At 58.7% G+C, this 230686-nt stretch carries 211 protein-coding genes, 4 tRNA genes, 1 other RNA gene, 3 pseudogenes and 1 other annotated feature (2 of these 220 cut by a window edge); of the genes and pseudogenes, 57 read left to right on the plus strand and 162 right to left on the minus strand.

From position 1 onward, the window contains the following. The 3 genes from polB to rluA form a co-directional block, all read left to right on the plus strand. Window positions 1-1262: the 3' portion of a DNA polymerase II gene (polB, locus tag ID864_RS05245; RefSeq protein WP_099753882.1), read on the plus strand. 1102 nt of this gene lie to the left of the window's left edge; only the last 1262 of its 2364 coding nucleotides appear in the window; the start codon falls outside the window, past its left edge; the stop codon is at window positions 1260-1262. A gap of 140 nt (window positions 1263-1402) precedes the next feature. After that, the gene (rapA, locus tag ID864_RS05250) at window positions 1403-4309 is read left to right on the plus strand and encodes an RNA polymerase-associated protein RapA (protein ID WP_048914816.1); all 2907 of its coding nucleotides are present in this window, start codon (window positions 1403-1405) and stop codon (window positions 4307-4309) included. Between the two features lie 6 nt (window positions 4310-4315). Then, a complete protein-coding gene (gene rluA / locus ID864_RS05255; protein WP_180276738.1) occupies window positions 4316-4969 on the plus strand; it encodes a bifunctional tRNA pseudouridine(32) synthase/23S rRNA pseudouridine(746) synthase RluA in 654 nt (217 codons plus the stop codon). Window positions 4970-5062: 93 nt separating this feature from the next. Here the strand turns inward: rluA and djlA are convergent, their stop codons facing one another. Further along, window positions 5063-5887 carry a co-chaperone DjlA gene (djlA, locus tag ID864_RS05260; protein WP_048914814.1) on the minus strand — a complete coding sequence of 275 codons (825 nt, stop codon included), beginning with the start codon at window positions 5885-5887 and terminating at the stop codon, window positions 5063-5065. Window positions 5888-6034: 147 nt separating this feature from the next. Here djlA and lptD point away from each other — a divergent pair, with 147 nt between their 5' ends. Genes lptD through apaH form a run of 6 tightly spaced genes read left to right on the plus strand, consistent with a single transcriptional unit; the run spans window position 6035 to window position 12785 of the window. After that, window positions 6035-8410, plus strand: a complete 2376-nt coding sequence (lptD, locus tag ID864_RS05265; RefSeq protein WP_048914813.1) for an LPS assembly protein LptD — start codon at window positions 6035-6037, stop codon at window positions 8408-8410. A 54-nt stretch (window positions 8411-8464) separates the two neighbouring features. After that, a complete protein-coding gene (gene surA / locus ID864_RS05270) occupies window positions 8465-9760 on the plus strand; it encodes a peptidylprolyl isomerase SurA (protein WP_048914812.1) in 1296 nt (431 codons plus the stop codon). Next, window positions 9750-10742 (plus strand): 4-hydroxythreonine-4-phosphate dehydrogenase PdxA, encoded by a 993-nt coding sequence (gene pdxA, locus ID864_RS05275; RefSeq protein ID WP_048914811.1) that lies wholly within the window; start codon window positions 9750-9752, stop codon window positions 10740-10742. The genes surA and pdxA overlap by 11 nt, the downstream gene beginning before the upstream one ends. Next, on the plus strand, window positions 10735-11568 hold the full coding sequence (rsmA, locus tag ID864_RS05280) for a 16S rRNA (adenine(1518)-N(6)/adenine(1519)-N(6))-dimethyltransferase RsmA (RefSeq protein WP_048914810.1): 834 nt from the start codon (window positions 10735-10737) through the stop codon (window positions 11566-11568). The genes pdxA and rsmA overlap by 8 nt, the downstream gene beginning before the upstream one ends. Before the next feature lie 2 nt (window positions 11569-11570). Then, complete coding sequence (apaG, locus tag ID864_RS05285) at window positions 11571-11948, plus strand: Co2+/Mg2+ efflux protein ApaG (protein ID WP_048914809.1); 378 nt, start codon at window positions 11571-11573, stop codon at window positions 11946-11948. 15 nt (window positions 11949-11963) lie between these two features. Continuing rightward, the gene (gene apaH, locus ID864_RS05290) at window positions 11964-12785 is read left to right on the plus strand and encodes a bis(5'-nucleosyl)-tetraphosphatase (symmetrical) ApaH (RefSeq protein ID WP_048914808.1); all 822 of its coding nucleotides are present in this window, start codon (window positions 11964-11966) and stop codon (window positions 12783-12785) included. 54 nt (window positions 12786-12839) lie between these two features. On the opposite strand, the gene folA is transcribed toward apaH, so the two are convergent. Beyond that, on the minus strand, window positions 12840-13322 hold the full coding sequence (folA, locus tag ID864_RS05295; RefSeq protein ID WP_180276736.1) for a type 3 dihydrofolate reductase: 483 nt from the start codon (window positions 13320-13322) through the stop codon (window positions 12840-12842). 189 nt (window positions 13323-13511) lie between these two features. On the opposite strand from folA, the gene ID864_RS05300 reads away from it, so the two are divergent. After that, window positions 13512-14126 (plus strand): LysE family translocator, encoded by a 615-nt coding sequence (locus ID864_RS05300; RefSeq protein ID WP_048914807.1) that lies wholly within the window; start codon window positions 13512-13514, stop codon window positions 14124-14126. A gap of 38 nt (window positions 14127-14164) precedes the next feature. Here the strand turns inward: ID864_RS05300 and ID864_RS05305 are convergent, their stop codons facing one another. From ID864_RS05305 to ribF, 14 genes are all read right to left on the minus strand, one after another. Continuing rightward, window positions 14165-15241, minus strand: a complete 1077-nt coding sequence (locus tag ID864_RS05305) for an ABC transporter ATP-binding protein (protein WP_048914806.1) — start codon at window positions 15239-15241, stop codon at window positions 14165-14167. Window positions 15242-15246: 5 nt separating this feature from the next. Then, window positions 15247-16074: a carbohydrate ABC transporter permease gene (locus tag ID864_RS05310; protein ID WP_191149521.1), complete on the minus strand. Its 828-nt coding sequence runs from the start codon at window positions 16072-16074 to the stop codon at window positions 15247-15249. 9 nt (window positions 16075-16083) lie between these two features. Then, window positions 16084-17007, minus strand: a complete 924-nt coding sequence (locus ID864_RS05315) for a carbohydrate ABC transporter permease (protein WP_048914804.1) — start codon at window positions 17005-17007, stop codon at window positions 16084-16086. Between the two features lie 80 nt (window positions 17008-17087). Then, window positions 17088-18377 carry an ABC transporter substrate-binding protein gene (locus tag ID864_RS05320; RefSeq protein ID WP_224750419.1) on the minus strand — a complete coding sequence of 430 codons (1290 nt, stop codon included), beginning with the start codon at window positions 18375-18377 and terminating at the stop codon, window positions 17088-17090. Between the two features lie 18 nt (window positions 18378-18395). Then, complete coding sequence (locus tag ID864_RS05325) at window positions 18396-19553, minus strand: PLP-dependent transferase (RefSeq protein ID WP_191149522.1); 1158 nt, start codon at window positions 19551-19553, stop codon at window positions 18396-18398. After that, a complete protein-coding gene (locus ID864_RS05330) occupies window positions 19534-20253 on the minus strand; it encodes a FadR/GntR family transcriptional regulator (protein ID WP_099753887.1) in 720 nt (239 codons plus the stop codon). The genes ID864_RS05325 and ID864_RS05330 overlap by 20 nt, the downstream gene beginning before the upstream one ends. Before the next feature lie 258 nt (window positions 20254-20511). After that, entirely contained in the window at window positions 20512-23736 is a 3225-nt protein-coding gene (gene carB / locus ID864_RS05335) for a carbamoyl-phosphate synthase large subunit (RefSeq protein ID WP_048914801.1), read from the minus strand. A gap of 18 nt (window positions 23737-23754) precedes the next feature. After that, window positions 23755-24891 (minus strand): glutamine-hydrolyzing carbamoyl-phosphate synthase small subunit, encoded by a 1137-nt coding sequence (gene carA, locus ID864_RS05340; protein ID WP_048914800.1) that lies wholly within the window; start codon window positions 24889-24891, stop codon window positions 23755-23757. A gap of 468 nt (window positions 24892-25359) precedes the next feature. Next, entirely contained in the window at window positions 25360-26181 is an 822-nt protein-coding gene (dapB, locus tag ID864_RS05345; RefSeq protein ID WP_099753889.1) for a 4-hydroxy-tetrahydrodipicolinate reductase, read from the minus strand. A 424-nt stretch (window positions 26182-26605) separates the two neighbouring features. After that, on the minus strand, window positions 26606-27559 hold the full coding sequence (ispH, locus tag ID864_RS05350; RefSeq protein ID WP_048914798.1) for a 4-hydroxy-3-methylbut-2-enyl diphosphate reductase: 954 nt from the start codon (window positions 27557-27559) through the stop codon (window positions 26606-26608). Further along, window positions 27540-28010: an FKBP-type peptidyl-prolyl cis-trans isomerase gene (gene fkpB, locus ID864_RS05355; RefSeq protein ID WP_048914797.1), complete on the minus strand. Its 471-nt coding sequence runs from the start codon at window positions 28008-28010 to the stop codon at window positions 27540-27542. Before fkpB ends, ispH begins: the two co-directional genes overlap by 20 nt. Window positions 28011-28013: 3 nt before the next feature. Next, window positions 28014-28523, minus strand: coding sequence for a signal peptidase II (gene lspA / locus ID864_RS05360; RefSeq protein WP_099753891.1), 510 nt, complete (start codon window positions 28521-28523; stop codon window positions 28014-28016). Continuing rightward, the gene (ileS, locus tag ID864_RS05365) at window positions 28520-31336 is read right to left on the minus strand and encodes an isoleucine--tRNA ligase (protein WP_048914795.1); all 2817 of its coding nucleotides are present in this window, start codon (window positions 31334-31336) and stop codon (window positions 28520-28522) included. Before ileS ends, lspA begins: the two co-directional genes overlap by 4 nt. A 36-nt stretch (window positions 31337-31372) precedes the next feature. Continuing rightward, the gene (gene ribF / locus ID864_RS05370) at window positions 31373-32311 is read right to left on the minus strand and encodes a bifunctional riboflavin kinase/FAD synthetase (RefSeq protein ID WP_048914794.1); all 939 of its coding nucleotides are present in this window, start codon (window positions 32309-32311) and stop codon (window positions 31373-31375) included. Between the two features lie 316 nt (window positions 32312-32627). Between ribF and rpsT the strand changes: the two genes are divergently transcribed. Continuing rightward, a complete protein-coding gene (rpsT, locus tag ID864_RS05375) occupies window positions 32628-32891 on the plus strand; it encodes a 30S ribosomal protein S20 (protein ID WP_048914793.1) in 264 nt (87 codons plus the stop codon). A gap of 76 nt (window positions 32892-32967) precedes the next feature. On the opposite strand, the gene ID864_RS05380 is transcribed toward rpsT, so the two are convergent. The 8 genes from ID864_RS05380 to tal form a co-directional block, all read right to left on the minus strand. After that, a complete protein-coding gene (locus ID864_RS05380; RefSeq protein WP_224750420.1) occupies window positions 32968-34323 on the minus strand; it encodes a ferredoxin reductase domain-containing protein in 1356 nt (451 codons plus the stop codon). Window positions 34324-34586: 263 nt separating this feature from the next. Then, window positions 34587-35483, minus strand: a complete 897-nt coding sequence (gene nhaR / locus ID864_RS05385) for a transcriptional activator NhaR (protein ID WP_133624573.1) — start codon at window positions 35481-35483, stop codon at window positions 34587-34589. Between the two features lie 15 nt (window positions 35484-35498). After that, on the minus strand, window positions 35499-36680 hold the full coding sequence (nhaA, locus tag ID864_RS05390) for a Na+/H+ antiporter NhaA (RefSeq protein ID WP_133624575.1): 1182 nt from the start codon (window positions 36678-36680) through the stop codon (window positions 35499-35501). Between the two features lie 166 nt (window positions 36681-36846). Further along, complete coding sequence (gene dnaJ, locus ID864_RS05395; RefSeq protein WP_048914790.1) at window positions 36847-37986, minus strand: molecular chaperone DnaJ; 1140 nt, start codon at window positions 37984-37986, stop codon at window positions 36847-36849. A gap of 108 nt (window positions 37987-38094) precedes the next feature. Then, a complete protein-coding gene (dnaK, locus tag ID864_RS05400; protein ID WP_048914789.1) occupies window positions 38095-40008 on the minus strand; it encodes a molecular chaperone DnaK in 1914 nt (637 codons plus the stop codon). Window positions 40009-40244: 236 nt separating this feature from the next. Further along, a complete protein-coding gene (locus ID864_RS05405) occupies window positions 40245-41549 on the minus strand; it encodes an MFS transporter (RefSeq protein ID WP_048914788.1) in 1305 nt (434 codons plus the stop codon). Between the two features lie 127 nt (window positions 41550-41676). Continuing rightward, the gene (mog, locus tag ID864_RS05410) at window positions 41677-42264 is read right to left on the minus strand and encodes a molybdopterin adenylyltransferase (RefSeq protein ID WP_048914787.1); all 588 of its coding nucleotides are present in this window, start codon (window positions 42262-42264) and stop codon (window positions 41677-41679) included. Window positions 42265-42430: 166 nt separating this feature from the next. Further along, window positions 42431-43384 (minus strand): transaldolase, encoded by a 954-nt coding sequence (gene tal / locus ID864_RS05415; protein ID WP_048914786.1) that lies wholly within the window; start codon window positions 43382-43384, stop codon window positions 42431-42433. A gap of 291 nt (window positions 43385-43675) precedes the next feature. Here tal and yaaA point away from each other — a divergent pair, with 291 nt between their 5' ends. Further along, a complete protein-coding gene (gene yaaA / locus ID864_RS05420) occupies window positions 43676-44452 on the plus strand; it encodes a peroxide stress protein YaaA (protein WP_191149523.1) in 777 nt (258 codons plus the stop codon). Window positions 44453-44633: 181 nt separating this feature from the next. On the opposite strand, the gene thrC is transcribed toward yaaA, so the two are convergent. The 5 genes from thrC to ID864_RS05445 all read right to left on the minus strand — a co-directional run bounded on the left by thrC (window position 44634) and on the right by ID864_RS05445 (window position 50357). Next, window positions 44634-45920, minus strand: a complete 1287-nt coding sequence (gene thrC / locus ID864_RS05425) for a threonine synthase (RefSeq protein ID WP_048914784.1) — start codon at window positions 45918-45920, stop codon at window positions 44634-44636. Window positions 45921-45923: 3 nt separating this feature from the next. Beyond that, window positions 45924-46853 (minus strand): homoserine kinase, encoded by a 930-nt coding sequence (gene thrB / locus ID864_RS05430; protein WP_048914783.1) that lies wholly within the window; start codon window positions 46851-46853, stop codon window positions 45924-45926. Window positions 46854-46855: 2 nt separating this feature from the next. Beyond that, window positions 46856-49318, minus strand: coding sequence for a bifunctional aspartate kinase/homoserine dehydrogenase I (gene thrA / locus ID864_RS05435; RefSeq protein ID WP_191149524.1), 2463 nt, complete (start codon window positions 49316-49318; stop codon window positions 46856-46858). Between the two features lie 25 nt (window positions 49319-49343). After that, window positions 49344-49465 (minus strand) — a sequence feature (Thr leader region). Then, window positions 49401-49472 carry a thr operon leader peptide gene (thrL, locus tag ID864_RS23940; protein WP_099753906.1) on the minus strand — a complete coding sequence of 24 codons (72 nt, stop codon included), beginning with the start codon at window positions 49470-49472 and terminating at the stop codon, window positions 49401-49403. (Overlaps the previous feature by 65 nt.) Before the next feature lie 180 nt (window positions 49473-49652). Next, on the minus strand, window positions 49653-50357 hold the full coding sequence (locus tag ID864_RS05445) for a tRNA/rRNA methyltransferase (RefSeq protein WP_062820895.1): 705 nt from the start codon (window positions 50355-50357) through the stop codon (window positions 49653-49655). A gap of 619 nt (window positions 50358-50976) precedes the next feature. Here ID864_RS05445 and arcA point away from each other — a divergent pair. Further along, the gene (gene arcA / locus ID864_RS05450) at window positions 50977-51693 is read left to right on the plus strand and encodes a two-component system response regulator ArcA (RefSeq protein WP_048914780.1); all 717 of its coding nucleotides are present in this window, start codon (window positions 50977-50979) and stop codon (window positions 51691-51693) included. Window positions 51694-51870: 177 nt separating this feature from the next. On the opposite strand, the gene creA is transcribed toward arcA, so the two are convergent. After that, window positions 51871-52347 carry a protein CreA gene (gene creA / locus ID864_RS05455; protein WP_048914779.1) on the minus strand — a complete coding sequence of 159 codons (477 nt, stop codon included), beginning with the start codon at window positions 52345-52347 and terminating at the stop codon, window positions 51871-51873. A 206-nt stretch (window positions 52348-52553) separates the two neighbouring features. Between creA and robA the strand changes: the two genes are divergently transcribed. Then, a complete protein-coding gene (robA, locus tag ID864_RS05460; protein WP_048914778.1) occupies window positions 52554-53432 on the plus strand; it encodes an MDR efflux pump AcrAB transcriptional activator RobA in 879 nt (292 codons plus the stop codon). A 56-nt stretch (window positions 53433-53488) separates the two neighbouring features. Here robA and gpmB read toward each other — a convergent pair whose 3' ends face one another. Continuing rightward, window positions 53489-54136 carry a 2,3-diphosphoglycerate-dependent phosphoglycerate mutase GpmB gene (gpmB, locus tag ID864_RS05465; protein WP_062818081.1) on the minus strand — a complete coding sequence of 216 codons (648 nt, stop codon included), beginning with the start codon at window positions 54134-54136 and terminating at the stop codon, window positions 53489-53491. Between the two features lie 50 nt (window positions 54137-54186). Here gpmB and yjjX point away from each other — a divergent pair, with 50 nt between their 5' ends. Further along, window positions 54187-54732: an inosine/xanthosine triphosphatase gene (yjjX, locus tag ID864_RS05470; protein ID WP_048914776.1), complete on the plus strand. Its 546-nt coding sequence runs from the start codon at window positions 54187-54189 to the stop codon at window positions 54730-54732. On the opposite strand, the gene trpR is transcribed toward yjjX, so the two are convergent. Both trpR and sltY read right to left on the minus strand, forming a co-directional pair. After that, window positions 54718-55050 (minus strand): trp operon repressor, encoded by a 333-nt coding sequence (gene trpR / locus ID864_RS05475; RefSeq protein ID WP_048914775.1) that lies wholly within the window; start codon window positions 55048-55050, stop codon window positions 54718-54720. The two genes, yjjX and trpR, sit on opposite strands and share 15 nt — an antisense overlap. A gap of 93 nt (window positions 55051-55143) precedes the next feature. After that, window positions 55144-57066 carry a murein transglycosylase gene (sltY, locus tag ID864_RS05480; RefSeq protein ID WP_099753898.1) on the minus strand — a complete coding sequence of 641 codons (1923 nt, stop codon included), beginning with the start codon at window positions 57064-57066 and terminating at the stop codon, window positions 55144-55146. Between the two features lie 911 nt (window positions 57067-57977). Between sltY and atzF the strand changes: the two genes are divergently transcribed. The 10 genes from atzF to deoR all read left to right on the plus strand — a co-directional run bounded on the left by atzF (window position 57978) and on the right by deoR (window position 74698). Beyond that, entirely contained in the window at window positions 57978-59777 is a 1800-nt protein-coding gene (gene atzF, locus ID864_RS05485; protein WP_048914772.1) for an allophanate hydrolase, read from the plus strand. After that, on the plus strand, window positions 59770-63387 hold the full coding sequence (gene uca / locus ID864_RS05490) for an urea carboxylase (protein ID WP_191149525.1): 3618 nt from the start codon (window positions 59770-59772) through the stop codon (window positions 63385-63387). Before atzF ends, uca begins: the two co-directional genes overlap by 8 nt. A gap of 2 nt (window positions 63388-63389) precedes the next feature. Continuing rightward, the gene (locus ID864_RS05495) at window positions 63390-64091 is read left to right on the plus strand and encodes a GntR family transcriptional regulator (RefSeq protein ID WP_048914770.1); all 702 of its coding nucleotides are present in this window, start codon (window positions 63390-63392) and stop codon (window positions 64089-64091) included. A 27-nt stretch (window positions 64092-64118) separates the two neighbouring features. Continuing rightward, on the plus strand, window positions 64119-65387 hold the full coding sequence (urtA, locus tag ID864_RS05500) for an urea ABC transporter substrate-binding protein (protein WP_191149526.1): 1269 nt from the start codon (window positions 64119-64121) through the stop codon (window positions 65385-65387). 85 nt (window positions 65388-65472) lie between these two features. Continuing rightward, window positions 65473-67035 (plus strand): urea ABC transporter permease subunit UrtB, encoded by a 1563-nt coding sequence (urtB, locus tag ID864_RS05505; RefSeq protein WP_191149527.1) that lies wholly within the window; start codon window positions 65473-65475, stop codon window positions 67033-67035. Then, entirely contained in the window at window positions 67035-68111 is a 1077-nt protein-coding gene (gene urtC / locus ID864_RS05510; protein WP_187497540.1) for an urea ABC transporter permease subunit UrtC, read from the plus strand. Before urtB ends, urtC begins: the two co-directional genes overlap by 1 nt. Next, the gene (urtD, locus tag ID864_RS05515; protein ID WP_191149528.1) at window positions 68104-68895 is read left to right on the plus strand and encodes an urea ABC transporter ATP-binding protein UrtD; all 792 of its coding nucleotides are present in this window, start codon (window positions 68104-68106) and stop codon (window positions 68893-68895) included. Before urtC ends, urtD begins: the two co-directional genes overlap by 8 nt. A gap of 1 nt (window position 68896) precedes the next feature. Then, window positions 68897-69595: an urea ABC transporter ATP-binding subunit UrtE gene (urtE, locus tag ID864_RS05520; RefSeq protein WP_133624601.1), complete on the plus strand. Its 699-nt coding sequence runs from the start codon at window positions 68897-68899 to the stop codon at window positions 69593-69595. Between the two features lie 276 nt (window positions 69596-69871). Continuing rightward, the gene (locus ID864_RS05525) at window positions 69872-73810 is read left to right on the plus strand and encodes a non-ribosomal peptide synthetase (RefSeq protein ID WP_191149529.1); all 3939 of its coding nucleotides are present in this window, start codon (window positions 69872-69874) and stop codon (window positions 73808-73810) included. Between the two features lie 147 nt (window positions 73811-73957). Continuing rightward, entirely contained in the window at window positions 73958-74698 is a 741-nt protein-coding gene (deoR, locus tag ID864_RS05530) for a DNA-binding transcriptional repressor DeoR (protein WP_048914763.1), read from the plus strand. Window positions 74699-74775: 77 nt separating this feature from the next. Here deoR and ID864_RS05535 read toward each other — a convergent pair whose 3' ends face one another. Continuing rightward, window positions 74776-75720 (minus strand): 2-hydroxyacid dehydrogenase, encoded by a 945-nt coding sequence (locus ID864_RS05535; protein WP_191149530.1) that lies wholly within the window; start codon window positions 75718-75720, stop codon window positions 74776-74778. 205 nt (window positions 75721-75925) lie between these two features. Here ID864_RS05535 and ettA point away from each other — a divergent pair, with 205 nt between their 5' ends. Further along, window positions 75926-77593, plus strand: coding sequence for an energy-dependent translational throttle protein EttA (ettA, locus tag ID864_RS05540; RefSeq protein ID WP_048914761.1), 1668 nt, complete (start codon window positions 75926-75928; stop codon window positions 77591-77593). A 40-nt stretch (window positions 77594-77633) separates the two neighbouring features. On the opposite strand, the gene ID864_RS05545 is transcribed toward ettA, so the two are convergent. After that, window positions 77634-78530, minus strand: coding sequence for a LysR family transcriptional regulator (locus ID864_RS05545; protein ID WP_048914760.1), 897 nt, complete (start codon window positions 78528-78530; stop codon window positions 77634-77636). Window positions 78531-78627: 97 nt separating this feature from the next. Between ID864_RS05545 and ID864_RS05550 the strand changes: the two genes are divergently transcribed. Both ID864_RS05550 and ID864_RS05555 read left to right on the plus strand, forming a co-directional pair. Beyond that, window positions 78628-79629, plus strand: a complete 1002-nt coding sequence (locus ID864_RS05550) for a zinc-binding alcohol dehydrogenase family protein (protein WP_048914759.1) — start codon at window positions 78628-78630, stop codon at window positions 79627-79629. Between the two features lie 208 nt (window positions 79630-79837). Continuing rightward, window positions 79838-81025, plus strand: a complete 1188-nt coding sequence (locus ID864_RS05555; protein ID WP_099754976.1) for a hypothetical protein — start codon at window positions 79838-79840, stop codon at window positions 81023-81025. On the opposite strand, the gene nadR is transcribed toward ID864_RS05555, so the two are convergent. The 3 genes from nadR to serB are packed head-to-tail and all read right to left on the minus strand — an operon-like array spanning window position 81016 to window position 84633. After that, on the minus strand, window positions 81016-82248 hold the full coding sequence (gene nadR / locus ID864_RS05560; protein WP_048914757.1) for a multifunctional transcriptional regulator/nicotinamide-nucleotide adenylyltransferase/ribosylnicotinamide kinase NadR: 1233 nt from the start codon (window positions 82246-82248) through the stop codon (window positions 81016-81018). The two genes, ID864_RS05555 and nadR, sit on opposite strands and share 10 nt — an antisense overlap. 15 nt (window positions 82249-82263) lie before the next feature. Then, the gene (gene radA / locus ID864_RS05565; RefSeq protein WP_048914756.1) at window positions 82264-83646 is read right to left on the minus strand and encodes a DNA repair protein RadA; all 1383 of its coding nucleotides are present in this window, start codon (window positions 83644-83646) and stop codon (window positions 82264-82266) included. A gap of 9 nt (window positions 83647-83655) precedes the next feature. Next, complete coding sequence (serB, locus tag ID864_RS05570; protein ID WP_191149531.1) at window positions 83656-84633, minus strand: phosphoserine phosphatase; 978 nt, start codon at window positions 84631-84633, stop codon at window positions 83656-83658. A gap of 134 nt (window positions 84634-84767) precedes the next feature. Here serB and ID864_RS05575 point away from each other — a divergent pair, with 134 nt between their 5' ends. Further along, window positions 84768-85427, plus strand: a complete 660-nt coding sequence (locus ID864_RS05575) for a YtjB family periplasmic protein (protein ID WP_048914754.1) — start codon at window positions 84768-84770, stop codon at window positions 85425-85427. 132 nt (window positions 85428-85559) lie between these two features. Next, the gene (locus tag ID864_RS05580) at window positions 85560-85937 is read left to right on the plus strand and encodes a DUF4354 family protein (protein WP_048914753.1); all 378 of its coding nucleotides are present in this window, start codon (window positions 85560-85562) and stop codon (window positions 85935-85937) included. A gap of 104 nt (window positions 85938-86041) precedes the next feature. Here ID864_RS05580 and ID864_RS05585 read toward each other — a convergent pair whose 3' ends face one another. The 11 genes from ID864_RS05585 to ID864_RS05635 form a co-directional block, all read right to left on the minus strand. After that, complete coding sequence (locus ID864_RS05585) at window positions 86042-87052, minus strand: zinc-dependent alcohol dehydrogenase family protein (RefSeq protein ID WP_099754975.1); 1011 nt, start codon at window positions 87050-87052, stop codon at window positions 86042-86044. A gap of 157 nt (window positions 87053-87209) precedes the next feature. After that, the gene (deoD, locus tag ID864_RS05590) at window positions 87210-87929 is read right to left on the minus strand and encodes a purine-nucleoside phosphorylase (RefSeq protein WP_048914751.1); all 720 of its coding nucleotides are present in this window, start codon (window positions 87927-87929) and stop codon (window positions 87210-87212) included. A gap of 29 nt (window positions 87930-87958) precedes the next feature. Continuing rightward, entirely contained in the window at window positions 87959-89182 is a 1224-nt protein-coding gene (deoB, locus tag ID864_RS05595; protein ID WP_191149532.1) for a phosphopentomutase, read from the minus strand. A gap of 63 nt (window positions 89183-89245) precedes the next feature. Beyond that, window positions 89246-90568 (minus strand): thymidine phosphorylase, encoded by a 1323-nt coding sequence (gene deoA / locus ID864_RS05600; RefSeq protein ID WP_048914749.1) that lies wholly within the window; start codon window positions 90566-90568, stop codon window positions 89246-89248. Between the two features lie 175 nt (window positions 90569-90743). Further along, a complete protein-coding gene (gene deoC / locus ID864_RS05605; RefSeq protein WP_048914748.1) occupies window positions 90744-91523 on the minus strand; it encodes a deoxyribose-phosphate aldolase in 780 nt (259 codons plus the stop codon). Window positions 91524-91799: 276 nt separating this feature from the next. After that, window positions 91800-92576, minus strand: coding sequence for a TatD family hydrolase (locus ID864_RS05610; protein ID WP_048914747.1), 777 nt, complete (start codon window positions 92574-92576; stop codon window positions 91800-91802). After that, window positions 92573-93625 (minus strand): patatin-like phospholipase family protein, encoded by a 1053-nt coding sequence (locus ID864_RS05615; RefSeq protein WP_133624627.1) that lies wholly within the window; start codon window positions 93623-93625, stop codon window positions 92573-92575. Before ID864_RS05615 ends, ID864_RS05610 begins: the two co-directional genes overlap by 4 nt. Window positions 93626-93716: 91 nt before the next feature. Then, entirely contained in the window at window positions 93717-93878 is a 162-nt protein-coding gene (locus ID864_RS05620; protein WP_072166347.1) for a DUF1328 domain-containing protein, read from the minus strand. Between the two features lie 124 nt (window positions 93879-94002). Continuing rightward, a complete protein-coding gene (gene osmY, locus ID864_RS05625) occupies window positions 94003-94617 on the minus strand; it encodes a molecular chaperone OsmY (protein ID WP_048914745.1) in 615 nt (204 codons plus the stop codon). Between the two features lie 276 nt (window positions 94618-94893). Further along, entirely contained in the window at window positions 94894-96483 is a 1590-nt protein-coding gene (prfC, locus tag ID864_RS05630) for a peptide chain release factor 3 (RefSeq protein WP_048914744.1), read from the minus strand. Window positions 96484-96603: 120 nt separating this feature from the next. Further along, a complete protein-coding gene (locus ID864_RS05635) occupies window positions 96604-97242 on the minus strand; it encodes a DNA-3-methyladenine glycosylase I (protein ID WP_191149533.1) in 639 nt (212 codons plus the stop codon). 132 nt (window positions 97243-97374) lie between these two features. Between ID864_RS05635 and yghU the strand changes: the two genes are divergently transcribed. After that, window positions 97375-98226 carry a glutathione-dependent disulfide-bond oxidoreductase gene (gene yghU / locus ID864_RS05640; RefSeq protein WP_048914742.1) on the plus strand — a complete coding sequence of 284 codons (852 nt, stop codon included), beginning with the start codon at window positions 97375-97377 and terminating at the stop codon, window positions 98224-98226. Between the two features lie 120 nt (window positions 98227-98346). On the opposite strand, the gene ID864_RS05645 is transcribed toward yghU, so the two are convergent. From ID864_RS05645 to ID864_RS05790, 30 genes are all read right to left on the minus strand, one after another. Next, complete coding sequence (locus ID864_RS05645) at window positions 98347-98634, minus strand: hypothetical protein (RefSeq protein WP_187497924.1); 288 nt, start codon at window positions 98632-98634, stop codon at window positions 98347-98349. A 587-nt stretch (window positions 98635-99221) separates the two neighbouring features. Beyond that, a complete protein-coding gene (locus tag ID864_RS05650; RefSeq protein WP_191149534.1) occupies window positions 99222-99572 on the minus strand; it encodes a hypothetical protein in 351 nt (116 codons plus the stop codon). Window positions 99573-99582: 10 nt separating this feature from the next. After that, window positions 99583-104127, minus strand: a complete 4545-nt coding sequence (locus tag ID864_RS05655; RefSeq protein WP_191149535.1) for an RHS repeat-associated core domain-containing protein — start codon at window positions 104125-104127, stop codon at window positions 99583-99585. A gap of 3 nt (window positions 104128-104130) precedes the next feature. Next, window positions 104131-104565: a DcrB-related protein gene (locus ID864_RS05660; protein ID WP_191149536.1), complete on the minus strand. Its 435-nt coding sequence runs from the start codon at window positions 104563-104565 to the stop codon at window positions 104131-104133. Then, window positions 104562-106493 (minus strand): type VI secretion system Vgr family protein, encoded by a 1932-nt coding sequence (locus tag ID864_RS05665; protein WP_191149537.1) that lies wholly within the window; start codon window positions 106491-106493, stop codon window positions 104562-104564. Before ID864_RS05665 ends, ID864_RS05660 begins: the two co-directional genes overlap by 4 nt. A 46-nt stretch (window positions 106494-106539) precedes the next feature. Beyond that, complete coding sequence (locus tag ID864_RS05670) at window positions 106540-107973, minus strand: serine/threonine protein kinase (protein ID WP_191149538.1); 1434 nt, start codon at window positions 107971-107973, stop codon at window positions 106540-106542. Window positions 107974-107994: 21 nt separating this feature from the next. Further along, window positions 107995-110607, minus strand: coding sequence for a type VI secretion system ATPase TssH (gene tssH, locus ID864_RS05675; protein WP_191149539.1), 2613 nt, complete (start codon window positions 110605-110607; stop codon window positions 107995-107997). A 57-nt stretch (window positions 110608-110664) separates the two neighbouring features. Continuing rightward, on the minus strand, window positions 110665-111717 hold the full coding sequence (tssG, locus tag ID864_RS05680) for a type VI secretion system baseplate subunit TssG (protein WP_191149540.1): 1053 nt from the start codon (window positions 111715-111717) through the stop codon (window positions 110665-110667). Further along, on the minus strand, window positions 111714-113588 hold the full coding sequence (gene tssF, locus ID864_RS05685; RefSeq protein ID WP_191149541.1) for a type VI secretion system baseplate subunit TssF: 1875 nt from the start codon (window positions 113586-113588) through the stop codon (window positions 111714-111716). Before tssF ends, tssG begins: the two co-directional genes overlap by 4 nt. A 17-nt stretch (window positions 113589-113605) precedes the next feature. Beyond that, entirely contained in the window at window positions 113606-114172 is a 567-nt protein-coding gene (gene tssE, locus ID864_RS05690) for a type VI secretion system baseplate subunit TssE (RefSeq protein ID WP_191149542.1), read from the minus strand. Further along, window positions 114169-114996, minus strand: a complete 828-nt coding sequence (locus ID864_RS05695; RefSeq protein WP_048914732.1) for a type VI secretion system accessory protein TagJ — start codon at window positions 114994-114996, stop codon at window positions 114169-114171. The genes tssE and ID864_RS05695 overlap by 4 nt, the downstream gene beginning before the upstream one ends. Window positions 114997-115005: 9 nt before the next feature. Then, window positions 115006-116001 (minus strand): hypothetical protein, encoded by a 996-nt coding sequence (locus ID864_RS05700; protein ID WP_048914731.1) that lies wholly within the window; start codon window positions 115999-116001, stop codon window positions 115006-115008. 17 nt (window positions 116002-116018) lie between these two features. Next, window positions 116019-116813 (minus strand): PP2C family protein-serine/threonine phosphatase, encoded by a 795-nt coding sequence (locus ID864_RS05705; RefSeq protein ID WP_048914730.1) that lies wholly within the window; start codon window positions 116811-116813, stop codon window positions 116019-116021. Further along, on the minus strand, window positions 116813-118687 hold the full coding sequence (gene tagH, locus ID864_RS05710) for a type VI secretion system-associated FHA domain protein TagH (protein WP_048914729.1): 1875 nt from the start codon (window positions 118685-118687) through the stop codon (window positions 116813-116815). The genes ID864_RS05705 and tagH overlap by 1 nt, the downstream gene beginning before the upstream one ends. A 431-nt stretch (window positions 118688-119118) precedes the next feature. Beyond that, entirely contained in the window at window positions 119119-119517 is a 399-nt protein-coding gene (locus ID864_RS05715) for a lysozyme inhibitor LprI family protein (protein ID WP_048914727.1), read from the minus strand. Window positions 119518-119528: 11 nt separating this feature from the next. Further along, complete coding sequence (locus ID864_RS05720) at window positions 119529-120410, minus strand: peptidoglycan-binding protein (RefSeq protein WP_048914726.1); 882 nt, start codon at window positions 120408-120410, stop codon at window positions 119529-119531. 408 nt (window positions 120411-120818) lie between these two features. After that, on the minus strand, window positions 120819-121301 hold the full coding sequence (locus tag ID864_RS05725) for an Hcp family type VI secretion system effector (RefSeq protein ID WP_048914725.1): 483 nt from the start codon (window positions 121299-121301) through the stop codon (window positions 120819-120821). Between the two features lie 389 nt (window positions 121302-121690). Further along, window positions 121691-121903: a hypothetical protein gene (locus tag ID864_RS05730; RefSeq protein WP_143355030.1), complete on the minus strand. Its 213-nt coding sequence runs from the start codon at window positions 121901-121903 to the stop codon at window positions 121691-121693. A gap of 173 nt (window positions 121904-122076) precedes the next feature. Continuing rightward, a complete protein-coding gene (gene tssC / locus ID864_RS05735) occupies window positions 122077-123576 on the minus strand; it encodes a type VI secretion system contractile sheath large subunit (RefSeq protein WP_048914724.1) in 1500 nt (499 codons plus the stop codon). 3 nt (window positions 123577-123579) lie between these two features. Continuing rightward, window positions 123580-124116 carry a type VI secretion system contractile sheath small subunit gene (gene tssB, locus ID864_RS05740; RefSeq protein WP_048914723.1) on the minus strand — a complete coding sequence of 179 codons (537 nt, stop codon included), beginning with the start codon at window positions 124114-124116 and terminating at the stop codon, window positions 123580-123582. A gap of 48 nt (window positions 124117-124164) precedes the next feature. Next, the gene (gene tssA, locus ID864_RS05745) at window positions 124165-125166 is read right to left on the minus strand and encodes a type VI secretion system protein TssA (RefSeq protein ID WP_191149543.1); all 1002 of its coding nucleotides are present in this window, start codon (window positions 125164-125166) and stop codon (window positions 124165-124167) included. A gap of 8 nt (window positions 125167-125174) precedes the next feature. Further along, window positions 125175-125885: a type VI secretion system-associated protein TagF gene (tagF, locus tag ID864_RS05750; RefSeq protein WP_048914721.1), complete on the minus strand. Its 711-nt coding sequence runs from the start codon at window positions 125883-125885 to the stop codon at window positions 125175-125177. Between the two features lie 16 nt (window positions 125886-125901). Next, window positions 125902-129528 carry a type VI secretion system membrane subunit TssM gene (gene tssM, locus ID864_RS05755; protein ID WP_191149544.1) on the minus strand — a complete coding sequence of 1209 codons (3627 nt, stop codon included), beginning with the start codon at window positions 129526-129528 and terminating at the stop codon, window positions 125902-125904. Further along, entirely contained in the window at window positions 129528-130769 is a 1242-nt protein-coding gene (locus tag ID864_RS05760) for a DotU family type VI secretion system protein (protein WP_048914719.1), read from the minus strand. The genes tssM and ID864_RS05760 overlap by 1 nt, the downstream gene beginning before the upstream one ends. A 17-nt stretch (window positions 130770-130786) precedes the next feature. Next, window positions 130787-132130 (minus strand): type VI secretion system baseplate subunit TssK, encoded by a 1344-nt coding sequence (tssK, locus tag ID864_RS05765; RefSeq protein ID WP_048914718.1) that lies wholly within the window; start codon window positions 132128-132130, stop codon window positions 130787-130789. 23 nt (window positions 132131-132153) lie between these two features. Continuing rightward, on the minus strand, window positions 132154-132660 hold the full coding sequence (gene tssJ / locus ID864_RS05770) for a type VI secretion system lipoprotein TssJ (RefSeq protein WP_133624696.1): 507 nt from the start codon (window positions 132658-132660) through the stop codon (window positions 132154-132156). A gap of 20 nt (window positions 132661-132680) precedes the next feature. After that, the gene (locus tag ID864_RS05775; protein ID WP_062818463.1) at window positions 132681-133178 is read right to left on the minus strand and encodes a hypothetical protein; all 498 of its coding nucleotides are present in this window, start codon (window positions 133176-133178) and stop codon (window positions 132681-132683) included. 1093 nt (window positions 133179-134271) lie between these two features. Beyond that, window positions 134272-134952: a pyrimidine 5'-nucleotidase gene (gene yjjG / locus ID864_RS05780; protein WP_048914716.1), complete on the minus strand. Its 681-nt coding sequence runs from the start codon at window positions 134950-134952 to the stop codon at window positions 134272-134274. A 44-nt stretch (window positions 134953-134996) separates the two neighbouring features. Then, window positions 134997-135437 (minus strand): ribosomal protein S18-alanine N-acetyltransferase, encoded by a 441-nt coding sequence (gene rimI, locus ID864_RS05785; RefSeq protein WP_048914715.1) that lies wholly within the window; start codon window positions 135435-135437, stop codon window positions 134997-134999. After that, window positions 135400-135819: a DNA polymerase III subunit psi gene (locus tag ID864_RS05790; RefSeq protein ID WP_048914714.1), complete on the minus strand. Its 420-nt coding sequence runs from the start codon at window positions 135817-135819 to the stop codon at window positions 135400-135402. Before ID864_RS05790 ends, rimI begins: the two co-directional genes overlap by 38 nt. Before the next feature lie 107 nt (window positions 135820-135926). On the opposite strand from ID864_RS05790, the gene rsmC reads away from it, so the two are divergent. From rsmC to ID864_RS05810, 4 genes are all read left to right on the plus strand, one after another. Next, window positions 135927-136955, plus strand: coding sequence for a 16S rRNA (guanine(1207)-N(2))-methyltransferase RsmC (rsmC, locus tag ID864_RS05795; RefSeq protein WP_191149545.1), 1029 nt, complete (start codon window positions 135927-135929; stop codon window positions 136953-136955). A 169-nt stretch (window positions 136956-137124) separates the two neighbouring features. Further along, window positions 137125-137211, plus strand: a tRNA-Leu gene (locus tag ID864_RS05800). Window positions 137212-137244: 33 nt separating this feature from the next. Further along, a tRNA-Leu gene (locus tag ID864_RS05805) sits at window positions 137245-137331 on the plus strand. Between the two features lie 42 nt (window positions 137332-137373). Next, window positions 137374-137460 (plus strand) — tRNA-Leu (locus ID864_RS05810). Between the two features lie 101 nt (window positions 137461-137561). Here ID864_RS05810 and ID864_RS05815 read toward each other — a convergent pair. After that, complete coding sequence (locus ID864_RS05815) at window positions 137562-137798, minus strand: DUF1435 domain-containing protein (protein ID WP_062818456.1); 237 nt, start codon at window positions 137796-137798, stop codon at window positions 137562-137564. Between the two features lie 255 nt (window positions 137799-138053). Between ID864_RS05815 and ID864_RS05820 the strand changes: the two genes are divergently transcribed. Together ID864_RS05820 and ID864_RS05825 are read left to right on the plus strand one after the other, a co-directional pair. Then, window positions 138054-139151, plus strand: coding sequence for a GGDEF domain-containing protein (locus ID864_RS05820; RefSeq protein ID WP_048914712.1), 1098 nt, complete (start codon window positions 138054-138056; stop codon window positions 139149-139151). Between the two features lie 218 nt (window positions 139152-139369). Then, window positions 139370-139843, plus strand: a complete 474-nt coding sequence (locus ID864_RS05825; protein ID WP_048914711.1) for a YbaK/EbsC family protein — start codon at window positions 139370-139372, stop codon at window positions 139841-139843. Between the two features lie 84 nt (window positions 139844-139927). Here ID864_RS05825 and ID864_RS05830 read toward each other — a convergent pair whose 3' ends face one another. Further along, on the minus strand, window positions 139928-141133 hold the full coding sequence (locus ID864_RS05830; RefSeq protein ID WP_048914710.1) for an MFS transporter: 1206 nt from the start codon (window positions 141131-141133) through the stop codon (window positions 139928-139930). 231 nt (window positions 141134-141364) lie between these two features. On the opposite strand from ID864_RS05830, the gene ID864_RS05835 reads away from it, so the two are divergent. Together ID864_RS05835 and ID864_RS05840 are read left to right on the plus strand one after the other, a co-directional pair. After that, window positions 141365-141787 carry a DUF2946 domain-containing protein gene (locus ID864_RS05835; protein WP_048914709.1) on the plus strand — a complete coding sequence of 141 codons (423 nt, stop codon included), beginning with the start codon at window positions 141365-141367 and terminating at the stop codon, window positions 141785-141787. Between the two features lie 59 nt (window positions 141788-141846). After that, on the plus strand, window positions 141847-143262 hold the full coding sequence (locus ID864_RS05840) for a PepSY-associated TM helix domain-containing protein (RefSeq protein WP_191149546.1): 1416 nt from the start codon (window positions 141847-141849) through the stop codon (window positions 143260-143262). Window positions 143263-143396: 134 nt separating this feature from the next. Here ID864_RS05840 and ID864_RS05845 read toward each other — a convergent pair whose 3' ends face one another. The 3 genes and pseudogenes from ID864_RS05845 to ID864_RS05855 all read right to left on the minus strand — a co-directional run bounded on the left by ID864_RS05845 (window position 143397) and on the right by ID864_RS05855 (window position 146836). Further along, window positions 143397-144383: a nucleoside hydrolase gene (locus ID864_RS05845; protein WP_191149547.1), complete on the minus strand. Its 987-nt coding sequence runs from the start codon at window positions 144381-144383 to the stop codon at window positions 143397-143399. A gap of 14 nt (window positions 144384-144397) precedes the next feature. After that, window positions 144398-145359 (minus strand): annotated as a pseudogene (locus tag ID864_RS05850) (LacI family DNA-binding transcriptional regulator). Between the two features lie 82 nt (window positions 145360-145441). Further along, on the minus strand, window positions 145442-146836 hold the full coding sequence (locus tag ID864_RS05855; protein ID WP_048914705.1) for an MFS transporter: 1395 nt from the start codon (window positions 146834-146836) through the stop codon (window positions 145442-145444). A gap of 567 nt (window positions 146837-147403) precedes the next feature. On the opposite strand from ID864_RS05855, the gene ID864_RS05860 reads away from it, so the two are divergent. Further along, the gene (locus ID864_RS05860; protein WP_048914704.1) at window positions 147404-147958 is read left to right on the plus strand and encodes a histidine phosphatase family protein; all 555 of its coding nucleotides are present in this window, start codon (window positions 147404-147406) and stop codon (window positions 147956-147958) included. Here the strand turns inward: ID864_RS05860 and ID864_RS05865 are convergent. Continuing rightward, window positions 147955-148536 (minus strand): TetR/AcrR family transcriptional regulator, encoded by a 582-nt coding sequence (locus ID864_RS05865; protein ID WP_187497508.1) that lies wholly within the window; start codon window positions 148534-148536, stop codon window positions 147955-147957. The genes ID864_RS05860 and ID864_RS05865 overlap by 4 nt on opposite strands. A gap of 152 nt (window positions 148537-148688) precedes the next feature. Here ID864_RS05865 and ID864_RS05870 point away from each other — a divergent pair, with 152 nt between their 5' ends. The 3 genes from ID864_RS05870 (at window position 148689) to ID864_RS05880 (ending at window position 150299) form a co-directional block, all read left to right on the plus strand. After that, window positions 148689-149480 (plus strand): SDR family NAD(P)-dependent oxidoreductase, encoded by a 792-nt coding sequence (locus ID864_RS05870; RefSeq protein ID WP_187497509.1) that lies wholly within the window; start codon window positions 148689-148691, stop codon window positions 149478-149480. A 139-nt stretch (window positions 149481-149619) separates the two neighbouring features. Continuing rightward, window positions 149620-149696, plus strand: a tRNA-Ile gene (locus tag ID864_RS05875). 240 nt (window positions 149697-149936) lie between these two features. Beyond that, window positions 149937-150299: a hypothetical protein gene (locus tag ID864_RS05880; protein ID WP_263575956.1), complete on the plus strand. Its 363-nt coding sequence runs from the start codon at window positions 149937-149939 to the stop codon at window positions 150297-150299. 5 nt (window positions 150300-150304) lie between these two features. On the opposite strand, the gene ID864_RS05885 is transcribed toward ID864_RS05880, so the two are convergent. From ID864_RS05885 to ID864_RS05910, 6 genes are all read right to left on the minus strand, one after another. Continuing rightward, on the minus strand, window positions 150305-150646 hold the full coding sequence (locus tag ID864_RS05885) for a HigA family addiction module antitoxin (protein WP_191149549.1): 342 nt from the start codon (window positions 150644-150646) through the stop codon (window positions 150305-150307). Window positions 150647-150671: 25 nt separating this feature from the next. Next, window positions 150672-150866 carry a hypothetical protein gene (locus tag ID864_RS05890; protein WP_099754355.1) on the minus strand — a complete coding sequence of 65 codons (195 nt, stop codon included), beginning with the start codon at window positions 150864-150866 and terminating at the stop codon, window positions 150672-150674. Window positions 150867-151004: 138 nt separating this feature from the next. Then, the gene (locus ID864_RS05895; RefSeq protein ID WP_191149550.1) at window positions 151005-151664 is read right to left on the minus strand and encodes an NrsF family protein; all 660 of its coding nucleotides are present in this window, start codon (window positions 151662-151664) and stop codon (window positions 151005-151007) included. After that, on the minus strand, window positions 151651-152208 hold the full coding sequence (locus ID864_RS05900) for a sigma-70 family RNA polymerase sigma factor (protein WP_099754353.1): 558 nt from the start codon (window positions 152206-152208) through the stop codon (window positions 151651-151653). The genes ID864_RS05895 and ID864_RS05900 overlap by 14 nt, the downstream gene beginning before the upstream one ends. 56 nt (window positions 152209-152264) lie before the next feature. Next, entirely contained in the window at window positions 152265-153503 is a 1239-nt protein-coding gene (locus tag ID864_RS05905) for a protein-disulfide reductase DsbD family protein (protein ID WP_191149551.1), read from the minus strand. A 24-nt stretch (window positions 153504-153527) separates the two neighbouring features. Continuing rightward, a complete protein-coding gene (locus tag ID864_RS05910) occupies window positions 153528-154091 on the minus strand; it encodes a peroxiredoxin (RefSeq protein WP_048917293.1) in 564 nt (187 codons plus the stop codon). A 451-nt stretch (window positions 154092-154542) separates the two neighbouring features. Between ID864_RS05910 and ID864_RS05915 the strand changes: the two genes are divergently transcribed. Next, on the plus strand, window positions 154543-154908 hold the full coding sequence (locus ID864_RS05915) for a hypothetical protein (protein WP_191149552.1): 366 nt from the start codon (window positions 154543-154545) through the stop codon (window positions 154906-154908). A gap of 37 nt (window positions 154909-154945) precedes the next feature. Here the strand turns inward: ID864_RS05915 and pqqF are convergent, their stop codons facing one another. The 29 genes and pseudogenes from pqqF to ID864_RS06055 form a co-directional block, all read right to left on the minus strand. After that, a complete protein-coding gene (pqqF, locus tag ID864_RS05920) occupies window positions 154946-157303 on the minus strand; it encodes a pyrroloquinoline quinone biosynthesis protein PqqF (protein WP_191149553.1) in 2358 nt (785 codons plus the stop codon). A 3-nt stretch (window positions 157304-157306) separates the two neighbouring features. Then, entirely contained in the window at window positions 157307-158455 is a 1149-nt protein-coding gene (gene pqqE / locus ID864_RS05925) for a pyrroloquinoline quinone biosynthesis protein PqqE (protein WP_048917295.1), read from the minus strand. Next, on the minus strand, window positions 158442-158723 hold the full coding sequence (gene pqqD / locus ID864_RS05930) for a pyrroloquinoline quinone biosynthesis peptide chaperone PqqD (protein ID WP_318153223.1): 282 nt from the start codon (window positions 158721-158723) through the stop codon (window positions 158442-158444). The genes pqqE and pqqD overlap by 14 nt, the downstream gene beginning before the upstream one ends. Further along, complete coding sequence (pqqC, locus tag ID864_RS05935; protein WP_048917296.1) at window positions 158720-159475, minus strand: pyrroloquinoline-quinone synthase PqqC; 756 nt, start codon at window positions 159473-159475, stop codon at window positions 158720-158722. The genes pqqD and pqqC overlap by 4 nt, the downstream gene beginning before the upstream one ends. Next, complete coding sequence (gene pqqB, locus ID864_RS05940) at window positions 159472-160383, minus strand: pyrroloquinoline quinone biosynthesis protein PqqB (RefSeq protein WP_048917297.1); 912 nt, start codon at window positions 160381-160383, stop codon at window positions 159472-159474. Before pqqB ends, pqqC begins: the two co-directional genes overlap by 4 nt. Window positions 160384-160563: 180 nt before the next feature. After that, window positions 160564-160635, minus strand: a complete 72-nt coding sequence (gene pqqA, locus ID864_RS05945; RefSeq protein ID WP_072166356.1) for a pyrroloquinoline quinone precursor peptide PqqA — start codon at window positions 160633-160635, stop codon at window positions 160564-160566. Between the two features lie 182 nt (window positions 160636-160817). Next, complete coding sequence (locus tag ID864_RS05950) at window positions 160818-161855, minus strand: dipeptidase (protein WP_191149554.1); 1038 nt, start codon at window positions 161853-161855, stop codon at window positions 160818-160820. Window positions 161856-161967: 112 nt separating this feature from the next. Continuing rightward, window positions 161968-162192 (minus strand): ogr/Delta-like zinc finger family protein, encoded by a 225-nt coding sequence (locus tag ID864_RS05955; RefSeq protein ID WP_048917299.1) that lies wholly within the window; start codon window positions 162190-162192, stop codon window positions 161968-161970. A 98-nt stretch (window positions 162193-162290) separates the two neighbouring features. Continuing rightward, window positions 162291-163403 carry a contractile injection system protein, VgrG/Pvc8 family gene (locus ID864_RS05960; protein ID WP_099754347.1) on the minus strand — a complete coding sequence of 371 codons (1113 nt, stop codon included), beginning with the start codon at window positions 163401-163403 and terminating at the stop codon, window positions 162291-162293. Then, window positions 163400-163873 (minus strand): phage tail protein, encoded by a 474-nt coding sequence (locus tag ID864_RS05965; protein WP_048917301.1) that lies wholly within the window; start codon window positions 163871-163873, stop codon window positions 163400-163402. Before ID864_RS05965 ends, ID864_RS05960 begins: the two co-directional genes overlap by 4 nt. A gap of 6 nt (window positions 163874-163879) precedes the next feature. Then, window positions 163880-165406, minus strand: coding sequence for a phage tail tape measure protein (locus ID864_RS05970; RefSeq protein ID WP_191149555.1), 1527 nt, complete (start codon window positions 165404-165406; stop codon window positions 163880-163882). After that, a complete protein-coding gene (locus ID864_RS05975) occupies window positions 165403-165528 on the minus strand; it encodes a GpE family phage tail protein (protein WP_053110448.1) in 126 nt (41 codons plus the stop codon). Before ID864_RS05975 ends, ID864_RS05970 begins: the two co-directional genes overlap by 4 nt. A gap of 14 nt (window positions 165529-165542) precedes the next feature. Then, window positions 165543-165839: a phage tail assembly protein gene (locus ID864_RS05980; RefSeq protein WP_048917303.1), complete on the minus strand. Its 297-nt coding sequence runs from the start codon at window positions 165837-165839 to the stop codon at window positions 165543-165545. Between the two features lie 129 nt (window positions 165840-165968). After that, a complete protein-coding gene (locus ID864_RS05985; RefSeq protein WP_048917304.1) occupies window positions 165969-166478 on the minus strand; it encodes a phage major tail tube protein in 510 nt (169 codons plus the stop codon). 12 nt (window positions 166479-166490) lie between these two features. Beyond that, entirely contained in the window at window positions 166491-167660 is a 1170-nt protein-coding gene (locus ID864_RS05990; RefSeq protein ID WP_048917305.1) for a phage tail sheath protein, read from the minus strand. 292 nt (window positions 167661-167952) lie between these two features. Further along, a complete protein-coding gene (locus ID864_RS05995; protein ID WP_191149556.1) occupies window positions 167953-168360 on the minus strand; it encodes a tail fiber assembly protein in 408 nt (135 codons plus the stop codon). Window positions 168361-168368: 8 nt separating this feature from the next. Then, window positions 168369-169343, minus strand: coding sequence for a phage tail protein (locus ID864_RS06000; RefSeq protein ID WP_191149557.1), 975 nt, complete (start codon window positions 169341-169343; stop codon window positions 168369-168371). Beyond that, window positions 169340-169948 (minus strand): phage tail protein I, encoded by a 609-nt coding sequence (locus ID864_RS06005; protein ID WP_048914700.1) that lies wholly within the window; start codon window positions 169946-169948, stop codon window positions 169340-169342. Before ID864_RS06005 ends, ID864_RS06000 begins: the two co-directional genes overlap by 4 nt. After that, window positions 169941-170849 (minus strand): baseplate assembly protein, encoded by a 909-nt coding sequence (locus ID864_RS06010; protein WP_191149558.1) that lies wholly within the window; start codon window positions 170847-170849, stop codon window positions 169941-169943. Before ID864_RS06010 ends, ID864_RS06005 begins: the two co-directional genes overlap by 8 nt. A gap of 5 nt (window positions 170850-170854) precedes the next feature. Next, window positions 170855-171199, minus strand: a complete 345-nt coding sequence (locus ID864_RS06015; RefSeq protein ID WP_191149559.1) for a GPW/gp25 family protein — start codon at window positions 171197-171199, stop codon at window positions 170855-170857. Continuing rightward, window positions 171199-171789 carry a phage baseplate assembly protein V gene (locus ID864_RS06020; protein ID WP_048917344.1) on the minus strand — a complete coding sequence of 197 codons (591 nt, stop codon included), beginning with the start codon at window positions 171787-171789 and terminating at the stop codon, window positions 171199-171201. The genes ID864_RS06015 and ID864_RS06020 overlap by 1 nt, the downstream gene beginning before the upstream one ends. A gap of 19 nt (window positions 171790-171808) precedes the next feature. Next, window positions 171809-172267 carry a phage tail protein gene (locus ID864_RS06025; RefSeq protein ID WP_133624834.1) on the minus strand — a complete coding sequence of 153 codons (459 nt, stop codon included), beginning with the start codon at window positions 172265-172267 and terminating at the stop codon, window positions 171809-171811. Further along, window positions 172179-172514: an Rz1-like lysis system protein LysC gene (lysC, locus tag ID864_RS23690; RefSeq protein WP_222941430.1), complete on the minus strand. Its 336-nt coding sequence runs from the start codon at window positions 172512-172514 to the stop codon at window positions 172179-172181. The genes ID864_RS06025 and lysC overlap by 89 nt, the downstream gene beginning before the upstream one ends. Next, a pseudogene (locus tag ID864_RS06030) lies at window positions 172444-172812 on the minus strand (Rz-like lysis system protein LysB); the annotation flags it as partial. The gene lysC and the pseudogene ID864_RS06030, both read right to left, overlap by 71 nt. After that, window positions 172788-173297: a lysozyme gene (locus ID864_RS06035; protein WP_048917347.1), complete on the minus strand. Its 510-nt coding sequence runs from the start codon at window positions 173295-173297 to the stop codon at window positions 172788-172790. The gene ID864_RS06035 and the pseudogene ID864_RS06030, both read right to left, overlap by 25 nt. Then, entirely contained in the window at window positions 173281-173508 is a 228-nt protein-coding gene (locus ID864_RS06040) for a phage holin family protein (protein ID WP_048917348.1), read from the minus strand. Before ID864_RS06040 ends, ID864_RS06035 begins: the two co-directional genes overlap by 17 nt. A 2-nt stretch (window positions 173509-173510) precedes the next feature. Further along, on the minus strand, window positions 173511-173714 hold the full coding sequence (locus ID864_RS06045) for a tail protein X (RefSeq protein ID WP_048917349.1): 204 nt from the start codon (window positions 173712-173714) through the stop codon (window positions 173511-173513). A 288-nt stretch (window positions 173715-174002) separates the two neighbouring features. Further along, window positions 174003-174182, minus strand: a pseudogene (locus ID864_RS06050) (hypothetical protein); the annotation flags it as partial. Window positions 174183-174457: 275 nt separating this feature from the next. Next, complete coding sequence (locus tag ID864_RS06055) at window positions 174458-174685, minus strand: TraR/DksA C4-type zinc finger protein (protein ID WP_191149562.1); 228 nt, start codon at window positions 174683-174685, stop codon at window positions 174458-174460. A 204-nt stretch (window positions 174686-174889) separates the two neighbouring features. Between ID864_RS06055 and ID864_RS06060 the strand changes: the two genes are divergently transcribed. Further along, entirely contained in the window at window positions 174890-175492 is a 603-nt protein-coding gene (locus ID864_RS06060; protein WP_048917352.1) for a phage repressor protein CI, read from the plus strand. A gap of 254 nt (window positions 175493-175746) precedes the next feature. Here the strand turns inward: ID864_RS06060 and rnpB are convergent. Beyond that, an RNA gene (gene rnpB / locus ID864_RS06065) (RNase P RNA component class A) lies at window positions 175747-176126 on the minus strand. A 32-nt stretch (window positions 176127-176158) separates the two neighbouring features. Further along, entirely contained in the window at window positions 176159-177025 is an 867-nt protein-coding gene (gene rsmI, locus ID864_RS06070) for a 16S rRNA (cytidine(1402)-2'-O)-methyltransferase (RefSeq protein ID WP_191149563.1), read from the minus strand. A 62-nt stretch (window positions 177026-177087) separates the two neighbouring features. Between rsmI and ID864_RS06075 the strand changes: the two genes are divergently transcribed. The 4 genes from ID864_RS06075 to dolP are packed head-to-tail and all read left to right on the plus strand — an operon-like array spanning window position 177088 to window position 180665. Then, entirely contained in the window at window positions 177088-179124 is a 2037-nt protein-coding gene (locus ID864_RS06075) for a penicillin-binding protein activator (protein WP_191149564.1), read from the plus strand. Next, a complete protein-coding gene (locus ID864_RS06080) occupies window positions 179082-179474 on the plus strand; it encodes a YraN family protein (RefSeq protein ID WP_048917355.1) in 393 nt (130 codons plus the stop codon). The genes ID864_RS06075 and ID864_RS06080 overlap by 43 nt, the downstream gene beginning before the upstream one ends. An 18-nt stretch (window positions 179475-179492) precedes the next feature. Further along, window positions 179493-180083: a DnaA initiator-associating protein DiaA gene (diaA, locus tag ID864_RS06085; protein WP_048917381.1), complete on the plus strand. Its 591-nt coding sequence runs from the start codon at window positions 179493-179495 to the stop codon at window positions 180081-180083. A gap of 9 nt (window positions 180084-180092) precedes the next feature. After that, window positions 180093-180665 carry a division/outer membrane stress-associated lipid-binding lipoprotein gene (gene dolP, locus ID864_RS06090; protein WP_191149565.1) on the plus strand — a complete coding sequence of 191 codons (573 nt, stop codon included), beginning with the start codon at window positions 180093-180095 and terminating at the stop codon, window positions 180663-180665. Window positions 180666-180755: 90 nt separating this feature from the next. On the opposite strand, the gene ID864_RS06095 is transcribed toward dolP, so the two are convergent. From ID864_RS06095 to pmbA, 11 genes are all read right to left on the minus strand, one after another. Beyond that, window positions 180756-182666 (minus strand): BglG family transcription antiterminator, encoded by a 1911-nt coding sequence (locus tag ID864_RS06095; RefSeq protein WP_048917357.1) that lies wholly within the window; start codon window positions 182664-182666, stop codon window positions 180756-180758. 109 nt (window positions 182667-182775) lie between these two features. Then, window positions 182776-183516, minus strand: coding sequence for a 2-dehydro-3-deoxy-phosphogluconate aldolase (gene dagF / locus ID864_RS06100; protein ID WP_191149566.1), 741 nt, complete (start codon window positions 183514-183516; stop codon window positions 182776-182778). Next, the gene (locus ID864_RS06105) at window positions 183513-184649 is read right to left on the minus strand and encodes a DgaE family pyridoxal phosphate-dependent ammonia lyase (protein ID WP_191149567.1); all 1137 of its coding nucleotides are present in this window, start codon (window positions 184647-184649) and stop codon (window positions 183513-183515) included. Before ID864_RS06105 ends, dagF begins: the two co-directional genes overlap by 4 nt. Then, complete coding sequence (locus tag ID864_RS06110) at window positions 184633-185766, minus strand: amidohydrolase/deacetylase family metallohydrolase (protein WP_191149568.1); 1134 nt, start codon at window positions 185764-185766, stop codon at window positions 184633-184635. The genes ID864_RS06105 and ID864_RS06110 overlap by 17 nt, the downstream gene beginning before the upstream one ends. Before the next feature lie 45 nt (window positions 185767-185811). Continuing rightward, a complete protein-coding gene (locus tag ID864_RS06115; protein ID WP_048917361.1) occupies window positions 185812-186456 on the minus strand; it encodes a DUF4310 family protein in 645 nt (214 codons plus the stop codon). Between the two features lie 13 nt (window positions 186457-186469). After that, window positions 186470-187246: a DUF4311 domain-containing protein gene (locus ID864_RS06120; protein WP_048917362.1), complete on the minus strand. Its 777-nt coding sequence runs from the start codon at window positions 187244-187246 to the stop codon at window positions 186470-186472. A gap of 34 nt (window positions 187247-187280) precedes the next feature. Beyond that, window positions 187281-187580, minus strand: a complete 300-nt coding sequence (locus ID864_RS06125) for a DUF4312 family protein (RefSeq protein WP_048917363.1) — start codon at window positions 187578-187580, stop codon at window positions 187281-187283. Continuing rightward, window positions 187580-187939, minus strand: a complete 360-nt coding sequence (locus ID864_RS06130; RefSeq protein ID WP_048917364.1) for an SFCGS family glycine-rich protein — start codon at window positions 187937-187939, stop codon at window positions 187580-187582. The genes ID864_RS06125 and ID864_RS06130 overlap by 1 nt, the downstream gene beginning before the upstream one ends. Window positions 187940-188091: 152 nt before the next feature. After that, window positions 188092-188430, minus strand: a complete 339-nt coding sequence (locus ID864_RS06135) for a glycine dehydrogenase (protein ID WP_048917365.1) — start codon at window positions 188428-188430, stop codon at window positions 188092-188094. A 301-nt stretch (window positions 188431-188731) separates the two neighbouring features. Beyond that, on the minus strand, window positions 188732-189118 hold the full coding sequence (gene cybC / locus ID864_RS06140; protein WP_048917366.1) for a cytochrome b562: 387 nt from the start codon (window positions 189116-189118) through the stop codon (window positions 188732-188734). 77 nt (window positions 189119-189195) lie between these two features. After that, a complete protein-coding gene (gene pmbA / locus ID864_RS06145) occupies window positions 189196-190536 on the minus strand; it encodes a metalloprotease PmbA (RefSeq protein ID WP_048917367.1) in 1341 nt (446 codons plus the stop codon). A gap of 150 nt (window positions 190537-190686) precedes the next feature. Here pmbA and yjgA point away from each other — a divergent pair, with 150 nt between their 5' ends. After that, window positions 190687-191232: a ribosome biogenesis factor YjgA gene (gene yjgA / locus ID864_RS06150; RefSeq protein WP_048917368.1), complete on the plus strand. Its 546-nt coding sequence runs from the start codon at window positions 190687-190689 to the stop codon at window positions 191230-191232. Between the two features lie 93 nt (window positions 191233-191325). On the opposite strand, the gene mpl is transcribed toward yjgA, so the two are convergent. Next, on the minus strand, window positions 191326-192678 hold the full coding sequence (gene mpl, locus ID864_RS06155; RefSeq protein ID WP_048917369.1) for a UDP-N-acetylmuramate:L-alanyl-gamma-D-glutamyl-meso-diaminopimelate ligase: 1353 nt from the start codon (window positions 192676-192678) through the stop codon (window positions 191326-191328). Window positions 192679-192845: 167 nt separating this feature from the next. On the opposite strand from mpl, the gene fbp reads away from it, so the two are divergent. Next, a complete protein-coding gene (gene fbp / locus ID864_RS06160; RefSeq protein WP_048917370.1) occupies window positions 192846-193850 on the plus strand; it encodes a class 1 fructose-bisphosphatase in 1005 nt (334 codons plus the stop codon). 64 nt (window positions 193851-193914) lie between these two features. Here fbp and ID864_RS06165 read toward each other — a convergent pair whose 3' ends face one another. The 6 genes from ID864_RS06165 to ID864_RS06190 form a co-directional block, all read right to left on the minus strand. Next, on the minus strand, window positions 193915-195480 hold the full coding sequence (locus ID864_RS06165; protein ID WP_191149569.1) for a methyl-accepting chemotaxis protein: 1566 nt from the start codon (window positions 195478-195480) through the stop codon (window positions 193915-193917). Window positions 195481-195576: 96 nt separating this feature from the next. Next, window positions 195577-196122 (minus strand): DUF1120 domain-containing protein, encoded by a 546-nt coding sequence (locus ID864_RS06170; protein WP_048917372.1) that lies wholly within the window; start codon window positions 196120-196122, stop codon window positions 195577-195579. Continuing rightward, window positions 196094-198508, minus strand: a complete 2415-nt coding sequence (locus ID864_RS06175; protein WP_191149570.1) for a fimbria/pilus outer membrane usher protein — start codon at window positions 198506-198508, stop codon at window positions 196094-196096. The genes ID864_RS06170 and ID864_RS06175 overlap by 29 nt, the downstream gene beginning before the upstream one ends. Further along, a complete protein-coding gene (locus ID864_RS06180; RefSeq protein ID WP_318153224.1) occupies window positions 198508-199269 on the minus strand; it encodes a fimbria/pilus chaperone family protein in 762 nt (253 codons plus the stop codon). Before ID864_RS06180 ends, ID864_RS06175 begins: the two co-directional genes overlap by 1 nt. A gap of 87 nt (window positions 199270-199356) precedes the next feature. Continuing rightward, the gene (locus ID864_RS06185; protein WP_191149571.1) at window positions 199357-200025 is read right to left on the minus strand and encodes a DUF1120 domain-containing protein; all 669 of its coding nucleotides are present in this window, start codon (window positions 200023-200025) and stop codon (window positions 199357-199359) included. A 29-nt stretch (window positions 200026-200054) separates the two neighbouring features. Beyond that, a complete protein-coding gene (locus ID864_RS06190; RefSeq protein ID WP_180276842.1) occupies window positions 200055-200723 on the minus strand; it encodes a DUF1120 domain-containing protein in 669 nt (222 codons plus the stop codon). Window positions 200724-201190: 467 nt separating this feature from the next. Between ID864_RS06190 and ppa the strand changes: the two genes are divergently transcribed. Further along, window positions 201191-201718, plus strand: a complete 528-nt coding sequence (gene ppa / locus ID864_RS06195) for an inorganic diphosphatase (RefSeq protein ID WP_048917376.1) — start codon at window positions 201191-201193, stop codon at window positions 201716-201718. Between the two features lie 106 nt (window positions 201719-201824). Here the strand turns inward: ppa and ID864_RS06200 are convergent, their stop codons facing one another. The 9 genes from ID864_RS06200 to tamA form a co-directional block, all read right to left on the minus strand. Continuing rightward, window positions 201825-202376 carry a DUF1120 domain-containing protein gene (locus ID864_RS06200; protein WP_191149572.1) on the minus strand — a complete coding sequence of 184 codons (552 nt, stop codon included), beginning with the start codon at window positions 202374-202376 and terminating at the stop codon, window positions 201825-201827. Further along, a complete protein-coding gene (locus ID864_RS06205) occupies window positions 202369-203097 on the minus strand; it encodes a fimbria/pilus chaperone family protein (RefSeq protein ID WP_191149573.1) in 729 nt (242 codons plus the stop codon). Before ID864_RS06205 ends, ID864_RS06200 begins: the two co-directional genes overlap by 8 nt. 24 nt (window positions 203098-203121) lie before the next feature. Next, window positions 203122-203763: a DUF1120 domain-containing protein gene (locus tag ID864_RS06210; protein ID WP_191149574.1), complete on the minus strand. Its 642-nt coding sequence runs from the start codon at window positions 203761-203763 to the stop codon at window positions 203122-203124. 34 nt (window positions 203764-203797) lie between these two features. Next, window positions 203798-206275 carry a fimbria/pilus outer membrane usher protein gene (locus ID864_RS06215; RefSeq protein ID WP_191149575.1) on the minus strand — a complete coding sequence of 826 codons (2478 nt, stop codon included), beginning with the start codon at window positions 206273-206275 and terminating at the stop codon, window positions 203798-203800. Between the two features lie 5 nt (window positions 206276-206280). Beyond that, window positions 206281-206994, minus strand: a complete 714-nt coding sequence (locus ID864_RS06220; RefSeq protein WP_048918789.1) for a fimbria/pilus chaperone family protein — start codon at window positions 206992-206994, stop codon at window positions 206281-206283. A gap of 75 nt (window positions 206995-207069) precedes the next feature. Next, a complete protein-coding gene (locus ID864_RS06225) occupies window positions 207070-207717 on the minus strand; it encodes a DUF1120 domain-containing protein (protein ID WP_048918790.1) in 648 nt (215 codons plus the stop codon). Between the two features lie 586 nt (window positions 207718-208303). Continuing rightward, entirely contained in the window at window positions 208304-208651 is a 348-nt protein-coding gene (locus ID864_RS06230) for a gamma-glutamylcyclotransferase family protein (RefSeq protein WP_048917383.1), read from the minus strand. 2 nt (window positions 208652-208653) lie between these two features. Beyond that, the gene (gene tamB, locus ID864_RS06235) at window positions 208654-212427 is read right to left on the minus strand and encodes an autotransporter assembly complex protein TamB (RefSeq protein WP_191149577.1); all 3774 of its coding nucleotides are present in this window, start codon (window positions 212425-212427) and stop codon (window positions 208654-208656) included. After that, window positions 212424-214139: an autotransporter assembly complex protein TamA gene (tamA, locus tag ID864_RS06240; RefSeq protein WP_180276719.1), complete on the minus strand. Its 1716-nt coding sequence runs from the start codon at window positions 214137-214139 to the stop codon at window positions 212424-212426. The genes tamB and tamA overlap by 4 nt, the downstream gene beginning before the upstream one ends. Window positions 214140-214684: 545 nt before the next feature. Between tamA and ID864_RS06245 the strand changes: the two genes are divergently transcribed. Further along, the gene (locus ID864_RS06245) at window positions 214685-216019 is read left to right on the plus strand and encodes a hemolysin family protein (protein ID WP_048917386.1); all 1335 of its coding nucleotides are present in this window, start codon (window positions 214685-214687) and stop codon (window positions 216017-216019) included. Between the two features lie 95 nt (window positions 216020-216114). Here ID864_RS06245 and ID864_RS06250 read toward each other — a convergent pair whose 3' ends face one another. Then, the gene (locus ID864_RS06250) at window positions 216115-216321 is read right to left on the minus strand and encodes a DUF1107 domain-containing protein (protein WP_048917387.1); all 207 of its coding nucleotides are present in this window, start codon (window positions 216319-216321) and stop codon (window positions 216115-216117) included. Window positions 216322-216640: 319 nt separating this feature from the next. On the opposite strand from ID864_RS06250, the gene ID864_RS06255 reads away from it, so the two are divergent. Then, complete coding sequence (locus tag ID864_RS06255) at window positions 216641-217198, plus strand: YtfJ family protein (RefSeq protein WP_048917388.1); 558 nt, start codon at window positions 216641-216643, stop codon at window positions 217196-217198. Window positions 217199-217317: 119 nt separating this feature from the next. Here the strand turns inward: ID864_RS06255 and cysQ are convergent, their stop codons facing one another. Both cysQ and fklB read right to left on the minus strand, forming a co-directional pair. After that, complete coding sequence (gene cysQ / locus ID864_RS06260; RefSeq protein WP_048917389.1) at window positions 217318-218058, minus strand: 3'(2'),5'-bisphosphate nucleotidase CysQ; 741 nt, start codon at window positions 218056-218058, stop codon at window positions 217318-217320. Window positions 218059-218237: 179 nt separating this feature from the next. Next, window positions 218238-218858, minus strand: a complete 621-nt coding sequence (gene fklB / locus ID864_RS06265; protein WP_048917390.1) for an FKBP-type peptidyl-prolyl cis-trans isomerase — start codon at window positions 218856-218858, stop codon at window positions 218238-218240. Window positions 218859-219066: 208 nt separating this feature from the next. Between fklB and ID864_RS06270 the strand changes: the two genes are divergently transcribed. Next, window positions 219067-219762, plus strand: coding sequence for an OapA family protein (locus ID864_RS06270; RefSeq protein ID WP_180276718.1), 696 nt, complete (start codon window positions 219067-219069; stop codon window positions 219760-219762). A gap of 54 nt (window positions 219763-219816) precedes the next feature. Here the strand turns inward: ID864_RS06270 and rplI are convergent, their stop codons facing one another. From rplI to yjfP, 5 genes are all read right to left on the minus strand, one after another. After that, window positions 219817-220269 carry a 50S ribosomal protein L9 gene (rplI, locus tag ID864_RS06275; RefSeq protein WP_048917391.1) on the minus strand — a complete coding sequence of 151 codons (453 nt, stop codon included), beginning with the start codon at window positions 220267-220269 and terminating at the stop codon, window positions 219817-219819. A gap of 39 nt (window positions 220270-220308) precedes the next feature. Next, window positions 220309-220536, minus strand: a complete 228-nt coding sequence (rpsR, locus tag ID864_RS06280; RefSeq protein ID WP_002210155.1) for a 30S ribosomal protein S18 — start codon at window positions 220534-220536, stop codon at window positions 220309-220311. A 4-nt stretch (window positions 220537-220540) separates the two neighbouring features. Beyond that, window positions 220541-220858 (minus strand): primosomal replication protein N, encoded by a 318-nt coding sequence (gene priB, locus ID864_RS06285; RefSeq protein WP_048917429.1) that lies wholly within the window; start codon window positions 220856-220858, stop codon window positions 220541-220543. A gap of 6 nt (window positions 220859-220864) precedes the next feature. Then, window positions 220865-221260, minus strand: coding sequence for a 30S ribosomal protein S6 (gene rpsF / locus ID864_RS06290; protein WP_034891402.1), 396 nt, complete (start codon window positions 221258-221260; stop codon window positions 220865-220867). A 229-nt stretch (window positions 221261-221489) separates the two neighbouring features. Next, window positions 221490-222239, minus strand: coding sequence for an esterase (gene yjfP / locus ID864_RS06295; RefSeq protein WP_048917392.1), 750 nt, complete (start codon window positions 222237-222239; stop codon window positions 221490-221492). A gap of 74 nt (window positions 222240-222313) precedes the next feature. On the opposite strand from yjfP, the gene ID864_RS06300 reads away from it, so the two are divergent. Next, the gene (locus ID864_RS06300; RefSeq protein WP_191149578.1) at window positions 222314-224248 is read left to right on the plus strand and encodes a methyl-accepting chemotaxis protein; all 1935 of its coding nucleotides are present in this window, start codon (window positions 222314-222316) and stop codon (window positions 224246-224248) included. A 46-nt stretch (window positions 224249-224294) separates the two neighbouring features. Then, window positions 224295-224621: a biofilm peroxide resistance protein BsmA gene (bsmA, locus tag ID864_RS06305; RefSeq protein WP_191149579.1), complete on the plus strand. Its 327-nt coding sequence runs from the start codon at window positions 224295-224297 to the stop codon at window positions 224619-224621. Here bsmA and ID864_RS06310 read toward each other — a convergent pair. The 5 genes from ID864_RS06310 to ID864_RS06330 all read right to left on the minus strand — a co-directional run. After that, window positions 224595-226226, minus strand: coding sequence for an isovaleryl-CoA dehydrogenase (locus tag ID864_RS06310; protein WP_099753546.1), 1632 nt, complete (start codon window positions 226224-226226; stop codon window positions 224595-224597). The genes bsmA and ID864_RS06310 overlap by 27 nt on opposite strands. A gap of 84 nt (window positions 226227-226310) precedes the next feature. Then, on the minus strand, window positions 226311-227048 hold the full coding sequence (gene rlmB / locus ID864_RS06315; RefSeq protein WP_048917395.1) for a 23S rRNA (guanosine(2251)-2'-O)-methyltransferase RlmB: 738 nt from the start codon (window positions 227046-227048) through the stop codon (window positions 226311-226313). A 95-nt stretch (window positions 227049-227143) separates the two neighbouring features. Then, the gene (gene rnr / locus ID864_RS06320; RefSeq protein WP_048917396.1) at window positions 227144-229582 is read right to left on the minus strand and encodes a ribonuclease R; all 2439 of its coding nucleotides are present in this window, start codon (window positions 229580-229582) and stop codon (window positions 227144-227146) included. 16 nt (window positions 229583-229598) lie between these two features. After that, the gene (gene nsrR, locus ID864_RS06325) at window positions 229599-230042 is read right to left on the minus strand and encodes a nitric oxide-sensing transcriptional repressor NsrR (protein WP_048917397.1); all 444 of its coding nucleotides are present in this window, start codon (window positions 230040-230042) and stop codon (window positions 229599-229601) included. Window positions 230043-230219: 177 nt separating this feature from the next. After that, window positions 230220-230686: the 3' portion of an adenylosuccinate synthase gene (locus tag ID864_RS06330; protein WP_048917431.1), read on the minus strand. Its footprint extends 832 nt past the window's final position; only the last 467 of its 1299 coding nucleotides appear in the window; its start codon lies off the right edge, out of view; the stop codon is at window positions 230220-230222.

The following is a 230686-nucleotide window of genomic DNA, read 5'->3' on the forward strand; positions in this document are numbered from 1 at the left end:
GTCACGGCGGATCGGTGGCGGCGTTCAGCCATCTTTACCTGCCGCGCATGCATCGCGCCGGATTTGTCGCGCCAAATATGGGTGAAGTCGCCCCGCAGGCCAGCCCCGGCGGCTACGTGATGGACTCACGCCCCGGCCTGTATGATTCGGTGCTGGTGCTGGATTATAAAAGCCTGTATCCGTCGATTATCCGCACCTTCCTGATTGACCCGGTCGGGCTGGTGGAAGGAATGGCGCACCCTGACGAGGCCGATTCCGTTGGCGGCTACCTGGGCGCCCGCTTTTCGCGCACCACCCACTGCCTGCCGGAGATCGTTAACCAGATCTGGCAGGGGCGCGAAGCGGCGAAAAAACAGGGTAACAAGCCGCTGTCGCAGGCGCTGAAAATTATCATGAACGCCTTTTATGGCGTGCTCGGCACCAGCGCCTGCCGCTTCTTCGACCCACGCCTGGCCTCGTCAATTACCATGCGCGGCCATGACATCATGCGCCAGACGCGCGAGCTGATTGAGGCCGAAGGCTATGACGTGATTTATGGTGATACCGACTCCACCTTCGTCTGGCTAAAATCGGCGCACGACGAAACCCGCGCCGCTGAAATCGGTCATCAGCTGGTGGAGAAAGTGAACCGCTGGTGGCAACAGCATCTGCAGGCGGAGTACGGCGTCGAGAGTGCGCTGGAGCTGGAGTATGAAACCCACTTCAGCCGCTTTTTAATGCCGACCATTCGCGGCGCCGAACAGGGCAGTAAAAAACGTTATGCGGGCCTGATCCGCAAGGGTGAAAATCAGCGCATGGTATTTAAAGGGCTGGAAACGGTACGTACCGACTGGACGCCGCTGGCGCAGAAGTTCCAGCAGGAGCTGTACCTGAAAATTTTTACCGGCCAGCCCTATCAGGACTACATTCGTGAAACCGTGCGCCAGCTGCTGGATGGCGAGCTGGACGATCAGCTCACCTATAGCAAGCGCCTGCGCCGCCCGCTGGGGGAATATCAGCGCAACGTGCCGCCGCACGTGCGCGCTGCACGCATCGCCGATGAACAGAATCAAAAGCTTGGCCGCCCGCTGCTGTATCAGAACGGCGGCAAGATCCGCTATGTGATTGCCACCAGCGGACCGGAACCGCTGGAAGCGCGAATGACGCCGCTGGACTACGATCACTACCTTGAGCGCCAGCTGCAGCCGGTGGCCGATGGCATTCTGCCCTTCATGCATGATGACTTTGCTACACTGGTAACCGGACAAATGGGGCTTTTTTGACAGGTGACGAACGGGCAGCCTTCCAGTACCATAGCGCCCTTCCTGTTTTCACTCAGATTGAATTCACTGCCGGGCCTTATTATCGCCGGGCGGAATGCTAACACCTGAAACACACCAGACGAGAATCGAGCCGAATATTTATGCCTTTTACACTTGGTCAACGCTGGATAAGCGATACGGAAAGCGAACTGGGATTGGGAACTGTGGTTGCCGTCGATACACGCATGGTCACCCTGCTCTTTCCTGCTACGGGCGAAAACCGTCTCTACGCCAGAAATGATTCTCCGATCACCCGCGTGGTGTTCAACCCGGGCGACACCATTACCAGTCACGAAGGCTGGGAGATGGAAGTTACCGAAGTCAACACGGTCAACGGCGTAGTCAGCTACGTCGGCACCCGCCTTGATACTGAGGAAAGCGATGTGGTGCTGCGCGAGGTAATGCTCGACAGCAAGCTGGTGTTCGGTAAACCTCAGGACCGCCTGTTTGCCGGCCAGCTGGACCGCATGGACCGCTTCGCGCTGCGCTTTCGCGCGCGTAAATATCAGAGTGAGCAATATCGCCTTGCCACCAGCGGCCTGCGCGGCATGCGCACCAGCCTGATCCCGCACCAGTTGCATATCGCGCACGATGTTGGCCGCCGCCACGCGCCGCGCGTGCTGCTGGCCGATGAAGTAGGCCTGGGTAAAACCATCGAAGCCGGGATGATCATCCACCAGCAGCTGCTGGCCGGTCGTGCCGAGCGTATTCTGATCGTGGTACCGGAAACTCTGCAGCATCAGTGGCTGGTGGAAATGCTGCGCCGCTTTAACCTGCGCTTTGCGCTGTTCGACGATGACCGCTACGCTCAGGCGCAGCTTGACAGCGATAACCCATTTGAAACCGAGCAGATGATTATCTGTTCGCTCGACTTTGTGCGCCGCAACAAACAGCGCCTGGAAAAACTGGCCGATGCCGAATGGGACCTGATGGTGGTGGATGAAGCTCATCACCTGGTGTGGTCTGAAGAAGCACCAAGCCGCGAATATCAGGTGATCGAACAGCTCGCCGAGCAGATCCCCGGCATCCTGCTGCTGACCGCCACCCCGGAACAGCTGGGAATGGAGAGCCACTTCGCCCGCCTGCGCCTGCTGGACCCGAATCGCTTCCACGACTTTGCGCAATTTGTGGAAGAGCAGAAGCACTTCCGCCCGATTGCCGACGCGGTCTCTCTGCTGCTGGCCGATAAAACCATCGGCAACGATGAGCTGAACCTGCTGAATGACCTGATGGGCGAGCAGGATATTGAACCGCTGCTGCAAACCGCCAACAGCGATCGCGAAGGCAAGCTGGAAGCGCGCCAGGAGCTGATTAGCATGCTGATGGACCGTCACGGCACCAGCCGCGTGCTGTTCCGCAACACGCGTAACGGCGTCAAAGGCTTCCCGAAACGCGAACTGCATCAGATCCGTCTGCCGCTGCCGACGCAGTATCAGACGGCAATCAAAGTCTCCGGCATTATGGGCGCGCGTAAGTCCGCCGACGAACGCGCCCGCGACATGCTCTACCCGGAGCAGATTTATCAGGAATTTGAAGGCGACAGCGGCACCTGGTGGAACTTCGACCCGCGCGTTGAGTGGCTGATGGGCTTCCTCACCAGCAACCGCGATAAAAAAGTGCTGGTGATCTGCGCTAAAGCCGCCACAGCACTGCAGCTGGAGCAGGTCCTGCGCGAGCGCGAAGGTATTCGTGCCGCCGTATTCCATGAAGGGCTGTCAATTATTGAACGCGATCGCGCGGCGGCCTGGTTCGCCTCGGAAGAGGATGGCGCGCAGGTGCTGCTCTGTTCTGAAATCGGCTCTGAAGGGCGTAACTTCCAGTTCGCCAGCCAGATGGTGATGTTCGACCTGCCGTTTAACCCGGACCTGCTGGAGCAGCGTATTGGCCGTCTCGACCGTATCGGTCAGGCGCACGATATTCAGATCCACGTGCCTTATCTGGAAAGAACCGCACAGTCGGTGCTGGTGCAGTGGTATCACGAAGGGCTGGATGCATTCGAGCACACCTGCCCGACCGGCCGTACCGTGTATGACAGCGCCTACAGCCAGCTGATTGAGTATCTCGCCGCGCCGGAGAACCCGGAAGGGCTGGATGAGTTTATCCGCCAGTGCCGCAAGCAGCACGACGGCCTGAAAGCCCAGCTGGAACAGGGCCGTGACCGTCTGCTGGAGCTGAACTCCAACGGCGGCGAAAAAGCCCAGGCGCTGGCTAACCTGATCTCCGAGCAGGATAACGATATTGAGCTGGTCAACTTTGCCCTCAACCTGTTCGATATCGTCGGTATTAATCAGGAAGATCGCAGCGATAACCTGATCATCCTGACGCCGGGCGACCATATGCTGGTGCCGGACTTCCCGGGTCTGCCGGAAGATGGCTGCACCATCACCTTTGACCGCAACCAGGCGCTGTCGCGTGAAGATGCGCAGTACGTCAGCTGGGAGCACCCGATCATCCGTAACGGGCTGGATCTGATCCTCTCCGGCGACACCGGTAGCTGCGCGCTGTCGCTGCTGAAGAACAAAGCCCTGCCGGTCGGCACGCTGCTGCTGGAGCTGATCTACGTGGTGGAAGCTCAGGCGCCGAAGCACCTGCAGCTGACCCGCTTCCTGCCGCCCACGCCTATCCGCATGCTGGTCGACCGCAAAGGCACCAACCTGGCGGCCAAAGTGGAGTTTGAAAGCTTCAACCGCCAGCTGAATGCGGTTAACCGCCACACCGGCAGCAAGCTGGTCAATGCGGTGCAGCAGGACGTACATGAGATCATTAAGCTGTCAGAAGAGCCGGCCGCACTGGAAGCGCGTAAGGTGATTGATGCAGCACGCGTGGAAGCTAACGAAAAGCTGAGCGCCGAGCTGTCACGCCTGCAGGCGCTGAGCGCGGTCAATCCTAACATCCGTCAGGATGAGATTGACGCGCTGGAAAGCAACCGCGAGCAGGTGCTGGCCAATCTTGATGAAGCAGGCTGGCGTCTTGATGCGCTGCGTCTGATTGTTGTGACGCACCAGTAAATGATGATGGCACCCTACAATCCGCCGCTGGAGCCGTGGCTGCATATCCTCTATCAGGATGAGCACATCATGGTGGTCAATAAACCCAGCGGGCTGCTGTCGGTTCCCGGCCGCCTGGACGATCACAAGGACAGCGTCATGACCCGCGTCCAGCGTGATTATCCGGCGGCGGAGTCGGTGCACCGGCTGGATATGGCCACCAGCGGCGTGATGGTGGTGGCGCTAACCAAAGCCGCCGAGCGCGAGCTGAAACGGCAGTTTCGCGAGCGCGAGCCGCAGAAAACTTACGTGGCGCGCGTCTGGGGGCATCCGCAGCCGGAGAAAGGGCTGGTCGATTTACCGCTGATCTGTGACTGGCCGAACCGGCCAAAGCAGAAGGTCTGTTTTGACACGGGTAAGTCGGCGCAGACGGAGTATCAGGTGCTGGACTACGCCAGTGATAACAGCGCGCGCGTACAGCTGAAGCCAATTACCGGGCGTTCCCACCAGCTGCGCGTGCATATGCTGGCGCTCGGCCACCCGATCCTCGGCGATAACTTTTACGCGCACGACGCGGCGAAAGCGATGGCACCCCGTCTGCAGCTGCATGCCGAAAGCCTGAGCATTAGCCACCCGCAGTACGGCACGCCAATGACGTTCCGGCAGCCGGCGGAGTTTTAATTTATTGACCCAGTGATACGGGCCGATCGGAACAGATGATCGGCCCCTACGGTAGGGGCGGACCTTCTTTTTCGGTCCGCCCTTTTTTCAGCCTTATTTAAATCCCTTCTCGCGCTTGATCAGATCGTACGCTGACTGAATCTCCTGCGCTTTCTGCTTCGCCATCTCCATCATCTGCGGCGGTAACCCTTTCGCCACCAGCTTATCCGGGTGATGCTCGCTCATCAGCTTGCGATAGGCGCGCTTGATGGTAGTGCCATCGTCGCTGCTTTTTACCCCAAGCACGCTGCAGGCGTCCTCCAGCGTGGGACCACGCCGTGCACCGGCAAAGCCGCCCTGCGAAGAGCCACCGCCGCCCTGATAGCCGCCGCCAAACTGCTGGCCGCTCTCCATCATGCGCAGGAACTGATCGAACTGGGTGCGGGATATGCCCAGCTCTTCGGCAATCACATACAGCACCTGGCGTTCGTTAGGATGCAGTGAACCGTCGGCAAAGGCCGCCTGAATCTGAATTTCCAGGAACATGCGAATCAGATCGAAACGGCCAAAGCAGGCGCTGCGCAGCTCACGCAGTTTATCGCGCAGTGGATAATCGCCCTCTTTGCCTTCTCGGAACGCGCGCTGTGCCGAGGTGCGCGCTTCGCCATGCAGCTGCATGCGGTCCATCAGCAGCGTTGCCATCTGGATATCCGCGTCCGTCACCCGCCCTTTGGATTTGGTTAAATGGCCCATCACCTGGAACGTGGTGCGGAAAAACAGCATTTGCCGCGTCTGCTGGTTAGCAAAATAGCCCTGTCGATTTGGCGCACGCGCTTTATCAATCAAATGCCCGGCCAACAGGCCAAAAACGACGCCCCAGAAGCCTGCACCGGACAATAATCCCAGCACAAGACCCAATACTTTTCCCCAATAGCGCATATACTCCTCAATTCGCCATGCTGAAGGCTAAAAATTGCATTATCATACCTGTCATTTATCCCATAGCCTATTGGTACGCGGTCAAACAACCAGGATAAAGACTAGCGCAACGCAGTTGAGTAAGTTAGTCTCTGACCGTTTGTCGGCATGATGCCAGTGATCACGGAATTCTCGATACCGCGTATGAAAAAAAGACTACCTACGTTGCTGGCCACCCTAATCGGTTCAGCGCTTTACAGCCAGCAGGGCCTGGCCGATGACCTCGCATCTCAATGTATGCTTGGGGTGCCCAGTTACGACCGTCCTTTAGTACAGGGTAAAACCAACGAACTGCCGGTCACCATTGACGCGGATAAAGCCAAAGGCAACTATCCCGATGATGCGGTCTTTACTGGCAATGTCGACATTCGTCAGGGCAACAGTCGCCTGCAGTCCGACGAAGTTCAGCTGCATCAAAGGATGCTCAGCGGACAAACTACCCCGACCCGCACGGTTGATGCACTGGGTAATGTGCACTATGACGACAATCAGGTCATCCTGAAAGGTCCGAAAGCCTGGTCGAATCTGGATACTAAAGACACCAACGTCTGGAACGGCGACTACCAGATGGTGGGACGTCAGGGCCGTGGTAAGGCAGACCAGATGAAGCTGCGCGGCGATAACCGCTACACCATTCTGGAAAACGGTACCTTTACCTCCTGCCTGCCGGGCCAGAACAGCTGGAGCGTGGCGGGTTCAGAAGTGATCCACGATAGCGACGAGCAGCTGGTCGAAATCTGGAACGCCCGCTTCAAACTCGGCCCGGTGCCGGTGTTTTACAGCCCGTACCTGCAGCTGCCGGTCGGGGATAAGCGCCGTTCAGGTTTCCTGATCCCTAATGCTAAATACAGTAGTAACAGCGGCTTCGAGTTTATGCTGCCGTACTACTGGAACATCGCGCCGCAGGCCGATGCCACCATTACGCCGCACTATATCAGCCGCCGCGGCATGCAGTGGCAGAATGAGTTCCGCTACCTGACCACCGCCGGTGCCGGTCTGTTGCAGTTCGACTACCTCGGCTCTGACCGCACCTATGAAGATAAGCATCCGACGGATGAAGACTCGAACCGCTGGCTGTTCTACTGGCGCCATGCCGGTGTCTACGATCAGCACTGGCGCTTCAGCGCTGACTACACCAAAGTCAGCGATCCCTACTACTTTACCGATCTCGACTCGGTTTATGGATCGACTACCGACGGCTATGTGACGCAGAAGTTCAGCATTGGCTACGCCGATACCAACTGGGATGCCACGCTGTCGACCAAGCAGTTCCAGATCTTCTCAACCAACGCGAACAACGATGTCTATCGCGCTGAACCTCAGCTCGATATGAACTGGTACCAGAATGATGTTGGCCCGTTCGATACTCACGTTTACGCGCAGGCGGTGAAGTTTACCAACGTGAACCAAAGGCTGCCGGATGCCACGCGTCTGCACCTGGAGCCAACGCTGGATCTGCCGATGTCGAACGGCTGGGGCAGCCTGAATACCGAAGCCAAACTGCTGGCGACCCACTATCAGCAGGATGACATTGAGTATTACAACTCGCTGAGCAGCAGCGCCGATAACCAGCTTAAGGGCACGGTTAACCGCGTCATGCCGCAGTTCAAGGTTGACGGCAAGATGGTCTTCGACCGCGACATGGACTGGTCACCGGGTTACACCCAGACGCTGGAACCGCGCGTGCAGTACCTTTACACGCCGTATCGCGACCAGAGCGACATTCGTGCCTATGACTCCACGCTGCTGCAGAGTGACTACACCGGCCTGTTCCGCGACCGCACCTACAGCGGCCTGGATCGCATTGCGTCGAACAACCAGGTCAGCACCGGCGTGACCACGCGAATTTTTGATAACGATCTGGTTGAACGTTTTAACGCTTCCATTGGTCAAATCTACTCGTTCACCCCGTCTCGTACCGGAGTGAACACCGTTGGTGAAGACGATCGCGGCAGCCTGATTTGGGCAGGTGACAGCTACTGGAAGATCAGCGACCGCTGGGCAGCACGCGGTGGACTGCAGTATGACACCCGTTTGAATGATGTTTCGCAGGGCAACGCCGTGCTGGAATATCGCCGTGATGCGGACCGTATGGTGCAGCTGAACTACCGTTATACCAGCAAAGAATATGTCCAGCAGACGCTTACCGGGTATAACAACCCGCTGTGGCAGCAGGAGATTTCACAGGTGGGTGCAACCGCCAGCTGGCCAATCGCCGATGCGTGGTCCGTGGTGGGTGCCTGGTATTACGATACCAAAGCTAACCAGGCTGCTGACCAGCTGCTGGGCGTGCAGTACAGCTCCTGCTGCTATGCGGTCCGCCTTGGCTACGAGCGCAAAATCACCGGTTGGGAAAACGACAACAGTAAGTACGACAACAAAATCTCGTTCAACATTGAACTGCGTGGTCTCAGCCCAAGTTATGGCTTAGGCACCGGTCAAATGCTGCGTCAGGGCATCCTGCCTTATCAGCGCGCTTTCTGATGTTGTAATGTTTGGTATGCCAACCCGCAGTGCGGATAGAAGAATGGAAAAAGTATGAAGAACTGGAGAATGCTGATCCTCGGTGCAGCCCTGACAGCCAGCACCGCGTTTGCAGCCCCGCAGGTCGTTGATAAAGTCGCCGCCGTCGTCAATAACGGCGTGGTATTAGAAAGTGATGTTGACGGCATGATGCAGTCAGTAAAGGGCCAGGCTCAGCAGGCTGGTCAGCAGCTGCCGGATGATAAAACCCTGCGCCATCAGATTGTTGAGCGTCTGGTGATGGACAATATCCTGCTGCAAATGGCAAAACAGGCCGGTATTCAGGTTAGCGACCAGCAGCTGGACCAGGCGATTGCCAACATCGCCGCACAGAACAAAATGTCTGTCGATCAGCTGCGCAGCCGCCTGGCCTACGACGGCATGAACTACGCCACCTACCGTGAGCAGATCCGCAAAGAGATGCTGACCTCAGAAGTGCGTAATAACGAAGTGCGTCGTCGCGTGACCATTCTGCCGCAGGAAGTGGACCAGTTAGCCACGCAGATGGCCTCGCAGAACGATGCCGGCACCGAACTGAACATCAGCCATATCCTGCTGCCACTGCCGGAAAACCCGACGCAGCAGCAGGTTGACGATCAGGAAGCGCTGGCAAAACAGCTGGTGAGCGAAGCCAAAGGCGGCGCTGACTTCGGCAAGCTGGCGATCACCTACTCGGCTGACCCACAGGCGCTGAAAGGTGGCAACATGGGCTGGGGCCGTCTCCAGGAGCTGCCATCGCTGTTTGCTCAGGCGCTGGTCACCGCACAGAAAGGCGATATCGTCGGCCCAATCCGCTCAGGTGTTGGCTTCCATATCCTGAAAGTGAACGACGTGCGCGGTGATAACAAAAGTATTTCCGTTACTGAAGTTCATGCCCGTCACATCCTGCTGAAGCCGTCCCCGATCATGACCGATGACCAGGCGCGTCAGAAGCTGCAGGAAGTGGCAGCGCAGATCAACAGCGGCAAGCTGACCTTTGCCGACGCCGCGAAACAGCTGTCTCAGGATCCGGGCTCCGCGAACCAGGGCGGCGATCTTGGCTGGAGCTCGCCGGAAGTGTTCGATCCGGCGTTCCGTGATGCCCTGCTGCGCCTGAAAAAAGGCCAGATGAGCGCACCGGTTCACTCCTCCTTCGGCTGGCACCTGATTCAGCTGATCGATACCCGCCAGGTGGATAAAACCGACGCGGCGAAGAAAGAGCGCGCTTACCGTCTGCTGTTCAACCGTAAGTTCTCTGAAGAAGCCCAGACCTGGATGCAGGAACAGCGTGCTTCTGCCTATGTGAAGATTCTGGATGCGAATGCTCAGTAATCAACGTGTAGCGATCACTCCCGGCGAACCCGCCGGGATTGGTCCCGATTTAATCGTTCAGCTGGCCCAGCAGGACTGGCCGGTTGAACTGGTTGTCTGTGCTAACCCCGAGCTGCTGCGCACCCGCGCGGCAGCTTTGCATTTACCCCTTACGCTGCGCGACTATCAGCCAGACAGCCCAGCCCAGCCGCAGCACGCGGGCACGCTGACCGTGCTGCCGCTTCCTCTTGCCCAGCCCGTGGTCGCCGGGCAGCTGTGCGTGGAGAACAGCGGCTACGTGCTGGCGTCTCTCGCCCGCGCCTGCGACGGCTGTCTGAGCGGAGAATTTGCCGCGCTGATCACCGGGCCGGTGCATAAAGGGGTGATCAATGATGCCGGGATCCCGTTCAGCGGCCATACCGAATTCTTCGCTGAGCGCGCTCATCGCGAACGCGTGGTGATGATGCTGGCAACGGAGGAGCTGCGCGTGGCGCTGGCCACCACCCATCTGCCGCTGAAAGACGTTGCCGCCAGTATCACCCGCGACAGCCTGCATGAAACGATCACCATTCTGCACGCCGACCTGCAAAGCAAGTTCGGGCTGGAGCAGCCGCACATCTACGTTTGTGGCCTTAACCCGCATGCAGGGGAAGGCGGCCATATGGGCCGGGAAGAGATCGATGTGATCATTCCGGCGCTGGATGAGCTGCGCCAGCGCGGCATGCAGTTAACCGGACCGCTACCTGCGGATACCCTGTTCCAGCCGAAATATCTGCAGCATGCCGATGCGGTGCTGGCGATGTATCACGATCAGGGGCTTCCGGTGCTAAAATATCAGGGCTTTGGTCGGGCGGTGAATATCACCCTCGGTCTGCCATTTATCCGCACGTCAGTAGATCACGGGACAGCTTTAGAGCTGGCCGCCAGTGGTCAGGCCGATGCGGGCAGCTTTAAGACGGCGCTTAACCTCGCCATTACCATGATTAAGAGCAGTAATGAATAGTCGCGTTCACCAGGGTCACTTTGCCCGCAAACGTTTTGGACAGAACTTCCTTAACGATCCCTACATTATCGAAAGTATTGTCAACGCCATCCACCCGCAAAAAGGTGAAGTGGTCGTTGAGATCGGCCCTGGTCTTGCTGCTCTGACGGAGCCGGTAGGCGATCGTCTGGATGCCATGACGGTGATCGAGATTGACCGCGATCTTGCCGCACGCCTGCAAACCCATCCGTTCCTTGGCCCTAAGCTGACCATTTTCCAGCAGGATGCGATGACCTTTGATTTCGCCGCCTACGCTGCGGAGAAAGGCCAGCCGATACGCGTGTTCGGCAACCTGCCCTACAATATCTCTACGCCGCTGATGTTCCACCTCTTCAGCTACATGGGTGCTATCAAAGATATGCACTTTATGCTGCAGAAAGAAGTGGTTAACCGTCTGGTTGCCGGACCGGGCAGTAAAGCCTATGGCCGCCTGAGCGTGATGGCACAGTACTATTGCCAGGTTATTCCGGTGCTGGAAGTGCCGCCAGAATCCTTTACTCCGGCGCCAAAAGTGGACTCTGCCGTGGTGCGACTGATGCCGTACCAGACAATCCCGCATCCCGTTGAGGATATCCGCGCGCTAAGCCGTATCACTACTGAAGCCTTTGGCAAGCGCCGCAAAACGCTGCGCAACAGCCTTGGTCACCTGTTCTCTGCTGAAGTGCTGGCGGAGCTAAACATCGACCCGACGCTGCGCGCTGAGAACATCAGCGTAAAGCAATATTGCCAGCTGGCAAACTGGTTGACTGCGCACCCACAGTCACAGGAACAGCCGCAGGAGAACTGATCATGATCGATACGCCCCGAGTTTGTGTCCAGGTGCAGAGCAGCTATATTGCATCGCAGTCAGCGCCCGAAGATGAGCGTTATGTCTTCGCCTACACCATCACAATTCGTAATCTGGGGCGTATCCCGGTTCAGCTGATTGGCCGCTACTGGCTGATCACCAACGGCAACGGGCGTGAAACCGAAGTACAGGGGGAAGGTGTGGTCGGTGAGCAGCCGCACATCGAACCCGGCGGCGAGTTTCAGTACACCAGCGGCGCCATTCTGGAAACCCCAATGGGCACCATGCAGGGCCACTATCAGATGGCCGAACCTGATGGCTCTCTGTTCCTTGTCGATATCCCGGTTTTCCGCCTGGCGATTGCCACCCATATTCACTAAATCCGGCGTTACTGCATGAGCACTTATTTAATCGGCGATGTCCACGGTTGCCACGACGAGCTACGTTCACTTCTTGACCAGGTGGCTTTTGACCCGCAGGTCGATCAGCTGTGGCTTACCGGCGATCTGGTGGCGCGCGGGCCTGACTCACTGGAAGTTCTGCGTTTTGTGCGCTACCTGGGCGACTGCGTAAAAATGGTGTTGGGTAATCACGACCTGCACCTGCTGGCCGTCTACGCCGGGATCAGCCGCAACAAGCCGAAAGACCGTATTACCCCGCTACTGGAAGCCCCAGATGCCGACCTGCTGATCAACTGGCTACGTCGCCAGCCGCTGCTGCAGGTGGATGAAGAGAAAAAGCTGGTGATGGCGCACGCCGGTATTACCCCGCAGTGGGACATCGACACCGCCATCAGCTGCGCGCGGGAAGTGGAAGCGGTGCTGAGCAGCGACACCTATCCGCTGTTCCTTGATGCGATGTATGGCGATATGCCTAACAACTGGGTACCGGAACTGACCGGGCTGGCGCGCCTGCGCTTCAGCACCAATGCCCTGACGCGTATGCGTTTCTGCTTCCCGAACGGGCAGCTGGATATGATCGCCAAAGAAGCGCCGGACAGCGCGCCACCACCATTGAAACCGTGGTTTTCCATTCCCGGCCCGGTATCACGCGACTACACCATTGCCTTTGGTCACTGGGCTTCGCTGGAAGGTAAAGGAACGCCGGAAGGGATAATTGCGCTGGACACCGGCTGCTGCTGGGGTGGCACCTTAACCATGCTGCGCTGGGAGGATAAGCGGGTGTTTACTCAGGTATCGAATCGCAGCGCCCCGTAGGGGTCGGGCACGCCCGACCCGTGTTTTTACGGGCACGCCCGACCCGTTTTATGTTTAACGGCGGTCTAAAATCTCGAAGCAGAAGCTGTGCGAATTCTTGTCGTCAGCGTCATGAAACTCACTGAAGGTTGACTGCCACTCATCCGGCTCGTAGTCCGGGAAATGGGTATCCCCTTCCACTTCCGCATCGATGTGCGTCAGATACAGACGATCGGCGCGCGTCAGCATCTGCTCATAGATGCGTCCACCGCCAATCACCATCAGCTCTTCGACTTCGCCCGCCGCTTTCAGCGCATCTTCAATTGAGGTTACCCAGGTGACGCCTTCAGCATCGCCCTTCTGGCTGCTGATCACGATATTCAGGCGGCCCGGCAGTGGGCGACCGATAGATTCCCAGGTACGGCGCCCCATAATTACCGGTTTATTCAGCGTCTGCTTTTTAAACCACGCCAGGTCAGCCGGCAGGTGCCACGGCATGGCGTTTTCCATCCCAATGACGCGGTCGGCCGCCAGGGCCGCAATCAGGCTAATCATCATATCAACTCAACAGGGTGTAAAATTGGCGCCATCATACGGAAAGGCGAAACTTTCGTCGATAGGAAAGCCCGGGTTATTCGGTAAAGGTTTATCAGGGTATCGATTGCGTCACCTTCCCGCTGTTTTTCACCATGCAAAAAACAACGGCCGTGGTAGAATCCGCCGTTCATTCAGCCACAGACCGCCGCCATGTTAGAAACCAGCTTATTTGTCGCCACTATTGCGGCACTCGGGATGATCTCTCCCGGCCCTGACTTTTTCCTGATTATTAAAAATGCCGCCCGCTACCGTCGCAGCGCCGCGCTGATGACCGCCATGGGGGTAAACTGTGCCGTTGCCACTCATATGGCCTACTGCGTGGCCGGGCTGGCCGTGGTGATCACCACCACGCCATGGCTGTTTATGCTGCTGAAATATGCCGGTGCGGGCTACCTGATCTATATCGGTATCCAGGCGCTGCGCTCGCGCGGCAACAGCAAAATGGACCTGAGCAATGTGGTGCAGGAGCAGACCTCGCTGAAGAAAGCCTTTTTGCAGGGCTATCTGTGCAACCTGCTGAATCCGAAAGCGACACTGTTCTTTCTTTCGATCTTCACCCAGGTGCTGAACGTCAATTCGGACGTGCACGAGAAGCTGCTATACGCCGGGATTATCCTCGGCCTCTCCACGCTGTGGTGGCCGCTACTGGTGGTGCTGATCCAGAGCGGTCCGGTTCGTCGCGGGCTGGCAAAAGCGCAGCGCATCGTGGATAAGATGCTCGGCGGCGTGCTGATCGCGCTGGGGATTAAAGTGGCTTTGTCGTGATATCTGTTGCGGGCCGACCGGAAAAAAAGGTCGGCCCGTTACAAGCGCAATTGGCTGTCCGCATCGAATATCAATACCCGCTCCACCTCAATCTTCATCCCGACCGTATCTCCTGCCTGACAGCCTGAACGCAGCGTGCTGTAGATCATCACCGGCTCACCGTACAGCGTGCCGTGGATCAGCTCCGACAGTCCGGTAGGCTCGATCAGCGACACCTGCAGCGGCAGCGCGCCCTCATCCGCCAAATCGCACAGCGTAATATTTTCCGGGCGAATACCGTAAGTCACCGCTTTGCCGACCGGCAGGTCGCTGCGCGCGCCCAGCGGTAACACCAGCCGTGCGCTGACTTCAACGCAGGGGCCGCACTCCCCTGTCTGCACGCGGCCACTGATAAAGTTCATCGGCGGTGAGCCAATAAAACTGGCGACGAACCTGTTGGCTGGGGTGTCATACAGCTCCAGCGGGCTGCCGACCTGCTGGATCACGCCGTGATTGAGCACCACGATGCGGTCCGCCAGCGTCATCGCCTCCACCTGATCGTGGGTGACATACACAATGGTGTTGTTCATCTGCTGGTGCAGCTTTTTGATCTCCACGCGCATCTGCCCGCGCAGCTGCGCGTCAAGGTTCGACAGCGGTTCATCAAACAGGAAGACCTGCGGCTGACGCACAATCGCCCGCCCCATTGCCACGCGCTGACGCTGGCCACCGGAGAGCTCTTTCGGCCGACGATCCAGCAGGTGCGTCAGGCTGAGGATCTCCGCCGCCCGATTCACCGCAGCGTCAATCTCCGCTTTGGGCCGCTTCTGCACTTCCAGGCTGAAGCCCATATTGCGCGCCACGGTGAGATGCGGATAGAGCGCGTAGCTCTGGAACACCATCGAGATATCGCGGTCCTTCGGCGCTACCTCATTCATCAGGCGCGAGCCGATGCGAATGTCGCCGCTGCTTGCCAGCTCCAGCCCGGCGATGGTGCGCAGCAGCGTCGATTTGCCGCAGCCGGACGGCCCGACCAGCACCACGAACTCACCGTCGGCGATGGTCAGGTTGATATTGCGCAGTACCTCAACGTTGCCGTACTGCTTCTGGATTTGCGAAAGAGAGATCTGAGCCATCAGGATTATCCTTTTACCGCGCCAGCCGTCAGCCCCTGGATCAGGTAGCGCTGAATGAAGGCGAAAAACAGACAGGCGGGGATCAGCACCAGCACGGCGGCGGCCATCATATCTCCCCAGGAAACGGCGAATTTCGACACGAAGCTCAGCAGCCCAACCGGGAAGGTCATCACGTCGTTTTTGTTAATCAGCATCAGCGAGAACAGCAGCTCGCTCCATGCGGCGGTAAAGACAAAACCAAGCGTGGCTGCCATGCCGGGCAGCGTCAGCGGCATCAGCACGCGGTACAGCGCCTGAAAACGGGTGCAGCCCTCCAGCATCGCCGACTCTTCCAGATCTTTTGGAATCGCATCGAAGAACGACTGCATCAGGAAAGTAGCAAACGGCACGTTAAATGCGCTGTAGACGAGGATCAGCCCGAGCAGGCTGTTGGTCAGCCCGAGCGGGGCCATCACCTTGTAGATCGGCGCAAGGATCATCACCAGCGGGAACATCTGGGTGAACAGCAGCAGCGCCGCCATCACCGTTTTGCCCCGGAAGCCAAAGCGTGAAAAGGCATAGCCCGCTGCGGCCGCTACCACCGTTGCCAGCCCGGCGGTGCCCATTGAAACGATCAGGCTGTTGGTGAAAAAGGTCGGGAAATCACTCTCCACCAGCACGCGGCGGAAGTGGTCCAGCGTCAGCGCGGCGGGCCACAGGGTCACCCCTTCGCTGTACAGCAGCTTGTCCGGCGTGACGGAGATTTTAATCACCCAGTAGAGCGGGAACAGCGCAAACAGCAGGTAGCCGAGGATCGCGGCGCGGTGCCCGATCAGGCGTAATAATGCATTCATCGGCCTCTCCTATTTCAACAGCTGATGGCGAATGCGCAGCAGCACCAGCGCATAGCAGGTCATCAGGACCAGCAGGAATACCGCCATCGCCGAAGCGTAACCGAAGTCGAGCTTGCGGTAGGCGGTGGTGAAGATATAGCTGGAGAGAATCGAGGTTGATCCCGCCGGGCCACCGTCGGTCATGACCACAATCAGATCGGCGAAGTTAGCGATCCAGATAGTGCGCAGCATCACGGTGATGGCGATCATCGGCGCGAGAAACGGCAGCGTAACGCGCTTAAACTGCTGCCAGCCGCTGGCCCCGTCCATCGACGCCGCCTCATACAGATCTTTCGGGATCGACTGCAGCGCCGCCAGCAGCGTAATAGCGAAGAACGGGATGCCAAACCAGACGTTGGCGATCACCGGCCCGTACAGCGCGAGGCTGGGATCGGACAGAATATTGTACGGCTCGCTAATCAGGTGCAGGTCAACCATCCAGTGCGGCAGAATGCCAATCACCGGGTTGAGCAGCCATGACCAGGTGAGCCCGGAGAGAAACGCCGGAACTGCCCAAGGCAGAAACACCAGCGCCTGCGCCCAGCGGCGCAGCGGAAACTCGCGGTTAAGCAGCAGCGCCAGCCCCAGCCCGAGGAAGAATTGCAGCACGAGCGAGGTCAGCGTCCAGTTCACCGTGTGGCCAAGCGCCTTAAAGAAGCGCCGATCGTCGAACATGGCGCGGAAGTTATCCAGCCCGACCCAGCCGCTGTCCAGCGGGTTGAGCAGCTGGATATTCTGGAAGGCATAAGAGATACCGATCAGCATCGGCACAAAGATAAACAAGCCAATCAGCACCAGGGTCGGGCTGAGGTACAGCCAGGGCTCAGCCAGCATCCGCAGGCGCACGAAGCGCGGCGCTCGCGTGGGGGTTTCAGTGGTGGCGTCAAGCATCATATGGCGTCTCCAGTGCGGGGGTTATCAGGTACGCGGGTTGACCGAAAAAAAGGGTCAACCCCTACGGTACTCTCATCCGGTTATTGCGCTGCCATCCAGGCTTTCTGCTCTTTGGTCAGATATTTGGCCCAGTCTTCCACCATTGATTGGGTATCATTCTGGTCCAGTAACGTTTCCTGGCTGCTCTCTTTCACGATCACCGAGTTAAAGTAGCCCCAGCCTTTCAGATGCGTTGGCATGGTGAGCGGTACATATTTCGGGTCGTTCAGCTCGGTAAACCAGCCGGCAAACTGTGGCGTGTGGAAGTACGGGTCGCTCTCCGCACCTTTGTAGATCGGCAGCGTACCGACAAACTTCGACCAGGTAAGGTTGTTCTCTCTACTGCTGAGGAACTGGATCAGCTGCCACGACTGCGCCTTCTGACCGGCCTGTTTGAATACCGACCAGCCGGTGTAGCCAATGGTCGGGAAGGCTTTGCCCGACGGCCCCAGCGGCATCGGTGCCACGGCAAAATCATCCGGATTCATGCTGTTTTTGATCGCGATCAGCGCGTCCGGATCCTGATCGAGCATCGCGCATTTCCCGGAGTAGAACCCGGAAACGATCTCGTTAAAGCCCCAGTTGACGCTGTCTTTCGGCGCCCCGCCGCTCTTATACATATCGACCAGCAGCTGCGCCCCCTTCAGCGCCCCCGGCTGGGTCAGAGTGCTGTTACCCTGCTGGTCAAAAAACGCCGGCGAGCCGTTCATCGCCGCCATAAACATCATCCAGGCATTGGTACCCCCAACGCCGCCGCGCATGCAGTAGCCGCTAATGCCGTTGCCCAGCGCGCTGATTTTCTTCGCATCAGCCACGAACTCATCCATGGTTTTTGGCGCTTCGCTCAGGCCTGCCTGCTGGAACAGTTTTTTATTCCAGAACATGGCGCGCAGGTAGAAACCGTAAGGGATCATGGTGGCTTTACCGTTGGCGGCACGCGCCATTGCCAGCGCTTTATCGGTGAGTTCTGGCGTGCCCGCCCAGCTTTTCAGCTGCGGCTCCAGCTCTTCCAGCATATTGTTGCTGGCATACAGTCCCTGCCAGGTATCCGGCATCTCCACCACGTCCGGCACCTGGCCGCTCTGCAGCATGGTGCCCAGCTTTTCAAAGGCCTGGCCCCACGGCAGCGACACCACTTCAATTTCCGTACCCGGATGCTGCGCCTTGTACTCGGTCAGCATTTTTTGCAGCATTTCTGTTCGCGCCGGGCTGGTGATCACCTCCACCAGCGTCAGTTTGGTGGCGGCAACAGTGTTAAAGGTGCTGGCGATCCCCAGGGCTAAAACCACGCTTTTACCTAACCAGGCGCGCAAAGGATGTTGCTTCATCATGACCTCTTTTCGTTGAAGTTAGCGGGCAGCGGCAATTGCCTGCTGCAGGTCGAGCCATAAATCATCGGTCTCTTCCAGACCGATGGAGATGCGCACCACGCGCGGTGAAACGCCAAAATCGCGCGCGGAGTTAAACTCACCGGCCTGGTTGAGCACCGAAATCGCCGGCATCACCAGGCTTTCGAAGCCGCCCCAGCTGACGCCCATATGGAACAGCTTGAGCGCGTTGCAGAAGCGCGGAATATCCACCGACTCGTCCAGCTCGAACGAGAACAGCCCGCTGTAGCCGCTCAGCGTGGAGAAGGATTGCGGGTCGAGACCGGGATGGTAAACGCGCATCACCTGCGGATGTTCCAGCAGCCGCTTTGCTATCGTCAGCGCGCTCTGATGATGCTGGCGCATACGCAGCGGCAGCGTGCGCAGGCCGCGGATCAGCAGCCAGGCTTCGTTAGCCGACAGCTTGCCGCCGAGGAACGGGCTGACGCCGCGGGTAATGGTGGCAATACGTTCATGGCTGGCTATCACCAGCCCCGCCACCACATCGCTGTGGCCGCTGATATATTTCGAGGCGGAGTGCACCACGATGTCGACGCCAAGCGTCAGCGGCTTCTGGAACAGCGGCGAGGCCCAGCTGTTGTCGATAAGGGTGGTAACGCCGTGCTCGCGCGCCAGCGCCGTCAGGGCGCGTAGATCCTGCTCGCCCATCACCCAGCTGCTCGGGCTTTCCAGATACAGCAGTTTTGCGCCCGGCAGGGCGGCTTCGACGGCAGCCAGCGAGTCGCCATCGACAAACTCGCTGTCGATATGGAAGCGCTGGCAGAAACCGCGCAGGAAGCGATAGGTATCCGGGTAAACGTGATTGATGCACACCACTTTGTCACCCGGCGAGACCACGCTAAGGATGGCATTGCTGATTGCTGCCATGCCGCTGCTGAAGGCCAGACAGGCTTCACCCTGCTCCAGCAGCGCGACTTTATCCTGCAGCGCTTTCACCGTCGGGTTATCCACGCGGGAATAGAGCGGCAGATCGCTGTCGCCACGAAAACGGGCAATCATGCTGTCGTAGTCGCTGAAGCTGAACAGCGACGACTGGTAGATCGGCGGCGACACCGCCCCTTTATCGTGGCGGGCATCGTGGGTTAACTGCGTCTGGTCGCTAAACTTTTCTGGCTGCATGGATCACGTCCTTCATGTCACGTTCGGTGATATCGAGAATCAGATGGCTGACGTGCCGCGCCTCATCGGCATCGCGGCGGGCTATCGCCTCAAACAGCGTGCGGTGCAGCGGAAACGAGTCGCTGAACAGCGCCTGCTCGGGCGGGGATTCGAAGAAAGCGTGCAGAGTGTCGTACAGGCCGACCACCATATGCAGCAGCAGCGGGTTATGTGCAGCCTGATAAATACTGGCGTGGAAGGCCCAGTCCTCGGCCCCGGCGGAGCCAATCGCGAGGTGCACGCGCTCCATCTCGTTCAAGCGCTGCTCAATCAGTACCAGGTCCGCGCGAGTGGCACGCACCGCCGCCAGGCTGCAGGATTCGGCTTCAATAATTCGCCGCACCTCCAGCGCGTGCAGCATGTTCTGCGAGTCATTTTTAAAGCGCAGCGACAGGAAACTGTCGTTACTGCTGACCTCGGCATGCAGGAAGGTGCCGCTGCCCTTGCGGCGTACGATGATGCCCAGCGCTTCCCAGCGCTTAAGCGCCTCACGCACCGTGTTGCGGCTGACGCCCAGCTGCTCCGCCAGTACGCGCTCCGGCGGCAGGCGCTCGCCGATCCGGGTGCCGGACTGCGCCACGTAGCGCGTCAGGGCATCGAGCACCAGCACGTCACTGTGCTGCACCGCGATCGGTGCCAGACTGGCGCTTAATAATGTCATGCTGCCCCCTGATAAATTGGCCCAACAACTCAACCTCTTTTGCTTGAGCAAGTTTGATGCCAAAAAATCAACAGGTTGATTTAGCTGGGATTAGCTAACAAATAAGCAAATCTTCTGGTCGGGAAAGGTGCAAAACAGCGCGGGACTGCGCAGGGAGTGAGCAAGCAAGGGATAAAAAAGGGGCGACCGTTGACGGTCGCCCCCTGCAATACGTGTAGGGGCGGACCCTCTGTTTCGGTCCGCCCGATGTGCAGCGAATTATGCGCTAATCTGCGCGTGCATCTCCTGCACGGAAATCACCTGGTCCGTGGCGCTGGAGTTCAGCGACGTCACGGTGGCGAAACCGCCGTTCAGCGTAGTATCGTAATGCACCTTATACTGCAGCGCGCTGCGGCGGATCAGTTTGGAATCTTCAATCGCCTGGCGGCCTGCGGTGGTGTTGACGATGTAGGCGTACTCACCGTTCTTCAGGCGGTCCTGAATGTGCGGGCGGCCTTCGTGCACTTTGTTTACCTGGCGCACGTCAATACCGGCAGCTTTCAGCACCGCAGCAGTACCCGCGGTAGCATCCAGCTCGAAGCCGTAAGCCTGCAGGCGGCGCGCCAGCTCAGCAATACGCTTCTTATCACCTTCACGCACGGACAGCAGCGCACGACCGGTTTTCTTCATGTTGCTCTGCGCGCCGAGCATCGCCTTGCAGAACGCTTCTGCAAAGGTACGGCCCACGCCCATCACTTCACCGGTAGAACGCATTTCCGGGCCGAGGATAGGGTCGACGCCCTGGAACTTGTTAAACGGCAGCACCACCTCTTTCACCGAGTAGTACGGTGGGATGATCTCTTTGGTCACGCCCTGCGCGGCGAGGGTTTTACCCGCCATCACGCGCGCGGCCACTTTCGCCAGCGGCATGCCGGTTGCCTTGGAGACAAACGGCACGGTACGCGCAGCACGTGGGTTGACCTCAATCAGGTAAACCTCATTGTCCTTAACCGCAAACTGCACGTTCATCAGGCCACGCACGCCCAGCTCAAAGGCCAGTTTCTTCACCTGGTCACGCATCACATCCTGAATCTCCTGGCTCAGCGTGTAGGCTGGCAGGGAGCAGGCAGAGTCCCCGGAGTGAACGCCCGCCTGTTCGATGTGCTCCATGATGCCGCCAATCAGCACCTGCTCACCGTCGCAGATCGCATCAACGTCAACTTCTACCGCATCATCAAGGAAGCGGTCCAGCAGCACCGGCGCGTCGTTAGACACGGAAACCGCGGTATTGAAGTAGCGCTTCAGGTCGATTTCGTCATAAACGATTTCCATCGCGCGGCCGCCCAGGACATAGGACGGGCGCACCACCAGCGGGTAGCCAATCAGCGCCGCCTTTTCCACGGCCATATCGATGGCGGTGACGGTGGCGTTGGCCGGCTGCTTCAGGCCCAGGCGCTCAACCGCCTGCTGGAAACGTTCGCGGTCTTCTGCACGGTCAATCGCATCCGGGCTGGTGCCGATAACCGGCACGCCTGCGGCTTCCAGCGCACGCGCCAGCTTCAGCGGAGTCTGCCCGCCGTACTGCACGATCACCCCTTTTGGTTTCTCAATGCGCACGATTTCCAGCACGTCTTCCAGCGTGACCGGTTCAAAGTACAGGCGGTCAGAGGTGTCGTAATCGGTGGATACGGTTTCCGGGTTGCAGTTAACCATAATGGTTTCGAAACCGTCTTCGCGCAGCGCAAGCGAGGCGTGTACGCAGCAGTAGTCAAACTCGATACCCTGGCCGATACGGTTTGGACCGCCGCCCAGCACCATAATTTTGTCACGATCCTGATTCGGATTGGCTTCGCACTCTTCTTCATAGGTTGAGTACATGTAGGCGGTGTCCGTAGAGAACTCTGCCGCACAGGTATCCACACGCTTGTAGACCGGGTGCAGGTTGTGCTGCTCGCGCAGGGCACGGATTTCCGCTTCAGACACGCCCGCCACATCGGCCAGGCGCGCATCGGCAAAGCCTTTACGCTTCAGCGTGCGCAGGAAGTCATAGCTCAGGCCGTTCACGCCCTGCTCTGCCACCTGCTGCTCCAGCTGGACCAGTTCTTCAATCTGCACCAGGAACCAGCGGTCAACATTGGTCAGCGCGAAGACATCCTCCACGCTCATTCCGGCGCGGAAGGCGTCAGCGATGTACCAGATGCGGTCGCAGCCAGCATCTTTCAGCTCGCGACGGATAGTGGTCAGCGCTTCCGGGTCGTTAAGATCCACCTTTGGATCAAAGCCGTGCGCGCCCACTTCCAGGCCGCGCAGCGCTTTCTGCATCGACTCCTGTAGAGTGCGGCCAATCGCCATCACTTCCCCGACAGATTTCATCTGCGTGGTCAGGCGGTCGTTAGCACCGGCAAATTTTTCAAAGTTGAAGCGGGGAATTTTGGTGACCACGTAGTCAATAGACGGTTCGAACGACGCCGGGGTCAGACCGCCGGTGATGTCATTGGTCAGCTCATCGAGGGTGAAGCCCACTGCCAGCTTGGCGGCGATTTTAGCAATCGGGAAGCCGGTAGCTTTCGAGGCCAGCGCGGAGGAGCGCGACACGCGTGGGTTCATCTCAATGACGATCAGACGGCCATTCTCCGGGTTCACCGAGAACTGCACGTTTGATCCCCCGGTTTCCACGCCGATTTCACGCAGCACCGCCAGCGAGGCGTTACGCATGATCTGGTACTCTTTGTCGGTCAGCGTCTGCGCTGGCGCAACGGTAATCGAGTCACCGGTATGAATGCCCATGGCATCAAAGTTTTCGATTGAACAGACGATGATGCAGTTGTCGTTTTTATCACGCACCACTTCCATCTCGTACTCTTTCCAGCCAATCAGCGACTCATCAATCAGTAGCTCATTGGTCGGCGACAGATCGAGGCCGCGCTCGCAAATCTCTTCGAACTCTTCACGGTTGTATGCGATACCGCCACCGGTCCCGCCCATGGTAAAGGAGGGACGGATGATGCACGGGAAGCCGACGTCAGCGGCAACCGCCAACGCTTCTTCCATGGTGTGTGCGATACCGGAACGCGCGGTGTCGAGGCCGATTTTCTTCATCGCCACGTCGAAACGGCGACGGTCTTCCGCTTTATCAATCGCGTCCGCGGTGGCACCGATCATGGTCACGCCGAACTCTTCCAGCACGCCCTGGCGCTCTAACTCCAGCGCACAGTTCAGCGCGGTCTGGCCGCCCATGGTGGGCAGCACCGCATCCGGACGCTCTTTCTCAATGATTTTGCGTACCACTTCCCAGTTAATTGGCTCGATGTAGGTCGCATCGGCCATATCCGGGTCGGTCATAATGGTTGCCGGGTTAGAGTTTACCAGGATAACGCGGTAACCCTCTTCACGCAGCGCTTTACACGCCTGTGCACCGGAGTAGTCGAATTCACAGGCCTGGCCGATTACGATCGGGCCAGCGCCAAGGATCAGGATGCTTTGTATGTCTGTACGTTTTGGCATTGTCTTTCTCTCCTGATCTTATTTAGAGGCTTTAATCAGTTCGATAAAGTGATCGAACAACGGTGCGGCATCGTGCGGCCCCGGGCTGGCTTCCGGGTGACCCTGGAAGCTGAACGCCGCTTTATCGGTGCGGTGGATGCCCTGCACCGTGTGGTCAAACAGCGAGGTGTGCGTCACGCGCAGGTTGGCCGGCAGGTTGCTGTCATCAACGGCGAAGCCGTGGTTCTGTGCGGTGATCATCACGGTGTTATTGTCGTGATCTTTCACCGGGTGGTTACCGCCGTGGTGGCCAAGCTTCATCTTCACGGTTTTCGCACCGCTTGCCAGCGCCAGCAGCTGATGGCCGAGGCAGATGCCGAAGATCGGGATCTCGGTTTCCAGCAGGCGTTTAATCGCGGTAATGGCGTAGTCGCAAGGCTCCGGATCGCCAGGACCGTTGGAGAGGAACACCCCGTCCGGGTTGAGCTTCAGCACCTCTTCTGCCGGGGTCTGCGCCGGCACCACCGTCAGGCGGCAGCCGCGATCGACCAGCATACGCAAAATGTTGCGCTTCACGCCGTAGTCGTAGGCCACCACGTGGAATGGCAGGTCAGCAGCGGCTTTCTCGGCCGGCAGTTCGCCTTCCAGCGTCCAGCTGCCCTGCTGCCAGCTGTAAGGCTGTGCCACAGTCACTTCTTTCGCCAGATCCATCCCCTTCAGGCCCGGAAAAGCTTTGGCTTTTGCCAGGGCTTCGGCGGCGTCCAGTGCGTCTCCGGCGATGATGCAGCCGTTCTGCGCCCCTTTCTCACGCAGCAGACGGGTCAGCTTACGCGTATCGATATCGGCAATCGCGACAATGTTGTTGCGCGTCAGATAGTCAGACAGGCCTTCTTCATTGCGGTAGTTGCTGGCAATCAGCGGCAGGTCGCGGATAACTAATCCCTGAGCGTGTACCTGAGTGGATTCTGCGTCAGCGGCGTTAGTGCCGACATTGCCGATATGGGGATAAGTGAGAGTGACGATCTGGCGGGAATAGGAAGGATCAGTGAGGATTTCTTGATAACCGGTCATTGAAGTGTTGAAAACAACTTCTCCCACTGCCGATCCGGTTGCCCCGATGGCCCGACCGTGGAATTGGGTTCCGTCTTCCAGAACCAAGAGCGCTGACTTAATCAAAACATCCTCCAGGGAATAAACAGTCACAATATCTGCATATTAATTCAGGGATGACCCCAAAATCAATGCAAAAACTGCCTGACTGCCCAGTTTTTGGCAAATTGGGCGCATTCTAATGATAGCCCTGGCGAAAGTCTACCCTGCGCGCCACTTTTTCTGCGTTTTTTAACTCACTGAGTGGAAAGTCGGATGATTTACCCTGAAAACAGCACATATCCTGGCAATAAAAACGGTTGCCTGCCAGCTTCTGCATAATTTCTGGTGTGAAAGAGTAAAAAAGTGGACCAAATGGTCAAAATTAGCGTTATGAGCGAGAAAAAAAGAAGGGTAATCTAACTTTATAGCGGTAATGATTAAACATTAATGACAAACAGCTATTTTTCTAAAAATAAAAAGGGCAATAAAATTATTGCCCATCCAATCAAAACGTTATGATTGAAATAACCACATCACGATGGTGCACAACACTTATAAATCATCCAGGCTAAGCACGCTTCTCATGTCATGAAGACCACTTTTATGCGCCTTTAACCAGACAGCTGCACGAACTGCGCCATTAGCGAAGGTCATGCGGCTTGAAGCCTTGTGGGTAATCTCTACTCGCTCGCCAACATCAGCAAACATCGCGGTGTGCTCGCCGACGATATCCCCGGCGCGCACGGTGGCGAAACCGATAGTCTGCGCTTCACGCTCACCGGTGTGGCCTTCACGCGCATAGACCGCATGCTCGTTCAGGTTCCAGTTCATCGCATCAGCAATGGCTTCCCCCATTGCCAGCGCCGTACCTGATGGTGCATCAACCTTATGACGGTGGTGCGCTTCGATAATTTCGATATCCGCATAGTCACCCATCACTTTTGCCGCCTTCTCCAACAGCTTCAGCACCAGATTGACGCCAACGCTGAAATTAGCCGCAAATACGATACCAATCTCTTGCGCTGCGGCTTTGATCGCCGCTTTGCCTGCCTCATCAAAACCGGTGGTGCCAATCACCATCGCTTTCTTATGCTGACGGCAAAATGCCATATAGTGCAGCGTGCCTTCCGGGCGGGTGAAGTCGATCAGTACGTCGAAGTCATTAACCACGGCATCCAGATTGTCGCTGACCTTGATACCCAGTGCGCCACAGCCCGCCAGTTCACCTGCATCGGCGCCAACCAGCGATGAGCCAGCACGGACAATGGCTGCGCCCAGACGCGCCCCCTCAGCCTGTTCAGTTGCCTGAATCAGCTGACGCCCCATACGCCCTGCGGCTCCCACAATGGCGATACGGATTTCTGCATTACTCATAATTATTCATTCCTGACCAATAGTTATACTCTCAACAATTCGCGTTACAGGAAGGCGGCAAGCCAGTGAATCCCGGCAACACAGATAACCCTGTGACCGGGGTGAACGGGCGTAGCCAACGCACCTGTCGCTTGAAAATGACGAGTATAGGCATGTAAAGCGCATTCAGATTAGCCACGCGTTAATCCCTGCGCCACAACTAAAAACACATAATAAGAATTTTACGCCAGCGCGTGAGGATTATCAGTAAAACAGATTTCGTAAGGATTGGGGAAAGGAAATGATTAAGCATGGCAGCCGTAACGTGGCGTTATCGGCGCAGCGAGTTTGAACACGGACAGCGCACAACACCCGGAGCGTACACGTAGTACGTGAGGAGTGTGAGCACTGCCCAGGTTCAAAATAGCAGGTAAAATAGCCGCCCTCAAGTGATCTGCTTTACCTCTACGCGCAGCTCTTTCGGCACTTCAAACACGATATTCTCTTCACGGCCAATCAGCTCGACAGCATCGACGCCGCCCAGCTCATTGAGACGCTGGATCACCTGCTGCACCAGAATATCCGGCGCGGAGGCACCGGCAGTCACGCCAACACAGCCGACGCCGCGCACCCACTCTTCCTGAATATCATCAGCCGAGTCGATCAGGCGCGCCAGCTTACCAGCACGCTGTGCCAGCTCCGCCAGGCGGTTAGAGTTTGAAGAGTTCTTCGACCCCACCACCAGCACCACGTCCGCATCGCGTGCCAGCGTGCGCACCGCTTCCTGACGGTTGGTGGTGGCGTAGCAGATATCGTCCTTGCGCGGGCCAACAATCTTCGGGAAACGCTCACGCAGGGCGTCAATCACCTCGTAGGTGTCATCCACCGACAGCGTGGTCTGCGTCATAAAGCACAGGTTATTTTCATCCTTAACCTGTAACTTCCAGACATCCGCAGGGGCTTCAACCAGATACATGCCGCCCTTCGGGTTGCTGTACTGGCCCATGGTGCCTTCCACTTCCGGGTGACCGGCATGACCAATCAGGATAGCCTCGGTGCCTTTACGGCTGGCGCGCGCCACTTCCATATGCACTTTGGTCACCAGCGGACAGGTGGCATCGAACAGCATCGTCAAGTCGCGCGCTTTGGCTTCCGCACGCACCGCCTGAGAGACCCCGTGCGCAGAGAAGATCAGGATCGACGCGTCCGGCACTTCACCGATATCTTCAATAAAGATCGCCCCGCGCTCGCGCAGGCTGTTGACCACGTAACGGTTATGCACCACTTCGTGACGCACATAGATCGGCGCACCGTACATTTCCAGCGCTCGCTCGACAATACTGATAGCACGATCAACGCCTGCGCAGAAACCGCGCGGGTTAGCCAACAGGATCTGCATTGCTGGTCTCCAGTACCGGATCAATCTCCAGCACTTCTACGTCAAAGTGAATGGTCTGCCCGGCCAGCGGGTGGTTGAAATCCACGGTAATGGAATCCCCGGAGATCTCGCGGATCACCCCCGGCATTTCGTTACCGTCCATGCCGCTGAACAGCATGATGGCGCCGATTTCCGGCTCCCCGGCCTCGACAAAATCGCGGCGCGAGAAGTACTGCACCAGATCCGGGCTGATACCGCCAAACGCGTCGGCCGCTTCCAGCGCGAACGCCGCTTTCCCGCCAACCGGCAGGCCCAGCAGATGGCTTTCCAGCCCCTCTGACAGGCTGCCATCGCCGAGGCAAAACAGCGCAGGCTTACCGTTGCTGCGCGTTGACTCCGCCGTGGAACCATCCGCCAGCTTTAAGGTGAAATGCACCAGCACTGCGCTGTCATGCTGTACAGAATCAGTCATGCCTTACCCTTTATTCTTAGCCTGCTTGCTGGCCGGGGTGATAAACCCTTCCAGCACGATCAGCGCGGCACCAATACAGATACCGCAGTCGGCAATATTAAACGTGGCGAAGTGCCAGTCACCGACGTAGAAGTCGATAAAATCCACCACAAAGCCATGATATGCCCTGTCGAACAGGTTGCCCAATGCGCCACCGACAATCAGCGCATAGGCGATGTTATTCAGTTTATTGCTCGCCGCCGTGCGGTACATCATCACCAGCAGCACCACCACAATGGCAATGGCAATTCCGGCGAAGAACCAGCGCTGCCAGCCACCTTTATCGGCGAGGAAGCTGAACGCCGCGCCGTAGTTGTGAGCATAAAAGAAGTTGAAGAACGGCATCACGGACATCGATTCGTGCAGCATCAGATTATTCATAATCCACTGCTTACTGGCGAAATCGATGCCAATCACCACCAATACCAGCCACAGCCAGCGTAATCCGCTTGAGAGAACAGGTCTTTTCATCATGCAAACTTACGCTGTTCGCCGCTGCCCGCGACGTTAGAGGCACAGCGGCCACAGACGTCAGCGTGTTCAGCGTTTTGGCCGATATCGCTAGTGTAATGCCAGCAGCGTGGGCATTTCTCGCCTTCTGCTTTATGCAGGGCAATTTTCAGACCTTTCACCACGTCGCTCTGCTGCGCTTCATCCGTTGCCAGCGCGTAATCCGCTACCTGCGCACCGGAGGTCAGCAGCACAAAGCGCAGCTCTTCGCCCAGGCTGGTCAACTTAGCAGCCAGCGCGGCATCGGCATACAGCGTGACGCTGGCTTCCAGCGAGCCGCCGATACGCTTATCGGCACGCGCCTGCTCGATCACCTTGTTCACTTCGCCGCGCACTTTCAGCAGCTCCGCCCAGTAGGCATCGTTCATCGGTTCGTTATCCGCCAGGCTGAACAGCCCGTCGAACCACTCTTCGGTGAACACATACTGGCTGCGTTTACCCGGCAGGTAGCCCCAGATCTCATCCGCAGTGAAGGACATGATCGGCGCCATCCAGCGCACCAGCGCTTCCACGATGTACCACAGCGCGGTCTGGCAGCTGCGGCGCGCCAGGCCATCGGCTTTGGCGGTGTACTGGCGATCTTTAATGATATCCAGGTAGAAGGAGCCCATTTCGACCGAGCAGAACTGCATCAGGCGCTGGACCACTTCATGGAAGTCATACGCTTCATAGGAGGCAACGATATCGTTCTGTGCTGCCAGCGCACGGCCAACTGCCCAGCGGTCAACCACCACCATCTCTTCCGGTTTCACCATGTCGGTTTCCGGGTTGAAGCCCGCGAGGTTGGCCAGCAGGAAGCGCGCGGTGTTACGGATACGACGATAGCTGTCGGCAGAGCGCTTGAGGATCTCGTCGGAAACCGCGATCTCGCCGGAGTAGTCGGTGGATGCTACCCACAGGCGCAGAATGTCAGCACCGAGCTTGTTCATTACATCCTGCGGGCTCACGGTGTTGCCCAGCGATTTGGACATCTTGCGGCCCTGGCCGTCAACGGTGAAGCCGTGGGTCAGTACCTGGCGATAAGGCGCTTTGCCCTTCATCGCGGTGGAGATCATCAGCGAGGACATAAACCAGCCGCGGTGCTGGTCAGAACCTTCCAGATACATGTCCGGGGTATGGCCACCAAACTCTGGGCGAGCATCCACTACCGAGTAGCTGGTTGAACCGGAGTCGAACCACACGTCCAGGGTATCCTGCACTTTGACGTAGTGATCGGCGTCGGCGCCCATCAGATCGCGCGGATCGAGGTCCCACCACGCCTGAATGCCGTCCTGCTCAACCCGCTGCGCGACTTTCTCCATCAGCGCCAGCGAGTCCGGGTGCAGCTGCTCGGTGTCTTTATGCACAAACAGCGACATCGGCACGCCCCAGGTACGCTGACGCGAGATGCACCAGTCAGGACGGTTGGCAACCATCGACTCGATACGTGCCTGGCCCCAGTCCGGGATCCACTGCACGCCTTTAATCTCTTTCAGCGACTGCGCACGCAGGCCTTTCTGATCCATGCTGATAAACCACTGCGGGGTAGCACGGAAGATGATCGGGGTTTTGTGGCGCCAGCAGTGCGGGTAGCTGTGATGCAGTTTTTCCACATGCAGCAGCGCACCCTTTTCACGCAGCAGCTCAACAATCAGGTCGTTGGCTTTAAAGACGTTAACCCCATCAAGGCCAGGGTAAGTGCCCGGCAGGAAGCTGCCGTCCGGGCCGACCGGATTAGCGACTTCGATACCGTATTTCTGCCCAATGACAAAGTCATCCGGGCCGTGGCCTGGCGCCGTATGTACCGCACCGGTACCCGCATCCAGCGTCACGTGCTCACCCAACACCACCGGGGAAACGTGGCCGAGGAACGGGTGCTGGAAGCCCATCAGCTCCAGCTCGGCGCCTTTCACTTCGCCCAGCACGTTCCACTCTGCAACACCGGCACGCTTCATGACGCTATCGACCAGGTCTTTCGCCAGGATCAGCGCACGACCGTCGATCTGTACCAGCTGATAGTCAAACTCAGGGTGCAGAGAGATAGCGCGGTTGGCCGGCATGGTCCACGGGGTGGTGGTCCAGATCACCAGGGCAATCGGGCCATTGACCGCAGCAGCGCCAAATTTGGCGGCAACCGCGTCTTTATCAACGGCGTTAAACATCACGTCGATAGACGGTGAAGTTTTGTCGTAATACTCCACTTCCGCTTCAGCCAGCGCGGAGCGGCAGTCCAGGCACCAGTGCACCGGCTTAGCGCCTTTGTGCAGATGGCCGTTACCGATAATTTTACCCAGCGCACGGATGATGTTCGCTTCGGTTTGGAAGTTCATCGTCAGGTATGGGCGATCCCAGTCACCCAGCACGCCAAGGCGGATGAAATCAGCTTTCTGTCCTTCAACCTGCTCTGCGGCATAGGCACGGCAGGCAGCGCGGAACTCAGCGGCGCTGACTTTCTCGCCCGGCTTACCGATCATCTGCTCAACTTTGTGCTCGATAGGCAGACCATGGCAGTCCCAGCCGGGAACATAAGGGGAGTCATAGCCCGCCATGCCTTTCGACTTAACGATAATGTCTTTCAGAATCTTGTTAACTGAGTGACCAATATGAATACTGCCGTTGGCGTAAGGAGGGCCATCGTGCAGGATAAAGGTTTTTTTCCCTTTTTTGGCTTCGCGGATGATGCCGTACAGCTTGTCATCATACCAACGTTGCAGCATGCCCGGTTCGCGTTTGGCCAGATCGCCACGCATTGGGAACCCCGTTTCCGGCAAATTCAGGGTAGATTTATAGTCACTCATCAGATTCTCGGTTCCGTATGTCGGTTCTGTTTACACTTAAACCGATGCGTTCAGCCCAAAAAAGCGGCGGGCAGTCAGCACATCGTTAGCAATTTGTTCTTTCAGCGCGTCAAACGAGGCAAAACGCTGCTCGTTACGCAGTTTGTCACGCAGCACCACTTCAATATGGCGCCCGTACAGGTCCATCGATACGTCCAGCAGGTGCACTTCCAGCTGCTGACGTAGCCCGCCTATCGTGGGACGCGTGCCGATATTGGCCACGCCGGGAAGCGGTTTATCCCCCAGCCCCAGCACTTCAACGGCATACACCCCTTTCACCGGGGAGACCGTGCGCTTAAGCGGCAGATTAGCGGTAGGAAAACCGATGGTGCGGCCCAGCGCATCGCCATGCACGACACGGCCTGAAATGCTGAAGGGACGCCCCAGCAGGACGTTAGCCAGTGCCAGATTGTCATCTGACAGCGCCTGGCGAATCGCAGTACTGCTGATGCGCTTACCGTCATCGCAAAAGGTCTGGGTACTGATGACATCAAAGCCATACTCGACGCCAGCCTTCTGTAATAACAGGAAATCACCCTGGCGACCAGCGCCAAAGCGGAAATCATCTCCGACGGCCAGGAACTTTACATCCAGCTTATCGACCAGCAGGTCGGTGACAAAACTTTGTGCCGTATGGGCAGCAAAGCGGCGGTCAAAGCGCACGCACAGCACGGCATCAACGCCCGCCTGCTGGAGGTAGCGCACTTTCTCGCGCAGGCGCGTCAGGCGTGCCGGGGCTTTATCCGCTGCAAACAGCTCCAGCGGTTGAGGTTCAAACAGCATTACCATTACCGGCAAGTTGCGCTGACGCCCCTCTTCGCACAGTTGTGCCAGCAGCGCCTGATGGCCGCGATGTACGCCATCGAAGTTGCCGATGGTCAGTACGCAGCCGCGATGCTGCTCTCTAAGGTTATGTATGCCGCGGATAAACTTCATGGCTGGCTCAAATTTGTGGAAATCGGCGGATTATACCTTGTACAGCCAGGAAGGTTAACCCGCGATTCATCACTTTCATGCTATACCCGCGCCATTTCGTTCTGTATGGTGCTGATCCTGAGCGTATTGATATTTTTCTTGTGATTGAGCTGTATTCGCCATGCCGAAGCTGATAGAATCTTGCGCCATCGAAACGTAACCAAGTGCCATTGTTTCATCGGCGCTTATTTGCACAAATCCATTGACAACCGAAGGCGAAAAGGGCATATTCCTCGGCCTTTGAATTGTCCTCATAGAACTATTTGGGAGTTGGACCTTGGCTAATATCAAATCAGCTAAGAAACGCGCTGTAACGTCTGAGAAGCGTCGTAAGCACAACGCTAGCCGTCGTTCAATGCTGCGTACTTTTATCAAGAAAGTTTACGCGGCAATCGCTACTGGCGATAAAGCAGCTGCGCAGAACGCATTTAACGATATGCAACCAATTGTGGACCGTCAGGCAGCTAAAGGCCTGATCCACAAGAACAAAGCTGCACGCCATAAAGCTAACCTGGCTGCACAGATCAGCAAACTGGCTTAATGTCAGCGTGTTAATCGAGCTTTGATAAAGAAACCGGCCTGGCCGGTTTTTTTATGCCCAAAATTTGGCAAACCGCTCAGGAATCCCAAATTGCACCATAGGCCGCCACCCTGCGCGCCTCACAGCCCCCGACAACATAGTCCGTCAGCTTACGATTAGCGATGCAGATCACCGCCTCCGCCCCGCTCTCTTCTACCTTCTGTAACGCCAACTGCAGCAAATCAGGTTTACCGTGTGCATCGGTATCCCAGATCAGCACGTCGGGCTGAAGGCGAATGATTTCATCCACAAAACTGTCGCCGTAGGTCAGACGCGGATTACGCGTCGACCAGATTAAGCGCCGGGGTGTGCCTGGCGCCATCAGATGCGGCAGCAGCGGGCCAATGCCGCTGCCGGTGGCAACGTACACCACTGAGTGAAAAATTTTTCCTACGCTGCCCACGCCCGGCGTCGGCAAACCTTTAAACCATACGTGATCCGGCGGCGAGTCGATAAAGCGCCCGGTCCAGTCACCGGCGCGCGAGATCAGCATGCGGCAGCCCGACCCGCTGCCGAGGGGAATGTTGGCAAAGGCGTGCCACTCATCTAGCGGCGCCCGACTAATCGCAAATGACGAGCCGGGGAAAGGATCCCGCGGCAGCGAGAAAGTGACGATGGCCGCGTGCGATGAAGGGCGCTCAACCTGCACCGCAACTTTACGCAGGCGCAGCCAGGGCAGGATGATGCTGGCGGTGATGGTCAGCAGTGCCCAGAATGCGGGTGTTTCAATCAACGCCTGCCATGACCACTGCCCGCCGTGGCAGTCGCGAATAAAGCAGGTTACCTGTAGCCATGACAGCAGCAGGGCGAGCCAGCCAACGTAGCGGTGCGCATGCTCAAACAGATTATGGTAGCGCGCACGCACAGCCGGCAGCGCCAGAATCACAATGGTCAGCAGCAGCGCGGCCAGCATCGCCGTGACCGTCAGCAGCATCAGGGAAACATTGGGCAGCGCGTGGCAGTGATGGTAATAGACCGCCGCGCTGAAAACCATCAGCCACAGGCAGGCAAACAGTGCACAGCCGGAGTGCAGACCGCCAAAATGATACACTTTCGCCAGCTGCCTGCGTACTGATAAGGGCCAGTGCAGCGGGGTATGCCAGACCAGGCGAAATAAAAAGTTGATGATATATTGCTGACGAATAAGCACCGCCACAGTCAGATTAATAATAACCATGTTGCCGATTTCAATCAGATGAATGCCTTTTTCTGACCACCAGTGCCCACCTGTTAATCCATAGCTGAACAGACTGAGGTTCACCAGCGCGACCAGCAGGAACAAATACTGATAGTGGCTGAGCACTAGCCGACGACTTTTGTGGCTGGCCAGCGCGGGAATGGGGAGCAGCGCCGCGCTGCCCGCTTCTGGCAGCGTACTGTTGGTCTCTTCCAAGGCGACTCTCCCGAACGCATCCCTCGGCAGAAACAGCGTTCCGCCGGGAATGTCATTCAAATATAGTGAAAATAAACCTGAGCAGGTTCAGTTAACTTCACGTAACAGAGTATTCAAGGATGATAGCGCGGTAAATAGCCGGGATTAATTTGAGAATTTCGCTATTATTTACCCGCAGAAAAGCCGCCTGATTCCAGTAATTAATGGCAGTGAAATAAAAGAGCAGGCTTATTATTAGCGAAGGAGTGATTGCCGCCTGAATATTAATCGGGCTGGGTAAAAAGCTGAGAAAAATCTTTATTGCAGATACGCTGCACCGCCGGATGCTGGATCATCCGCTCGGCAAAAATAACATGATACTCTTCCATTACCGTATCAAGCCGCCCCAGTTCAACAATTCCCTCGTGCTGAAAACTCTCCTGCCCGTACAGCGTTGGCGCAACAAAAATCGCCCGGTTCGCCGCGCCAAAGGCTTTCATCAGGGCGGCATCGTCAAACTCGCCGAGGATATCCACCTCCAGCCCCTGCGTTTGAAACCAGTTGAGCAGCTTGCGGCCGAGCATTGAACGCCGCCCGGGGATCAGCAGCTTGCGCGTGCTGAGGCAGTGCGGAAATGCCGTTTCCGGCAGCGGCGCGTGGCACCAGAAGCTGACGCTGCACTCGCCGAGTTTTACCGAGAACAGCCCTTCCTGCTGCGAGGAGTCGACCGGGCAGTCGGAGAGGATCATATCCAGCTTATGCTGGCTGAGCTGCTCCAGCAGCAGTTCATGGGTCGATTCAAAACAGCGCAGATGGATCGGCTCTTCCGCCACCACCGCCGTTTCCAGCACTTTACTCACCAGCCGCTTGGAGAGCGCATCCGCCACGCCCACGTCGAACAGCAGGTTAGCCTCCTTGCGGTAGTTGACGATATCCAGCATCTCATGGCTAAGCGTAAACATGCGGTCAGCATAGCGAAACACCAGCTGGCCCAGCTCCGACGGCACCAGCCCCCGCCCCTGGCGCTTGAACAGCTTACCCTGCAGGCGCTCTTCCAGCGTTTTTAGCTGGCCGGTGACGGTCTGCGAAGTGAGGTTGAGAACCTCCGCCGCGCCCGCCACCGAGCCGGTTTTACACACCTGCCAGAAATAGTAGAGGTGGTTGTAGTTCATCTGCGCCATAGCTGGGCCAAACCGTTAAGCGTGCTTCTGCGGGGCTGGGCGCAGTTTGAAGTAAAGCAGCACATAGCCCAGTACCGCCGACAGCACCGACCCGCTAAGGATGCCCAGCTTGGCCAGCGTCACCATCTCTTCATGTGCGGCGTCAAACGCCAGCGAGGCGATAAAGATCGACATGGTAAAGCCAATCCCACACAGCACACCCACCGCGGCAATATCCACCATCTTGGTATTTTCCGGCAGCGCCGCAATTTTTAACTTCACCGACAGCCAGCAAATCAGCGTGATCCCCAGCGGCTTACCGACCAGCAGACCAAGGATAATCCCCAGCGGTACCATCGAGAACAGGCCGTCAATGGAGACGCCAGTCAGTGAAACACCGGCATTAGCAAAGGCGAACAGCGGCAGGATCAGCCAGCTGACCCACGGGTGCAAGCCGTGTTCCAGCTCGATAGAAGGTGAATGCCCATCCTGCTTTTTCAGCGGGATTAACAGCCCGACAATCACACCGGCCAGCGTAGCGTGCACACCCGACTTCAGCACCGCCACCCACAGCACCATGCCGACCAGCAGATATACCGAAGTTTTCCGCACGCCGCACAGGTTGAGTATCACCAGCACCGCGATCGACGCCGCCGCGACGCCGAGTGAGACCAGCGATAAATCGTGGGTATAGAAGAAGGCGATAATCACAATGGCGCCAAGGTCATCGATCACCGCCAGCGCCATCAGGAACATTTTCAGCGCCGGAGGTACGCGGCTGCCCAGCAGGGCGAGGATACCCAGCGCGAAAGCGATATCCGTCGCGGCCGGGATTGCCCAACCGTGGATCGCCAGCTCATCGCTGTGGTTCAGCGCCGCATAAATCAACCCTGGGGCTACCATGCCGCCCAGGGCGGCAATCAGCGGGAACATCGCTTTCTCACGCCCTTTCAGCGAGCCCATCAACAGCTCGCGCTTCACTTCCAGACCGATCATCAGGAAGAACAGCGCCATCAGGGCATCGTTGATCCACAGCAGCAGGTCTTTATTGATGTCCAGCGCGCCGAAGCGGAACTGCACCGGCATGGCCAGAATGGCCTGGTAAGCCTGCTGCGTGCTGGCGTTATTGGCGAGAAACATCGCCACTGCCGCAGCAACGATCAGCACCACGCCGCCGGTGGCGTCATTTTTTAACAGTTTTTTGAGAAAGAGGTTCATTACAGACTCCGCTGAATATCCAGATGTTGTCAATCAGATAGCGGATAGCATACGCCGTTAAACCGCTCGAAAAAAACAGTTTATACAGCGCGAAAGGTTCGGTATTTACGAGGATTAAGGGGTAAGGGCCGATCTTTTTATATCGATCGGCCCTGAGGCTGGCAGATTAGCGGGTTAAATCGTCGAAGAATTTCTTCACGCCGTCGAAGAAACTTTTAGAACGCGGGCTGTTATGTTCGCCGGAAGGACCGCCAAAGCTCTCTTCCAGTTCACGCAGCAGCGCTTTCTGTTTCTCGTTCAGGCTGACCGGGGTTTCGACCACCACGCGGCACAGCAGGTCACCCTGAGCACCACCGCGCACCGATTTCACACCTTTACCACGCATGCGGAACAGCTTGCCGGTCTGCGTTTCCGCAGGCACCTTCAGCTTGACGCGGCCATCAAGGGTCGGCACTTCAATTTCACCGCCCAGTGCGGCCATCACAAAGTTGATTGGCACTTCGCAATACAGGTTGTTCTCTTCACGTTCGAAGATGTTGTGCTTACGCACCTGCACCTGAACGTAGAGATCGCCCGCTGGCGCACCCTGCTCACCCGCTTCGCCTTCGCCGGTCAGCCGGATGCGGTCACCGGTATCAACACCGGCCGGGATTTTCACCGACAGGGTTTTCGACTTCTCAACCCGGCCATGACCGTGGCAGGCGTTGCACGGATCTTTAATCACCGAACCGCGACCGTGACAGGTTGGACACGCCTGCTGAACGGTAAAGAAGCCCTGGCGCATCTGCACCTGGCCTGCCCCGTGACAGGTCTGGCAGGTTTGCGGCTTCGTCCCCGCTTTCGCGCCGCTACCGTGGCAAACGTCACACTCTTCCAGGGTTGGAATGCGGATCTCTTTGGTCACGCCGCGTACCGCTTCTTCCAGCGACAGCTCCATGTTGTAGCGTAAATCAGCACCGCGAGCGGCGCGCTGCTGACGGCGGCCTCCGCCAAAGATATCGCCGAATACGTCGCCAAAGATATCGCTGAAGTCAGCACCGCCGCCGCCGCCAAAGCCGCCGCCGTAGCCACCGCCACCACCCTGTTCAAAGGCTGCATGGCCGTACTGATCGTAAGCCGCACGTTTCTGCGCATCGGTCAGAATTTCGTAGGCTTCTTTTACCTCTTTAAACTGCTCTTCGGCACCTTCGCCCTGGTTGCGGTCAGGGTGGAATTTCATTGCCAGGCGTTTGTAAGCCTTTTTGATCTCACGCTCATCCGCAGATTTGGATACGCCTAAAACCTCGTAATAGTCTCTTTTCGCCATTGTTGTTGTTCCTGCCCTTAACATGCGTGCACGGGCGTAGGATTTCTCCGACGCCCGTGCTGGTTATCATCGGTGGCAATGACTGCCACCGTGCCCGCTCAAGGGCGATTATTTTTTGTTGTCTTTCACTTCTTCGAATTCAGCGTCGACAACATCATCGTCTTTCTTCGCACCGTCGGTGGCATCAGCTGCGCCGCCAGCGGCCTGCTGCTGCTGGGCGAACTCCATCAGCTTGCCGGACACTTCCATCAGAGCCTGCATTTTGGCTTCGATTTCCGCTTTATCCTCGCCTTTCAGCGCGGTGTTCAGCTCAGCCAGTGCGGCTTCGATTGGCGCTTTGTCGTCTGCTGGCAGTTTGTCGCCCGCTTCGTCCAGCTGCTTACGCGTGCTGTGCGAGACCTGGTCACCCTGGTTACGGGTCTGCACCAGCTCTTCGAACTTACGGTCAGACTCAGCGTTAGCTTCGGCATCACGCACCATTTTTTCGATCTCTTCGTCATTCAGACCGGAAGAGGCTTTGATGGTGATCTTCTGCTCTTTACCGCTATTTTTGTCTTTCGCAGACACGTGCAGAATACCGTCAGCATCGATGTCGAAGGTCACTTCGATCTGTGGCATACCGCGCGGCGCCGCCTGAATACCGTCGAGGTTGAACTGGCCCAGCGATTTGTTATCCGCTGCACGCTTACGCTCACCCTGCACCACGTGAATGGTTACCGCAGACTGGTTGTCTTCAGCGGTAGAGAACACCTGGCTGTGCTTGGTTGGGATGGTGGTGTTCTTAGCGATCAGTGAAGTCATCACGCCGCCCATGGTTTCGATACCCAGCGACAGCGGGGTAACGTCCAGCAGCAGAACGTCTTTCACTTCACCGGCCAGCACGCCGCCCTGAACCGCAGCACCTACAGCAACCGCTTCGTCCGGGTTAACGTCTTTACGTGGCTCTTTACCAAAGAACTCAGCAACCTTCGCCTGCACCATTGGCATACGCGTCTGACCACCGACCAGGATCACGTCGTTGATGTCAGAAACCGACAGGCCAGCATCCTGCAGAGCCACTTTCAGCGGCTCGATAGAGCGTGCAACCAGGTCTTCTACCAGTGATTCCAGCTTCGCACGGGTCACTTTAATGTTCAGGTGCTTAGGACCTGTTGCATCAGCGGTGATGTACGGCAGGTTCACGTCGGTCTGCTGTGCAGAAGAGAGCTCAATTTTCGCTTTCTCTGCGGCTTCTTTCAGACGCTGCATTGCCAGCGGATCGTTGTGCAGATCGATGCCCTGATCTTTCTTAAATTCAGCCACCAGATAGTTGATCATACGGCTGTCGAAGTCTTCACCACCCAGGTGGGTATCACCGTTGGTTGCCAGAACTTCGAAGGTTTTTTCGCCGTCAACTTCGTCGATTTCGATAATAGAGATATCGAAAGTACCACCACCCAGGTCATATACCGCGATAGTGCGGTTGCCCTGACCTTTATCCAGACCGTAGGCCAGTGCCGCAGCGGTTGGTTCGTTGATGATACGTTTTACTTCCAGACCGGCGATACGACCGGCATCTTTCGTTGCCTGACGCTGCGCATCGTTGAAGTAAGCCGGTACAGTGATAACCGCTTCAGTCACTGGCTCGCCCAGGTAATCTTCCGCCGTTTTCTTCATTTTCTTCAGCACTTCAGCAGAGATCTGCGGAGGTGCAACACGCTGGCCTTTCACGTCAAGCCATGCGTCGCCATTATCAGCGCCGACGATTTTGAACGGCATGATTTTAATATCACGCTGTACTTCTTCGTCCTGGAAGCGACGGCCAATCAGGCGCTTAATCGCAAACAGGGTATTCTGCGGGTTAGTCACCGCCTGACGTTTAGCTGGCTGACCGACCAGTGTTTCACCATCCTGAGTGTAAGCGATGATCGATGGCGTAGTGCGATCGCCTTCTGCATTCTCCAGTACACGCGCTTTGCCGCCATCCATGATAGCTACACAAGAGTTAGTTGTGCCCAGGTCAATACCAATAATCTTACCCATTGAAACGTCTCCCACTTAAATTCATGTCAAATCAGGTTATGAACCAATAAATGCGGGCATTTTTTACAGTTTCAACTGCTCGCCCTGCGCTTTTTTTCCAGGTCCGTAGCCTCGGATGCCAAATAAGATGGGGCCGCGCAGCGCGGCATCAAGGGGGGAAGGTAAAAAAATTTTCACTTTGCCGCAAAAAAGTGGGCCAGCTGAAGCTGACCCACTTTTTGACGCGATTGGGAGAGTTACTGAATACTGACCTGTTTTAACAGCGATTGTCTGCCGGCATCGCGCTGCAGCCAGCAGCCGACCAGCACGCCAATCAGCGCCAGCAGCAGAACGTAGTATGCCGGGGCCATTGGCGTCAGCTTCATCACCAGCGTCAGCGCGATCGGCGTCAGGCCGCCAAAAATGGCGTAGGCGATATTGTAAGAGAAGGAGATGCCGGTAAACCGCACCTCTGCCGGAAAGGCGCGCACCATCACAAAGGGCACCACGCCCACCACGCCAACGCACAGCCCGGCCAGCGCATAGGCGCTAAACAGATAAGCCGGTGCCGTGGCCGCGACGTGGAAAAAGGTATAGCTGGTCGCGGCCATCAGCACACTGCCGACAATCAGCGTTACGCCGGCCCCAATGCGATCGACCAGCGCCCCGGCAATGATGCAGCCAAAGATCAGCATCACGGTGGCAACGCTGTTGGCCTGCAGCGTCAGCGCCGCGGGCAGGCCGTGCAGTTTCTGCAGCAGCGCGGGGGCCATCAGCAATACCACCACAATACAGGCCGACAGTAGCCACGTGAGCAGCATCGAGACCACCACGCCATGCGTGTGGCGCAGCACCACCGTTTTCAACGGCAGCTCGCTCGACAGCGCTTTGCGCTGCTGCATCCGGGTAAACACCGGCGTTTCATGCAGCCAGCGGCGCAGATACATCGCCAGCAGTCCAAACCCGCCGCCCAGCAGGAATGGGATGCGCCAGCCGGTATCATGGATGCTTTGCTGGCTCATGGTCGTGGTAATCAGCGTTGCCACCAGCGAACCCAGTAAGATGCCGAAGGTCAGCCCGGCGGTCAGCGTGCCGCAGGCGAAGCCGATGCGTTTTTCCGGCACGTGTTCGGCAACGAATACCCAGGCGCCCGGCACTTCTCCGCCTATCGCCGCCCCCTGCAATACGCGCAGCAGCAGCAGTAACAGCGGTGCAGTAATGCCAATAGCGTCATAAGTCGGCAGCAGGCCCATGGCCAGCGTCGGCAGGGCCATCAGTAAAATGCTCAGGCTGAACATCTTCTTGCGCCCTTTACTGTCGCCAAAATGCGCCATGATAAGCCCGCCCAGCGGGCGCGCCAGATAACCGGCGGCAAAGATGCCAAAGGTTTGCAGCTGGCGCAGCCACTCGGGAATATCCGCGGGGAAGAACAGCTCGCCGATGACCGCAGCGAAGAAGACGAAGATGATAAAGTCGTAGAACTCCAGCGCGCCACCAAGGGCAGCCAGCGCCAGAGTTTTGTAATCCTGTCGGTTAAGACGGCGTGCGTGATCGGTCTGCATATGTTGTCAGAATGGCCCAGAGTCAGAAGAAAACAGTATCGTTGCCGCTGTAAAGCTGAGCTTACTATACCGTCAATTTTCTGCCACAGCAGCGAGCACTGGATCTTATGCCTGAAAAAATGAATTTTTAGCTATTTGTCTCGCGTCGGGCGCTTTTCGGGCGAAATGCTGCTACCACCTGCGGGTCCGTCTCGATATATGGCCCTTCCAGCAGCTGGATGCAGTAAGGCACGCTGGCAAAAATTCCGTGGACCAGGCTATTACCCTGCTCATCTTTCAATCCTTCCAGCGTCTCGGTAATTGACTTCGGCTGGCCCGGCAGGTTGATGACCAGCGACTGCTTGCGGATCACGCCAACCTGACGCGACAGGATGGCGGTCGGGACAAAGTTCAGGCTAATCTGGCGCATCTGCTCGCCAAAGCCCGGCATTTCACGGTCGGCAATCGCCAGCGTCGCGTCCGGCGTCACATCGCGCCGCGCCGGGCCGGTGCCGCCGGTGGTGAGCACCAGATGACAGAACAGCTCATCGACCAGTTCACAGATCGCCTGCTCAATCATCGGCTGCTCATCGGGCACCAGACGTTTTTCAATTTCAAACGATGTGGTCAGCGCCTTCCCCAGCCACGCTTCCAGCGCCGGTAAGCCCTGATCCTGATAGATGCCATTAGCGGCACGATCGGAAACGGAGATCAGGCCAATGCGTAGTGTATTCATAGGTTTTTGCCGTGAGATAAAGGGAGATTGAGGCAAGGATAAACCATAGCAAAGCAGGATGTATAGCGAGGGGGGAGAGATTAGAATTCAGGAATAGCCAAAACAATGGGAACTGTAGCAAGGCGGCAAATGCGCTCACCCCGCTACAGTTTAAGACTGCAGGCTATTACAGCAGTTCAGCAATCATCTTATCGAGCTTGCCCTGGTCGATGGCAAAGTTACGGATGCCTTCAGCCAGTTTCTGGACCGCCATTGGGTCCTGGTTGTGCTGCCACAGGAACTCGGACTCTGTCATTTTAGCCGGGCGCGCTTTCACTTCGCCCTGGTAAGAGAGCTTACGCTCCAGAGTGCCTTCGGTTTCAGACAGCTCTTTCAGCAGGCCCGGAGAGATGGTCAGGCGGTCGCAGCCGGCCAGTTCGATGATTTCGCCCACGTTACGGAAGCTGGCGCCCATCACCACGGTCTCGTAACCGTGCTGCTTGTAGTATTCGTAGATTTCAGTCACGGAAATCACGCCTGGATCTTCGTTCGGTGCGTACTCTTTCTTATCGGTGTTCGCTTTGTACCAGTCGAGGATACGGCCAACAAACGGGGAGATCAGGAACACGCCAGCTTCAGCACAAGCACGCGCCTGAGCGAAGGAGAACAGCAGCGTCAGGTTACAGTTGATGCCCTCTTTTTCCAGCTGCTCAGCGGCACGGATGCCCTGCCAGGTGGAAGCCAGCTTGATCAGGATGCGGTCATTGCTGATGCCGGCATCGTTATACAGTTTGATCAGGCTATGCGCTTTAGCGATGCTGCCTTCGGTGTCGTAAGAGAGGCGCGCATCAACTTCGGTAGAGATACGGCCAGGGACCAGCTTGAGGATTTCCAGACCGATGTTCACAGCCAGCTTGTCGGCAGCGTAGGAGATCTGCTCTTCTTTGTCACTGGTCTGCTCACGCGCCCAGCTCACCGCTTCGTCGATCAGCTTACGGTATTCCGGGATCTGTGCAGCGCTGAGGATCAGAGAAGGGTTAGTGGTGGCATCCTGAGGTTTGTAGAGTTTCATCGCCGCAATGTCGCCGGTATCAGCAACAACGGTAGTGAGTTGACGCAGGGAAGATAATTTGTCCGTCATAGTTGTCATTCTCATCAAAGTTGATTTGTCAGGGTGTTGAAAATGTCTGTCCCGGATGATAGCACGCGCACCCCGCCATGCAAGCAGTGCCGTTCCCCGTAACACAGCAGGAGAATGCCAGCGCACAAAATCACATTTTCCCCTGCATTCTCTGCGGGCAACAACGGCCAGATTCGGTGATAAACCTTCACCAATAGCAGCGATTCGTCACGCGAAGGCGCTTTTTTGCTAACATAGCTGCACACTGTTATCCGAAACCAGAGCGACTAAAAATTTTAAAAGGACGCGCGCATGTTGATGGTAATTTCTCCGGCCAAAACGCTGGATTTTGAAAGTCCGCTGGCGACCAAACGCTACACTCAGCCCGTGCTGCTGGATGAGTCACAAAAGCTGATTAACGTCGCCCGTAAGCTCTCCCCTGCCGATATCGGTTCGCTGATGCATATCAGCGATAAACTGGCCGTACTGAATGCCGAGCGCTTCAACGACTGGCAGCCGGATTTCACCCCGGACAACGCCCGCCAGGCGATCCTCGCGTTTAAAGGCGATGTCTATACCGGCCTGCAGGCCGAAACCTTCAGCGAGAAGCAGTTCGATTTTGCCCAGCAGCATCTGCGCATGCTCTCCGGCTTATACGGCCTGCTGCGCCCGCTCGACCTGATGATGCCGTACCGCCTGGAAATGGGGATTAAACTGGCGAATCCGGTCGGTAAGGATCTCTACAGCTTCTGGGGTGACAAGCTTACTGAAGCGCTGAACGCTGCGCTGGCGGAACAGGGCGATAACGTGCTGATTAATCTTGCCTCGGATGAGTATTTCAAAGCGGTGAAGCCGAAACTGCTGAACGGCGAGATTATCAAACCGGTATTTTTAGATGAGAAGAACGGCAAATTTAAGGTGATCAGCTTCTACGCCAAGAAAGCGCGTGGCCTGATGAGCCGCTATATCATTGAGAATAAACTGAGTAAACCGGCACAGCTGAAGACGTTCGATGTCGATGGCTACTTCTTTGATGCGGATGCCAGCAAGGGCAACGAGCTGGTGTTTAAACGTCACGAAGCCGTTTGAGCGCAGGGGCGCCCCTGAGGGTTCCCCAGAAATGACTGCTATTGCTAAACGTCTGTTAACCGGTCTGAGCTCATCCCCCCGTTAGCATCGTGCTGGCTGCGGGTTTTAAACCGCTACGCTGAAGCTTTGGGTGCCAGGAGGGAGGGCTGACCGCAATAAGGGCCAGCCCCTGTGCATCAGGTTACTTTTTCAGTAAAAAAGCACGCAGATCGGCAAAGTCCGCTTTCATATTATGCGACAGCAGTTCCATGTCGGCGCGTTCGGCCAGGGCTTCCGGCAGCGGCAGCTGCTGCTCGAGGATCGCTTCCACGCTCTCCTTAAACTTCGCCGGATGCGCGGTGCCGAGGAACAGACCGAACTCCCCTTCCTGCAGCTGATCGCGCAGCAGGCGGTAAGCGATCGCCGCGTGTGGCTCAGACAGGTAACCGATATCCGCCAGCTCGCGCATGGTGGCTTTGGTTGTCTCATCACTGACAGCACCGTAGCCAAGATCCTGCAAGCGCCAGGTTTTGCGGCGGAAAATCTCTTCCACGCGCGGCCAGTTGTTTGGCTGCGACACATCCATCGCGTTCGACAGCGTGGCAACCGTCACGTTTGGCGTCCACTCACCCTTTTCCAGGAAGCGCGGCACGGTATCGTTGGCATTGGTGGCGGCGATAAAGCGCTTCACCGGCAGGCCGAGCGATTTCGCCAGCAGGCCCGCGGTCAGGTCGCCGAAGTTACCGCTTGGCACTGAGATGACCAGCTGATTACGCTTCTCCTGCGGCAGCTGTGCGACCGCCTCGAAGTAGTAGCAGATCTGCGCCAGCAGGCGGCTGATGTTGATCGAATTCGCCGAGTTCAGGCCAATGGCTTTTTTCAGCGCTTCATCGTCAAACGCCTGTTTCACCAGGGCCTGGCAGGCATCAAAATCGCCGTCGATGGCAATCGTTTCAATATTGCCACCGAGGGTGCAGAACAGCTTCTCCTGCAGCGGGCTGATTTTGCCCTGCGGGTAGAGGATCACCACGCGCACGTTATCCATGCCGTAGAAGGCATGGGCAACCGCTGCACCGGTGTCGCCGGAGGTGGCGGTCAGAATGGTGATCTGCTCATCGGCATCGCTAACGTAGGCGAGCATCTGCGCCATAAAGCGGCCGCCGAAGTCTTTAAATGCCAGCGTCGGGCCGTGGAACAGCTCCAGCGCCGAGATATCCTCAGTCACTTTCACCACCGGAGCCGGGAAGGTAAACGCCGTTTTCAGGCGCTCGTTCAGCTGGTGCGGGGCAATTTCATCGCCGATAAAAGCCGAGAGGATTTTGCTGCTGCGGGTCACGAAATCCATCTCGAGCATCTCATCGATGTCGGTCAGTTCGAACTCAGGCAGCTCCAGTGGAAAGAACAGGCCCTGCTGTGTGCCCAGCCCCTGCTTCACCGCTTGTGCGAAGCTCACCTGCTCGTTGTGATCCTTAAGATTGTACAGTTTCATGCGTTATCCCAGTTTACGTGCGCCTGCCGTGTCTAAACGGCAAATATGGACGAAGCCTTCATCATTTTGCAGATAGTGCTGACGCAGCCACTCTGCCATGCGTTGTGCGGTATCCGGCTGGTTGCACACGGCAAACAGCGTCGGGCCGGAGCCGGAAATACCGCAGGCCAGCGCACCGATATCGGCGGCGGCCTGGCGAGCTTGTGCGAAGCCCGGTAACAATTTGGTGCGGTACGGTTCAGCAATCACATCCTGCATCAGCTTCGCGGCCAGCAACGGCTGCTGCGTATGGCAGGCGTGGATAAAACCGCCGAGATAGCGACCGTGGCGAATAATCTCCTCTTTGCGATACTGCGCAGGCAGGATCGCACGGGCTTCGGCGGTAGAAACCTTAATCCCCGGATAGGCCATTACCCACAGCCAGTCACTAAAGCCTGGCACCTGCTGGCTGATGATGCCGTTCTCTTCCAGCATCAGCTGCATGCCGCCGAGGAAGCAAGGCGCCACGTTATCATAGTGAACGCTGCCGGAAATACGCCCTTCTAACTCGCCCATCAGCGCCAGCAGTTCCGTGTCGTTCAGCGGTTTGCCGCAGTGTTCGTTCATCGCCATCAGGCCCGCCACCACCGAGCAGGCGCTGGAGCCAAGGCCGGAACCAATCGGCATGTTTTTTTCCAGCGTCATCTTCACCGGTACGCGCTTGCCGATCGCCTCACAGAAGCGGTCCCAGCACTGATAGACAATATTCTCTTTGGGGTCGGCAGGCAGTTTGCTGACAAAGCTGCCTTCGTTGTGCAGGCTGAACTCGCTGGCCGCTTCCACGGTCACGCAGTCCCCCAGCAGGGTGCCATCAACCGGCGACACCGCAGCCCCGAGCACGTCAAAACCAACGCTGACATTGCCAATTGAGGCAGGGGCATGAATTTTAACCATGATTAAACTCCCAACTTCCACGACAGAGTACGTAACAGATCGGCAAACACCCCTGCCGCGGTCACATCATTACCGGCGCCATAACCGCGCAGCACCAGTGGGATTGGCTGATAATAGCGGCTGTAGAAGGCCAGCGCGTTTTCACCGTTTTTCACTTTATACAGCGGATCGTTGCCGTCAACCGCATCGATCTTCACTTTACAGATGCCGCCCTCTTCAATGGCACCGACAAAGCGCAGCACTTTACCCGCATCGCGGGCGCTGGCGACTTTTGCCGCCATGCTGTCATCCAGCTCCGACAGGCGCGCCATAAACGCTTCCACATCGGCAATCGCGGTCAGTTCTGGCGGCAGCAGCGCTTCAATCTCAATGTCGCTCAGCTCCAGCTGATGCCCCGCTTCGCGGGCGAGGATCAGCAGCTTACGCGCCACGTCGAGGCCGGAGAGATCTTCACGCGGATCCGGCTCGGTAAAGCCCATCTCACGCGCCATTTTCGTCGCGTCAGAGAGCGATACGCCCTCATCCAGCTTGCCGAAAATAAACGACAGCGAGCCAGAAAGAATACCCGAGAAGCTGATCAGCTCATCGCCGGCATTCAGCAGATTTTGCAGGTTCTCAATCACCGGCAGACCGGCACCGACGTTGGTGTCATAGAGGAACTTACGGCGCGATTTTGCCGCCGCCGCACGCATCTGCTGATAGTAATTCCAGCTTGAGGTGTTGGCCTTTTTATTCGGCGTCACCACGTGGAAACCGTCGGCGAGAAAGTCAGCGTACTGGTCGGCGACCTGCTGGCTGGAGGTACAGTCGACAATCACCGGATTCAGCAGGTGATACTCTTTCACCAAACGATTCAGACGGCCCAGATCAAACGGCTCCTTCGCCGCCTTCAGCTGCTCCTGCCAGTTCTCCAGCGGAATGCCGTGCACGTTGGTCAGCAGCGCGCGTGAATTGGCGATACCGCAGACGCGCAGGTCAATATGCTTGTTCTTCAGCCAGCTCTGCTGACGATGTAGCTGGTCGATTAGCGCAGCACCCACGCCACCCACGCCGATAACGAACACTTCAATCACCTGATCGGTAGCAAACAGCATCTGATGCACCACGCGCACGCCAGTGGTTGCTTCGTCATTATTCACCACCACCGAAATGGAGCGCTCGGAGGAGCCCTGTGCAATCGCCACAATATTGATGTTGGCGCGCGCCAGCGCGGAGAAGAACTTGGCAGAGATGCCGCGCAGCGTGCGCATGCCGTCACCCACCACCGAGATCACCGCCAGATGCTCCATCACGTCCAGCGGCTCCAGCAGGCCATCTTTCAGCTCCAGATAGAACTCATCTTCCAGCACGCGGCGCGCACGCGCCAGCTCGCTCTGCGACACGCAGAAGCTGATGCTGTATTCGGACGACGACTGGGTGATCAACACCACCGAGATCCCGCTGCGCGACATTGCCGCAAACACGCGTGCCGCCATGCCGACCATGCCTTTCATTCCCGGGCCAGAAACGTTGAACATCGCCATATTATTCAGGTTGGTGATGCCTTTCACCGGATTATCTTCATCACTACCGTCGCCGCCGATCAGCGTGCCGGGGGCCTGTGGGTTGGCGGTATTTTTGATCAGGCAGGGGATTTGAAACTGGGCAATAGGTGAGATAGTGCGCGGGTGCAGCACTTTGGCGCCGAAGTAGGAGAGCTCCATCGCCTCCTGATAAGACATTGATTTTAACAGACGGGCGTCCGGTACCTGGCGCGGATCGCAGGTATACACGCCGTCAACGTCGGTCCAGATCTCACAGCAGTCCGCACGCAGGCAGGCAGCCAGCACGGCGGCTGAGTAGTCAGAACCGTTACGGCCCAGCACCACCAGCTCACCGCGTTCGTTACCGGCCGTAAAGCCCGCCATCAGCACCATATTGCTGGCCGGGATCAGGCGTGCGGCGATGCGGCGGGTGGATTCGGCAATATCAACGGTGGATTCCAGATAGTGGCCGACGGCCAGCAGCTGCTCAACCGGGTTAATCACGCTGACGCCATAACCGCGCGCCTGCAGCAACCCTTCCATGATGGCGATAGAGAGCTTTTCACCGCGACAGATGATGGCGGCATTGACGCTGTCCGGGCACTGCCCCAGCAGCGCGATACCGTGCAGCACCTGCTTAAGCTGGGCAAACTCCTGGTCGACTACCGCTTTCAGCTTGTCGCCGTTAAAGCCAGGCTGGGCTTCAGCCAGCCCCTGCAGCAGTTCGGCAAAAATACGCTCGGCATCAGTGATGTTCGGCGTGGCGTCCTGGCCGCTGATGGTTTTCTCAATCATTGCCACCAGGTGATTGGTAATCTTCGCTGGCGCGGACAATACGGTAGCGACCTGTCCCTGCTTTGCATTGCTTTCCAGAATGTCAGCCACACGCAGAAAACGTTCCGCATTGGCTACCGAGGTTCCACCGAATTTCAGCACTCGCATGTTCAAGCTCTCCTGAATTTTTGCCGAAAAAAAAGCCCGCACTGGTTAGGTGCGGGCTTTTTTTTGATTTTTCCTGTATGCGTCAGCCCGCACCGTTACCTGTGGTAATGGTGGTGGTAATAATGATTGTGGTAATCAGGCTGTGTTTACGCATTTTGGATTTATTCTGTCTGTAAAATCTGTCGGCCTTCAGAAGTAAAGCAAACGGTCGGCCAAGTCAATTTTTTTATCAAACGGCACTTTTCGCGCCGCGATGCCCGCTCAGCCTTTTTCCCTTCGTCGCCGATCTGTTCTGTTACGCAGAGAAAAAAAGGCAGTAAAACGCGCTAATTTTTTACTTTTTGCCAGCGTTTTTATCTATAAGTTTTTTTTCTACGTCATGCAGCAGTCGGTGCAGCATAGCGGTATCGCGCTGCTGCAGCAGGCCCAGCCGCTGCTGCATCCAGTCCGCCAGCTTTTCGTCTGCGGCCACGTCCAACTGATGCAGCAGATTCTCAGCACGCTGGCGCAGTGCATCCAGCTGTGGCACTTCTGCCGCAGCGGCCGTTTGCGCACTTACCTGGCGCAGCGCAGAGAGCTGATAGCAGTAAACCATCACCGCCTGGCCCAGATTCAGTGACGGGTAGTCAGCCGCCATCGGGATGCCGGTCAGCAGGTCAACCTGTGCCAGCTCCTCGTTGGTCAGCCCGCTGTCCTCGCGGCCAAACACCAGCGCGGCGCTGTTGACCCACTGCTGCTTCTCTTCCAGTACTGTCTGTACCTGCTGCGGCGTCGCGTAATAGCGGAACTTCGCCCGTGCGCGGGCGGTCGTCGCAATGCTGAAGTCGATATCCGCCAGCGCCGCGCTTAGCGATCCCCACTGGGTGGCATTTTCCAGAATCTCGCCCGCGCCGTGGGCCACCCGTTTTGCTGCCGGGTCGAGATGCGCCTGGCTGTCGACGATGCGTAATTCGCTAAACCCCATGGTTTTCATGGCGCGGGCGGCAGCACCCACATTTTCAGCACGCGCAGGGGCAACCAGGATCAGAGGAAAACGCATAGATATCCCAATATAGAAAAATGACGGCGCCTACTTTGCCATGCCCGCCCTTAAAAATCCAAACGGCATTAATTAACAGTAAAGCAACGCTATTTCTCGCCGATTTAAATTCGTTGGATGCAGTGTTATACTCATTCTTTATTGATTAACCTATAAAATTGGTTTTTTCACAGACAAAAACATTATCTATCAATCAATTAACATTTGTTAAAAACAACGTAAACCTGCTGTTAACTATTCACGCTAAAAGGTGACCTTCTCTACGGGTTTGTGAGCTAAGCTGGCAATCTGGGAAGAGTTTTTCACAAAAGTGTTAACGTGCTACAATTGGTTTGATATAAGTCAACTAAGCGTTGTTTTGTTGCGTAATGGTTGTTGCCTTTGCTGTTATGTTGCTGTTAATGCAGTTAGGATATACACCGTTTTGAGCACTGCCGGGGCATGCAGGATTCATCCTAATGGCTGCGCTACATATGTTGTTGACGGTAATGGATGGTGTATCAAGAACATAATTCTGTACTGCTGTTGTTATGCTTCTGGCTCTGAACACTGGGTTTTGCCAGCGCCAACAGCGGTATGCCCTGTTTCGATATTGTTGGCAATTTTAGGTAGCGAACACATGCAGACCCCGCACATACTTATCGTTGAAGACGAATTAGTCACTCGTAATACGCTCAAAAGTATTTTTGAAGCCGAAGGCTACATGGTTTATGAAGCTACAGACGGCGCTGAAATGCACCAGATCCTGACTGAAAACGACGTCAATCTGGTGATTATGGACATCAACCTGCCGGGTAAAAATGGCCTGTTGCTGGCGCGTGAGCTGCGCGAGCAGGCCAATGTTGCCCTGATGTTCCTCACCGGTCGCGATAATGAGGTGGACAAGATCCTCGGCCTTGAAATCGGTGCAGATGATTACATCACCAAACCGTTCAATCCGCGTGAATTAACCATTCGCGCACGCAACCTGCTGTCACGCACCATGAACCTGGCGGCAGTGAGTGAAGAACGTAAGCTGGTTGAAGCCTACCGCTTTAACGGTTGGGAGCTGGATATTAACAGCCGTTCACTGGTCAGCCCACAGGGCGAGCAGTACAAGCTGCCGCGTAGCGAATTCCGCGCTATGCTGCACTTCTGCGAAAACCCTGGCAAGATCCAGACCCGTGCCGATCTGCTGAAGAAAATGACCGGCCGCGAGCTGAAACCGCACGACCGTACCGTCGACGTGACGATTCGCCGCATCCGTAAGCATTTCGAATCGACTCCGGACACCCCGGAAATCATCGCCACCATCCACGGCGAAGGTTACCGCTTCTGCGGCGATTTGCAGGATTAATAATCGGCGGACCGAAAAAAAAGGTCCGCCCCTACGCGACCTGTAAACTGACATTCTGCCGTAGGGGTCGACCTTCTTTTCCGGTCGACCCGTATCAAATGTCCGCTCGACCCGCGTCAAACGTCCGATCGACCCTGTCAAATGTCCGCTCGACCCGCGTCAATCCCGTCAGGTACGTTATTTATTTCCCCACGGTATAATCGGCACCGCGCTAAGTGCATTCTTAGGCGAACCGTCGACAACCTTGTCTGAATAGCTCAGGTAGACCAGCGCGTTGCGCTTCCGATCGTAAAAACGCACAACTTGCAGCTTCTTGAAAATAAGCGATGTCCGCTGACGGAATACCACCTCCCCTTCCGCTTTGCCTTTGGCAATCTTATCGCTGATCTCTACTGGGCCAACCTGCTGACAGGAGATGGCGGCATCAGAGGTATCCTCAGCCAAACCCAGCCCCCCTTTGATTCCGCCGGTTTTTGCCCGGCTGATATAGCAGGTCACATTTTTCACATCAGGGTCATCAAAGGCTTCGACCACTATTTTATGATCGGGACCGAATATCTTAAAAACGGTGTCCACAGAACCCACCTGTTCAGCCTGTGCGGCCCAGGATGTGGCTATCACTGACGCGGCTATTAACACTTTTTTAATTGTCATCACGTTACCATTTCAAAGAAAATAGATGCCATTGTAAGTTAACTTAAACGCAAACGCCTACCTATAACTATTTCTTGATTTGTCGTTAACCTGCAGTGATTAAGCGGATTCTTACCGCTAAAATTCAACACCTTGCTTTGCAATTAATGCTAATATTCGTCGGCTTTGCTTATCTGCACCAACACTGAGTAATATGAGGACGATTTATGGACCAAGCCGGTATCATTCGAGATTTGCTTGTCTGGCTGGAGAGCCACCTGGACCAACCGTTATCGCTGGATAACGTGGCGGCGAAGGCAGGATATTCAAAATGGCATCTGCAAAGAATGTTTAAGGACGTCACCGGTCATGCGATTGGCGCTTATATTCGCGCCCGCCGCCTGTCAAAAGCGGCAGTGGCACTACGCCTGACCAGCCGGCCAATTCTGGACATCGCTTTACAGTATCGTTTTGATTCCCAGCAGACCTTCACCCGGGCCTTCAAGAAACAGTTTACCCAGACCCCTGCCTGGTATCGCCGGATATCAGACTGGAATGCCTATGGCCTGCGGCCTCCTATTCGCCTTGGCGATAGCAAACTGCCTGAACCTACGTGGGTCAGTTTGCCGGAAACCGAGCTGATAGGGCAAACCCAAAGCTACACCTGCACTCTGGAACAGATTTCTCGCTTTCGCGATGAGATGCGCCTGCATTTCTGGCGCCAGTTCCTGACTGAGACCGATACGGTTCCGCCGGTGCTGTATGGCCTGCACCAGTCGCGACCGAGTGCGGAAAAAGATGATGAGCAGGAGATCCTGTATACCACCGCCGTGACGTCCGATCAGATGTCCAGCCAGCTTCATGCCACTCAGCGGGTGATGTTGGAAGGCGGGGATTACGTACAGTTTACCTATGAAGGGCCGCGTAGCGGTCTTCAGGAGTTTGTCCTGCAAATCTACGGAACCTGTATGCCGACACTGAAACTGACACGTCGCCACGGTCAGGATATTGAGCGTTTCTACACCCACGGCGGTAAGAAGCGCGCTGAACCTCCGGTCGATATTCGCTGTGAATATCTGATCCCGATCCGTCACAATCAGGATTAAGCAGACAGATGTCAAAAGGGCCGCTCACTGCGGCCCTGTTTATCTCAGGCATTCCATTAGCGCTGCAGTTCGTCGAGTGACGTCTGTTCAAGATGCGCCACATCCCCGGCCGTTTCCACCACCCAGCCAGAAGCCAGCCACGCGCTCTGTTGATGATCAACCCGCGAGAGGGAACAGTTGCGCAGGCGCAGACGGCGTTCTGCATTCGCTGGCAGCCCCAGAATGGTGCTCAGCAGCACGCCCAGCGCCATGCCGTGGCTGACAATCAGCGGACGGCTCCCCTCGGGCAGTTCGAGGCAGGCATTGAGCGCCTGATGCATGCGCGCCGCCATTTCGCTCATCGACTCCCCTTGCGGGATGCGGCCATTGACGGTGCCATCCACCAGCGTTTTGCGCCAGCCCTCTTCCTCAGCGCTGAGTGAATCCAGCTGGCGCTGTTCCAGCACGCCCATATTCAGCTCACGCAGGCGTGGGTCGAGTGTCACTTCACAACCGCAGGCATCGGCAATGATCTCGGCGGTACGGCGGGTACGGCCCAGATCGCTGGCGATCACATGGGTAATTCCGAGCTGCTTCACTCGCTCCCCCACCTGATGAGCCTGCTGCTCTCCTTTTTCAGTCAGCGCGCTGTCTGACTGGCCCTGAATGCGACGAGCCGCATTCCATAGCGTTTCTCCGTGGCGAACAAGATAGACCTGTAACATGCTTTTTTCCGTTATACTGCGACAAATTTGCGTAGAGGGTTCAAACAATTATGTACCATGTTGTCGCTGCTACCATCAATCCCGCCAAAATTAAGGCAATTTCTCAAGCGTTCAGCGATATATTTGGCGAGGGATCCTGCCATATTGAAGGTGTCGAGGTCGATAGCGGCGTGGCCGCACAGCCGATCACAAACACAGAAACGCGAACTGGCGCACGTCAGCGCGTGATGAATGCCCGCCAGGTCAGACCAGAAGCCGACTTTTGGGTCGCGATTGAAGCCGGTATTGAAGATGACAGCGCCTTCGCGTGGATGGTGATAGAAAACCATAAGCTGCGTGGTGAATCACGCTCTGCCAGCTTCACCCTGCCGGCGATTGTGATGAAGGGCATTCACGCCGGGCGCGAGCTGGGTGATGAAATGGCGCGCCTGACCGGTGTTGAGAATATTAAGCACAAAGGTGGTGCTATCGGGGCGTTTACCGCAGGCCATCTGACGCGCACCAGCGTTTACCATCAGGCGCTGATCCTCGCGCTGTGCCCGTTCCATAACGACATCTATCAGCGCAAAGCCGATGATGGCTCAGACCTTATCTGAGCCATTTAGCAGCTGCGCCTCCAGCCACTGCTTCAGGGCTGGCGGCGCACTTTTCAGGCTGTTCGAGCCACGGGTAATCGTGGCAATCCCCGCACCCAGCTCATTCTTCAGCTCACGCTGGCTCATCTTGCCGCGCATCAGCTCTTCAATAATCCGTAGCCGGGTTCCCAGCGCTTCACGCTCGTCCGGGGTCAGCATCAGCTGCAGCAGCGGCAGATGAAGCTCACCCTGATAGGCGCGCTGTAGCAGCGTGACAAAGCGCAGCCAGTCTTCATTGGCTGGCTCTGCGGTAACGGGAATGGGTGCGTGTTCGTTCATGATATGCCGCCATACTATTTAACTAGTACAGAAGCATACCATCATCGTCTGCATACTTGAAGCTACAGCTGTATCGGCTGCGCACAATCAAATTTAGTAACGCTGCTGCCACTCGCTGTCGGCAAACAGCTTATCGGACTTATTCAGGAAGTGGCGGTAGTAAGCGTCATACGCCAGCACGTTCTTCACGTAGCCACGGGTTTCTGAAAACGGGATCGTCTCCACAAACGCCACCACGTCAATGCGCCCGGCGCTGTTGCCCTGCCAGGTGCGCACCCGCGACGGACCCGCGTTGTACGCCGCCGAGGCAAAGATACGGTTCTGACCAAACTGCTGATAGACCGATTCCAGATACTGCGTACCAATCTGGATATTGGTTTCCGCATCCAGCAGCTGGCTGCTGTTGCTGTAGCCCGGAATAGCAAATTTAGTCACGGTGTGCTGCGCCGTGGCGGGCATCACCTGCATCAGGCCCGCGGCGCCCACCGGGGATCGCGCTTTCGGGTTCCAGGCGCTCTCCTGACGGGCGATCGCCATGGCATAGCTGATCGGGATGCTCTTACCGCTGATATTGCGTTCAAACTGCGGCTGCCAGGCGATGGGGAAACGCTCCTGCAGGCTGTTCCACAGTTTGCCGGTGATCGTTGCCTGCACGCTGAGATCCCACCAGTTCTGCTGACGCGCGTAGCTGGCCAGCATCTGCTGCTGCGAGGTGGTACGGCTGGAGACCAGGTAGCTCCACTCGCTGCGCGCCAGGTTATCCATCCCCCAGTACATCAGCTCGCGCACGCGGGCAATCTCAGGGCCGCTGGTCAGGCTGCTGTCGACCGCCGGAGCCGTATCAACCTGCAGCGGATAGTCCACGCCCAGCTTTTGCGCAGCGGCCATCGGGTAGAAGCCGCGCTCCTGCATCAGCTTGCGCAGAATGCCTTGCGCTTCATCCTTGCGCCCCTGCTCCAGCAGCAGGTCGGCCTGCCAGTACTGCCACTCGTCTTTCTCTTTCGCTTCCACCGGCAGACGGGCGATCCAGGTATTCATACCGCGGCGATCGTTATTGCCCAGCGACATGCGCACCCGCCGCTCAATCAGCGACGTTGAATCGCTGCGCATCACCACATCGTCGCGCCAGCGCGCCTGTTCGCTGGTGATATCGTTGCCCATCAGACGCCAGGCCACGGTCTCTTTCAGTTCCTGCGCCTGCTGTTCGTCGAGCTTTTGCAGCTGCACCAGCGTCGGGATCATTTGGCGCGCATTCTCCACATCGCTGCGCGCCACGCTGGCAAAGGCAATCACCGTGGCCTGGCGGGTAAAGTCGGTCGGCCCCACGCTGCGCGCGAAGTTCTCAATGGTGCCCGGATTGTTTTGCAGATCCATCACCGCATTGGCAATGGTCTGATAATCCTGCGGCAGCTGCTTAGCAAGGAAATTCACCAGGCTGCCGTTACCCGCCTTCATCGCCAGGCGGATGCGCTCCAGCGTGGTGATCGGGTTTTGCTGTCCGGCCTGCTGCCAGACGGTAAACAGCTTATCGCAGGTAGCAGGCAGCGAGGTTCCGGTCAGCCAAATCGACTTCGCTCCCTCCCAGGCCACCTGCTGCTCGCCGGTTGCCCATTTGGCGTAATACCAGTTGCAGCGCGCCGCAACCGGCTTCGGCGCCTGCGGGCTGAACACCAGCAGCCCGCGCCAGTCTTCGCGGCGGGCCAGTTCATTAACAAAGCGTGAGGAGAGCGAGCGCACCGGCGGCAGCGTCGGGTAACGTTGGATAAATGCGTTCACCGCCAGCCCGGTCTCCTGATCGAGGTTCTGCGCCAGCTGACGATACTCCAGATAGGGATAGAGTGGATAATCGCGCAGCGTCGGCATCAGCTGGTCGACGGTATCCATCTGCTTGCTGTCCCACGCCTGCTTGATTTGCAGGTAGCGGGTACGCTGTTCATCCAGTGAATCCGCCCAGGCACTGCCGGTGGCTGCCGTTAAGCACGCCGCTACTACCCATAACTGCCACTTGTCCGCCATGACTTTCCCCACGTTACCGCCTTAATTATCCTGAACCGCGAAATGTATCCCCTTCATGCTAACCAGGTGCGGCCCAACGTGCCATGAACTGAACAAATATTTACGGAATGACACCCCCACTCCTCTGTAGGGGTCGATCCTCTTTTTCGATCGACCCGGCATTGAAAACACGGAGCGACCAAAAAAAGCGGTCGCCCCCTACGCCATTTTTTCGCTCGGCACGCTCGCATTCCATTGTAGGGGTCGATCCTCTTTTTCGATCGACCCGACATTGAAAACACGGGGCGACCAAAAAAAGCGGTCGCCCCCTACGCCATTTTTTCGCTCGGCACGCTCGCATTCCATTGTAGGGGTCGATCCTCTTTTTCGATCGACCCGGCATTGAAGATACGGGGCGACCAAAAAAAGCGGTCGCCCCCTACGCCATTTTTTCGCTCGGCACGCTCGCATTCCTTTGTAGGGGTCGATCCTCTTTTTCGATCGGCCCGGCATTGAAAACACGGAGCGACCAAAAAAAGCGGTCGCCCCCTACGCCATTTTTTCGCTCGGCACGCTCGCATTCCTTTGTAGGGGTCGATCCTCTTTTTCGATCGACCCGGCATTGAAGACACTGGGCGACCAAAAAAAGCGGTCGCCCCTACGCCATTTTTTCGCTCGGCACGCTCGCATTCCTTTGTAGGGGTCGATCCTCTTTTTCGATCGGCCCGACATTGAAAACACGGAGCGACACAAAAAAGCGGTCGCCCCCTGCAACGGTCCAACCCTTGCCCCAACTTTGTACAAAGCCTGCGCACTGAGCGTGCATGCGGTCAGTCTGAATTTTAAAATATCGCTTTAAATCAATATATTAAAAACTGGCACATCGTTTGCTTTGTTGAATTCCATCTTGTATACCAGACGGAATTCAACATATGGCTTTGACCACCGGGTTTACGCTCCAGCAGTGGCAGCAGCACCATCAGCAGCATCCACAGGAGGTGCTCTCCACGCTGGAGGCGCTGCTGGCCTCGCTCTCTATCGATGACAACGCCTGGCTCTACCTGGCGACGAAGGCGCAGCTGCGTGCGCAGCTGGAACCGCTGCTGGTCGCCTGGCAGCAGGATCCCGCCTCGCTGCCGCTGTTTGGCGTCCCCTTTGCGGTGAAAGACAATATTGATATTGCCGGCTGGCCGACCAGCGCCGCCTGCCCGGCATTTACCTACACCGCGGAAAGCGATGCCGTGGCAGTCGCGAATCTCAAGGCCGCCGGCGCGATTGCCATCGGCAAAACCAATCTCGATCAATACGCCACCGGGCTGGTCGGCACGCGCTCGCCGTTTGGCGCGGTGTGTAACACCTTTAATCCTGACTACGTCAGCGGCGGGTCCAGCTCTGGCTCTGCCTCCGTCACCGCGCGCGGCCTGGTGTGCTTCGCCCTTGGCACCGACACGGCCGGCTCCGGGCGCGTTCCGGCCGGGTTTAACAATATTGTTGGCCTGAAGCCCACCAAAGGCTGGCTCTCCGCCACCGGCGTGGTGCCCGCCTGCCGCCTGAATGACACCATCTCAATCTTTGCCCTGACGGTGGAAGATGCCTTCCTCGCCGCCAGCTGCGCAGGGGGTTATGACAGCCTCGACGCCTACTCGCGTGTTAACCCAGGCCTTGCCCCGGCCTCGCTGCCGGAAGCGGCGCGTTTCGCGATTCCGGCCAGTCCGGAGTTCTTCGGTGACCAACAGGCGCAGGATGCGTGGCAGGCCGCCCTGGACAAATTAATCGCTGGCGGAGCCACGCTGCATCCGATCGACTTCACCCCCTTCACTCAACTCGCCGAGCAGCTCTACTACGGCCCGTGGGTGGCAGAGCGCACCGTGGCGGTGGGCGAAATGCTGTCGCGCCCGGAAGAGATGGACCCGGTGGTGTATGGCATCGTCGCCAGCGGCAACAGCTACAGCGCGGTGGATGCCTTTAAGGCTGAGTACCTGCGGGCCGAACTGACCCGTCAGATCCAGCAGACGCTGAGCCAGTTCGACGCCTTAGTGGTGCCCACCTCGCCGACCATTCACACCCTGGAAGAGATGAAGCAGGAGCCGGTGCGCTACAACTCGCAGTTCGGCACTTACACCAACTTCACCAACCTCGCCGACCTGTCAGCCCTTGCGCTGCCGGGCCCGTTCCGCGCCGACGGCCTGCCTGCGGGCATTACGCTGATCGCCCCGGCCTGGTATGACCGGGCGCTGGCGACCTTTGGCAGCCGCTGGCAGAAGCGCCAGGCCCTGAGCCTCGGCGCCACCGGCAGGCCGCTGCCGTTCGCCAACGATCTGCCTGCCTCCGCGCTGCACGTGCGCGTGGCGGTGGTCGGCGCGCACCTTAGCGGAATGCCGCTCAACCACCAGCTGACGCGCCGCGATGCGGTGCGGGTTGAAGAGACCACCACCGCCGCCTGCTACCGTCTGTACGCGCTGGCCAACACTACCCCGCCAAAGCCGGGCCTGGCACGCGATAGCGCAGGCAGCGCCATTATCGTTGAGCTGTGGGATATCCCGCTGGCGCGCTTTGGCGAGTTCGTGGCGGAGATCCCCGCCCCGCTCGGCATCGGTACGCTGGAGCTGGCCGATGGCCGCACGGTGAAAGGCTTTATCTGCGAACCTGCGGCGCTGACGCAGGCCACTGACATTACCGAATTCGGCGGCTGGCGTCGCTGGCTGAGCCGCGAGGAGAAATCTCATGTTTAGCACTGTTCTGATCGCTAACCGCGGCGAGATTGCCTGCCGCGCCATCCGCACCCTGAAGCGCCTCGGCGTGACCAGCGTGGCGGTCTACTCCGACGCCGATAAAAACGCGCAGCACGTCAAGGATGCCGACATCGCTATCGCCCTCGGCGGGGATAAAGCCAGCGACAGCTACCTGGCAATCGACAAGATCCTCACCGCCGCCAAACAGAGCGGTGCCCAAGCGATCTGGCCGGGCTACGGCTTCCTCTCCGAGAGCCTGGCCTTCGCCGCCGCCTGTGAAGCCGCCGGGATTGAATTTGTCGGCCCGACCGCGCAGCAGATTGGCGAGTTTGGCCTCAAGCACCGCGCGCGCGAGCTGGCCGCCGCCGCTGGCGTGCCGATGACGCCCGGCACCCCGCTGCTAGCCTCACTGGACGATGCCATCGCAGCCGCCACCCGTATCGGCTACCCGGTGATGCTGAAAAGCACCGCGGGCGGTGGCGGCATCGGCCTGACGCGCTGCGCGGATGAGGCCGCACTCATCAGCGCCTGGGAGAGCGTGCGCCGCCTCGGCGAACAGTTCTTCAGCGACGCAGGGGTGTTTCTGGAGCGCTGCATCGACCAGGCGCGCCACGTCGAAGTACAGATCTTCGGTGACGGTAAAGGCAAGGTTGTGGCCCTCGGCGAACGCGACTGCTCGCTGCAGCGCCGTAATCAGAAAGTGGTGGAAGAGACCCCGGCGCCGAACCTGCCTGCCGCCACCCGCGCTGCCCTGCTGGCATCCGCCGTTAAGCTCGGCGAGCTGGTCAACTATCGCAGCGCCGGGACGGTGGAATATATCTATGACGCGGCGCGCGACGAATTCTTTTTCCTCGAAGTGAACACCCGCTTACAGGTGGAGCACCCGGTCACCGAGTGCGTGACCGGGCTGGATCTGGTGGAGTGCATGCTGCAGGTCGCCGCCGGGGAACAGCCGGACTGGGCGAAGATGGCCCGGATGCCGCAGGGCGCCTCGATCGAAGTGCGTATTTACGCTGAAGATCCGCTGAAAAACTTCCAGCCCAGCCCCGGCGTATTGACCGAAGTCTGCTTCCCGGAGGGGGTGCGCGTCGACAGCTGGATCAGTACCGGCACCGAAGTCTCGCCGTTCTACGATCCGATGATCGCCAAGCTGATTGTCCATGCCGACAGCCGCGCGGCGGCGCTGGAAAAAATGCAGGCGGCGCTCAGTGAAACCCGCCTGCACGGCATCGCCACCAACCTCGACTACCTGCGCCAGATCGTCGCCACCGAGGCCTTCCGCACCGGCAACGTCTGGACGCGCCTGCTCGACGGCTTCACGCCAAAAGCGCCGGTGATCGAGGTGATCCAGCCCGGCACCTGGAGCAGCATTCAGGACTATCCGGGCCGCCTCGGCTACTGGGACATCGGCGTGCCGCCGTCCGGCCCGATGGATGATTACGCTTTTCGCCTGGCCAACCGCATCGTCGGCAATGCTAAAGAGGCCGCCGGGCTGGAGTTCACTCTTCAGGGGCCAACCCTGCGTTTTCACAGCGACGCGCTGATTGCCCTGACCGGTGCCGCCTGCCCGGCAGCGCTGGACGGCGAAGAGGTGGCGTACTGGCAGCCGCTAAAGGTTAAAGCCGGGCAGACGCTGACCCTCGGCCGTGCTCAGCAGGGTTGCCGCACCTATCTGGCGGTGCGCAACGGTTTCGACGTGCCGGAATACCTCGGCAGCCGCTCGACCTTCGCCCTGGGTCAGTTTGGCGGCCACGCCGGGCGCACCCTGCGCGTCGCCGATATGCTGGCGATCTCCCAGCCTGAGCTGGCCGCCTGCACCACGCCCGCCCCGCAGACTGAACCCGCCGCGCTGGCCCCGGCGCAGCAGCCTGTGTATGGCGACGAGTGGCGCATCGGCGTGCTGTACGGCCCGCACGGCGCCCCGGACTTCTTCACCCAGCAGTCGATTGACGAGTTCTTCGCCGCCGAGTGGCAGGTGCACTACAACTCAAACCGCCTCGGGGTGCGCTTAGTCGGCCCAAAACCGGGGTGGGCACGCGCCAACGGCGGCGAAGCCGGTCTGCATCCGTCCAACGTCCACGACTGTGAATACGCCATCGGCGCGGTCAACTTTACCGGCGACTTCCCGGTGATCCTCACCCGTGACGGACCGAGCCTCGGCGGCTTCGTCTGCCCGGTGACCATCGCCAAAGCCGAACTGTGGAAGGTTGGCCAGGTGAAACCGGGTGACCGCATCCGCTTCCATCCGATCGGTTTCGACGAGGCGCACGCGCTGGAGCAGGCGCAGGACCGCAGCGTCGACAGCCTGAGCGCCCTGCACTGCGCCCCCTTTGCCGTGCCGTCACTGGCGCAAACCGCACAGGGCTCGGGCACGGTTCTGGCGGCGATCAAAGCCACTACCAGCACGCCAACCGCGATTTATCGCCAGGCGGGCGACAACTACATCCTGCTGGAGTATGGCGACAACGTGCTGGATCTGGCGCTGCGCCTGCGCGTTCACCTGCTGATGACTGCGCTGCGCGAGTCCGGCCAGCCGGGGGTTGAGGAGCTGTCTCCGGGCGTGCGCTCGCTGCAAATTCGCTACGACAGCCAGATCCTCAGCCAGAAACAGCTGATGACCCTGCTGCTTCAGCTGGAAAAAAATCTCGGCGACGTCACGCAGATGAAAGTGCCGTCGCGCATCGTTCACCTGCCGATGGCCTTTGAGGATAGCGCCACGCTGGGAGCGGTTGAGCGCTATGCCGAAACCGTGCGCACCAGCGCGCCGTGGCTGCCCAACAACGTTGATTTCATCCAGCGTATTAACGGCCTCAGCAGCCGTGAAGAGGTCAGCAGCACCCTTTTTGATGCCAGCTACCTGATCCTCGGCCTCGGCGACGTTTACCTCGGCGCACCGTGCGCCGTGCCGATCGACCCGCGCCACCGCCTGCTGAGCTCGAAATACAACCCGGCGCGCACCTTTACCGCCGAAGGTACCGTCGGCATCGGCGGCATGTACATGTGCATCTACGGCATGGACTCACCGGGCGGCTACCAGCTGGTCGGGCGCACGCTGCCAATCTGGAACAAGTTCCTCAAGAACGAACAGTTCGCCGCCAGCGAGCCGTGGCTGCTGCGCTTCTTCGACCAGGTCCGTTTCTACCCGGTGAGCGAAGCCGAGCTGGACGTGCTGCGCGACGATTTCCGCGAGGGGCGCGCCACCATTCGCATCGAGCCGTCGCTGTTTGATTTCGCCGAACATACGCAGTTTCTTAACGAAAATGCGCACTCTATCGCTGAATTCCGCCGCAGGCAGGCCAGCGCCTTTGAGACCGAAGTGGCGCTGTGGGCGCAGGAGGAGGAAGGCGCGCCGCTGACCAGCGAAGAGACGCTGTGCCCGGCGCCAGAGGATGACGGCGCGCTGCAGGTCAGCGCCGACATGAACGGCAATATCTGGAAAGTGCTGGTGCAGCCGGGCGACGAAGTGGCAGCCGGGCAGCCATTGATCATCGTGGAAGCGATGAAAATGGAGCTGGCGATCAACGCCCCGCAGGCCGGGCGCGTGAAGCGCATCGGCTGCCAGCCAGGCCGCCCGGTCAGCCCCGGCGATGCCCTGCTATGGCTGGAATAGTCATGGAGGCCAAACGCAGTAAAGATCGGCCGGAAGCGCTGGCCGATCGCGTTTACCAGCGGCTGAAAAACGACATCTTCGACTTTCGCCTGATGCCGGGCGACCGCTTCAGCGAAAGCGAAGTGGCGGAGCGCATGGAGGTCAGCCGCACGCCGGTGCGCCAGGCGCTGTTCCGCCTGGAGCGCGAAGGCTATGTCGAGGTGTGGTTCCGCAGCGGCTGGCAGGTGCGGCAGTTCGACTTCGCCTACTTCGAAGAGCTGTATGACCTGCGCATTGTGCTGGAGTGCGAAGCGGTGAAACGCCTGTGCTGCCTGCCTGCCGCTGACTGCGCCCAGCTGCTAACCCGGCTGACCTGCTTCTGGATCGACGAAGCGCGTCTGGCAGACGGCAATGCCGTGTCGCTGCACGATGAGGCGTTCCATCTGGCGCTGGTCGCCAGCGCAGGCAACAGCGAAATGGCGCGCATTCACGCCGAACTGACGGAGAAGATCCGCATTATTCGCCGCCTCGACTTCACCCGCGCGGATCGCATTAGCGCCACCTATAACGAACACGCGCGCATTTTACGCGCGATATTGCATCAGCACAGCGAGGAGGCTCAGCGCATCCTGACCGATCACATTGCCGGCAGTCGGGCCGAGGTCAGAAAAATTACCCTCCATATGTTACAGCAGGCAAGGCTACACAATGTTTCATCCACATAATCTTTCACTACTTTTAGGGGTTCACTGATGAAGAGACGTTCGTTTATCAAGGCATTCGCGCTGTCTGCCAGCGTTGTGGCAATGGGTCTGTCGTGGAGCGTGCAGGCGGCTGACACCATCAAAGTGGGGATTATGCATTCCCTGTCCGGCACCATGGCGATTTCCGAATCGCCGCTGAAGGATGTGGCGCTGATGACCATTGATGAGATCAACGCCAAAGGCGGCGTGCTGGGGAAAAAACTGGAGCCGGTGGTGGTTGACCCGGCTTCTAACTGGCCGCTGTTTGCCGAAAAGGCGCGCCAGCTGCTGACTCAGGATAAAGCCGCCGTGGTGTTCGGCTGCTGGACCTCGGTGTCGCGCAAGTCCGTGCTGCCGGTGTTTGAGGAGCTGAACGGCCTGCTGTTCTACCCGGTGCAGTATGAAGGCGAAGAGATGTCGCCCAACGTGTTCTACACCGGCGCCGCGCCAAACCAGCAGGCGATCCCGGCGGTGGAATATCTGATGAGCGAAGATGGCGGTTCCGCTAAGCGCTTCTTCCTGCTCGGCACTGACTACGTCTACCCGCGCACCACCAACAAAATCCTGCGCGCCTTCCTGCACTCAAAAGGCGTGAAGGATAGCGACATCGAAGAGGTCTACACGCCGTTTGGATACAGCGACTACCAGACAATCGTCGCCAACATCAAGAAATTCTCGGCGGGTGGTAAAACGGCGGTGGTCTCCACCATCAACGGTGACTCCAACGTACCGTTCTATAAAGAGCTGGCTAACCAGGGCATCAAAGCCACCGATGTGCCCGTGGTCGCCTTCTCGGTAGGCGAAGAGGAGCTGCGCGGCATCGACACTAAACCGCTGGTCGGCAACCTCGCCGCGTGGAACTACTTCGAGTCGGTGGATAACCCAACCAACAAGCAGTTCGTCGCTGCCTACCGCGCTTACGCCAAGGCGCACAAGCTGCCGAACGCCGATACCGTGGTGACCAACGATCCCATGGAAGCCACCTATGTCGGCATCCATATGTGGGCGCAGGCGGTTGAGAAAGCGGGCACTACCGACGTGGATAAGGTTCGTGCGGCGATGGCCGGGCAGACCTTTGCCGCGCCGGACGGCTTCACCCTGACCATGGATCAGACCAACCACCACCTGCATAAGCCGGTGATGATTGGCGAGATCGAAGATAACGGCCAGTTCAACGTGGTCTGGCAGACCGACAAACCGGTGCGCGCCCAGCCGTGGAGCCCGTATATCGCCGGCAACGATAAAAAGCCGGATAGCCCGGTAAAAACCAGCAATTAATCCGCCGTAAAAGCGTAGGGGCGGAGCATGCCCGGCCCTAAAAGCGTAGTGGCGGGGCATGCCCCGCCCACTCCCGGAGCGAAATATGATGATGCGATTCCTGCTGTTACTGCTGCTCAGCCTGCCCTGGCTTGTTCAGGCCGGACCGGCCGCCGATTTTGCCGCCGCCAGCCGCAGCGATCAGCTGAAACTTCTGCAGCAGTGGGCCGCCGCACCGGATGCCGCACGCCTGCCGCTGTTGCAGGCTCTGCGCCAGGAGCGTGTCGTGCTGGACGACAATAAACACCCCTTCAGCCAGATTAATGGCCAGCTGACGCCGCTGGAAGGCAGCAATGCGCCCGCCGGCAGCACCAAAAAGCTGTTTATGAACAACAGGCTGCGGGTGATGATCGCCACCACCCTCGCCGCCCACCAGCTGGTCAGCCCGGATAGCGCCCAGCGCCTGAGCGCGGCGCGCACGCTGCAAAATGATGCGCAGGCCGACCAGCTGCCGCTGCTGAAACAGCGGCTGGCCGCCGAACCGGACAGCCGCGTGCAGGCGGTGCTGGCGCAGGCCGTTGCCGGGCTGCAGCTGGCCGACGCTAACCCGCAGGTGCGCCTCGAAGCGGTGAAGCTGCTGGGCGAAACCAGCGATCCGCAGACGCAAGCCAGCCTCGAACGCCTGCTGCAACCCAGCGTTGAAGCCGATGCCAGCGTGCGTGCCGCCGCCGCCGACAGCCTGAAACAGATCCGCCATCGCCTGCTGCTCGGCGACCTGCTCGGCCAGGCCTTCACCGGCCTGTCGCTCGGATCGGTGCTGCTGCTGGCGGCGCTTGGCCTGGCGATCACCTACGGCCTGCTCGGGGTGATCAATATGGCGCACGGCGAGATGCTGATGATCGGCGCCTACGCCACCTGGATGGTACAGAGCCTGTTCCAGCGTTTCGCCCCGGAGTGGCTGGTGTTTTATCCGCTGCTGGCGCTGCCGGTGGCGTTCTTTATCACCGCCGCGGTCGGCATGGCGCTGGAGCGCACCATCATTCGCCACCTGTATGGCCGCCCGCTGGAAACCCTGCTGGCGACCTGGGGCATCAGCCTGATGCTGATCCAGCTGGTGCGCGTGCTGTTTGGCTCGCAGAATCTTGAGGTCGCTAACCCGCCCTGGCTCTCCGGGGGCTTACAGGTGCTGCCAAACCTGGTGCTGCCGTACAACCGCCTGGCGGTGATCCTGTTTGTTATCGGCGTGCTGGTGCTCACCTGGCTGCTGCTGAATAAAACCCGCCTCGGGATGAACGTGCGTGCGGTGACGCAGAACCGCGCGATGGCCGACTGCTGCGGCGTACCGACCGGACGCGTGGATATGCTGGCATTCGGCCTCGGGTCCGGTATTGCCGGGCTGGGCGGCGTGGCGCTGTCGCAGCTTGGCAACGTCGGTCCGGAGCTGGGACAGGGCTATATCATCGACTCCTTCCTGGTGGTGGTCACCGGCGGCGTCGGCCAGCTGGCGGGCACCGTGGTCGCCGCGCTGGGCCTGGGTATTCTCAACAAGGTGCTGGAGCCGCAGATTGGTGCGGTACTCGGCAAAATCCTGATCCTCGTGCTCATCGTGCTGTTTATTCAGAAGCGACCGCAGGGGCTGTTCGCCTTAAAAGGCAGGGTGATTGACTGATGACGCAACCGATAACGCTTACCGTGGCGCAGAAAGCGCCGCGCCTGACGCTCTGCCTTGGCGCGCTACTGCTGCTCGCCCTGCTGCTGATGCCGTTTCTGGCCCTGCTACCGGCGGACAACCCGCTGGCGATCTCCACCTATACACTGACGCTGGTCGGCAAGATCCTTTGCTATGCCATTGTCGCGGTGGCGCTCGACCTGGTGTGGGGCTACGCCGGGCTGCTGTCGCTTGGCCACGGGCTGTTCTTTGCCCTCGGCGGCTATGCGATGGGCATGTATCTGATGCGCCAGGCAGCGGGGGATGGCCTGCCGGCGTTTATGTCCTTCCTGTCGTGGAACGAGCTGCCGTGGTTCTGGGCGGGAACGCAGCATTTTGCCTGGGCGCTGTGCCTGATTGTGCTGGTGCCGGGGATGCTGGCGCTGGTGTTCGGCTGGTTCGCCTTTCGCTCGAAAATCAAAGGCGTCTACTTCTCGATTATGACCCAGGCGCTGACCTACGCCGGGATGCTGCTGTTCTTCCGCAACGAAACCGGCTTTGGCGGCAATAACGGCTTCACCGGCTTCACCACGCTGCTTGGCTTCCCTGTCACCGCCACCCGCACCCGCGTCGGGCTGTTTGTCGCCAGCGTGCTGCTGCTGGCAGCCAGCCTCGCCGTCGGTTTCGCCCTGGCACGCAGCAAGTTTGGCCGCGTGCTGACGGCAGTGCGCGATGCCGAAAATCGCCTGATGTTTTGCGGCTACGATCCGAAAGGCTTCAAGCTGTTTGTCTGGACGCTCTCCGCCGTGTTGTGCGGGCTGGCGGGCGCGCTGTACGTGCCGCAGGTGGGGATTATCAACCCCGGCGAAATGTCGCCAACCAACTCAATTGAGGCTGCCATTTGGGTGGCGCTCGGCGGGCGCGGCACGCTGATCGGTCCGCTGCTCGGAGCCGGGATCGTCAACGGCGCGAAAAGCTGGTTCACCGTCGCCTTCCCGGAATACTGGCTGTTCTTCTTAGGCCTGATGTTTATCCTCGTCACGCTGTTCCTGCCGCGTGGCGTGATTGGCCTGCTGCGCCGGAGGAAGCATGACTGAACCCCTGTTTACCCAGCCACACCCGGCAGACCGCCATCGCCTGCAGACCGACCCGGTGCTCCAGCTGGAAAAAATCAACGTCTCGTTTGACGGTTTTAAAGCGCTGACCGACCTGTCACTTCAGATTGGCGTCGGTGAACTGCGCTGCGTCATCGGCCCGAACGGCGCGGGAAAAACCACCCTGATGGATGTGATAACCGGCAAAACCCGCCCGGACAATGGCCGGGTGTTCTACGACCAGAGCACTGACCTGACCACGCTTTCCCCTGTCGAAATCGCACGCATCGGCATCGGGCGCAAGTTCCAGAAACCAACGGTGTTTGCCGCGCTGACGGTGTTTGAAAATCTGGAGATCGCGCTGAAAACCGATAAGTCGGTATGGGCCTGCCTGCGGGCAAAGCTTAACGGCGAGCAGCAGGACCGCATTGATGAGGTGCTGAAGCTGCTGCGCCTCGGGGCGGAACGTCAGCGCCCCGCCGGGCTGCTGTCGCACGGGCAGAAGCAGTTTCTGGAAATCGGCATGCTGCTGGTGCAGGACCCGCACCTGCTGCTGCTGGATGAACCGGCGGCAGGCATGACGGATGCCGAAACCGAATACACCGCCGAGCTGTTCCGCTCGCTGGCCGGCAAGCATTCGCTGATGGTGGTTGAGCACGATATGGGCTTTGTCGAAACCATCGCCGACCACGTGACGGTGCTGCATCAGGGCCAGGTGCTGGCGGAAGGATCGCTGCGCGAGGTGCAGGCCAACGAGCAGGTTATCGAAGTTTATCTGGGGCGCTGATATGTTACAGGTTACTGAACTAAATCAATATTATGGCGGCAGCCACATTCTGCGCGGCCTGTCGTTTGAGGTTAAAGCGGGTGAGATCACCTGCCTGCTGGGGCGCAACGGCGTAGGGAAAACCACGCTGCTTAAATGCCTGATGGGGCTGATCCCGGCGAAGTCCGGCACCATCAGCTGGCAGGATAAGCCGATCAACGGGCGCAAGCCGCACCAGCGCGTGCAGGCGGGCATCGCCTACGTGCCGCAGGGGCGCGAGATCTTCCCGCGCCTGACGGTAGAGGAGAATCTGCTCATGGGGCTGGCACGTTTTTCCGGCAGCCAGGCGCGTCAGGTGCCGGAGGAGATCTGGCAGCTGTTTCCGGTACTGTGGCAGATGAAGCAGCGGCGCGGCGGCGATCTTTCCGGTGGCCAGCAGCAGCAGTTAGCCATTGGCCGCGCGCTGGCCTGCAGGCCGCAGCTGCTGATCCTCGACGAACCGACGGAAGGGATCCAGCCGTCGGTGATCAAGGAGATCGGCGCGGTGATCCGTCAGCTGGCCGCACGCGGCGATATGGCGATCCTGCTGGTTGAACAGTTTTACGACTTTGCCGCCGAGCTGGCCGACAGCTATCTGGTGATGTCGCGCGGTGAGATTGTCCAGCGCGGCCTCGGCAAGGAGATGGAAAGCGACGGGGTGCGCGGGTTAGTAGCGATTTGATTTTGATACGGCGGGCCGACGGAAAAAGAGGGTCGGCCCCTACGGATTTCTCGGTCGGCCTTTAAAAAAATCATGTTAATAATCCCAATTAAATAAATTACCATCTCATTAATAGATTTATATCTCCGCCCGCAATATTATAATTCCCTGCCGTTACTGAATATTCTTCATAAAGAAATAAATTTAATTTCATTTCATATTTTGGAAATATTCATATACTACTTTCCTGTATTGTCATGAAATCAAATTTACCGATCCTTTAATGGAGGTACTCGCGTGGCTATTTATCCGCTAACCAGCGTGCAGCAAGCCGTCTGGCTCGATCAGTTATTAACACCATCCACCCCCTGCTACAACGTTGGCGCGCTGTGGCGCATTGAAAGAGAGGTTGATATCACCCTGTTAAATCAGGCAATAAATGAAACTCTCGCCCAACATGATGCGCTGAAATTAACCTTAAAAGAGAGTGAAGGCGGTATCATTCAGACGACCGTATCGAATCAAGACTTCACTCTCGAATACCACGACTTTAGTCAGGATAACGACGCCGAAAAAAAAGCCCGCGAATACCTAAAGGATAAATTTAATCAACCTTTTAAACTGTATGAAGAATTACTCTGGCGCTGCGTATTTATTAAAACCACGGCGACAACTGCCTTATGGTTGATTAATGCCCATCATATTATCGCCGACGGGACTTCAGTCTCTCTGCTGAGCGGCATGATTATGGATCGCTACAAACAGCTGAAAAACGGTCAGTTAGCAGCCCACCAGCAGATTTTCGGCTATCGTGACTTTATCGCTAACGACTGCGCCTATTTGCAGTCCACACGCTATGAACGCGACCGCGCCTTCTGGCTGACGCGCTTTGCTGAGCATGCCCAGCCGGGAATGGAGCGGCGTGCCGGCTTTGACCCAGGCCAGGCGTGGCCCAGCCAGCAGATTAACCGCCCTCTTCCGCTGGAGCGCTATCAGCGCCTGTGCGCCCTGGCCGCCGCACACGGCTGTTCGCCGATGCACCTGATGACCGCGCTGCTGGCCTGCTGGTACAGCCGCCTGTGGCAGGTTGAACAGCTGACGCTCGGCGTGCCGGTCCATAACCGCAGCGGCGCTCAGCACAAGCGTACGCTTGGCATGTTCTCTTCGATGATCCCGGTGGCACTCAGCGTTGACCTCAGCCAGCCATTCAGCGCCCTGATGAGCCAGATTGCCGCCGAACTTCGCTGCTGCTACCGCCACCAGCGCTTCCCGATTGCCGAGCTTAACCGCCAGCTGCGCCTCGGGCAGCAGGGCCGCCGCCAGCTGTATGACCTGAGCTTTTCGCTGGAAGTCTTCCCGACCGATATTGAACTGGAAGGCAGCCAGCTGAAAGTGGAAACCCTGCATCACGGTTTTGAACAGATGCCGCTGGCGCTTTATCTGCGCCACTATCACCCCGGCGATGCGCCGCTGCTGGAGTTTAACTTCAATGAAGCCTGGTTCAGCGCCGCCGATGCGCAGCGCAGCGCCGACCGCCTGCTGATGCTGCTGGATCATCTGCTCGACCACGGCGCAGAGCAGCCGCTGGCGCAGATCCCACTGCTATTGCCGCAGGAACAGCAGCAGATCTTCGGCCAGTGGAATAACACTGAACAGCAGTGGCCGCTGCCGGAAGGCATTCACTGCGGGTTTGAGCAGCAGACGGCACGCACGCCCGGCGCCGTTGCGCTGTGCGGTCACGGCGGCAACGTCAGCTATCAGCAGCTCAATCAGCGCGCTAACCGGCTGGCGGCAGAACTGCGCCAGGCGGGGATTGGCCCTGACGATCGCGTGGCGCTGTGCTGCGCCCGCAGCAGTGAGATGGTGACGGCGCTGCTGGCGATCCTCAAATCCGGCGGCGCTTACGTACCGCTCGATCCCGACTATCCGCCGGATCGCCTCAGCCATATGCTCAGCGACTGCGGGGCCGCGCTGGTGCTGCTCGACGATGCCGGCGAGCAGGCGCTGAGCCCGCTGCTGGGCGCCGATCTGCCGGTCTGGCATCTGAGCCGCGATGCCGCCCGCTGGCAAACTCAGCGCGAGGCTAATCTGCCCGCGCTGGCCGCCGATCCCCAGCGCTCGCTGGCCTATGTTATCTACACCTCCGGCTCAACGGGCAAACCGAAAGGGGTCATGAACGAACACCTCGGGGTGATGAACCGCCTGCGCTGGATGCAGGAGGAGTACCGGCTGACGCCGCAGGACTGCGTACTGCAAAAAACCCCGTTCAGCTTTGATGTCTCGGTGTGGGAGTTCTTCTGGCCGCTGATGGTCGGCGCACGGTTGGCCATCGCCAGGCCGGCGGGTCACCAGGACCCGGACTACCTCAGCCAGCTTATCGCCGCACAGCAGGTCACGACCCTGCACTTCGTCCCTTCAATGCTGCAGCTGTTTCTTCGCCACGGCGACATGGAACGGTGCCGCCCGCTGCGCAAGGTGATGTGCAGCGGCGAAGCGCTGCCGCTGGCGGCAGTGCAGCGCTTCCACCAGCAGCTGCCGGATGCCGAACTGCATAATCTGTACGGCCCGACCGAAGCGGCGGTGGATGTCTCCTTCTGGCACTGCCGGCGCGACGATGCGCGCGGGCTGGTGCCGATTGGCAGACCGGTCGCCAACACCCAGCTCTATATCCTTGATGCACAGCTGCAACCGCTGCCGCCGGGCGTCAGCGGCGAGCTGCATATCGGCGGCGTGCAGGTGGCGCGCGGCTACCTTAACCGCGAACAGCTGAGCGCCGAGCGCTTTATTGCCGACCCGTTCAGCAGCGACCCCGCTGCCCGCCTGTATAAAACCGGCGATCTGGCGCGCTGGCTGGAGGATGGCAGCATTGAGTACCTCGGGCGCAATGATTTCCAGGTGAAAATCCACGGCCTGCGCATTGAGCTGGGCGAGATTGAGCAGCAGATTGCCGGATTTAGCGGCATCGACGATGTGGTGGTGATGGCCTGCGACGACGGCCGGGGTGACAAACGGCTGATCGCCTGGCTGGTTGCCGCCCCGCAGCCCGGCCTGCGCGAGAAGCTGCGCCGCACCCTGCAGGACGCGCTGCCGGAATATATGATCCCCAGCGCCTTTGTGCGGCTGGATGCGTTTCCGCTCTCCCCTAACGGTAAGCTGGACCGCAAAGCATTGCCGCAGCCTGCGTGGCAGGCGGAAGAAACGGCGTGGCGCGCCCCGCAGAGCGCGGGTGAACGCCAGCTGGCAGCGTGGTGGCGCGAGCTGCTACAGGTGGAGAACATCGGCTGCGACGACGATTTCTTCGCGCTTGGCGGCCACTCGCTGCACGCCATCCAGCTGATGGTGAAGCTCAAGCGCGCGGGCATCGCGCTGGAGATGAAAACCCTGTTTGCCAACAGCACGCTAAGCGCCCAGGCGCGCGCCATCGCCGGATGCGCGGAGCTGAACGCGCAGGCTCACGCGCCGCTGCCGATGCAGAAACTGCTGCAGCAGCTCAACCAGCCCGCGGCGCAGTTCCGGCTCACCCAGCGCCTGAACTCGCCCGCTGAAGCAGGTAATCTGTGGATGGTGCATCCGGCGGTGGTTGGCTGTGAGATCTACCGCGATCTGGCGCAGGCGTTTGACGGCCAGCTCAATGCCATCGGCATCAATAATTACAATCTGTACCACCAGCCGCCTATCCCGTCGCTGTCGGCGCTCGCCAGCTATTACCTGCAGCATATGGTGAGCCAGGGGCTGTCGCGCCAGCAGCCAGTGCAGCTGCTGGGCTGGTCGCTCGGTGGCGTGATTGCGCTGGAGATAGCCGCTCAGCTCGAGCAGCGCGGCTATCGCGATATCCATCTCTGCCTGCTCGACAGCCTGTACCAGACCGACATTCAGCAGCGCATTGTGGCGGGCATGCTGGCGCCACTGCTGGCGATGATCGGCATCGAGGGGGAAGCGGCCGAACGCGCGCTGCGCATTGAGCAGCTTGAACTGTCGATGAACAACCAGCCGCTGAGCGCCCCGCTGCGCCACAGCCGGGTGACGCTGTTTAAAGCCACCGAGTTTGCCGACCTGAGCATGGACGGTATCGACGGCGTGGAACTGCTGGCGCTGAGCGATAATGGCCTGGGTAAAGTCTGCCCGCAGCTGCAGGTGATCCCGCTGGCGGCCAATCACCATTCGATTATCCTGTGCCACGAACCGATCGTCGCCGCGCTGAACCTGGCGCAGAAGATCGGCAGCAGCGCGGCGTAAACCAGCGGGTCAGGCATGCAACATCCGCGTTCCTGCGTAGGGGGCGGGCATGCCCGCCCCCTGTTTTTACCTGCCTGCGCCCTGCTGTTTGCAGCCCTATCTTATTGACGGTAAACTCCAAATTCCGCGACAACTGGAAACAAACTCATGGAAACCCGGCGCGACGAGCGCATCAATAAGCTGGCCCAGGCGCTGAAAGGCACCGATAAAATCCATCTGAAAGAGGCGGCTCAACTGCTTGGGGTGTCTGAGATGACCATTCGCCGCGACCTGAATGAAGGCCCGGGCGCGGTGGTATTGCTGGGCGGCTACATCGTCAGCGACCCGATGCGTCACCAGAACCACTATTTTGTTTCCGATCAGCAGGGGCAGCATGTCGAGCAAAAGCGCCTGCTGGGCCAGCACGCCAGCTCGCTGATCAATGCCAATGAAACGGTCTATTTTGACTGCGGTACCACCATTCCGTGGGTGATTGACGCCATCGATCCCGACCTGCCGTTTACCGCCGTCTGCTGTGCGATGAACACTTTCCTCGCGCTGAAAGAGAAAAATGCCCGGGTGATCCTGTGCGGCGGCGAGTTCCACGCGGATAACGCCATCTTCACCCCGCTGGGTCAGCTGTCAGTGATGGACAGCCTGTGTCCGGATAAGGCGTTCATCTCCGCCGCCGGAATCGATGTGCAGCAGGGTGCCAGCTGCTACAACCTGAACGAGCTGCCGATGAAGCTTCTGGCACTGCAGCGCGCGCGCCAGAAGTTACTGGTGGCCGACAGCAGCAAATATGGCAAGGTGCTGCCGGCGCGCATCGCCGATCTCAGCGCGTTTAACGGCTTAATCAGCGATGCCGCCCCCGGGTACGACATCGGTATTGAGGTTATCACCCCGTAACCGGCGCAAACTCTCGGCGCGCGGCGACCGCAGAAACGGTAGGGGCGGACCTTCTTTTTCGCTCCGCCCGCTGCGCTTTACCAGCGATTTAAAATCTCTTCGCCATCGCGCAGGCGGCGTAAATTCTCACACACCGCCGCGACATTGCCAGCCAGCGAGATATCGGTCACGCCGCCAATGTGCGGGGTGGCAATCACGTTATAGCTGAACAACGCATCCTGCGGCTCGGGCGGCTCCTGCCAGAACACGTCCAGCCCGGCGCCGCTCAGCTGACCGTTCGCGAGCGCCGCCAGCAGCGCAGACTTCTCAATCAGCCCGCCGCGCCCGAGATTAATCAGAAAAGCCCCCGGCTTCATCTGCGCCAGCGCCGCTTCATCAATAATATGATGGGTCGCCGGGTTATCCGGCAGGCTGAGCACCACAAAGTCAGCTTCCCGCAGCAGCTGCGGCAGGCAGTCCATCTCTCCGACCCACGCCAGACGATGCTGGCGGGCAAAGTCATCATCGGCGCTGCGCTTAACGCCGATCGTACGCATCTCAAACGCCGCCAGCCTCTGCGCCAGCGCTTTGCCAATGCCCCCCAGCCCGACCAGCCCGACGGTTTTGCCCTTCAGTCCCATGCCAACCGGCAGGCCAAGCTGGCGCGTGGCGATCATCTGTGGCACCTGGTTAGCCTTACGCGCCAGCCCGATCATCATCCAGATGCCCAGCTCCGCCACCGAGTCGGCGTTGCCGGAGCGGTCGGACGGTACGTTCGCCACCATCACGCCCTGCGCATGGGCGCTGGCGATATCCACCCCTTCCAGCCCGGCCCCGGCCTGCTGAATCAGCTTGAGGCGATCGGCGGTGCGCAACAGAGCGGGAGTGACCTTCGCCATGCCGGGGATCAACGCGTCAAAACCGGCCAGGCTTTCCGCCGCGTGGCCCGGCGATGCGACAAATTCGACGTCGGGCAAACGCTGGCGAAACTGCTGGATCATCCCACCCCAGGCATTCTCTTCCGCGGCTATCAGAACTCTCATTGATATCTCCATGGTTTTAAAGGCAAAAAAACCAGCTTAGCCGTAACTGAACAGAAATCAATCAGAAACAGGCGCTTGTAGCGATATCAGGATAATCAGGCCGTCCCGGCTGTGAATAGCAGGGGAAAACAGCTAAACTCCGCTATCTGAGTGGGCAGCTGTTTTGCCCCAATTAAACCCCAGACCATAAGAGGCTCAACCCAACGTGGCTCAATTCGTCTATAGCATGCATCGCGTCGGCAAAGTCGTACCGCCGAAGCGTCATATTTTAAAGAACATCTCCCTCAGTTTCTTCCCAGGTGCCAAGATCGGCGTACTGGGTCTGAACGGTGCGGGTAAATCCACCCTGCTGCGCATCATGGCCGGCATCGATAAAGATATCGAAGGGGAAGCACGCCCGCAGCCAGGCCTGAAGATCGGCTACCTGGAGCAGGAACCGAAGCTGAACCTGGAACACACCGTGCGCGAATCGGTGGAAGAAGCCGTGGCCGAAGTGGTGGGCGCGCTGAAAGGGCTGGACGAGGTGTACGCCAAGTACGCCGAGCCGGATGCTGACTTCGACAAGCTCGCCGCTCAGCAGGGCAAGTTTGAAGAGATCATCCAGGCGCACGACGGCCACAACCTGAATACCCAGCTGGAGCGTGCGGCCGATGCGCTGCGCCTGCCGGACTGGGATGCAAAAATTGCTAACCTGTCCGGTGGTGAGCGCCGCCGCGTCGCTCTGTGCCGCCTGCTGCTGGAAAAGCCGGACATGCTGCTGCTGGACGAACCGACCAACCACCTGGATGCCGAATCCGTGGCCTGGCTGGAACGCTTCCTGCACGACTTCGAAGGGACCGTGGTGGCGATTACCCACGACCGTTACTTCCTGGATAACGTAGCGGGTTGGATCCTCGAGCTGGACCGCGGCGAAGGTATTCCGTGGGAAGGTAACTACTCTTCCTGGCTGGAGCAGAAAGATGCGCGTCTGGCGCAGGAAGCCTCATCCGAAGCCGCTCGTCGTAAATCGATTGAGAAAGAGCTGGAGTGGGTGCGCAAAGGTGCCAAAGGTCAGCAGTCCAAAGGCAAGGCCCGTCTGGCGCGCTTTGAAGAGCTGAACAACACCGAGTACCAGAAGCGTAACGAAACCAACGAACTGTTCATTCCACCTGGAGCACGCCTGGGTGACAAGGTGCTGGAAGTCAGCAACCTGCGTAAATCCTATGGCGACCGCCTGCTGATTGACGACCTCTCCTTCTCGGTTCCTAAGGGTGCGATTGTCGGCATCATCGGTCCGAACGGCGCGGGTAAATCCACGCTGTTCCGCATGATGTCCGGTCAGGAGCAGCCTGACTCCGGCGAGATCGTGCTGGGTGAAACCGTTAAGCTGGCGTCGGTCGATCAGTTCCGCGACAGCATGGATAATTCTAAAACCGTTTGGGAAGAAGTCTCCGGCGGCCAGGATATTATGCGTATCGGCAACACCGAGATGCCAAGCCGTGCCTACGTTGGCCGCTTTAACTTTAAAGGGGTTGATCAGGGTAAACGCGTTGGCGAACTCTCCGGTGGTGAGCGCGGTCGTCTGCACCTGGCGAAGCTGCTGCAGGTTGGCGGCAACATGCTGCTGCTGGATGAACCGACCAACGACCTCGACATCGAAACCCTGCGCGCGCTGGAAAACGCCCTGCTGGAGTTCCCGGGCTGTGCCATGGTGATCTCGCACGACCGCTGGTTCCTCGACCGTATTGCCACCCACATTCTGGACTATCAGGATGAAGGCAAGATCGAGTTCTTCGAAGGTAACTTCACCGAATACGAAGAGTACAAGAAACGCACGCTGGGCGCCGAAGCGCTGGAGCCGAAGCGTATCAAGTACAAGCGTATGATTAAGTAAGCTATTCAGGCTTGCGGGGCGACCAGTAAAAGGTCGCCCCCTACTGATAAAATTCGCGGAATACCGGCGACTGCATGGCAAATTCAATAAAGCGCGCCAGCGCGGGTGAGTTCAGCTTTCGGCTCGGGTAAACCAGCCACAGTTCATTCCCCTCCACTTCCCATTCCGGTAACACCCGCACTAAATCACCCCGCGGTAATAATTCATTGATCATAAAGAGCGGCAGTAACGTAATCCCGGCATTGCCCAGCGCACATTCGCGCGCGTACACCAGGTTGTCGGTCATATGGGTCGGCGGTAGCAGCCAGCTGTAGAACTCTTCGTTACGTTTCAATACCCATTCGCTCCAGGCCCGGTGAGCAATACTGCGATGCTCCATCAGCTGGCTGGGGTGTGTCAGGACGTCGTAATCGGCCAGATAGGCGGGTGAGGCCACCAGCATCCGCTCACAGTAACCAATACGCCGACCGATCAGCGACGAGTCCTGCGGCCGCCCGGTGCGCAGCGCCACATCAAAACCGTCCTGCACCAGATCGCGGATCTCATCAGAGACGGAGACCTCCAGCGTGACGTCGGGAAACTGGCGCTGGAACCCGGCGTTGAAGCGCGCCAGCAGCGTGGCACCGATGCCTGCGGGAGAAGTGATGCGCAGTCGCCCGCTGGGGTTATCACGCAGGCGTTCGATAGCCATACTGGCGCGTTCGCTGGCGGCCAGCATCTCCTGGCAGTGCACCAGATAACGTTCCCCGGCAAAGGTCAGATTGAGCTGGCGGGTGGTACGGTTGATTAAGCGCAGCCCCAGCGCCTGTTCAAGCTGGCTGACGCGCTGGCTGACGCTGGACTTCGGTAATCCCGCGCGCGTAGCCGCCGCCGTGAAACTGCCACACTCTGCGACCAGCGCAAACAGCGCCATATCCTGCAACTGTTTAAACATTATTGTTCACCCCAGACGAACACTTAGTGCGTTATTGTGCAGCTTATCATTAGCCTGCTTATTACCTACACTGAATATCACATCATTAAGGAGAAGTGCTATGACAATCAAAGCGATTGCTATCAATCCAGAAAATCCGCAGAGCTTTATTGAAATCCAGCAGCCGCAGCCCACCCCGGGCGAGTTTGATCTGCTGGTTGAAGTGAAAGCCGCCTCGGTCAACCCGGTGGATACCAAAGTGCATAAGGGTGCGCAGAAAAATGGCTTGCAGCAGCCGCGTATTCTCGGCTGGGATGCCAGCGGCGTGGTGCTGGCGGTAGGTAGTAAGGTCAGCGGCTTTAAAGCGGGTGACGAAGTCTACTACGCCGGGGACATCACTCGCCCCGGCAGCAACGCCAGCCAGCAGCTGGTTGATGCGCGTATCACCGGGCACAAGCCGCGCTCGCTCGACTGGGCGCAGGCTGCGGCTATTCCACTGACCGCGCTTACCGCATGGGAAGGCCTGTTCGACCGCCTGCAGCTTGACCGCGCTGCAGAAGGTAAAACGCTGCTGATCGTCGGCGGTGCCGGTGGCGTTGGATCGCTGGCGATCCCGTTTGCTAAGCTGCACACCAAGGTCAAAGTGATCGCCACCGCCTCGCGCCCGGACTCGGTGCAGTGGTGTAAAGATCGCGGCGCGGACCTGGTGATTAACTATCAGGATATGCCAGCAGAGCTGGAGAAACATGGCCTCAAGCAGGTGGACTATATCTTCTGCCTGAACGATACCGACGGCCACTGGGAAACGATGAGCCAGCTTATCGCGCCGCAGGGGCAAATCTGTACCATCGTTGAGAATGAAAAACCGCTGAGCATGGACCAGCTGAAGCTGAAAAGCGCCGCGCTGCACTTTGAGTTTATGTACACCCGCAGCATGTATAACACCCCGGATATTGCGCGCCAGGGGGAGATCCTCGACGCCACGGCAAAACTGCTGGATGAGGGGAAAGTCACTACCTCGCTGAGCCAGACCCTGCACGGCTTAAGCGTCGACACGCTGACCGCGGCCCATAAGCAGGTGCTGGAAGGTCACATGCGCGGCAAGGTTGTGATGGTCTATTAATTCCGACGGGCGGACCTTATTTGGTTCGCCCATGAAACATCCCGCCGTAATATCTTTTTTTATTTTACCCCGCTGGCACTTCCATTTATTTCATCTTGACATAGCTGCTGGTTATTTTATGGTTCAACGGTAATTTAACCCGCGCAAGTTTCATATTTAATACTTCATGGATTTTTTCTTTAATTAAGGAAAAAGACGAGGGATCGTTATGCGTAAAATAAAGCAGCTGTTACTGACATTTTGCCTCAGCAGCGGCGTTCAGGCCGCCAGCGCCCCGCCCCACCTGCACTGGCAGAGCGCGGATGGTCAACAGGGCATTGATATTGGCGGCGCGCTGCGCGCCAACTATCGCTATGAAGACTGGAACACCAGCCGCAACCGCCGCCAGCCCCATTTGCGTTTTGATACTTTTCGCATTGATGCCAGCGGCCATGCAGATAATTTCTTTTTTGATTCCGGCTTCTGGTTTCAGGACCAGCGCAAATATGCTATTGACCGCGCCTATATTGGCTACCAAGTTAACCGCGACCAGCAGATTCAGATCGGCGCACCGGAGAAACCTTTTGGTTTGGCCCCCTATCCGCAGTTTGGCTGGTCATATGATATTCCGTTTTATCTCGGCTTTGCGGTCAACAGCGGGCTCGGCGCTAAGTATCGCTACCGGGCGAATAACTGGACGTTGGAGGCGGCGTATTTTGCCAAAATGCTGCCTGAGGGGGTGCGCTATGCGCCGGACGTGGGCTATTACGGCGAGCTGAAAGGCACAATATATGGCCCGCACCACCTGCAGCTCAATGAGAAGCGCGATCAGCTTAACCTGCGGCTGGCGCGCGAGTTTGACAGCGGCAGCTGGCACAGCGAGCTGGGCGGCTCACTGGCGGCCTCGCGCCTGTATAACCACCGCAGCGGCGATAACGGCTCATTCTGGTCGGGCGGGCTGCACGCCACGCTGAACAACGGACCGTGGCAGCTCAGCACCCAGGCGATCCGCTATGCTTACGCGGCGAAGAACCCCAGCGGGGGTGATAAAGATACCATCCTGATGGGAACCAATGGGCTGTCGCCTGCCTATCTGATCCCGGCTAAAGCCACCACTGCGGCGCTGAATATCGCGCGCGATGTTAAAGTCGATTTTGGCCCGATCAGCAAACTGCGCTTTTATGATGATTACAGCGTGCTGTGGAAAGATAAAGGCAGCTGGGATGACTCGCAGATGAACACGCTGGGAATGCAGCTGTTTGCGCTGCCGGTGATGTTCTGGCTGGATTTAACCTGGGCAAAAAACGCCAATCCCTGGGGCGGTGCGCTTAACGCCACCGGCTGGACCAGCACTCAGTCCCCCGGTAGCGGTAAGTGGTATTTCCGCAGCAACGTCAATATTGGCTACTATTTCTGATCGCCCAGCATCTCTTTCACTAACTCGACGCAGCGCAGGAAGCGCTCGTCGTAGTTATCCTGCTCGACGCGCACGTAGCTGATGTTGTTCTCTTCCAGCATCGAGATCAGCAGCGACTGGAACTCTTTACGGTCGACCGAGCTGCCGAGGCTGCGCAGACCATCGGCCACCCAGGGGACGTTGTTTTCCACCAGAATAACCAGGTCGAAGCGATACTCGTCGATCAATGCCTGCACAAACGGGTGCTCGCGCCCTTCATACTTTTTACAAAACGCCTGGGTGGTCACGAAGTCGGTATCGATAAACGCCACTTTATTGGCGTACTTCACCGCAAAATCGATGTACTGCGCCTGGCCGAGGGCGATTTTGTCATAGTCAGAATACTGCAGCGCCATCTCGTCGCCGCCGAGGTGTGAGAAGACGTAATCGCGGCCGAACTCCCACGCACTGGTGGTATTGAAGATATTCGCCAGCTTGTTAACCAGCGTCGATTTGCCGCTCGACTCCCCGCCGAGGATCGCCACGGTGCGCACGAAGAACGGCTTCACTTCGGTCGGAATATATTCCCAGTAGCGGAACGGATCCTGACGGATCTGGCCGCCGCTGATGCTCATAAACGAGCGCTGCGGATCGATGACGATCGTCTCCACCCCGAGCTGCGCGCTGAACTGTTCGGCGTCACCCTCTTCGCTGGTGTAAATGCAGTTGGGCACGATGCCGCGATCGTCCATAAACGCCTGCACCCCTTTGCTCCAGACGTCCCAGCCGTGCGGATACGGCTCCATCCCCTCTTCATTAAACGAATGAATGCGGATGTTCTTCTGATACTTAAAGGTCTGCAGCAGCCAGCGCAGGCGGTCGCTAACCGTCGGCTGCTGCGACATCGCGCTGTCTTCAAACAGCTGGCGATCGCGCGGCTCATCATACCCCATGATGATGTGCAGCTCGTCGACCTGGCTACAGGCGCGCTGGATTAGGTAGATATGCCCGGTATGCAGCGGATAAAATTTGCCGAACACCACACCGATGGTTTTCTCGCGGCGGGGAAACTCCAGGCCGAGAAAGCGATGCAGCGCCTCCAGCTTTTGCGCGCTGGGGCTTTTGATTTTGGCATTCAGCAGCTGGCTGAGGTAGCCCTTGGTCATGCCGCTGGCGTCCGCCACCTGTTGCAGAGTACAGCCCTGCTGGCGAATCGCGGTTTTCAGGTAATCAAAAGACGACATTTATGCCTCCGGCAATTAGAGATCGTCAAGGATAGAGAGCGCATCGGCCAGCTTTTTCACGCCGTACACTTTCATGTTTTCCGGCAATTTTTTCGGCACGTTGGCGGCAGGTACAATCGCGCGGCGGAATCCGTGCTTGGCCGCTTCAGAAATACGCTCCTGGCCGCTTGGCACCGGACGGATCTCCCCGGCCAGCCCAACCTCGCCAAACACCACCAGATCCTGCGGCAGCGGGCGGTCGCGCAGGCTGGAGACCATCGACAGCATCAGCGCCAGATCGGCGCTGGTTTCAGTGACTTTCACCCCGCCAACCACGTTAACAAACACGTCCTGATCGGCCATTTGCAGGCCGCCGTGGCGGTGCAGCACCGCCAGCAGAATCGCCAGGCGGTTCTGCTCAAGCCCCACCGCCACGCGACGCGGGTTGCCCATCATTGAGTGATCGACCAGCGCCTGGATCTCGACCAGCAGCGGGCGCGTTCCCTCCCACAGCACCATCACCGAGCTACCGGAAGTCACTTCATCCCCCCGGCTCAGGAAGATCGCCGACGGGTTGCTGACTTCACGCAGCCCCTGCTCGGTCATGGCAAACACGCCCAGCTCATTCACCGCGCCAAAGCGGTTTTTATGGCTGCGCAGCGTGCGAAAACGCGAGTCGGCATCGCCATCAAGCAGCACCGAACAGTCGATGCAGTGCTCCAGCACCTTCGGGCCAGCCAGCGAGCCATCTTTCGTCACGTGCCCGACCATCACAATCGCCACGCCTTTGGTTTTGGCGAAGCGCGTGAGGTAGGCGGCGGTTTCGCGCACCTGCGCCACGCTGCCCGGCGAAGACTGGATATCCGCCATGTGCATCACCTGGATCGAGTCGATCACCATCAGCTTCGGCTGCTCCTGCTCGGCGATCAGGCAGATCTGCTCGATGCTGGTTTCCGACAGCATATTCAGATTTTCGCTGGGTAATCCCAGACGATGGGCGCGCATCGCCACCTGCTGCAGCGACTCTTCCCCGGTGACGTACAGGGTTTTCATGCTCTCTGACAGCTTGCACAGAGTCTGCAACAGCAGCGTACTTTTCCCCGCCCCGGGGTTACCGCCAATCAGAATAGCGCTGCCCGGCACCACGCCGCCGCCAAGCACGCGGTCAAACTCTTTAAAACCGGTGCTGAAACGCGGCAGTTCGTCGAGGCTGATTTCCGACAGCTTCTGCACGCGGCTGACGCCCGCACTGCCCGCATAGCCGGAGAGCCGCTCGTTACGCGCCACGGTGGGGGAGGCGGCAAGCCGCATCTCGGTGATGGTGTTCCAGGCATGACAGGCGCTGCATTGCCCCTGCCAGCGAGGATAGTCTGCGCCGCACTCGTTACATACAAAGGCGCGCTTTACCGCTTTGGCCAAATCGTCCCCTTAACGCTCGTCAAAAATCAGGCTGCCGCTCAGAATGCAGAACACGCCCATTAAATCCGCGTGACGGATCGTCACAGCGGTCTGTTCATTCACTTTCGGCTTGGCGTGATAGGCAATACCAAGGCCGGCAATTTTGATCATCGGCAGGTCGTTGGCCCCGTCACCGACGGCCACGGTTTGCTGAGGCGCGATATTGAAGCGCTGAGCCAGCTTCTGCAAGGTGTCGGCTTTATATTGCGCATCGACAATATCGCCCAGCACTTCACCGGTCAGCTTGCCGTCCTCGATCTCCAGCACGTTAGCGGCCACCGCAGAGAGGTGCAGGGTGTCGCGCAGATGCTCAGCGTAGTAGGTGAAGCCGCCGGAAGCGATAGCCACTTCCCAGCCCATCGCCTGCAGCCTGGCCACCAGCGAGGTCAGGCCCGGCATCAGCGGCAGCGTATCGCGTACCGCTTTCAGGATATTAGCATCGGCCCCTTTCAGGGTAGCCACGCGCTGACGCAGGCTGGCGGCAAAGTCCAGCTCGCCGCGCATCGCCCGCTCGGTCACTTCCGCCACCTGCTCGCCGCTGCCGGCCAGTTTGGCAATCTCATCAATGCACTCGATCTCAATCGCGGTGGAGTCCATATCCATCACCAGCAGGCCCGGCGTTTTCAGATGCGGGATCTTGCCCATCGGCGCCACGTCAAACCCGGCGTCATGCGCCAGCCGGGTTGCCAGCGGGGTCAGCGATCCGGCCAGGCGCACGACCTGATAATCTTCCACCACCCACGCGCTGACGATCACCATTGCCGCGCCCAGCTGGCGCTGATATTCGGTCAGGCGCGCTTTGTCGAGTTGGCGTCCATACAGCAGCCAGCCGCTACGGCCGGCGCGGTAGTCCAGCGGCATCACTTCATCACCGCTTAATGAAAGAGGTAACCCCGGCCAGAGAGAGACTTCAGCAGGCAGGTCGCACCAGGTCAGACTATTTGGCATTACAGCTCCTGTAGGGACATTCAACACGCAATTCTGCGCAAAATAATGCAAGAGGCTACCTTGTTACAGCGTGTTCTGGCAACATAAAGCTAAGGACCGGGAGCCGGTTCCTCTACCAAGTCTGAAGGGTCAAGATGGCTAAAGCCAAACTAAAATTTCGCCTGCACCGTACGGTGATCGTGCTGATCTGCCTGACGCTGTTAGTGGTGTTGATGCAGGGTGCTTCCTGGTTCAGCCTTGGGCACCAGATGGCCCGTTCCGAGCAGGTGGAAGAGCTGGCGCATACGCTGACCCGCCAGGTAGCGTGGAATCTGACCCCGCTGATGGAAAACAGCGATGATAACCATCAGAAAATTGTCGACACCCTCGACCAGCTGACGCACGAAAGCCGTATTCTTGATGCTTCAGTGTATGACGATGAAGGCAGCCTCATCGCCCACAGTGGTGAAAACATCAACGTGCGCGATCGCCTGGCGCTCGACGGCCAGCGTGCCGGTAGTTATTTTAACCATCAGATTGTTGAGCCGCTGGCGACAAAGGAGGGTCCGCGCGGCTCCCTGCGCGTTACGCTGGATACCCACGTGCTGGTGACGGAATCCAAGCAGGTGGATAACACCACCAACATTCTGCGCCTGATGATGCTGCTGGCGCTGGCTATCGGGATTATCCTGACCCGCACCCTGCTGCGCGCGCGCCGTACGCGCTGGCAGCAGTCGCCATTCCTGCTCACCGCCAATAACCCGGTAAAAGAGGATGACGACGAGGACGAAAAACCGGAAGAGACCCCGCGCTGATCCCCCCGGCAAATAGAGCTATTCACCAGGAATAGCTCTTGCTGACCTGTACGTTAATCCCTATCCCACGCATGTTAGGCTTTCACCCGCGCATCACGCGCTTTCTGACTGTCACGGTTCGGGGAACATAAAATGAAACGGAATCAACTCGCCCTCTTTTTCACCGCTATTCTCAGTTTTTCCGCCGTCGCGGCGAAGACAGACTCGATTGCCGTTATTGCCACACAGCAGGAGATAGGGTCAATTTCCACCGGCGCGAAACAGGTGTTCACCAAACGTTTTGAAGTGACTCTGGCGAATTTATCCGATAAGGCTATCAACCTGAGGAACCTTTGTCTGACTGCCCTCTCTCCAGATGATAAACGTTTTAAGCTCGATACGGTTGATGACGCTTTGCTGAGCGGCCAGCTGCCCGCGCAGGGCAACCACAAAGGGCTGGCGATCTTCTCCGCTGATGATGCCAGCGTCTATCAGGCGGTCATCGTCAAAATCAGCGACAGCTGCCAGTAACGCCGTCAAACGGCCTGCAGATTCTCTGCAAGCCGCCTTAGAAGTGGATACTTCAATAGATAATTCAGGTAGAAGCACGGCGCAGCGGCACCGTGCCCGCTGCGTCAGATGCTCAGGCAAATCTTGCCGAAGTGCTGATTCGATTCCTGATAGCGGAAGGCATCCACCATTTCGCTAAGGTCAAACTGGCGGTCGATCACCGGGCGCAGCGGACTGGCATCCAGCGCACGGATCATCGCCAGCTGCTGGCTGCGGTTGCCCACCAGCACACCCTGCAGACGCAGCTGCTTCAGCAGCACGTTAATCACCGGCAGCTCGCCCGCCATGCCGGTAAGAATGCCGATCATCGCAATATGGCCGCCAATCCGTGCGGCGATCAGCGACTGCTCCAGCGTCGACGGCCCGCCCACTTCGATAATATGGTCAACACCCCGCCCGCGCGTCAGCTGCTGAACCTTTTCGCCCCAGTTAGCGTGCTTGCGATAGTTGATGACGTGATCCGCGCCCAGGTCGAGCAGCTTCTGCAGTTTACTGTCGCTGGAGGAGGTCGCAATCACCGTCGCGCCCGCCAGTTTTGCCAGCTGCAGCGCAAAAATTGACACGCCGCCAGTGCCCTGCACCAGCACGCTGTCGCCGGGTTTCAGCTGCCCGTCAACCATCAGCGCACGCCAGGCGGTCAGTCCGGCGGTGGTCAGGGTTGAGGCCTGAGCGTGGCTCCAGCCTTTGGGGGCACGGGTAAAGGCATTGACGCGCGCGGTCACCACGCTGCGCGCATAGCCGTCGATACCGTCACCCGGCGTATTCATAAAGCTCGATTCCGCCGAGTCGCCATCCAGCCAGTCGGGGAAGAAGGTGCTGACCACCGCATCACCCACGGCAAACTCGCTGACGTCGGGGCCAACGGCGATCACCTCTCCGGCACCGTCGGCCATCGGGATACGTTTTTCCGCAGGGGGCATAATGCCGCAGACCACCGCGTAATCATGGAAGTTAAGGGAACTGGCGTGCAGGCGCACGGTAATTTCGCCGCTTTTGGGGGCGGCAGCCGGGCTTTCGCCGGGAAAGACATGGTCAAAGCCGCCACCGGCATTGACGAACATCGCGCGTGAATTCATAACGTTCTCCCTGTTCATCGATCGCAAACACGCGACCTTTCCTTTAATTGTAGGGGCAAACCGGGTCGACCGGAAAAAAGGTCGACCCCTACCCTATTGGGTAACACCGAAGTCGTAGGGGCTGACCCTCTTTTTCGGTCAGCCCGTCGGTCCGGGGTTACTCTTTGTCACCCAGCAGGACGGACTCCAGCGCGATCTCGATCATTTCGCTGAAGGTGGTCTGACGCTCGGCGGCGGTGGTCTGCTCGCCGGAGCGGATATGGTCAGACACGGTGCAAATCGCCAGCGCTTTCGCGCCGAACTCTGCCGCCACGCCGTAGATACCCGCGGCTTCCATCTCCACGCCGAGAATGCCGTACTTCTCCATCACGTCGAACATCTGCGGGTCCGGGGTGTAGAACAGATCCGCCGAGAAGATGTTACCCACGCGGGCATCCACACCCAGCGCTTTAGCCGCATCAACCGCGTTGCGCACCATGTCGAAATCGGCAATCGCTGCGAAATCATGGTCTTTGAAGCGCATACGGTTCACTTTGGAGTCGGTGCTGGCACCCATGCCGATCACCACGTCACGCAGTTTCACATCACTGCGCACCGCACCGCAGGAACCGACGCGGATGATTTTTTTCACGCCGAAATCGGTAATCAGCTCTTTCGCATAGATGGAGCAGGATGGAATACCCATACCGTGGCCCATCACTGAAATCTTACGGCCTTTATAGGTGCCGGTATAACCCAGCATGCCGCGCACGTTGTTCACTTCGACCGCGTCCTGCAGGAAGGTCTCCGCGATGTGCTTAGCGCGCAGCGGGTCGCCCGGCATCAGTACCACGTCAGCGAAATCACCCATCTCAGCGTTAATATGAGGCGTAGCCATGTTAAATCCTTAATCTTATTAAATGGGGTTTAAAGAATACTTTTACCGTATTCCATCGGCGACAGGCCAAAATAGCTGGCAACCGTCTGACCAATGTCGGCGAAGGTGTCGCGATAGCCGTAATCGCCCGGTTTCACGCCTGGGCCGTAGATCAGCACCGGGATATGCTCGCGGGTGTGCTCGGTGCCGCGCCAGCTTGGGTCACAGCCATGGTCGGCGGTGAGGATCAGAATATCGCCCTCTTTGACCAGCGCCATCAGCTCCGGCAGGCGGCGGTCAAACAGCTCGAGACCACCGGCATAGCCAGGGATATCGCGGCGATGTCCCCACGTTGAGTCGAAATCAACGAAGTTGGTGAACACAATACTGTTATCCGGGGCAATTTTCATCTCTTCAACGGTAACGTCAAACAGCGCGTCCAGCCCGGTGGCTTTCACCTTTTTGGTGATGCCAACGTGGGCATAGATATCCGCGATTTTGCCGACGGAGATCACTTCCCCACCCTGCTCGTCCACCAGTTTTTTCAGGATGGTCGGGGCCGGAGGCTCCACCGCCAGGTCATGACGGTTCCCGGTGCGCTCAAAGCTGCCCGGCTTATCACCAACAAACGGACGGGCGATCACGCGGCCGATATTGTAACCGCCTTCGGTCAGCGCTTCGCGCGCTATTTCGCACAGCGCATACAGACGGTCAAGGCCGAAGGTCTCTTCATGGCAGGCAATCTGGAATACCGAGTCGGCGGAGGTATAGAAAATCGGCTTGCCGGTTTTCATATGCTCTTCGCCGAGCTGGTCGAGGATCACCGTACCGGAGGAGTGGCAGTTGCCGAGATAACCCGGCAGATTGGCTTTTTCCACCAGCAGGTCGAGCAGCTCCTGCGGGAAGCTGTTCTCCACGTCGCTGAAATAGCCCCAGTCAAACAGCACCGGCACCCCGGCGATTTCCCAGTGGCCGGACGGCGTATCTTTCCCGGAGGAGAGCTCGCTGGCGTAGGCATAAGCGCCAATAATTTCGGCCTCTTTGTCCAGCCCCGGCGGGAATTTCCCGGTTGAGGCCTCTGCCGCTTTGCCCAACCCTAAGGCGGTCAGATTCGGCAGATGGAGTGGGCCCTTACGCCCTTTGTCTGCTTCACCCCTGAAGCACGCCTCGGCGATATGGCCGAGCGTATCCGAGCCTTCATCACCGAACTTGTCGGCGTCTTTACTGGAGCCGATTCCAAAGGAATCGAGCACCATGATAAATGCACGTTTCATCCTGGTCTCCTGCGCGATTGTCGCGATAGGCATTAAAAAAATGCGATCAGAACAGAATACTCGTTATTGCGAGATTCTGCGATAGATAACCGGCGTTACCTGCGGCTGTTCACTGCCCACCGCCACCGCGCGCTTCACGGCGGCGGCGGCTTCCTGCCAGCTGGCTTCCGTCGCCGCGTGGATCACTGCCAGCGGGCGCTGCGCATCAACGCTGTCGCCCAGCTGCGCCATCTCGCTGAAGCCAACGCTGTAATCAATGCTGTCGCTGGCACGACGACGCCCGCCGCCCATCGATACCACGGCCATTCCCAGCGCGCGCGTATCCATGGCACCGACGATCCCCGGCCGGTCGGCATACACCGCTTTGCTCAGCATCGGCGCGGGCAGGTAGTGGTCCATACGCTCGATAAAGTCCAGCGGACCTTTCTGCGCCGCCACCATGCGGCCGAAGATTTCGGCGGCACGGCCATTGTCCAGCACCGCCTGCAGCTTCGCCTGCGCCTCCTGCGCCGTCGCGGCCAGGCCGCCGGAGATCAGCATTTCGCTGCACAGCGCCATCGTCACCTCCAGCAGGCGCGGGTTGCGGTAAGCCCCGGTGAGGAACTGCACCGCTTCGCGCACTTCCAGCGCATTGCCAGCGCTGGAGGCCAGCACCTGGTTCATATCGGTCAGCAGCGCGGTGGTTTTGCAACCCGCGCCGTTGGCCACGCCGACTATCGCCTGCGCCAGCGATTCCGACAGTTCATAGGTCGGCATAAACGCGCCTGACCCTACTTTCACATCCATCACCAGTGCATCCAGCCCTTCAGCCAGTTTTTTCGCGAGGATCGAGGCGGTAATCAGCGGAATAGAGTCGACGGTCGCGGTGATATCGCGCGTGGCGTAGAAGCGTTTATCCGCCGGCGCCAGCGAGTTAGTCTGGCCGATAATCGCCACGCCAACGTCTTTAATAATCTGACGGAAGCGGTCATCTTCCGGGAAAATGTCAAAACCGGGGATCGCTTCCAGCTTGTCCAGCGTGCCGCCGGTGTGCCCCAGGCCGCGCCCGGAGATCATTGGCACGTAGCCGCCGCAGGCCGCCACCATCGGGCCCAGCATCAGCGAGGTCACGTCGCCGACGCCGCCGGTGGAGTGCTTATCCACCACCGGGCCATTGAGGTTCAGCGCCTTCCAGTTCAGTACCGAACCAGAATCACGCATCGCCATGGTCAGCGCCACGCGCTCCGGCAGCGACATATCGTGGAAGTAGATGGTCATTGCCAGCGCGGCAATCTGCCCTTCTGACACCGTGTTGTCGCGCACGCCGTTGATAAAGAAGCGGATCTCTTCTTCACTCAGCGCCTGACCATCACGTTTTTTACGAATAATTTCTTGTGGCAGGAACACGCTAACCCCCGGTATTTAAGTTGAAAATCGAACAACGGATTTACGGGCCGGGCATGCCCGGCCCCTACGGGTAAACAGCACGTTTGCCTGTGCCGCCGTCTCGCATCAGCATGCCCGACGGCGGCGAGTTATGCACCGTCGTAGGGGTCAGGCATGCCTGACCCGCATGCCGGAATTAATATTTGCTGTCGCTGGTCGCACCGCTGTGCCCTGCCGCATTCAGCAGGCTGGCTAACAGGCTGGAAGCGCCAAAGCGGAAATGGCGCGCATCGGCCCACTCCGCCCCCAGGATGTCATCGGCCAGCTTGAGGTAGATCGCCGCATCGTCAGCGGTGCGCACGCCGCCAGCAGGCTTAAAGCCCACCTGCTGCTTCACGCCCTGCTCGGCAATCACGCGCATCATAATCTCTGCGACTTCTGGCGTCGCATTGACCGGCACTTTACCGGTCGAGGTTTTAATAAAGTCCGCACCCGCTTTGATGGCGATTTCGGAGGCTTTACGGATCAGCGCTTCCTCTTTCAGCTCACCGGTTTCAATAATCACTTTTAACAGCACGTTTGCCGCAGAGCAGGCATCTTTACAGGCTTTTACCAGCTCAAAGCCGACGGTTTCATTACCGGCAATCAGCGCACGGTACGGGAATACCACGTCCACTTCGTCCGCGCCGTAAGCGATAGCAGCACGGGTTTCCGCCAGCGCGATATCAATATCGTCGTTGCCGTGTGGGAAGTTGGTGACGGTCGCGATGCGGATATCCGGAGTGCCCTGCTCGCGCAGCGTTTTACGCGCAATCGGGATAAAGCGCGGGTAGATGCAGATGGCGGCGGTGTTTCCGGCAGGGGATTTCGCCTGATGGCACAGCGCGATCACTTTCGCATCGGTGTCATCGTCATTCAGGGTGGTGAGATCCATCAGCTGCAGCGCGCGCAGCGCCTGAGTTTTTACATCGGACATGGTTGTCTCCAGACAATTTAGCAGCAGGCACGGTCAGCGCACCTGATAATGTTAAAATTATAACAGCCCGTGGCGAGCTATTTTGCGTGTAGTTTCACATTAAAAAGATGACAGTTGCACCATTATTGCATGAATAGTGACGCCCATCACAATTTAACCGCATGGCGCCCTGAGCGGCACGCAATAACGCAGCCACAGCCAGCCAGAAGAAAATGTTATAATTATAACATTTCATCTTCAAGGCAAAACAGGTCTCTCAGAAGTGTAGCCCGTGCTTCACAGGCCAAAGAGCGTGCGGGTGTTTTGGCGCAGGGTTTCAGCAATTTGCTCAGGGGATTCGGGGCGCAGTTCACACAGGGCCTGCCACACCTCTTTTACCCGTTCCGGGCGGTTGGGCTGGCCCTGAAAGCCCTGCAGCGGCATATCGGGGGAGTCGGTTTCCAGCAGCAGCGAAGAGAGCGGCAGGCGGGCAAGGGTATTGCGGGTTTTGCTGGCGCGCTCATAGGTGATGGTGCCACCGACGCCAATCGAATATCCGGCGCGAATGAAGGCCAGCGCCTGCTGTTCGCTGCCGGCAAAGCCATGCACCACGCCACGGCGCGGCAGCGCAATGCGCCGCAGGTGCAGCGCCAGCTTGTCATGAGTGCGGCGTGAATGGAGGATCACCGGCAGATCGTAGTCACGCGCCAGCCGCAGCTGCGCATCCAGCAGCGCCTGCTGACGTTCAAACTGCGGATTGTCGATAAACAGATCGAGGCCGATCTCCCCAATCGCCACCAGCTTTGGCGGGCGTGCTTTTAAATGCTGTTCCAGCGCTGCCAGCTGCGGCTCACCGTGTTCGGCAATCGCCATCGGGTGCATGCCCAGCGCGGCATAGACAGCGTCATGCTGCTTTGCCAGCGCCAGCACGCCGGCAAAGCGCTGCGCCGACACGCCCACCGCAATGATCTTCTCCACCCCGGCAGCGGCGGCACGCGCCAGGCTGGCGGCCTCGTCACCGACAAACGGCGGAAAATCAAAGTGACAGTGGGTATCGACAAAACGCATTGTCATGCCAGCGATCCTTTATCGTAATCGGTTTCATTACCCACCAGCGGGTCGAGAATAATCCCCTGGCGATCCGGCTCATTCGCCACCGGCGCAGGTGGCACCACAATATGACGACGCACCACGCTGTCACCGCCATTCAGCCACTGGCCGACGGTGGCGAGGAAGTAACGCCCGCAGCGGCGGCCCAGATGATAATCTTTATTCAGTGAGGCGACCCGGCTGCCGAGCGCCATACTGGCGAGCGGGCGCGGCGGGTAGATCTCAATAATGCGCAGATTATCCGGCGGGTTATCGATAAAGCTCTGAATTTGGTGATAGCTCTCTTCGTGCACCTGCATAATGTTGATCAGCGGCTGCAAAGCGCCCTCACTCAGCCAGCGCTCCACGCGCTTCAGCCACTGCGGAGTATAGGTCATCTGAGAGGGGACCGTGCGGATCACCACAATGGTATCTGCCCCGCGCCGCGCCGCTTCACGCACCGGGATCGCATCACGGATACCGCCGTCCAGATAGCTGACGCCCGCCAGATCCACCCCGGGGCGATAAAAACCGGGAATAGCGCTGGAGGCTTTAATAATGTCGTGCCAGTTATCCGCCGTCGGCGCGAAGTAGCTTGGGGTGTAGTCGTCGCTACGGCAGGCGCACATATAAAATTCGCGCCCGTCAGCAAACATTTTTTCGGCAGCGCTGAGCGCCAGCGGGAACTCAGAACGGGTAATATCCACCAGCCAGTCGAGATCGATCAAGTGACCACCGCGCACAAAGCGCATCGGGTCAAAAAACAGTTTACTGGTGGTGTAGCGGGTGATGACGCGCCGCGCGTAGCCGGGCTGTGCGCAGACGAAAGCGGAAAGGTTTTGTGCCCCGGCGGAGGTGCCGAGCATCAGGTCGAAAGGATTGAAGTGAGCACGCTGAAACTCATCCAGCACTCCCGCGGTAAAGATACCGCGCTGCCCACCCCCTTCGCACACCAGAGCAATTCTGCCCGGGGTGAAAGGTTTTAACGCCAGCGGCTCAATATTGCCGAGGGTTATCGGGATGCGTATGCCCAAGCCAGGTATCCTCTCAGATGAAAAAGAGAGGATACCTGTTATCAGTCAAATCTGTGAGGCGCTTCTTGCTCTCAGATGTAACGTTTGGAAACTAGAGTTTTTTACGACCGGTAAACAGGCTGACCAGGAAGATAATGATACCGACAACGAAGACAATTTTTGCTGCCCATGCTGCTGTACCAGCCAGACCACCAAACCCTAACGCAGCTGCAATCAGTGCGATAATCAGGAAGATAATACCCCAACGAAACATAAGCCTCTCCTTACCAGTAGTGTATTCAAACTGTTTTTATCATTCAGCTCACGGCTTGTGGCTGAACGTTATTCTTTGCAGGTCTGACAGTGGTGGCCCCCGCAGAGCGAAGGCCGCCGGGTAATTACGATTTAACCACTAAATCGTTTTTAACACTTTTCACGCCATCAATGGCCTTGGCAATACCTTCAGCGCGTTCTGACTGCGCCTGCGTTTTCACCGTACCGGACAGCTGCACCACGCCATTAGTGGTTTCCACTTTCACATTACGTGACGGTACGATGTCATCTGCTAACAGTTTAGCTTTAATTTCAGAGGTTGTTGCCGTATCTCCAGCGTAACCTTTCATTGTCTGCTTAGTGCTGTCTTTTACGTGTAGTTTGTCGCTAACCGATTTCACGCCTTCAACTTTACCCGCGACCGCTACAGCCTTCTCGGCCTGGTCCTGGGAAGTCACGAAGCCGTTCAGAGTGACAACGCCACTGTGGGTTTCGACAGAAATATCGGTACTTTTAATCGCTTCGTCATCGACAAGGGCTGCTTTCACCTTCGCCGTTACGCCGCTGTCGTCCATGTAGCCACCGACTTTTTTCATTGAGCTATCGATTTTCGAACCCGCGCTGTCGGCGGTAGACTCCGCTTTGCCCGTCATAGTGTCCGCTGCCATCGCAGAGCCACCAGCCAGTACCGAACCTACCATTACCGCCATCAGAGTTTTTGCAATCTTAGTGTTGATCATCGATTCGTTCCTTTTGATTAGTACCACTCACAACGGTGAGCTTTTCAGCCACAAACGGCGTGGCTGTAGTTGTCGGCCAGATGGAGCTTAGCCCGTGAACGTTGCAGCAACCGCGCCGCATATTTTGCGTCCTGTAGAAATCAATATAGACGGTAATCAGGATTTCACCGGGGATAGTGGTTGAATTGATGGATAAAGCAGCAGAAAAGAGAGTGTTTAGGAGGAGTCTGTAAGATTGTAGGGGCCGATCTTTTTTTTCGATCGGCCCTAAGAAGATTAATGCTCGCGGGTTTTACGGAACACCACGTCAGGATAACGCTCCTGGGTAATGTTGAGGTTCACCATGGTTGGCGCGATGTAGGTCAGGTTATCGCCGCCGTCGAGCGCCAGGTTAACTTCATTCTTACGCTGGAACTCATCAAACTTCTTCGCGTCGCTGCACTCTACCCAGCGGGCGGTAGAGACGTTAATCGCTTCGTAGATCGCTTCCACGTTGTATTCGCTTTTCAGGCGCGCAACCACCACGTCGAACTGCAGGACACCCACCGCGCCCACGATCAGATCGTTGTTGTGGACCGGGCGGAACACCTGCACGGCGCCCTCTTCCGACAGCTGCACCAGCCCTTTCAGCAGCTGTTTCTGCTTCAGCGGGTCGCGCAGACGAATGCGGCGGAACAGCTCAGGGGCGAAGTTCGGTATACCGGTGAACTTCATGTTCTCACCCTGGGTAAAGGTGTCGCCGATCTGGATGGTGCCGTGGTTGTGCAGGCCGATAATATCGCCCGGATAGGCCTCTTCCACGTGCGAACGGTCACCGGCCATAAAGGTCAGCGCGTCGGCGATGGTGACATCTTTACCGGTGCGCACCTGGCGCAGCTTCATGCCTTTTTCATATTTACCGGACACCACGCGCATAAACGCCACGCGGTCGCGGTGTTTCGGGTCCATGTTGGCCTGAATCTTAAACACGAAGCCGGTAAATTTCTCATCGGCAGCGGTGACGGTGCGCAGATCGGTATCGCGCGGCATCGGCGATGGCGCCCACTCAACCAGCCCGTCGAGCATGTGGTCAACGCCAAAGTTACCCAGCGCAGTCCCGAAGAACACCGGGGTTAGCTGGCCTGCCAGGAACAGCTCGCGGTCAAACTCGTGCGATGCGCCCTGCACCAGCTCCAGCTCGTCGCGCAGCTGCCCGGCGAGATCTTCACCGATGGCGGCGTCCAGCTCCGGGTTATCCAGCCCTTTAACCACGCGCACTTCCTGAATGGTATGACCCTTACCGGTCTGGTACAGGTAGGTTTCATTTTTATACAGGTGGTAAACGCCCTTAAACAGCTTGCCGCAGCCGATTGGCCAGGTGATTGGCGCACAGGCGATTTTCAGCTCGCTCTCAACTTCGTCCATCACTTCCATTGGGTCGCGGATGTCACGGTCGAGCTTGTTCATAAAGGTCAGGATCGGCGTGTCGCGCAGACGGGTCACTTCCATCAGCTTACGGGTACGATCCTCAACGCCTTTCGCGGCGTCGATCACCATCAGACAGCAGTCAACCGCCGTCAGAGTACGGTAAGTATCTTCGGAGAAGTCTTCGTGCCCCGGGGTGTCCAGCAGGTTGACCAGGCTATCGCGATAGGGGAACTGCATCACCGAGGTAGTAATGGAGATACCGCGCTGTTTTTCCATCTCCATCCAGTCGGACTTGGCGTGCTGGTTGGAGCCGCGGCCTTTTACCGTACCGGCGGTCTGGATCGCCTGTCCGAACAGCAGCACTTTTTCAGTGATGGTGGTTTTACCGGCATCCGGGTGCGAGATGATGGCAAAAGTGCGGCGGCGAGCCACCTCTTGCATAAAGGGTGCATTTGACATGAAAATTCTTCTACAGATGATGAATCATTAATGGCCGGCATTTTCGCCGATCCCGGCGTGAGAAACAATGAACAACGGCGCTTATTCAGCCGAATGGCCGACAAACGCCGTAAACAGCGGTCAGGACGGTCTTATCGCAGCCGATCGTTCGGCCTCGCACTCGGCCCGAATGCAGCAGCCTGCCAGATGATCGTTCACCAGCCCGAGCGCCTGCATCAGCGAGTAGGTCGCCACCGGCCCCACCCACGTCCAGCCGCGTTTTTTTAGCGCTTTTGACATCGCCTGCGCTTCCGGGCAGGTTTTCACCGTCTGCCAGTACGCCAGGTCAACCTGCGCCGGGCGCTGGTCCGCCGCAGGCTCAAACTGCCAGAACCACGCCGCCAGCGAACCCGCTTCGTCCACCAGCTCGATGGCCCGCTGCGCGTTATTAATGGTCGAGAGGATTTTAGCGCGGTTGCGCACGATACCCTTATCCGCCATCAGCCGGGCGATATCCTCATCGTTGAAGCGCGCCACCTGGCGAAAATCAAAGCAGGCAAACGCCAGGCGGAAGTTATCGCGCTTGTTATAAATCATCTTCCACGACATGCCGGAGAGAAATCCTTCCAGGCACACTTTTTCAAACAGCAGGATGTCATCCACCACCACCCGCCCCCACTCGCTATCGTGGTAATGCGGCATGGCAGGCTGCCAGGCACAGCAGGTGCGCCCGTCTGCGCTTAGGGTCAGCCCTGAAGCGGCAAGATCCACGTTATCCATTTAACGCTCTCCTTGTTTAACAGTGCTCTTTGAGGGTAAACGCCAACGCGCACGCAATGCTATACCTAATCGCATAATCCAACCTGTTCAACTACGTTTACTCCATCCCCACTTAACAAGGCCGTGTAAATTATGAGCGATAAAGAGTATCAGCCAGCAAAAGTCTGGAGCGAAAACAAAGCCCTCGGCGGCACCTGGGGCAGCATCAACCGCCCGACTGCCGGAGCGCGTTTTGACGCCGAGCTGCCGGTCGGCAAGCACCCGCTACAGCTCTATTCGATGGGCACGCCGAACGGCCAGAAGGTGACTATCCTGCTGGAAGAGCTGCTGGCGTTAAACGTGCAGGGCGCGGAGTATGACGCGCACCTGATCCGCATCGGCGACAGCGACCAGTTCTCCTCCGGTTTCGTTGCGCTGAACCCGAACTCGAAAATCCCGGCGCTGCTCGACACCACCACCATTCCCGGTACCCGCGTATTTGAGTCCGGCGCTATCCTGCTTTACCTCGCCGAGAAGTTTGGCCACTTCCTGCCGAAAGACCCGGCAGCGCGCACCGAAACGCTGAACTGGCTGTTCTGGCTGCAGGGCGCTGCGCCTTACCTGGGCGGTGGCTTTGGCCACTTCTACGCCTATGCACCGGTGAAAATCGAATACGCTATCGACCGCTTCACCATGGAAGCCAAGCGACAGCTCGACCTGCTCGACCAGCAGCTGGCGAAGCATCGTTATATTGCCGGGGATGATTACACGATTGCCGATATGGCGGTGTGGCCGTGGTACGGCGCGCTGGTGAAGGGGCTGATGTATGAGGCGGCGGAGTTTATTGATGCAGCATCGTACAAAAATCTGCTGCGCTGGACCGACGAAGTGGCAGCCCGCCCGGCGGTAAAACGCGGCCGCGTGGTTAACCGCACCTGGGGCCCGGAGAACGAGCAGCTGGCGGAGCGCCACGACGCGCAGGACTTTGCTAAGCTGGGGCTGTAAGAGCGGCAGAGGGCGGCCTGAGCCAGGCCGCCCAATCCCACCGGCATTTTGCCTTAAGCCTCACGGAGAGATACCGGCCGTGCCGTATAGAGTGGGATGTCGTGCTCACCGATAAGATGATTAATCAATGACTTTTATTTTAAGCGGCCTGACTTTGCTATATAACCACAGCCCGATAAAAGCCAGGGTACCAAAAATAGCAGTAAATCCCACCGTAATGAGCAGGCCACTAAATAGAGAAACAGGTAATGCAGCAATACCCGTAATGAGTTTATCGTTAAATTTCACCACGCCTGCACCGAATATACCGGCTATACCAATGATAGTGGACAACACCATTATTGATACCCCAAAGCCTATCAGCATCAGTTTGTATATTACCAGGCTACTGATTTTTTTATCGTTCATTCGCTATCCTTATTGCTATAGTTGAAGAAACACCTGCGTAAATTTAATCACACCATTCTACTTTGGCATAATCTTCCTGCTTTAGCATCCATTCACTTTGAGATAATCAAAGCTCTAGTATATTTGACTGAAGCAAAGGACTTATCGTATCACCCTCATTACACACACGTTCTATTTTGAATGTGGGAATTGGGTAGTCACTATCACTTTGCGATACAGCATTTTTAACAAACAATTTAATTGAAACATATTCACCCTGGCCATCAATGCCGATAACTGGCCATTTTTTATCTTTGCATGAAGACCAATCTCTCAACTCACTTCCAGGAATTACAGATGCCTGCTTAAACTCATTTTTAAATTTATTAAGAAAGCTTACACGGCTCAGGATTGAGTGGTTCTATTATCGCATTCGGTGACAGTCTTAACTGCCACCTTCGAAAAGCTGGCAGCTACGTAACATTATTTACAGAACCCGAACATAAAACCAAATATTTTTTTACTGCCATTCTCTCTTGGGTTACGCTAATCCGCTACAAACCAAAAAATAAACCCGGAAGGTTCTCAAGGATCACTTCCGGTTTCATTTAATTATATATATCTTTGTTTTCAGCTTTTTCTATAAAGAGTTCTTGCAATTCACCCTGTATTTCTTCATCTTTATAAGTAACAATAAAATCACCATCTATATTATCAGGATAATGAGAACCATCGAGAGTGCCTAGTATTACTGAAGCACTATCGGCAATTGCAACATCAATAAACCTTAAAACATCATCTTTGTCCGCATCACTTAGTTTAGCCAAAGCATTTCTTGCTTTAGCATAAACATCAGTATCGTTGTTAACTGTTTTTTTTAAAGATTTTTTATAACGCGAGGAGTTATCTTCAAATAACTCTTTGAAAATTGCATTAACTACCTGTTCATTAAGATTCATATATTCCTCATCACCTTAGCTCAGGGTACATTTTCTTGTTTAAATCGATAAGCTCCTGAAGTTTACTATTCGGCACTTCAGGGTAAACTCGCCTTAATTCTTTGATGTCTCTTGCGATAACATCTCTGGCATTTGTAAACGGCAATCCAGTGTTAGCATTTATTTTGCTTCTGGATACAATTCCAACACCTTCTTTCGATACGGTATGGCCAACACGCGGCACTAACATGGCAGGTGCAGTCATAGGATCATATCCTTCGACCAAATCTTTCATCAGGTTTTTCTGGCCCACGTGATGCGAGTCCAACCCAAGATTTAACCCCTTCACCGCATTCTTGTTGCCCTGATGAGAATTTACATCCCATTTTTCTGGCTTACAACCACTCAACCCCAGCGGATCCACCCACGTCAGCGGGTCCGGCACATAAGCATAGGTGTTCAGCCCCCCCGCCAGCCCTATCGGGTCCAGCTGGGTAAACCGCCCTGCCACCGGGTCGTAGTAGCGGAATAAATTGTAGTGAAGCCCGGTCTCCGCGTCAAAATACTGCCCCTGAAAGCGCAGGTTCTGCTTCAACCCGCGCGGGCTGCTCTCGCGCTCCGTTTCCCCCCAGGTGGAGAAAGTCCCCTGCCACACCACCTCGCCATACTGGTCGGTCATGCGCTCCGGCAGGCCGTTCAGCTCGCTGTGATACCAGTACGTTTCGCTGCTCTCGCCCACGCTGTCCACCCGCGCCAGCGGCTCCCAGCCGCCCTCCGCGTAGATATACTGCGTGCTGCGCGCAGGCTGACGGCTGCTCTGCTCGCCGACCATCTGCAGGCCGGTCCAGTGGAAAGTGACAATCTCGGCATCATCCGGTGACTCGCCGTGGCGATGCAGGATCTTCTGCGTACGCCGCCCAAGCAGGTCGTAGCGGTAGGCCACCCGGCTGAACTCGCGGTGGCCGCTCAGGGTCACCTCCGACACGCGGTGCTCGTCGTCCCAGGCGAAATGCTGCTCCACGCCGTCGCGCGCGGCGCGGCGCCACGTCAGGCGGCCAAAGCCGTCATACTGCCAGCGCGCCCCCTTCAGCCGCTGCAGCAGGTTGTGCCACACCACCTGCCCCGGTGCATCGGTGCGGTTGCCCGCCGGGTCATAGTGGAAGCGCTCCTCCTGCTGCGGGCGCAGCCTGCGCGTCACCTGCCCTTCGGCATCGTAGCCAAAGCGCTGCTGCGCAAACGGCGCTTCGCCGTCGGCGCTGACGCCGTTAATCAGCGTCTGCTGCGCCACCTGGTCAAGCCGGTCCCACTGATAGCGGCGTTCCAGCACCGGGCTGCGCCGCATCACAATGCGCCCGACGCGGTCATAGCGCGTCTCCAGGCTCAGCGCGCCCTGGCTGCGCACGATCTCGCGGTGCAGCGCGTCGCGCTGATAAGCCGTAATTTCCTGGTTCTGCCCGGCGTGCTGCAGGTTGAGCTGCAGCAGGTGCCCGCTGCCGTAACGCAGGAAATTCAGCGCCCGACCATCGGGGCGGCTGCTCTGGCTGAGGTTGCCCAGCGCATCATACTGATACTGCCACAGGCCGCCGTGGTTCTCCTCGCTCAGCAGGTTGCCGAGCGCGTCGCGGGTAAAGTTCAGCTCTTCCGCCCACGCTACCGCCTGGCCCGCAGACTGCGCCTGCTGCCACTGTGCCAGCGCCACTTTGCGCAGCGTGATGCCACGCGGCTGGTACCGGTACTCGGTGCGGTGCTCCGCCGTCTGCCGGGCGGTAATGCGGCCCAGCGCGTCATACTCCATCTTTGTGCTGTGTGCGGCCAGCGCTTCGCCCGCCTGCAGCAGCGGCTGCTGGGTTATCTCAACCACCTGGCCCTGCTGGTCATAGCGATAGCGCTTACGCCGCCCGGCGTAGTCAGTCTGCGCCAGCAGGCGCTCGCCGCTGTCGTACTCAAACTGCCAGCGGTCACTGTTGGCGTTGATCAATCCGGTCATGCGGCCAAAGCGATCGTACTGGTAACGGGTGACGTGCCCGGCGGGGCTGATCTCGCTGACAATCTGCCCGCGCACGTTGCGTTTTACCTTACGCTCGCTGAAGCCGTCAATATTCTCGCCGGTCAGTAGCCCGGCGGCATCGTACTCGTAAAGCGTCTCGCGCCCGTCCGGGCGGGTCAGCCGCTGCAAACGGCCCGCCGCGCTCCAGCGGTAGCGCGTGCAGTTACCGGCAGCGTCGGTGTGCGCTGCCAGCCGTCCGGCGGCATCATACTGGTTATGGCTCTGGTAGCCCGAGCAGTCCTCGTCATGCAGCAGCTGGCCGCGCTCATCCCAGGCGTAGCGGTGCGTATTCTCCAGCGCATCAATCGTGCAGGTCAGGTCGCCCTGCGCGTTCCACTGGTAGCGCGTCACGGCACCCTGCGGATCGGTTACCGCCACCACATCGCCCAGCGCGCTGTACTGATACTGCCAGGCGGCACCGTCCGGCATGACCTCCTGCTCCGGCAGCGCCCATACCGGGTGCCAGACGGTCAGCGTCGAGCGCCCCAGCGGATCTTTCACCTGCGTCAGGTTGGCGCGCTCGTCGTAGCCATACTCCCAGCGCTCACCCTGCGGGCCGGTGGTGCTGAGCAACAGTTCGCCCTGCGCCGCCCAGCGATAACGCCACTCCGCGCCGTAGCTGTCGGTGTAGTGAGTAATACGGTACAGCGCGTCCCAGCGATGCTCGCTGCTGCCCCCTGAAAGGCAGGTGACGGTGGCGCTGCGCGCCTGTTCATCCGCATCGATCAGCCAGTGCTCAAGGCTCTGTTCGCCATCGAGAACCTGATATTCGCTGACGCGCCAGTTCTCGCCGTCGGCGGCGGGCCGCCACTGATACGCCACCGTCAGGCCGGTGGCGTAGCTGTGCGAGGCCAGCAGATCGCTGGCGCGATCCCAGCCAAAGCAGCGGGTGGTGATGCCGTCCGCATCCTGCACCGCAATCAGCTGCCCCTGCGGGTTGTAGGCATAGCGCACCCGCAGCTGCGGCGCGCCGTCTACCTGCTGATGCACCGCCGCCAGCCGCCCGTGAGCATTCTCATAGCTGAGGCGCACTTCCAGCGCCTCATTGTCGCTGGCGATGGAGACCAGCTGCCCGGCGTCGTTCCAGCTGAAGTGCAGGCAGTTATCGTGGCGATCGTACTGGCGCGCAATGCGCCACTCGCCTTCGCGGGTCGGGTCCGGCTCGTAGAGGAAAAACTCCCCCTGCGCGGTCTGCATCACCACCACGCCCTGCAGGGTGCAGTACAGGGTAAAGCCATCTTCATGGAACTGGATCACATCACCTGGGCGCACTTCGCCCAGCCCCAGCTCGCGCCCGGACATATCGCGCCAGAGAAAATGCAGCGTACCGTCCGCTGCCTGCACGCGCAGCAGGCGGGTCTCAAACGGCAGCATCCAGCCGCTGCCCAGCATCCCGCTGGCGCGGTTGCGGCTATGGTAGATGCGCTGCCAGTAGAGCGGGATACGGTCCTGCAGCACAAAGTCGAGATCTTCCTGCCCGGCGAGGATCTTCGACCCCAGCGCAATATTGACCGGGTGCGCGGTCGCCATGGCGTTCTGCGCCAGCCTGCCAACGGCCGCCGCCGCCGCGTTCCCCACCGCTTCACCGCCGATGGCGCAGGCGGTTTTACGCACCGCCAGGCGCGCCATCAGGCGACTGACCGAGCGGTCAAGCATCTGCACGCCCAGCTGCCCCAGCTCCTTGCCGAGTCCGCCGCCAATCAGGTTGCCGGCAAAGTAGGCGAGGAAATTTTTACCGCTGCGGATGTCGCGCACCACGATGCTGTCGCCGCCGATGCGCACGCGCGGGTCGTCAGCAACTTCTATCTTCGCCTCGCAGGTGCTGCGGTGACCGTTGCGCACCGCCGGGTGGCCGTTAATCAGTACGCGCTTTGAGCCTTCCGCAAGAAAGTTTTCACTCTCCACCATATGCCCTTTGCTGCACGCCACGGTATCTTTATCCGACGGGGTCGCATAGGGGCTGGCGCTGGCCACGGTCGGCTGCACAATATCCTGGCCGACGTTTTTGAAGAAGTTACCTACCGAATCGGCGTTGATGCTGCTGATACTCTCGCCCAGTGCGCTGAGAAAAGCCCCCGGATGGCGCACGGTATCGGCCACGCTGGTGGCCATCGCCATAGCAATCGCCAGCGCGCCCGGCTCATCTTCCGCTTTCGGGGCCGGGGCGTTGAGAAAATCATGGTCGACTTTACCCGCCGCACGCGCCGCTTTTTTGCCCTTCATCAGCACGTTATCGGAACCGCTTGTAATCAGCGCATCCGGCGGGCCACGCATGCCGAGGGTATCCAGCAGGCCATCAACGGCGTCACTGACCATGCTGCCGATGCGCTCCGGAAAACCGTTGACCATCGCCCCCACCACCAGCGCGGCGCCAATCGCCACGCCAACACCGCTGGCGGCCATCGCCGCCCCGGCGGAGAACACCGCCAGATAGATCGCGCCTTCCACCAGCCCGGCGGCGAAGTCCCCCAGCAGCGAGCTGTGGACCAGCGGGTCGTCGATGCGCGCTGCGATTAACTCATCCGCCATCGCTTACGCCTCCCCGCCCGGCAACGGAGTGAATCCCTGACGGATCCCCTCCCAGGTGGCCAGCGCCGCCGCATCGAACTCGCCGCTGCAGCTAAACGTCACCGCCAGCAGATGCGTAGGCAGCATGACCACCAGCAGTTTTTGCGCCACGCGCACGCCCTGCGTCTCAAAGCGCATAGTGATTTCACGGGCAGGCAGCGGCCCGAAATGGCTCTCCTGCGGCTCATCGCCGGAGAACTTCTTCATATCTCGCTTAACTTTGGCAATCTGCTGGTCGATAAAAGCCTGCTCATCGCCCGCTTTCACCTCCCACGCGCGCGTCAGCACCAGCGTGGCGCGGCTTGCTGGCAGGCGCAGAATGGTCACGCTCTGATCCTGCGCCACTTCCGGCAGCGTCAGGGTGCCTTCCGACAGGTGATATTCGACTGGCTGGCTCATGAGTTGCTCCCTGAGTTGTTAAAGGCATCCTTCACTTTGGCGGTGATATCCGCCGGGGTTGGCTGCTGCGGGGCGGCCTGCGCGGGTTGCTTGACGTTGAGATCCAGCGTACCGCCGGTATTGATCTCGCCCTGCTGCGAGGCATTTATCTGGAAGTTAAGGCACTGCAGCGAGATAGTGCCGTTCGGGTCGAGGATCAGCATGCTGTCGCCGCTCAGCAGGCGAATGCCCTGACCTGAAGAGAGCAGGATCGCGCCCTGGCTATCAAGGCTGTAATCGCCGCCCACCAGCTCGCTGCGGTTCAGCTGGGTGGCATGGTTGTAGAGGCCACTCACCTTGCCGTCAAAGCTTTTTGCCACCGCCAGCGTCTGGTTACCGCCAACCGAGCGCGTCTCATCATTTTTAACGGTGGTGTCCATATTGCGCTCGGCCTGCACCCACAGCTGCTCCTCACCCGCTTTATCTTCAAAACGCAGGGCGTTGGCGTTATCCGGGGTACCGTCTTTTGAGCGGCTCATAAAGCCCATCTGCGTGGCGGCGGCGGGCAGCGCCCACGGCGGCATGCTGGCTTCGTTGTAAACGCGCCCGGTGATAATCGGCCGGTCCGGGTCGCCGTTGATAAAGTCGATCACCACCTCGTCATTCACGCGCGGGATCTGCACCCCGCCGAAACCCTGGCCCGCCCACGCGCTCGACACGCGCACCCAGCACGAGCTGGTGTCGTCGCCCTTCGCGTGTCGGTCCCAGTGAAACTTCACCTTCACCCGGCCATATTTGTCGGTCCAGATTGATTCACCCTGCGGCCCCACCACCTTCGCCGTCTGCGGACCGTGGGTGCGCGGCCACGCGGTGCGCTGCGCCGAGCGGAACTGCGTACTGGACGGGATCACCGTCAGCCACACCGTGTGGTTGCTCTCGCCCCCGCCGGACGCGTAGCTGTTCTCTTCAAAGTGGTACAGCGCGCTGAGGATCAGGTAGTCGTCGGCGTCACTGGCGAACGGCGGGTTGCTCAGCGTGAAGGTGCAGCCCGGCACGATGCCGGTCGAGGTCGCTTTGGCGTCGATGCGCTGGTGCTCCGCCTGCCACTCCTCCTGGCGGATGCGCGCGTAGAACTCGCCGTGGCTGTGCTCAACAAACCGCCCCGGCCACTCGTAGTAGTCAATCTTGCCCGGCTGCGGCGACGACGGGTTCTGCCGCGCCTGGAACATCCACGCGTTCGGCTTGCGGAAGTCGTAGTCGTCCAGGCTGTAGATGCCCGGCGTGACCCGCTCGGCTATCGACCATGCGCCAATCCCCTCTTCATCCGTCGAGCCGCCGGAGGCGGTGGCGTGGTAGGGGATAGCCTCATAGCCGGCGAACGCCTGGTGCTGCTGCGGCGCGTCGAACATCACCAGCGTGTGCTGCTCCGCGTCGTGGCGGAAGAAGAAGTAGATCCCCTCCAGCTCCATCAGGCGCGAGATAAAGTCGTAGCTGCTCTCCTGGTACTGCACGCAGTACTCCCACGTGCGGTAGTCCCCCGCCAGCCTGTCCTCCACGTTGACCCCGTACTCGCCGAGCACGGTTTTGATGATGTCCGGCAGCCGCTGGTTCTGGAAGATGCGCTGGTTGCGGTCGCGCTTCAGCGGCCACAGGTCGGACTCCATCACCAGGGTGTACACCGCGTAGCGCGTGCCGTTCAGGTCGGCGCTGTGCACCTTCACCGAGGTGATTTTGCCGTTGAGGTAGCGCGGCGCGGCGGCCAGCGCGGTGGTGGGAATGGTCAGCGTGATCGGCTGGCCGAGCATCGCCCGGCGGTCAAGGCGCGCGTCGGTGCTGAGCAGCGTCACGGTCAGCTCAAAGCTGCGCGAGACCACTTCCATTCCCTCCAGCTTCCAGAACTGCAGGGTGCCGTCTCCGGCGGGGGTGGTGGCGGTAATACGATCAAACATTATCTTGCTCCCTGAATGCGGTGCCCGCACGCGGCGGGCGATAGCGTCAGCTCTGCGGGTTCAGCAGCCACGCACCTTCCTGCTCAATAGTGATGCTCTGACTGCGGGTTTCACCGCGATTGGTGACGTCAAACTGGTAGTTGCCAGGCGGCAGCTGCAGGGTGGCGAAGCCGTTTGGCGACGGCACCAGCGCTTCGGCTTTACCGTTCACCTGCACTTTGTCGCCCGGCTGCAGCCGGATATAGACCTGGGCAATCGGCTCCGGCGGCGGCGGTGCGGCAGCAGGCGTCGCCGCCGCTTCTGGCGCTGCCGCAGCACTGTTAGCGGGCGCGGCATTGCTGGCGGTCTGCTGCGCAGGCGTCTCAGCCGGCGCCTGCGCGGCCACCGGGGCATCATCGCCGCCGGATGAACCCATCAGCACCCCAACGCCGATCCCCACCAGCACCCCGGCCGCCACCAGGCCCGGCAGCATAAAGCGCTGCAGCCTGTTAACCGGGGTGGGCGCTTGCGCTTCTGGCTCAACCGGCACCAGCATGGTGCCCGGTCCGCTGACTTTCACTTCGTGGATCTCGTTGATGTCAGAGACCGGCAGCTCCATCAGTGCGGCAAAGGCATCGACGGTCTGCGGGCGATCTTCCGGGTGCAGCGCCAGCGCCTGGTCAATGGCGTCAAGCAGCGGCAGCGAGTAGCCCGCCGGGCGGCGCTCCGTCAGCGGCTGGTAGCTGTCTTCAATGCTGCGCACCACGCTGACGGTCGGCGGCGTGCCGACAATCAGGGTGTGCAGCACTGCGCCAAGCGCATAGATATCGGTCCAGGTGCCCTGCTCGCTCTCGTTGTCGTCGCTGTACTGCTCAATCGGCGCGAAGCCAGGCTTGAGCATGGTTTCGGTTTCGTCGGACAGGTTGCCGATCGCCTTACGCGCCGAGCCAAAGTCGAGCAGCACCGGCACCCCGTTATCCTGGATCTGGATGTTATCCAGCGAGATATCACGGTGCAGGTAGCCCTCCTGGTGGATGGCGTTAATCGCGCCAAACAGCGGCGGTAGCAGGCGGCGGATCCAGGCCTCGTCGATGATCTGCGGCCGCTGCTGGTGCAGCTGCGACAGCGTGGTGCCGCTGTAAAACGCGGTACACATGTAGGCGGTGTCGTTCTGCACCCAGAAGCGCAGCACGTGCAGCAGGTTCGGGTGGTTAAAACGCGCCAGCAGGCGCGCTTCCTGAATAAAGCTGTTCAGCCCGGCGTGAAAGGTTTTACTGAAGTGCTCGCTGCGCAGCACCAGCGTCAGGTCGCTGTTACGCGCCGCCAGTGAGGCGGGCATAAACTCTTTGATGGCGATGGTGCGCTCCAGCTGATGGTCGCGGGCGCGATAGACAATGCCAAAGCCGCCGCCGCCAATCACCTGCTCAATCTCAAACTCATTGAAGCGGTAGCCGACCGGCAGTGCGTTCGGCACCGTGCGGTTGTTATCATGTTCAGACATTATGGATAACTCTCTGATAGCTTAAGCAAATTGACAGTGGAACTCACCTTCAAGCAGTGAGACGTGCAGGCGGCGATACTGTTCGTCGCGCGCGCTGGCAGACAGCAGCATCTGGCTCATTTGCGGCAACAGGGTATTAGTGAGGATGGCGTCAACCATACGGCCGCCGGACTCCACTTCAGTGCAGCGCTGCACAATCTGCGCAATCACGCTGTCGTCGACCACCGAGGCGATACCGTGGTTCTCCTCCAGGCGGCGCTGAATGCGCTGCAGCTGCAGGCGCACAATCTGCGCCAGCATCGCATCGCTCAGCGGGTAGTACGGCACCACCAGCAGGCGACCGAGCAGCGCAGGCGGGAACACCTCCAGCAGCGGCGGGCGCAGCGCCCCGGCCAGCACTTCCGGCTCCGGCATCAGCTCCGGGTCGGCACACATCGCGTCAATCAGCTGGGTGCCGACGTTGGAAGTGAGGATGATAATGGTGTTGCGGAAGTCGATATGCCGCCCTTCGCCATCCTCCATCCAGCCTTTATCAAACACCTGGAAGAAGATCTCGTGCACGTCCGGGTGCGCTTTTTCGATCTCGTCGAGCAGCACCACGCTGTAAGGACGGCGGCGCACCGCCTCGGTCAGCACACCGCCTTCGCCGTAGCCGACATAGCCGGGAGGCGCGCCCTTAAGGGTGGAGACGGTGTGCGCTTCCTGGAATTCGCTCATATTGATGGTGATGATGTTCTGCTCGCCGCCGTACAGCGTCTCTGCCAGCGCCAGCGCGGTCTCGGTTTTACCAACGCCGGACGGGCCGCACAGCATAAACACGCCGACCGGCTTGTTCGGGTCATCAAGCCGCGCGCGCGAGGTACGCACGCGGCGGGCGATCAGCTCCAGCCCGTGGCGCTGACCAATCACCCGCTGGTTGAGGGTATCGGCCAGCTTCAGCACCGCGTCGATCTCGTTTTTCACCATGCGTCCCAGCGGGATGCCGGTCCAGTCGGAAACCACCGCCGCCACCACGTTAGCATCCACCGCGGCAAACAGCAGCGGCGCTTCCCCCTGCAGCTCGCGCAGCGCCTGCTGCTGGGCGCTGAGCTGCTGGTGCAGCGCAGCGCGATCTTCCACCTCGTCGTCGTGCAGCTGCGCCCGCAGGGCGATAATCGCATCGACCCGCGTCCGCTCCTGCTGCCAGCGCGCGCTCAGCTGGTCGCGCTGTACGGCCAGCTCGCTCAGCTGCTGCTCCAGCGCTGCCACGCGCCCGGCTTCACCCATGCCGAGACGTGCTTCGCGCCCGGCGATATCGCGCTCGATCTCCAGCGCGTGAATGCGGTGCAGGCAGTCTTCCAGCTGCGGCGGCTGCGCGCTCTGGCTGACGGCCACGCGCGCGCAGGCGGTATCTAAAAGCGCCACGGCTTTATCCGGCAGCTGGCGCGCAGGGATGTAGCGGTGCGACAGCTTCACCGCCGCCGCCACCGCTTCATCCAGCAGCAGCACGCGGTGATGCTTCTCCAGCGGGCTGACGGTGCTGCGCAGCATCAGCAGCGCTTTCTCTTCGTCCGGCTCGTGGACCTGTACGGTCTGGAAGCGCCGGGTCAGCGCCGGGTCTTTCTCAATATACTTTTTGTACTCCGCCCAGGTCGTGGCGCCGATGGTGCGCAGCTGGCCGCGCGCCAGCGCTGGCTTAAGCAGGTTAGCGGCATCACCGGTGCCCTGCTGCCCGCCCGCACCGACCAGGGTGTGGATTTCGTCGATAAACAGCACGATCGGCGTCGGGCTGGACTGCACTTCATTAATCAGCGCCTGCAGGCGCGCCTCAAACTCGCCTTTCATTCCTGCGCCCGCCTGCAGCATGCCGATATCCAGCAGCCACAGCTGCACCTCCTGCAGCGGGGCCGGAACGTCGCCGGCGGCGATGCGCAGCGCCAGCCCTTCGACCACGGCGGTTTTGCCAACGCCCGCCTCCCCGGTCAGCAGCGGGTTGTTCTGGCGGCGGCGCATCAGGATATCGACCATCTGGCGGATCTCCTCGTCACGCCCGGCCACCGGGTCAATCTTGCCGTCGCGCGCGCGCGCCGTCAGGTCCTGCGCATACTGCGCCAGCGTGCCCTGCTGCTGCGGAACGTTACCCGCGTTACCCTGCGGTGCGGCGGCAACCTGCGCCGCCTCTTTGCTGCCGTCGAATACCGCGTCGAACTGCTCCAGCAGCACGTCCATGCTGATGCGGCTGAACTGGGGCGAGATGCCTTTCAGCAGATTGGCGAGGTTGAAGGTTTTCAGCATGCCGATCAGCAGATGGCCGCCGCGGATCTGCTGCACGCCAAACTTCAGCGAGCCGTAAACCCAGGCGCGCTCCACCGCGCTGTCGATATGTTCAGAGAGGTCAGACACCGCGCTGGCCCCGCGCGGCAGCCGATCGAGCGCCGCCACGATATCGCGCGTCAGCGCCTCTTCATCCAGTGAAAAATAGCGGATCAGCTGCTGTAAATCGCCGTCCTGGTGCTGCATCAGCTGATGCAGCCAGTGAACCAGCTCCACATAAGGATTGCCGCGCAGTTTACAAAAGGCGGTGGCGCTTTCCAGAGAGGTAAATAACAGCGTATCCAGTTTGCCGAACAGTACGGCGCGGCTTATCTCTGACATGATTATTCTCAGTGGTTATAGATCTGATGGGATGGGATTCTGCCCTTAAGCAATGGGTCAGCTGACGATCTCTTCCTGCACTTCCGGGCTAAAAGTTAAGTCACTGCGCGGCTGCGGCGTCGCGGGCTGGCCGAGCCAGCTGCTGTAACCCAGCCGCCCGCTGCCGCCGAGGGTGATGCCCTGCACATCCGGCGCCGCCAGCGTCAGGCGCACGTCCCAGACGTATTCGATGCCGAGATACTGGCGCACCCAGTCGCGCAGCTGCACGGCCCAGGGTTCGCCGGGCAGCAGGCGGTTGTACTTCTCCAGCGGCAGCGGCCCCAGCTCAATACGAAACTTATGCTGCACATCGCGCACCGCCACGCCGAGGAATGCCGACTCGCCGAGGCGCGGTTTACGCCGTCCGGCCCCGAGGCTGGCGCGCTCCCGCGGGTCAATCGGCTGCCAGTGCGGCACGTTCTCCACCAGCTTTACCGGCACGCGAAAATAGTGGCGCAGGACCTTCTCCAGCCCTTCGCCGTCGCGCCCCTGGCGCGCCAGATGCCCGGCAACGGCGAAGCGGGCGTGGTCGCTCAGGCTGCCTTTTTGCAGCTGGCCCGGCTGGCCCATGCCGATCAGGCTGGCGATGTACTGCTCAAAATGGCGCTGCCCGGCGCGATCCAGCGCCACGGTCGGCTGCGCATCGGCCCAGGCGCGGTAGAACAGCAGCGTCAGCCGGTGGTGAAACAGGTCGGCAAAGGCAGTGAAGCTGTGGTCCTGCTGGTGATAGATGCGCTCACGCGCGTACTCGGTCAGGTGAACCGGCAGCGGTCCGTTAGGGCCAAACAGCCCGAAGCTGTAGATCGACACCTCATGCAGCGGGCTGCCGTCGCGCGGCGTAACGCTGGCAATGGTCGAGGGAGCAAACGCCAGCGAGGGCAGCTGGCCGATGCGCAGCGGTTCATGGCGCGGCAGCGGCGCACGCCCCAGCGGATAACGCTCCCCGCCCTGTGCATCGATGCGCCGCAGCAGCTGGAACAGGTCGTAACGCCAGGGCGCGGCCTGCAGCGCGGGCCAGAAGTCGGCGGGCAGGCGCTTCAGACGATGAATTTTTGCAGCCTGCGCGGTCATATCAGCGTCCTTTTACCCATGCGCGGTGCCCAGTAGCCGACCTCCCCACGCTGCTGGCTGTTGAGCGTCACTTCGGTGAAGGTGTTAATCGCTACCAGCCGTGAGAAAACCCGCTCCAGCACGCTGCCGAGCAGCCACGGGCTGGCGCCGGAAAACGCCTGTTCATCCACCTCCAGCTCAACGCTGATGCCGCGGGCAAACACAATCGGTCCCGGCTCCGGCACCCGGCGGAACACCGGCTTAAGCTGGCAGTGGCGAATGCCCTCAATCTGGCGCGCCACCGGGGCATCGGCCAGATTGGCATATAACCCGAGCATCTGGCGCAGCGCAGCGGCTCCCTGGCCGTTATCGCCGTCCATCAGGCTGAGGTAGTTCATCTGCAAATGGCTGATCAGCCGCCAGGCGATTTTGCCCTCGGCCAGCGCAGCACGCGGCGCCGTTGGCCCTTTGCGCAGCGTCAGCTGGCGGATCGGCACCGAGTCCGGCATCACAAAGTTGCCCTGCTGCTGCTGCAGCAGCAGCGGCAGGTCGCGGCTGGTACAGAGCACTTCCGCGCTAAGGTGGCGCAGATCTTCATGCCACGGCGCGTGCTGTTCATCCACCAGCGAGAGAAACACTTCCGAGCCGACATAGCCGGTGCGCGTGCCGTAGCGCTGCGCATGTTCCGACAGCGTGCGCTGCTCGCGGCGCAGCGAAAAGTAGGCGCCGTAGTTACCGCCGTCGTCGCTGAAGGTGCTCCAGAACGGGCGGAACAGCTGCTCCTCGCGCTGGTTGTCGCCGCTGGCGTACAGCTTCTGCACCGAGAAGATCTCGTAATCGAGCGGGCGGATGTTGTCCACCACCAGGTGATACTCATGCACGCTGTCATTCAGCTTCTGGCGCTCTGCTACCTTCGGGAACAGGTTGATCACCGGGGTGCAGTGCAGCGCCAGGTGGCTGCGGTCAATCACCCGCTCCAGCGCCTCGCTGCTTTTATCCAGCAGCAGCACGATGTCAAACTCACGCTCCCCTTCCCCTGCGCCCTGCAGCAGCGGGCGCAGCTGGCTGATGCTGATAAACTGGAAGCGCGCCGGAAAGGCAAAATACTCCTGCAGCAGGCGGTAGCCATCAAAGTTACGCAGGTCATCCGGCAGCAGCGCCTGTTCCGGTGCGAAGCCCTCCTGCTGCACCGCGCCATCATCCAGCAGCGTGCGGCGCGTGCTGGCCGTGACGCTCTGGCAGAAACCGCCCACGTAGTGCTGCATCACCAGCTCCAGCAGCTGCTGCGCCTGCATATCCGGCCCGCTGAGAAAGAACATCAGGCTGTCGAAGTTAAGGTGCGACAGCGTCACCGCTTCATCGCACTTCAGGCGGATACGCAGCGCGCTTACCGCCCCCAGCTGGCTCAGCCCAAGCTGGCCGAGCGGGATATTGGCCGGAATGCCGCCCAGCTCGACCTGTTTTATCTCCAGCGGCTGCAGCATCACGTCGTGGGCAGTGGTGTAGCTGCAGGTCACGCCGCTCTGCTTGAGGATCTGGCTGTCCATCATGGTGCCGCGCGGCACGCAGAATCCGCCGCTGATATCCCCCTTGCGGCTGTCCGGGTGCAGCTCGGCGATGGCCATCGACGGCGTCGGCGCGAGATAGTTCGGCGCGATCATCTCCAGCATGCGCTGGGAGAAACGCGGAAACTCGGCATCCATCTTCAGCTGTACGCGCGAGGTGAGAAAGGCGAAGCCCTCCATCAGCCGCTCGACATAAGGGTCGGCCACTTCATCGCCGCGCATCCCCAGACGCCCGGCAACCTTGGGATAGCGCCCGGCAAACTCGGCCCCCATCTCACGCAGGTAGGCCAGTTCGCGGTTGTAGTAATCAAGCAGCTTGCTGTCCATGACAATGACCTTCTTTATTAACCGATATCTTTCAGTTCAAAGTGACCGTTTTCCAGATCCACATCGGTACGAAACAGGAATTCAAGCGGGTACGGCACGCACCACAGGCGGCCCTTAATCTCTATCGACAGCACGTTGTGCAGGTCGAGCGATCCGGTTTCGGAGACGCAGCGCACCTGCAGGCCGCCCGGCAGAATGCGCGGCTCAAAGTTGAGGATCGCCGCCGTCAGCTTGCGCTGGATATCCAGCCACTCAATGTCCGACATGCGCTGCCCGGCCAGCGGCGCGATACCAAAGTTCAGCGTGGAGCGTTTAACCTGCGGAAAGGGGTGCAGGTCCTGCTGGGCTTCGTTGTTGATGGTGTTAAACAGCCACTGCAGGTCGCGCAGTACGTTACGGCGCAGCGAGCTGTGGGAGATCAACGTGTGGTAAGCCGCCTCCTGCTGCTTATCGGGCGCGTTATCGGTCAGGCGGTCGAGCAGCGAGGCCTGCATTTTGTCGCGCGCGCTTAAGCTTTCCTGCTGGCGCCGCTGGCGATAGCCGCCGTGCAGCAGGTCGTGCCCGTCTCCGCTGTGCTGGCTCATGATGCAGACTCCGCAGTGGCGAAGGTCAGCGTCTCCAGGTTCAGCAGCGGAAAGTCATCCTGCGCGCTGAGCCAGCTTTTTTGGCCGTGGCCGCTGAACTGCTGCTCATCGGCGCTCAGGGGCCGCCATTCGGTCAGCGATCCCAGCCGGTAACGGTCGTCGTCGTCCTGCGCCAGCGGGTAGCGCGCCGGGATCTGGCACACCTGTTCGCTGCCGTCGATCAGCCGTACCAGCGTGTGGCGCCACACCAGGTCGGTGACGCTGGCCGGGGGCTGGAAACGCAGTTCGCTGATGGCGCTGAACGGCAGCCAGCTGTACTCACCGTTAACGATCAGCTCGCACAGCGGCCCGAGGCGACCATCGCCATCAATCAGCCAGTCAAAAGCGTGCGCCTGCTCCTCACCCTGGCGCTGCAGCTGGCCGGGATTAAGCGCGGCAGCGTCAAAGGCGGCGGCACGCAGCGCCTGGGCCTGCGCGTGGTCGCCACGATGGTCGGCCCTGAGCGCCTGTAACAGCTGTTCTGCCCAGCTCCAGCTGTCGCCCGGCATACGTGGGGCATCCTCGCCGCTGAACACCCGCGCCCGCTTCAGCTCACCGCCGATCGCCTGCTCCAGCAGCGTGACCGTCGGCTGCGCCTGCGGCTTCAGCGCCCGCCAGCTTTTCAGCTGGGTCAGCGCCCGGCTCCAGTTCCCCATCAGGCACAGCAGCTGGACGAAGCTGGCGCGCAGGTCAGCATCGGCGGGCTTCTGCTTGATCTGGCCTTCCACCTGCGCCAGCGTGTCATTCAGGGACTGTCCGGCCATCAGTTGTTGTAGAGAGTGCATGATCTTTCCTTAATGAAGCGTGCTGAATGCCCCGGCGGCCGGGTCCTGCAGCTGCGGATGCAGCGCGTCCACCAGTTTGATGGTCAGGTCGGTGCTGTTACTCAGGTACGGTGACCACAGATTGCGTATCTCATTCAGGCGCTTTTGCAGCAGCGCTTTATCCGCCGCGTCCTGCGCGCTGATCTGGACTACCAGCTCGCCGCGGGCCTGAAAACCGTTCAGCTCCGGCGCGTAGGGCACCACCATCCAGCTGCCGGGCTGTTTCTCATCGCTCAGCACCATGCGCTGGTTGTTGACCGTCAGTATCTGCAGCGCGTGGGCTGGCGCTCTGTTATTCAGGCCAGCCACCGGGAAGCCCTGCAGGAAGCTCATGCGCTGGCTTTTGCTGGCGCCGTGCCCGACGAGGGTGATCTGCCCCGATCCGCTTAGCCAGCCATCAGCACCGCAGCTGACGCCACCTTTGGCCGGAACGAACAGTGCGCTGGTCTGACTGCCGCCGCGCCACCAGGTGCGGAAGTGGCAGCCGTCCATCAGGCTGAACTGCATCCACGGCGTGGTATCGGCGGGTGGGGAGAGATCTTCTGCCGCTGGCGCCGTGGGCGCCACTTCGGCCGGCGGTGTCGCCGCAGCCACGGCAGGTGCTGCGGGCGCCTCCGGCGTCACCACGGGAACCCACTCCTGCGCTTTGCTGGCGCTGCCCTGCGCCAGTTTGGCTCCGGCGCTATCGTTCATCTGCCAGTGGATCTGGCTGAGCGAAGCGCACTGGCTCTGTAATAGGCTGGCGACGCGCGGCAGGAAATCATCCAGCAGCGCCGGATCTTTCTTGCCGTTGGCGACGATGCGCAGCGGCAGTTCGCGCGCGCACCAGCTTTGCGGACTGTTGCTTTTAACGTTGTCGATCCAGATATCCAGTTTGAGCGAGCGGGACTGCACAATCTGATAGTCCTGCGCCCAGGCGCTGGACGCGAGCAGGAGTGAGAGAGCACCTGACAGCCAATATTTCATAACATCCATTTCCTGTTTCAATCACGCAGCGGAATAAACTGCGCCGCTTCCGACAGCGAGTGCAGCAGCGTTGTGTCCTGCGGCTCCCCGACCCAGACGGCCACGGCGCTGTAGTTATCCTGGCTGCCCTCCGACTGTTGTTCGTTTTTCTTAATCATCTGCTGCATCAGCGTCAGCCACTCGTCCGGCGTGTTGACCATATGCAGTGACTGCTGCATATGGTGCTGGGAAACGCCGTGCCAGAAGCCGTCGGTACACAGCAGAAACGCGTCGCCATCTTCAATCGGCACCACGTCGCTGTAGCTGGCATCGCGATCTTCATCGCCCATGCCGAGGGCAAAATAGAGCAGGTTGCCGTTGATCCCTTCGGTCTGATGCCCGGCATCCTTCATCTGCTGCACCAGGCTGTGATCGGTGGTGACGTGGTAGAGATAACCGCGGCGGAACAGATACAGGCGGCTGTCCCCGGCGTGCGCCCAGTAAGCCAGCTGGTAGTCGCGGTCGATAAACAGGCTGACCAGCGTGGTGCCCATGCGGTGATAGTCCGGTTCGCTTTTCTGCTGCTGGCGGATAGCGCCGTTGGCACCGTTGACGTACTCGCGGATCAGCTGGGCATTCAGATGCTGCTGCCCGTCAAAGCGCTGCATAATGGTGTTACGCGCCACGCTGGCGGCGATATCGCCCCCCGGCAGGCCCGCAACGCCATCGCACACCACAAAGCAGGCCGAGCGCTCACCGACGATCTCGCCGATCTGATCCTGATTGCTGGCGCGTTCACCCTGGTTCGACATTGAGGCAATGGTGATATTCATCATTCTTCCGATCTGATCTGAGAGTCTTTGTACTGGTTCACTTCCATGTCGTAGGCGTGGAGGAAGGCTTCGCCAAACAGCGTGTGGAAGTCGTCTTCTATCTCACCGGCGGTTTCGCCATAGCGTTTGGTGAAGTGATCCCACAGCGCGGCCTTGCGGCTGCTGGGCAGTGACAGGCGCGAGGTGGCTCCCTCTGCCCGCGCTTCTTCTTCCAGCTGCTGCGGGTTGAACGACTGCAGCATGGAGGCGATCAGCGCGCGGATCCCGGCGATCATCCCCAGCTGGTGCGCCTGCAGATCCACCAGCGCATCGCGCACCGACTGCTTCGGCGGCATAAAACCGGGCATGCGGCTGCCAAACATCTGCATCAGCACCGACTTACCGGAAGGCAGCAGCTTGAACGGGTTGTTGGCCTCGTCGAGGATCACCGTCATCTCCGCTTTCACCCCGCGCTTAAGGATCGAACGCGACGACAGCAGCGCCACGGTGCCCTGTGAAAACATGCTCAGCATCTGCCCCAGCTCCTGGATGGAGTCGTGGTCAAAACGCGGCGTCGGCTGCAGGTCCTGCAAACCCATGCCGCCGATCAGCGCGTTGAGCAGCTCGCCATCCAGCGTTTCACCGCCCGCTGCGGCGCTGCTCTGCTGGCTGCTGTTGGCGACCGGGTCAATGCGCAGGCGGCCTTTTGGCACCGGGGCGTTCTGGCGCACCATCGCCTGCGGGGTCGGCAGCGTAATGCCGCTGTAGTCCGGCGGCGGCGGTGCGGGTGCGGCATCGACAGGCTCATCAAACAGCGGCGAGCTGGCAAACCCGGCGTTGTCAGGCTGCTGGCTGGCGTCAGCGCCAAACAGCGAGAAGTCGCTGTCGAGCGGCGGCAGCGGGTCGTCGGCTGGCGCGCTTTGCGCGTCGCTCGCTTCGGGCTGGGCGGCGGCGTCAGGCTGCACGTGCGGCGGCGGCGGCGGCGTAATTATCGGCGCGCTCTGCTGGCCAGGCTCCTCATCCAGCGGCGCCAGCGGCACGGCGCTACCCATCATCAGGCCCAGCGGGTCGTCGCTGTTAACCTGCGCCGGGCTGCTGCCGGCGCCAAACAGTGCCAGCGGGTCCTGCTCATCCTGCGGCTTGCTGTCCGGCAGCGGGCTTTTAGCACCGGGCTGCTGGAACAGCGTGCTCGGGGTGCTGTCATCGAAGATGCTTTCCTGCTTGAACAGCGGGTCAGGCTCGAACAGGCTCTCCGGCGTCTGCTGGCGGCGATCGAAGTTGAGCGGCTCGCTGCCCTGCCCCAGCTGCGCCAGCGGGTCGGCCGGGTTTCGCTCTGCGGCAGCGGGCGCGGTGAGCGGGTTGGCATAGCTCTCTGCACTTTTATTCTGCCGGCGGCTGGAGAGGTTGTCGGAGATGGAGAACTCCTGCGCCAGGCTGTCCCAGATCTCGCTGGGAATGGCGGCAGTCTGCGCGGCCTGTTTTGCCAGCGGGGCAGCAGCAGGCGCCGCAGCGGCAGCTGCACTTTGCGGGCGCGCAGCCGTCGGGGCCACCGTCGGCTGCACCAGCGGGCGTGCTACCTCGCCCAGCTCGCTGACCTGCAGGCGATAGTCATCAATGCCCAGCACATCGCCATCCTGCAGCTCCACCTGACGGCCGCGCTCCAGCGGGATATCGTTGAGCAGCACGCGCGTCACGTTGCCACGGTTGGTGATACGGCACTCACCGTCGGCGCTGATGTGCACAATCGCCTGCAGCCGTGAAATGGTGCGATCGTCGTCCGGCAGCACCAGGTTATTGTCAACGCCACGGCCAATCGTGCCGCCGGGTGGCAAGAAATCGCAGCTGCTCTGCGGCGGCTGATGACCCTGTTTGGTGGTTATAATCGTAAATCGCATAAGATGTTCCTGCTCAGGTGTGTTCGGCATCTGCACTGCGCCCGTCTCGGCAGGGAAACTAAAACGGGCGAAATTCAGGTAGCGGTAGGCGCGGGGAAATCAGTTTTTGAGAATGTTATCTAGCTGCTTAATGCGTTTCATGCGGGTCACATCCGGCTGTAGTTGGCTGACGAACATTTTTAAGCGGGAGTAGCGGCATTAATAACGCCGCACTTAATCAATAATAAAAAATATTTTTCTTTCCTGTCTGACAGCTTAATTACCTGTTATAGCCGCTGAAGCGAACGATCAGGCTTTTCCTATAAAGTTTAATAACCAGCAGGCTTTGCCGCTATGAATAACGCAGGAACCATAATCGTGAGAGTGTCTTTCTGAAGTTTTTTTTTGCCGGGCAGCCATAAATCGCATTATGGCTGCCCGGATTGGATTGATTAGTAAGGCATCTCACCAAACTGGGCGATGCGCTGTTTATTCATTCTGATGATACAGTTGTTAGCTGCGGTTTTGTTTGCAGAGCTGCCCTCTTCGGCGACCAAGGACTCCATTTTGCATTGATTCTCTCTAAATTTTACCCATGCGCGCTGTCCATCCAGTAAAGCCAACTGCAGGGGCTTTTCATAGCTTGCGTCATTACTGTATGCAGCGGTGATTTTTTTCTTTGCTTCGCCATACGCTTTATTAAGCGCTACCTCTGACTCGTCTTTATTCTTCTGGACACAATCATAAACACCACCCGTTGAATCCATCTTAGAACAATCCTGCTCTGCCAGCGCCGCAAAGCTGGAAAATGATAATGACAACAGGGCGACAGATAATAACTTCTTATTCATAAACAATCCTTTCAGCGATTTCTTTTCAAAAAACCTACGCGATTTCGTCCACCCTCATACTGCGATAATTCAGGTGTGGTTTCAATGTAGTTAATGAGTGTATCGATATCATTAGACATACATTTCTTCATGGTATTTTCACTTTTGAAGCCCTGATAAACGAAATCCACGGTCAGGGCTCGCACGGCGGGCTTGAGGTTTTCCCAAGTCGGTCTTTGCGGGATATTCGCCGTACGTAAATCATAAAAATGGTGGGCCGTCTCAACATAACGTGGATAGATCAGTTCGAAAAGGCGGACTTGCATTTGATGAGTGATAGTTCCAATTGCGGCACGATTGTCCCTGACAAATGCTTTAGCAGCGGCCCCGCTCTTGCCATGCGACTTCGCTATCTGCTGAGCCTGAGCCAGTGGCACGCCCGCCTGCGTCAGGTCGCTGATAATGCTCGACTCTGAACGCATCTTCATGTCATAACCTCGCCCAATAGTGACTCCGGAATCATCGCTTGGACAGTGAATATGGCGGCTGAAGTTGTTTCGGCTGGGGTTATCGCCCCCCTCCGCATCGAATGTCACCTGCCCGGCACTGACGGTCAGCGTCCCTGAGGTGGCGGGCGTGTTAGCCGGTGGCGTTGAGCGCGCAGGCGGTGCGACACGCCCCGGTGCGTTACCCCGAATCAGATAACTGTAACTTTTACCATTTGCATCAATCACCCCATCCGGCCGGGCCATAAAACGCGACTGAAAGTCTTTAATCGCTTGAATGGTTTTCGGGCCAATGCGGCCATCATCTCGGATCTGCGGGAAGCCATTGCGCTGAAGCAGCTGCTGAACTTGTTTAACGTCGCCGAAATGGTTTTTACCACCCTGGCCGACTGAAGCCATAATAGCCATTTACTCTCCTCACGTTACTGTTTCAATTGCGGGGGGAATCCCTGTAAATCGGCTGGTATCCTGGCAGCCTGAGGCATCATGGATTATCCAGCACGTATCAGACACATGGCTCACCGACTAGATGCCTTTCATCTCTCTGATTATTCTTAGTCTTTACCTGTTATCACGGCATACAGAGGTTAAGTCACAATAACGAGCCGTCTTCTAAATCATCTTAGTCACTGAGCATTTGTCTGATTTATGGTCAACTGAAATACTAAACAGCCGGCGCTGGACCTGGTGGCCGCCATGTTTTTCCAAAACGTCGACCCGATCCTGCCCCGGTTGTTCACTCTACCCGATTAAATACTCGATGCGTTGCCGTGAAACTTTTCGGAGATGCCCACCCATAGCGAGTGGGCAGTAGCATTACGCTTCTTTGTTTTCTTTGATATTCCAGCCAGCGCTGCTCTCAGCGCCTTTACCACCGGAAGTGCTCTGCTCCCAGTACTGCTGTTTCACTTTCGCCGCCTGGAAGGCATAGGTCACACCCAGCGTGTCATCATGCTCTGAACCCACAAACTGAACGCTGGTCACCAACACGTCTTCCAGCGTAATGCGGGTATATTCAACCTGAGTACCACCCGCTTTGCAGACAGACACTTCTACTTTTGCTACGTGCTTACCGCTAGCGCAGTTCTTCAGCAGTGCTGTAACGGCTTTATCAATTTTTGCATTGATGTGCAGGTCATTAAAGTTCACTTTACCGGCACCGCCACCGCCACCCACAGACATGTTGCCCGGCTGAGAAGCACCCCAAGAGAATGAATCAATATCGATCCAGCCAGTGTGATTAGAATCTTTTGATTCGCCAGTCACACCGTCAACCTTCATATACATATCAATAGCCATAGTTATCTACTCTCATTAGTTAAAGTTTTTGCTTTTACCCTGCTTCCTTCAGGAAACCTTTGGGTCTAGATAAAGCACTGATATGGCAAACAGGAAAGCAATGGGGCTGAATAAAACAGTCCATATTTCACCTCTGCCTTGCTTCTGAATATCACTAGATGGATATGTCAGAGGAGATAGCTATTAATAACCCGCAGGATTTAATAGCTAAATTTTCTTATCCCAGCAGCATCGTTCGCAACACGACAAATTAAAAAAAAGGTTGTCATTTATTTTGCCATACTGGAGCCCGCTAAGGGTTAATGTCTTATGTCATTGGGTATTGACTTATCCTACCCTCAGCCATTACTGATTTTTTAGGATGTCTTCTTAAATAGCGCAACAAGCGTTCAATCACTTAACCTAAGCTTTTCACCAATAGCGTAGACAACTACTGATGCGGTGATTAATAAAATAAAAATCACCGTATGAATCAACTTATCTAACGCACTCACATTCCAATCAAACCAGAATAAATAATATCCCAGCGAGCTAAAAAACAATAAAGCTGAAAGAGAAATAATCAAATTAGCAGCTAACCACTTAATAATTCGTTTAAACATTCAAAACCTCGAAAACATCATTAAGAGATCACTGCTAATCTAATGATTAATGTGCTTCATTCAACTCTATGATTCGTTTCGCGTTAACCCTTCGCATCCCCCTAGAGAGAATGCTTTTTAAAGGGTTAACAGCCCGGTGGCACCCAATGGCCACCGGTACATTCAGCGTAGACTTACGCGTCGTTCGACTTCAGCGATGGCAGTTTGGATACCAGGCGCAGCGACACGGTCAGGCCTTCCAGCTGGTAGTGCGGGCGCAGGAAGAACTTCGCGGCGTAGTAGCCCGGGTTGTCTTCAATCTCTTCTACCTGCACTTCGGCGGAGGCCAGCGGCTTACGCGACTTGGTCTCCTGCGAGGAGTTAGCCGGGTCGCCGTCGACGTAGTTCATCACCCAGTCGTTCAGCCAGCGCTCCATCTCGTCACGCTCGCGGAAGGAGCCGATCTTGTCGCGCACGATGCACTTCAGGTAGTGCGCAAAGCGGCAGCAGGCGAACAGGTACGGCAGGCGCGCGGCCAGACGGGCATTGGCTGTGGCATCGGGATCGTGGTACTCCGCCGGTTTCTGCAGCGACTGTGCGCCAATAAAGGCGGCAAAGTCGGAGTTCTTGCGGTGCACCAGCGGCATAAAGCCGTTCTTCGCCAGCTCGGCTTCGCGACGGTCGCTGATGGCGATCTCGGTCGGGCACTTCATGTCCACGCCGCCGTCGTCGCTCGGGAAAGTGTGGCACGGCAGGTTTTCCACTGCGCCGCCGGACTCCACGCCGCGAATCGACGTACACCAGCCGAAGTCCTTGAACGAGCGGTTGATGTTGGCCGCCATCGCGTAAGCGGCGTTGGTCCAGGTGTAGTTGCCGTGATTCGCGCCGTCGGTCTCTTCCTCAAAGTCGAAGCTGTCCACCGGGTTGGTACGGATGCCGTAAGGCAGGCGCGACAGGAAGCGCGGCATCACCAGGCCGAGGTAGCGCGCATCTTCCGACTCGCGCAGGCTACGCCACGCGGCGTACTCGGTGTTCTGGAAGATCTTGGTCAGGTCGCGCGGGTTTGCCAGCTCCTGCCAGGACTCCATCTGCATCACCCCCGGCGCGGTACCGGTGATAAACGGGCAGTGGGCGGCCGCGCCAATGCGGGCCATCTCGCTCAGCAGCTCAACATCCTGCGGGCCGTGGTCGAAGTAGTAGTCGCCGACCAGGCAGCCAAACGGCTCGCCGCCGAACTGGCCATACTCTTCTTCGTAGACTTTCTTGAAGATTGGGCTCTGGTCCCAGCCCACGCCTTTATAGCGCTTAAGGGTGCGGCCCAGCTCCTGCTTGGAGATGCTCATAAAGCGGATTTTCAGCATCTCGTCGGTTTCGGTGTTGTTCACCAGGTAGCTCAGACCGCGCCACGCCCCTTCCAGCTTCTGGAAATCGTCGTGGTGGATAATCTGGTTCACCTGCTTTGACAGCTTCTCGTCGATCTCGGCGATCAGAGCCTGAATGGTGCGGTAAGCATCGTTGGAGACGGTAACGGTGTTCTCCAGCGCCTGCTGCGCCAGAGTTTTGACCGCGCTCTCGACGGCATTACGCGCCTGATCGCTTTTCGGGCGGAACTCTTTGTTCAGCAGCGCGCTGAACTCGTCCTGGCTCCAGGCCTGCTGCTCCTGCGCCAGCGACTGCTGGGATGGGTTGCTCATCAGTTACTCCTCTTTAGCGCTGCTGTCCGCTGCGGCATCGTCTGATTTCGGCAGGTGGCTGAGGGATTGCAGCAGCGTGGGATCCTGCAGGATTTTGGCGATCAGCTCTTCCGCACCGTTTTTGCCGTCCATATAGGTCAGCAGGTTAGAGAGCTGGGTGCGCGCTTCCAGCATCTGGTTGAGCGGCTCGACCTTGCGCGCCACCGCGTCCGGCGAGAAGTCTTCCATGCTGTTGAAGGTCAGGTCGATGTTCAGACGCCCTTCCCCGGTCAGGGTGTTATCAGCCTGGAACGCCACGCGCGGTTTCAGCGACTTCATGCGCTCGTCGAAGTTATCTATATCGATCTCAAGGAACTTGCGCTCGTCCACGCCCGGCTGAGCGTCGACGGGTTTACCGACCAGGTCGGCCATCACGCCCATGATAAAAGGCAGTTCGATTTTGCGTTCTGCGCCGTAGATCTCCACGTCGTACTCGATCTGTACGCGGGGCGCGCGATTACGGGCAATGAATTTCTGCCCACTGGATTTACTGACTGGCATGGTGTTCTCCATTGGATGTGCGCGTACAAAAATATTGCGCCGCAAGCGTTAGCTATCGCGACGCCCGAAAAGAGTTTCCAGCTGATGCACGCCGTCCGGCGCGAGGTCGCGGATGATCTCCATAAAGTCCAGCTCGACCATACGCTGCACCCGCTCGATCATCAGCGGCGCCGGGTGGCTGGGTTCGTGCCGGACAAAATAGTGTTTCACCTTCTCCAGCATCAGCTGCGCATCGGCGCGTGAGCTGAGCTGCACCGTGCGCCAGTCGGCAGACTGCGGCGCGCTCTTAGGCGTTGGCTCAGCGGCGCTGCTGCTGGAAGGCGGTGGGATCAGGCTGCTGAGATCGGTGCTCTGACAGGCGGCGGCCACCGTGTTGACGGTTTTCAGCAGCTGCTCCATCTCCGGCAGGCCGCCGTTGCCCAGCTGCTCGGTGACGGTTTCACGAATGGTCAGCAGGCGTTCGGCTATCAGCACCACCGCTTCAGGGCCGGGACCGCCGCGCGCCAGCTCATCCTGCAGGCGGGTCAAACCGCCGGGATAGCCGGGGCAGTCGGTCTTGCTGCCGTCGAGCAGCGAACAGGCATCGCGCAGGCTGATCTCGTCGGACGCATGGCGTATCAGCGCGGCCTGGCGCAGGGCGGTGCTGAGCGCCGATTTATCACTCAGCGCCGCCAGCGCGTTAACGCGGTAGAACGGGTCGTGCTGCCCGTCCTCTTCCAGCAGCGGCCAGAGCGGTTCCCAGTAGAGCAGCAGCGCCTGCTGCACCAGCAGCAGGCCGTTGGCATAGCCGCGCAGCCCTTTCAGCTGGGTCCAGGCGCGGGTCAGCGCCAGCATCACGCGCAGATCTTTACTGCGCTCCAGCAGGCTGAGGGCCAGCTGCTCGACTTTGTTCCAGTCGGCGGGTTCCGCCGGGATGATGGTGTCGCCAAACTGCTGTTCGGCTTTACCGGCGCAGGCCTGCTCCATCGCCATATAGTCGGCGTCATATTCGAGGTTTTCGCCGCAGGGCTGCTCGCTGCTGACAGGGGTAAGAAGCGCATCGATATTCATCGGATTTCCTATTCAAACATCGGCGGATAAAGGCCGTTCCGACCGGGTTTGGCACCCGCCGCCGGGTCGAACAGCATCGTAAACAGTTGGCTGGTGAAGTTGCCGCTGTGCAGATGGGTGTAGAGCGGGTAACCGTCGGTGCGGTTGGTCCACCAGAAGCTGGTGTACTGCTGCGGGCTGAAGCAGTCCGCCACCTGTGACCAGCCGAGGGTGTTCTCTTCCGCCGGCTGACCAATCACCGCCAGAATGCCGGAGGTGTCTAAGTGTTCGGGCTGCGGCGGTGCCGGAATGGTCAGCAATACCTGGTCAAGCTGTTCGGCGGAGTAGCCGTTGCGCACCGCGTGCAGCAGCGTGCGCCCGAGCTGCTGATACCACTCCCCCGCCAGCGCCAGCTGCTGCGCCGACCACTGCGCCGGATTGAAGCTCAGTAGCGCGCACAGCGGGTAGCGGCGGCCCACGCTGTCTTTACCCGGTAGCAGGCAGCCCATCTGCACCTGCTGGCTGCCCAGCATCGGCGGCACCACGAAGTTCCATACCGGGGCATTGGCAAACTGACGGCGGCTCTCTGAGGGCTGCTCCTCACCGTTCTGCCAGTTAAGCAGGCCAACCTGGAACCAGTGGCTCCACTGGTTAAACAGCACATCGGGAAAGCGGCGCTTGAGAAAATCTCCGGCGCTGGGCAATTTGCCGTACCAGCTAATCACGGGCGTCTGGCTCATTCTCTTCTCCTCACGGCTACGGGCACGAGAACCCGGGAAGCTGGAACGGATTGCGGATACTGTTCGGGGTGAACTCCAGCGTCACACGGTGACCATCGACATTAAAGGTGGCCTGGCGGCTCAGGCTGCTGCTACCTGCGCTCTGCTGGGCGCGGTCAAAGAAGCGGTTCAGCGCCCAGGAGCCGTTGGTCACCAGCGTCGAGGTGGTGCCGTTGGCCAGCCCGAGCTGCATACGCACCTGGTTGGTGCCGCCGCTGCCCGGCCAGCTCATCAGCTGTACCGCCTGCGGGCCGTGGCTGTAGCGCAGCAGCTGACCGTCAACGTCCAGCGTCAGGGTGAGGATGTCGTTATCCATCCGCACCGTGCGCACCGTCACGCGGAATGACGGCGTGGTAGAGCCGTTGGCAAAGAAGGCGTCGCGAATACTCTGCGCCTGCTGGAACGGGCGCAGAATACTCTCGCCGCCCGGCAGGGTTTTGCCATCAATGCCTGGCGTAAAGCGCCACGCCGACTGGGTGGTATCCACCTTGTTGGCCAGGTTATCGCGGAAGAAACTGTCCATCAGGCCGCTGCCCGGAGCGAACATGCGCGCCAGATCGTCCGGGGTGACTTCACTGCGCCCGGAACGCACCAGCGGATAACGCCCGGCTATCGCCTGGCGGCAAAAGCCGCCGACTTCGACGTTGATGCGTTTACGCACGTTGTCGAGGTCACGGCGCTGGGTGTCGCTGCTGGCGCCAACCGCCATACTGGTAAACATGTTTTGCAGCGAGCCGGGCAGCCTGCCCGCACTGGCCTGCAGGTGGCTGATCGCCTCACCCGCCGGCGGTGGCATGCCGCTGTTGGCGGCGTCCTGCACCGCCGTCAGGTAGCGATACAGGTCGTCAATCTGCTTAAGGAAGTCGTCGAAGGCGATGGTTTTACCCCCCTCTTCCAGCGGATCGGCCAGCTCAATAATCGGCGCGAAGTGGTTAGCCACTGCCTGCTCCGGCGTCTGCTGTACCGCCGCGCCGGGGCTGTGCTGGCGCGAGCGGAACAGCGCCTGCAGGGTCCGCGTGGCGCTGTTATCGCTGACGCTGTCGGCGGGCTTAGCGGCTTTGTCATCGCCCTGCGGCACTTTTTCCAGCACCAGATAGTGGCTGAGGTTAATCACCAGCTTGCGCAGCGGCGAGCTGCTGCTGGAGAGCAGCCGCGCGCTGTTGATGCGCTGCGCCAGGTCGGCGCTGCCGTTGAGCTGGATATCCTGCAGCAGCCCGTCCCACTGGCGAATATAGTCGCTGATATAGAGCTGGCGCACCGCCGCATCGGTCTGCTGCTGCGTCTCGCCCTGTACCTGACCGCCGAGCACCCACTGGTCATCGTCATGCAGCGCTTTGGTCACCTCAGCGATGTTTTTGTCGAAGCTGTTCCAGTAACCGTCCGGGGTGTATAGCCCCGGGATGGTGTCAGCAATCGAGCGCCCGCTCTTGCGCGAAAACACCAGCTCGCTCTGCGGCCCGCCGAGCGAAGCCAGCGACACCGCCCGTAAGCTGTCATCACGTTCCAGCAGGCGCTTCAGGCGTCCGTAGACGCGCTGCGACAGCGGCATCTGATTAATCAGCGCCTGCTCGCGCTTTACCAGCGCATCATCCCGGGCATACGGTGAGGCCTGAATCTGGTTCTCCAGCAGCTGGCTGAGATGCCACTCCAGCTGCTTCACCTGCGCCTGAGCGACGTTTTGCGGCAGAGTGCGCTGGATATTCAGCATCAGCCAGGCGTGCAGGAATTTGCCGTCGTAGTGTTTCGGCTGATACAGCATCTGATAGGCTTTCAGCGCTTCATAGCTGTAGTCGGCATCGCTGCCGTTATCGTTACGCAGCCAGGTGGTAATCAGCTGCGCCACCTGCGGCATCAGCATCTGCTGCAGCGCTTTCTGGTACAGCGCCTGGGTGGCATCGCTGACTTCCGCGCCGCGATACAGCCCCATGCGGCGGGTCAGCGGCGGTGAGTTAAGGTCAAACTCGTCGCTCTCCGGCAGGTGCAGCACGCTATTAAGGAACGGCAGCAGCGCAAAGAGATCGCGCGGGTCGCTGCCCTGCAGCGCCGTGCTCTGGCGCGCCACTTCCGGCACCCGCGCCTGGACTTGCTGCAGGTAGCTTTTGTTGTTGCCGTAGCTGGTGAACCACAGCAGCGAGGCCACCACCAGCACGGCAGCCAGAGCGATATAGCCGGACCACAGCAGCGCGCGGTTGCGCAGCTCCCACCAGCGGTTGCTGCCCGCCAGACCGGCTTCAGCAAACACCACTTTTTGCAGCATATCCTTCAGGAAGAAGCTCTGACCTTTGTTGCCGGGGATCGGCGCCTCTTTACTGACCTGCTGCCAGCTGCCCTGAACGCCGCTGTCATCCTGCGGCAGCTGCATGGCGCGGTTCAGTTCGCCCATCACGCGGTCAAACGGCAGCCCCTCTTGAGTGCCGCTGGCGAAATAGATGCCGCGCGGCGAGAACTGGGTTTCAAAGTTGGAGCGGGCAAACACAGTGTCGAGGTAGTCGGCCAGCAGCGGGCGCAGCGCGGCGAACTCCTGCGGGAAGAGGAAACTTTCCGCGCGCGCTTTGGCATCGCTCTCCTGCAGTAGCGTGTCCGCCAGCCCGGCGTCCAGCCGCTGCTGCAGCAGGGCGAACTCCTGAGTGAAGGCCGCCATCAGATCGAAATCGGCCAGCCGCGCTTTATCCCACGGGAAGGTGAAGCCCCAGATCTGCTCGCGCTGCGCCTTATCGAATTTGGCGAAGTAAGCGCGGAAGCCCTTCAGCAGGTCCGCTTTGGTCACCAGGACATAGACCGGGAAGCGAATACCAAGCTGTTCGTGCAGCTCCATCAGGCGCTGGCGCAGCGCCACCGCCTGCTGCTGCGACGCCTCCGCCGACTGGGTCAGCAGGTCGGAGATGCTGACGGTGACGATCACGCCGTTGATCGGCTGGCGGCCGCGATATTTGCGCAGCAGGCCGATAAAGCCCTGCCACTCGCTGGCGTCCTGCTGCTGCTGACTCTCCTGGGTGGTGTAGCGCCCGGCAGTATCCAGCAGCACCGCTTCGTTGGTGAACCACCAGTCGCAGTTGCGCGTGCCGCCAATGCCGCGCAGCGCGGACTTACCAAAGCGGTCGGCCAGCGGAAACTGCAGGCCGGAGTTAACCAGCGCGGTGGTTTTACCCGCCCCGGGCGCGCCGATAATCACGTACCACGGCAGCTGATATAGATACTGACGGCTGAAGCGCTGCGCCCAGAACGGCGAGCGGCCGCTGGCGTGAGAGAAGTGCGCTTTTTTCAGCAGCTCGGAGGCTTCGTTAAAGCGCTCCGCCAGCACCCGGTCTTCGCTGGTCAGACGCGGGCTCTCCCCATCTGGCGACTCCCCCGGCGTGGTTTTCAGGCTGCCCATCAGCTTACGGTTCAGCCAGCTGTTATAGAGGCGCGGCACCACGTTGCCCAGAGCCCACACCAGGTAGAGCAGCCCAATACTGATCTGGCGGTTGACTTCCGGCTCCAGCGGGCGTGAATCGACAATCGAAAACACCGGGCCAATCACCCAGATAATAAACGACAGCGCGGTGATACCAACAAAGCCCCACAGCAGGCGGTTGGTTAAGACGGCAAACAGAATATTCAGCATCAGTGAGTTCCTTGCACCTGGCCGTTAAGCTGGGCCTGGGTATTTCCCGGTGCCACCAGCAGGGTGATCTCGACCCGGCGATTGCGCGCGCGGTTAGCGGCGCTGTTGTTCGGCGCGATGGGGTTGCTCTCCCCACGCCCTTCCGCTTTGACGCGCTGCGGCTGGGAGAGATGCTGCTGCAGCTGTTCGGTGACCGACTGCGCGCGCGCCAGCGACAGTTCATAATTCGAGGCAAAACGGGCGCTGCGGATTGGCACATTGTCGCTGTAGCCCACCACCAGAATGCGCCCGCTGACATTGTTCATCGCCGCCGCGATGCGGTTGAGCACGCTGGCGTAGCCGTCGCTCACCGAGGTGGCGGCCGAGCTGAACAGGCCATCACCTTTCAGCGTCACCACGCTGCGGTCGGCTTCGTCACGCACCGACACCAGCCCCTGTTCGATCTCCGGGCGCAGGAAGGTTTTCAGGTCCAGCGCGGCAGGCGGTGCTGGCGCCGGATCGTGGATAGTGACTTCCGGCAGCGCGGTCTGATAAACCGAGGCCAGCACCGGGCTGGTGTAATCCCCAAGACGCCAGTTGAGCAGGATGTAGAGCAGGCAGGCGAGGAAACCCACCACGGCGGTGCAGGCCCAGAGCGGCACCACCGGGCGCCAAAGCTTGCGCGTCACCGGGTGATCTTCCGGGTGGACCGACAGCGGCGGCGCATAGCTGCCGCGCACTGAGCGGATCATCTGCAGCAGGCGCTGCTTGATGGTTTCCAGCTGCGAGCGGCCGTTATCCATGACCCGGTAACGTCCTTCGAAGCCCATCTGCAGGCAGAAGTTAATCAGCTCCAGCAGCGCAATCTGTTCACGCGGCGTCTGCGACAGGCGTGCCAGCAGCTGGAAAAATTTCTCCCCGCCCCAGGTTTCATTGTGAAACGTCACCAGCAGGCCGCTGCCCGGCCAGACGCCCCGCCCGCCCCACGGAGTGAGCGCGGCGGCTTCATCCAGCGCGGTGCACAGGCAGTAACGGGCGCCGATAATCGCTTCATACGGCAGCCCGGCGCGCTGGCAGTTCATCTCAAACTGGCGGATCTCATCGATCAGGCGCTGGCGTAAACCGGCGGGATCGGGGTGGGAAACCGAATGGCGGATTTGCGGGATAGCATTCAGCAGCGGATTGGCCGCCGCCACCAGCGGGTTATGGCTGTTGGCCCCGGAAACCCAGGCTTGCGCATCGGCGTGTCGTTCCTGTTTCATGGTGATTCATTCCCTGCTCAGACGGCGTGACTGCGGATTGCCCAGAATTCCATCTCCAGCCCCGGGAACTCCCCGGCGAGATGCAGGGCAAAGGCCCCGGACTTCTCCATCTCTTTCCATAACTCCCCGCCCTTCTCCAGCTGGAAGTAGTTGTAACCGGCGTGCCAGGGGATTTGCGGCGGTGCGGTCGGCATTGCGCGCAGCACCATGCCCGGCAGCTGCAGCTGCACCAGATCGCGAATTTTGGTCACCGGGGCGACTTTCATCTGCGCCGGGAAGTGGGTTTGCAGCGCGTCGGCCGGTACGTTAGCGCGCACCGCCAGCACGAAGCCAAACTCGCGCACCATTGACGCTTCGGTAACCGTCGCCACGTTAAGGCCGTGGGAGCGCTCGGTCAGCGGCAGCTGGATGGCGTTCTCTTCCATCACCTGCGACAGCCCCTGGCGCAGCAGCAGCGTCAGTTGCCCGAAGCAGCCTGCCAGATCATCGTGGTTATACACCGGCAGCGTATTGTGCGGCCCGCGCTGCGGCGTCCAGCTGGTGAGCTCGCTGGCAAAGGCCAGCCAGTGCTGGAACAGCGCTTCCGGGTGCAGCAGCGGCAGATTTTTAACATGGCTGATGTGGCCCAGCTGCTGGTTGATCAGTGCCAGCAGCATAAAGTCGACCATATCAGCGGTATTGAAGCGCCCGGACTGCTGCAGGCGCTGGCCGATCTGCTGGCTGCGCTGCTCCAGCAGGCCGTGAATATCGCCGACATATTCGTACAGCAGCGGCTGGCTGATGGCGTTAAGCATCGGCGGGATATAGCTGCTGTCGAGGCGCAGCTGGCTGTCGCTGCGCTTTTCGCTGACCCGCGCCACGCCAATCGCCGTCCATTCCGCGGTCAGTTCGCTCTCCAGCATTAGCCGCAGGCGCAGGCGCCCAAACTGCACGGCCGCCTGCCCGACCGAGATGGCGTTGAAATCATCGACTTCGCGTTCGAAGCTGATAAAGCGCGCCAGGGAATCCCCCGCTTCGCTGAAAATCACCTCTTCGCGCCCGCCGCGCCGTACCGGCAGTGCCAGCACCACTTTCACGTTGGTTTGGTTGTCCGGAATGCTTAGCGGGGGCGGCGACTGGCGCGCATCGCGAAACGAGAAGGCGGTGCCATCCGGCAGCAGCCCGCTGGCGGAGACCAGCGCCACTTTGCCCTGGCGCAGCATCGCCTCGTCGAATTCGATATCGTGCAGCCCCCACAGATAGGGGCGCTGTGCCAGGCCCCAATCACGCAGGGTGCTGTGCAGGTGGCTTTCAGACTGCTGGAAATGGTGCGGGCGCAGGAACATGCCTTCGGTCCAGACCACTTTTTCTGCTTTGCTCATGTTGGCTCCTGTCTCCGGCGCTGTCAGTTTTTCACCACGCGGATGCCGCTGATATCCGCAATGACTTCGGCATGCAGCTCATCGTCCGACCCCTTCCAGACCTCATAAAAACGGCTGTCTGAAGGCTGCGGTAACGGCAGGGAGAGACGCCATCTCTTGCCATCCAGCGCCTGGTATTCCGCCATGATGGCGATGTAGCGCGCGCCAGGGTTGTTCTGCCCGACGATTTTTTTATTGGTTTGGCCCGGCATCAGGAAGAACTGCTCGCTGTCCAGCAGGTTGGCACCCAGCACGCTCTGCGCGTTGTTTTGCAGAGAGTAAAAATCAGCCGACATGAAATCCGCATCGGATTTCAGCCACAGCACGCGCACTTTCAGCGGTGCCGACTGGTTAATTTGCGGATGCGCCTGGAACAGCAGGCTGTATTGCGTGGGTGTGTCTCGTGAAGATGAACCGCAGCCGGCCAGCAGTGCCAGCGCGGTGAGGCAAAGCACCTGAAGGCTCAGGCGCCAAATATTCAGTCTGTTCATAATCGGGCGACCATTAACGATTAATCGATGATCCAGGTTCCGCTGTTGCTGCTCTGGCACGCTTTGCTATCGCCATCCACCGCAACGCAGGTTTTTTTCGCCGGAGCGCGCACGCGCTTACGGCGCTGATCGGCCTTTATCGTTTTGTCGTAAATGTCGCTTTTCACACCGGCTCGCAGCGGCACGTAGCCCAGCAGCTGCTCCTGCCCGCTTTCGGCAATTGCCAGCCAGTTATTCTCTACGGTTCCCAGCACGGTGAAGCTCTGCGCGTTATCCAGGTTACGCACCAGCTTGCCGCCAAAGTCAGGTCGGCTCATCACTGAGGCGCCGTACAGCGCACGGTACTCTTCGTTGACGGGCGTGAAGCTCTGCGGCGGAGTGATAGCGTGGCGATAGCTCAGCTTCACCCCATCGACAGTACTGGAAACAATCGTGTCATCCGTCATTGGCGGCGGTGGTGCTTTGCATCCGGCAACGCTCAACACAAACAGCAGGCTTAATGCGATACGAATTTTCACCATGATCCTCATACGTTTCTCAAAATGACAGGGACGGGCAGATATGCCCGCAGAACAGCACCAAAAAAAGACAGCAGTACAGATTTAACCAGCAGGAAGGGGGCAGCGTGCCGGGCATTTGCCAGCGAAGCGCTGCTGAGCCAGGCAAGAATCAAGTCACCAGGATTTATCCGCTGCTTCCTGCAGGCGAGATTGATCAAAAGCTCACATCAGACAAGATTACTGATTTACATAAGCGATACATCAATAAGACGAGAGTGATAACGGTACCACCCAGGATCATTGATTAATTTGCAACGATTATAAAAGTAAAAATCAATAGGTTACGATTAGAACAGATTAGACCAGATAGCTACCATTACACTTATAATTCGGAAACTTATGGCTACAGCTCCAAATGGAGCCAAAAATGAATTGTAAAGCACCACAGGCGGCAACAATCCTTACCACACCAGCAAACAACCGCAATTACGATCAATAACATCAAGTTACAAAGACTTGTCGCGCTGGAATTTGGCTATAGCTACCGCATGAGGCTGACAAAAGTCATCTCAAAAAGGTAATGGGAAGTATTTATTTGTAAATTTCACGATAAGTTTACAGACAACATTCAACAATTCAACGTGCTTGATCCACTTAAGTTATAATTAGGATTACTTAACTATCACTGTTAAGACAAATATCACTCAATTTCAGAAGTTACTTAGGATTAATCCTAGAAATTCTTATTGATTATTTATCAAATCGCGTAATTGACGTGCAAAATTGTGAAATATCCGAAACAAAAATTTTTTAAAAAAACTGTTTATGCCGGTACTAAATGAGACGCAGTTAGCGCCCGGCCACAATGAGATTGGGGTATCAGACTTAAATCCTGGTTCTGTGCCACAAGGCAGTAAATGAGAGTAATAACCACTACGAAGGCAGCAGAAAGCTCTAATCTGGCAGGTTAAGACAAATTTAAGGATGGGCGTTCACTGGATATAAGTGTCTCAAAAGTGGAGAGAATTTCGCACTCGAGGGGGCAGAAAAGGGGCAAATAGGGACATCACCCGCGGCCAATCAGGACAATCAGCCGCAGGCAGCCGGGGGGTTAAAGACCCAGCAGACGTTGTAGTTCGTTCAGAGAAGTCACCTGCCAGGTCGGCGCAATGCCTTCCGGCAGGCTGCGGCCATCGGCATTCAGCCAGCAGGTCGCCATGCCGGCGTTGATACCACCAAGAATATCGGAATCCGGGTTGTCACCCACCATCAGCACGCGCTCGCGCGGCGGGTTGCCCATCTGGTTCAGAGCATAATCAAAGATTGCCGGGTGCGGTTTGGCGTGGCCGACCTGTTCGGAGATCACCAGCAGATCGAAGTAGCCGAGGAAGCCGGTACGCTCCAGACGCGCCTGCTGCAGTGCGGTAAAGCCGTTGGTGATAATCCCCATCTTCACCCTCCCCTTCAGCGCGTTGAGTAACTCAACGGCACCCGGCAGCGGCGTGCAGATCTCGGCCATCGCCGTCAGGAAACCGCTGTTAAGATGGTGCGCGGTGACGTTCAGCCTGCTGGCCCAGCCTTCGAATCGACGCTGCTGCAGCTGAAGTGCGCTGATAGCGCCGTTCTGGTAGTCGACCCACAGCGGCTTGTTGATCGCCTGGTAGTCGTCGTAGTCCGCCTTGTTGAACTGTACATCGTACTGCTGAAACAGACGCTGCAAGCCGGCGAACGCATCAAAGTGGAACAGCGTTTCGTCAGCGTCAAAAAGAATCCAGTCACGGTTTTGTAGCATTGGAGCATTCCTTACTTACTTGAAGGTCAGGCGTAATGTGTCATTTATATCGTGAGGGCCATCATGATCGCGTCTTCTTTACCGTCCCTGGTTGGATAATAGTTACGGCGGATCGAGACCTCGTTGAAATCCAGCTGCTCATAGAGCGCGATAGCAGCAGCGTTTGAGGCGCGCACTTCCAGCCACAGCGTCATCACCCCGCGCTGCTCCAGCTCGCCGATCAGATGACGTAACAGCTCCCGCCCGAGGCCACGGCGCTGAAAGGCCGGGTCCACCGCCAGGTTAAACAGCGTCGCTTCATCCAGCACCACCTGCGTAATGGCGAAGGCTGCCAGCACGCCGTCGACGCGCAGGGCAAAATTCAGATAGCGCTCGCCCTGATTGCTGGCTAGTGTCTTTTCTGTCCAGGGGAAAGCGTGGCTACGCTGCTCAATGGCAAACGCCGGCTCAAGGTCTTGCGTGGTGAGTAAAGAAATCTGATTCATGTTGGCAAATTTGCAGCCAGAGCGCCCGTTTGGCGTCGGCATTGTGATAAAGCTCCGCCAGCACTGGCGAAGCGATTTGAGTTCCGGCTAAGGCCACCGGGGCGTCCAGCCCTAAACGCCAGCTGTTACAGCGGGCGTCATCCGGCAACATCGCCAGCTGGTCGGGAGTGAGTAATTGCACCTGCGGTGCCTGCAGGTTCAGGGCGCGCAGCACGTCCGCCACCAGCGGATCCTGCAGGACGGGCGGGGTATCCGCCACAATCACCAGGCGGGTTTCAGCGGGTAACGTCACCGCAATCTCCCCCTGCAGGGCGCGCGGACGCCGCAGCGTATACTGCGTTATGCCCATTTGCTGTAATAACCAGTCACGTCTGGAAGACATCTTTTTTTCCTGTCTGGTCGCCCGTTTGCGCGCCTATGCTAGCAAACCCGATGATTAAGAGCCAACAAACGACTATAATCCCCGCTCTGAAATTAAAGGAGCCATCGATGTCCGCATTTACCCCGGCCAGTGAAGTGATACTGCGCCACAGTGATGAATTTACTGAACGCCGCGTGCTGTTTGCTGGCGACCTGCAGGATGACCTGCCCGCCCAACTGGATACCGCGCTCAGCCGGGTACATACCCAGCAGTATCATCACTGGCAGATCCTCAGCCGCGCCCTGGGAGAAAATGCCCATTATGGCCTCGTCGCCACGGCCGACATGGTCGCCGACTGCAATACGCTGGTGTACTACTGGCCGAAGAACAAGCCGGAAGCGCAGTTCCAGCTGCAAAACCTGCTGGCCCTGCTGCCGGTGGGTAGCGATGTTTTCGTCATCGGTGAAAACCGCAGCGGCGTGCGCAGCGCCGAGCAGATGCTGGAAGGCTGGTGTTCACTTGAGAAAATCGACAGCGCGCGCCGCTGCGGTCTGTATCACGGCCAGCTGGAGAAACAGCCAGCGTTCGACGTCGATACCTTCTGGGACGAATACCCGCTGGGCGACCTGACGGTGAAAACCCTGCCGGGGGTGTTCAGCCGCGACGGTCTGGACATCGGTAGCCAGCTGCTGCTCTCCACCCTCAAGCCGCATATGAAAGGCAAAGTGCTGGATATGGGCTGCGGCGCCGGGGTGCTCTCCGCGATGATCGCCAGCTTCTCGCCAAAAGTGCGCCTGACGCTGACCGATGTCAACGCGGCGGCGATTGAAGCCAGTAAAGCCACGCTGGCAGCCAACCAGCTGGAAGGCGAAGTGTTCGCCAGTAATGTTTACACCGACATCCCCGGCCGCTTCGATATGATCATCTCTAACCCGCCATTCCACGATGGCGTGCAGACCAGCCTGGATGCGGCACAGACGCTGATCCGCGGGGCCATCACCCACCTGAACACCGGCGGTGAGCTGCGCATTGTCGCCAACGCCTTCCTGCCTTATCCGCAGGTGCTGGACGAAACCTTCGGCAGCCACGAAGTGCTGCTACAGAATGGCCGTTTCAAAGTGTACCGCGCCGTTAAAGGCCGCCCACCTAAGAAATAGTACGCCGCAATCCGTAGGGTCGGGCATGCCCGACCCGCTTCAAACGTTACGGCAGCGCTGTTTTTCCAGGCTGTTGTTTCAACAATAAGAAATAACTGTTGACGTCCCTGGTAAAATCTCTAGAATGCGCCTCCGTGGTTGCGATATAACGTTGTTATGTTGCGGGTATGCGAAGGTGGCGGAATTGGTAGACGCGCTAGCTTCAGGTGTTAGTGTCTTAACGGACGTGAGGGTTCAAGTCCCTCTCTTCGCACCAAAAACCACGTTGTTCATATTACGCAGCATCTGCGCGAAGGTGGCGGAATTGGTAGACGCGCTAGCTTCAGGTGTTAGTGTCTTAACGGACGTGAGGGTTCAAGTCCCTCTCTTCGCACCATTTGCGGTGATATGAATAAGCAGTACGATAGTTCAACAGGACGCGAAGGTGGCGGAATTGGTAGACGCGCTAGCTTCAGGTGTTAGTGTCTTAACGGACGTGAGGGTTCAAGTCCCTCTCTTCGCACCATGTTGAATCCCTCAGTAGTGACTCCCACCGTATTTCATCCGTTTTTTCTCTGATATCAACACTCCCTGTTGTTGTCTGTTCATCCCTGTTTTATCCGTTCATCACCCTGACGTAAAATTCACCGAAATCGCCGCAACGCCGCCCGCCAGTGCTATGCACGATGGCAGCAGCATGTAGTGACGCAGCCGTTTATGAAACAGCATCACCAGGGTTGCGAGGAACGCCGCCACCATCAGTACGCGCCATTCACTGAACGACAGCTCCATCATCGCCACCAGCGGCATCATGGCGCACGGCAGCAGGATCCCCCAGCCGCTATCCAGTCGTTTACCTATCATCCAGCTTCCCCCCTAATCCACACGCTTACAAATGATAATGATTACCAATAGCATATGATAGTTCTTATCATTTTGCAGCAACATTGTTGAAACTTTGACCCCGCAGATGACAGTTCCAGCTTTAAGTGGTAGATTGGCAGCGAACACTATTAAGATAATTCTTATAATAACAACTCAAAACTATTCCAGGTTGGGATATCGGCCATCACGCAATGATAGCGTTTTGATATTTCAGGGCAGTCATGAGTATTCATAATGAAAATACAAAGCTACGATGAATTGCTGCACAGCAAGCGTCGGCTATCGCTGATGCTATTTCTATTTTTAAACACAGCTACCGCTTCATTCTGCATGCTGCGCGTGAATGGCTATGCCGCGTCAATGGTAACCAAGCCCTCCCTCGCGATAGTAATAATGAGCGTCACCTTACTGATATGGATGTTGTTAAAGCCTTTAGGGAAATTTCCGCTATTAAATATTGCGGCGCTGATTACCGGAATACTTTGGGCGTGGCAAATTGTGGTTAAGTATAATCAGGCGTTTTATTTTGACGACAGCTATCTGATGATGGCGCTGGTCAGCGTGTTCTTTATCAGCGCCATTGCGCTGGGAGATCACCTGTTGGCCTTTTGCCTGCATACCGCCCCGGCCTCCGTGGCGGTGCTGATGCTCGATCAGGGGCAAAACACGCTGCTGATACTGTTCACGATTACGCTGCCGCTGATTGGCTTCACCCTGCACCACCTGATGCAGCGCCGTCGCGACCACTTTACCCGGCGGCTGGTGAGCCAGCTGTATGAAGAGAAAGAGACTTACAGCGATCTCAGCATGCTTGACCCGCTGACCGGGCTGTATAACCGGCGCGGGCTGAAAAACCGCCTTGAAAATATTCTGGAGAATCACGCTGGCAGCCACTTTGTGCTGCTGCTGGATATCGACCATTTCAAGGCCTATAACGACAATTACGGCCATGCGATGGGTGATCAGGCGCTGGCGCGGGTATCAGTGGCGATCCGTGATGCCGTGCGCTCGCGCGATATCGTCAGCCGCTACGGCGGCGAAGAGTTTTTGGTGCTGCTGACCAACGTGAATGAGTCGATTGCCCTGAAGCTGGCCGAGCGCATCCGCCAGTACGTGCTCGACCTGGATATTCCTCATCACTTTAACGATCGGGTCGCAACACACGTCACCGTCAGCGCCGGAATTGCGCCACTGATTGAAGAGGATTTTGATACTGCGCTGGCTAATGCAGATAGGGCATTATATCTGGCAAAAAACCAGGGCCGTAATACTATACTCAGCCATCAGGATTTGATTAAAAAACCACTGACTCAGGCCGCCGACGCGCTGTAAAAATGAATGAGCCTGGATAACAGGCTCATTCATTTTCAAAACTTCTCCTTTACTTAATACAAACGCTTTATTGCCCACGCCGAATAAGATATTAAGCCAAATTAAATCGAGAACAGTGTAAATAGCACCGCTGTTTTTTCATTCTGCGCGATTTTTTTGCCGTTTACAGATTGCTAACAATATGGCAATTTTATCGGCTAAAAATTCAGGAGAACAGCATGAGTCTGGAATCTGTCAGGCAGTTTTTTGCCGAACGCGCCCCCGAAATCAGCATCATTGAACTGGCGGAAAGCACTGCCACCGTCGATCTGGCGGCGAAAGCCCACCGGGTCACCCCAGGGCAGATCGCCAAAACCCTGTCGCTGAAGGTGAAAGACCGCGTGGTGCTGATCGTCACCCGTGGCGATGCGCGGCTGGACAACCGTAAGCTGAAAGAGGCGCTGGGCAGCAAGGCGCGCATGCTGAGTACCGATGAAGTGGTCACCTGGACCGGGCACCCGGTCGGCGGCGTCTGCCCGTTCGGGCTGGAGCATCCGCTGACCGTCTATTGTGATGTGTCGCTAAAGGATTTTGACGAGGTGCTGCCTGCCGCAGGCGCTATCCATAGCGCAGTGCGCATTACCCCCGACTATATGGCGCAGCTCACCGACGCCGAATGGGTGGATGTATGCCAACCGCCGATGAAACCGTAGGGGACGACCGCTTTTCTGGTCGTCCCGCAGCGCGGCCCCAACATGAACGGGCGGACCGGAAAAGAGGGTCCGCCTCTACTTAACTCACGGCTGCCCGGAGATTTTGACGCCGCGCGTTTCGCGCCCGAAGGCGACAATCACGCAGATCAGCACCGCGACGGTGCCCGCCACAATCGCCATCGCCAGACCGTAATTGTTGCCGTGCGCCTCCGCGATTTTTGACTGCAGCGTGGCATTGACCGAGGCAATCAGATTCCCCAGCTGGTAGACAAAACCCGGCAGCACCGCACGCGCATTGGCCGGCACCAGCTCGGTGAGATAGGTCGGCACCACGCCCCAGGCTCCCTGCACCATAAACTGCATCAGGAATGCACCGATGCCCACAGCCCAGGAGCCGCTGGAGAAAGCCCACAGCGGCAGCACCGGCAGCGCAAGGAACGCGGCAATTATCATCGCCTTTTTACGCCCGATCTTCTCCGACAGCGAACCAAAGAAGACGCCGCCCAGCATGGCGGCGATGTTGTAGCAAATGGCAATGATGCTGATGACGTGCGGCTCTAAGCCGTGCTGCACCTTAAGGAAGGTTGGGTAGAGATCCTGCGTGCCGTGGCTGAAGAAGTTAAAGCAGGCCATCAGCAGCACCAGATATACACACAGCTTCCAGTGGCTTTTCAATACGGGCATCAGCGCGCTGCTCTCTTTGCGCTCGCGTGCCGCCAGCCACACCGGCGACTCCGGCACTTTGAAATAGATAAACGGCAGCAGCAGGATAGGCAGCGCGCCAATCAGGAACATGCCGCGCCAGCCGACCAGGCTGTAGCACAGGCCGAAGATCACCGACGCCAGCAGGTAACCGCACGGATAGCCCGCCTGGAATACGCCCGACATCAGCCCGCGTGAACGGTCAGGAATGGTTTCCATCGCCAGCGAGGAGGCCACGCCCCACACTCCGCCCATCGCCACGCCGTAAATCACGCGGAACACCAGGAACCACTCCAGCGTCGGCGACCAGGCCGACAGCAGTTCGAAAATGGTGAAGGTGATGATATTCACCATCAGGATCGGGCGGCGGCCAAATTTCTCTGCCAGGCGGCCAAACAGCAGCGCGCCAATCGGTCGCACCGCCAGCGTCAGCATAATCGCCAGCGAAACCTCGGAAATTTTAGTATTAAAGTTTGCGGCAATATCGCTCAACACGAAGACCAGAATAAAGAAGTCAAACGCGTCCAGCGTCCAGCTGGCAAAGCTGGCAAACGCCACGTTGCGCTGGGTTGAAGTCCAGTTAAACATAGGGTCAGATCCTGTCTTATAGGGCGAGAGGGGTGTTAACCTTTTGTTTATAACATGTAATACAGGTGTTTCCGGGCGGCCTTTTGTCAGGCTTAGATTCAGGCTGTAAGCGCGCGTTTCATTCTATTACCCATGTAATCATTAGCCCACTAACCGTGTTTCAACTTAAATCGCCTTAATCTGAGCAATAATCTTTTCCATCCCGGCAATCAATTCACGTACAATCCGCGCATGTCTCTATGCGAATTTTCTTATACCCGCAGTCGGCAGGCCGCCTGGCTTGGCCTGCTGGCGATACTGCTGCTGTTTGTTGCTCCGGTGATTTCCAAATCACTGGCGGATCGGCGCGGCGGTGACAGCATGATGATGCATCATGCGATGGGTATGGAGATGGAGATGGAGATGGCCGGGATGCCGGCGATGGACCAGCCGATGCCGGACCATCATCCGCTGTCAATGATGGATGACAGCGCCTGCGGCTACTGCGTGCTGCTGGCGCACCTGCCGCTCGACATGCTGGTGCTGCCGCTGCTGTGGTCGGCGCTTCAGGCGGCCAAACCGCCCCAGCTGCCGCTGGTGCAGTCGGTTGCCGCACGCATTGTTCCCCGCTATTTCCACCCTCGCGCCCCGCCGCAGACAGTCGCTTTCCTGTAATCACGTCATTTATTGCCTGCCCGTGCGCAGGCCCTGATGGATGCCTGTTTATCAGGCGGATGGAAGAGACTATGTCAGAACAACTAAAACCTATCCCCCTGCACGCCAGCCAGAGCCGCAGCAGCGTGCTGCCGCTGCTGCGTCGCCTGCATTTCTATATCGGGCTGTTTATCGCCCCGTTTATCTTTATCGCCGCGCTGACCGGCACGCTGTATGTGCTGACCCCGCAGCTGGAAAAGGCGCTGTATCATCAGCAGCTGTTTACCGCCTCCAGCGGAGTGGACCAGCCGCTGTCTGCCCAGGTGGCGCGCGCCAGCGAGTTTAACGGACCTGGTGCGAGGATTGTGGCGGTACGCCCGGCCCCGCACGAGGGCGAAACCACGCGAGTGATGTTTTCCCGCCCCGGTCTGGGACCGTCGGAGAGCCAGGCGATATTTATCGACCCGAAAACGCTGGAAGTGCGCGGCTCGCTGACCGTCTACGGCACCAGCGGCATCCTGCCGCTGCGCACCTGGCTCGACTATCTGCACCGCAGCCTGCTGCTGGGCGAGGTCGGGCGCAACTACAGCGAACTGGCCGCCAGCTGGCTGTGGATAGCCGCGCTGGGCGGTGCTCTGCTGTGGGCCACCCGCCGCCCGCCGCGCCGTAAAGCCAGTGCGCAGCCAACGCGCGCGCAGCGCCTGGCCGGGCAGCGCCACTGGCACACCACGCTCGGGCTGGCGCTGCTGCTTGGTCTGGTATTTTTCTCCGCCACCGGGCTGACGTGGTCGCGCTGGGCCGGAGAGAATATCGCCCAATTGCGCAGTCATTTCGGCTGGTTAACACCCCAGGTCAATACGGCCCTGCATCCCGAACCGGCGATGGCGATGCCGATGGATGAACACGCCGAGCATCAGGGCCATAGGATGATGGCGCACGATGCCGCGCAAGTGGCGATCCATCCCGCACAGTTTGATCGCGTGCTCAGCGCAGCGCGGGCAGCCGGGATTGATGCGGCGAAGCTTGAGATCCGCCCCGCTTACCAGGCGGATAAGGCCTGGACGGTGAATGAGATTGACCGCAGCTGGCCAACCCAGGTCGACAGCGTGGCGGTCAATCCGCAGAGTAATCAGGTGATTGATAAGGTGGAGTTCGCCCAGTTTGGCCTGCTGGCGAAGCTGACGCGCTGGGGCGTGGATGCGCATATGGGGGTGCTGTTCGGGCTGGCGAATCAGCTGGTGCTGGCGCTGTTTGGCCTTGGGCTGTGCGTGATGATCGTCATCGGCTACCGCATGTGGTGGCTGCGCCGCCCGGCGGGTGGCAGGGTTGCCCCGCTGGATACCCTGCTCGGCTGCTGGCGCCCGCTTTCAATCAGCGCCCGTTTCCTGCTGCTGGTGATCGTTGCGGTTGCGGCGGTGAGCTTGCCGGTGATGGGCGCCAGCCTGCTGGTGCTGCTGGCGATAGATATGTGGCGCTGGCGTAGTGTCACGACATAAACACCCGATGTATATCATCGGCACGGGACGACCGGAAAAATGGTCTTCATCGTAATGGGTGCAAATCATCGGCACGGGACGACCGGAAAAAATGGTCGTCCCCTACGGTGGGGCGGGCATGCCCGACCCGGGATTTAAGCCAACGGCTTTGCCAGATAACGTTCCAGCATCCCCAGCAGGCGCTGGTTATTCACCGTCTGCAGCACGTGGACTAACCCACCCTGCGGCTGACCGATACCCACATCCACCCGCAGCGGCTGGCGGAAACGCCAGGATTTCCCGCGCGTCATGCCCGGCCGCAGCTCGACATCGACAAAATAGTCAGCGGCGGTGGCCACCTGCTGATTCAGCAGCCACGCCACCACCAGCGCATCGTGGATCCAGCAGCCCGGCAGATGACGGGTATGGATGGAATAGTCAATCCACGGCCGCAGCGTCTCGGTGACAAAGCGCGCCAGCACCGTATCGATTTTAGCGATGCGATTCAGATCCTGATGGGTCATCAGCGTCTGGCTGGTGACATCCATCGGCACTAGGGTGATGTTTGCCCCGCTGCTCAGCACCCTGTGCGCCGCTTCCGGGTCGATGCCAAAGTTGGTGTCTTTAATAAAGTCGTCCAGCGCAAACACCCCGCCCATAATGGCGATCTCCTGCACCGCATCGGCCATCTCCGGGTAACGCTCCAGCGCCAGCGCCACATTGGTCAGCGGGCCGATCGCCACCAGGGTAATTTTGCCCGGGTTGGCGCAAATCAGCTGCCCCATCGCATCGGCAGCCTCCTGCGGCGGCGGTGAACAGGGCGGCGGCTGACGCACGCCGCGCCACAGATGTGCCAGCTGGCTGGTGTGCACCCGCGTATCCAGCGCTTCACGCCAGGCGGCGGCGGGTTCACACAGTGCGGCATCCGCACCTTTGATCACCGGCACCGCTTGCCCGGTGCGCTCCATCAGATCTTTCGCCACGCTGTATCCGACATCGCTGGGCGTGTTGCCCGCCACGATGGTGATCAGCTCCAGCGAGATCTCCGGAGCGGCCATCGCCAGCGCGATAGCCAGCCCGTCATCGACGTTGGCGCCTGCAATACCATTCCCCGGATCGCAATCAATAATTAATCGTTTCATTTATCGGTTTCTTATTATCGGGCCAGCTTGCAGCCACAGGACTCGCCAATTTCCAGCTGGTGAGAAAACTCACGCAGCGTGGTCTCTCCTTTCCATGCCGCGAGCATCTTAATCGCGGTTTTTGCCATCTCCTGCACCGGCTGACGTACCGTGGTCAGCGAAGGAACATGAAAGGCGGATTGCTCGGTGCCATTGAAACAGACCAGCGCAATATCGTGCGGGACGCGGATCCCCTGCTCGGAGAGCGCACGGATGCAGCCAATCGCCTGCGCTTCGTTGGCGGTGAACAGCGCGCGTGGACGAGTGGCGCCCTGCAGCATCTGCTGTGCCGCCTGATAACCGCCGCTGCGGGTGTAAGGCGCGGCGAAAACCCACTCTTCGCGCTGCGCCACGCCCTGTTCAGCCAGCGCTTCGCGCCAGCCCTGCAGACGATCCTGCGCGTTAAGCATCTCCAGCGGGCCGGAGATAATCCCCACGTCCTGATAGCCGTGGCTTAACAGATGCGCCGTCACCTGGCGCGAAGCCGCGCGCTCATCAACGCGCAGCACGCTGACCTGCAGGCTGGGATCGACTCTGTCCAGCATCACAAACGGCGTATTGCTGGCCTGCAGAACATCAATATAGGGGTGGCGATCGACGCTGGTGTAAATCAGGCCGTTGACCTGCTGGCCGAGCAGATTGTTGATCAGCTGCAGCTCGCGCTTGCGGTTATCGCCAGAGTCGCCGAGCAGCATCACCATGTCATTGGCCTGAGCTTCCTGCTGCAAGGCATTTGCCAGCGAGGCGATAAACGCATTGTTGATATTCGGCACCACCAGCCCGTAGGTTTTGGTGGTGCCGGAAGCCAGCGCTCGCGCGTGGCCGGGGCCACCGGGCGCGGGCCGTTGTTGACGACGTAGCTCACCACCGCCACCGAGGTTCCTGCCTCTTTCGCCACATCGGCGCGGGTTGCGCGCTGAGGGTTCTGTTTGCTCACAGGCATTTTCCTTTGGTTTGAAACAGCTCAAAGCCGGGAACAGGTTCCCGGCTCACGCATCCTTTGAGTTCGTTATCCCTGTTTATATCGCATCGTTCGGGTCATTAAGATCGCGCCCGCGGGTTTCCGGTGCCACAAAGGTGGTAAGGAAGCCAATGCCCGCCATCACCGCAAAATAGGTCGCAATCGGCCACCAGTGCCCGGTCCAGGAGAGCAGCGCCGCAGCCACTAGCGGCGCGGTGCCGCCGGAGAGAATCGAGCCAATCTCTTTCGCCGTCGCCATTTTAGTGTAGCGGTGGGTTACCCCGAACATCTCAACGCCCCACGCGGCCTGCACGCCAAAGATCCCGAGCGATGCCAGCCCCATGCCGGTGACGATGGTGGCAATGACAATCGCCGGCTCGCGCGAATCGAGCAGCATAAAAGCCGGGAAGGCGTAGAGGATTAACAGCAGACAGAAGCAGCGATAGGTAATGCGACGACCGAAGCGGTCCGAGAGCCAGCCGGCCAGCGGGATAATCAGGAAGCCGAGCAGCGAGGCGATAAATACGGCAGTGGTGGCAACGGACTTATCCACCGCCAGCACTTTCACCACGTAACCAATGATAAAGCCCTGGGCCAGATACGACGGGCCGTTCTCACCGATGCGCAGGCCAATCATGGTCAGGAAGGCACGGCTGCGGCGCCAGAAACCGCGGGTATCGGCCTCCTGCGGCTGCGCGGCGATTCGCTGCTCACGCTGCGCTTCAACTTCCGCTTTCTTGCGTTCAAATACCGGCGTTTCTCGCAGATGGCGGCGGATCCACAGTGCCACCAGCGCAATCAGCGAGCTGCACAGGAACGGAATACGCCAGCCCCACTCCTGCAATGACTGCTGGTCCATCTGCACCACCGCCAGCCACACCAGTGACGCCACCAGCGTACCGCTGTTGGAGCCAAGAGCAATAATCGAAGAGACCAGCCCACGCCGCTGCGCCGGGGCATATTCGCCCAGCATCACCGTGCCGCCGGACAGCTCCGCCCCTGCGCCAAAGCCCTGACTAAAGCGCAGGACCACCAAACAGGCAGGCGCCCACAGGCCAATTGAAGCATAGCTGGGGATAAGACCGATAAGCGTGGTGGAAGCGCCCATCAGGATGATGGTGGAGACCATGACGACTTTACGACCCTTACGGTCGCCCAGCCAGCCAAAGAACAGTGCGCCAATCGGGCGGGCAATAAAGCCGACAGACCAGGTCGCGAAGGTGGAAAGCAGTGCCATGGCGGGGGTGGCTTCGGGGAAGAAGACATCGCCAAAGATAATCCCGGCGGCAAGGCCATATAACGCGAAATCGGCATATTCCATCGCCGTGCCGAGCCAGCAGGACAAGGTGGCACGCCAGAAATCTTTGCGTCCTTCGGGGGTGGTTAAACGTTCATCTGCCGCCGAGGTGGCTGGCATTGCACTATCCGATGCGACGTTTTGCGGTGTAGACATGAAAATTTCCCTGATGTGAGGAGTTCAGTTTGTCACCTTCCCTGGTTCGCACTCCTCCGCAGAGGAAAATTCGCCAGTGAAGATGCTGATATAAAAGCCATGACGAAAGGTCGTGTAAGGTTCCCTGGTGTTGGAACGCTTCTTCGCTTTGCGCCGCCGGTCTAAAAATGACCAGTCGTATAAGTTACGCGAAACTAAGTTGACCTTCAGGTGACTGCTAACCATCAAGCACCGTGAATTTTCACTACGGAGCTATTGTATCTACGCGGGTAGATAAATCAAGCCATCGCAGCACAATTAATTAGATTATCTTGACATTCACAACCAGGACCTGCCAAAAAATCAAATAAAATCAACGGGCTGAATCGTGTGAAAAACATGCAATTTTTTTCTATCGCGCCACGGGGCAGCAAAACTTAAGACAAATGAGGTTAAACCGCGCGCTGGCCCGACGTTTTTAACCGCTGGATGTTGCGCTTTGATGACATCGTCTGAAAAATGCCGGGGCGTTTGTCTTGATGCCGGGGAGTGGTTAAGCTGACGGACGGAATAAGCAGGCGAGATGCGATGACCATAACTCTGATGCGCCACGGTAAACCCGACCACCACCTCCCCGGCCGCCGCTCGGCGCTGGCGATGGCGCAGTGGTGCGAGGCTTACGATCTGGCTGAGATCTGCGATCGTCCGCCGGAACGCAGCCTGCGGCTGGCGGCGCGGGCGCAGGTGATCGTCACCAGCCCGCTGCCGCGCGCGCGTTCGTCGCTGGCGAAGCTGGGCAGGCAGGCGCAGCACGTCGATGCGTTATACCGTGAGGTGGCGATGCCGGTGATGCCGCTGGCGTTCCCTGCTCTGCCGCCGCTGCTGTGGCTGCCGCTGCTGCGCGCAATGTGGCTGTTTGGCTACAAAGGGGAGGTGGAGTCATACGCCGAGGCAAAGCAGCGCGCGGCGCGTGCCGCCCTGCAGCTGATTGCGCTATCCCGGCACGGCGATGTGCTGCTGGTCGGCCACGGCATCATGAACAAACTGATTGCGCGCCAGCTGCGCAAGCTCGGCTGGCTGGGGGAGAAACACGCCAGCAGCCGCCACTGGAGCAGTGCCATCTACCACCCGCCGCTGATTTAAATCCCGATACGCTGCTTAAGCGCGGTGCGCGACGCCTGCAGCGCACTCCCGGCACGGGCTTCATCCGGTATCGCGCGCGCCAGCGCCATCGCGCCGATCATCTCCGCCTGCACCGAACTCGCCAGCATTCGTGCTTCTTCATGCCCCAGCGCACTCAGCCACTGCACCAGCAAAGCATGCATCGCCTGAATCCCCTGGTCAAAGCGCTGACGTGCCTCCGGCGGCAGGCGCGAAGCTTCACCGCTCAGTGACGGCAGCGGGCAGCTGCACTCCGGTGCATTACGCGCCTCGGGCGACAGGTAGAGGTCAATCAGCTGTGCCAGCTGCTGCGCGACGCTGCCGTCGCTTATTTCGCTGCGCACGCGCGCGTGGGTCTGATCGAACATCTGCCCGACCACCTGCGCCACCAGATCGTCACGCGAGCTAAAGTGCGCATAGAAGCCGCCGTGGGTCAGCCCAACGCGCTTCATCAGCGCCGCTACGCCGATCCCCTCGGTGCCGACCACGCGCATGATCGCCGCCGCCTCATCGAGAATGCGCTGGCGGGTACGTTCTTTGTGACTGACTGCTTCTGACATAACGGCTTCCTGAATGAGTGCCCACAGGCAAGGGCTATCAGAGTAATTATTATGATCGTCATATTCAATGCGGGTGGCGTATTGACAGTATATATGATGACCGTCATATTAGCTCAGGGCAAACATGATGACCATCATATAGAGGAATAACCATGACAACGGCAACTTTGGGTACGGCAGTGATTACGGGCGCGTCGAGCGGCATTGGCGCGGTCTATGCCGAGCGCCTGGCGGCACGCGGCTATAACGTCCTGCTGGTGGCACGTGACCAGCAGCGGTTAGAGAAGCTGGCGCAGCAGCTGGCCGACAAGTACGGCATCAGCAGCGAAGTGCTGGCGGCGGACCTGACCAATAAGCAGGACCTTGCCCGCGTTGAGCAGCGCCTGCGCAGCGACGCCAGCATCAGCCTGCTGGTGAATAATGCCGGAATGAGCGTGGATGGCGACTTCCTCGATAACGATATCGACAGGGTAGAGACGATGATTGCGCTGAATATCCTCGCCCCCACCCGCCTTGCGCACGCCGCAGGCAATGCATTTAAAGCTCGCGGCCACGGTACGCTGATCAACGTGGCTTCGGTGCTGGCGCTGGTGCATGAGATGTTCAACGGCGCGTATAACGCCAGTAAATCATTTGTGCTGACCTTCAGCCGTTCGCTGGAAGCGTCGCTGAGTGCGCACGGCGTGCGCGTGCAGGCGGTGCTGCCGGGCTTAACGCGCACCGAAATTTTCGAGCGCTCCGGCAAATCACTGGACGAGGTGCCGCCGCAGATGATTATGGAGGTTGATACGCTGGTTGATGCCGCGCTGGCGGGACTCGACCTGGGCGAGAGCGTGACGATTGCATCACTGGAAAACATTGAGAAATGGCAGGCCTACGAGGCAAGTCGTGCGGCGCTGATCCCCGATTTATCACGCGATCGGTCAGCGTCACGCTACCGTTAACGCCTGCGCGGCGCGGGCTGCGGCAGATAACGGTTATGATTCAACCAGTTCCGGCCAAAATAAATTTGCCTGGAATTGCAGCAGACAACGGTTAAGCGCTGGATCGGGCCGCGCAGTTACATTATAATCCTGCGCCTCAGGCCCCATAGCTCAGTTGGTTAGAGCACGCGACTCATAATCGCTTGGTCGCTGGTTCAAGTCCAGCTGGGGCCACCAGATTTTAGCTTTATAATCATATAATTAAGCCATCCTGAAAGGGGTGGCTTTTTTGTTTCTCAGACTTTGTGTCGCAAAAGTGTCTCCCTGTTCCCCTCTGCCCATTCCGGATGGTCACTGGTCGATATTTAACTGATAGATTATCTATTCATCTACCTATTCATTTATCTATTCATAAATCGATTCAACCTTATGCATGAACCCTCTGACAGGATACGCCAGTTGCTCAACCAGGGGCCGATGACTTCCCGGCAACTGACTGAAATAATGGGTATTAGTCAGCCAACGCTGTCTCGTGCATTGCGGATTCTCGGCGAGGAGATGGTGCGAATCGGAGCGGGTCCATCTATCCAGTATGCCCTGCATGATGCCTGGTGCGGATTCCGAACTCCCCCCTTCACCGCATCAGCAATGAAGGGCGCGTGCAGCTTTATGAGTGTAGTTTTGACATCAGCTGATTTAGCCACCTGTCACGATGGCTTTTTTGATGTTTTTTACAGGGTCGATAAAATGGCTCAGGTATTTTTACCACTCAACCTTTGTGGTCTGGCGGCGCGGAAGGGAATCAGAAGCAGGCAATCATATCCTTTAATTACAGGCTAAAAACACTATGCTGCCTGTTCTTCCTGGCTTTTTCTCTTCGCCATAAATTCCGTTACGGAAGTTACCCGGCTAATCTCTTCCTGAGCGCGTGCATCATTTTCAACTTCCCAAATATCAACGCTGTTCTGCAGGTTTAACCAAAACTCGACGCTGGTTTCAAATGCAGCGGCCAGCCTGAAGGCCATGTCAGGCGTTAGTTTGCGGTTGTTATTGACCAGTGCGCTAACAGAATTGCGATGCATATTGATCATCTGAGCTAAATCATTGATTTTTAAACCAAGCGGCTCCAGATATTCGTATTGAAGAATATCTTTAACAGCGCTGGGTTTACGGGGTGTAAGTGCCATAATTCAATCTCCTTTTGAATTATCCTTAATTTTTGCTCGCTAGCTCTTCCATTCTGGCGCGCATCGATTCGCGCACATGTTGATTTCTCATGTTCAGTGACGCATTTCCATGAGCATCAGTGGTAATTTTACTGTTATCAGTCTGCTGAACATCTTGATGCATCACCCCCTGAATCATTTTTCCGGGTGCTGCCAACATCTTGCGGAGAAGTTCACGCATAAATCCTCCCGATGGGACTAAAACTTCTGGCGAAAGGGGGAATATTACCTCTCTCTCCCATTACAGGACAGCATTAGACCGCCGCACTATAGTATAAAATTCCATCAATCGCATTTTACGATAAAGGCCGTAAAACACTTAAAACCGGGGTTTACTGACTTCACCCACCCCAATCCACCGCCTCCCCAGCACCACCGTCAAAACCACAATCGTCACGCCCGCCGCGAGGTGCATGGCGAAGTCCAGCGCGTGCAGGTGGATCTCATGGCACAGCGACAGCAGCATCGAGGACATAAAAGCGATGCCGCAGCCGGCCAGCGCCAGGCTTTGGCGCGGATAGAGCGAACGGGTGCGCTGCAGGCTGATGATGGAGATGACAATCATCGGCAGGCTGGCGGAGAGCATAAACAGATAGCAGTGGATGCCCTCGCCGAAGCGGCCATGCTGAGAGACGGCGGCAGTGGGCGCGGTGTTCAGCAGGTTGAGCGCCAGCCACAGCACGGCCAGCAGCGCGGCCCAGCGCAGCCCGAGCGGCTTGCGGCCTGCGATGCTGAGGTTAAACGCCCCGGCGATAGTGCTGGCACCGATAATCAGCGAGAGCAGCAGCGTGGCGAGCGCCATCAGCGCCCCGCTCTGCGTCCAGTCGGTGAAGCGGGAGTGCAGCGCCCAGCTGCTGAGCGTACCGCACGGCAGCACCGCCGCGATCCAGGCAGCCACGCGCCAGCCGGTCGGCCAGGTGCGCTTCACCGGACGGGCTGAGCCGCTAAGTTTGTCGATCAGATGGTCATGATTTCTCATGATTACCGCTTCCATATTTACGTAGGTTGAGCATTGCGCGATGCAACAGTGATTTGACCGCCGAGAGCGACAGATTATTTTCCGCCGCCGCCTGCGCCAGGCTCTGCTCGCGCAGATGGACGGACTCAACAATCTCGCGCTGGCGCAGCGGCAGGCTGCCGAGATAACCGTTTAACTCTTCACCCTCGGTGGTGATATAAGCCCCTTCACGGGCGGGCTGCTGCTGCAGCGCTTCGTCATCCTGCACTTCGTGGCGGCGCCCGCGCTGGCGCAGAGCATCAATCGCCCGCGCCGCGCTGATCGCCGCCACCCACGGCAGGATCGGGCGCTGGGGATCGTAGGTGTGACGCACGCGGTGAATCGCCATTAACGTCTCCTGGATCACATCCTCTATCAGCGCCTCATCGGCGATTTTTTTGCGCACGAAGCCGCGGATGGCGGGCACCATCGCTTTCAGCAGCTGGTTATAGGCGTCTCTGTCGCCTGCCTGGGCACGGGCCATGAGTGCTGGCCATAACCGCGCGCGGGCGTCAGTGTCCGCCATTGCCTGACCTGAGAAACTTAAGGCATCGCATTACGCAGAGGTTTACTCCCGTCTGTTTACGTTTTTTTTGCGCCGGCTGTCGCTTTATCGAGCGCCGAGATCACAATGTTTGGCGTCAGCACCTGCGGCAGCACCACCGGCTTACCGCCGTCGGCCGGATAAACCACGTAGAGCGGTAATCCACCCCGGCCAAAATCACTCAGCGCCTGCTCCACGTCCGGATTGTACTTTGTCGAGTCGGCGATCATATAGATGGTATCGGTACGCGCCATTGCCGCCTTCACCGCCTGGGTCGACAGCGAGGTGCGGTCGTTGACCTGGCAGGTAATGCACCATGACGCGGTAAAGTTCACCAGGATCGGTTTGCCCTGCCCTTTAATCGCATCGACGTTGGCCGGGGACCACGCCACGGCGGCGGCGGCTTCAGAAGCTTGCGCGCTGCCTGGCTCATCCGCCGACGCTTTAAGGTTAGCCAGCGGCGGCACCGCCAGCAAAATAAATAGCGCGGTAGCAATGTGCAGCGCCCAGTGGCGCTGGCCCATCATACGGCGTTTCTGCGCCATGCCATACAGCCAGGCGGCAAAGCTCACCAGCAGACAGCAGCCGAGGATCGCCGCCAGCGCCGCCGATCCCGCCTGGCGCTCCAGTACCCAGATTAGCCACGCCACCGCAGCGAGCATCGGGAAAGCCAGCGCATGCTTCAGCGTCACCATCCAGGTGCCCGGTTTTGGCAGCACGCGTGCCAGAAGCGGGAAGAAGGAGACCAGAGTAAAGGGCGCGGCAAAACCGAGCGCCAGCGCGATAAAGATCACCACGCTGACGGCGGGCGGCTGGGTCAGCGCATAGCCGACCGCACTGGCCATAAACGGCGCGCTGCAAGGGGTGGCGACGATAATCGCCAGCGCCCCGGTCAGCGCCGAGCCGGTCAGACCGCCGCGCCCGCTGCCGACTTCGCCGACGCGCTGCACCGACATGCCCACTTCAAACAGGCCAAACAGGTTCAGTGCCGACAGCAGCATCACCAGGATCAGCAGCGCAATCACCAGCGGCGACTGCAGCTGGAAGCCCCAGCCCACCGCCGAGCCGCCGGAGCGGGCCAGCAGCAGTACGCCCACCAGCAGCAGCATGGTGACCACCACGCCCGCCAGAAACGCAAGCCCTTCAGCCCGCGCCTGGGCGGGTTTGTCGTGGTGGCGGATCAGGCTCAGCGCCTTCAGCGAGATAACCGGAAACACGCACGGCATCAGATTGAGAATAATGCCGCCAAGGAAGGCGGCGGCGATGGCAGTCAGCATGATGAACCCACTCAGGTTAGGAAGTTAAGCCGGGTTGGCCTGACGATATTTTTTCACCGCGTCCAGCGCTTTCTGGATATGCGCGTCCGGGTTTTTATCGGTGTAGCTCAGCAGGATTTTGCCATCGGGCGCAATCACGTAAGAGGTACGGTCAGAGAGGGTCTGGCCTTTCATCTCCATGGTGCTTTTATACTCTGCGGCCACTTTCGCGCCTGGGTCAGCGGCCACGGTGAACTTGTCGCGGCACTCAAGCTGGGAGAATTTAGCAATCTGGTCAACGTTACCGGCGGTAACGCCAATCACGGTGGCGCCCTGTTTTTTGAACTCATCGGTGGCTTCGGCAAAGTCGTGCGCTTCCAGCGTGCAGCCCGCGCTGAAGGCGGCCGGGAAGAAGTAGAGCACCACCGGCCCTTTTTGCAGCGCCTGCTGCAGATTAAAGGTGGTGGCTTTACCCGCCAGCGCAGCGCTCAGGTTGAAATCGGGGGCTTTCTCGCCCACCTGCAGCGCGGCGAGCGCGGAGGTGACGGGCAGTGTCAGGCTCAGAACGGCTGCGGCAGCCAGCGTACTTAACGAGGTTTTGTAACGCATGTTGTTTCTCCAGTATGAAAAAAGGCAGAGTGCCTGATGACCTTAACTGGAGTTTCGCTGGAGTTTGGGCAAAGGTTGCGGTCGGGTGAAAATATTTTTCACTGGCGCGACTATCCGGTCAGCTGCAGCGCCTGCGCCAGGGTCATATCCCGCGGCGAGGCTTCGCGGATATCCAGCGGGTGAAACGCCCCCAGCATCCACGCGACACAATGTTGCAGGCGGAAGAGGAATCAGCAGGCGATAAGTGCACGCTTTGCCCTGGATTAGCGCGAGAAGCAACGGATAAAGATTTTGCGTACCCTCTCTGAAACCAGTGTTGAAGGCTGGCGCCTGACTGGGATAAGCCCGAAATATTTTATGCGGTGTTTAAGGCTCGGTATTCAACAATTTTTTGCGTTGATGTTAGAATTCAGCAACACAGCTAATGATTTAACAACCATGGAAGATGTTCATGAAAAAAATTCTGGGGTTAGCCCTGTTCACTGCTGCTTTTAATCTGCACGCTGCCTTTATTCATCCAATGGATTTCGACGGGTCGGAAGCCCAAAAAAAAGAAGTGATTGAATACATTCAGGCAAAAGTGAAAAAAGACTACTGTGAAGGCAGTATCGATATGTGCCAACCTACCACGTTGCGCATGATGGAAAAGCAAAACCTCAAGGCTTTCAAGCAGATGACACAAGCCAAAAATCGCCCAGTAATGGACAAAGTGATTGCGGATTATTGCCAGGGCGCTATTGATATGTGTAATTACAACAACTTAGATATGATGTACAAACAAAATGTAAAAGCCAGCGGCGAGAAACTTAGCTGGTAATTACGTCACATTAGGTCATATCAGATGGCCTGCCCCCTCATTTAAGCTGATTACTCACCCGCCACCAGCGTTCACGCTGCTGGCACAGCTGCAGGTGGCAATGCTGAAGCCGTTCGAGGCCCAGCCCGGCAATCGCGCCCTGCGTCAGCGGCGCGGCAACGCTCTGGCGCTGCTGCCAGCGCTCAAGGCTGAGCACCAGCGCGTCCTGGCTGCTGCTGTCCAGCGACCCGGTTAACACCGCCTGATTATCCGCCAGCTGCTGCGCCGTCATTGCGGCCAGCTGCTGCGTCATCTGCGATAAAAATTCGTCAATGCACTGCCACAGCTGCGCCACGCTGAAGGTGGGCGACTGCAGCGCAAACAGGATGCCAGGCTGGCCCGCTACCTGCTGAAAACGACAGCTGACCACATAGCCAATATTCTGCTCCACGCGCAGGCGCTGGAAAAAAGCCGGCTGATAGATCAGCGCCAGCAGCTGCCACGCGGCGAGGCATGCGGCGCTATTCTCTGCCAGTGGGCAGAACAGCAGCAGCGCGGCGTCGGGGCTGGCGGTGGCAATGGCATATTCAGGCTGCGGCGCGATGGGCTCGGCCAAGGCGCGCACCGCCGGGTTGATTGCGCCGGGGAAGGCACTCAGCAGCTGCGCCAGCTGTTGATGCAGCGCCGCGTCGCCCCCTTCCAGCGTGGCCTGCCAGGCAACGTGGGGCAGCATGTTGCCTGCCGGAGTGTCACCGGCCGCCTGCAGCAGTTCCGGTAACGCCTCCAGCAGCGCACGTACCGCAATGCCTGCATGCCGCGCCTGCTGCTGGCGCTGATGTGCGCGTTTGCCCTGGGCGATCGCCTGCGGCGCGAGCGATCGCAGGCGGACGATCAGATCGCTCAGCGTGCTCACCATCAGCAGCGGACTGGCGCTGAGCTGGATCAACCACAGCCCCTGATGGCGGCTGACGCTGAGTGCGGCATCCTGATGCACGCAGCTGGCCGCCAGCGATCGCAGGCTGGCCTGCAGGATCTCGCCCCAGGACGCAGGCAGCGCCTCCAGCGGGCTGAGCAGCAGGATCGGTTGCTCAGGGCCGGGCTGATGGTGGAGTAATGCCTGATGCACCGGCAATGTTGGCGTTACCGTGCCGCCAGGCTGCGGATAGAAGCGCAGATCCGGGCCAGCGCGGCGTGCCGGTTTAAACGGCCCTGGCTGGTAGCGTAAGGGGAACCCCTGCGCAGCCCGCAGCGGCAGCGGCCGATCGGAGATGCGCAGGCGGGTCGCGCGCGCCGGGTGCAGCCCCTCCAGCAGCGCGTTGAGATCCACATCGGCTGCCTGCACGGGCGCAAAGCCAAACGCCCGTTCGCGCAGCTGGTCCATCGGCGGCAGCCGGGAAAAGTGCCGATCCGCCAGCTGCGCCGCGTGCTGGCGCTGCTGCGCGGTGAGCTGCGTGAGCTGCTGGAGCCAGTGCAGCACCCGCCCTTCCACCGCCGCGGACTGCTGCCGATCCACCAGCGTCAGCTCAATGCTGACCACCGTCTGCGAAGCGCTGCGGTAAGCCAGCAGCAGGCGCGCCTCATCGGCGAGATCGTCGGCGCGCAGCGCGGCCATCAGCCCGCCCTCTGCTTCATCCAGCAGCAGCTGGCGCAGCAGCGTCAGCTCGCGTTGATACTCCCCGTCCAGCAGGTATGAGAGGCGCAGGCGCGGCGCACCGCTGAGCTGCAGGGCGATATCCCGCTGCGGAGCCAGGCGCAGCGCGGGCAGCGGCGCCAGGGCGACCTCCTCGCTGACGAACGTGCTGGCGTGATGCTGCGCCAGCTGCCCTAGCTCGTCGTCACTCTGCGGCCCGTGCAGCCACAGCGTCATATGCGGCGCGCGGTAATAGCGCTGATGGAACTGGCGCAGCGCGGCAAGCAGCGCCGCGATGTCGCTGCCAAAATGCCGGGCATTGCCCGCCTGAAAACGCTGCCACGGATGCGGCTGAAAGGCGCTGCTGAGCGCCGCCTCACACAGCGTCTCCTGATGGCTGCTCAGCAGCTGGCACTCGGCGTCGAGGGTGGCGATTTCCTGGCGGATGGCCTCCTCAGCCAGCAGCGGCGCCGCCAGCATATCGCTAAGCCGCGCCAGCGCTTCTGCCAGCTGGGAGGGCGCGCACTCGAAGAAGAAAGCCGTGCTGCTGCCCTGGGTGGTGGCATTCAGCCGGCCACCCTGCGCGGGCAGCCAGCTCATCAGCCGCTGCGCGCCGCTGAAGCTGCGGCTACCGGCGAACAGCAGATGCTCCAGCAGATGCGCCAGCCCCGGCCACGCGTCCGGTTCCTGGTGGCTGCCGACATCAACCTGCAGCAGCGCCGCCGCACGGGTTGCCTGCGGGTCGCTGACCCGCTCAACCCGCAGGCCGTTACTGAGGCGCAGCATCCGTCAGCCCTTGAAGATCAGCTGCGCGTTAACCCGCTGGGAGTTAGCGCGGTTGCGGAACTGCAGCTGGTTCACCTGGATATTGGTGCAGTTGGCCTGCTCACGCGCGGCGAGGATTTGGTGGTGATGCTCCGATTTACTGCACACCGGGTCGGTGTTGTCGGCGCTGCCGGTCAGCATAAACGCCTGGCAGCGGCAGCCGCCGAAGTCCTTCTCCTTCTCCGAACAGGAGCGGCACGGCTCCGGCATCCAGTCAAAGCCGCGATAGCGGTTAAAGCCGAAGGAGTTAAACCAGATATCCTGCAAACTCTGCTCCAGCACCGACGGAAACTGCACCGGCAGCTGGCGCGCGCTGTGGCACGGCAGCGCAGTGCCTTCCGGCGTGACGCTGAGGAAGATCGCGCCCCAGCCGCCCATGCACGGCTTGGGCCGCTCTTCATAGTAGTCCGGGGTGACAAACAGCAGGTTGGCGAGGTTATCGCTGGCGGCCATCTTCTCACGGTAGCGATGCACCACCGCTTCAGCGCGTTCAATCTGCTCACGCGTCGGCAGCAGCCCTTCGCGGTTAAGCTGCGCCCAGCCGTAAAACTGGCAGGTCGCCAGCTCAACGTCATCCGCTTCCAGCTCAATGCACAGCTCGATAATGCGATCGATCTGATCGATATTGTGGCGGTGCAGCACGAAGTTAAGCACCATCGGGTAGCCGTGGGCCTTCACCGCACGCGCCATCTCCAGCTTCTGCTGGAACGCCTTCCTGGAGCCGGCCAGTGCCGCATTCAGCACTTCATCGCTGGCCTGGAAACTGATCTGAATATGATCCAGCCCGGCCTCGGCGAAGGCGTCGATCTTCTTCTGCGTCAGGCCGATCCCCGAGGTGATCAGGTTGGTGTAGAAGCCGAGATCGCGCGCCGCCTTGATAAGCTCAGCCAGATCCTTACGCACCAGCGGTTCACCGCCGGAGAAGCCGATCTGCACCGCGCCCATCGCGCGCGCCTGTTTGAACACCTCGATCCACTGTTCGGTGCTCAGCTCTTTCTCCTGCTGGGCAAAGTCGAGCGGGTTTGAGCAGTACGGGCACTGCAGCGGGCAGCGGTAAGTCAGCTCCGCCAGCAGCCACAGCGGTGGCTTAACGTGGGATTCAGGCTGGTTCACGGAAAATTATCCACTTCTGCTCGCGCGCCGCCGCGAAGAAATCGATGACGTCATCGTCCACGCCGCCCGCTTCCGGGAAGCGTGCGTTCAGGGCATCGACGATCTGCACCAGCGTGCGTTTGCCATCCACCAGCTCAAGGATCAGGGCGGCGCTATCGTTGAGTTTCGCCATACCTTCCGGGTAGAGGATCACATGGCAGCCCTGCACTTCCTCCCACTGCAGGCGGTAGCCGCGGCGGAACATCGGGATGGTTTGTGGGGTGCTCACAGCAGCCCTCCTTTATGCCAGACGGGCTGGTCGGTGACGGTGTGATACGGTGGGCGCTGCAGGACGTAGGCCATGGTCATCGCATCGAGCATGCTCCACAGAATATCGAGCTTGAACTGCAGGATCTCCAGCATGCGCTGCTGCTTCTCCACCGTGTCGCAGTACTCCAGCGCCAGCTGCAGGCCGTGCTCCACGTCGCGGCGAGCCTGGCTGAGGCGGCCACGGAAGTAGCCGTAGCCCTCTTCTTCAATCCACTGATAGTGCTGCGGCCAGCTGTCGAGGCGCGACTGGTGGATCTGCGGGGCGAACAGCTCGGTCAGCGAGCTGCAGGCCGCTTCCTGCCACACCGCGCGGCGGGCAAAATTGACGTAGGCATCCACCGCGAAGCGCACGCCAGGCAGTACCATGCGCCCGGAGAGCAGCACCTCACGATCCAGCCCTACCGCTTCACCCAGGCGCAGCCAGGCTTCAATACCGCCGTCGCTGTCGCCCTGGCCGTCGTGATCGAGGATGCGCTGCACCCATTTACGGCGCGTCAGGGGATCCGGGCAGTTCGCCATGATCGCCGCATCCTTTAGCGGGATGCTGGTCTGGTAGTAGAAGCGGTTCGCCACCCAGCCCTGGATCTGCTCACGCGTCGCTTCGCCGTTGTGCATGGCAATGTGGAAAGGGTGATGGATGTGGTAACAGGCGCCGCGATCGCGCAGCGCCTGCTCAAACTGCTCAGGGGTCATCAGGGTCGGAGTGCTCATAGTTCGATACTCATGCCGTCAAAACTGACCTCGATGCCCTGCCGGGTTAGCGCGGCACGCTCGGCGGAGGATTCATCAAGGATCGGATTGGTGTTGTTAATGTGGATCAGGATCTTACGCCTGGCGGGCAGTTCGGCGAGCAGCGCCATCAACCCCTGCTCTTCGCCCAGCGCCAGGTGGCCCATATCGCGCCCGGTATTGCGCCCGACGCCGGTGTTTGCCAGCTCGTTATCCTGCCACAGCGTGCCGTCAATCAGCAGGCAGTCGGCCTGCGCCATCAGCGCCAGAAGCGCAGCATCCGGCTCGCCGAGGCCCGGTGCGTACAGCAGCTTGCTGCCGGTTTCGCGGTTTTCGATCATCAGCGCGATGTTATGGCCAGGCAGCGGGCGCCCGCGATACGGCGAATAGGGCGGCGCGTTGCTGAGGATGGCAATCGGGGTAAAGGTCAGCGCCGGGCAGACCGCCACGGAGAACGGCTCGCCGGGCTGAATAGCGTGATGCTGCAGCCCGCCGTTCCAGTGCTTCAGCATGGTGAAGATCGGGAAGCCGCTGGTCAGGTCCGCGTGCACTTCTGGCGTACACCACACCTGGTGCGGGCAGCCTTCGCGCAGGTTGAGCAGCCCGGTGCAGTGGTCGATCTGGCTGTCGGTAAGGATGATCGAGCCGATCGCCGTGCCGCGCAGCGCGCCGTGCTTATTGAGTTCGGGATTGGCGGCGATCTGGTGGCAGATATCGGGCGACGCATTACACAGCACCCAGTCGCTGCCGTTATCACTGACGGCTATCGAGGACTGGGTACGTGCCGTAGCCGGGATGCTGCCATCGCGCACGCCCTGGCAGTTGCGGCAGTTACAGTTCCACTGCGGGAAGCCGCCACCGGCCGCAGAGCCGAGAACTTTGATTTTCATGGGGAAACCGGGAGTAGGAATTAAAAATGCCCGCAATAACGCAGGCATCAATGCAATTGCCTAAATAATTCGTGCTGTAACAAGGCAGCAACGCAGCACATCCCCGGGAGCTTACATCAGTAAGTGACCGGGGTGGGCGAGGAAAGCTAACGCAGTTACAGTGCGAAGTATGACGGCAATTTAACGGTTGGAGATATATAAGGTTACTTCCAGGCCCAGGCGCATATCGATGAAAGTTGGTTTAGTCCACATAATCATATCCTCTTGGTGTTCAAAAAACAGACGTCACACCTGTCAGTGTCGACAAGGGATCGGCATGTTGTCAAATTATAAGAATTTGGCGGCACAGATGTTGCGCCTATGATAAATCGATATCAACCCTAAAATCTGCACGGTTTATGCTATTTTGAACTATTTGGTTCAAAAGCCGGGCATTATTTGCCCCAGGTTTTTCTCAGCACGCGCAGCCAGTTGGCGCGGCACAGCTTGTTGATTAGCGCTTCGCTGTAACCCGCCGCACGCAGCGCGGCAAGCAGCCGCGGCAGGCCGCTGACGTCGCCGATCTCGTCCGGCAGATTGATACCGTCAAAATCGGAACCGAAAGCCACGCGATCCTCCCCCAGCTTCTCCAGCAGATAGTCGAGGTGCTGCACCATCACGCTGAGCGGCATATCGCCATCGCGCTTGCCGTCGGCGCGCAGAAACGCCGTGCCAAAGTTCAGCCCCACCAGCCCGTCGCTGTCTGCGATGGCGGCCAGCTGGCTGTCGGTCAGGTTGCGCGGCTGCGGGCACAGGGCGTGGACGTTAGAGTGGCTGGCAATCAGCGGCGCATCGCTCAGGCGCGCCGTGTCCCAGAAGGCTTTTTCATTCATGTGCGACAGGTCGATCATCAGCCGCTGCTGGTTGCAGGCGCGGATCAGTCGTTTACCCGCTTCCGTCAGCCCGTCGCCGGTATCCGGCGAGCCGGGAAAGCGGCCGCTGACGCCAAAACCAAAGCGGTTCGGGGTATTCCAGAATGGCCCGATGCTGCGCAGCCCGGCATCAACCCAGCGCGCCAGCTGGCTAAAGTCGTCATCCAGCGCCTCCGCCCCTTCTATATGCATCACCATCGCCAGCACGCCGTCGGCCAGGCACCGCTCGATCTCGGCCACGCTGCGGCAGATCTTAGCGCGCCCCGCCGATCCCGCCGCCAGCTGCTGCAGGATGTGCAGCTGCTGCTCGACAATCGCCAGCGGGTCGAAAACTTCCGGCTGGCGCGCGGGGAATTTCGCTACGTAGTCGGCTGGCGGTACAAAGATGGCGAACAGCCCCCCGGCAAAGCCGCCAGCCTGCATGCGGGCAAAATCCAGATGGCCGCTCAGGCGCTGCTGCATAAAGGCTTCAGCCGGGTTATCGGGATGATGCAGCCACAGATGCAGCAGCAGATCGTTATGGCCGTCGAAGATCGGAGTGTGCGGAGAAATATCGGTCATAGGGGCGCCAGCAGTCTCGGGGGAAGCGGACCATCATAGCGCAGAAAACCGGGAAAGGGGGCAGCAAAAGCCAGGGCGGGAGTGACCCCGCCGCTGGGGGGAAGCACAAGATCTAACTGCCGAGACGGCTGGTCGGCGCCTTCGTCGCCGCTGCGGGCGGGGGCGGCGTATTGGCGTCCAGCGGGCGGGCAACAATGCTGGTGATCGTCTCCATCGACTTGAACGTGCAGCTGCAGTTCAGATTCTGGCACTGGTGATAACGCTCCTTGGTCTCACTGCTGATGATACGGCTGGAGCGGGCGTGGCTGTTATGCTGGCAAATCGGGCAAGGCATCATAAGTGAACTCCGTGGGGTCAGTTAAACTCACACTGTGTGAATAAAACTAATTATATTCACTTTAAGTGAATCATCAAGTGAATTTTTCACTTCGTGGGCTAGTCAGCTTCAATAAGGAGCTGGTAGGTTTCACCTTTCCACGAGCTTTCCAGATTTACCGTCGTGCGAAATCCTGTACTATCAATCACATGCCCCACTTTGACCACGGTCCACTGCTGCGCATCAATCACCGTTTTAAATCCCCGCAGCCGCACCGGGGTTTCCGGGAACAGGGCAGGCATCCCCATCGCCAGGACGAAGCTCATGCTGGCCGTCAAGGTCTGGCGCGCCTTCCACTCTGCCTCTGCTCTTCTGACTGCTTCATCCTGCGTGCTGAACACTTCACTGATGATAACCTCCCGCTGATAAAGCGGCAGCGGGCTGTCCTGCTCAGCGCCGTCGCCAAACAGCTCCGGCTGGTTATCCGTGATGGCGCGAAACACTCTGACCTTACCGCTGCTGGCTTTATCAAGCTGCAGCCAGCGGGTCTGGACGCCGCTGTATTGCAGCTTTGACACTACCTGCCAGGCATGCTGGTCGCCCTCTTTGCGCGTTAACACGATGGGTGGTATCTCGGTTCCCTGAGCGGTTCTATTGCCGCCACGGGGCAGCATCAGAACGGTGTTCTCCTTAACGGTGACGGTAGCACCATGATTTATCGCCAGCTTCGTCAGGAACTGGGCATCGCTCTCATCCGCCTGGTCGAGATGCGCAATGCTGATAGATGCCAGCCCATCGCTGACTTTAGCCTGCAGGCTGTTGCGCTCAGCTATCTCAGAGACGACCTGCCCCAGCGTGGTTTTATCCCAGGAGTGCTGCGCCTTCTGCGTCAGTGATTCGCTCAGGTTGGCGCTGCGCCCGACCAGGGTTAATCGGTCGGGCGCCCCGGTGTGATGCAGTTCATCAATGATAAAATCCCCTTTGCAGAAGAGCGGCCTACCCTGCCAGCCGATATACACGCGCAGGATAGCGCCGCGCTGCGGCATCATCAGCCAGCCGTCACTGTCATCCAGTAACAGCGTCAGCGTGTCGGCTTCCAGACCCCGGGCATCATCAATCGTCATACTCAGCAGACGCTTGCGCAGATTGTCGGTGATATCGCGGTTATTGAGCCGAATAAGGTAATCGGGCGCCAGCTGCGCGCCGATATCGACCGGAATCGAGTTATTCATAACAGGCTCCCTGCCAGCTCGCGTGCCTTAGCGCTCACCTCGCCGTAAATCTGCTCCAGCTGCTGTTTCAGGTCGCCATACAGCCCATCCAGCGAACCGTCGACGCGCTTAAGCTGTAGGGTAAAGCTAATTTTTTGCGCCGCTCCGTTCGCCAGCAGATCGGTATGGACACCATTCACCGCTTCAATAACAAAAATCCCGTAAGGTATCCCTTCACCACTGAGCAGCGGCCAGACGCGCCCGCTCTCAGCCATGCCCTTCAAAATCGCCAGCGACGGCACTCCCCCGGTGATTTCCGGGCGCAGTTCCCCTGCCAGGGTGATGCTTTCATCCCCAACGCCAAGAAACTGCTGAGCCGGGCGCGAGCCGATACGGCTGCCCGCCGCCCAACGGTAAGCGCTCTGATGCGTCATGGTCTGGAAAGGCAGGGTGCGGCGCTGGAATACGAACATACCTAAAATCATCATCATGGTTTATTACTCCAGGTAACTGCTGCGCTGGCTGATAGCGGCCCGCGCACGCGTTTGCTGCTCGTGATTCTCGATCAGGGTGCGTACGTCTGCCTCCCCCATGCCTGCAGGAACATTAATCACGTAGCTGCTGTTAAAGGTGTTCTGCTGGCTGCTGCTGCTGGTGGTGGCGGTCACCGGTTTGTAACGGGCACCGCCCAGCGCGACAGGAAATTCACTCTGCGGGAAGCTTTCTCCTGCACCGACGAGGGCCGATAGAGGCGGCTGTTCTGGCGGCTGGTCGCGCAGTGATGCCTGCGCATCCGCCGATTTTTTATCAATAAGCCCGAGCTTTTCCATCAGGCCGGTAATGCCACTGCTCAGGTCATTGAATATCTTCAGCGGCAGCATAAAGGCATCGCCCAGCGCTTTGCCTATCCACTCCCCGGCACCGCCTATTTTATTCAGCGCTTCTCCTGTCAGCGCGATCGGTTGCATCAGCCGTTTAAAAGCGTCATACAGCCAGGCGATCCCCGCGCCCACCCCGTCAAATACGGGTTTAAAAGGCGCGAAAAATTGCGCCGCAGGAGCCAGTGCGGAACCAATCCCCCTCATCACTCCGGCGAAGAACGCGCTAATTGGCTCCCAGTATTTGTAAATGAGCGCCACACCCGCCGCGACAGCCAGCGCGATGCCCGCTATCGGCAGCGTTATTGCCCCCAGCGCGGCCGTCATCGCCCCTCCGGCAAAAGTAAAGACGCTGCTCAGCATCCCGGCGCCGGCGATCAGCAGATTCAGCCCGCTCAGCACCGGTGCCACCACTGAGCCGATCGCCCCCAGCGCCCCGACCAGTATCACGCCGCCGGCCACCAGCTGGGCCATTCCGCCCGCCAGCGCCGGGTTAGCCTGGATCCAGCGATCCACACTGCCCAGTAGCCCGGTGGCGGCCTGCGTCAGGCTGCGCAGGGTGCCGTCGAGCTGCTGGAAGATAGCGATGCTGATGGCCTCTAGCGCGCCGTTCAGCCGGGCGATATCCCCCGCAAGGTTATCGGCGCTTGCCGCTGTGCGCGTGGGCGGCAACCCGGCGGCAGGCGATGGTTCCGCCCCCGGCGTTGCTGCAGCGGGCTGCACCGTCAGCGCCTGATAGCCCGGCTGCAGCAGCTTCGCCCCCTGACGGGCCACGCTCATTGCCTGACCGCTGACCGCTCCGATCTTATCTACCACACCCTGCCCGGCCTGATAGCGCTGCTGAACCTTGCTCTGACCGAGCGTAAAGCGCTGCTGTGCCTTATTAAGGTTGTCGCCGGCCCGCTGCGGCCGCTCAAGCGCCTCGGTGATGCGGATCTCCTGCAGGCGCTCCTTGCTGGCTTTGAGTGCTGATTTACTGTTGCGCGTGGCGTTTCGGGTGCGCGTCGCGCTGGCCGTTAGCGCCACGCGCTGCTGAAACATGGCATTGCCAAGGGAGTGGGTCTCCCCGGGCAGATCGTTTAAGAACAGGCTTGCCCGGATCACCGCTTTGCGCAGTCCGTCCAGACCGAGGTTAATACTCATCATGACTCTCCACTCTGTGTCCCGCTGCGCACGATGGCCTTGTGCCGCCAGGCGAGCAGTTCTGCCAGCGGCATGGCGTTCATTTCCGACGGCGGCCAGTGAAAGATGGCGGCGATATCCGCCATCAGGTCATCTACCGTCAGCCCGTCGGGCCAGCGGAGGTGTCCGGTTTCGCTGACAAAAAAGCGATCACCCGCCCGCCCAGCTCAATCAGATCGATCGGGTCAAGGTTCAGGCACTCTGATTTGGTCAGGTTCGGCAGCGTGATGCGCGGCAGTACCACGATCAGCGCGTCGACGTCCGATCCGGCAAGATCCACCAGCCGCGTGCCGCGCAATGCGCCCGCATTCGGTTTGATCAGCTCGACGCTGGCGATGGTCGTTTCGCCACGCACGATTGGCGTGACCAGCTGAACGGTATTTTCTGACTGTTGCATGAGAATTCCTTATTTCATTGGAAAGCGGGTCGGGCATGCCCGCCCCCTACGGGGTGGACAATGCAGGACAGGTAAGCCCGGCCCCGGCGGGTTGCACGATGCGGGTCGGGTAAGCCCGACCCCTACGGATTAAACCAGGCCGATGTTCTTACGGTGCTCGGCCAGGCGGTCGATGCCGTTCACGATCTCGACCATGTTGACGGTGTCGATCTCAATCAGCGCTTTGCCGTTCCAGCTCAGCTTGTAGTAGGTGCATTTGGTGGTGATTTTGGTTTCGTTCTCCTCACCCTGCTTGCTCTCGCCGAAGTCGAACTGCTGATGCTTGCCGCGCAGCTCCACCTCCACCGCGATGGTCTCGTCGGTGTCGTCACGCTGGTAGGAACCCATAAAGCGCAGCGGCACCGTGGCGCCACCCCACTGGCTCAGCACGCGGTCGTCGAGGCCGGAGATGGTCCACTCCAGATCCAGCGCATCATCTTCCAGGCCATTATCGATATGCGCCACGCCGTTCATGCCGCCGCCGCGGTAAGGGTCGAGCTTGCGCGCCAGCTTCGGCAGCGTCAGTGAGGTCACCACACCCTGATAGCTGTTGGCATCGTTAAACAAATTCAGGTATTTCAGTTTCTTAGGCAGTGCCATGAGGGTTTCTCCTTAGCTGTTCACAGAAGCGGCGAAGTTCGCCAGGTAGCTGTCGGTAATGCGCTGACGCAGGGTCAGATCTTCCAGCGGCGGCACCGGGGTATAGTCGTAGTCGATATACAGCTTGCCGGCTTTCAGGCTCTCCTGGCTGTTGGCGCTTTCGTCGTACCAGCAGTTGGCGCCCAGCAGATAACCGGCGTTGATCAGCTCACGGAACTTGGCGTTGATCCCGGCGATAATGTCGCGCACCAGCGTCGGCGTCAGCGGCTTGTCGTTGGCCCACATATGCGCATCGGCCATGGTGTCGGCGATCACCTGCGCCGAGCGGGTGTAGTTTTCAAAGGCGAACAGCGGGTCATCGCTACAGGTGCGGTTGCCCCAGAAGCGGAAACCGTCTTTGCGGATCAGCGTGGTGACGCTGGCTTCATTCAGCAGATCGGCATCGGTCCCCACCTGCTGCAGGTCCCAGAATACCGAGGCGGAAACGCCGGTCACGCCGTTGACGCCGACGTTCGACAGGGTTTTATGCCAGCCGCTGTCGTTATCGATTTTGGCGCGCAGGCCGAGGGCGCGGGCGGTGGCATAGGCAGTTTCCGCCGCGCTGGTCACGGTGTTCCAGGCGACAAAGTCGGGCCAGATCACCATCAGCTCGCGCTGGCTGAAGTTTTCGCGATACTTGAGCGCATCGCTTACCGTTTTACAGCCGTAAGCCGAGATATAGCCGAAGGCGCGCAGCTGCTGGCAGATTGCCGCCAGCGCGGTGGCCACTTCCAGCGAATCCAGCCCCGGCACGCCGAGAATACGCGGCTTAACGCCAAGGTCGGTCTGCGCCGCGAGCAGCGCTTTCATCCCGGTGTAGCGGCCGTTAGCATCGCTGCCGCCGATGATATTGCTGGTGGTTGCCGCTTCGTCTTCACCCTCCTCAACGCGCACCACCACCGTTACCGGCTTGCTCTGGTCGGCAATCGCCTGCAGCGCTTTCGCCAGCGTGCCGCTGACACCGGCTTTCCCCACCGCCGCCTGCACGTCGGTAATCAGCACCGGCGTGTTGAGCGGGAATACGGTGGCATCAGCATCCGCTGCAGTGCAGACCATGCCGACAATAGAAGTGGATACCGTGGAAATACTGCGGGTTCCGTCATTGATTTCAACGACGCGTACGCCGTGGTGATAATTAGCCATCTTTATTACACTCCGTGGTTGGGGTGAGGTAATGATGACAAGAATTTAATTGGCGGGCATGCGATTGGCGTTGTGGGGCGGAGGGGACAACATGATGAACAAAAAAAAGCCACCTAAAACTCTGGTGGCTTTTAAATTAAATCTTACTTATCCAATTCCGTCCTCGAAGAGGAATATCAAAAAACCATCAATCGTTAATTAGAAATAGTTGATTTTCATCATGCAATAAAAAACGAAAGCCATCGCATAAATCAAACCAATGGAGTAAGCATTAAAAAATTTCACATTAAATTCAAAAATTCACCTTATTATCTGGTGATGTCGGCCAGTTAATATCTGGAGCAGTAGATGTGTCTGTCAATTTTACTCTATTCTTATACTCCATCCATGATGACAACTTTTCTTTATTTTCATTGCTAATTTCACCTAGCATTAACTCCACTCGCCAATCAGAAATGACATTGTCAATTTCAGAGAGCAACTGTTTTCGATAGTCCTCTGCAAGGGCGCAGGGGTCAACTTTGGCAAGCCAAATACTCGGGAATCCATTTTTGTCTGGTACTATGACCTTTCCATCTAGTTGCTGTTCTGACATGAGTTCTTTATATAAATCAGCATTCACCTTGACAACATCATTCGGCATAATGTCATTTATACCTTCGATAAAGAAACCTTTGTTTATTTTTGAATAAAAAATCATATTTTCACCTATACCCCTATAGCTAACCAATAACAAGCTCGTTCATACTCCACCATTGAATTCTGACTTAATTTTCCAACGAGGATTGAGCATTGTGATTTACCAAGATCAGAACAGTTTGCAATTCCTAATGAAGTAACGCCAGCCGCCGGAGTTGTATGCGGTATAGCCATTAACATAAGCACACGGTTTGGGAAACTTACCGGGAAAGTAACTGTATAGCTCGAGGCTCCACCAACTAACCCCCACTGAATGATCAAACCTGAAGGTAATTTCTGAAAACCTGGTGAACCAAGAGAACTTGAAAATACACTCATATCAGGGATCTGATTTAAGTTGGTTCCTACATTGCGCTTTGCTGCTTCCCCCAAGCTGAGGTTTGCATGTAACTGACTGACAAGATTTTTTTCCTTAACCTCCGATAGCGCATTAGCAATAAGTAAATATTGATTGTGAGGATTTACTGCAGCAAGGTGTTGCGACATTTTTAAATCCACATACGCCTTTACTTCAATCACCTTATCATCGACGTATTTACGCGTGGCAAGTACTACCGATGGGTCGATTTTTAAAGTCACCGCCGCGGTACTACTGACAATCAAGATCATACGTACTGTCTGGGTGCGGCCACTGCCTTCCTGCAGCTGTGGTTTGTAGGTTTCCGCACAGTTTGCCACGGCAATTAACGCGTTATCAGCGTCAAACAGGCCGATCTCACGGATCCAATAGCCTCCCTCACTTTCCGGGATAATCTGCTCGGCAACGATCTGGCTGCTGTTGACCGGATCAACGCTCAGTGAATTAAGCGGTGCGCGGCGCTTTTCCCCAATCAACGCAGTTTGCTTAGCGCCAGGTGTTGGCAACGTACCCCCGCCGTCACCGACCGCCATCTGCGTGATCTGAAGTTTTGTACCCAAAGCCGTGGCATTTGCCAGTTTTGCTGCACCGATTTCGGTGAGCAATGCGTAATATTTTGTCGTCATGCGTTTACTCTCAGGTTGTCGATAATATGAAGTGCAGCACCGCTGTAGCTGTAGCCGCCCGTGGTAATAACTTCTGGCGTGTAGGGATAAACCGTCAGCTCATCTCCACTGTAGCTGGCTGCAGCCGCCCATATCTTCCCGCTTGTATCCAGGTTGATTGTCAGGCCGGTAAGATGGCGGCTGACGGGTTTCGCGTCGCCAATCAATCGTTCCAGCTCGTTGTACATCTCCTCAGTAATGCCAGTTTCCAGTACACCGACGTCCAGCCTGAAAGTTCCAGGTGCGGCGTTGTGCTGCCACCATTCGGTAATACGGATGAGATACCCCAGCGGCTCCACCACCCGGCGGATCGCCGAGATGGTGCCCTTGCGGCGGTGGATAAACTGCGAGGCGGCGACCACCGCACGCCGGGTCTCTTCCGGCCACTCCTGATCCCAGCGATCCACCGACCAGGCCCAGGCGAGATAGGGCAACAGCGGCAGCGGGCAAGTCTGCGGGTTCCACAGGGTGCGCAGCGGCACCGGCAGCTGCTGCAGGCGCGCACAGGCTTCGGCGGCGGCCACCTCGAGCTGTGACGAGCCGACGGGCAGCAGGCGGTCACTCATCGGAACCTCCTACCGCGATCTGCGTAGCGGTGCAGTACGCCGCCTGGGTTTTATCCAGCACCACATCAGCAGCAGGCTGCGCCAGCTCCACGCGCTGGACACCCTCGACGTGCAGCGCCGCATACAGCGCTGACCTGCGGATATCGCGCCCCAGCCGCGACTGGGCGTTTACAAAGGCCGCCAGCCGGGCTGCCGAGGCGGCGCGGATCGGCTCCGCCTCCGGCCCGGGATAGAGAAACAGCGTGGCCTCAACGCGGTACTCGACGATTTTTGCCGACTGCACGCTGACGCGATCCGCCACCGGGCGCACCTCCTCGTCATTCAGCGCCGCGTTGACGACGGCCAGCAGTTCAGCGCTGGCTTCGCCGCGCCCTTCACGCGACAGCACGGTGATGGTGACCACGGCCGGGGACGGGCTGATGGCGGTGACATCCGCCACGCGACCATCGGCGCTGCGGGCGTGATATTCATAGGCCCCGCCCGGCCCCGCTACGCTCAGCCCCTCAAAGGCCTGGGCGATGCGCAGACGGAAGTCGTCGTCGCTCTCAAGCCGCGCCGGGGTCGGCGGCAGCGTGCTGTTATCTGCAGGTTTCAGCACCAGACGGGTGACGCCGTTGTTGACCCCAAGCTGGTCGAGATCGCTGCCGCTGGCGAATGCCACCATGGTGGCTTTCGCCGCTTCGTTAATGCGCTGGCGCAGGATCACCTCGCGGTAGGCGTTCTCCTCCAGCAGCTTGACGATCGGCTCCGACGCCAGGGTTAAGGTGCGGGCTATCGCCTCATGCTTATCGGCGGGATAGCGCGCAATCAGCGCGCTTTTGCGCTGCTGCAACAGGGTCTCAAAATCCAGCGCTTCGACGATGTTCGGCGCGGGTAACTGACTTAAATCAATCGTGGCCATAGGTGTTAACTCACTGGAATGGATAAGGAAAATGTGGACTGGTTGCGGGTGCCGCTTAGCGCTACCTCCATGCTGCCGTCAAACCCCGGCTGATAGCGGATGCTGTCGAGCGTGATGCGCGGCTCCCAGCGCTGCAGCGCCATGTAGCAGGCCGACATAATCTGCAGGCGCAGCGTCTCGTTCTGCGGCTGGTCGAGCAGCGCCGACAGCAGCGAGCCGTAGTCACGGCGCATCACCCGCGAGCCCTGCGGGGTCAGCAGGATGTCGCGCACCGACTGGCGGATATGGTCGATATCAGTCAGCTGCAGGCCGCTGTCGCGCTGCATGCCGGACCAGGTTGCTCTGCTCATCACTGTGGCCCCGCTGTTTTGCTGCCGCCGCTCTCGACGCCCGCGTGAACGTGGCTGTGGGCCACCACCCCGTTGGAAGAGAAGCTGCCGCCGCTGTGGCTGATATTGCCCTGCAGCGTGCCGCCCTCGCTGAGCGCAAAGGTTTTCGCCTTCAGCTGCTGGGTGCACTCCACCAGCGGGCTGTCGAGGGTAATTTTCACCGCCGCCCGGATGCTGGCCGACTGGATGCCGCTGGCGGTCAGCGCGCCGCTCTCGGGTTCGTAAGCGATCTGCGCCCCGTCCGGGAACTGCCAGCACACCGCATCCTTTGCTGCCGACGGCGCCGGGAAGGCATCGGAGAAAATCCCCGGCAGCACAAAGGCGGTGGTCAGCTCGCCGCTCAGCGCCAGCAGGAGAACCTGCTCACCGGGCGACGGCGCATGCCAGCTGCGCACCTGGCCAGCGCTGCTGTTCAGCCACGGCAGCCAGCCGGTCAGGTTGCCATCGCTCTGCACCCGGCAGCGCGCCCGGGGCAGATCGACCTCGCTGACGGTGCCGATGCGCAGCAGGTTATTGAGCTGGCGGCGGGTCTCCACGACAAATTCATTCATTGCGTACTCCTTCTGGCTTTCAGACGGCGGGCCATTCACTGACCAGCTGATGGTTGATATACAGCTGCCACGGGCGCGGGACGTGTTCCGGCTGCGGCGGCTCTGGGACGTGCGTGGCGTGCAGCGCGCCGTCGATTTCGCTGACGATCACCCGCTCGGTGAGTTGCAGCAGCACGCTGAAATCGCCGTTTTCCAGATGGCTGAACAGGATGGCGTTCTGCTGCTTATCCGCGCTGGCCTGCTGGTCGGGCTGGTTGTCACGCAGCCACAGCAGCAGCGGCAGCATCAGCGCATCTTCGTCATCCACGTACTGGCTGAGCGTGACGCGCAGCGGGTACTGATACTCAAAGCTCAGCGAGCTGGCGAGGGTGCTGACTACCCGTCCCGGCTCAAGGGTGAGCGTCAGCCGCTGCGGATCGGTTTGCAGCAGCGGCACCTGGGCCAGCAGAGCGGCGCGTAACAGGGTTGGCTTTAACATCGTGTTGCTCCTGACACTGTTTAATGGTTTCAATTTGCAGGCCGCACAGCAGCAGCGCCTGCTCCAGCTGGCGAATGTCGGCCAGTAGATCCCCCTGAGTCACGCTCTGGCTGCCGGGGATCGGGCAGCTGCTGACCCTGGGACAACCACGCCAGATAATCACGGGCGCTGGTGAAGGCGGGGCGCTGCTGCAGGCGGATAATCCCGTCAGGCAGAGCAGCAGTGCTCCAGTGGCGAAGTGCTTCATCACGATCAATCATCCTGTTCATAGTGAGCTGACGTTTCAGCCCGAGATCGCCGGCATCAATCAGCGCCTGGCGCAGGGCCAGCTCGCTTTTTTCACGCTGACCGTTCTCTTCCTGCATCTGGCTGAGGGTGACGTCGCGGCTGACGATCCCCGCGCTGAGAGTGGCGTTCTGCTGCTGCAGCACCCGCAGCTGCTGGTTCAGGCGCACCAGCTTCCAGCTCACTGCGGCGAAAAGCGCCAGCATCAGCATCAACAGCAAGGGCAGCAGGCGCTTCACTCTGCCCCCTTCAGGCACCATGCCTGCTCTGCCCTGCGCCGCTGCATCAGCCCCTGGCTCGATTTGCCATCCACGTAGATCCAGCGCGGCAGCTGACTGCAGGCGGCGCGCCACTTCTGCTGGTTAATCAGCGTGGCGAAGGTCGAACCGCACGCGGCACCGACCCCCACGTTGAAGGCAAATGACACCGTGGCGTCGTACACCGGCTGCGGCATGCTGACCGGCATACAGCGCGCTATACCGCGCTCCACCCGCTGCAGGTCGTCGATCAGGTTGACCGCCACCTGGCGCTCGTTCACCGCGCTGAGCGGCGTGACGCCACGGGTATGGCCGATGCCGTTAGTCCACACCCCGGCGCTGCACTGGTACGGCGATGTGCGGCAGCCTTCGGCATTCGCCAGCAGCAGCAGGCCGTCAGAGGAGATGCGCAAGGTGCGAAACTCCGGCAGCAGCGCGGCCAGCGCGACAATCGTCAGCACCGCGCACTTCTTAGCTGTGGAATTCATCGTGTTTCCTTTGCTCCTGGCGCAGCTGTAACAGCAGCCAGGTTTTGCGGCGGTAGTGCCAGTTGATAAAAAAATTGGCGACATTGATGGCCAGCGTAGCCACCGCCACCAGCGCCCCAATGCCAAAAGCGATGTCCTGCACCGTGTGGCGGCTGGCCCACATCATCAGCACACCGACCAGGTAGCTCACAATCGAGCTGTTTCTCTCCATCGCTAGCTCCAGAGATTCAGCGTTTCATGGGTGGCAGAGCTTGGGAGGTCGGGTAGCTCAAGCGGGTAGCCGTGGGGCAGGCAGGCGCCCTGCTCTGCCAGCCCGCTATTGGCCGCGTAGACCTGCTCTACCACCTGGCGGGTACGGCCGTAGTGGCGAAAACAGATTTCATCAACGCTGTCCCCCTGCAGGGCAAAAATTTTCATAGGTGGTTCTCCCGGATTGGTTAAAGCGCTTTCAGGAACGGCAGGCCGATTGAAATACGTGCTGCCGGATGACCTGATGAAGTGTGCGATTTCGCCGCAAGCCGCTCAATGCGGGGCTGTTGTAGGAGCGGTGTGACAACCGAGAGTCGGATTATGGGAAACGATATAAACAAAAAAGCCCCATAAAGGGGCTAATAAGGGAGGGTGCGTAGAGGGGGCGGCATCCGTTCCTGATACGCAAACAAGTTTGGCCGGACAGCAGGACTGAAAAGCCGTTTAGCGCTTCTGCGGCTGGGCAGAAAAGATGACGGAAAACTGCGCATTTTTCAGCTCTATGCCGCTGGCAATGTCGGCAATCAGGTGCAGGGCAATCTCACGATCGCGCTCCTGGCAGACCCCTTCAGAGGTTAACCTTGCAATCAGTTCCACCCGCTCCAGGATAACTCGTTCCGCTAATTCTTTATCCACAACTTCCCCCTCCAGCATTACTGTATATATATACAGTAGCATAGCGTTCATCATTAATAAAAGTATTTTCGGCCCGGCTAATGAGCGGGTTATCTCGATGATAATTAGGTAGTTAGATGCAGAGGCATTTACCCAAACATGTAATGCGATATTTTTAACTGCGGGACGCGCCAGACGTGATTTTTCACCGGGGAGAGACGATTTTACAGTCGAACATGCAGTTTACTTAATCAAAAACCGCGCGGGTACGGCTTCCCTGCCGACTGTAGCTGGCGTTATGCAAGGGGGGAACGGCAGTGTTTTGCCTGGTGTTCGTCAATCTCTTTGCAGCTGACGCATAGCGTCACGCCGTCCAGCGCTTTGCGCCGTGCCAGCGGGATCGGTTCCCCGCACGCTTCACAGAAAAAGGCGCTGGGCTGCATCGGGCGCTGAACGGCACGCGCAAGGTGGCGCGCCAGATTTTCGGCTTCGCGCTGCTGTGCGCGGTCCATTTCATCGGCCATTTAAACTCTCCGGTTAGCGGCAGGCAATTCACAAAAGATGAACAACTGGCTTTCATCGCGGTGAATAGCAGGCCTGAAGATTGTAATTTTTGCTCTTTTCGGGCAAACTCCGGGGTTGTTGTATCGCGTACTGCCAGTAAAATCACACAACCCTACAATGCAAATTGTATATTCACTAAAAGTGAAATAGCAAGGAGTTTTAGCTTGAGCCTACAAATCGATTTCCAGAGTGGGGCAAAAGAAGTGCTGGACCGTGTGCTTCAGGCATATGGTTTTTCCACCAAGCTGGCACTGGCAGAACACCTCGGCATTGCCAGTAGCAGTCTGGCAAACCGCTACTCGCGCGGCTATTTCCCTTCGGATATTGTGGTGCGCTGCATGGCGGATACCGGCGCAACGCTGCACTGGCTGGTGACGGGTCAGGGTGAAGCACTGAGCGGTGCAGGCGCTGAAGAATCACAAAAAGTGAATACCACATTGCTACCGCGTCAGCGGCTGGAGGCCGGTAAGCTGAGCGATTTGACGGCGGTGATGCTGGATGAAGATTTTCTGGCGTTCAGCGCCACGGCATTGGTGAAGCCGCTGATCGTGGTGGAAGGACAGCGCCAGTGGATTGCCGAGCAGGCCTGGGCGGAGATCCTTGACGGCGAGTGGCTGGTATCGATGGAAGGCCAGGTGACGGTGCGCCACCTGACGCGTATTCCACCGGGCCGTGTGCGCGTTAGCAGTGCCCTGCAGCAGTTTGAGTGCGCGCTGGGCGACATTACCCCGCTGGCACGCCTGGTTATCGCCTGCCAGCCGCTGTAAAATAACACCGCTGAGCTGCTTTCCTGCCTGGCCCTCAAACACCCGGTCGAGGCAGGCCTCGCCCCTACGGGGTCAAAAGCATGAAAACAAAAAACCCCGCCGAAGCGGGGTTTTTCATTGAATGAGTTCGAAGCTGACTGGTAAGCCGCCTTCCTGTCATAGAGAGTGTCGTGGACAGTCATTCATCATGTCCGTAGGGCAAATAACAAAAAACCCCGCAAAGTTTTCACTCTGCGGGGTTTTTCATTGAATGAGTTCGAAGCTGACCGGTAAGCCGGGTTCTGTCGTGGACAGTCATTCATCTAGGCCAGCAATCGCTCACTGGCTCAAGCAGCCTACCCGGGTTCAGTACGGGCCGTACCTGGTGAACCCCTATTTGGCCTTGCTCCGGGTGGAGTTTACCGTGCCACGAACTGTTGCCAGCCGCGCGGTGCGCTCTTACCGCACCCTTTCACCCTTACCTGATCCCACTTGCGTGGGCCATCGGCGGTTTGCTCTCTGTTGCACTGGTCGTGGGCTTGCGCCCCCCAGGCGTTACCTGGCACCCTGCCCTATGGAGCCCGGACTTTCCTCCCCTCTGTCTGTCTCCCCCGAAGGAGGACGGCAACAAAGCGGCGACTGTCTGGTCAGCTTCGGCGCGCAGTGTATAAGGTTTTCACCGGGTTGTCACTCACCCTGCTGCTCCAGCGCGTACTTATACAGCGCATTTTTCTTCACGCCGTGGATCTCGGCGGTCAGTGCGGCGGCTTTCTTCAGCGGCAGCTCACCCTGCAACAGCGCCAGGGTACGCAGCGCTTCCGGCGGCAGCGCCTCTTCTTCCGCCTGGTGGTAACCCTCAACGATCAGCACCATCTCCCCTTTACGGCGGTTCTCTTCTTCCTGCACCCAGGCCAGCAGCTCCCCCACCGGCGCACCGTGGATCGACTCCCAGGTTTTGGTGATTTCACGCGCCAGCACCACATAGCGCTCGGGGCCCAGCACCGTCACCATATCCTGCAGGCTGTCGAGCAGGCGGTGGGTGGATTCGTAGAAAATAATGGTGCGCGGCTCCTGCTCCAGCGCGCGCAGCGTATCGCAGCGGCCTTTGCTTTTAGCCGGCAGAAACCCTTCGTAACAGAAACGATCCGACGGCAGGCCCGCGGCGCTCAGCGCGGCAATCGCTGCACAGGCGCCCGGCAGCGGCACCACGCGGATGCCCGCTTCACGGCACAGGCGCACCAGGTGATAGCCGGGATCGTTGATCAGCGGCGTACCGGCATCAGAAACCAGTGCCACGCTCTGCCCTTCGCGCAGCTTCGCCAGCAGCACTTCCGCTTTCTGCTGTTCATTATGGTCATGCAGTGCGAACAGGCGCGCATTGATGGCGAAATGTTGTAGCAACAGTCCGGTATGACGTGTATCTTCCGCTGCGATCAGATCGACGCTCGCAAGCACCTTCAGTGCCCGCTGGGTGATATCGCCCAGATTACCGATGGGTGTGGGAACGATATAGAGCGTGCTGGCAGAAATATCTGCCCGATCGTGTTGTTTCATTGTTTCATCCGAATTGCCGATTTAATATTGAGCATCTTGAAAAAAACATCACTGGATACAGTATGCTTCCTTCGAAAGTTCTTCAGCGCAAAGCGCTACGCACGGTACCGCTTCTGCTGGCCGCCCTGATTTTTGCCGGATGTACCGGCCAGGCTCCCAAAACGCCCGAGGCGAATGTGCAGGGAGCCGCAACTGGCACCTCTGACTATTACCTGCAGCAGATGCAGCAAAGCGCAGATGATAACAAGGTTGGCTGGCAATTACTCGCAATCAGAGCGCTGTTGAACGAAGGCAAGGTGCCGCAGGCGAGCGATCAGTTCTCCCAGCTGCCGCAGAACCTGGACGCCACCCAGCAGCAGGAGCGCCAGCTGCTGCAGGCTCAGCTCAGCGTGATGCAGCAGAATCTGCCCGCCGCCGCTGACCAGCTGAAGCAGATTGATATCGGCAGTCTGTCGAAAGATCAGCAGGCCCGCTACTACCAGCTGCTGATCGCCGCCAGCCAGGGTCGCCCGTCGCTGGAGGTGCTGCGCGCCTATATTGCCCAGGAGCCGCTGCTGAGCAACCCGGCAGACAAGCAGAAGAATATTGATGCCACCTGGCAGGCGCTGAGCCAGATGACGCCTGAGCAGCTCAACAGCCTGAACATCAACGCGGATGAAAACGTACTGCAGGGCTGGTTGGATCTCTCCGGCGTTTACCGGGCCAACAGCAACGACCCGGATATGCTGAAAGCCGGGATCCGCGACTGGCAGACGCGCTATCCGAATAACCCGGCGGCGAAAATGCTGCCGACCGCGCTCAGCCAGGTGCAGAACTTCCAGCCCGCTTCCACCGGCAAAATCGCGCTGCTGCTGCCGCTGAGCGGCCAGGCGCAGGTGTTTGCTAACGCCATTCAGAAAGGCTTTAACGACGCGAAAAACGGCGTGCTGGCACAGGGTTCCGCACCTGCGGCACCGGTTGAAGCGCCACAGGCTGCCGCTGCGGATGCCGCAACCCCGGCCGATCCTAACGCCGTAGTCAGCCCTCCTGCTGCGCCAACCGATGCCGCCGCTGCGCAGCCACAGCAGGTGCAGCCGCAGTCCGCGCCAGCTAACAGCGTCGAAACCGCGCCGCCGTCCAGCGGTACGCAGGTACAGGTCTATGACACCAGCAGCCAGCCGATTGAGCAGGTGCTGGCGCAGGCACAAAAAGACGGCGCTACGCTGGTGGTCGGCCCGCTGCTAAAAAGCAACGTCGAAAAGCTGGCAGCCAGCCAGACGACCCTCAACGTTCTGGCGCTTAACGAGCCGGAAACCATCCAGAACCATCCGAATATTTGCTACTTTGCGCTTTCTCCTGAAGACGAAGCCCGTGATGCCGCGCATCATATGTGGGACCAGGGCAAACGTGCACCGCTGCTGCTGGTGCCGCGCAGCTCACTCGGCGACCGCGTGAATAAAGCCTTTGCCGCTGAGTGGCAGAAGCTTGGCGGCGGCACCGTGCTGCAGCAGCAGTTCGGTTCGACCGCAGAGCTGAAGCAGGGGATCAACAGCGGTGCCGGTATCCGTCTGAGCGGTACGCCGGTTAACGTGCAGCCTGAACAGCCCGCGGGCGTTACCATTGGCGGCCTGACGATCCCGGCCCCGGTCGCTGAACCGACGGCTGCCACCACCAGCGGCGGCAGCGTTGACTCGGTGTATATCGTCGCCACGCAGGATGAACTGGCACTGATTAAGCCGATGATCTCCATGCGCGTCAGCAGCCGTGATAATGTGGGCCTGTATGCCAGCTCGCGCAGCTATCAGGCAGGCGGCGGCCCGGACTACCGTCTGGAAGTGGATGGCCTGCAGTTCAGCGATGCTCCGCTGCTCTCCGGTGCCAACCCGGCGCTGATGCAGCAGGCGGCGAAGATGTTTAACAACGACTACTCGCTGGTGCGCCTCTACGCGATGGGCATTGATGCCTGGACACTGGCGAACCACTTTAACGAAATGCGCACGCTGCCGGGCTTCCAGGTTAAGGGCGACACCGGCAGTCTGAGCGCGGATCAGGACTGCGTGATTAACAGGAAGTTAGTATGGAGCCAGTATCGTCAGGGACAGATCGTTCCGGCCAACTAAGCCGGCAGCAGCAAGGGGCGAGCCGTGAACGTCAGGCTCGCCGCCTGCTGGAAACGTCAGGCCTGCGTTTTGTCGCCGCTAACGTGCGCTACCGGTCAGGCGAAATTGACCTGATCATGCGCGATGGCAAAACGTGGGTATTTGTCGAGGTGCGCTACCGCAGCAGTGACCGCTTTGGCGGCGCGGCGGCCAGCGTCACCCGCAGTAAACAGCTGAAGCTGCTGCGTGCAGCAGCGCTGTGGCTTAACGGTCGCGGGCAGAGTTTTGACACCGCCGACTGTCGTTTTGATGTGGTAGCGATCACCGGCGAGCAGGTGGAATGGTTACCCAATGCGTTTACAGCAGAATAACTAGACCAGGTGAATGACGTGCTGGAAAGAATCAAAGTCTGTTTTACGGAAAGTATACAAACACAAATCGCGGCGGCAGAAGCGCTGCCGGATGCCATCTCACGTGCGGCGATGACCATGGTACAGTCGCTGCTCAATGGCAACAAAATACTGAGCTGTGGTAATGGAACCTCCAGCGCCAATGCCCAGCATTTTGCTGCCAGCATGATTAACCGTTTTGAGACCGAGCGCCCAAGCCTGCCCGCCATTGCGCTGAGTGCGGATAACGTGCTGCTGACGGCCATTGGTAATGACCGCCTGCATGAAGAGATTTACGCCAAACAGGTGCGCGCTTTAGGCCATGCCGGCGATATCCTGCTGGCGATTTCAACGCGCGGCAACAGCCGTGATATTGTCAAAGCCGTAGAGGCAGCGGTCACCCGCGATATGACCATTATCGCCCTGACCGGCTACGACGGCGGCGAGCTCGCCGGTCTGCTGGGTCCGCAGGATGTGGAGATCCGCATTCCTTCCCACCGCAGTGCGAGAATTCAGGAAATGCATATGCTCACCGTGAATTGTCTGTGCGATTTAATAGATAACACTTTGTTTCCCCACCAGGATGTTTAAGGAGCTTAAATGAAGGCATTATCTGCATGTGCAGTTATTCTTACCGCGTTGATGCTACAGGGCTGTGTCGCGGCGGTTGTTGGCAGTGCGGCCGTGGCGACCAAATCCGCCACTGACCCGCGTTCCGTTGGTACGCAGGTTGATGACGGCACGCTGGAACTGCGCGTCACGAACGCGCTGTCGAAAGATGAGCAGATCAAACAGAGCGCACACATTGTTGCCACCGCTTATCAGGGTAAAGTGCTGCTGACCGGGCAGTCACCGAGTGCCGATCTGGCGCTGCGTGCAAAACAGATTGCCGTGGGCGTGGATGGCGCAACCGAGGTGTATAACGAGATCCGTATCGGCGACAAAGTCAGCTTCGGCACGGCATCTTCAGATACCTGGATCACCACCAAAGTGCGCTCACAGCTGCTGGGTAGCGATCAGGTGAAATCCTCGAATGTGAAAGTCACCACCGAGAATGGCGAAGTGTTCCTGCTGGGTCTGGTGACGGATGCAGAAGCGAAAGCGGCTGCGGATATCGCCAGCCGGGTGAGCGGCGTGAAACACGTCACCACCGCGTTTACCATTTTGAAATAAGATTTACGGGCCGACCGGAAAAGAAGGTCGGCCCCTGCGTAATACCGTACAAATCCTCAATACGGGCCGACCGGAAAAGAAGGTCGGCCCCTACAACCGGCTTAAACAATCCATTGCCACCGCCTTGAAGCTGGCGAAATCCGCGCTGTCGCGCAGCCTTGTCATCGCCCGCTCGCGCATAAACGTCACGAACAGATCGTAGATGGCCATCGCCTCTTCATACTCCGTCTTGCTGATCGCCAGCAGGAAAATCACATATGCGGTTTCATCCCCCCACGCGATGCCCTCCGGTGCCAGCACGGTATAGACGCAGGTTTTCTTTGCCAGCAGCCCCAGCGAGTGCGGCAGCGCAATGCCTTCGCCGAGCATGGTGCTGACGATGGCTTCACGCTCTTCCACCGACGGGTAAAACGTCTCATCCACCATCCCTTCCTGCTCCAGCTCGCCGCACAGCTGGCGGAACAGAGCGCTGCGGTCCAGCGGCCGATCGAGGATCAGGAAATGGCTGGCATCGAAGAACTTTTCCAGCATGTAGGGGCGGGTGCGATCGAGCAGCACCAGCTTGCCGATCTGCTCCAGCTGGTACTCAGTGGGGAACGGCGACATCACCACTACCGGCTTATCCTTGTCGCTAAGGCGCACGGTGGAGATAACAAAGTCCTCGTCCACGCTCGCCAGCTGCTCGTACTCGCGCAGCGTAATAATGCCGTTCACCACGATCTGCGGGTATTTGCGCAGTAGCATCGCCTGGATCATGCGCACCGTGGAGTTACCGGTGTCGCACACCAGCAGGATCTGCGGATGGCGCTGATAGCCCACGTTGTAGTGGCGCTCCAGCCCGACGCCAATATGCAGCACCAGGAAGCCAATCTCGTTTTCGCTGATGGTGTACGGGGTGTATTTGCCCCAGCTGGAAACCGCCGCCAGCGTCACGTCCCAGGCCATCGGATAGTGCTGTTTGATGTTGGTCAGCAGCGGATTGGGAATGTGGATCTGATAGCGCACGCGGGTGATCATCGTTTTGATGTGCGTCAGCAGGTCGGCGCGCAGCTGCGGGTCATTTTGCAGGTTGAAGTTGTAGTGGGTGTTGATGTAGCCGAGGATGTAATCCACCAGCGAATCGCCGTCGTCCGGGCTGATGGCGCTGGGCGCAATCTCTTCCACGCGGCGGGCGGCGATATTAACGCGCAGGTAGGCCTCTTCCGCCGGGGAGATCGCCTTGCCGACAATCGGCCGCATCAGGTTAACGATGTGGCGCGCCGCATCGCGCACCTCATCATCAACATCCTCCGCGCTGAAGTCGGTCAGCGGGTAGCCCTCGCCAATGCGCCGCACCGCCACCGCGCAGTAGAGGCGCAGATAAAACTCGCCGTCGTCGGCCAGGCGGATATTAAAGCGCGACAGGCACTGCTGCAGCAGCGGTTGCAGGGTGGTGAGCATCCCGCTGTTAAGCGCCTCCAGCTGTAGCAGCGGGCTGTCGCTGTCCTCCTGCGCAATCTGGTACAGCAGGTCGGTCAGGCAGGTGCGCATCGCCACTTCGGGGCCGAACAGCTTCATACCGTAGCGCGGCTTGGTTTCAATCGCCAGCTGATAACGCGCCAGCCACTCTCTCACCTCGGCCATATCGCTTTGCAGCGTGGTGCGGCTGACAAACCATTCGTCGGCCAGGTCTTCCAGCTTGAGGGAAAAAGCCGAGGTGAGAAAACGGGTGAGCAGATAGTGCACGCGGGCGGCAGAGGTGCGCGGCACGCGCAGATGTGAAGGTGACTGCTGCTGCAGCTGAGCGTAGCGGCGCGCATCGGCAATCTCCAGCCGATAGCCCGCACCACGGCTTAGCACAAAGCTGGCACCGTGCTCGGCCAGCAGTTCGTTGAGCACGTTAATATCGCTGCGCACGGTGCGCGTGGAGACGTCGAAGCGCCGCGCCAGCTCGTCCTGCGGCAGCGTTTCGTTTTGTAGCAGATCAAACAGCTGGGCCAGTCGTTGGTTGGGGAATCTCACGGAGCGCTCTTCTTTAGATAGTCGACCTTGTTAGCGGGTTGTTGCAGGCTAACGGAATTCACTGCGGGAAAATAGCGCGCCCCGGCATAATCCCAGGGCGCGGTCAGTATTAACCGACTAATTTTTTGGTCATTGCCAGCAGCGTGGCGACATCCTGCGGCCGCGTCTGCCCGCTCTGTTTATCGATAATCGAGCTGTAAATATGCGGGATGATCCTGCTGACGCCCGCATCCAGCGCGATCTGCAGGATCGCTTCATAGTTATCGAGATCGATGCCGCCGGTTGGCTCCAGCCAGAACCCCTGCGCGGCGCAGGCTTCTGCCACCGCTTTGAACTCGTTGATCGCCTTCAGGCCGCCCATCGGGAAGTATTTTACCGAGCTGCCGCCCATATCCTTCAGCAACGCAACCGCGGTAGCGATGGGCACAATGCCGTCGGCCTGCTGCGAGCTGAGCGGCCCGGTGGAGATCTTCACCTTGCCAACCGTGCCGGTCGGGGAGATCAGGCCGTTGACCACGGTGTCAGACTGGCCAAGCAGCGCGCGCGAAGTCGCGACGCCGGTAAACACCTGGTTGACGTGCTGCGGCTGCACCTCAGCGGCAATCGCGCTGACCATCGCCGACTGGTTCGGGTCGCCCGCGCCGAGGCCGACCGACAGCGCGTTATCAATCAGCGCCGCGTAATCACGCATATCGGCTACCGCGCTCGCCACGTCCGGGTAGTCCTTCGACAGCACGCCAACCAGCACGTGGCCTTCTGCGGCTTGCCAGATGTCGCGGGCATTCTGTTTCGAACCGGCGAGGACATTCAGGCAGACGCGGTCGCGGTAAAATTTCGGTTTCAGTGTCATGCGCGTGCTTCTCCGGTTAACAGATCTCTGATGCAGATAAAAATGGTGTGCAGCTGTTCGGCAGAGACGCTGCGCACGTCGACTTCAACAATGCCTTCGTTGGCCTTGTAGCCACGGAAGTAGATGGCGATGGCACCGGTTTTCAGCGCCTGCACCACTTCACCGGTGGTGCGGCCTATCACCGCCTCGTCGAAGTGGATCTCAGCGCGGGCGATATCACGCCCGGCGGCGTCCCACACCGTGCGCGCCTGAATGCCCGCCAGCTGGTTTAAGCTGTCGATAAACGGCGTCATCTTCTCCACCATCTGCGCGCCGGTGGTCTTCTCCACGCGCAGATAGTTTTCAATCGCCTGCGTCAGGCCGAGGATCCCCTCTTTGCCGACCTTCATCGCGCGGCCAATGCCGTTCGACTGGCGCTTCACCCACTCAACGTACTGCGCTTTGCCGATCACCAGCCCGCTGGTTGGCCCTTCAATGGCTTTTGCGCCGCTGTAGATCACCAGGTCAGCACCAAAGCCGTAATAAGCCTGCAAATCCTCCTCGGCGGCGGCATCCACAATCAGCGGCACGCCGTGTTCACGCGCCACCACGGCGGCCTGCTTCACGCTGAGATGGCTTTTCTGCACGCTGTGATGCGATTTGATATACATGATTGCGGCGGTCTGCGGGGTGATCGCGGCGGAGAGCTGCTGCGGCGAGCACTCGTTGGCGTAGCCCGCTTCCACCAGCTTGCCGCCGCCCAGCGCCACCATGGTGCCCACTGGCGCGCCGTAGTTAACGTTATGGCCCTTCGGCAGCACGATGTCGTGCGGCACCATCAGCGGTGCGGCGTGCAGATTTTCCAGCAGCCAGTCGTTATCCTTAACGATAACCGCCGCTACCGACTGCGCAATCCCGGCCGAAGCGCAGGAGACCACCACCGCCGCTTCACAACCCAGCAGCCCGGCAATATAGGCTCCGGTTTTGTTGACCAGATCTTTCATTTCAAAATAGTGATTGAGGCCATAGCTCACCGTCTCCACCACGTCCGCGCTCGGGGTCGACACACCGAGAATGGTCATGCGGCCGGAGGCGTTGATCACCTGCTTGAGATGATATTTCTCATAAATAGAAAGCTCATTTACTGAAGTCATTACGTTTCTTCCCTTCGTTAGTCACGAATGCCTGACCGGCGACCACAGCGGCCAGCGGCACCAGCTGCGTTGTACCGGACAGCGTTTGTCCGTCTGAATCGGTGAACAGCGCGCTTTCCTGCTGCACGTCGAAAATGGTCAGATCGGCGTCATAGCCGACTTCAAGGCGCCCTTTACCGGCGAGGCGCAGGCCGTCTGCGGCGTGCGCGGTAACGCAGTCGATCACCTGCGGCAGCGTCATGCCGATGCAGAAGAACTTCGACATCACGTGCGCGAGGGTATACACCGGGCCGTTCAGACGGTTGCGGCAGTAGATATCGGAGCTGATGGTGTGCGGCAGAATGCCCTGCGCAATTGCCACGCGCGCCACTTCGAAGCTGAAGCTGGCGCTGCCGTGGCCAACGTCGAGGCGCACGCCGCGTTTGAGCGCAGCGCTAATCGAGGCGCGCAGCTCGCCCTGCGGCGTCAGAATGCGGTTCGGCTTGCCGTTATAGCAGTGGGTGATGATGTCGCCGCTGCTCAGCAGGTCGGCAATTTCATCGAGGTTGGGCGGATTATTGCCGATATGCACCATCAGCGGCAGGCCGCCGTTCTCCTGCTGCATCGCCTTGGCGCGCTGCAGCGGCTTAATGCCGTTGTGCTCCACCACGCTGCTGCTGATACGCGCTTTCAGGCCGAGAATAAATTGCGGCAGGCGCTGCAGCGCGGCTTGTACCGCTGCGGCGTCAATGCGCGCCATATCCGCTAACTCGTTCTGCGTCAGAATGCCGCTGCGGGCGATATTGAGCAGTGCGTAAACCTGGGTGCTGGCGCTGCGCGTCAGCTGGTAGAAATCGTCGATATCGTCGGCGCCGGTGCTGCCGGCGTCCACCACCGTGGTGACGCCGGTTTCCACGCCAATGCGGTCGGCTTCATCGTGATAAATCGGCGATTTGGGGTAGCAGTGAACGTGTGAATCAATCCAGCCCGCGCTGAGCCAGTAGCGCCCGTGCAGGTCCCACTCGCGCTGTGCCGGGCCGTCGATTTGCCCGATTTCGGCAATCTTGCCCGCGCGAATCGCCACATCGCTGAGGGTGCCATCGCTGAGGCGCGCCCGGCGGATAATCAGATCATACATTGCAGACTCCTGAGCGCGGCGGCGTCCTGCCGCCGCGCAAGTTGGTTACAGCGCCACCGGGAAGATCGCCCCCAGCACCATGGCGCCGAGGATAGCGCCGCCGGTAATCGGTTTATTCCACAGGTAAAACAGCAGTGAACCCACCAGCGAGCCGAGGCCAATGGGGATCGAAGCGGCCATTGCCGACAGGATAATCAACGGCCCGAGGAAGCGGCCGGAGGCGTTACCTGCGCCCATCATCACGTCGGCCCCGTAGGTGGAGTCGCTGTTGTTGATGGTGAACTTACGCGCCAGGATAATGATGTAACCCACCGCCAGGCCGAGCGCCAGGCCGGTAACCAGCGAGGCCGCGAAGTTGGCTACCGGGAAGACGATGCCTGCCCCAAGCAGCAGTGCCGGCACGCCAAGGCCGATACCGGTCTGGATCGCGCCGCCAATATCAAGAATACCAACCAGCGAACCTTCGATAATGCGCGCAAACAGGAAGCTGGCACCAAATGCCGCCACCGCGCCGTAGACGCCAGTTTCCATGCCGGAACGCAGCATCGAAACAAACGCGACCTCGTTAAACGCGCCCAGGCCGTAGACGTAATACATATGCGTACCGGCGAACACCCCGGCAGAGAGCAGACCGACAAAGATCGGGAACGACCAGTCGGCATACCAGAAACCGCTTTTTGACTCTTCCATTACCCTTGTCCTCTTATTTGCCGCTCAGGGAGTTGTGGATCATCTCCATCCAGCCGGGCACGCCAAGCTGGAAGGACTGCAACAGCTTCATGTCGAAGCCACGGAAGAAGCCGCTCAGCACGAACAGCAGCACGATGGCGATCATCATCACCTTCGTGACGCGGTTCCAGCCCGCCTCTTCCACCCCTTTGCCGATCAGGATGCCCAGCACCAGGCCCGGCACGGCGTTACCCATAATCAGCTGCGCGAGGCCGCCGAAAATGGTGGCCCAGAAGCCCGATTTCTTACCGGCGTCGATGGCGGCCAGCCAGAAGATCACCGGCATCACGGTGTTCACCAGCAGGTTAGCCGCAGGCACCAGCACTTTCACCGCGGTGACCTGCAGCGCAGCAGGCACGGCAGAGGCGGTGGAGTTGAGAAACGCCACCACAATCATGCCGATGATGCCGCAGGCAATCGCCATCTTTTTCGGGTTATGCAGGGTTTCCGCCACGTTGCGGTTTTTCACCATCAGTGCCGCCGCGCCCCAGTTGGGGATGATGCGGTGGTCAACGTCCTGAGTGAAGGAACCTGCCGCCACGGAGGAGGCCCAGGCGTTAAAGAAGAAGCCAAGGCCGAAGGAGAAGTGAGAAGCCGGGTCGCCCTCACAGGAATTCAGTTCACCCAGTGTGCGAAATGCGCCCATGCCCTGTGTGGTCGGGGCGTGGAACATACGCGCTGCCCCGGCACCGACGCCCACTCCGACCAGGCCGCCAATAATCAACGACTTAAATAAGATGATTAAAAACATCAGTTTTTTCCTTTGGATTTATATCCCAACGTTTTTAGTTAACCGCGGTGAAATCCACCTTGTCGGTGTCGACCACCGCGACGTTGACGGTGATCGCCAGCTCAACGCTGTAGGTTCGCCGTTCGCGCGCCAGAAAGAAGAACAGAAACTTTTCCGTTTTGACGCGCAGTTCGGCACGCAGCACCTTCACATCCACCGGCTCAATACGCAGGAGGATATTGCTGGTGGACTTGAGCACCGTGTTTTGCACCCGGCTCAGGGCGTCGGCAAAGGCTTTTGCTTTGCTGTCGCCCTTGCCGCTGACGTTCACCGTGGTGGTGAATTGCTCTTTCATCAGCCGTGCTTCTTCTGCCACGCCTGCACCAGACGCTCGCCCAGCTCTTCTTTATCCATAAAGCCGAAGCCCAGCACGGTGGCGCCTTCGTTGATGGCGGTGACGCCTTCGTCGATGGAGCGCATGCCGTGTTTGGCTTTATAGCCATATTTGTTCTGTGCGGTGATGGCACCTGCGCCGCCGCTGCCGCAGAAGGAGATTCCGAAGTTGGCGTTTTCCGCTTTCATCACGTCGCCCAGCTTCATATCCGCTGCCACGCCAGGAACCACGATGGCTTTACCGCCCGCTTTCTCGATACCTGCTGCCACTTTCTGGCCTTTACCTAAACGATCGCCGATCACTACGATGATTTGAGACATGGTGTATTCCTTTAATTTATAGAGTGATTACTCGTGCCGTCGGTGGCGCAGTCAGTTTGGGTGCGGACAGCGCGGAAAAACCGGAGCGTACACGTAGTACGTGAGGATTTTGAGCACTGCCCAATCCCAAAATGGCAAGTAAACCAGGCACACTATTGGTTTTCTTTGGCGACTTCGAAATGCACGGAGAGTAGCCAGGCTTCCTCTTTCGGCAGGTTACCGAACAGATCGACCACCTGCTGTGCCAGCAGCATGGATTCTGGCGAAATATCGTCAAACAGGTCAGCTTCCACTTCGGGTAGCGCCTCACCGGTCAGCGAGCGCAGCGCCATCGCCCGCACGTGGGAGGTAAGCATCTGCTGCTGTACCGGGTTGGGCTGTATTGCCCTGGCCGCAAACAGGTCGGCAATCTGCCCCATCACCCGTGCGGCCAGCGCCTGAATCTCATCATCCTGCTCTGTTGCCACACTCGGCCCCGTTCCATTACTCACGTTTGTCCCCCCCTTTTTGCAATGGTTATAAGCTACCGCTGCGCAGAGGTGCTGTGGAGAACGACTTTTTCCGCCAGCAAGCGGAAATAAACGGATGGGGTACGAGCCAGGTCGCAAAAAACATCAGACCGTGCATCAATAATTATAAAATGAGAGTTAAATCACAAAATAAAGACTATTTTGCGCCATTTATGCAGAGGCAGAGAAAACAGCAGCAGAGTAAAGCGTCCAGCAGAAGGAAATAGAGGAAAAACCTATGACGGATTTAATCAGGGCCGGGGATAATTCCCGGCCCTGAGCGTTAGCGGAACTTTTTGTGATTGGCGTCGCGGGTTTCAGCCATTTTTTTCGCTTCTTCCTTCGCGCCTTTCAGGTCCCCGTCATTGGCCAGCTTAAGGCTGGTATCGATCTGGCCAATCAGGGTATCCAGCCCGGCGTGATAGTCTTTGATCTGCGCGCTGTCTGCCGACTGGCCCTTAAGCTTATCCGGCGTCTGGGTTTTAGCGTTTTCAGCTGCGCCCTTCATATCGGTCAGCGCTTTAATCATTTCGGCTTTATCGTCGGTTTTCTGCACCGTACGCAGGCCGCCTTTCAGCATATCCATATCGCCTTCCAGATCCTGCGACAGCACGGCGAAACTGGATAACAACAGCGAACCACTCAACATTGCAAACATTAATTTACGCATTGCTTCAGTCCTTTTAATTATAAAAAAAGGCGACTGTCTGAGCAGCCGCCTGATAAGCATACGCCTAAATCGCTAAATTACTGCCCGGCAATCTTCATTTCTGGTAACAGAATGGATCCACACTGGATATTGCTGCGGGTTTCAATATCGCTGCCGATGGTCACCATATTGCGCCACATATCTTTCAGGTTACCGGCGATGGTGATTTCACTGACCGGATACTGGATTACGCCATTCTCAACCCAGAAACCGGATGCGCCGCGCGAGTAGTCGCCGGTCAGCGCACTGACCGCCTGGCCCATCAGTTCCGTCACCACCAGCCCGGTGCCGAGCTGCTTGAGCAGGTCATCAAAGCTGTGGCCCTGCCCGGCAATGCGCCAGTTATGGATGCCGCCCGCGTGGCCGGTGCTCTGCAGCCCCAGCTTGCGCGCCGAGTAGCTGGTCATCAGCCAGTTCTGCAGTACACCATCTTTAATGATGTCGCGGCGCTCGGTACGCACGCCTTCGCTGTCAAACGGCGTTGAGGCCAGCCCTTTCAGCAGGTGCGGATGCTCCTCAATCGTCAGCCATTCCGGCAGGATCTGCTGGCCGAGGGAGTCAAGCAGGAAGGTGGATTTGCGGTAGACGCTGCCGCCGCTGATGGCCCCCACCAGGTGACCAAACAGCCCGGTGGCCACTTCCGCGGCAAACAGCACCGGCGCTTTCATCGTCGACAGTTTGCGCGGCGACAGGCGTGACAGCGTGCGGCGCGCGCACTCTTCACCGACCGACTCTGGCGACTTCAAATCCTCCATCGCCCGGCCAATGGTATAGGCGTAGTCACGCTCCATATCGCCGTTGGCTTCCGCAATCACGCAGCTGGAGAGCGAATGACGGCTGGAGCAGTAGCCCTGCAGCATGCCGTGGCTGTTGCCAAACACTTTAATTCCGACGTGGCTGTTAAAGCTGCCGCCTTCGGTGTTGGTGATGCGCGAGTCAGCCTGCAGCGCAGCCTGTTCTGCACGCGCAGCCAGTTCGATAGCGCGATCGGCGTCGATCTCCGTTGGGTGAAACAGATCGAGATCCGGTGCGTCAAACGCCAGCAGCTCGCGATCCGCCACGCCGGCAAAGGGATCCGGTGAGGTGTAGCGTGCAATATCCAGCGCGGCCTGCACGGTGCGTTTGATCGCCTCCGGGCTGAGATCGGTGGAGGAGGCGCTGCCCTTACGGTTCTGATAGTAAACGGTGATGCCGAGCGCACCATCGCTGTTGAATTCGACGTTTTCCACTTCCCCGTAACGCGTGCTGACGCTGATGCCGGTGGTTTTGGTTACCGCGACTTCTGCCCCATCGCTGCTGACTTTCGCCAGCTCGAGTGCTGTTGAGACCGCCTGCTCCAGGGTTTTACGCTGTTCTGCAACTTGGGAGAGTAATTTCATCGGCCTGCCATATAATTAGTTGAGAAATACCTGCATCAAATGCAGCTCTCAAGGTGATAAGGAATGATTTGAGTCTAACAGACTCAGAGAACAATTTCGCAGTAGCCACGTAACCTGATAGCATTAGCCTCTTTTTCAGGAGCCGTACCAATGACCAAGCAGCCCGATGACTGGCTCGACGAAGTACCCGATAACGAAGAAGAAGAAGACGAAGAGATTATCTGGGTCAGTAAAAGTGAGATTAAACGTGACGCCGAAGAGCTGAAGCGCCTCGGTGGTGAACTGGTGGAACTGGGGAAAAACTCCCTGGACAAGATCCCACTGGATGAAGATCTGCGTGCCGCGATTGAGCTGGCGCAGAAGATCAAGAAAGAGGGCCGCCGCCGCCAGATGCAGCTGATTGGTAAGATGCTGCGCTCGCGTGATGAAGAGCCGATCCGTACCGCGCTGGACAAGCTGAAGAACCGCCACAACCAGCAGGTTGCGCTGTTCCATAAGCTGGAAGTACTGCGTGACCGCCTGGTGGAACAGGGTGATGACGTGATCCCGGAGGTACTTAACCTCTACCCGGATGCGGACCGCCAGCAGCTGCGTGCGATGATCCGTAACGCGCAGAAAGAGAAAGCGACCAATAAGCCACCAAAAGCCTATCGTCAGATTTTCCAGTATCTGCGCGAATTAGCTCAGGCGTCATGACAGCCTGTTAAGGGCGGACCGAAAAGCAGGGTCCGCCCCTACAGACACCGATGTAGGGGCCGATCGTTTTTTTCGATCGGCCCGCCATACCCGCTAAGCTAACCGGTCCAGCAACTTCTGATGGATCCCGCCAAAACCGCCGTTGCTCATCACCAGGATGGTATCCCCCGGCTGGGCTTTTTTGGCGATCATCTCGACCAGCGTATCAATATCCGCACTCCACTGCGCCGGCTGAATGCAGGCATCGGCAACCTCAGAGACCTGCCACGGAATGTGGTGCGGCTGGAACAGGAACACTTCATCCGCACGCGCCAGCGACGGGGCAAGATCGTTCTTGCTGATACCCATCTTCATGGTGTTTGAACGCGGTTCCAGCACCGCCAGAATGCGCGCGGTGCCGCCCACTTTGCCACGCAGCGCGGAGAGCGTGGCGAGGATAGCGGTCGGGTGGTGAGCAAAGTCATCGTACACTTTGATGCCGTTGCTCTCACCGCGCAGCTCCAGGCGGCGGCGGGCGTTGATAAAGTCATTCAGCGCACGCCCGGCATCTTCCGGCTTCACGCCCACATGGCGTGCCGCAGCAATCGCCATCATGCCGTTATGCATATTGTGCTCGCCAACCAGCGCCCAGTTGACCTCGGCTACGCGCTCACCGTCCAGCAGCACTTCCCAGTGCGACGCATCCGGCGACAGCTTCTTCGCCTGCCAGTGGCCGTTTTCACCCACGGTTTCCTGCTCGCTCCAGCAGCCCATCGCCATCACCTGCTTAATATTGGCATCGTGCTCCGGCAGGATGATCTTGCCCTGCCCCGGCACGATGCGCACCAGGTGGTGGAACTGCTTTTGCACCGCACGCAGATCGTCAAAGATATCGGCGTGGTCAAACTCAAGGTTGTTGAGGATCAGGGTGCGCGGACAGTAGTGCACGAACTTGGAACGCTTGTCGAAGAACGCACAGTCGTACTCGTCGGCCTCGATCACGAAGAATGGGCTTTTTCCTAAATTCGCTGAAACCTCGAAATTCCCCGGTACCCCACCAATCACAAACCCTGGCTGATAGCCGCAGGCCTGTAAAATCCACGCTGCCATGCCGGCGGTGGTGGTTTTACCGTGGGTTCCCGCCACCGCAATCACCCAGCGGTCGCGCAGCACGTAATCGTGCAGCCACTGCGGGCCGGAGAGGTAAGGAATATTGCGCTCCAGCACTGCTTCCACACACGGATTGCCGCGCGTCATGGCGTTGCCGATGATCACCAGGTCCGGGGCGGGATCGAGCTGTGAGGCGTCATAACCCTGAATTAAATCAATACCCTGCTTTTCCAGCAGCGTGCTCATTGGCGGGTAGACGTTAGCATCTGAGCCCGTGACTTCATGGCCAAGCTCGCGTGCCAGCATCGCCAGACCGCCCATGAAAGTGCCACAGATACCGAGGATATGAATACGCATAAAAGGTCCGTTGCTTAAAAAGTTCCCGCACAGTGTACCGTCCCCATCGTGCGGAAGAAACGGATTTGCCCTATGTTCTTTAGCGCCCAATCGGCTAGACTGCGTACGCATACGTTGGCAGTTTGTGAAGCAGGCTGCTACTCAACCGCAGATTCAGGGATTGTGTTATGAAAACGTTAGGCGAATTCATCGTCGAGAAGCAACACGACTTTCCGCACGCGACAGGCGAACTGACCGCGTTAATCTCCGCGATCAAGCTGGGCGCGAAGATCATCCACCGCGATATTAACAAAGCTGGCCTGGTCGATATTCTCGGCGCCAGCGGCGCTGAAAATATTCAGGGCGAAGAACAGATGAAGCTCGATCTGTTTGCCAACGAAAAGCTGAAGGCGGCTCTGAAAGCGCGCGGTATCGTGGCCGGTATCGCCTCTGAAGAAGAAGATGAGATTGTGATCTTCGAAGGCGTCGAAAACGGCAAGTACGTGGTGCTGATGGATCCGCTTGACGGCTCCTCCAACATCGACGTTAACGTGTCTGTCGGTACCATCTTCTCCATCTACCGCCGTATTACCCCACCGGGTACACCGGTCACCGAAGAAGACTTCCTGCAGCCGGGCAGCCAGCAGGTTGCGGCCGGGTACGTGGTTTACGGCTCCTCCACCATGCTGGTTTATACCACCGGCTGTGGCGTGCATGCCTTCACTTACGACCCGTCACTGGGCGTGTTCTGCCTGAGCGCAGAGCGTATGACCTTCCCGGAGAAGGGTTACACCTACTCGATCAACGAAGGTAACTATATCCGCTTCCCGCAGGGTGTGAAAAAGTACCTCAAATTCTGCCAGGAAGAGGATAAAGAGACGCACCGTCCTTACACCTCACGCTATATCGGCTCGCTGGTGGCGGACTTCCACCGCAACCTGCTGAAAGGCGGCATCTACCTGTACCCAAGCACTGCCAGCCACCCGAAAGGCAAGCTGCGCCTGCTGTACGAGTGCAATCCGATGGCGTTCCTGGCGGAGCAGGCCGGCGGTAAAGCCTCTGATGGTAAAAACCGTATTCTTGATCTGGTGCCGCAAAGCCTGCACGAGCGCTCACCGTTCTTCGTCGGTAACGATCATATGGTCGACGACACTGAACGCTTCCTGCGTGAGTTCCCGGATAACGGCAACTGATTCGTAGGGGTCGGGCATGCCCGACCCGCGTTGATCAGGGCGAGGCATGCCTCGCCCCTACGATTTAGGCGACGTGAGTGACTTTAAACACCGCCATTGTCTGCACTAACTGCTGCGACTGCTCTTCCAGCGACTGGGTGGCAGCGGCGGCTTCTTCGACCAGCGCGGCGTTCTGCTGTGCCACTTCATCCATCTGCGTCACCGCCTGATTCACCTGCTCGATGCCCCGGCTCTGCTCCTGCGACGCGCTGGAGATCTCTTTCATCAGGGTGGTCACGCGCATCACCTCGCTGGAGATCTCATCCATGGTTTCCCCGGCTTTGGTCGCCATGTCGCTGCCTTCGTTGACGCGAACTTGCGACTCCGCAATCAGCGTACGGATCTCTTTAGCGGCGGTGGCACTGCGCTGTGCGAGGTTGCGCACTTCGCTGGCGACCACGGCGAAACCACGCCCTTGCTCACCTGCTCGCGCCGCTTCCACCGAGGCATTCAGCGCCAGAATATTGGTCTGGAAGGCGATACCGTCGATAACGCCGAGGATGTCGCCAATGCGCTGGGAGCTGTTGGCGATCTCCGCCATTTTCTCCATCACGTAGCACACCACTTCGGCGCCTTTATCGGCCGTGTCCGAGACCGAGCGCGCCAGCAGGTGCGCCTGCTGGGCATTATCCGCATTCTGCTTCACGGTGGCGGTCAGCTGCTCCATGCTGGCGGCGGTCTGCTCCAGCGAGGCGGCCGACTCTTCAGTGCGCTGCGAGAGGTTGAGGTTGCCAGAGGCCAGCTCGCGGCTGCCGACGTCAATCTGCATGCTGGCGTCGCGCACCAGGCTGACCGAGTGCTGCAGCGACTGCTGCATGCTGCCGAGCGCAGCATTGAGGCGGCCCAGTTCGGTATTGCCGCTTTCCGGTACCGGCTGGGTGAGATCGCCTGCCGCGACATGCTCCAGATGCTTAATCGCGCCATCCAGCGGCTTCAACAGCAGTTCACGCAGCACCATCCACGCCAGCGCGACCAGCAGCAGGGTCAGGCCGCCCGCTACCAGAATCAGCACCGTCATCAGCGTTTGATTGCGTGCCGCCTGCGCCAGCTGAGCCTCGCTCACCTCATCGGCATAGCTGCCGAAATTATTGACCGCATCGGAGAACTTACCGGCCAGCGGGGAGATGTTGCCCTCCAGCACCTCGTAGTAGTCATCCGCGCTCTGCTTTTGCAGCGCGTTCATCATCGGCGTGATGCCGCCGTCCAGGTAATTCTTGTAGGTGGCGACCACCGCATCGGCCAGCGTTTTACCGTGCGCCGTCACCGTACCGGCATCGACGAATCGTTTCAGCTCTTGCTGTGAAATAGCCACATAACTGGCAGAACGCCTGGCGATGGTAGCCGCTTCATCCGGCAAGCCAACCTCAAGCTTGCGAATGGCCAGCGCGGCGGTAGCGCGGGTGCGCAGCAGGTTGCCATTAGTGATATATAAGGCATTGAGTTCAATACCCTGGATGCGATTGATAACATCCAGCGAGCGATTTCCTTTCTGAATAGCGATAATCCCCATGATGCTGACCACCAGCAGCAATAGCGTCATCAGTGAGAGCAGCACCAGTAATCCCGAGCGTATTGAAATCTTCTTCAGCATGATTGTTGTCCCGATAAGATAGTCAGATTATTCAAGAGCGTTAAATCGTCATCATTATCGGCACTTCTGCGGTTAATCTTTACCCTTCGCGCAGGGTTATGTGCCTTCTGAGACCTCCAGCCTGATCTGAGTCAATAACGACGTCCGATCGCGCACGCTGGAAAACCCCGGCGCAAAGCGCGGCAGCAGCGACAGCGTAAAGCGCAGGTGCTGACCCGGTTCACGCATAACAATGCGGCTTTCCGGCTCGGCGAAGACCTCACTCAGCGGCTGCGCGCTCTCCGGACTTCCCCCTGACGGCAGAAAATTGAAGCTGGCCGCGCGGCTGTCGAGGCGGGCATCATGCAGCCGCAGCTGCATCTCACCCTGTTGCCCGAAGGCAAAGGCCGCTTCTGCGCCCTGCGCTGAGGTGAAGCGCACGCTGATAATTTGTGGCGCATCGCAGTCAATGCCGATCTGCACCTCGCGCGCCGTCAGGCTCAATTTTTCTGCCGAGCCGGGGATAAGGTGGCGATTCAACTCGCCGTAATCGATGCGCCCACCGTGGCTGGTCACGTGACAGGCTGCTTCTGCTGACGCCGCAGAGAGCAGCGTGGCCAGAATCAGCAGGCTGTTACAGGCACTGCGCGATAACTTTTTCATACAGTTGTTTCTCCGATCTGCTGTTTTTGCTGTCGTAATGGAATTCACAGCGCTGTTCGCCGCTGCCGGTCTCGGCGACAAGATGCACCTGTTCGGGGGCGTTGCTTAGCCAGACCACGCCATCATCGATGGCGCTGGTGATGTAATTGTTTTTTCGATCCCAGACGCGGCTGCCGCGCGGCAGCGGTTTACCGTTAGCCAGCGTCAGGTTGAACAGCAGGCGATTGCTGGTGAGCATGGCATAGCGAAACTTTTTCACCGTGCCGCGCGCCAGCGTGGCATCACGGTGACCGTTACTGATATCAATATGTTTTGGCAGCTTCTCGGTATTCACATCGATGCTGCTGCGCTGCCACGGCGTCATCGACGGCACCAGCGCCCGCCCACGCCAGTCGGTCCAGCTGGTGCCGCCGGGCGAGACGATCTCCACCCCGGCCAGCTTCTCATTCAGCTCCACCACGCCGAAGGTATCGCCAATGCGCGAGGCGGTGAAGGTCAGCCCTCCCTCATGCAGCGCCATGCCCCCGTTAAGGCCAAGGGAGTAATTTTGCTGCCCGGCGCTGTCGTAACCTGCGGTGGCGTTCATCCACGTATAGTGCAGATTGGTGTTCAGGGCGCCGTAGACCGACGAGGCTCTTCCCGTCAGGTCGCGCTCGGTCGAGAGCTGGTAGTTACTGTTGTCAGAGAGTTCGCCACTGCTCTCCAGCCCAATACGTTCGCTGTCATTGCTGCGACGGTAGTAGCTGTTTTGCCGCTGTTCGCCGAGCGGGAAGCTCAGGTTAAGCGACAGCTGGCGGTCGTTGCTTCGCCCGTCACTGCCGTGTGAAGCGTGCACCGTCACCAGCGTAGACGCCACGCGCTTACTCCAGCCAAGGGTGTGAAAGCGCGAAGGTTTGCCATCATGCGAGCGTTGAGATACCGCGTGGCTGTAGGTGAATCGCCCCAGTTTAGGGGGCGCCCAGGCCAACATCAGGCTGTACTGGGTGGTGCCCTCTTTCTTTGTCGTGCGCTGGCGATCCGTCGCTTCAGCCGGCGTGAGAAAACCACTGCTGCTTTTAGTCAGCCCGACGCTGGCGGAGAAGGTGTCAGAGAACTGATAGCGCGTGTTCAGCCGCAGCTGTCTGCTGACCTGGCGACGGTAGCTGTCATTGACCGCGACCAGCTGCGACATGACCGTCAGCGCGGGCAGCGGGGCGGACGAAGCCGCCAGCGCCAGCGAATGATACTGCCGGGATAGCAGCATGCCGCTTTGCAGATCGAGCCACCCTGCCGGCTGCCACTGCTGCGACAGCGTCGCCAGCAGCGGTTGCTCGCCACCGCCGCTGTTGCGCATCTTTCCGATCGCCAGCGAGTAGCCCTGCGCGCTGGAGGTGAGCGTGCGCCCGAAGCCGCTGGCCGGTACGCTGAACTGCTGCACGCGTCCATCGGTTTCCGTTACCGTTACCTCAAGATCGGCATTGCGATTTTTCACCGGAATATTATCCAGCGTGAAGGCGCCTGCCGGTACCAGCGTACGAAAAACCTCCATGCCATACTGGCGGATTTCGACTCTTGCCTGGGCCGTCGCGCTAAAGCCGTTTACCGTCACGCCGGAACCTTTCTCCGGATTCAGGCCGTTGTCCGGCATCAGCTGTACGCCGTTAATGACGCCCAGCGCAAAGGGCGTATTGCTGACATTCACCACCCCCGCCTGCAGCAGTTTGTTGAGCGGCTGCAGATAGCGCTGCGCCCAGAGCGAGCTGATTTCGCCGCCCACTTTGCCATCCATCTTCTGAAACTGCTGGCGACTGCGCACCAGCCAGTTATTAACATTGATGCCGTTCTCGGTGTTCAGCCAGCTGTAACGCTCCTGCCAGCCGCGCGCGCGCGCCAGCGAGGTATAGAATTCGTAGTTGAGCATGCCCGCGCCACCGCCCTCTTCACCCTGCAGCGCCGGATCCTCCTGCTGCAGTCGATCCTGCGGCACCACCAGGCTGACCGTCAGACGGTAGGGACGATAGCGAATGCTAACGTCAGGATCGCTGTCGGCCCAGTCATGACAGGCGGCACTCTCCTCGCCTGCCGGGCCGTCAGGCCGCACCTCTTTCACGCCCAGCTGCTGAAACAGTTTGGGCGTAAAGCACAGTGCCCCCTGCGGGCCAAAACGCACCCGAAAGGCGCCCACCATCTGGCCGTTCAGGCTGATATCCACCAGGTTATCGCCTGCCGGGAAACGGTTGTTGCGCTCAAGCAGCTGCAGCATGCTGGGGTCGATACCGCTGCGCTTCAGGCGCCCCGCGTCCCAGCTGACGGCGGCGCTGGCCGGCTGCGTCCCATCGTCTGCAGCGCCACAGCCAGAATGCAGGGCGCCAGCGAGGGTCAGCAGCAGAAGTAGCGGCCTGTTCATTAGCTGGCAAGCGAGACCGGCTGTTTAAACTTACCGGCAACATAGCCATATTTAGAGAGCGTCTGAATCTGCACCTGGCGACCCGACTGGACGCCTGCGCTTTCCGGCAGCGTCACGTTTAGCGACTGCCCCGGCAGGATGTAGCTTTTACTGAGCTTCAGTTTCCTTCTTAGCGGCAGCAGTTCAATCTCCTGCGCCAGGCGCACCACCATGTCTGAGGGATTGGTGACGGTTAAGGTTGTGCCGCGCTGAGTCCATTTCAGCGCCTTCCACGGGTCAGCGCTCATCTCCAGCGCTGCCGGATGGATAATGACCGGCAGATCCTGACGAATATTCATGCCAATACTGTTGGCGCCGCTGGCAGTCTGCGGCGGTATCCCTTCGAAAATAACCCGCTTCATGTGCTGATGCTGCAGCGGTTTATCCTGATTGAGAATAAAGCGCACGCGCTGCGTCTGACCGGCAGCAATGCGGCTAACGGGTTGAGTGACCAGTATCTGCGGCTCTTTATCATCCGGCAGGTCGTAAACTTTTACGTAAAGCAGCGCTTCGGTATCGCTGGTGTTGGTTATATTAATACTGCCACCGCCCTCTTCCTCATTAATAAGCACCATTGAGGTTTCAGGTTTCATAATTGATGACTGCGCGAAAGGAGAAATAACAGCCAGTGATAATAATAAAGAACGTAATAACATATAAATAAACTTTCCGTTAAAAATAACACATAGAGAAAAAGGACATGCCACCAGGGTTCGTGGCATGCCAAAGATAACTATTTTTTCTCTGCGTAATTCAGACTGTAAAGGCGTTAATTACGCCTCTATTAAGCGAGGGGAGATAACGTCAGGTCAGAGATAGACCACATCAAAAGTTGCCATACCGGAGAGCGTAATATCATCAGCGTTCCCGAGGTCGTTAATTGACGCAATATAGGGCGTGGCCGAAAGTCCCATGGTCAGCTCTTTGGTTGCCGCTGGCAACGCTTCGCCGTCCAGCGCTAAGCCATACAGACTATTGCCGGATGCCTTCCATTGAATTTCCTGACTGCTGGCTGTCCAGCTGCTGCCGCCGGTATCCGACTCCAGCAGCATCACCGCCTGTTTGTCATCAGCATGGGCGTTCTTTGCCTCGGCACTCAGCGTCCAGGCGCCGATCATCTTGCCTTCTGACGTGGTACCCAGACTGAAATAGCTGGCGTCGTTTTTACCATCAATGCTGACTTGCCCTGCCAGTTCAGCAATATCGGCTGGCTTCACCAGCACCAGCGCGCTGGCTTCACAGGCAACTTTGAGGTTAACGCTTTTACTCTCCAGCTGGGTTGCCCGGTTGGCGTGCAGGCTAGTGGCATCAATATCCCCCCAGTTAAGTACGCTGCCACCTTCCAGCGCAACGTTGCAGGCGGGTGGCTCGATAATCCCCCTGACCTGCAGCCGTGCCTGGGTTGCTGCCTGCGCCGCACTGAGAGATCCCAGCCCCAGCACAGCGGCGGCGACCAGTGGTAATGTCATTTTTTTCATATTAATCACTCTTTAATTCAGGCGTTGTTTCAGAGGTAGACAATGTCAAAGGTCGCGTTGCCGTTGAGCGGGATATTCTCCAGCTTGCCCAGCTCGTCCGCCGGGGAGATAGCCGGGGTGACCTGGATATTCAGCATCACGTTTGAGGCGACCACCGGTGCAGCCGTTACGCTGTCGCTGAAGGCATTCAGGGTTTCGCTATTACTCCACTCAATGGTGTTGATGCGGGTCCAGCTTGAACCATGGTCATCTGAGCTGACGAAGAAAATATCGGGTTTACTGTTCAGTTGAGATGCCTCGCGGATGGTGCTGATGCGGTAAACCCCCACCAGTTTGTTTTCTCGCGTGGCGCCGAGGCTGAACTGTAGCGCCGGATCGGGCACCCCATCCAGCGGCGTGCCGGCCAGCTCCGCCACATCCTTCGATTTGATGGAAAACAGCGTTGGGGAGGCACAGCTAACGTTCAGGCTGGTGCTTTTCTGTGACAGCCAGGTCGGCTCATCGCGCTTCAACTCTGAGGCGCGGATCTTGCCCCAGTCCAGCCTGCCGCCGCCCTGAAAATCGATGTTGCACGAAGGAGGTTTAATCACTCCGCGAATTTCCAGCATGGCGCTGTCTGCTGCCAGCGCGTTTTGGCTCACTGTCACGCTGCAGAGTAAGGCCAGAGCGCAGGAGAGTTTTTTTATCTTCAGTGTCATTGTTGTAGTCCGTAACTGAGGGGGGCTATGGCAGTGGGAATACACCGCAATCACCCCAACAAGATTCGCAGCCATCATAGTTTTCCTGTCTGGTAAGTCACTTTATTAATCTATTAATCTCTCGCTAAAAGAAGAAAAGCAGTCATTAATGCTGGCTAAAGCGGCATTCACCGCTGTTCCACTCCCCTGCAGCAGGGGCAGACAGGGAAGCTGCAGGTCAGAGAAAAAGGGGCGCTGAGCGTGGCGTTTTTTTGCACAAAATGGAGATTATTAATCGATTAATCTGCTTAAAACGGCAGCGCTTAAGCTTTTTTAATCCCTGTAGCGCATCAGCGGCAGCGTTTTTTCTCGCAAACACGGCGCCACCGCGCTCAGGTCTATTCTGAAAGCCGGAAAAAGGGGGGTGCGTTGCCGGGTGAGATAGCTATAATACCTGGCACTTAACTACGCTAATTAAAGGAATCGAAATGAGCCTGAACCACGTTCCTGCGGGCAAAGACCTGCCAGATGATATCTACGTCGTGATTGAGATCCCAGCGAATGCCTCTCCGATCAAATACGAAGTCGACAAAGAGACTGGCGCGCTGTTCGTAGACCGCTTCATGGCGACTGCGATGTTCTACCCGTGCAACTACGGTTACATCAACAACACCCTCTCCCTGGATGGTGACCCGGTAGACGTGCTGGTGCCAACCCCGTACCCACTGCAGCCAGGTTCAGTGATCCGCTGCCGTCCGGTAGGCGTGCTGAAAATGACCGACGAATCGGGTGAAGATGCCAAGGTTGTTGCCGTTCCACACAGCAAGCTGAGCAAAGAGTATGAGCACATCCAGGATGTGAACGACCTGCCAGAACTGCTGCGCGGCCAGATCACCCACTTCTTCGAGCAGTACAAAGCGCTGGAAAAAGGGAAATGGGTTAAAGTTGACGGTTGGGAAGGTGTGGCAGCGGCTAAAGCTGAAATTGTTTCTTCTTTCGAGCGTGCAGCAAAATAATCCGTGCAGGAGATGAACTCTCCTCCGCGTTAAATAAAAACACCGCTGCGGCGGTGTTTTTTTTGCTAATCTAACTGTCCCGTTAAAATAAAAACAGCCTTCCGCTTTAATCGATGAGCGATATCGTAATCGCATTCTCAGGGGAATAATCATCCTGAACGGCAAACAGACTGTTGCTAAATACCGGATGCAGTTTCAGGGTAAAACTGAGATGCTGCCCAGCCGGGTTGATAATAATCTGACTGCCCGGCAATAATTTTGCCGTACTCTTACTTTGCGCTTCATCGCTGCGCAGCCACGGCGATCGTTCAATAAACTGACTGGCATGTTTGTCGAGCACCAGCGCTGAAATAGCCACCTCGAGATTTCCATCACGGCCAAAAGAGAACTGCTGCGGGTTGCTGCCGTTGCGCCCGCTAAATGCCAGTTTCATCTCCCGGGGGGCATCGCAATCCACGCTGACCTGCACTTCACGTGCCGGTAGTTCAATCCGGCTGGTGCTGTCTGGCATAATCTGTTTATTCAGCTGGCCATAATCCAGCTGTAAAGTACTGCTGCTGATAGTACAGGCTGCTGCGGCCCCCAGCGGAGTGAGCAGCAGGGCAGCAGCCAGCGCGCGCCTTGCCAGCTGACGCATCTGAATTTTTCTTTTAATCACTTTTCCTCCCTGATGTTTGCGCATGCGCTGCCCCGCTAACGATCAGCCGAAACTTTCCGGCGACGTAGCCATACTTTGACAGGCTCTGAATCTCCAGCTGGCGCGTCTCTGACCTTCCCTGCCCGGCCAGCGTGATGACCTCCCCGGGCAGCAGATAGCTTTTATCCAGCGTCACTGTTTTCTGCTGCGGCAGCAGCGTGATGCTCTGCGCCAGGCGAACCACGTAGCGGCCGCTATTTTCGATGCGCAGATCGCCATTGACCGTCCTGCAGCGCAGCATCTTCCACGGATCCGCCAGCATGGGCAGAGCCGCCGGATGGACGATCACCGGCAGATCCTGGCGCAGATTGACCGCCACGCGATCCGCGTCGATCGGCACCAGCGGGATCCCCTCAACGATCATCCTTTTCAGGTGCTCATGCGTCAGCGCTGCGCGGGTATTGAGTAGAAAGCGCACGCGCTGCGTCTCGCCAGCCGCCAGCCGGGTCACCGGTTGCGTGACCAGCAGCTGCGGACCCCGATCGTCCGGCAGATCGTAGATTTTCACATACAGCAGGGCGTCCACATCGCTGGTATTGGTCACGTTCAGGCTGCCGCCCTGCGCCGCCTCCTGGATCAGCACCATCGAGCTGGCCGGGCGCATAATGGATGCTTCTGCTGCGCCCGCCCCCAGCAGCGCAGTCAGGCAGAGGGTTAGCGCACTGAATCGATTGAATTTCACGGGTTGCGGTTACCGTTAGTTGCGCTACAGATAGACTAAATCGAAGGTGGTGCTGCCGGCCAGGGTGACGCTGTCGTCAAAATCCAGCGCCTGCCGTGCCGCCACCGAGGGGGTAACGCGCAGCGTAAAGACCGCCGTTTTCGCCGGCAGTGGCTGCGGGTTAGCGCCGTCAGAAAAGGCGATCAGCTGCTCACCCGACGTGGTCCAGCTCAGCTCGTCCTGCACCGGCTGCCAGGTTTTACCCCTGTCGTCGGAACTCATCAGTGCCGCCATCTTTTTCCCATCCACCAGGCAGCTGCTGGCCGCGCTGCGAATGGTGTAACTGCCAATCGCTTTGCCTGTGCGGGTGGTGCCCAGGCTGAACCGGGTGGCATCGCCGCTGCCTGCCTCTGCCGCTCGGGCGGCAATATCCTTAGCGCGCAGCGCGAACAGGGTAGCGGTTTCGCAGCTGACGTTAAGATGGGTGGTGCGCGCAGGCAGCGTGGTGGCATGGGTGGTTGACAGCGACGCGCTGTTAATCTGCTGCCAGTCAAGCACCCCCTGCTGGTCAATGGTCAGATCGCACGAGGGTGGCGAGATCGCCCCTTTTACCTGCAGCGTGAGCTGCGTATCGGCGTGCGCGGTTGAAGCGGTAATCAGCGTGCTGAGCAGTAAAGTGCGGCTCACTATTTTCATCCTGTTCCTCCCTGGTTGATGGTATTCAGACGCAGACGCCGCTGATTTTCTGGAAAGGCGCATCCTGCGACTTATCGTCTTCAAGCTGATAGGAGAAGCTGCACTGCTGCTGTTTATCGGCTATTTCAATATGCAGCGTGGCTTTTTCCGGCGAATTTTCGAGATAAACGGTGCCGTCATCGATCGCCATGGTTAACAGCTTATTGTTTTCATCTCTCACCATGCTGCCGCGCGGCAGCGGTTTGCCGTCGCTGAGCTGCAGCGTCAGCAGCAGCCGGCGCGTGGTCAGCACGGAGAAGTTGATCCGCTTGACCGCCCCGCGCGCCAGGTTGACGCTACGGTGGCCGTTGCTGACATCGCTGCGCTTCGGCAGCGTTTCGGTGTTCAAATCCAGCCCGCTCTCTCTCCACGCCTGCAGGTTGGGCGCCAGCGCCAGCCCGCGCCAGTCGGTCCAGCTGGTGCCGCCTGGGGTGCTTATCTCAACGTTGGCCAGCGGTTCATTCAGCGCAATCAGGCCAAACGTCTGGCCGACCGGATGAGACGAGAACAGCAGATGGCGGTCGATCAGCGCCATACTCCCGCTGCCGTTCTGCGAGTAACTGCTTGAACCGCCGCCGCTCTGCTGGGTAGTCACCCCCATCATGGTGTAGTGCAGGTTGGCATTAACCCCGCCCTGCACCGACTGCCTGCGCTGCTGCAGATCGCGTTCGGTTGACAGCGCGTAGCTCATATTATTGTTAAGCGCCCCCTGCGTCTGGGCGCCAAGCTGGCTGGACCTGGCACTGCTGCGGTAATAGCTGCTGAGCTGCTGCTGCCCCAGCGGCAGCGTCAGGTTAACCGACAGCTGTTTATCGCCAGAGCCGCCGCTGCTGCGCGCATAGCTGACAGACAGCATCGCCCTGCTGATATTTCTGCTCCAGCTCAGCATGTTGTAACGCGTGGTACCGTGCCCGGCGCCAAAGCTGGTGCTTTCAGAGTGGCTGAGGGAAACACTCCCCAGTACCGGTAGCGACAGGCTGGCCGACAGCGAGTACTGGGTGTTTTCCAGGTCGCGAACGCCGTTGCGCCAGCGACTGCGACTGCTGGCTTCACTGAGTGTTAAATAGTTCGGCGTGTTCTTAGTCACGCTGCCGCTGAGCGACAGCAGCGCGGAGAGCCGGTAGCTGGCAGACAATGAGAGCCGGCCGCTGCGCACCTTGCTGTAGCTGTCGTTGGTCGCCATGATCTGCGCCGCCAGCTGAAACCCCTGCAGCAGCTGGCCGCTGACCGCCATTGCCAGCGACTGGTACTTTTTCGCCAGCATGATGCCGTTTTGTGCCGAGAGGCGCGCCGTCGGCTGCCAGCTCTTATTCAGGGTGAAGATAGCCGGCACTTGCTGGCCCTGGCTGCCGGTGTCACGCAATTTACCCAGCGCCAGCGAAAATCCGCGTGGCGCAGGGCTGCTAAACGCCATCAGCTGACTGGCGGGCACGCTGAAGTGCTGCTGCCGACCGTCGGTTTCCAGCACGCTGACGTCAAGATCGCTGTTGCGGTTGGTCAGCGGAATATTACGCAGGTGAAACGGGCCAGCCGGTACCAGGGTGTTATAAATGACCACGCCATACTGGCGCACTTCGACGCGCGCCTGCGGCGTACTGGCAATGCCCTCGACCATGACGCCGCTCTCCTCCTGCTGTTCGAAGCCATTATCAGGGATCAGCTGTACCCCGTTAATGTCGCCGACGGCAAACAGCGTATCGCTGACGCTAATCTGGCCAAACTGCAGCCGCTGCTGCCAGCGGGCAAGGGTGCGCTCAGCATAGAGAGAGCTGACGCTGGCACTGTTTACCCCATCACTCTGGCTCAGCTGCTGATAGCTGCGCACCATCCAGCCGCCGAGATTGAGGCCATCCTCCAGCGTCAGATAGCTGTAGCGGTTGCGGCCGCTGCGGCCGACGTTGAGGGTATTAAAGTAGCTGTAGTTAAGCAGCGCCCCGGCGCCCCCGGTTTCGCTGCTGTTCGCCCGCTCAGCAGGGGCTAGCCAGCTTTGCGGTACCACAATACTGGCTGACAGCGTGGCGGGCTCGGACCGGGTGGTGATATGCGGGTCGTGCTTTACCCAGGCAAAGCAGCCCTGCGGCGGCATCTTTTCCACGGGTTTTAACCCCAGCTGCGCGATCAGCTGTGGGGTAAAACAGAGATCCCCGCCGGCATTTACCGTGACGCTGAAGGTACCTTTAAACTCACCGTTAACGCTAAGATCGAGGACATTTTCGCCAGCAGGAAAGCGCGCGTTGTTATCCAGTATGCCCAGCTGGGCGGGGTCGATGCCGCGCGCTTTCAGTAGTTTTACCGCCAGCGACTCCTGGTCTGTGGCTGCGCTTTTGTTGTCATCCGGCTCGCGCGCCAGCGGCGGTGGCGTTTTATTCAGCGGCGGCAGCGCCACATTGCTCAGCACCTCTGCCGGCAGCGCCAGCAGAACCAGAACGCAGAGCGGTGCCGGCCTCAGAGAACAGGACGACATGGTAGTCAGCTGCCGTGGCTGACGGGCATGTCAACCTTGCCGATTTCAAACCCGTACTGCGAGAGGGTCTCAAAGCGCACCTTGCTCACATTGGCCAGAGCTTTGGCATCAGATACCACTACAGCCAGCGTCTCGCCCGGCAGCAGGTAGCTTTTCGTTATTTTGCCTTTTTGCCCGCCGGGAAGTAGCGCAATATCTTGTCCAAGCCTGATGACGTAAGCCGAGGCGTTGTGAACCGTCATTTTTCCGCCGCCCACCGACCATGCCAGCGCTTTCCACGGGTCGGCGGCAGCTGCCAGCGCACGCGGACGAATAATCAGCGGGAGATCCTGGCGCACGTTGATACTGACCGTATTTTTTCCGGACTCTGAAACTAAAGGAAGCCCTTCAAACGTGACCCGTTTTATATGCTCCACGCTTAGCGGCTGCTGGCTTGACAGCACAAAGCGCACCCGCTGGGTCTTCCCTGCGCCAACCCGTACTACCGGCTGGGTAACCACCACCTGCGGCTGCTTATCGTCATCCAGATCGGTGACTTTGACATACAGCAATGCCTCCCGATCGTCCGTATTGGTCACATTAATACTGCCGCCGCCCTTCTCCTCATCAATTAATATCATGGAGGTTTGCGGCTGCATCACAGCGAAGGCAGAATGAAAAAATAGCAGTGAAACGAGTGAAAATAATAGCGGAGGAAAAATTTTAAGCAAAATATTCATCCTTGATGCTTAATCTGATAAAAAGCCACCGGCCCACCAGCCTGAGCTGAACTGTTTTGCCGGTGGCATGATTAATTATAAGTAGATAATATCAACCGACGCGATACCATTAAGTTCGGCTTCCTGCACATTGCCAATGTCCTTAAGGGCATTAATAGTTGGAGTAACAGTCATGCTGAAAAGCTTATTGGTAGCCGCCGCATGACCATTTTCCTCCGTCGAACCCATATCAAAGCCTGCTGTTTTAATCACGCTGGCATTTGACATTAACACTTCTGAAATTCCCTGCACCGGTAGGAATAGGCCATTTTCCTGACGTAAGGCAAAGGAAACAGGAGGCTTGCCGTCTACCTGGCTTGCCTTAGGATCCAGTCTCAGCGCGTAGCTTCCCAGCTGCACGTTGCCTTTTTTACCCAGTGAAAACGACGCACTGTCCTCGCCACCTGAAAGATCGGAGAATTTAATGCCCGTCTTCATGGCCGCCGGACACTTCAACGTGATGTTGATTGTCTGCGATTTATCTTTCAGTTCGGTGGCTTTATCTTGGTTAAGGCTGCTGATATCGATATCACCAAAAGTAACGCCTTGACCACCGGTGCTGATTTCGCAAGCAGACGGGACAAGCTTGCCGCTCACCTGCAGATTTACCGATGAGTTGGCCATAGCCTGGCCAGAAGCGATAACGACGAGGATTGATGCGGCAAGCGCAGTCATTTTTTTCATTGCAATAGTCCTTTATTTTAAACATTGTGACCTGACCACACGCAGATAATGCGGCAGTATCAGTCTGGAAATAATCAGCAGTTAAGCACCAACAACCGATGCTTAGCGCTGACCATCAGGCGCGTTCCTTTCCTAAAAATAAGAAACAGAACACCTTTAATACACCTAAAGCCTTAAAGCTTACAAATGTATTCAAGGTGTTTCATTTACCAAAAGGCTCCTATTTAAAATGATTAATGGAAATTCAATTCCAAAAATAAGGCGAATAATACCTACTAAGTTAATCGTGGCGTATAATATCATGCCAGCTTATTAAATCCACAGACCACTCCTCGACAGGCAGGAAAATAATAAATACTACAAAAAAAAGCTTTTTAATTAGAATTTAATATCGCAATAAGCAGTCATTATTAATAACGCGATACGAATGATATCTCTGCTGCTTTACCCATAGTTAAAACCCCCTTATAAACGGAAAAAAAACAATCATATATCCCACTAATTTCTAAACCAGTTTCACTGGATAAACTAAGGCCCGGATAACAGGCAAAAAAAACACCGCTCGAAAGCGGTGTTTTTTGGGGGGTTATTCAGCCGCATCGCGCCGCAGCCAGTCGCCGCTGGCGATATGCTGCCTGCCGGAGACGGAACGCTGATACACATAAAGCCAGGCGCTGCCATACGGCGTTGGCACCAGCTCCCGCTTGTACTCTCCGCCTTTGGTTCTCAACGCATCCAGCTCGCCCAGCGTGGAGGCGTCGATGCGGTAGACTTCGCAGTAGACTTGACCTTCACCGTGAACCACGCCCGGGTAGAGCCCGAGGTTATAGAGCGCGTAGCCGTCGATCTGATGATCGCCCAGCCACTGCCCGTTGGTCATCCAGTGACTGTTGCCCTGCTTGCGCCGCAGGCTGCCATAAACGATTATTCGCATTGCTAAAACTCAAACTGATAGAGCACGTCCAGCGCCTGGTCGATACCAGACACCGCTTCCAAATAGAGTTTGGGCATCAGGCGGTAACGCAGCGTTAACGTCGCCAGTGAATCAAATATGCCAACACCGTATTTTACCTGTAGACCCGGCAGCACGTAGCCGCTGACCTGCACCTGCTGGCTGTCGCCAACCCCTGCAGTATCCAGCGCCAGGTTGCTGACGCCGAAGGTCTCCCCGATTTTACCCACAACCTGACCACTTTGTGCAACCCCCAATCCGACCAGCGCTGAAGTTAATGCGTCACTGTCGCTGCCGGAGGCGCCTAAACCCTGGCCGCGCAGCAGATAGGAGAGTGCCTCCTGCTGGGATTTCGCCGGGTCGGAGAAGATCTCAACCTTGGGTTCATCCGCCAGCCCGGTGACGCGCACCCCGGCGGTGACATCATCCTCGGTGGCTTCCGGGTTACGGATCGCTTCCATATTGATGTAAGGCTGGTCCGGCGGGCCGGAGAACTGCAGCTCGCCCTTGCGCACCAGCAGGTCCTGCCCGTAGGCGTGGAAGCGACCGGACGGAATGTTGATCTGCCCGTTCAGCCCGAGGCCACGCTTATCCTGCACCAGCTTAAGATCGCCGTTGAGCTTCGCTTTCAGGCCAAAGGCGCTGAGGCGCACATCGTTGCCGACGTGGATGATCAGATTGCTGTTGATCGGGATGGCGGTGGACTTCGGCGCAATCGGCTTGAGGTCTTTATCCAGCAGCACTTCGTCGGAGGAGACGCCAACCGCGCTCTCCGGCACCTCCTGCACCGTAATGCGCGCCCACGGGATGTCGACGCGGCCATCGAGATTAAACAGCTGCGGCGTGGCTTCAAACACCAGGTCCGGCGACACGTCCATACGCACCATCGGCGGCACGGTGACGCGCACTTTATCGCCCTTGGCCGCCACGCGCGCACGCCAGGCATCCAGCTGGCTCCAGTCGGCGTCACCGTTCAGCGCTATCTGCCCTTGTGAGGTCTGGATCAGCCCCTCCAGCGTCGAACTCATGCCGTTGAACACCATATTCAGATTGGCTGCCGTCAGATCAACCGGCATAAAGCTGCCGTCGACATCGACATTGCGCAGCCCCAGCTGGCCGAACACCTGCGGTTTCTGCAGATTGCCGCCAAGGCGCAGGTTGCTGCTCAGCACCCCGGCGATTTTCTCGCCCTGCATCAGCGCCGGGTTGAGCATCGCCAGCGACAAATTGGCAATATTGATATTGCCGGAGAGCGTGCGCTTGCCCTGCGGGTCGGCAATCTGCACGTTACCGTCAAGCTGGCCGTTACCCGCGATGCGGATCAGCCAGTCGAGCTGCGCGCGGCCATTTTTCAGCGCCGCATTAAGGTTCAGCGTGTCGAAGGCGACCGGCAGCGTGTTGCCCTGCACATCCTGCTCCACTTTCACCCCGCTGCCCTTCAGCGCGATGCGCCCGGTCGGCAGTGCGCCATCGGCAGTCCAGGAGACATCGGCATCGCCGTTGAACACGCCGCGCAGCTGGGTCGCTTCCGGCATAAACGGTTTGATCATCGCCAGGTCAAAGCGATTCAGCACCACGCGCGCGTTGCCGGAAGGGCCCGCTTCCACCGTCTGCGGCACGCACAGCTCGGCGTTCGGGTTCTGCCAGCAGTGTGGGCCAATCTTCACCGTCTGGGCGCTGTTGAGATAGTCGAGCGCGATAGCGCGGGTTAAGCGCCACTCGCCAACCGGGGTATCAAAGCGGGTGTTGTTGAGATTGCCCTGCCAGCGCTGGGTGGCGCGGTCAAAGCTGCCGTTCAGCGCCAGCTGGCCGGAAACCGGTTCACCTTTGAGATTGAGCTTGAGCTGATGCTGCTTCTCCGTGCCGCTGGCATCAAGGGTCAGCAGATCCACCGCCAGCGCATCCTGCTTCAGCTGCTCGACGCGCAGCGCCAGTTTGCCCTGCACCTGCTCGCCGGAGCTGACGTCGCCATCCAGCTTGATGCGGCCAATGCGCATCGCCTGCCAGCGCAGCCCGCTGGCGGTAAGGTCGGCCAGCAGCTGTGGGGTTTTCAGGTCGCCACGGGCGCGGAGAGTGCCTTTCGCTACACCGCCCAGCCCCGGCAGCGCATTGTCGAGATGCTGCGCATCGATATTGGCATCAAGGTTCAGCTTATCGCCGAGTGAGCCTTTCACATCAACGTTGTTACGCCCCAGCACCAGTTTGATGCCGGGAATATTCCACTGGTTGTAGCTGTTGCCGTACAGCGAACCGTCGGCGCTGACCGCGTTGTTTCTGACGTTGCCTTTCAGCTTCAGCTCGGGCACGCGCATCTGCCAGCTGCCGCCGTACAGGCTGCCGCGCGTGGTGATTTTGCCGTCCAGCTTCGCTGGCCAGTCCGGGTACTGCTTCGCGGTATTGATGCCGCTCAGCAGCAGTTCGCTGTGCCAGCTGACCGCCTTGCTCCAGTCCACCAGCGCGCTCAGGTCAGCATTGCCCTGAAGCGCCGCCAGCCGCAGCTTATCCAGCGCAAACTGCTCAACGTTGCCTTTACCGTCCAGCGTCAGGGTGGCAGGAGGAATGCCCTGGCCCTGCAACGCCGCCTTCAGCGACATCACGTAATCGGTGGCTTTGCCTTTGAAGGTGAAGTTGAGGTTATCCGCCTGATACTGTGCCACGCCGTCCAGCGGCCAGCGCAGCTGCGGGCTTTGCAGCGTCATATTCAGCGGCAGGCCGATTTCAGCCAGCTGCGTATCCGCATCCAGCTGGGCGCGCACCGGGCCGGAGAGATTCAGCGCCAGCTTGAGGCTATCGCGCAGCCCGCCGTCCAGCGTCATCTTGATTTTTTCGCCCTTGATGGGATCGATATTCAGCGCGCTGTAGAGGTTGAAGCTGACCGGCCAGCTGCCGCTCAGCGTGGCCTGCCCCTGTGCGTTAAGCTGCCCCTGCGGTGAGTCAATGTCGAGGGTTTGCAGCTGCAGCAGGCTGTTTTCGCTCTTCGCCTTCAGCATCAGGCGGTTGACCGCAATATCGGTATCGCCGGTGATGCGCAGCTGCTCGCCGAGGATCTGCTGCACCTCGACATCCAGCGGCATCGTGAATTCCGGCAGGTCCGGCAGCAGCGGTTTAGCAAACATCGCCTTCAGGGTTTCACCCAGCGGCTTTTCATCCGGCTGAGGATCCTGCACTTTTGGCTGGACCACCTGCTCGTTGGCGACTTTTGCCGCTTTCGGCAGCGCGATCAGCAGCCCCTGAATATGGGTCGGGGTCAGCGTCAGGCTGCGCTCCTGCCAGTGCATTCCGCTGGTGAAGTCGGCGAGAGAAATGGCGGTATCATCAATTTTCAGATTGATGTTGTGCAGTGCCAGCCTGCTGAGAGTGAGCGGATAGGGGGTGCTGATCTCCCCGCTGCTGCTCTCTTCCTCAACCGGTGGCGTGGCGGCCGGGGCCATTTTTTTGCTGTCCACCACCACATTGACGTCCTTCAGCGACAGGTCGTTGACGCAGAACGCGCTCTCTTTCAGGCAGCTTAGCTTGAGCGCAAGATGGAACTCCCCGGCGTTAACCGTGACGCCCGGCATCTCATACTTCAGCCCTTTGACGGTGAGATTACGCCAACCACCGTCCACCTGCTGGATATCGAGCCCCGGCACCCAGCGTGCAGCGCCGTTCAGCACCAGATGCAGACCGGTGGTGGTGCCGAGTAAAAAGGCAACGCCGCCCAGCAGCAGTACCACAAAAACCCCAATGCCAATCAGGCCCTTTTTCCACCACTTCATAGTTCAGGCCCCAGTCCAATGTAAAACTGAATATCGCGATCGTCCTGGTCGCCAATTGGCCGGGCAATGTCCAGCTTGATTGGCCCAACCGGCGACTGCCAGCGCACGCCAAAGCCCGCGCCGGTTTTGAAATTACTCTGCTTGATGTCGTTGACGGCTTCGCCCGAATCGACAAACACCGCCCCCCACCATTTTCCTGACACGTTGTATTGATACTCCAGCGAGCCGGTCGCCAGTTTGGAGGCACCGGTCAGCTTGCCTTCGTCATCGCGCGGCGAAATACCCTTGTATTTATAGCCACGAATGCTGCGATCGCCCCCGGCGAAGAAGCGCAGATCGGGTGGGACCTTGCTGAAGTTGTTGGTTTCTATCCAGCCGAGGTTACCGCGCACCACAAAGCGGTGTTTATCTTCCAGCGTGCGGATCCAGACGTTCTGCGCCTGCATCACGGCGAAGTCGATATCGGAGCCCCAGGTGGTATCGGAGACATCCAGCGAGTAGCGCTGGGAATCACCCCAGGTTGGCATCAGCCCACCGCGCGAGCGGGTGCGGTTAACGCTGACGCCAGGGTAGATCAGCATCGTGGTGTTGGTGACGCTGCCCTGGGTAAAGTGGTCGAGGCTCCAGCGCAGATTAATCGCCCGCTGCCAGCCGCTGGAACTGTCCCAGTAGCGCGAGGCAGCCAGCGTGCTGGAGTCGGCTTTGGTGTCGTTGAGATCGGTGCGCTTCAACCCGCCCTGCAGCAGGTAGTACTGCTCGAGGGGGCTTTTGCGCAGCGGCATTTTATAGCTGAAGTCCAGCTGCTGCTCGGGGGCAGAAATATTGGCGCTGGTGCTGAAGCTGTGGCCACGATCGTTGACCCACGGCTTTTTCCACGTCGCTTTGACGCGTGGGCCCACGTCGGTCGAGTAACCTACACCGGTCTCAATGGTGTTTTCGGTGCGCGGCGACACCACGCCATGCAGCGGCAACACTTTGCTGTCGCGCGCCTTATCAAACTCGGGGGCCACCACCACCGAGTTAAACCAGCCGGTCGCCGACAGGCGGCGATTCAGTTCGGCCAGGTCGCGGGAGTTGTAGTAATCGCCTTGTTTAAACGGCACCAGGTTTTGCAGATAGTCTTCGCGGATTTGCGAACCGGAGAAGCTGACGTCGCCAAAGCGATAGCGCTGGCCGCTGTCATAGTCGAGGTCCCAGAAGGCTTCACGCCGCTCTACCGACACCCCCAGCTGGCTTTTACGGTAGTCGCCGTCAAAGTAGCCTTTGCGCAGCGCCAGATTGCTCAGCGAGCTTTTGAATTTTTCATAGTCGCTGTGGTTGAGCACCGTCCCCAGCGGCGGTTTTCCGCTTTTCACCAGCTTTTGATAGTCTTCGTCTGTGCGGGCGCCGCCGCGCAGGATCACGGTTTCTCCCGCCAGTTTTACCGGCTCACCAGGGGTGACTTTTGCCAGCAGCAGCGGACGCTTTCCGCCAGGAGGAGGAGGTTGCAGTTCGAAGTCGATCTCAGGTTCGTAGTATCCCAGCGCCTTCAGGCCCTCTTTCACCGCTTCGCTCACCCGCGAGCGGAAGCGGCCATCGGAGGTCACTTCATCATTAGTGATGGTGGATAAACGCGCCCTGACATTCTTCTGTAACTCCCCTGATAACCCTGTCACCTGCAAACGAACGTTCGCTGCCTCTACGGCAGGCGCAACGATCAGCAGGCAAGACATGCAAACCACATGAACTCTTGGCACGCTTACTCCCGTTTTTATTGCCAGCCCGCAATCCACCGGGCTTAACCTGATAATCCCATTATGCGACCATTGTGCTGCAACAGCTTTCAACCCTGCATGAATCACTGTGGCTAAGTAGCATCTAAACCTAAGACAAATTTTGTGCCTATTGTGTGCAAAGTCACGGTACGTTACAACACAGTATCGCGATTGCGGGTAAAAGGAGTGTAACGCGCTATGGCGATCGGACAAGTCGCCGCACTTTTTCTCCGCGCGCAATCCACTCCCGCAACTGCCGTAATTGTAAGCGCTCGTCGGCACAGTTATAATCTGCCGACAGGGCGCACCGCGCCCTGATTACCCTTCTGCTCCGGCGCACTTGCCGAACCGCAGACATTTTTGGCACGGATAGCCCTGATCGACCCGATTCGACATCATCCTGCGCGCTGCCCAGGCCAAAAATGACAAGTGATTAACCCGGCCCACTCTGACCGCGAGCCTATTCTCACCGCCACAGAGCCGAGCCAAATAATGGATGTTCTATGTTAGACAGCTTGCTTGTCATCGTACTGCTGATTGCCATCAGCTCATTTTTCTCTCTGTCAGAAATTTCTCTGGCGGCTGCCCGCAAAATTAAACTTAAGCTGCTGGCGGACGAAGGTAACATCAACGCGCAGCGCGTAATGAAGATGCAGGAAACCCCCGGCATGTTCTTTACCGTGGTGCAGATTGGCCTGAACGCCGTCGCCATTCTTGGTGGTATTGTCGGCGATGCCGCGTTCTCCCCCGCTTTCCGCTCGCTGTTTGAACGCTTCTTCGAGCCGGAGATGGCGGAGCGCATTAGCTTTATCTGCTCCTTCACCGTGGTCACCAGCCTGTTTATTCTGTTTGCCGACCTGTTCCCTAAACGCCTTGGCATGATCGCGCCGGAAACCGTGGCGCTGAAGATCATCAACCCGATGCGTTTCTGCCTGTTTCTGTTCCGCCCGCTGGTGTGGTTCTTTAACGGCGGGGCTAACATCATCTTCCGCCTGTTTAAAATCCCGCTGGTGCGCAAAGACGACATCACCTCCGACGATATCTATGCGGTGGTGGAGGCGGGCGCGCTGGCTGGCGTGCTGCGCAAGCAGGAGCATGAGCTGATCGAGAACGTGTTCGAGCTGGAGTCGCGCACCGTGCCTTCATCGATGACCTCCCGCGAAAACGTGGTGTGGTTTGACCTGCACGAAGATGAGGGCAGCCTGAAAGAGAAGATCGCCCGCTTCCCGCACTCCAAGTTCCTGGTGTGCAACGAAGATATTGACCACATTATCGGTTACGTCGACTCGAAAGAGCTGCTGCTGCGCGTGCTGGGTAATCAGAGCATGGCGCTGAACAGCGGCGTGCAGATCCGCTCGGCGCTGATTGTGCCGGACACGCTGACGCTCTCTGAAGCGCTGGAAAGTTTTAAAGCGGCGGGTGAAGACTTCGCGGTGATCATGAATGAATACGCGCTGGTGGTGGGCATTATCACCCTCAACGACGTGATGACCACGCTGATGGGCGACCTGGTCGGCCAGGGAATGGAAGAGCAAATTGTCGCGCGCGACGAGAACTCATGGCTGGTAGAGGGCGGAACGCCAATTGATGACGTGATGCGCGTGCTGCATATCGACGAGTTCCCGCAGTCCGGCAACTATGAAACCATCGGCGGCTTTATGATGTTTATGCTGCGCAAAATTCCAAAGCGCACCGACTTCGTGAAGTTCCACGGCTTTAAGTTTGAAGTTGTCGACATCGACAGTTACCGCATCGACCAGCTGCTGGTGACACGCATTGATGCACGCCCGACTACGCCGGCGCTGCCGAAAGATCCTGAAGAGAGTGCGGTTTCGTAGAATGCATTGAGAATGGTGTAAGGGTGGTTTGCGGTCGAGGCATGCCTCGACCCTACTTGTCTGGGTCAGGCATGCCTGACCCTGAATCTTTTTTATCAGTTAAACTCAGTCTGCAGGCGCAGAACCTGACGGTTAACTTCTGACATCACGCTGTAGTGCTGTTTATCCTTGACGCGGGGAATAAGGATCTTGCCCTTATCGAACTCAAACGCGCCCACATCCTTGATATACAACCTTCCCCGGAACAACGTTTTGACGTATTTAGCGACCTGAAATGGATTATATCGCTGGAAGATCTTCATTCTGTTTTTACTCCTGAACGTATAGCGTACGCTTCATCGTGACCAAGCACGGTACGAAGTGGTGAAGCGCAAAGTGACTACAATATAGAACAACATTCGTTGCCGATGTTCCTAAAAGCGATTTTTTTTACTGTTTTTACACATCATGACAGAACTCTCTGTTACCTGAACGTACCTGCGCAGTGTAAACCTTCAATACATAGGGTTTTGTGCGATCTGTTGCAAAGATGTTGTTTCGATGCGACAGCAGCATCATCCGCGCTTATTATTGCAGAACCATGACTAACTGGTCGGATCACATCGAAACTCGGGAGCCATCATGACAACAGCCCGCCAACTGGCAGCTACGCTTTGCCTTTTTATCCCTTTTACCGTCGCCGCGCACAACTTCAACATGGGGGAACGCGTTGCGCCGGTCGGGATTGCCGACAAGGGTGAACTGGTGCTGCAGCAGGATAAGTTTAGCTATAAAAACTGGAACAGCGCGCAGCTGCCAGGGAAAGTGCGAGTGATACAGCATATTGCCGGGCGATCTTCCGCTAAAGAGCAGAACGCGGCGCTGATTGAGGCGATCAAAGCGGCAAAACTGCCGCACGACCGCTACCAGACAACCACGGTGGTGAACACCGATGATGCCATTCCCGGCACCGGGATGTTCGTGCGCAGCAGCATTCACAGCAACAAGCAGCAGTTCCCGTGGTCGCAGTTCATTGTCGATAGCAACGGTGCGGCACGTAAAGCCTGGCAGCTGGAGAGCGGCGGCTCAGCGATTATCGTGCTGGATAAGCAGGGTAAGGTGCGGTTCGCCAAAGAGGGGGCGCTGACGCAGGATGAAGTGAAGCAGGTGATGACATTGTTGCAAGAGTTACTGCACTAGTGATGACCAGGGCGGACCGAAAAAGAAGGTCCGCCCCTACATAACCCCAATTAGGGGGATCGAAAAAAAAGGTCCGCCCCTACAGAAATCCAGATAGCATGGGCCCGGCGCGGCAAACATCAATATATTGAGACGCGGAAACCGGGGTTGAGGAACGACTCACGCGGGGTGTAATCCAGCGTTTTTCCCTGCCAGTCGTGCACGTGGGCGCCCGCTGCCAGCGCCACCGCGTGGCCCGCACCGGTGTCCCAGATATTGGTTGGCCCAAAGCGCGGGTAGAGCTGCGCTTTGCCTTCCGCCACCAGGCAGAACTTCAGCGATGAGCCAATCGCGGTGGTCTGATGCTCGCCCAGCTGGCTGAGATAATCTTCCAGCTCGCTATCGGAATGGGAGCGGCTCACCACCACCAGCGGCGGATGCGCGTTCTGTACCTGGATCTGCACCTTATGCCCGCCCTCTTCTTTCCAGGCTTTACCATTATCGGCGGAATAGAGCACTTGTAATACCGGCGCATAAACCACGCCGAGCACCGGCTTGCCGCCCTCAATCAACGCGATGTTCACCGTGAACTCGCCGTTACGCTTAATAAATTCTTTGGTGCCATCAAGCGGGTCAACCAGCCAGTATTTCTGCCAGTGCTGACGCACTTCCCAGCCGGCAGGATCTTCCTCTGACAGCACCGGGATCGCCGGCGTCAGCGCCTGCAGGCCAGCAACGATCACCTTGTGCGCGGCAATGTCTGCTGCCGTAACCGGGGAATCATCGGATTTATGGGCGACATCCAACGGCGTTTGGCCGTCGTACACTCGCATAATGGCATCACCGGCATCACGCGCCAGCTGACAAATTTGGTCTAACACTTCCCACCTCCTGACTGTTCTGGTGTTTTCAACAGCATAACGCACCTGACGCGCAGGGACACGATTTCCTGGTATTTTATGATAAATCACAGAGTTAAGGGGCGGGGAAAAGGCGGGTTGTGGCGGTGTTTTCGCAGGCAGGCTCAGGGGCCGGGCGCGATGCCCGGCCCGCGAAGAACTTACAGGATTTCCAGCAGCTCGACTTCAAACACCAGGGTGCTGAATGGTGGGATGGAAGCACCTGCACCGCGCTCGCCGTAGGCGAGGTTGTGTGGGATCACCAGTTCCCATTTAGAGCCAACCGGCATCAGGGTCAGCGCTTCGATCCAGCCTGGGATCACGCCGCTTACCGGGAATTCAGCCGGCTCGCCACGCTGTACGGAGCTGTCGAACACGCTGCCGTCGATCAGTTTACCGGTATAGTGAACGCGTACGCGGTCCTGACGGGATGGGATTGCGCCCTCACCCTGAGTCAGCACGCTGAACTGTAAACCGGTCTCGGTGCTGCTGACGCCGTCACGCTTGGCGTTGTCTTCCAGGAACTTCTGACCTTCTACTGCCATGGCCTGTTGGCGCTCCTGACGCACGGCTTCTGCACGCTCGTGAACTTCACGCAGCGCGCGGTGAACCACATCAACAGGAACGGACGGGGCATTCCCTTCCAGCGCGTCGCGCAGGCCTGCCAGCAGTGCTTCTGGCTGTAAACCCTGCAGACCAGATTCCTGCAGCTGCTGACCGACCTGTAAACCGATACCGTAACTTGCTTGCGCTTCAACGCTGTCAAAAGAAGGGGTTGTCATGGATTTTCCTTTCATCATTGATAAAACCGAAGACGAAGCATAACAGCGCAGACAACGGGCGTAAAATCCCATCTTCCACTGGTGACTTTTCGCCGTGAAACGGAAACAATATCACTTCCGATTATTAGCCCCAAAACCCCTTGCTGGCCTGTACCGATAAAAACACGCCACCAGCAACGGGCTAAGCTACAGTGTATTAGAGGTATAAATGGGCCAGATTGCCCGCAGGCGAAGGAAAGGCCAGCCGCAGTTAGTCAGCCAGGTCAAAAACTGGCTGGCAAACCGCTCACTGATTGCGCGAGTGTCGCGCCAGGAGGAAGAAGCAATGCCAGACGCATCGCCAACATCACGTTTATCGTCGTGGCTTCATCAAATCTGGCATTTGCCGGACCAGATAAGCTGGATGAACCCGCTGCCAGCGCCTCATCGCCGCGGCATTATTGCCGCCGCGCTGGTTGTCCTGCTGGCCTTCCTGTGGCCGTCAACCCCGCAACAGCGTGCGGTGCAGCCGGTCACGCCCATGCAGAGCGGCGACGCCGGCACTGAAGTGCCGTTACAGGCGGAAATCACCGATAGCCCTCCGCCAGCAACAACACCCACTGCGCCGCCCGCGCAAACCAGCACCGCCCAGTCGGACAGCCAGGGCGAGTGGCATGAATACCTGATTGCCTCCGGCCAGACGCTGGCGCAGCTGTTCCGTGACAATAATCTGCCGGTCAATGATGTGTTTGCGATGGCGCGGGTTGAGGGCAACGATAAACCGCTCAGCACGTTACATGCCGGGCAGACGGTGAAGATTCGTCAGGATGCGCAGGGAGTGGTGACAGGGTTGACGCTGGACAGCGGCAACGGGGAAATACTGTTTACCCGCCAGCCCGATGGAACATTCTTAAAAGCGCAATAGAAACAAAAACGCCGCCCCAGGGGGCGGCGCTTTGAACAACGCTAACGTCAGCGATTAAGCTTCAGCAACGATGTTAACGATCAGCTTAGCGAAGACTTCGCTGTGAACCTGGAAGTCCACTTCATGCTCACCGGTCACACGCAGAACGCCGTTCGGCAGACGAACTTCGCTCTTAGCCACTTCAACGCCAGCTGCAGTAACTGCATCAGCGATGTCGCGGGTACCGATGGAACCGAACAGTTTACCTTCGTCGCCTGATTTAGACGCGATGGTCACGGTGCCCAGTGCATTGATTTTCTCAGCGCGTGCATTAGCTGCAGACAGAACGTCAGCCAGTTTGGCTTCCAGTTCTGCACGACGTGCTTCGAAGAACTCAACGTTTTTCTTGGTAGCAGGAACAGCTTTGCCCTGTGGTACCAGGAAGTTACGAGCGTAGCCCGCTTTAACGTTAACCTGGTCACCCAGGCTGCCCAGGTTTGCTACTTTATCAAGCAGAATAACTTGCATTACCTTATCCTCTTTAAGTCGTTAATAGACGGCGGCCGATTACTGATGACGATCAGTGTATGGCAGCAGGGACAGGTAGCGAGCGCGCTTGATGCAGCGAGCCAGCTGACGCTGGTATTTTGCACGAGTACCGGTAATACGGCTCGGGACAATTTTACCACTTTCAGTGATATAGTTTTTCAGCGTAGCGATGTCTTTGTAATCAATCTCTACAACGCCTTCCGCGGTGAAACGGCAGAACTTGCGACGACGGAAATAACGTGCCATTAGGCTAGTCTCCAGTATCTATCAATTCAATCTGCTCGGCATGCAGTACGATCTTGTTCAGGCCATTGCGCCCTTGATGGCAGCTAATAAATCCCTGAACCGTAACCTGCGTACCGACCGTTATACTTTGAGTAATGGCCTGATGGGCTTTGCCGCTGATAATCACCGGCATCCGACACCAGGCTTGCCGGTTAAAACCGGCTTCCACCTGCTCTGAACGGTGCTCAAGCACGAACTGGCAGTGTGGAATTCCTGACGGGCTCACTTTTCGTATCGGCGTCTTGCACACGGTGCCAGACAGCGTCAGACGATTGGCCGTCACGGACAATTACTCTTCAGAATCCCCAGCATCTGCATCATCAGAGGTTTCGTTAGCAAAATCTTCGCGACGATCACGACGCTCATCTTTAGCTTTAACCATCGGAGATGCTTCAGTTACCGCGTGCTTAACGCGCATAACCATGCTGCGGATAACGGCGTCGTTGAAGCGGAAGTTAGTTTCCAGCTCATCGATCGCTTCCTGCGGCGCTTCCACGTTCAGCAGAACGTAGTGAGCTTTGTGCAGTTTGTTGATCGGGTAAGCCAGCTGACGGCGGCCCCAGTCTTCCAGGCGGTGGATCGTACCTTCTGCACCAGTGATGGTTGCAGAGTAACGCTCGATCATGCCAGGAACCTGTTCGCTTTGGTCAGGATGAACCATAAATACGATTTCGTAATGACGCATCGAATTTGCTCCTTACGGATTATTCAGCCTCCTGTCAGGGTCAGCCGCGGCCCATGGAAGCAAGGAACGTTATAAGCCGTGACCAGAGTAAACTCCGGGTCACAACCTGAGAATGCGGCTGAAAAATTGACGCGTAATCATACTGGCGAGGAGGGATAAACACAAGGTAAATATTGGCGCGGGTACGTTGATTTCGGGCGGACCGAAAAAGAGGGTCCGCCCCTACGGCTTATAAATGATGCTGAAAAAAGGCGGTAAAGGCGGTCAGCGCCGGCGGGGTGATGCGGTGGCCCACGCCGGACTCGGTAAGATACGTCAGGTTGCCGTCCTGCCCGCTGTCACGCAGGGCTTTTTCCAGCCGCGCACTTTCTGCGGCGGGCACTACCTCATCGGCTTCCCCGTGCCACAGCAGCAGCGGGCGATTGGCCAGCTTTTCCAGCTGGTGGCCGACATCATACTGCGCCAGCGGTGCCAGCCGCTCGGCCAGCTGTTTTTTCTCCTCCTGCGTGCGCGCCACTCGCGGCGGAAACAGCGTCCGGGCCAGCTGGCTGAAATAGCCGGAGCCCATCATGCTCGCCGCCGCGCGCAGCTGCGGATAGCGCGCCATCGCCCCCAGCGCCGTCATGCCGCCCATGGATGCCCCGGCCACCGCCAGCCGCTCAGCGTCCACCAGCTGGCGCGCGCGCAGCGCCTGTTCGATTGCGGGCAGCTCGTCAATATTGCTACGCAGGATCTCCCAGAAACGCGTCAGGCGCAGTTCGCTGTCGCCGCTGTAGCGCGCACCGTGCAGGTCAGCGTCCGGCAGCACCGCACGAAACCCGGCCTGAGCCAGCGCGACGGCGAAATAGGCGTAAACCTCCTTTGACGAGGTGAAGCCGTGATAGAAAATCACGCTGGGCAGTGGCGCATCGCGCTGGCCGGCAGGGAAGGCATGCAGGCACTCAATCCCGGAGAAACTTTCACTCTTCAGCTCGATCATCACCTTTCCTCATAAACTTTATCCGCGCCATGCCGTTAATCCGTGTAACACCCTAACCTAATTAAGGCACAATAATGAAGCGTCTCTCTCTCAAGACATGGAGTCTGGGCGTCAAACTTTCGGTACTGACCTCGCTTGGCGTGGCGGTCCTGTTCCTCATGTTAACCCTGGCGCTCAGCCACAGCGCCGCGAAGCAGGTTCATACGCTGACCCTGAGCGATATGGAAAACCAGGTTAACGGCATCGGCGATATGGCGGGCATGTTCAACACCACGCTGGCTGAAGAGGTAAGTAATTACACCGGGCTGTTCCAGAGCTTCCTGCCAAAGCGTTTTACGCTGGATGAATCCCAGCAGATTGTCGTCGGGGGGCAACCCACGCCAACGCTGCGCGCCGGGCTGCGCACCCTCAACCTCGACCAGGTGCTGGTGGATGACTTCCAGGATCGCACCGGGGCGATTGCCACTATCTTTGCCCTGACCCACGCTAACGAGTTTATGCGCGTTTCAACCTCGCTGCGCAAAGAGAACGGCGATCGGGCGATCGGCACCCTGCTTGACCACAACAGCCCCGCCTGGCAGCCGGTGCAGAAGGGCGAGATCTTCCGTGGCGTGGCCCTGCTGTTTGGCAAGCGCTATATCACACAGTATCAGCCGGTGCGCGATGAGGCGGGCCGGGTGATTGCCATTCTGTTCGTCGGGGTGGATATCAGCAAGCAGTACGCGGCCATCCGCCAGAAAGTGCTGGCGAAACATCTCGGCGACAGCGGCTCGTTCTTCGTGCTGAACCGCGCGGCAGGGAAACAGTACGGCCAGTATCTTTTCCACCCGACGCTGGAAGGGAAGCGGCCAACGCTGCCGCAGGAGACCCAGCAGCAGCTGCTTAACCAGCCTCAAGGCACGCTTGAAACCCTGGATGAACACGGCGAGCCGCAGATCCTCGCCTGGCAGTATCTGCCGGAGTGGAACTGGGTGGTGGTGGCGCAGGTCAATAAAGCCAGCCTGCTGGCCCCGGTTCAGCAGACGCGCAATCTGTTCCTGCTGATCGGCAGCGCGATGGTCCTGGTATTCGCCGTGACGTTTGTCTGGGTAACACGCCGCTGGCTGAGCCAGCCGCTGCAGCAGGTGATCGCCCTGGCACGCCAGTATGCCGCCGGCGATCTGCGCTCGACGCTGAACACTCGGCGCCAGGATGAAGTGGGCCAGCTGATCGTGGCGATTAACGGTATCGGCGAGGGACTGGAGCGGGTGGTGGCGCAGGTGCGCCATGCGGCCGATGAGATCGCCAACGGCACCGAGGCGATTGTCGCCAGCAGCGGCAATATCAGCGAGCAGATCACGCGCCAGGCCAGCAGCGTCGAAGAGACCTCGGCCAGCATGGAACAGCTCGGCGCCACCGTGGCGCAAAACGCCGGTAACGTTACTCAGGCGCTGCAGCTGGTGGGTGAGGCGGCCAGTGCCGTCAGCCTCGGCGATAATACCGTTAGCCGCTCCGTCGCCACCATGTCGGATATCAAAACCGCCTCGCAGAGCATTGCCGATATTACCCAGGTGATTGAATCGATCGCCTTCCAGACCAATATTCTGGCGCTGAATGCGGCGGTTGAAGCGGCGCGCGCCGGGGAAAACGGCAAAGGCTTCGCGGTGGTGGCGGCCGAAGTTCGCTCGCTGGCACAGCGCAGCGCGCAGGCGGCAAAAGAGATCGAGGGGCTGATTGCCAACTCGCTGAGCAAAGTGGTGCAGGGGCATGAACTGTCCGAACAGACGCGCAGGGCGATGGATAACATCACTGCCAGCATCGGCCAGGTGAAGACGCTGATGAGCGAAATCAATATCGCATCGCAGGAGCAGACGACCGGGATCGGCCACGTCAATCTGGCGATGGCGCAGATCGGCCAGGCTACCCACCAGAACAGCGAGCTGGTGACACACTCCGAGCTGACCGCGCAGGAGCTGAGCCGCAAGGGGCACCATCTGAGCGAGCTGGTGAAGGTGTTTAGCGTGAAGTGATGATTGTGGCGTACACTGATATTCAGACTGTTATGAGATGAATATCATGCGCCAGATACCTGCTCTGCTGGTCGCGCTGCTGCTGACGGGCTGCAGCGCGCTGAACACCACGCCACAACCGCCGCCTGCGGCAACGTCGCAGGCCCAGGAGATCACCCGTGCGCAGAGCGGCACCCTGCCGCGCCTGGGCACCATCAGCGCGACGGTGCGCGGCTCCCCGGACGATGCCGAGCGTGAGCTGGCCGCGAAAGCCAACGCCGCAGGTGCCACTTACTATCTGATCCAGATGGTCAGTGAGACCGTGGCGCCGGGCATGTGGTACGGCTCAGCCATTCTTTACGGCCCGTCAGCTGCCGCCGCTGGCACGCAGTAGCAGGCGCTGACAGACCTTTTCCGTCAGCAGATAACCTGACTGCGGATCTAACTGCTGGCGGCACCACGCATCCGCCAGCGGTGGGTCGAGATGGCGCAGCACCTGCTCCGCCGTTGCCAGTGTGAATAAACGCTCGACCAGCTGCCGCGCCTGCGCTTCCTGCGGGCGTTTCAGTGCCTGCCGCAGCTGGCGCCAGCGCTGGTCAAAGTAGCGGCTCTGCCCTTTCACACCGTCAAAACCGGCCTCAAGCTGCTCCAGCACCGCAGGCTGCTTCGCCAGCACGCGCAGCACGTCGAGGCACATCACATTGCCCGAGCCCTCCCAGATGCTGTTGACCGGCATTTCACGGTACAGCCGTGGTAGCTCACTCTCCTCGCAGTAGCCAATCCCGCCGAGGATCTCCATCGCCTGCGCGACAAATCCCGGCCCGCGCTGGCAGACGGCAAACTTGGCGGCGGGCGTCAGCAGGCGGCAATAGCTGCGCTCGCCGGCCGTGGCGGGCTGGGACCAGGCGCGCGCCAGCCGCATCAGCACGGCAGTTTGCCCTTCCAGCAGCAGCGCCTGCGCGCACAGCTGCTGGCGCATCAGCGGCTGTTCGATCAGGGTTTTGCCCTGCACCTGGCGCTGGTGTGCATGATAGAGCGCCACGGAAAAGGCGCGGCGCATCAGGGCGTGGCTGCCGAGCGCGCAGTCAAAGCGGGTGTAGCCGCCCATTTTGAGGATCTGCCGCACGCCCTCACCCTCTTCGCCTATCAGCCAGCCGCTGGCGTGGCGGAACTCCACTTCACCGCTGGCGTTGGAGCAGTTACCCAGTTTGTCCTTCAGGCGCTCGATCTGCACCGCGTTACGCGTGTTATCCGGCAGCAGGCGCGGCAGAAAGAAGCAGGAGAGCCCGCCCGCCGTCTGCGCCAGCACCAGATGCGCATCGCTCTGCGGCACCGAGAAGAACCATTTGTGCCCCACCAGCCGGTAGGCTTCGCCCGGCCCGCGCTGCGCCAGCGGTTCTGCCCGCGTGGTGTTGCTCAGCACGTCGGTACCCCCCTGCTTTTCCGTCATCCCCATGCCGATCAGCAGCCCGCGTTTTTGTTCGCCGCCGTGCAGATGGGGATCGTAGCGGTCGGAAAGCAGCCCGGGCAGCCAGTGCTGATAAGGTGGCGGCAGAGATTTTTGCAGCAGCGGAATGGCGCCGAAGGTCATGGTTACCGGGCACAGCGTGCCGGCTTCCACCTGCGCATGCAGCAGAAAACGCGCGGCGCGCGCGACGAACGCGCCCGCTGGCGCATCCGGCTGCCACGCGAGGTTGTGTACGCGGTTGGCGCACAGCCCCTGCATCAGCAGGTGCCATGCCGGGTGAAAACGCAGTTCGTCAAGCCGCTCGCCGCGGGCATCATAGCGCAGCAGTTCAGGAGGATGACGGTTCGCCAGCCGCCCCAGTTCGAGCGATTCGGCGCTACCCAACTGCTGACCGACGGACGCCAGGCGCTCGCTGTCCCAGCCAGCGCCTTCACGCTGCACGGCCTCAAGCAGGGCAGTATCAGAGAGAAACAGATTGCTGTTGCTGAGCGGTCGGGGCTGATTAAAAACGCGATGAGTTTTCCAGTCCATTGCGGCATCCTTTTCTGACAAGCCAGAGGAAAGGATAGGACGGACAGAGGAGAATGCTGGGGCGCAGGTCACGCCCCGGACAATTTACTTCACGCTGCGCTGACGCACCGCTTCAAACAGGCAAACACCGGTGGCGACGGAGACGTTCAGCGATGAAACGCTACCCGCCATTGGGATACCGATCAGTTCGTCGCAGTGCTCACGCGTCAGGCGGCGCATGCCTTCGCCTTCCGCGCCCATCACCAGCGCCATCGGGCCGGTCATTTTGCTCTGGTACAGAGTATGGTCAGCTTCGCCCGCCGTTCCGACGATCCACACGTTGGCCTCCTGCAGCACGCGCATCGTGCGCGCCAGGTTGGTTACGCGGATCAGTGGCACGTGCTCTGCTGCGCCGCTGGCGACTTTTTTCGCCGTAGCGTTAAGCGCCGCGGAGCGATCTTTGGGCACGATGATGGCGTGAACGCCAGCAGCATCAGCGCTGCGCATGCAGGCCCCGAGGTTATGCGGGTCGGTGACGCCATCAAGGATCAGCAGGAACGGGTTATCCAGGCTGGCCAGCAGGTCCGGCAGATCGCCTTCCTGATACTGACGGCCCGGCTTGACGCGCGCGATGATGCCCTGATGCACGGCACCTTCAGATTTGGCGTCCAGCATCTGCTTGTTGGCAACCTGGATAACGATGCCCTGTGCTTCCAGCGCTTTTACCAGCGTCTGCAAGCGGCGGTCTTCACGCCCTTTCAGGATAAATACTTCCTGGAAACGCTGCGGATCGCTGTCGAGCAGCGCCTGCACGGCGTGGATACCAAAAACAATTTCACTCATTTCATTAACTCAGTAGTTCGTGATTTATGCGGGTGCGGTTCAGGCATGCCTGACCACTACGCCGTAGGGGCGACGCATGCGTCGCCCGGATGCGATTAGGCGTCGTCGGTCTTCTTCGCGCGCTTAGCGCGCGTGGCGCCAGGTTTACGGGTTTTATCCGACGGCTTACGCGGTTTCTTCTCTTTGTTTGCCGCAGGGGTATTTTCTGCCCCTTTGGCCGGGCGGAAGGCGCTGTCCGGCTCGAAGTTGGCACCCTTGCGCGGTGCGCGACGACGGCTGCCGCTGTTTTTCGCCGCACCGCGTTTTTCACGCTCGCGCTCGGTTTTGCCTTCGCCACGCGGCTTACGGCTGCTTGAGATCAGCGCGAAGTCGATCTTACGCTCATCCATATGCACCGCCTCAACGCGGACTTCAACAGTATCGCCCAGGCGATAGGTACGACCGCCGGATTCACCGATCAGGCGCTGGCCAATGGCGTCAAAGCGGTAGTAATCATTGTCGAGCGTCGAAACGTGTACCAGACCGTCGATAAACAGATCGGTCAGGCGTACGAAGAAGCCGAAGCCGGTGACGCTGGAGATCACGCCGCTAAAGGTTTCCCCGACCTGATCCTGCATAAAGTCGCACTTCAGCCAGTCGGCAACATCACGCGTGGCTTCATCGGCGCGGCGTTCGGTCAGCGAACAGTGCTGGCCGAGCTGTAGCATCTGCGGCATTTCGTAATGGTAGCCGCCGGTTGGCGTGGTGTTGCCCTGCAGGGTGCCCGCCTCTTTCGCCAGCAGATACTTGATGGCGCGGTGCAGCAGCAGGTCCGGGTAGCGGCGGATCGGCGAGGTGAAGTGCGCGTAAGAAGCCAGCGCCAGACCGAAGTGGCCACGGTTTTCCGGGTCATATACTGCCTGCTTCATTGAACGCAGCAGCATGGTTTGCAGCATTTCGTGATCCTGACGACCGGCGATCTGGCTCAGCAGCGCGGAGTAGTCCACCGGCTGCGGTTTGTCGCCGCCCGGCAGCGTCAGGCCCAGCTCATTCAGCACCGAGCGGAAGCTCTTGATGCTCTCATCACCTGGACGGTCGTGATCGCGGAACAGCGCCGGTTCGTTATTTTTCTCAACGTAGCGGGCTGAAGCGATGTTGGCGAGGATCATGCACTCTTCGATCAGCTTGTGCGCATCGTTACGCGACACCTGCTCGACGCGCTCAATGCGGCGGTCGGCGTTGAAGACAAATTTCGCTTCTTCGGTCTCGAAGGAGATACCGCCACGCTGCTCGCGCGCTTTTTCCAGCGCCAGATACATGCGGTGCAGCTCTTCCAGATCTTTCACCAGCGGCTGGTACTGCTCGCGCAGTTCCTGATGCCCCTGCAAAATGTTCCACACCTTGTTATAGGTCAGGCGGGCGAAGGAGTTCATCACCGCTTCGTAGTGTTTGTAGCCGGTCAGCTTGCCGGTGGAGGAGATAGTCATCTCACACACCATACACAGACGGTCAACTTCCGGGTTCAGCGAGCAGAGGCCATTTGACAGCACTTCCGGCAGCATCGGCACCACCTGGGAAGGGAAGTAAACCGAGGTACCGCGATTCACCGCTTCGTCATCCAGCGGGGTACCCGGGCGCACATAGTAGCTGACGTCAGCAATCGCTACCCACAGGCGCCAGCCGCCGCCGCGCTTACGCTCGCAGAATACCGCATCATCGAAGTCGCGGGCGTCTTCGCCATCAATAGTGACCAGCGGCAGATCGCGCAGGTCAACGCGGCCCTGTTTCGCCTCTTCCGGCACTTCTTCGCTAAGGTGAGCAATCTGTTTTTCCAGCGCTTCCGGCCATTCGTGTGGAATATCATGGGTGCGTAGCGCCATATCGACCGCCATGCTGGTGCCCATGTTATCGCCGAGCACTTCCACCACTTTACCGACGGCTTTACTGCGGCGGGTTGGGCGCTGAGTCAGCTCCACCACCACCACAAAGCCCATGCGCGCACCCATCAGCTCTTCAGCCGGGATCAGGATGTCGAAGCTCAGGCGGCTGTCATCCGGGACGACAAAGCCAACGCCGGAGTCGGTGAAGTAACGGCCAACAATCTGTGCATTACGCGGCTCAACCACGCGCACTACGCGGGCTTCACGGCGGCCTTTACGGTCGGCGCCCATCGCCTGCGCAAGGATCATATCCCCGTGCATGCACATTTTCATCTGTTCGGCAGAGAGGTAGAGATCGTCTTTGCTACCTTCAATACGCAGGAAGCCGAAGCCGTCGCGGTGGCCGATAACCTTGCCTTTCAGCAGATCAAGGCGCTCCGGCAGCGCGTAGCACTGGCGGCGGGTAAAGACCAGCTGGCCATCGCGCTCCATGGCGCGCAGGCGGCGGCGCAGCGCTTCGATCTGCTCTTCGCCGCTGATATCTAACTCTTGCGCCAGCTCTTCACGGCTGGCCGGCTTTTCGCGTTTGTCCAGATGGGCAAGAATGAACTCGCGGCTTGGAATGGGGTTTTCGTACTTTTCAGCTTCTCGTTCCTGAAAGGGATCGTGTGACATCGAGGTTCCTCCGTTGTCAGCTGCTGAATGAAGGTCGTTCATTCAGCAAAATTTTGTAGAGCGGATGGTTGTCTTCAACCAGATCGGCCAGGGTGTATTGGTCCAGTTCACGCAGAAAACTCTGGACGGCGTCATGCAGCGCTTTTTTCAGGCGGCAGGCAGAGGTGATGTGGCAGAAATCGCTGTGGCAGTTCACCAGCTGTAGCGGTTCCATATCGCGCACCACCTGACCTATCACTATTTCTTCAGCAGGCCTACCCAGTCGGATACCGCCATTCTTACCGCGCACGGCAGCAACATAGCCAGCACGACTAAGTTGATTGATAATTTTGACCATATGATTACGCGACACGCCATAAGTGTCCGTGACTTCGCTGATACTGGTCATCTGGCCTGCCGGAAGCGTGGCGAGATAGATCAGCGCACGTAAACCATAATCTGTAAAACTGGTCAGCTGCAAGAAAACCTCAGAGAGTTCACCGCGGTTGTTGCGATCGTCCGCTTAAGAATGGGTGTGATTAGCAATGATAATAAACCAGCCTCAGCGATTGGGGCCATTTTATTTATCATGACAGCAGAGGGGAACGGCGGATAACCGGTGCTGGATAAAAGCTGGCCGGGCAATGCCCGGCCTGGATTATGCGTCAAACGGGTCGCGCAGAATCATGGTTTCACTGCGGTCCGGGCCGGTAGAGATAATATCAATCGGCACTCCGGTCACTTCTTCAATGCGCTTGATGTAGTTGCGCGCTGCCTGCGGCAGGCCATCCAGCGTTTTCACCCCGAAGGTGGTCTCAGACCAGCCCGGCATGGATTCGTAGATTGGCTCAATACCTTCCCAACCCTCTGCTGCCAGCGGGGTGGTGGTCACTTCGCGGCCATCCGGCATGCGGTAGGCTACGCAGATTTTTACCTCTTTCAGGCCATCCAGCACGTCCAGTTTGGTCATGCAGAAGCCAGAAAGGGAGTTGATCTGCACCGCGCGGCGCACGGCAACCGCATCCAGCCAGCCGGTGCGACGACGACGGCCAGTGGTGGCGCCAAACTCGTTGCCCTGCTTGCACAGGAACTCACCGGTTTCGTCGAACAGCTCTGTAGGGAATG

This window comes from Erwinia aphidicola, assembly GCF_014773485.1.
Lineage (GTDB): Bacteria > Pseudomonadota > Gammaproteobacteria > Enterobacterales > Enterobacteriaceae > Erwinia > Erwinia aphidicola.

What these genes read in the sequence shown, in the direction of transcription:
- ID864_RS05670 (WP_191149538.1), bottom strand. Translation starts at nt 107,973, where the DNA reads ATGTCTGAACATGATAACAACCGCACGGTGCCGAACGCACTGCCGGTC.
- tal (WP_048914786.1), bottom strand. Translation starts at nt 43,384, where the DNA reads ATGACGGACAAATTATCTTCCCTGCGTCAACTCACTACCGTTGTTGCT.
- tssH (WP_191149539.1), bottom strand. Translation starts at nt 110,607, where the DNA reads ATGTCAGAGATAAGCCGCGCCGTACTGTTCGGCAAACTGGATACGCTG.
- gpmB (WP_062818081.1), bottom strand. Translation starts at nt 54,136, where the DNA reads ATGTTACAGGTCTATCTTGTTCGCCACGGAGAAACGCTATGGAATGCG.
- ID864_RS05970 (WP_191149555.1), bottom strand. Translation starts at nt 165,406, where the DNA reads ATGATGAGTATTAACCTCGGTCTGGACGGACTGCGCAAAGCGGTGATC.
- ID864_RS06255 (WP_048917388.1), top strand. Translation starts at nt 216,641, where the DNA reads ATGACAACAGCCCGCCAACTGGCAGCTACGCTTTGCCTTTTTATCCCT.
- creA (WP_048914779.1), bottom strand. Translation starts at nt 52,347, where the DNA reads ATGACAATTAAAAAAGTGTTAATAGCCGCGTCAGTGATAGCCACATCC.
- ID864_RS06080 (WP_048917355.1), top strand. Translation starts at nt 179,082, where the DNA reads ATGGAGCCAGTATCGTCAGGGACAGATCGTTCCGGCCAACTAAGCCGG.
- mpl (WP_048917369.1), bottom strand. Translation starts at nt 192,678, where the DNA reads ATGCGTATTCATATCCTCGGTATCTGTGGCACTTTCATGGGCGGTCTG.
- tssA (WP_191149543.1), bottom strand. Translation starts at nt 125,166, where the DNA reads ATGAATATCGATGCGCTTCTTACCCCTGTCAGCAGCGAGCAGCCCTGC.
- ID864_RS06230 (WP_048917383.1), bottom strand. Translation starts at nt 208,651, where the DNA reads ATGCGAATAATCGTTTATGGCAGCCTGCGGCGCAAGCAGGGCAACAGT.
- tssC (WP_048914724.1), bottom strand. Translation starts at nt 123,576, where the DNA reads ATGAGCAACCCATCCCAGCAGTCGCTGGCGCAGGAGCAGCAGGCCTGG.
- serB (WP_191149531.1), bottom strand. Translation starts at nt 84,633, where the DNA reads ATGCCAAATAGTCTGACCTGGTGCGACCTGCCTGCTGAAGTCTCTCTC.
- rlmB (WP_048917395.1), bottom strand. Translation starts at nt 227,048, where the DNA reads ATGAGTGAAATTGTTTTTGGTATCCACGCCGTGCAGGCGCTGCTCGAC.
- ID864_RS05305 (WP_048914806.1), bottom strand. Translation starts at nt 15,241, where the DNA reads ATGGCTCAGATCTCTCTTTCGCAAATCCAGAAGCAGTACGGCAACGTT.
- nadR (WP_048914757.1), bottom strand. Translation starts at nt 82,248, where the DNA reads ATGTCGTCTTTTGATTACCTGAAAACCGCGATTCGCCAGCAGGGCTGT.
- ID864_RS05980 (WP_048917303.1), bottom strand. Translation starts at nt 165,839, where the DNA reads ATGCAACAGTCAGAAAATACCGTTCAGCTGGTCACGCCAATCGTGCGT.
- ID864_RS06055 (WP_191149562.1), bottom strand. Translation starts at nt 174,685, where the DNA reads ATGGCCGATGAAATGGACCGCGCACAGCAGCGCGAAGCCGAAAATCTG.
- dnaJ (WP_048914790.1), bottom strand. Translation starts at nt 37,986, where the DNA reads ATGGCGAAAAGAGACTATTACGAGGTTTTAGGCGTATCCAAATCTGCG.
- ID864_RS05700 (WP_048914731.1), bottom strand. Translation starts at nt 116,001, where the DNA reads ATGAAATATTGGCTGTCAGGTGCTCTCTCACTCCTGCTCGCGTCCAGC.
- ID864_RS05580 (WP_048914753.1), top strand. Translation starts at nt 85,560, where the DNA reads ATGAAACGGAATCAACTCGCCCTCTTTTTCACCGCTATTCTCAGTTTT.
- pqqF (WP_191149553.1), bottom strand. Translation starts at nt 157,303, where the DNA reads ATGCTGCGCCTCAGTAACGGCCTGCGGGTTGAGCGGGTCAGCGACCCG.
- ileS (WP_048914795.1), bottom strand. Translation starts at nt 31,336, where the DNA reads ATGAGTGACTATAAATCTACCCTGAATTTGCCGGAAACGGGGTTCCCA.
- ID864_RS05890 (WP_099754355.1), bottom strand. Translation starts at nt 150,866, where the DNA reads ATGCGTGAACTTCTCCGCAAGATGTTGGCAGCACCCGGAAAAATGATT.
- rsmA (WP_048914810.1), top strand. Translation starts at nt 10,735, where the DNA reads ATGAATAGTCGCGTTCACCAGGGTCACTTTGCCCGCAAACGTTTTGGA.
- sltY (WP_099753898.1), bottom strand. Translation starts at nt 57,066, where the DNA reads ATGGCGGACAAGTGGCAGTTATGGGTAGTAGCGGCGTGCTTAACGGCA.
- ID864_RS05905 (WP_191149551.1), bottom strand. Translation starts at nt 153,503, where the DNA reads ATGCTGACTGCCATCGCCGCCGCCTTCCTTGGCGGCATTATTCTCAAT.
- ID864_RS05790 (WP_048914714.1), bottom strand. Translation starts at nt 135,819, where the DNA reads ATGTCTTCCAGACGTGACTGGTTATTACAGCAAATGGGCATAACGCAG.
- dagF (WP_191149566.1), bottom strand. Translation starts at nt 183,516, where the DNA reads ATGACACTGAAACCGAAATTTTACCGCGACCGCGTCTGCCTGAATGTC.
- ID864_RS05695 (WP_048914732.1), bottom strand. Translation starts at nt 114,996, where the DNA reads ATGCACTCTCTACAACAACTGATGGCCGGACAGTCCCTGAATGACACG.
- ID864_RS05865 (WP_187497508.1), bottom strand. Translation starts at nt 148,536, where the DNA reads ATGTCAGAAGCAGTCAGTCACAAAGAACGTACCCGCCAGCGCATTCTC.
- ID864_RS05870 (WP_187497509.1), top strand. Translation starts at nt 148,689, where the DNA reads ATGACAACGGCAACTTTGGGTACGGCAGTGATTACGGGCGCGTCGAGC.
- ID864_RS05815 (WP_062818456.1), bottom strand. Translation starts at nt 137,798, where the DNA reads ATGATAGGTAAACGACTGGATAGCGGCTGGGGGATCCTGCTGCCGTGC.
- dnaK (WP_048914789.1), bottom strand. Translation starts at nt 40,008, where the DNA reads ATGGGTAAGATTATTGGTATTGACCTGGGCACAACTAACTCTTGTGTA.
- ID864_RS05610 (WP_048914747.1), bottom strand. Translation starts at nt 92,576, where the DNA reads ATGACAATGCGTTTTGTCGATACCCACTGTCACTTTGATTTTCCGCCG.
- tssE (WP_191149542.1), bottom strand. Translation starts at nt 114,172, where the DNA reads ATGAGCCAGCACAGCGGAGACGGGCACGACCTGCTGCACGGCGGCTAT.
- ID864_RS05885 (WP_191149549.1), bottom strand. Translation starts at nt 150,646, where the DNA reads ATGGCACTTACACCCCGTAAACCCAGCGCTGTTAAAGATATTCTTCAA.
- ID864_RS06115 (WP_048917361.1), bottom strand. Translation starts at nt 186,456, where the DNA reads ATGGAAGAGTCAAAAAGCGGTTTCTGGTATGCCGACTGGTCGTTCCCG.
- ID864_RS06020 (WP_048917344.1), bottom strand. Translation starts at nt 171,789, where the DNA reads ATGAATGAATTTGTCGTGGAGACCCGCCGCCAGCTCAATAACCTGCTG.
- ID864_RS05820 (WP_048914712.1), top strand. Translation starts at nt 138,054, where the DNA reads ATGAAAATACAAAGCTACGATGAATTGCTGCACAGCAAGCGTCGGCTA.
- robA (WP_048914778.1), top strand. Translation starts at nt 52,554, where the DNA reads ATGGACCAAGCCGGTATCATTCGAGATTTGCTTGTCTGGCTGGAGAGC.
- fbp (WP_048917370.1), top strand. Translation starts at nt 192,846, where the DNA reads ATGAAAACGTTAGGCGAATTCATCGTCGAGAAGCAACACGACTTTCCG.
- ID864_RS06005 (WP_048914700.1), bottom strand. Translation starts at nt 169,948, where the DNA reads ATGAGTGACCGCCTGCTGCCCGTCGGCTCGTCACAGCTCGAGGTGGCC.
- ID864_RS05555 (WP_099754976.1), top strand. Translation starts at nt 79,838, where the DNA reads ATGCGTAAAATAAAGCAGCTGTTACTGACATTTTGCCTCAGCAGCGGC.
- tamB (WP_191149577.1), bottom strand. Translation starts at nt 212,427, where the DNA reads ATGAAGTGGTGGAAAAAGGGCCTGATTGGCATTGGGGTTTTTGTGGTA.
- pdxA (WP_048914811.1), top strand. Translation starts at nt 9,750, where the DNA reads ATGCTCAGTAATCAACGTGTAGCGATCACTCCCGGCGAACCCGCCGGG.
- urtB (WP_191149527.1), top strand. Translation starts at nt 65,473, where the DNA reads ATGATGATGCGATTCCTGCTGTTACTGCTGCTCAGCCTGCCCTGGCTT.
- ID864_RS05950 (WP_191149554.1), bottom strand. Translation starts at nt 161,855, where the DNA reads ATGACCGATATTTCTCCGCACACTCCGATCTTCGACGGCCATAACGAT.
- ID864_RS06180 (WP_318153224.1), bottom strand. Translation starts at nt 199,269, where the DNA reads ATGCCACGAACCCTGGTGGCATGTCCTTTTTCTCTATGTGTTATTTTT.
- ID864_RS05725 (WP_048914725.1), bottom strand. Translation starts at nt 121,301, where the DNA reads ATGGCTATTGATATGTATATGAAGGTTGACGGTGTGACTGGCGAATCA.
- ID864_RS05325 (WP_191149522.1), bottom strand. Translation starts at nt 19,553, where the DNA reads ATGCAGCCAGAAAAGTTTAGCGACCAGACGCAGTTAACCCACGATGCC.
- ID864_RS06270 (WP_180276718.1), top strand. Translation starts at nt 219,067, where the DNA reads ATGGGCCAGATTGCCCGCAGGCGAAGGAAAGGCCAGCCGCAGTTAGTC.
- thrB (WP_048914783.1), bottom strand. Translation starts at nt 46,853, where the DNA reads ATGGTTAAAATTCATGCCCCTGCCTCAATTGGCAATGTCAGCGTTGGT.
- apaG (WP_048914809.1), top strand. Translation starts at nt 11,571, where the DNA reads ATGATCGATACGCCCCGAGTTTGTGTCCAGGTGCAGAGCAGCTATATT.
- ID864_RS06040 (WP_048917348.1), bottom strand. Translation starts at nt 173,508, where the DNA reads ATGGAGAGAAACAGCTCGATTGTGAGCTACCTGGTCGGTGTGCTGATG.
- ID864_RS05825 (WP_048914711.1), top strand. Translation starts at nt 139,370, where the DNA reads ATGAGTCTGGAATCTGTCAGGCAGTTTTTTGCCGAACGCGCCCCCGAA.
- ID864_RS06215 (WP_191149575.1), bottom strand. Translation starts at nt 206,275, where the DNA reads ATGTCGTCCTGTTCTCTGAGGCCGGCACCGCTCTGCGTTCTGGTTCTG.
- ID864_RS06185 (WP_191149571.1), bottom strand. Translation starts at nt 200,025, where the DNA reads ATGAAAAAAATGACATTACCACTGGTCGCCGCCGCTGTGCTGGGGCTG.
- mog (WP_048914787.1), bottom strand. Translation starts at nt 42,264, where the DNA reads ATGAATACACTACGCATTGGCCTGATCTCCGTTTCCGATCGTGCCGCT.
- rluA (WP_180276738.1), top strand. Translation starts at nt 4,316, where the DNA reads ATGGCACCCTACAATCCGCCGCTGGAGCCGTGGCTGCATATCCTCTAT.
- ID864_RS05300 (WP_048914807.1), top strand. Translation starts at nt 13,512, where the DNA reads ATGTTAGAAACCAGCTTATTTGTCGCCACTATTGCGGCACTCGGGATG.
- ID864_RS05845 (WP_191149547.1), bottom strand. Translation starts at nt 144,383, where the DNA reads ATGAAACGATTAATTATTGATTGCGATCCGGGGAATGGTATTGCAGGC.
- ID864_RS06075 (WP_191149564.1), top strand. Translation starts at nt 177,088, where the DNA reads ATGCTTCCTTCGAAAGTTCTTCAGCGCAAAGCGCTACGCACGGTACCG.
- tamA (WP_180276719.1), bottom strand. Translation starts at nt 214,139, where the DNA reads ATGTCTTGCCTGCTGATCGTTGCGCCTGCCGTAGAGGCAGCGAACGTT.
- fklB (WP_048917390.1), bottom strand. Translation starts at nt 218,858, where the DNA reads ATGACAACCCCTTCTTTTGACAGCGTTGAAGCGCAAGCAAGTTACGGT.
- ID864_RS05705 (WP_048914730.1), bottom strand. Translation starts at nt 116,813, where the DNA reads ATGAATATCACCATTGCCTCAATGTCGAACCAGGGTGAACGCGCCAGC.
- ID864_RS06170 (WP_048917372.1), bottom strand. Translation starts at nt 196,122, where the DNA reads ATGAAAAAGTTATCGCGCAGTGCCTGTAACAGCCTGCTGATTCTGGCC.
- rsmI (WP_191149563.1), bottom strand. Translation starts at nt 177,025, where the DNA reads ATGAAACAACACGATCGGGCAGATATTTCTGCCAGCACGCTCTATATC.
- ppa (WP_048917376.1), top strand. Translation starts at nt 201,191, where the DNA reads ATGAGCCTGAACCACGTTCCTGCGGGCAAAGACCTGCCAGATGATATC.
- trpR (WP_048914775.1), bottom strand. Translation starts at nt 55,050, where the DNA reads ATGAACGAACACGCACCCATTCCCGTTACCGCAGAGCCAGCCAATGAA.
- ID864_RS06190 (WP_180276842.1), bottom strand. Translation starts at nt 200,723, where the DNA reads ATGACACTGAAGATAAAAAAACTCTCCTGCGCTCTGGCCTTACTCTGC.
- tssK (WP_048914718.1), bottom strand. Translation starts at nt 132,130, where the DNA reads ATGAGCAAAGCAGAAAAAGTGGTCTGGACCGAAGGCATGTTCCTGCGC.
- yjjX (WP_048914776.1), top strand. Translation starts at nt 54,187, where the DNA reads ATGTACCATGTTGTCGCTGCTACCATCAATCCCGCCAAAATTAAGGCA.
- atzF (WP_048914772.1), top strand. Translation starts at nt 57,978, where the DNA reads ATGGCTTTGACCACCGGGTTTACGCTCCAGCAGTGGCAGCAGCACCAT.
- ID864_RS06130 (WP_048917364.1), bottom strand. Translation starts at nt 187,939, where the DNA reads ATGTCTCAAATCATCGTAGTGATCGGCGATCGTTTAGGTAAAGGCCAG.
- bsmA (WP_191149579.1), top strand. Translation starts at nt 224,295, where the DNA reads ATGCGCCAGATACCTGCTCTGCTGGTCGCGCTGCTGCTGACGGGCTGC.
- ID864_RS06175 (WP_191149570.1), bottom strand. Translation starts at nt 198,508, where the DNA reads ATGAACAGGCCGCTACTTCTGCTGCTGACCCTCGCTGGCGCCCTGCAT.
- ID864_RS05835 (WP_048914709.1), top strand. Translation starts at nt 141,365, where the DNA reads ATGTCTCTATGCGAATTTTCTTATACCCGCAGTCGGCAGGCCGCCTGG.
- ID864_RS05320 (WP_224750419.1), bottom strand. Translation starts at nt 18,377, where the DNA reads ATGATGAAGCAACATCCTTTGCGCGCCTGGTTAGGTAAAAGCGTGGTT.
- ID864_RS05965 (WP_048917301.1), bottom strand. Translation starts at nt 163,873, where the DNA reads ATGATGATGATTTTAGGTATGTTCGTATTCCAGCGCCGCACCCTGCCT.
- ID864_RS05645 (WP_187497924.1), bottom strand. Translation starts at nt 98,634, where the DNA reads ATGAACGATAAAAAAATCAGTAGCCTGGTAATATACAAACTGATGCTG.
- ID864_RS05895 (WP_191149550.1), bottom strand. Translation starts at nt 151,664, where the DNA reads ATGAGAAATCATGACCATCTGATCGACAAACTTAGCGGCTCAGCCCGT.
- ID864_RS05535 (WP_191149530.1), bottom strand. Translation starts at nt 75,720, where the DNA reads ATGAGAGTTCTGATAGCCGCGGAAGAGAATGCCTGGGGTGGGATGATC.
- urtC (WP_187497540.1), top strand. Translation starts at nt 67,035, where the DNA reads ATGACGCAACCGATAACGCTTACCGTGGCGCAGAAAGCGCCGCGCCTG.
- ID864_RS06110 (WP_191149568.1), bottom strand. Translation starts at nt 185,766, where the DNA reads ATGTATGATCTGATTATCCGCCGGGCGCGCCTCAGCGATGGCACCCTC.
- deoD (WP_048914751.1), bottom strand. Translation starts at nt 87,929, where the DNA reads ATGGCTACGCCTCATATTAACGCTGAGATGGGTGATTTCGCTGACGTG.
- ID864_RS06250 (WP_048917387.1), bottom strand. Translation starts at nt 216,321, where the DNA reads ATGAAGATCTTCCAGCGATATAATCCATTTCAGGTCGCTAAATACGTC.
- tssF (WP_191149541.1), bottom strand. Translation starts at nt 113,588, where the DNA reads ATGGACAGCAAGCTGCTTGATTACTACAACCGCGAACTGGCCTACCTG.
- ID864_RS05990 (WP_048917305.1), bottom strand. Translation starts at nt 167,660, where the DNA reads ATGGCTAATTATCACCACGGCGTACGCGTCGTTGAAATCAATGACGGA.
- ID864_RS06105 (WP_191149567.1), bottom strand. Translation starts at nt 184,649, where the DNA reads ATGACTTCAGTAAATGAGCTTTCTATTTATGAGAAATATCATCTCAAG.
- ID864_RS06000 (WP_191149557.1), bottom strand. Translation starts at nt 169,343, where the DNA reads ATGACGACAAAATATTACGCATTGCTCACCGAAATCGGTGCAGCAAAA.
- lspA (WP_099753891.1), bottom strand. Translation starts at nt 28,523, where the DNA reads ATGATGAAAAGACCTGTTCTCTCAAGCGGATTACGCTGGCTGTGGCTG.
- ID864_RS05830 (WP_048914710.1), bottom strand. Translation starts at nt 141,133, where the DNA reads ATGTTTAACTGGACTTCAACCCAGCGCAACGTGGCGTTTGCCAGCTTT.
- rnr (WP_048917396.1), bottom strand. Translation starts at nt 229,582, where the DNA reads ATGTCACACGATCCCTTTCAGGAACGAGAAGCTGAAAAGTACGAAAAC.
- ribF (WP_048914794.1), bottom strand. Translation starts at nt 32,311, where the DNA reads ATGAAGTTTATCCGCGGCATACATAACCTTAGAGAGCAGCATCGCGGC.
- ID864_RS05900 (WP_099754353.1), bottom strand. Translation starts at nt 152,208, where the DNA reads ATGGCGGACACTGACGCCCGCGCGCGGTTATGGCCAGCACTCATGGCC.
- tagH (WP_048914729.1), bottom strand. Translation starts at nt 118,687, where the DNA reads ATGCGATTTACGATTATAACCACCAAACAGGGTCATCAGCCGCCGCAG.
- ID864_RS06045 (WP_048917349.1), bottom strand. Translation starts at nt 173,714, where the DNA reads ATGAAAATTTTTGCCCTGCAGGGGGACAGCGTTGATGAAATCTGTTTT.
- ID864_RS05995 (WP_191149556.1), bottom strand. Translation starts at nt 168,360, where the DNA reads ATGATTTTTTATTCAAAAATAAACAAAGGTTTCTTTATCGAAGGTATA.
- ID864_RS05955 (WP_048917299.1), bottom strand. Translation starts at nt 162,192, where the DNA reads ATGATGCCTTGCCCGATTTGCCAGCATAACAGCCACGCCCGCTCCAGC.
- ID864_RS06125 (WP_048917363.1), bottom strand. Translation starts at nt 187,580, where the DNA reads ATGAAAGAGCAATTCACCACCACGGTGAACGTCAGCGGCAAGGGCGAC.
- ID864_RS05665 (WP_191149537.1), bottom strand. Translation starts at nt 106,493, where the DNA reads ATGTTTGATCGTATTACCGCCACCACCCCCGCCGGAGACGGCACCCTG.
- ID864_RS06310 (WP_099753546.1), bottom strand. Translation starts at nt 226,226, where the DNA reads ATGGACTGGAAAACTCATCGCGTTTTTAATCAGCCCCGACCGCTCAGC.
- deoR (WP_048914763.1), top strand. Translation starts at nt 73,958, where the DNA reads ATGGAAACCCGGCGCGACGAGCGCATCAATAAGCTGGCCCAGGCGCTG.
- ID864_RS06245 (WP_048917386.1), top strand. Translation starts at nt 214,685, where the DNA reads ATGTTAGACAGCTTGCTTGTCATCGTACTGCTGATTGCCATCAGCTCA.
- arcA (WP_048914780.1), top strand. Translation starts at nt 50,977, where the DNA reads ATGCAGACCCCGCACATACTTATCGTTGAAGACGAATTAGTCACTCGT.
- thrA (WP_191149524.1), bottom strand. Translation starts at nt 49,318, where the DNA reads ATGCGAGTGCTGAAATTCGGTGGAACCTCGGTAGCCAATGCGGAACGT.
- ID864_RS05315 (WP_048914804.1), bottom strand. Translation starts at nt 17,007, where the DNA reads ATGATGCTTGACGCCACCACTGAAACCCCCACGCGAGCGCCGCGCTTC.
- pqqB (WP_048917297.1), bottom strand. Translation starts at nt 160,383, where the DNA reads ATGAAAATCAAAGTTCTCGGCTCTGCGGCCGGTGGCGGCTTCCCGCAG.
- lysC (WP_222941430.1), bottom strand. Translation starts at nt 172,514, where the DNA reads ATGAAGCACTTCGCCACTGGAGCACTGCTGCTCTGCCTGACGGGATTA.
- ID864_RS05960 (WP_099754347.1), bottom strand. Translation starts at nt 163,403, where the DNA reads ATGAATAACTCGATTCCGGTCGATATCGGCGCGCAGCTGGCGCCCGAT.
- urtD (WP_191149528.1), top strand. Translation starts at nt 68,104, where the DNA reads ATGACTGAACCCCTGTTTACCCAGCCACACCCGGCAGACCGCCATCGC.
- ID864_RS05620 (WP_072166347.1), bottom strand. Translation starts at nt 93,878, where the DNA reads ATGTTTCGTTGGGGTATTATCTTCCTGATTATCGCACTGATTGCAGCT.
- ID864_RS05330 (WP_099753887.1), bottom strand. Translation starts at nt 20,253, where the DNA reads ATGACATTATTAAGCGCCAGTCTGGCACCGATCGCGGTGCAGCACAGT.
- ID864_RS05655 (WP_191149535.1), bottom strand. Translation starts at nt 104,127, where the DNA reads ATGGCGGATGAGTTAATCGCAGCGCGCATCGACGACCCGCTGGTCCAC.
- ID864_RS05575 (WP_048914754.1), top strand. Translation starts at nt 84,768, where the DNA reads ATGGCTAAAGCCAAACTAAAATTTCGCCTGCACCGTACGGTGATCGTG.
- ID864_RS05860 (WP_048914704.1), top strand. Translation starts at nt 147,404, where the DNA reads ATGACCATAACTCTGATGCGCCACGGTAAACCCGACCACCACCTCCCC.
- yaaA (WP_191149523.1), top strand. Translation starts at nt 43,676, where the DNA reads ATGTTGATGGTAATTTCTCCGGCCAAAACGCTGGATTTTGAAAGTCCG.
- ID864_RS05915 (WP_191149552.1), top strand. Translation starts at nt 154,543, where the DNA reads ATGAAAAAAATTCTGGGGTTAGCCCTGTTCACTGCTGCTTTTAATCTG.
- ID864_RS05720 (WP_048914726.1), bottom strand. Translation starts at nt 120,410, where the DNA reads ATGGCTATTATGGCTTCAGTCGGCCAGGGTGGTAAAAACCATTTCGGC.
- carB (WP_048914801.1), bottom strand. Translation starts at nt 23,736, where the DNA reads ATGCCAAAACGTACAGACATACAAAGCATCCTGATCCTTGGCGCTGGC.
- deoC (WP_048914748.1), bottom strand. Translation starts at nt 91,523, where the DNA reads ATGTCCGATGTAAAAACTCAGGCGCTGCGCGCGCTGCAGCTGATGGAT.
- ID864_RS06010 (WP_191149558.1), bottom strand. Translation starts at nt 170,849, where the DNA reads ATGGCCACGATTGATTTAAGTCAGTTACCCGCGCCGAACATCGTCGAA.
- tssJ (WP_133624696.1), bottom strand. Translation starts at nt 132,660, where the DNA reads ATGAACAGACTGAATATTTGGCGCCTGAGCCTTCAGGTGCTTTGCCTC.
- osmY (WP_048914745.1), bottom strand. Translation starts at nt 94,617, where the DNA reads ATGATCAACACTAAGATTGCAAAAACTCTGATGGCGGTAATGGTAGGT.
- ID864_RS05635 (WP_191149533.1), bottom strand. Translation starts at nt 97,242, where the DNA reads ATGGATAACGTGGATCTTGCCGCTTCAGGGCTGACCCTAAGCGCAGAC.
- ID864_RS05585 (WP_099754975.1), bottom strand. Translation starts at nt 87,052, where the DNA reads ATGAATTCACGCGCGATGTTCGTCAATGCCGGTGGCGGCTTTGACCAT.
- rsmC (WP_191149545.1), top strand. Translation starts at nt 135,927, where the DNA reads ATGTCCGCATTTACCCCGGCCAGTGAAGTGATACTGCGCCACAGTGAT.
- deoB (WP_191149532.1), bottom strand. Translation starts at nt 89,182, where the DNA reads ATGAAACGTGCATTTATCATGGTGCTCGATTCCTTTGGAATCGGCTCC.
- lptD (WP_048914813.1), top strand. Translation starts at nt 6,035, where the DNA reads ATGATGCCAGTGATCACGGAATTCTCGATACCGCGTATGAAAAAAAGA.
- surA (WP_048914812.1), top strand. Translation starts at nt 8,465, where the DNA reads ATGAAGAACTGGAGAATGCTGATCCTCGGTGCAGCCCTGACAGCCAGC.
- ID864_RS05855 (WP_048914705.1), bottom strand. Translation starts at nt 146,836, where the DNA reads ATGTCTACACCGCAAAACGTCGCATCGGATAGTGCAATGCCAGCCACC.
- ID864_RS05760 (WP_048914719.1), bottom strand. Translation starts at nt 130,769, where the DNA reads ATGAAACAGGAACGACACGCCGATGCGCAAGCCTGGGTTTCCGGGGCC.
- tagF (WP_048914721.1), bottom strand. Translation starts at nt 125,885, where the DNA reads ATGAGCCAGACGCCCGTGATTAGCTGGTACGGCAAATTGCCCAGCGCC.
- thrC (WP_048914784.1), bottom strand. Translation starts at nt 45,920, where the DNA reads ATGAAACTGTACAATCTTAAGGATCACAACGAGCAGGTGAGCTTCGCA.
- ID864_RS06025 (WP_133624834.1), bottom strand. Translation starts at nt 172,267, where the DNA reads ATGTTAAAGCCAACCCTGTTACGCGCCGCTCTGCTGGCCCAGGTGCCG.
- rplI (WP_048917391.1), bottom strand. Translation starts at nt 220,269, where the DNA reads ATGCAAGTTATTCTGCTTGATAAAGTAGCAAACCTGGGCAGCCTGGGT.
- urtE (WP_133624601.1), top strand. Translation starts at nt 68,897, where the DNA reads ATGTTACAGGTTACTGAACTAAATCAATATTATGGCGGCAGCCACATT.
- fkpB (WP_048914797.1), bottom strand. Translation starts at nt 28,010, where the DNA reads ATGACTGATTCTGTACAGCATGACAGCGCAGTGCTGGTGCATTTCACC.
- ID864_RS05495 (WP_048914770.1), top strand. Translation starts at nt 63,390, where the DNA reads ATGGAGGCCAAACGCAGTAAAGATCGGCCGGAAGCGCTGGCCGATCGC.
- ID864_RS05730 (WP_143355030.1), bottom strand. Translation starts at nt 121,903, where the DNA reads ATGTTTAAACGAATTATTAAGTGGTTAGCTGCTAATTTGATTATTTCT.
- pmbA (WP_048917367.1), bottom strand. Translation starts at nt 190,536, where the DNA reads ATGAAATTACTCTCCCAAGTTGCAGAACAGCGTAAAACCCTGGAGCAG.
- apaH (WP_048914808.1), top strand. Translation starts at nt 11,964, where the DNA reads ATGAGCACTTATTTAATCGGCGATGTCCACGGTTGCCACGACGAGCTA.
- tssM (WP_191149544.1), bottom strand. Translation starts at nt 129,528, where the DNA reads ATGCTGAATATTCTGTTTGCCGTCTTAACCAACCGCCTGCTGTGGGGC.
- tssB (WP_048914723.1), bottom strand. Translation starts at nt 124,116, where the DNA reads ATGCCAGTCAGTAAATCCAGTGGGCAGAAATTCATTGCCCGTAATCGC.
- ID864_RS05405 (WP_048914788.1), bottom strand. Translation starts at nt 41,549, where the DNA reads ATGCAGACCGATCACGCACGCCGTCTTAACCGACAGGATTACAAAACT.
- nhaR (WP_133624573.1), bottom strand. Translation starts at nt 35,483, where the DNA reads ATGGCGCAGATGAACTACAACCACCTCTACTATTTCTGGCAGGTGTGT.
- pqqC (WP_048917296.1), bottom strand. Translation starts at nt 159,475, where the DNA reads ATGAGCACTCCGACCCTGATGACCCCTGAGCAGTTTGAGCAGGCGCTG.
- nhaA (WP_133624575.1), bottom strand. Translation starts at nt 36,680, where the DNA reads ATGAACCTCTTTCTCAAAAAACTGTTAAAAAATGACGCCACCGGCGGC.
- urtA (WP_191149526.1), top strand. Translation starts at nt 64,119, where the DNA reads ATGAAGAGACGTTCGTTTATCAAGGCATTCGCGCTGTCTGCCAGCGTT.
- ID864_RS05975 (WP_053110448.1), bottom strand. Translation starts at nt 165,528, where the DNA reads ATGGCGGATATCGCCGCCATCTTTCACTGGCCGCCGTCGGAAATGAAC.
- ID864_RS06220 (WP_048918789.1), bottom strand. Translation starts at nt 206,994, where the DNA reads ATGAATATTTTGCTTAAAATTTTTCCTCCGCTATTATTTTCACTCGTT.
- tssG (WP_191149540.1), bottom strand. Translation starts at nt 111,717, where the DNA reads ATGACCGCGCAGGCTGCAAAAATTCATCGTCTGAAGCGCCTGCCCGCC.
- ID864_RS05445 (WP_062820895.1), bottom strand. Translation starts at nt 50,357, where the DNA reads ATGCGTTTTCCTCTGATCCTGGTTGCCCCTGCGCGTGCTGAAAATGTG.
- djlA (WP_048914814.1), bottom strand. Translation starts at nt 5,887, where the DNA reads ATGCGCTATTGGGGAAAAGTATTGGGTCTTGTGCTGGGATTATTGTCC.
- ID864_RS05660 (WP_191149536.1), bottom strand. Translation starts at nt 104,565, where the DNA reads ATGAGCCAGCCAGTCGAATATCACCTGTCGGAAGGCACCCTGACGCTG.
- rapA (WP_048914816.1), top strand. Translation starts at nt 1,403, where the DNA reads ATGCCTTTTACACTTGGTCAACGCTGGATAAGCGATACGGAAAGCGAA.
- prfC (WP_048914744.1), bottom strand. Translation starts at nt 96,483, where the DNA reads ATGTCAAATGCACCCTTTATGCAAGAGGTGGCTCGCCGCCGCACTTTT.
- folA (WP_180276736.1), bottom strand. Translation starts at nt 13,322, where the DNA reads ATGATGATTAGCCTGATTGCGGCCCTGGCGGCCGACCGCGTCATTGGG.
- ID864_RS06120 (WP_048917362.1), bottom strand. Translation starts at nt 187,246, where the DNA reads ATGTTTTTAATCATCTTATTTAAGTCGTTGATTATTGGCGGCCTGGTC.
- ID864_RS05550 (WP_048914759.1), top strand. Translation starts at nt 78,628, where the DNA reads ATGACAATCAAAGCGATTGCTATCAATCCAGAAAATCCGCAGAGCTTT.
- ID864_RS06300 (WP_191149578.1), top strand. Translation starts at nt 222,314, where the DNA reads ATGAAGCGTCTCTCTCTCAAGACATGGAGTCTGGGCGTCAAACTTTCG.
- dapB (WP_099753889.1), bottom strand. Translation starts at nt 26,181, where the DNA reads ATGAGTAATGCAGAAATCCGTATCGCCATTGTGGGAGCCGCAGGGCGT.
- rpsF (WP_034891402.1), bottom strand. Translation starts at nt 221,260, where the DNA reads ATGCGTCATTACGAAATCGTATTTATGGTTCATCCTGACCAAAGCGAA.
- ID864_RS05840 (WP_191149546.1), top strand. Translation starts at nt 141,847, where the DNA reads ATGGAAGAGACTATGTCAGAACAACTAAAACCTATCCCCCTGCACGCC.
- ID864_RS06165 (WP_191149569.1), bottom strand. Translation starts at nt 195,480, where the DNA reads ATGCTGAAGAAGATTTCAATACGCTCGGGATTACTGGTGCTGCTCTCA.
- rimI (WP_048914715.1), bottom strand. Translation starts at nt 135,437, where the DNA reads ATGAATCAGATTTCTTTACTCACCACGCAAGACCTTGAGCCGGCGTTT.
- ID864_RS05650 (WP_191149534.1), bottom strand. Translation starts at nt 99,572, where the DNA reads ATGAATCTTAATGAACAGGTAGTTAATGCAATTTTCAAAGAGTTATTT.
- yjfP (WP_048917392.1), bottom strand. Translation starts at nt 222,239, where the DNA reads ATGATCGAGCTGAAGAGTGAAAGTTTCTCCGGGATTGAGTGCCTGCAT.
- yjjG (WP_048914716.1), bottom strand. Translation starts at nt 134,952, where the DNA reads ATGCTACAAAACCGTGACTGGATTCTTTTTGACGCTGACGAAACGCTG.
- uca (WP_191149525.1), top strand. Translation starts at nt 59,770, where the DNA reads ATGTTTAGCACTGTTCTGATCGCTAACCGCGGCGAGATTGCCTGCCGC.
- ID864_RS05310 (WP_191149521.1), bottom strand. Translation starts at nt 16,074, where the DNA reads ATGAATGCATTATTACGCCTGATCGGGCACCGCGCCGCGATCCTCGGC.
- yghU (WP_048914742.1), top strand. Translation starts at nt 97,375, where the DNA reads ATGAGCGATAAAGAGTATCAGCCAGCAAAAGTCTGGAGCGAAAACAAA.
- ID864_RS06015 (WP_191149559.1), bottom strand. Translation starts at nt 171,199, where the DNA reads ATGAGCAGAGCAACCTGGTCCGGCATGCAGCGCGACAGCGGCCTGCAG.
- ID864_RS06225 (WP_048918790.1), bottom strand. Translation starts at nt 207,717, where the DNA reads ATGAAAAAAATGACTGCGCTTGCCGCATCAATCCTCGTCGTTATCGCT.
- ID864_RS05910 (WP_048917293.1), bottom strand. Translation starts at nt 154,091, where the DNA reads ATGCGTTACAAAACCTCGTTAAGTACGCTGGCTGCCGCAGCCGTTCTG.
- ID864_RS05880 (WP_263575956.1), top strand. Translation starts at nt 149,937, where the DNA reads ATGACTTCCCGGCAACTGACTGAAATAATGGGTATTAGTCAGCCAACG.
- rpsR (WP_002210155.1), bottom strand. Translation starts at nt 220,536, where the DNA reads ATGGCACGTTATTTCCGTCGTCGCAAGTTCTGCCGTTTCACCGCGGAA.
- yjgA (WP_048917368.1), top strand. Translation starts at nt 190,687, where the DNA reads ATGACCAAGCAGCCCGATGACTGGCTCGACGAAGTACCCGATAACGAA.
- ID864_RS05715 (WP_048914727.1), bottom strand. Translation starts at nt 119,517, where the DNA reads ATGAATAAGAAGTTATTATCTGTCGCCCTGTTGTCATTATCATTTTCC.
- ID864_RS05985 (WP_048917304.1), bottom strand. Translation starts at nt 166,478, where the DNA reads ATGGCACTGCCTAAGAAACTGAAATACCTGAATTTGTTTAACGATGCC.
- cybC (WP_048917366.1), bottom strand. Translation starts at nt 189,118, where the DNA reads ATGCGTAAATTAATGTTTGCAATGTTGAGTGGTTCGCTGTTGTTATCC.
- ispH (WP_048914798.1), bottom strand. Translation starts at nt 27,559, where the DNA reads ATGCAGATCCTGTTGGCTAACCCGCGCGGTTTCTGCGCAGGCGTTGAT.
- ID864_RS06035 (WP_048917347.1), bottom strand. Translation starts at nt 173,297, where the DNA reads ATGAATTCCACAGCTAAGAAGTGCGCGGTGCTGACGATTGTCGCGCTG.
- dolP (WP_191149565.1), top strand. Translation starts at nt 180,093, where the DNA reads ATGAAGGCATTATCTGCATGTGCAGTTATTCTTACCGCGTTGATGCTA.